Origin of the sequence: Gryllotalpicola koreensis (assembly GCF_039538185.1) — a bacterium.
In the GTDB taxonomy this organism is placed as follows: domain Bacteria; phylum Actinomycetota; class Actinomycetes; order Actinomycetales; family Microbacteriaceae; genus Gryllotalpicola; species Gryllotalpicola koreensis.
Genome location: NZ_BAABBW010000001.1, coordinates 1 through 228,852, shown reverse-complemented (window position 1 = coordinate 228,852; position 228,852 = coordinate 1). Strand labels below are relative to the sequence as shown.

Here is a 228,852-nt window from a genome sequence, read left to right as displayed (position 1 = left end):
GCGGTTCTTGCGTGTGATCAGGTACGTGACGTAGGCGTTGTAAGCGACACGTAACGCTGGAATCTACACGGCGCCTTACAGCCGACAGTCCGCCCACAGCGGAATATCCACTGGTCACCTCAAGTTGAGCCAAGTAGACTCAAGTTTTGAGAGGCGGGTGCCGCGCGGCATCCGTCGCCCACCGAAACCAGACCAGAAGGACCAAGCGCAACATGGCAAACATGCAGGGCGTGCCGCCGACGACCGACGAGGGGAAGAGCGCCCTCGAGCAGTTCGGCATCAACCTCACCGAGATCGCACGGCAGGGCAAGCTCGACCCGGTGATCGGGCGTGACTCCGAGATCCGGCGCGTCAGCCAGGTGCTGACCCGGCGCACCAAGAACAACCCTGTGCTCATCGGCGAGCCCGGCGTCGGCAAGACCGCCGTCGTCGAGGGGCTCGCGCAGCGCATCGTCGCGGGCGACGTCGCCGACTCGCTGAAGGGCAAGGAGCTGGTCAGTCTCGACATCTCCGCCCTCGTGGCCGGCGCGATGTACCGCGGCCAGTTCGAGGAGCGGCTCAAGGCCGTGCTCAAGGAGATCAACGAGTCCGACGGCAAGATCATCACCTTCATCGACGAGCTGCACACCCTCATGGGCGCGGGCGGCGGCGAGGGCTCGGTCGCGGCCGCGAACATGCTCAAGCCCATGCTCGCGCGCGGCGAGCTGCGCCTGATCGGCGCGACCACGCTCAACGAGTACCGCGAGTACATCGAGAAGGATGCCGCGCTCGAGCGCCGCTTCCAGCAGGTCTACGTCGGCGAGCCGACCGTCGAGGACACCGTCGCGATCCTGCGCGGACTGAAGGAGCGCTACGAGGCGCACCACAAGGTCGCCATCGCCGACTCCGCGCTCGTCGCCGCCGCGGTGCTCTCTAACCGCTACATCACGAGCCGCCAGCTGCCCGACAAGGCGATCGACCTGATCGATGAGGCCGCGAGCCGGCTGAAGATGGAGATCGACTCGAGCCCCGTCGAGATCGACGAGCTGAAGCGCGCCGTCGACCGCCTCAAGATCGAAGAGCTCGCCCTCAAGAAGGAGAAGGACGACGCGTCCCGCGAGCGCCTCGCGAAGCTGCGAGAGGACATGGCCGAGAAGCAGCGCGCGCTCGATGAGCTGCAGGCGCGGTGGGATGCCGAGAAGGCCTCCCTGCACTCGGTCGGCGACCTCAAGACGCAGCTGAACGAGGCCCGCATCGACCTCGACCGCGCGATGCGCGAGGGCGACTACCAGAAGGCGTCGAAGCTCAACTACGAGACCATCCCGGGCATCGAGAAGGCGCTCTCTGCCGCCGAGCAGGGCGAGGGTGCGGCATCCGCCCCCCGCATGGTCAACGAGCAGGTGACCGACGAGGACATCGCGGCCGTCGTCGCGCAGTGGACCGGGATTCCGGTCGACCGGCTGACGCAGGGCGAGACCGAGAAGCTCATCAACCTCGAGAGCGAGCTGCACCGTCGGCTGATCGGCCAGCAGGCCGCGGTGACGGCTGTGGCGGATGCCGTGCGGCGCTCCCGCTCCGGTATCAGTGACCCCAACCGGCCGACCGGTTCGTTCCTCTTCCTTGGGCCCACGGGTGTCGGCAAGACCGAGCTCGCGAAGGCGCTCGCCGAGTTCCTGTTCGACGACGAGAAGGCGATCGTCCGCATCGACATGAGCGAGTACGGCGAGAAGTTCTCGGTGTCTCGGCTCGTCGGCGCTCCCCCCGGATATGTCGGTTACGAGCAGGGTGGCCAGCTCACCGAGGCCGTGCGGCGGCGCCCCTACTCGGTGATCCTGCTCGACGAGGTCGAGAAGGCGCACCCCGAGGTGTTCGACGTGCTGCTGCAGGTGCTCGACGACGGGCGCCTCACCGACGGCCAGGGGCGCACGGTGGACTTCCGCAACACGATCCTGATCCTCACCTCGAACCTGGGGTCGCAGTTCTTGACGGATGCCTCGCTGAGCGACACCGAGAAGCGCGACGCCGTGCAGGCGATGGTGCGCCAGGCGTTCAAGCCCGAGTTCATCAACCGCCTCGACGACATCGTCATCTTCGACGCGCTCAGCCAGGAGCAGCTCGGCGAGATCGTCTCGCTCTACGTCGACCGGCTGCAGCGCCGCCTGCAGGAGCGCCGCCTCGACGTCGGCGTCACTCCCGACGCGCGCGCCTGGCTCGCCGAGCGCGGCTACGACCCGGTCTACGGCGCGCGCCCGCTGCGCCGCCTCATGCAGCACGAGATCGACGACAAGCTCGCGACCGCGCTGCTTCGCGGTCAGATCCACGACGGCGACGTCGTGCGGGTCGACGTCGCGGAAGACGGCGAGGGCCTCACCGTCAGCGCGGGCGAGAGCCTGCCGCCGCTCGACCTCGATGCGGAGGCGTCGGCCATCTAGCGCCGCGCCGCCGCGTGGGGCTCAGCCGCGCGACGGGTAGTTGCCCTGCAGGGCGATGATGTAGTTCACCGCGAGGCTCGGCGGCAAGTTGTTGTGCGGCAGGCCGCCGCCGGCGGGCAGAACGGCCGTGGGCGACAGCGTCGCCGTCGATGTGCCAGGGGCCGCGTAGGCGGGCACCGGCGCGCGGCCCGCGCGCGGCTCAGCGAAGATCGCCCCGCTCGGCGAGCCCTGCGTTCCGACCGCGGCGACGGCGGTGGCGGCGTGCGTGTGGGCGGGCAGCTGAGCCTGCGACAGGGTGACGGACTCGGCGCCGCCGCTCTCCCCCACGCTCCGCGCGGTGAGCCCCGGCCCCGCGCCCTGCCCGAGCGCTGCCGCGCCGTTGAGGTTCGGCAGGGCGAAGGTGCTGGTGCCGTTCCCGCCGTACTGCGTGCCGAGGATGCTGAACAACGCCGTGTTCTGGGCGATCGGCAGCAGCTGCCCGTTGCAGAGCGCCCACCCCGACGGCGCGAAGTTGAAGCCGACGGCGCGGATCTCTCCGATGTACTGGTCAGTCGCCATGGGATGCCTTTCGTGCGGTGGCGCTCAGTCGCGGGAAGGGAAGACGCCGGTGAGCGCGATGCAGTACTGCAGCGCGAGGAACGGCGGCATGTTCTCGTGCGCCTGGCCTCCGCCGAACAGGCCGAGCTCGGACGGCGCGAAGGTATCGCTGCCCGGCCCGCTCGTGAACTGCGGCGAGCCGCCGGCAGCCGGCAGCGCCCCCGACGGCGTCGTCTGCGTTGCGGAAGTCGCGACGTGGGCAGCATGGGTGTGCTGCGGGATCTCGGTGACGGTGAGGGTATGGCGTTCCTCGCCTGCCTGCTGCCCGAGGGGCCAGTTGTCGCCCTGGCCGACGGCGACACGGCCGTTCAGGTTGGGAAGGGCGAACGTCACCCGGCCGTCGCCGCCGTAGCTCGTGCCGAGCAGCGAGAACAGCGCCGTGTTCTGGCTGATCTGCAGCAGCTGCCCGTTGCACGCCGCCCACCCCCGGGGAGTGAAGGGGATCGAGAAGAGGCGGATCTCGCCGACGAAGGGGTCCATGCTGTTCCTCGCTCAGTTGCTGCTCGGGAAAACGCCCGCGACGGCGATCATGAAGGTGAGCCCGAGGAAGGGCGGCATGTTCTGGTGGGGCTGGTTGCTGCCCGTCGTATCCAGCGTCTGCACCGCCAGATTGACGGTGGACCCACCCGGCGCCGCGAAGCCCGAGACGGATGCCTGCGCATAGACGTTGCCCGCGGGCGACGATGTCGTCGCAGCACCGCCCGCGGCGAATCCGTGCGCGTGCGCGGGCAGCTGCGTCGGCAGCACCAGCACCGCCTCAGCGCCACCCGTCTCGCCGAGCACCCGCGTGGTCAGCCCGGCGCTGGAACCGGCGCCGAGGGGAATGCGGCCGCGCAGGTCGGGCAGATTGAAGGTCGTCACGCCGTCGCCGCCGTACGTCGTGCCGATCAGCTGGAACAGCACCTCGTTGTCGGAGATCTGCAGTTCCGAGCCGTCGCAGAGCGCCCAGCCGGTGGGGGCGTAGCTTCCCGCGAACACGCGGATCTCGCCGACATAGGGCGTGCTCATGATGCCGCTCCTTCCGTCTGCGCCGTGCTCTGCTCCGTGCTCTGCGCGGCGTGCCGCGCCGCCGGGGTGAAGGCGGTCATGCCCGTGAGATCACGGCTTGGGCGGTGGTGCGCTGCTGCTGCGTCACCGGCGACAGATAGAGCTCGACGGGTGTGGCGAGGCCGTGGAAGGCGACGATGCCGTCGACGGGCACGGGCGTCGCGAACAGCAGGCTGTAGCGGTCCTCATCGCCGGCGGTCGCCTGCGGCAGGTCCTGCACCGCGCTGAGCCGCAGCGCCCGAAGGCCGCCGTGGCCGCTGACCGCGACCTCGGCACCGACCAGCCCGAGCCACGCCGAGCGACCGGGCACGGATGCCGGGGAAGAAGCCGCCTCGCTCGGCTTCGCGGCCGCGTCGCGCCTGATCATCGGAGCAGCGGCCACTGCGGCACCTGCGCCGACCACTCCGAAGAGGGCCGCTCGGCGGGTCACTCTGATCATCGGGCTCACTCGCGAGTGGGGCGCCCGGGCAGGCGCGGCTTGATGGGTCGTCGGAATCCTAAGCGCTCGAGAGCGCACCCCTCAGCGCCGGAAATGCGAATGACACTCCGATTGGGGGGCCGCGCAGGTTTCCCTCGCCGTGCACGGTGTCTCGATAATCAACACAGATCCCGAAGGAGACTCAGGTGAGCCGGCGCCAGCCCACGCACGTCCTCCGCGCGCCGCGCACGCTCTCGCTGATCGCCCGCATCGTCGCGGCATCCGTCATCGCCGCCACGGCCTTCGTCGCCGTTCCCGTTCTCGCTCCGGCCGCGCCGGCACGGGCCGCCGCCCCCACGCCGATCCCGGTCACGACGCTCGCCGACAGCGGCCCGGGCAGCCTGCGCGCGGCGCTCGCCACGGCGGAAAGCGGCGTCGTCGGGGGCACGAGCTACGACATCGTCTTCGACGCGGGCCTCGCCGGCGGCACCGTCGCCCTCGACAGCACGCTGTCGCTGTCGCCCGCCGGTCCGCCGCCCGCGGGCACCACCGTGGCGATCGAGGGCCCCGGCCCTGGCGGGGTGGTCGCCCTCGACGGGCAGGGCCAGCACCAGATCCTCAGCCTCGACGGCAACTTCGCGGGCGGCCTGAACGTCTCGATCAGCGGCGTCGACTTCAACAACGGCCATGACGCGCTCTACGGAGGCGGCGCGATCATCGGCGGCAGCGCGACGGCCCCGACCGCCGACACGCTGACCCTCATCGGCGACACCTTCCGCAACAACTCGAGCAGCGGCCCGAACACGCCCGGCGGCGCGGTGCAGTTCGTCGGCGGGATCCTGTCGGTCAGCGGCGGCGGCTTCTCCGGCAATTCGGCCGAATCGGGCGACCCGTCGCAGCTCAGCGACGGCGGCGCGATCTACTACGCGAGCTCGGGCTCCGCGCCGGGCCAGTCGTTCACCGCATCGGCCACCTCGTTCGAGCAGAACAGCAGCAACGGCAACGGCGCCACGATCACCATCGGCGAGTTCAACAACGTCTCGCCGCACGTCGCCATCAGCAACGCGCGCTTCATGGACACGGGCGATACGGATGCCGGGTCGGCCGTCTTCGCAGGCGCCGGAGTCGTCCAGCTGAAGAACAACATCTTCGACCCGGGCTCGGGCCCGAGCCCGATGCTCGCCCTCGGCGGGGCCACGCTCACGTCGAGCGGCGACTTCTTCCTCGGCGGGGGCACGCCGCTCGTCAAGGGCGCGAGCGACGCTGCGGTGACGAGCACGAACGACTACTGGGGTTGCGACAGCGGCCCCGGCGCCGCCGGCTGCGCCTCCGCCGGCTCGGCGAGCGTCGCCGGGTTCCTGAGATTCGCCGGAGCGAGCGCCGATGCCACCGTCACTCCCGGCGGAAGCACCACCGTCAGCGCCCTGTTCGCCCGGTCGGACGGCGTGCCGCTCACCGCCTCCGACGTGCCGCTCGCACTCACCTCCTCGGCGCAGCTCGCACTCACGCCGTCGGCCGGGCAGGTCTCGCAACCGCAGGCCGCCGCGAACAACGGTGCAGGGGCGTCCGCGACGTTCACGGCGCCCAGCGCACTCGGACCCGTGACCATCGACGTCGCGGTCGACGGCGCGCACGTCGGGACCATCGCGCTCTCGGTCGCGCCGCCGCCGGCGCCCGTGATCACCACGCAGCCCACCGATCAGTACGCGGCGGTCGGCGCAGACGCCACCTTCAGCATCGACGTCACGGGCAGCCCGCAGCCGGTCGTGCAGTGGCAGCGCTCGACCGACGGCGGCGCGAGCTGGACGGACTTCGGTGCCGCCGGCCCCGGTCCTTCGTCGACCATCACGGCGAGCTCTGTCACGGCATCCGATGATGGAACGCGGTTCCGCGCGGTCGTGTCGAACACGGGGGGAGCCGTGACCAGCGCGGTCGCCACGTTGCACGTCGGCACCGCGCCGGTGATCGACGTGCCGCACACGGTCTACCTCACGTCCCCGACGCAGACCACGTCGTTCACGGTGAGCGCTGCTGAGCTGCAGTTCGTCACCGTCAGCCCGGCCGGCCCGCACACGAGCGTGGCCGTCGGCGCGGACGGCGCCTCCGGCCAGTTCGACGTTCCGGCGGCCCCCGGCGCCACGACCATTGTCACGATCACCGCCGGGAGCAAGTACGGCACGACCACGAAGCAGGTCGCGGTGGTCGTCATGATCGCGCCGACGGTGACGACCCAGCCGAGCGGTGTCGTCACCACCCCAGGTCAGAGCGTCTCGTTCGTCGTCGCGGGTTCGGGCTACCCCCAGCCGACGGTGACGTGGCAGGTCTCGACCGACGGTGGCCGGACGTTCGCCGACGTCGCCGGCGCGACGTCGGACACGCTCAGTGTCACCGCCGCGCTCGCTGACGACGGCACGCTCTATCGCGCGGCGCTGACCAACCAGGCAGGCACGACGTACTCGAACACGGCGACGCTCGCCGTCGGCGTCGCGCCCACCCTGACGAGCCCGACCTCGCTGACCGCGGTCGTCGGTCAGGCGCTCGACTTCCCGATCACGGCGGATGCCGGAATCGACGCGCTCGACGTCGTCGGCACGCTGCCCGCCGGGCTCGCCTACGATTCGGCAGCACACGCGATCACCGGAACGCCGACGGCCGCCGGCGATGCGACGGTCACGCTCACCGCGCACAATGTGTTCGGCACGGGGCCGAGCCAGACGCTCTCGATCGAGGTGCAGCAGCCCGCAGCGGTGACGCAGCAGCCGGCATCCGCCACCGTCCTCGCCGGTGACACGGTCACCTTCACCGCTGCGGGCAGCGGCTTCCCGGCCCCGGCGGTGCGGTGGCAGCGGTCCGACGACGGCACGAGCTGGGCCGACGTCCCCGGTGCCACGAGCGCGACGCTCTCCTTCGCGAGCGCCGCGGCCGACGACGGGGCGCAGTTCCGTGCGGTGTTCACGAACGCCGCGGGCAGCGCCGCCACGGCGCCCGCAACCCTGACCGTGCACGCTCCGGTGGCGATCACGTCCGCGCCCAGTACGGGATTCGTGCGCTTCCGCTCGGGCACGACGGCGCAGATCACGACCAGCGGCACCGGGCCGATCACGCTGACGCTCAGCGGCGCACTGCCCGCCGGACTCACCTTCACCGACAACGGCGACGGCACCGCGACCATCGGCGGCACGGCGACCGCGCCGCCGGGGCGGTTCCCGCTCACGGTGACCGCACACGGATTCGGCCCGGATGCGACGGCGCAGCTCATGGTCACGGTGACCGCACCGCTCAGCTGGGCACTGCCCGGGCTCGCCCCCGTGAGCTATGACGGGCTCCTCGCGGGTGTACCGGCCGTGCTGCACCGCGGCGACACGATCACGGTCAGCGGCACCGGCTTCGCGGCACTGTCTGCGGTGCAGCTGGCGGTGTACTCGACGCCCGCTCTGCTCACCACGGCGACGACGGATGCCTCTGGGGCCTTCACCGCGACGGTGACCGTGCCCGACTCGCTCGCCGACGGGGCGCACACCATGGTCGCCCTGGGCTCGACGCCCGCCGGGGCCGAGCGAACGCTCGGCGCACGGTTCACGATCCCTGCGGCCGCAGCCGGGTCGGCCGCGTCGGCGCACGCCGCCGTACCGGCCGCGGGTGCGCTCGCCGCGACGGGCGCCGCGGACGACGGCGGACAGCTCCTGATCTACGCCGCCGTGCTCCTCGTCGCCGGACTGCTCGTGCTCATGCGCCGCCGGCTGTTCGCGAGACGGTCGGGCCGCAGCTGAGAGTCGGCTTTCCGGCGGCTGATTAACAGGCGCCCGTGCCAGAAATGAGCATGGACAACAACGACCGTCGCCTGATCGACGATCTCGCCACGGAAATCAGTAAGGCTCAGCCCGTCACCAAGGACCCGGATGCCGCGCAGGTGATCGCCCAGCGCATCGCCGCCCAGCCCGACGCCGTCTACCTGCTCACGCAGGCCGTGCTGCTGCAGCAGGAGGGACTGCGCCAGGCGCAGGCGCAAATCCAGCAGTTGCAGGCGCAGCAGCGCCAGCAGCAGAACCGCGGCGGCGGGCTCTTCTCGGGGCTGTTCGGCGGCGGGGGCGGTTATCAGCAGCCGCAGTACGCGCCGCCGCAGTACGCCCAGCAGCAGCCGTCATACGCGCAGCGCGGCAGCTCGAGCTTCCTCGCGCAGGCGGCGTCGAGCGCGGTCGGCATCGCCGGCGGGCTCTTCCTCTTCGAGGGCATCTCGAACCTGTTCGGCGGCGACGGCTTCGGCGGCGGCCAGGACCAGGCCTTCGAGCAGGGCTATGACCAGGGTTACGACAGCGGCTTCGACCAGGGCCAGGGCCAGGCGGATGCCGGTCAGGGCTTCAACGACCAGAGCGGTTTCGACCAGGCCGGCTGGGACGGCGGCGGCTTCGACGGCGGCGGCGACTGGGGTATCTGACCCCGCGCACCTCATCGCGTCGCCGCTTTCGGGCCCAAAACTCGGTTCTTGGGCCCGAAAGCGGCGACGCGACGTGTGGTGGCGCGCCTACCGGCCCGCCGCGTAGCCCTGCACGCCGCGCGGGTTCGCAGCCGCCCACAGAGTGCCGGTGGCGGGCTCGCGACCGACCGCCGAGAGGCGGCCGAGCGACCAGTCGCCGGGCACGGTGATGCGGTGCCCCCGCTCGCGCAGTTCGGCGAGGACGGATTCCCCGACACGGCCCTCGATGATGAGCCCCGCCGGCTCCCACACGCGTGGCCAGAAGCTCGACAGGTGGCTCGTCGTGTGGAACGCGGGGGCGTCGATCGCGGCCTGCGGGTCCCACCTGCCGACCAGGATCCGCAGCAGAGCGGGCAGCTGCCACTGGTCCTGCTGGTCGCCGCCCGGCGTGCCGAGCGTGAGCAGCGGGGCGCCCTCGGAGTCGGAGACGAACGTCGCCGACAGGGTCGTGCGCGGGCGCGCGCCCGGGCGCAGAGCGCTCTGCGAGGACTCGTCGAGCCACGACATCTGCAAGCGCGTGCCGAGGCAGAAGCCCAGCTCGGGGATCGTCGGCGACGACTGCAGCCAGCCGCCCGAGGGTGTCACGGTGACGACGTTCCCCCAGGCGTCGATGACGTCGAGGTGGCAGGTGTCGCCGCGGGTCTGGCCGGTGCTGTCCGTGGGGAGCTCGAGCCCGGCATCCGTCTCCTCCGGCTCCTCGTCGATGTCGTCGACGAGCCCCGTCTTGCCTGCCCCGATCTCGCCCTTCAACTCGACCGGGGGCCGTCCGTCGGGTGAGCCGGGCCGCAGCTCGGCACTGGCCCGCTCGCCGATCAGCGCAGCGCGCGCCTCGGCGTAATCCGCGGACAGCAGCGTCGCGAGCGGCACGTCGACGAACGCGGGGTCGCCGTACCAGGCATCCCTATCGGCGAGCGCCAGCTTCTCGGCCTCGACGATGACGTGGATCCCGAACGCCGTCGACGGGTCGAGGTGCTCGTCGGCGAGCCCGTGCAGCCTCCCGTACGCCTCGAGGATCGCGAGCATCTGCAGCAGCACCGGCCCTTGCCCCCACGGGCCCGTCTTCGCGACCGTGTACCCCCGGAAATCAAAGGTGACCGGGTCTTCGTCACCCGGCTGGAAGTCTGCGAGATCGGATGCCGCGAGCACACCTGCGTGATCGCGGCCGTCGCTGTGACGGTGCGGGGTGGCGGCGAAGGCCTCCATCGCCTGGGCGACGAACCCGGTCTTCCAGGCGGCCCGAGCCGCCTCGATGCGGGCGACCCGCGTGCCGCTGTCGGGACCGGCGGCGAGCAGTCGCAGCAGCACCTGCGCGTAGGCGGGGTTCGTGATGATCTGCCCGGGGCGCGGGGCGTTGCCCTCCGCGTCGAGCCAGAGTGCGGCGGACGACGTCCAGTGCGAGCGGAACAGCGGCGCGATGCGCTCGATCGTCGTGACGACGGCGGGGGCGACTGGGTGGCCGTCGGTCGCGTAGCGAATCGCGTAGGCGAGCACCTCGTCGAGCTCCCAGGTGCCGTGCTCGGCGAGCAGCCAGAGCCAGGCATCCACCGCCCCCGGAACGGCGGCGGCCAGCGCACCGGCGCCGGGCACATCGCTGAGTCCCTCGACGTCGCGGTAGTGCTCGATGGTCGCGCGCGCGGGCGCGGCGCCCTGGCCCATGAAGACACGGACTCCTGTGGCATCCGTCGCGTACAGGCCCGTCAGGTCGCCGCCCGGACCGTTCAGGTGCGGCTCGACGACGTGCAGCACGAAGCCGGCCGCGACGGCCGCGTCGATCGCGTTGCCGCCGCGCTCGAGCACCGACTGCGCGGTCGCCGTGGCGAGCCAGTGCGTCGAGGCGGCCATGCCGAAGCTGCCGCGCAGGGTGGGCCGGGTCGTGAAGGCGTCGGGCGTGGTGAAGGCCATGCCCCTCACGGTACCGTCAGCGCATGGCCCGTCGCGCCGCCCTGACCCAGAAGCAGCTCGCGCTCCACGCCGACGAGCTCGGTTTCGAACCGCGCCGTGCCGTGCGCTGGCTCTCGCCGTCGCAGTTGATCAACTCGGGCGTGCAGGTCGCGATCGCGCAGCAGTTCGCCGACTTCGCCGACCGCCGCGATGTGCAGGCCGCCTACCCGCAGGGGGTCATCGCGATTGACGGCAGCGAGTCCGACGACGAGCTCTGGTTCGACTTCGTCGCCGACCTCGGCGACGGCTTCGACGCCACCTATACGATCGCCCACCTGCTCGCCGAGCCGCAGCTCACGGTTCGCGAGGCGGCGGACGAGGACGGCGAGCGGATGCTTCCGCGCGGATCCCTGCTCGTGATGGGCGGCGACGAGGTGTATCCGACCGCCTCCGATCGGGCGTACGCCGACCGCACGCTGGGGCCGTACCGTGCGGCGTCCGCCGATCTGCCGCGCCGCTCGGGCACCCTGCTCGCGCTGCCCGGCAATCACGACTGGTACGACGGGCTCGCCGCCTTCCTGCGCCTGTTCGCGCGCGGCCTCGACTTCGGCGCGTGGCGCACGGTGCAGCGGCGCAGCTATTTCGCGGTGAAGCTGCGGCCGAAGTGGTGGCTCGTCGCGGTCGACGCGCAGCTCGGCACGACCCTCGACGCCCCGCAGCTCGACTACTTCCGCAGCACGCTCTGGCCGGAGCTCGCCGAGGGCGACGCGATCATCCTGTGCACGGCCTCGCCCTACTGGGAGACGACGCCCTACGACGCCGACGCGTTCGACACGACGGGGTGGTTCGAGAAGAACATCCTGCGCAACAGGCTGAGCGACCCGGGCGACCCGAACAGCCCGCTCGTGCCGACGGGCGCGAAGGTGCGGCTGTGGCTGTCGGGCGATCACCACCACTACTCGCGGTATGAGCAAACGGATGCCTCGACCGGCGACGCCGCAGCACCCGACCCCCGCCGCACTCAGCTCATCACGAACGGTCTCGGCGGCGCCTACACGATGGGCATCGACCGCCTCGCGCCGAGCCTGCAGCTGCCCGACCCGCAGTCTCGCCCGGCGCCCGAGCCCGATGAGGTCGTCGACTTCCAGGCAGGACGGGTGCGCTTCCCCGGCCCGAAGCTCGCCCGCCGCATGAACGGCCTGCTCGCGTCGCCGCTCACGCGGTACTGGCTGCCGCGCCGGAATCCGCTCTTCGCGACCTCGATGGGCATCGGCATGCTGCTGCTCGTCGGGGTGCTCTGGCTCGGGGATCTCGCCGTGCGCGCCTTCCACGTGCACTGGGCGGATTCCACGCGCGCGGCCTGGGGCGACGCGCTGATCGCGATCGCCGTGGTGTTCGTCGTGCTGCCGCTGGCGGCCGTGCTCGCGTCGGGGTACACGAGCTGGCGCCGCGGGCGCGCCCGGCGCCGCCGCGGTGCGCGGGTGCAGCGCGAGCAGGGCTTCGGAGTGCTCAGCTTCGTCGTCGCGTACCTCTCGGCGCTGGTCATCGTCGGCGGACTGTTCCTGCTCTCGGCCGTCGATCTCTGGGACCTGTGGGGCGTCGCGTGGATCGCGATCATCGCCGTCGTCGGCGGCCTGCTCGGCAGCCAGGCCTTCGCGCTCGTGGTGCTGTTCTCTCCACCGAGCGCGATCGGCGACTTCAAGGCGACGGGTCTCGCCTACGAGGACGGCAAGGGATTCCTGCGGGTCCACCTCGACCCGGCATCCGATTCGCTCACCGTCTACCCGATCGTGATCGACCGCACCGTGCACTCCTGGTCGCTCGACCCGCTGCCGGGCAGCGCGGCATCGCCGGTGCCGGCGTCGGGCGAGTGGCCGGTGCCGCGCCTCATCGAGGATCCGATCATGGTCGCGCGCGAAGGCTTCGGCGGCTCGGCGCTCGCGTGATCGTGATGTGTTTAGATCATTTGTTCGATAAATATTGGGGAATTTCTTCCATTACTATCGAATCTATGATAGCCTGACTTTGTTGGTTCAAGCAGGCGCGGGGGTGCATGATGGGGGCGTTCGGGCAGAGCATCGCGGAAGCCTCCGCATGCGTGGGCTCAGTCTCCCCGACGGCACTGACACTGCTGAGCGATGACCAGCTGGTCGGTGCCGCCCAGGTGGTGGAGGCTCTCGCGCGTCAGGTCGAGGCGCTGCAACTCGGCGTCGCCCGCGAAGTGGACAACCGCACCGACGAGACCCTCGGCGAGGACTCTCTGGCGCGCAAGCTCGGGGCGAAGAAGCCCTGGGGTGCTTTGGAGACCGTGACCCGCACCTCTGCGAAAGACGCGCACGCCCGGGTGTTGGAGGCGCGCAGGCTGGCGAAGCTGCCCGTCATCGAGGCCGCCGTCGAGCGGGGTGTGCTGGGGCGGGCGCAGGCGGCGGCGATCATCGAGCCGCTCACCGAGTCCGTCGACCGCGCCGAGACCGCCCTGGTGGCCGCCGCGTGCGAGAACCTGATCGAGCTGTCCCGGGTGCTGCCGGCCACGGCGGTCGTCGAGGCCGCCGAGGCGTGGAAGCTCATCCTGGATCCCGACGGGGTGGAGCCGGTCGAGAAGGCCGCCGTCGAGAAGCGCTTCTTCCGCCTCGGCCGCGCCAAAGACGGTCTCGTGAAGGTCTCGGGGCTTCTCCCGGTCGAGCAGGCCGCCGCCCTCCGCGCGGTGCTGGATGCGTACGTGAACCCCCGCGCCGGGGCATCCGTCGCGTTCACCCCGAACACGGACGAAGCAGACGAGCCCGACGAGCCCGACGAGGCCGCCGGGGCGACCAAGCCGCTGCTGGTCGTCACCGAGACTCAGCCGCCTGCCGACACCCGCTCACCCGATCAGAAGCGCGCCGATGTGCTGCACGCCGTGTTCGCCGCAGCCGCCCGCGCCCCCGAGACGCCAACCATGGGCGGGGCGCACCCGACGATCCTCGTCGTGGTGCCGCAGGAGGACTTCGAGGCCGGTCGCGGCGCAGCCCGCATCGATGGCGAAGATCAGCCGATCTCGGCGGAGTCCGCGCGGCGCATCGCCGAGTCCGGCGGCTACCAGGAAGTGATCGTCGGGCCGACGGGCAAGATCCTCAACCTTGGCGACACCCAAAGATGCGCCTCGCCCCAGCAGCGCCGCGCACTCGCCGTCAGAGACAAAGGCTGCGTCATCCCAGGGTGCACCATGCCCGCCCGGTGGTGCGAAGTGCACCACATCGTGCCCGACCGGGACGGCGGCCCCACCGACATCGGGAATCTCACCCTGCTTTGCTGGTTCCACCACTTCACCATCGACACCGGGCCGTACCGGATCCGCATGGGCGACGACGGCACCCCCGAGATCAGATGGGTCTTCGGCTCACACGCCACCGAATGGGTCAAGGCCGTCCACACCGCCAAGCGCGATCTCACGCCTGCCGCCTGAACCGCGGGGCACAACTCTGCCCCAACCGGCATTCAGGTAGTGGCGGCGAGACGCCGCCCGCCCGTGGTGGCGCGGGCCCGCAGCTCGTCGAGCAATTCGGCATCCCGAGTGCCCGGCTCGGCCGAGTAGAGCACAATGCGCAGATCGCTGCCGTCGATGGTGAGCACGTCGCAGTCGAGCGTGATCGGGCCGAGCTCCGGGTGCACGACCGTCTTGCGCGAGGGGCTGTTCGGCGCGGCCTCGTAGCGGCTCCAGAGCTCGGCGAACCGCGGATTCACCTCGCGCAGCGCTGCCGCGAGCTCGGCGACGGCGCGGTCGTCGGGGTAGCGGTCGGCGGCGCGGCGCAGATCGGCCACCATCTCGCGCTCGAAGGCATCCGCTTGCGCGGCATCGCGCTCCACGCGCGAGCCGCTCACCTGCTCCGTGGCGAAGTAGCGCCAGATCAGGTTCCGGGCTCGAGCGTCGAGGGCCGCGGGGTCGCCGAGCAGCTCGGCCCACAGCGGGTTCCACTGCACGGTGTCCCACGCGGCGGTGAACACGGTGAGCGGGGTGTCCGACATTCGGTCGATCATGAGCTGCACGCCGCGCGGCACGCCCCGCGGCACCGAGCCGGAAGGCGGCGGCACCGCGCCGGCCAGCCGGTAGAGCAGCTCGCGTTCGCCCGACCCGAGCCGCAGCGCCCGTGCGAGCGCCCCGAGCACCTGGGGCGACGGATTCGTGGCGCGACCCTGCTCGAGCCTGATCAGGTAGTCGACCGAGATGCCGACCAGCAGCGCGAGCTCCTCACGGCGCAAGCCGGGCACGCGGCGATCGCCGCCGGACGGCAGGCCGGCCTCGACCGGCGTGACGCGCTCGCGCCACGCGCGCAGAGCAGCGCCGAGTTCAATGCCGGGTGATGCCACGCCTCCAGTTTGCGCCGCGCTGCTCAAGCCCGGCTGGTACTGCGAGTCCTACGGCGCACGGGAGCCTGGGGCATCCATGCCCGCGCAGCGAAGCTCGACGCATGACAACAACTCTGATCACCGGGGCCAACAAGGGCCTCGGCTATGAAACTGCCCGCCGTCTGATCGCCGCCGGGCACGACGTGTGGATCGGCGCGAGGGATGCCGAGCGCGGGCGGGCCGCCGCGGAGGAGCTCGGTGCCCACTTCGTCCAGCTCGACGTCACCGACGACGCCTCGGTCGACGCCGCCGCCGAGACGCTGCGCACCGAGGTCGGCCGGGTCGACGTCCTGATCAACAATGCCGGCATCAGCGGTGGCCGTGTGCCGGCCGCCGAGGTCACCGCCAACCACGTGCGCATGGTCTACGAGACCAACGTGTTCGGAATCGTGCGCGTCACCCACGCCTTCCTGCCGCTGCTCGAGGCGGCCGAAGCACCGTCGGTCATCAATGTGACCAGCGGGCTCGGCTCATTCCACCAGATCACCGAGACCGAGTGGGGCCGCTACGGCTCCGTCACCTACAGCTCGTCGAAGTCGGCGGTGACGATGCTCTCCGTGCAGTACGCGCGGGCCCTGCCCGGCATCCGTTTCAACGCCGTCGATCCCGGCTACACCGCGACCGACTTCAACCGGCGCCAGGGCACCCAGACCATCGAGGAAGGGACGGATGCCGTCGTGCGCCTCGCGACCCTCGGCGGCGCCGCGCCGACCGGCACCCTCACCGACCGCAACGGGACCGTGCCCTGGTAGGCCCCAGCCCTAGGCTGGAAGCCATGCACGCGACGACGATCTACGGCAAGAACGACGTTCGATACGAAGAGGTCCCGAAGCCCGAGTTGGTGAGGGGCACGGATGCCGTGGTGAAGGTCGTCGCGGCGTGCGTGTGCGGCTCAGACCTGTGGCGCTACCGCGGCATCGCGCCGGTGCCGCGCCCGGCGCGCATCGGTCACGAGTTCGTCGGCATCGTGGAATCCGTCGGCTCCGACGTGTCCAAGATCAAGGTCGGCGATTTCGTCATCGCGCCGTTCTACGACTGCGACATGACGTGCGTGAACTGCAGGAACGGCTTCACCACCTCGTGCCTCGAGATCGGCTGGTGGGGCGGCAAGGACCACTGGGGCAACGACCTGCCGGGCGCGCAGGGCGAATACGTGCGCGTGCCGCACGCCGACGGCTCGCTCGTCGCGACGCCGACGCTGCCGACCGACGAGCTGATCCCGCACCTGCTCACCCTCGCCGACGTGTTCGGCACCGGCCACCACGCCGCGGTCTCGGCCGGAGTGAAGCAGGGCTCGACCGTCGCTGTCGTCGGCGACGGCGCCGTCGGACTGCTCGGCGTGCTCGCCGCCCGCCGACTCGGCGCAGCCCGCATCGTGCTGATGTCGCGCCACGAGGACAGGCAGAACCTCGGCCTCGACTTCGGCGCGACCGACATCGTCGCGACTCGCGGCGACGAGGGCATTCAGGCCGTCAAGGACCTGTTCGGCGGGATCGGGGCGGATGCCGTGCTCGAGTGCGTCGGAACGAAGGACTCGATGGACCAGGCGCTGCGCACCGCCCGCCCCGGCGGCCAGGTCGGCTTCGTCGGCGTGCCGAGCGGCGGCCCCGAGCTGCCCGTGCGCCAGCTGTTCAACTCGAACGTGGGGGTGCGCGGCGGCATGGCGCCGGTGCGCAACTACATCGACGAGCTGCTGCCCGAAGTGTGGAACGGCTCACTCAAGCCGGGTCGCGTCTTCGACCTCGAGCTGCCGCTCTCCGAGGTGGCCGAGGCCTACGCCGCGATGGACGAGCGCCGCGCGATCAAGGTTCTGCTGAAGCCTTAGCGGCGCGCTTCTCTTTGGCGCGGTCCACCGCCGAGTAGACGACCGTGTATCCGGCGTAGGTGAAGAGCAGTCCCGCAGCTGTCGGGATGATCCACGCCCGGTTGCCCTGCGTGTTGACGAGGTCGTTCACCCAGCCGAGGCCCGGGATCGAGTACCAGAGCTTCGCGCGCACCTGCTTGCCGAGCACCGGTGCATCGGCGGCAGAGTTCGCATCGCCCTGCGTCTCGAAGATGAGATTGCCGCTGCTCAGGTGCGTGATGCCGATCACCCGGTGCGTGACGAGGGTCGGGTCATTGGGGTACGGCTGGAACGAGATGATGTCGCCGATGTGGATTTCGCCCAGCTGCTGCGGCGCGAGAGGCCGCACGACGGCCATCGTGCCGGGCGGCAGGGCAGGCTCCATCGACGAGCTGAGCACCGTGAGCGGCACCGACCCGGTGAGCTTCGGAAGAGCGACGGCGACGACCCCAATGCCCAGGATGATCGCGAGCAACCCGGCGGTCAGCCCGTAGAAGAGCCAGTACCAGGCACCGTGCTCCTTTCGTGGCTTCTCGGCGGGAGGAGCATCCGCGGCCATCGCCGGCGTGCGCGGCTCTGTCATCGTCATCAGATACTCCCTTCTTCACTGGGTAGTTCTTCGGGGTTGACGATCTCATAGCTGAGCTCGCCCTCCTCGTCCTTCGTTAGCCGGATCGTGAGGGTGAAGGGCGCGCCGTGCTCATCCGCGCCGGTGAGGACGATCTCGTGCGGGCCGGCCCAGAACCGCTCGGGGATGCTGAGCTGCCACACCCCGTCGACGAGTCCGACCTCGAGCGGCTCGTCGTTGACGGTCGCGCTCTGGATGATCGCGTCGGGGCTCACCTCATCGAGCGCGACGGCCATAGCCGCTTCGTCGGCCGGCGCTTCGACAGTGAGCTCGGGTTCCGGTGCGGCGACCTCGGGTTCGGACGTGGGTTCCGGGGCCGTTCTCTCCGGCTCGGGTGCGAGTTCCGGCTGGGGGGCTGGCATCTCCGCGGGCTCGTGCTTCTGCTCCGGGACGGATGTGACGAGCGCGGGCTGCGCTGGTGCCTCCGGCGGCGTCGGAGCGGAGAATGCGATTGCGCTGAGAGGCTGCGTCGGATTGACGTCTCCCCACACTGCGATCGTGCTGCCCGTGCGAACGACCCACAGGGGGCACGAGCGATCACAGCCCCGTTCGCCCTGGCCTCGATCCAGATCACTTGCGGTCCTGGGTTGGGTACCACGGACAGCAGATCGCCGCCGGCAATGTGGAAGTAGGGGTGGTACGCGAACGACTGCCACCCACCAAGGAGCTTTTCGCTGGGGTTGTTCACGGCGTAGATCTCGACGAGAGAACCCATGTTGAAGGACGTGGGGAATGCGGTGACAACGAAGTGCAGCGTGTGGTACGGCGCCCCCTCATTCGCATCGCCCAAGAACCAGCCGGCGTTCGCCGGAAGTTCGACCTGGGGCGGTGGGTGTCCAGTGCTTTGGCTGAAGCCGATGCCCGTCGTGATCGACCAGTTCGTAGCGGTGTGGGCTCCGTAGTTCGCCGCGCGCGCACCGACGTAGAGCGTGGTCACCGCATTTGAGTTGGGGAACCTGTTGAGAGATGAGACGTCGCGCAGGGCGGTCGTCACGGTGTATTCGGCGACTTCGCCCGGCTGAAGAGTCAGACCTGCCAACTCACTCAGCCAGCCGCTCCAATCGGTCGGCGGCGTCGCTCCGCCGTTGCGAGTGAACGTCCATTCAAAATACGTCTCGGAGTGCAGAGGAAGAGTGCTGTCGCCGCTCAGCTCGCGCGTTGCATCGAATCGGGTCAGCGCGACGTTGCCGACGTTCTCCAGCCGTACGTGGTCGGCGGTCTTCGTCAGCGCGTCGCTCGTGTATTGATGCTCGAGTCCTTCTTCTGCCCCTTCGAGTCCGGCGATGTTCAGAATCGGCTGGCCCGCACCGATGGACGCGTCTTCACGCAGGGGTGCGAAGTCCGACCAGGCGGCCGTCGTTCCCAGGGGGCTGAGCGTCGACATGACGAGCACTGCGAGCCCGGCCGCCACCGTGGACAGCAGCCAGTTGTGCGTGTGCCGCGCCGTGCTCGCGCGGTGCCGCGGCCGCGTCATGTGAGTCACCTTCCTTCAGCGTGAGTCCGCGAACGGGGAGCTAGGGATGCCGCGGCTGCGGCATCCCTTCACATGTGCTCCCGTCGATCAGGCGCGCGGTTACGGCTAGTCGTGATTCGGCAACTGACCGTCTTGCTCGACTGTGTGCAGGTCGTGAGGAACCTGCTTGATCGACAGCCCGAGGCCCGTGAGCGGGATCTGGGCACCGTAGGCGGTCGGGTTCTCCGCGTCCGGGTCGAAGACCACCGTGGCCCGCACCTGGAAGGTGTTCGTGCCGCGTTCGAGCTCGAACTCGTCGGTGCTCGCGTGCCAGTCCGGGTTGGGGTCATAGGCGGGGTCTTCTTCGTCCAGGATGAGTTGGCGGATCTCGACCGAGTGCTCGAGTCCTTCGAAGAAGGCGATCGCCGCGGCCTTGGCATCTGGGTCCTCGATCTCATTGAGCTTGAGGCCGTCCAGGCTGACGCCGAACTCTGCGACGAGATAGTCGCCGTCGACGATCACCGGAACGTCTTCCCACGTCATGGTCACGACATCGCCAGGCACGAAACGGACGTTCGCGACGGCGCTTTCGGCGATGGGCTGCTCGTTGATGGTCCAGACGGCTTGCGGCATCGTTTCCCAGCCGAATTCCAATCGACCGGCCTCGATGATCGCATCGCCTCTGAGCCCGGCCGTGTCCTGCCACAGGGCGAAGGTTCCAGCTCCACCCAGCAGGAGGGCGACACCGGCGGCGCTAGCGATTGCGCCCTTGAACAATCTGTTCATCAGGTGTTCCTGCTTTCTCTGCGTCAGCCGGATCACCTGCGTTTTAGGCACCCCGGCCTGTTCGCCCCCTGCACCTCCAGGCTACGCTTGTATCCAAGCTTGCACACGAGCTTGGCCCTCTTTGGGGGGACATTCCCAGTCCCATTGACATCTGTCAGACATTTGCTCTCATCAGGGAAAAAAGCGTTGCCTCACACACCAGGAAGCCGGCCCTAGCGAAGGCTGGAGCCGGCTTCCTGCTGAGGTGCCGGGAGGGGACGAAAGGCCCTAGTGGGTCACCACCGGTGCGGCATCCGTAGCCCCTTCAACGGGCGCTGGGGCGTTCGAACCCCACACCGCGAAGAGCACGAACGCGATGCCGACGAAGACCACGCCGCCGACGATCGCCGTCGTGAGGCCGCCCGCGATGCCCGCTGTCGCAGCCGCCGAGACGAACACGGTCGATAGCACCGCGACGCCGATCGATCCGCCGAGCTGCTGCATGGTCTGCAGCACTGACGAGGTCGCGCCGACGTGGCCCTCCGGCGCGTGCGCCATGATCAGGCCGGTGACGGGTGCGAAGGTGAGCCCGGCTCCGACGCCCATCACGACGATGGGGCCGAGGATGCCGGCCGCGTAGCTCTCGTCGGCCGAGAGCTGCGACAGCCAGCCGAGCCCGACGACGAGCGCCGCGAGTCCGACGGCGCCGACGAGCCGCTCGCCGAACTGCGGCAGCAGCCGCGGTGCGAGCTGTGAGACGACGATCATGACGGTCACGAACGGCAGCAGCGCGAGGCCGGTGCTGAGGGCGCTGAAGTGGTAGACGTCCTGCGTGAACAGGGTGATCAGGTAGAAGAAGGCGAACATGCCGGCCGGCACGAGCAGCATCGCGACGAGCGGCACGGCCGAGCGCGAGCGGGTGAACAGCTGCAGCGGCACCACCGGCGAGTGGTGCCCGCGCTCGATCAGCACGAGGCCGACGAGCGCGGCGAGGGCGACCGCGAAGGAGGCGATCACGACGGGGCTCGCCCAGCCGGAGCTCGCGGCCTCGGTGAACCCGTAGACGAGCGCGATCATCGCGATGACGCTGGTCGCCGCGCCGCCGAAGTCGAGGCGCTCGCTCGTGCGCTCGGTCTCGCCGAGGAAGAACGCGGCGCCGACGGCGATCAGGATGCCGATCGGCACGTTGACGAACATGACCCACTCCCAGCCGAGGCCGGTGGTGAGCACGCCGCCGAGGATGAGCCCGATGGCGCCGCCCGAGCCCGCCGCGAGCACGAACAGGCTCATGGCGCGGTTGCGCTGCGCCCCCGGGGTGGTGTTCTCGATGAGCAGCACCAGCGTGCTGGGGGCCGCGATCGCCGCGCCGATGCCCTGCACGACGCGGGCGATGACGAGGGCGGCTGCCGTGGGCGCGAGCCCGCCCGCCGCGCTCGCCACGATGAAGACGAGGGTGCCGATGATGAGCGCCCGCTTCGCGCCGATCTTCGAGCCGAGCTTGCCGGTGAGCAGCATGAGCCCCGCGAACGCGAGGGCGTAGCCGGTGACGACCCAGCTGAGCCCGCTCGGCGTGAAGTGCAGCGCTTTCTGAATGTCGGGCAGCGCCACATTCACGATGCTCGCGTCGACCACGAGCATGAGCTGGGTGATGAAGACCGTGATGAGGCCGAGGATTCCGGTGCGGCGTGCGCGAGTCACGCGCCGCGGGGCATCCGTCGCCTGCGCTGTGAGATCGAGGGAAAGAGTGTCGGTCAAGAGACGTCCGATCACGAGAAGGTGTATGGTCGTTCCGAATCCGGAGGTTGTCTCCGCCTTTCGGAATCCTCAATATATGGAGATCGCCTCCGCTTTGTCAACAAGCGGAGGGTGAATCCGGTTCGCTGGGAGTGAACGAGATGAGTACGGATGCCGCGACGCTGAAGCGGCCGCTGCGCGCCGATGCGCAGCGCAACTACGACAAGATCGTGCAGGTCGCCGCAGAGGCCTTCGCCGAGAAGGGCACCGGCGCCTCACTCGACGACATCGCGTGCCGCGCGGGCGTCGGCCCCGGCACGCTGTACCGCCACTTCCCCACCCGCGACGCCCTGCTCGCGGCGGCCCTCGGCGATGCGCTCGCCGAGCTCAGCGCGACGGCGCGCCGGCTCGTGTCTGAGCCCGACGCGGGTGCCGCCCTCGACGAATGGATCGTCGAACTGGCCCGGCATCTGCGCACCTATGGCGGACTGCCCGACTCGATCGCGACGGCCATGCAGGACCCGAGCTCGCCGCTGTGCACGAGCTGTCAGCCGATGACCAAGGGCACCGTGAAGATCCTCGAGCGGGCGAAGGAGGCCGGCGCGGTGCGCGCCGATGTGCAGGCATCCGATCTCAACGCCCTGATCGGCTCGCTCGCCTGGGCTGCGGAGCAGCGCGGCGATTCGGATGCCGCGCTGCAGCGCCTCATCAGGCTCGTCACCGAGGGCCTGCGCTGACCGCTTGCCCGCTGGTCGAGTAGCGCGCAGCGCGCATCGAGACCCTTCCCGGCGAGAAGAGGGTCTCGATACGCCCGCGGAGCGGGCTACTCGACCGGCGGTGCGGGAAGTGGCTACTCGTTGACGAGGGCGATCTCCGACAGGGGCAGGCGCTCGCGGGGCGCGCGCTCGCGCTCGGCGAGGACCTCGTCGAGGTCGTCGGGCGAGCCGACGGTGCCGATCGCGGCGACGACGAAGGGCTGCGTGTCGGCGGGCAGCTCGAAGGCGGCCGCCAGCTCGTCCTTCACGAATCCGGTCATCTGGTGCACGTGCAGGCCGTCGTGGTGCGCCTGCACGGAGAGGTGCGCCATGGCCTGGCCGAGGTCGTAGACGCCGGTCGGCGAGACATTGCCCTCGCGGTCGCGGATCTCCTTGACGAGGCCGACCAGCAGCACCGACGCGGTCGGCGCCCAGGCCTGGTTGAAGCCCATCAGATGCGCGCTGATCTTCTCGAAGGCGACCGAGCCGCGGCGGGCGACGATGAAGCGCCACGGCTGCGAGTTGCCGGCGGAGGGGCTCCAGCGCGCGGCCTCGAGCGCCGAGGCGAGCTTGGCCTCGTCGATGAGCTCTGCCGTGTAGGAGCGGGGGCTCCAGCGCTCGGCGAGGATGTCCAGAATCGGGGCATCCGTCGTCGCGGTCTTGGACTCGTTGATCAGCGTCATGGCGCTGACTCCTCTCGATCTCAGGGGTGTCGGCGCCGGTGCCGATGTCTTCTACAACAGCATGCGAACACATGGGGGCGCGTGGGTATTCCGCGCACGAAGAACTCGACCGACGGGTTCAACAGGGGGTGGGGAGGCGAACCCGCCGGCCGAGACCGGTTGGTCGACATCGACCCTGCGGCGAGCCGGCCGCCTCGGCTGCTACGAGCTGCGACCGCTGCCTGATGAATCCAGTTTATCTTAGATGCAACAAGGATGCAAAATAGCGGATGCTGGTTTCGAGACGCCGCTGCGCGGCTCCTCAACCGCCGGGGCCGCCGGCTATGCGACCGCCTGCAGCCCCTCGACGACCGCGTCGGCGAAGGCCTCGACGGCCTCTTCCGTGGTATCCCACGCGGTCATCCAGCGCACTTCGGTGAAGCCGTCGGTGCGGGTGGAGTCCCAGTCGTAGAACGCGTAGCGGCTGCGCACGATGTCGGCGGCGACCTTCGGCAGGGCCGCGAACACGGCGTTCGACTGGGTGGGCTGCGTGAACGAGAGACCCGGTGCTGAGGCATCCGCCACCGCCTCTTCGAGCTGCTCGCGCAGCAGCGCCGCCATCTCGTTCGCGTGCTGGGCCGCGCGCAGCCACAGGCCGTCCTCGAGCAGCGCGACCAACTGAGCAGAGATGAAACGCTGCTTGCTCGGGACCTGCATGTCGGCCTTGCGCAGGTACTCGATGCCGAGCGTCGTCTCGGGGTCGACGATGACGACGACCTCGCCGAACGCGCCGCCGTTCTTGCTCGCGCCGAAGCTCACGATGTCGACGCCGACATCGGTGGTGAACTCGGCGAGCGGCAGCTCGAGGGCGGCCGCCGCGTTGGCGAGGCGGGCGCCGTCGAGGTGAACGGTCATGCCGCGGCTGTGGGCGTGATCGGTGATCGCGGCGATCTCGTCGGCCGTGTAGACCGTGCCGAGCTCGGTGGTCTGCGTGATGCTCACGACGCTCGGCTGCGCGCGGTGCTGGTCGCCCCAGCCCCAGGCCTGCTTGTCGATGAACTCGGGGGTGAGCTTGCCGTCGGGTGTCGGCACCGGCAGCAGTTTGAGACCGCCGACACGCTCGGGGGCGCCGTTCTCGTCGGTGTTGATGTGAGCGGATTCCGCGCAGATCACCCCGGACCAGCGCTCGGTGATGCTCTGCAGCGCGAGCACGTTGGCACCCGTGCCGTTGAGCGCCACGTGTGCCTCGGCGGATTCGCCGAACTGCTCTTTGATCAGGGCGTCGAGCCGCGCCGTGTAGGCGTCGCCGCCATAGCTCGGCTGGTGGCCGCCGTTCGCGACGGCCATCGCCTCGAGCACCTCGGGGATCACCCCCGCGTAGTTGTCGCTCGCGAAGCTCGTGACGGACGGGTCGTGCAGACGCTCGAAGGGCATGGGCTCATCATCTCCTGCCCGCGCCGCCCGCCGCGAGGGCGGCGGTCGCGGTTGCGCTGCTCGGATCCGCCGTGCGCGCCTCGGATCCGAGCAGCGCAGAGCGGATCGGAGCAGCGCGTGCGGCGCGCCGGGTCAGAGCGCGCGGGGTCAGAGGAACAGGCCGAAGAAGTCGCGCAGCTCCTGCGCGTAGAGCTCGGGCACCTCGTACGGGGCGAAGTGGCCGCCCTGCGCGGGTTCCGTGAACCGCGCCAGCTTCGTCACACGCTCGGCCCATGCGTACGGAACCTGTGAGATGTCGCCCGGGAACACGGAGAACCCGGTCGGTACCTCGACACGGCGGCCGAGGTCCTCGAGCGGAAGCTGCGCGTTCGCGCGGTACATGCGCATGGATGAGCCGATCGTTCCGGTGAACCAGTAGATCGAGAGGTTCGTGAGGACGTCGTCCAGCGAGTAGGAGGCGAGGCCGCCCTCGCTCCAGGTGCGGAGCTTCTCGACGATCCACGCGGCGAGCCCGGCTGGGGAATCCGTCAGCCCGATCGCTGCCGTGTTCGGCTTCGTGCGGTGCATCGCCGCGTAGGCGCCCTCGGTGCCGACCCAGGCCTGGCTCGTGCGCAGCCACTGCTGCTCCTCAGGGGTGAGCGTCGTGGCATCCGCCACCGGCGCGGGCAGTGTGCCCATCGTGTGCATCGCGATCACCCGCTCGGGCGCGTCGAGCGCGAGGTAGCGGGCGACATGCGAGCCGATGTCGCCGCCGGCCGCGAAGAAGCGCTCGTAGCCGAGCTTCGTCATCAGCTCGGCGTAGAGCGCCGCGACCTGCTGCGAGTTCAGCGGGCTTTCGGGGATATCGGAGTAGCTGAACCCCGGCATGTCGGGGATCACGACGTCGAAGTCGGGTGCGAGCAGCGGCAGCACTTTGAGGTAGCGCCAGAACGAGTCGGGCCAGCCGTGCAGGAGCAGCAGGGCGGGCGCCTGCCCCTCGCGGTCGGCGATGGAGTGGATGACGTGGATGCCTGTGCCGCCCACCTCGACGAAGGAGCGCGGCAGCCGGTTGAGCTCGGCCTCTCGCGCCTCCCAGTCGAAGCCGTCTGCCCAGTAGGCGGTGAGTTCGCGCAGATAGGCGGGGTCGGTTCCGAGGGACCAGTCGGGGTCCGGGTCGATGCCGGTGCCGGCCGGCGGCCAGCGCGTGGCCAGCAGGCGGGCGCGCAGCTCGGAGATGGCGGCGGGGCTCGTGTGCGGCGCGAAGTCCATGCGGGTCACGCTACGCGGCGCGCGCCATCGCGGCGAGGGCCCGGCCGCAGCTCAGCGCACCAGCTCGGCGCACCAGCTCGGCGCACCCGCGGCGAGAAGTGACGCGATGTCGTCTGGGTCGAAACGAGACGACATCGCGACACTTCTCGATGAAGCGCGGCCCGGCCCAGGCATCCGTTCGCCGCGCTCTGGTTGCCAGACCGGAGCAGCGCCTATTGGTATACCAATAGGCTGGATGCCGTGCTGGGCGTGCTGACGGGGTTCGGGATCATCGCATTCGTGATCGCCGTCGGCTACGTCGTGGGCCGCATCGGGGTGGGCGGTCCGCAGGCCGGCTACGTGCTCAACCGCATCGCGTTCTTCGTCACGAACCCGGCGCTGCTGTTCACGGTGCTGGCGAAAGAGGACATCCACACGGTGTTCGCCGGCTCCGGGCTCGCCGCGAACATCGCCGCGATCGTCGCGGGCCTCGTGTTCCTTGTGGCGAGCCGCCTGTTCTTCCGGCGCCCCGCCGCGCGCACCACCATCGGAGTGCTCGCCTCGAGCTACTCGAACTTCAACAACATCGGGATCCCGGTCGCGGTGTACGTGCTCGGCAGCCCCGGCTACATCGCGCCCGTGCTGCTGGTGCAGCTCATCGTCTTCGCGCCGATCGCGCTCACGGTGCTCGATGTCACGAGTCGCGGGCGGGTGAGCCTGCGCGACATCGTGCTGAACCCGGTGCGGAATCCGATGATCATCGCGTCCGTCGCGGGGGTCGTGGTCGCGGCGCTCGGCTGGACGCTGCCCGGACCCGTCGACAGCGCCTTCACCCTGCTCGGCGGCGCGGCGGTGCCGCTCGTGCTGATGGCGTTCGGCGTGTCGCTGCACGGCTCGGCGCCGCTGCGCGCTGCCGGCGTGCGCGCCGAGGTCATCACGGCGACGGCGCTCAAGGTGGTGCTGATGCCGGTGGTCGGCTGGGCGCTCGCCCGCTACGGATTCGGCATCACCGGCCACGCGCTCTTCGCCACCGTGGTGCTCTGCGCGCTGCCGGCCGCGCAGAACGTCTACAACTTCGCGGCGCGTTACGAACGCGGCGAGCTCGTCGCGCGTGACGCGGTGCTGCTCACGACGATCTTCTCGGTGCCGGTGATCTTCGTGATCGCGGTGCTGCTGACGTAGCGCGCGCTGCTGCGCTACAGCTACGGATCAGCGCGACGGCTGTGGCGGGCGCGCCGATCCGCAGGTGTGGCGCGGGTGTGGGTCTGGGGTGAACGGATGCCCGAACCGGGCGTGCGACGGCAGGATGGTCGCATGGGGTTCACGGTGCGGCGCTCGACGCGGGACGACTGGGAGCGGATGCGGAAGCTCCGCCTCGAGGCGCTCAAGGACACCCCGATGGCGTTCGGGCAGACCTACGAGAACGCGCTGCAGATGACCGAGGCCGAGTGGCGTGCCTACGCGGGCCGCGGTGAGGAGCGGCACCGCCTGTTCGTGGTCGCGGTCGACGACGGCCCTGCCGATGGAGGCTCGGCAGGCGGGGGCGACTTCCTCGGCATGATGGGCGGTGCGCTCGATCACGGCGGTGGCGCGCCGTTCCTCGTCGCGGTGTTCGTGTCGCCGCGTTCCCGCGGCGTGCACCGGGGAGTGAGCGACGCCCTGCTCGAGGCCATCGAGGACTGGGCCCGCGGCTTCGCCGACCGGCTGCAGCTCGACGTGCACGAGGACAACGCCCGGGCGCGGCGGTTCTATCAGTCGCGCGGTTTCGTCGAGACCGGGCACACGATGCCGTACCCGCTCGACACCTCGAGGCTCGAGCTCAACATGGTGAAGCGGCTCGCCTGACCTGACTTGACCTGCGTCGCTTCTGCACCACAGCGACGCAGCGGTCGCGTCCGGCGCGTCGCGTAGCGACTCGCGCTGCGCTTGCCATTAAACGCGACAGCCCAGTGGGCTGTCGCGTGGCGAGCGGGCCGAGCTTCGCTCGGCCAAGACCGGCGCGACAATCAGCTCAGCACCATCGGGCGGTCGTAGTCCTCGTCCTCGGCGTCGACGGAGAGGTCGACGACCACGGGCACGTGGTCGGAGGGGGCGTCGCCCTTGCGCTCGTCACGATGGATCGCGGCATCCGTCACCAACTCCGCGAATGCCGGCGAGCCCATGATGAAGTCGATGCGCAGGCCCTCGTTGCGCGGGAAGCGCAGCTGCTTGTAGTCCCAGAAGGTGTAGCCCGTCGGCACCAGAGGCCGCACCACGTCGGTCAGCCCGACGGTCTCGAAGGCGGCGAAGGCGGCGCGCTCCTCTGGCGAGATGTGCGTCGAGATCCCCGGCACGAACGACGGGTCGCCGACGTCAGAGTCGAGCGGCGCGACGTTCCAGTCGCCCATCAGCGCGAGCGGCAGCGTCGGCTCGTCGGCGAGCCACTGCCGGGTGTCGTCGGCGAGCACACGCAGCCAGTCGAGCTTGTAGGCGAGGTGCGGGTCGCCGAGCGCGCGCCCGTTGGGCACGTACAGGGACCAGAGACGGATGCCGTTCACGGTGACCCCCAGCGCGCGGGCCTCCTGCGGCAGATCGGGGCCGTCGACCCCCTTGAGGAAGCCGGGCTGGCCGGGGAATCCGATCTCCACATCGTCGAGCGGGAGCCGCGAGGCGAACGCGACCCCGTTCCACTGATTGAGGCCGTGGATCGCGAGCTCATAGCCCGCCTCTTCGAACGCCTCGCGGGGGAACTGCTCGGGCTTGCACTTGATCTCCTGCATGGCGAGCACGTCGATGTCCTCACGCAGCAGCCAGTCGATGACACGGCCATAGCGGGTGCGGATCGAGTTGACGTTCCAGGTCGCGACGCGCATAGCTTCAGCCTATTTGGCAGACTGGTGGGCATGCCGGGGGGACAGCGCAGTCGACGCGGGCGCGGGTTCGCCTACTGGCTTTTCCTGGCGATCGGATGCCTGATCGTGGTCGTCGTCGGCGGGCTGGTCTACGTCCACTTCGCTCCTGACCAGCTGGCCCATGTGATTCCGACTCCGTCATACTCAACGGGCCCCGGCGGCCTGTACGACCCGGGCGCGACGCTCGAGCCGAACCCGCCGGTGACGCACGCGCCGTAGCTGCCGCACGCGAGAGTGCCCGGATGGCGCAGCTGCGCCCGGCGTAGCGGCAACAGTTGTGCCGATCGGGCGCACCCGCGTGACAACCGGGCGCAGTTGCGGCAGGGCGGCGGGTGAGAATGGTGCGCATGGGAAACCTGCCCGCCCCGATCCTGCTCGCACTGTGCCGCGTCGAGAAGCTGCTGCCCGATGCGGGCTCGGTGGGCGTGACCGCCATCGACAAGCGACCGGTCGGGGAAGCGCTCACGGTGAAGCCCTACGGCGTCTACGGCGACGTGCAGGCCGACCGCAAGAACCACGGCGGGCTGTTCCAGGCGGTGTACGCCTACGCGCAGGAGGACGCCGACTGGTGGGCGGGCGAGCTCGGCCGCGAGATCCCGCCCGGGCTGTTCGGCGAGAATCTGCGCACGCAGGGGCTCGAGGTCTCGAACGCCGAGATCGGCGAGCGCTGGCGCATCGGGGCGAAGCTCGTGCTCGAGGTGACCTCGCCCCGCACGCCGTGCGCCACCTTCCAGCGCTACGTCGATCAGCCGCAGTGGGTGAAGCGCTTCACGGAGGCGAACCGCACCGGAGCGTATTTCCGCGTGGTCGAGAACGGCGAGATCGCGGCGGGGGACGAGATCGAGGTGATCCACCGGCCGGGGCACGGCATCACGGTGAGCCGTTTCTTCGCGACGGGTCGCCGCGGCGAGGCCTACGACTTCGCGCGCACGCTCGTCGCACACCAGCCGGTCGAGACGCTGCACCCCGAGATCGCGGCGCTGGTGGGCGCGTGAGCACGGGGCTCACGATCGGCTACAGCGCCGCGCTCGAGCAGTTCGACCCGGCAGAGGCGGTCGCGCTCGCCGCATACGCCGAGAGCCACGGGTTCTCGGGCACGACGGCCACCGACCACTTTCAGCCGTGGGTGCCGCAGCAGGGCAACGCCTCGTACATCTGGAATGTGCTGACGGCCGTCGCCGAGCGCACGCGCGGCGACTTCGGGCCGGGCGTCACGACCCCGACGTTCCGCCATCACCCGGCGCTCGTGGCACAGGCGAGCGCGACGCTGGGGCTCATGTATCCGGGGCGGCACTGGCTCGGCATCGGCGCGGGCGAGGCGCTGAGCGAGCACGTCGTCGGGCAGTACTGGCCCGAGGCGCCGGAGCGCATCAACCGCATGTTCGAGGCGGTCGAGGTGATTCAGAAGCTGTTCGCGTCAGGCATCCGTCACAGAGATGTGAAACATGACGGGCGCTATTTCAAGCTCGAGTCGACCCGGCTGTGGTCGATGCCCGAGACCGCGCCCGAGATCCTGATCGCGACGGGCGGGCCGGTGACCGCGAAGCGCGCGGGCCGCGTCGCCGACGGGCTGATCACGACCGGTGCCCCTGTGGACAAGCTGGGATCGCTGCTCGAGCGCTTCGCCGAGGGGCGGCGTGAGTCGGGTCGGCCCGTCGGCACCGCGCCCAAGGTGCTGCAGCTGCACCTCTCGTGGGCGGCAACCGAGGAAGAGGCCGTGCGCAATGCGCTCACCGAGTGGCCGAACGGCGGCATGCGGTTCCCGAAGGCCGACCTGCGCAGCCCGTGGGAGTTCGAGCAGCTCGCCAAGATGGTGCGGCACGAGGACTTCGAGGGCCGCCTGCTGATCTCGGCCGACCCCGAGGTGCACCGCGCCGCGATCCAGCAGTACGCCGACCTCGGCTTCGACCGCATCTACCTGCACAACGTGGGTCGCAACCAGCGCGAGTGGATCGATGTGTTCGGCCGCGAGGTCCTTCCGAAGGTGGTGCGATGACGCTTCGAGACGCGCCTGACGGCGCTCCTCAGCGATCGGGGGGCGTCTCCGCGTGGGCACTCGACGGCATTCCCGAGATCGAGCCCGGCGCGGATCTCGCGCAGCTCATCGGCGACGCGATCGCGGGCGATGAGAACGGATGCCGCGACGGCGACATCCTCGTCGTGACGAGCAAGATCGTCTCGAAGGCCGAGGGGCGCATCGTCGAGGCATCCGATCGGGAACAGGCCATCACCGCCGAGACCGTGCGCGTCGTCGCGACCCGCGCCTATGAAGGCGGGGTCACCCGCATCGTCGAGAACCGGCTCGGCATCGTCGGCGCGGCGGCCGGCGTCGACGCCTCGAACACCGCCGAGGGCACGGTGCTGCTGCTGCCTGTCGACCCCGACGCCTCAGCGCGCGCGCTCGCCGCGGCCCTGCGCGCGCGCTTCAGGGTTCGGCTCGGCGTGATCGTCTCGGACACGCTCGGCCGCGCATGGCGCATCGGCCAGACCGACATCGCGATCGGCGCGGCGGGCGTGCACGTCGTCGACGACCTGCGCGGGTCGACGGATTCCCAGGGCCGGCCGCTCGCCGTCACGGTGCCGGTCGTCGCCGACGAGCTCGCGGGGCTCGGCGACCTGGTGAAGGGGAAGGCGTCCGGGCGGCCGGTCGCGGTCGTGCGCGGCATGGAGCGGCTCGTGACCGACGAGGTCGACACCCCGGGGGCGCGCACGCTGCCGCGCACCGGGCCCACGGACATGTTCCGGCTCGGGACGGACGAGGCGTATGCGGCGGGGTACGCCGATGGCGTCGCCGCCTCCGACGGTCGAGTAGCGTCGCAGGCGCGTATCCCTGGGTCGAGTAGCGGCGAAGCCGCGTATCGAGACCAGACCCTTCCCGCGCCGGCAGAGGGTCTCGATACGGCCGCTTCGCGGCCTACTCGACCATCGGGGGCCGCGTGAGCTGGCGCGTCGTCATTCCCTTCAAGGGCGCGCCGAGCTCGAAGTCGCGCCTCGCCGTGCGCTTCGACGACCTGGCGCGGCACGCCCTCGCGCTCGCCTTCCTGCAGGACGTCGTCGCCGCGGTACGCGCCACCCCGGAGGTCGCCGGCGTCACGCTGGTCTCGAGCGAGCCGGGGCTCGGCGCGCTGTTCGCGGACGCCCCCGACCTCGCCCCGGTCGCGATCACACCCGACCCGCGCCACGGGCTGAACGGCGCGATCGCGCACGGAATCAGAGCGGCGCGCGCCGCCGACTCCTCCGCGCACGTGGCCGTGCTGCTCGGCGACCTTCCCGAGCTCGCGGCGGGTGAGCTCGCCGATGCGCTGGGGGCTGCGGCCCGGCATCCGCTCGCCACCGTGACGGATGCCGCGGGCACCGGCACCTCGCTCATCACGCTCGCCCCCGGCGAGTTCGCCGAGCCGCAGTTCGGCGCGAGCTCGGCGGCGGCGCACGCGGCGGCCGGCTTCGTGCGACTCGACGTGGCCGCCGAGTCGGGCCTGCGCCGCGACGTGGACGCCCCCGATGACGTCGACCGCATCGAGCGCCCCGGGCGCCACACGGCAGCCGTGCTCTCGGGCCTAAACGCCGGTCTGTGACGGGCTGTTACACGCCGCGCGGCAGTCGAGCGTCGCTCGTTGTTAGCTACAGACAACCACCAAGCGCCTTCCCGAGATCAAGGGACCCCACAATCATGAGCAGCATCATCCGACGCGCCGGCGTCGCCTCCATCGCCGCCCTCGCGGCGGTCAGCCTTGCGGCCTGCGCCGGGAACTCGTCGTCCGGCGATTCCGGCTCCGGTAAGAAGAGCACCGTGTACTTCGGCGTCTCGTCAGCGACGACGGGCCAGTACGCCCAGTACGGCGAGCAGTTCAAGGAGGCGTTCGACCTCGCCGTCGAGCAGGTCAACGCCAAGGGCGGCATCAACGGCCACCCCGTCGCGCTCAAGTACGAGGACTCGCAGTCCGACCCGAAGCAGTCGGTGCCCGTCGCCCAGAAGTTCGTCGGCGATAAGAGCATCTCGCTCGTCTTCGGCGACTACTCCTCGGCCGCATCCATCCCCGCTTCGCCGATCTACACGGCGGGCAAGCTGCTGCAGTACGGCTTCAACAACTCGAACCCCGACTTCACCGCGAAGGGCAGCGAGTACCAGTGGTCGACCTCGATCACGACCGCCGACACCTACAAGTGGACCGCCGACTACATCAAGAAGCAGGGCGTCGACTCGGTCGGCGTCGCCTACCTGAACACCGCAGACTGGGGCATCCCCGCCTACCAGGCGTTCAAGGACGAGGCGAAGAAGGTCGGGCTCAAGATCACGGATGCCGAGGGCGTGCTCGACACCTCCGACGATTACAAGCCCTCGCTGCTCAAGGCGACCAAGGGCGACCCCGAGGCGTTCGTCGAGATCGGCTACGGGCCGGATGCCTCGAAGATCGTCACCCAGCTGCGCGCCATCGGCTACAAGGGCACCTTCTACGGCGGCCAGGACGAGGAGTCCTTCGACGGCAACCCCGACGCCGAGGGCTCGATCATCGGCACCGAGTTCCTCGAGACGAGCACCGACCCGCAGGTGAAGGCCTTCGTCGCGGCGTTCAAGAAGAAGTACCCGAAGGAGACCGACGTCACCTCGTTCGAGGCGGGCGCCTACGACGCGCTGAACGTCGCGGTCGCCGCGGCGAAGGCGGGCGGCACCTCGCGCGAAGGCATCCTCAAGGGCTTCAAGGAGATCAAGGACGTGCCGAGCGTCGTCTACGGCAAGATCACCTTCGACCCGTTGACGCGCCGGCCGGCCGGCCCGACCGAGACCCCCGTGATCCTCAAGGGCGGCAAATGGGTGCAGTACAACGGCTGAGCCGCTGTCGCTGATCACCGTCTGAACTGCGCTTCATGACCGACACTCTGATCGCCGGCCTGCTCCGAGGGAACGTCTACGCCCTCGGAGCGGTCGGCATCTCCCTCGTCTTCGGCGTGATGAACGTCGTCAACTTCGCCCAGTTCTCGTTCTTCGGGCTGGGCGCCATGCTCACCTGGTTCTTCGTCTCGCAGCTGCACTGGTCGTTCTGGCTCGTGCTGCCGCTCGTCGTGCTGATCTGCGCCGCGATCGGCCTCATCATCAACATCGCGGTGGTGCGGCCGCTCGCGAAGTTCGTGCCGCTCGCGGCGATGCTGTCGACCTACGCCGTCTCGCAGATCCTCGACAACGGCTCGCAGCTCGCCTTCGGCGCCAACTCGCGCGTCTTCCCGCGCGTGCTGCCGACCTCGAACTTCCACATCGGGGCGATGCGCTTCGGCACCTCCGACCTCGTGATGCTCGGCATCACGGCGGGCGTGATGATCGTGATGTCGGTGTTCCTCAAGTACGGGAAGATCGGCCGCGCGACCCGCGCCACCGCGCAGGACCAGGAGGCCGCCCTGCAGATGGGCATCCCGGTCGGGCTGATCCAGCACCTGTCCTTCGTGATCGCCTCGGGGCTCGGCGGCCTCGCCGGCATCTTCATGGCGCTGTACGTCGGCGTCGCGAACCCGGTCTCGGGGCTCAACACGGGGCTCGTCGCCTTCGTCGCGGCGACGCTCGGCGGGCTCGGCTCGCTGGTCGGCGGGGTGATCGGGGGCTTCGTGCTCGGCATCCTCGAGGCCTTCGGCATCTATTTCTTCGGCGACACGTCCGACCAGATCATCGTCTTCGTGATCCTGCTGATCGTGCTGATCGTGCGGCCGGGCGGGCTGTTCGGGAAGGTGCCGTTGATCTCGTCGGAGCCCTTGACGGGCACGTTCCTCGGGCGCGGGCGGCCGTTCCGGATTCCGCGCTGGGTGTGGCTCGCCGCCTTCGTCGTCGGCGCGGGCGTGATTCCGTTCGTCAGCAGCGACTACGTGCTCTCGACGGGCACGCAGGTGCTGATCTACGCGATCATCGGCGCGGGCTTCACGATCACGGCCGGGCAGTCGGGCGTCATGGCGCTGGGGCAGGCCGGGCCCATCGCGATCGGGGCGTATGCCTCGGCGCTGCTCACGCTGTACGTGCACATCCCCTTCTGGGTCGCGCTGCCGCTCGCGGGCCTGATCGCCGCGGTCATCGCCTCGGTGCTCGCCTCGCCGATCTGGGGGGTGAAGGGCCACTACATCTCGATCGCGACGCTCGGGCTGGGCCTCGTCGTGGTCGCGATCATCCAGCTCGTGGTGCCCTTGGGAGTGCAGGGGATTCCGTGGCCGAGCATCGCCGGACACCTGCTGTTCTCGGCCCGCGACTTCTACTTCATCGACTTCGGGGTGCTCGTCGTGACGCTGCTCGTGATGTGGCGGCTGCGCGACTCGCACCTCGGCCGCGTGATCTCGTCGGTCGGCTCGGACGAGGTGGCCGCGCTGGCATCCGGTGTCCGCGTGCGCGACTACAAGGCGCTCGCCTTCGCGGTGTCGGCGTTCTTCGCCGGTATCGGCGGCTCGCTGCTCGCGCACCAGTACACCTATATCGACACGACGATCTTCACGACGCTGATGTCGCTGCTCGTGGTCACGATCGTGATCATGGGCGGCGTCAACCTGCCCTACGGCGCGGTGGTCGGCGCGATCATCCTGATCGGCGGACTCGAGCTGCTGCGCTTCACCGATGAGCTGCGCATCATCGCGTACGGCCTCGTGCTGATCCTGGCCGTGCGCTTCCGGCCCGGCGGAATCCTGGTGAGGAACTCATGAGCGACGCCACCGCGCCGCAGGCGCAGACGGGCGGCGCGCTGCTCACGGTCGAGAAGCTCGAGCGGCACTTCGAGGGGCTCAAGGCGGTCGACGGCATCTCGTTCACCGTCGGGCCGCACGAGGTGGTCTCGATCATCGGGCCGAACGGCTCGGGGAAGACGACGACGCTGAACCTCGTCACGGGCACGATCCCGGCGAACGGCGGCACCATCACGCTCGACGGCGCCGACATCGGCCACGCCGACACTGCCCGCATCGCGGAGGACGGCGTCGCCCGCACCTTCCAGAACGGCCGCGTGTTCGCGACGCTCTCGGTCGCGGACAACATCGAGGTCGGCATCCACTCGACCCTGCGCGCCAGCCGCCCCTTCCGCCGGCTGTCGCGCATGTTCCTGCTGCGCTGGATCCCGCTGCTCGCCGAGCTGTACATCGCGATCATCGGCACGCCGGCATCGCGGCGCGAGCGGCGTGAGATCGACGCGACGATCTCGGCGGAGATCGAGCGATTCGAGGCGCGGCTCGGGCCGCGCCGCGACGACCCGGCCTACTCGCTGAGCTACGCCAACCGGCGCCGCACCGAGATCGCGCGGGCGCTCGCGCTGAAGCCCAAGCTGCTGGTGCTCGACGAGCCGACCGCGGGCATGAATCAGTCCGAGACGGCCGAGGTGCTGCGGCAGCTGCTCGAGCTGAAGGCCGAGGGGCAGGCGATCCTGCTCGTCGAGCACAAGCTCGACCTCGTGATGTCGGTCAGCGACCGGGTCATCGTGATGGACGGCGGGCGCATCATCGCCCAGGGGCGGCCGGAGCAGGTGCGCCGCGACCCCGCCGTGATCGAGGCATACCTCGGGCGGCGGCGCGGGCTCGGTGGGGAGGATCTCGTATGACGGATTCATCGGCCGAGGCATCCGTGCCCCTCCTCGAACTCGACGACGTGCACGTCTATTACGGGCCGTTCCACGCGCTGCGGGGCAACACGCTCACCGTCGGCGACGGCGAGATCGTCTCGCTGCTCGGCGGCAATGCGAGCGGCAAGTCGACGACGATGAAGACGATCCTGGGGCTCACGCGCGTGCGCTCGGGTTCCGTGCGCTTCGACGGCGCCGACATCACGCACGCGTCGACGCGCCGCCGCGTGACGGCGGGCATCGCGTCGGTGCCCGAGGCGCGGCGGGTGTTCCCGCAGCTGACGGTCGACGAGAACCTGCTCGCGGGCGCGTACACGCGCAGCGACAAGGCGGGCATCGCCGAGGACCTCGAGCGGATGCGCACGCACTTCCCGCGCCTCGCCGAACGGCGTCGGCAGGAGGCCGGCACGCTCTCGGGCGGCGAGCAGCAGATGCTGGCCTTCGCGCGTGCGCTCATGAGTCGGCCGCGGCTGATCTGCATGGACGAGCCCACCATGGGGCTCTCGCCCAAGCTCGTCGACCAGGTGCTCGACGAGATCGCCCGCATCAACACCGAGCTCGGCGTCGCCGTGCTCTTCGTCGAGCAGCAGGCCGAGCTCGCGCTCTCGATCGCCTCGCGCGGGTACGTGCTCGCGACGGGCGAGATCGTGCTGCAGGGCAGCGCCCGCGAGCTGCTCGACAACCCGGAGATCCAAGAGGCGTACCTCGGAAAGGCATCCCAGTAATGACAGGCCCCCGGCTCGGATTCTTCACCCGCCTGCTCGACGACGTCTCGCCGGTCGAGCGGTACCGGAACGCGATCGCGCAGTTCGTGCGGGCGGAGGAGCTCGGGTTCGACACCGCCTGGGTCGCGCAGCATCACTTCCACCGCGACGAGGGCGGTCTGCCGTCGCCGTTCGTGTTGCTCGCGCAGGCGGCGGCCCTGACGTCGCGCATCACGCTCGCGACGGGCATCGTGACCCTGCCGCTCGAGGCGCCGCTGCGCGTCGCCGAGGACGCCGCGGTGCTCTGGCTGCTGTCGGACGGGCGGCTCGAGGTGGGCATCGGCTCGGGCGGCACCTCGTCGTCGTTCCCGCCGTTCGGCCACGACCCCGCCGATCGGCCCGCGATCTACGCGGCGCACAAGTCGACCTTGCTGTCGGCGCTGCGGGGCGACGTGCTCACGAGCGACGGGGGCGCGTTGTACCCGCCGGCGCCCGCGCTCATCGACACCCTGTGGGAGGCGACGTTCTCGGCCGGCGGTGCCGCGCGCATCGGGTCGGAGGGCAATGGGCTGATGCTGTCGCGCACGCAGCCGCGGCGCTCGTATACCGGGGTCGGCTCGGCCGACGATCAGGTGGAGATCGTGGCCGCCCATGCCGCGGCGCTGCCTGCCGGGGTGCCCCAGCGGGTGATGGCCTCGCGCTCGGTGCTCGTGGTCGACACGGAGGAGGAGGCGGCCCGGTGGCGGGCGGTCGGCATCGCCAGGTCGCTGCGGGCGCTGGAGGCGCAGGGGGTCTCGGTGCCTGCGGGAACGCCCGAGCTCGAGCTCGCTGCCTATCTCGACCTGCACATCGGCACCGTCGACCAGGTGCTCGCCGGGCTCACCGCCGACCCGATCCTGCGCACGGCGAGCGACATCGTCTTCCAGCCGCACCCCGTCGACCCGCCGCACGAGGTCGTGCTGCGCTCGCTCGAGTTGATCGCGCGCGAGGTCGCGCCGGCTCTGGGCTGGTCACCCGCTTCTACGCCTACGGCGGTCGAGTAGCCGCCTCAGGCGGCGTATCGAGACCCACTTCTTGAAAGGAACCACATGCCCACCGACATCATCGACCAGCTGGTCGGCGTGAGCGAGGGCGACGCGCTCTTCGCGCTGCGCGAGCAGCGCCCCGACGCGAAGCGCAACGCCCAGGCGAGCTACGACGCGCTGTTCGCGGCCGACGAGCTCGAGCACGTCTCGCAGCTCGAGCGCCTCGCGGTCGCCTACTGGGCGGTCGCGCTGGCGCAGAGCCCGACGGCGGCGCACTACCGCGAGCTGCTGGCAGGTGCCTCGAGCGAGACGCTCGCCGCACTGGAATCCGCCCTGCCGGGCGCCGTGACCACAGGCCCCTACGGCGATTACCCGGAGGGGCCGCTCAGCGCCGAGAACGTCGACGGGCTGCACTGGGAGCCCTCGCCCGAGCTGGTCGACGCCCTCGGCATCCGTCTCGCCGCCGCGCTCGCGCACACCCACCTGCTGACGTATCGTCCGCGCGACTCGTCGGCCGACGCGCTGCAGGCGCTGCTCGACGCCGGCTGGTCGACGACCGGCATCGTCACGCTGTCGCAGCTCGTGTCGTTCCTCAACTTCCAGCTCCGCGTGGTCGCGGGGCTCACCGTCCTGAAGGGAGAGCTGTGATGTCGGAATCCGTCATCCGCCACGATTTCGAGCGCCCGAACGCGTTCACGCAGGCGCAGCTCGGCTGGGAGCCCTGGCTCGAGCCGGTGCCGGTCGACGAGCTGACGCCGCGGCAGTATGAAGGCCTCGTCGACAAGGGCCGCGCCAACAGCCCGTACTTCCGGCTGCTGGCACGCGACCCCGACATCCTCGGTGCGCGCACCCGCACGGACAACGACATCTTCTACAACGAGAAGGGCGGTCTGCCGCGCGCCCAGCGCGAGCTGTCGGCGGCCGCCGCGTCGCGGACGAACGGATGCCTGTTCTGCGCCTCCGTGCACTCGCGCTTTGCCGCGCAGAAGTCGAAGCGGCCCGAGGACGTGCAGCGGCTGCTCGACGGCGGCACCGCCGCGCCGCAGAATGACCCGCAGTGGCGCGCCGTGATCGACGCGTCGGTGGCGCTGACGGTGACGCCCGGCGAGTTCTCTGCGGAGCATGTGCAGCAGCTGCGGGATGCCGGGCTCGACGACCTCGCGATCGCCGACGCCATTCATGGGGCGGCGTTCTTCAACTGGGCGAACCGGCTGATGCTGTCGCTCGGGGAGCCGACGCCGCCGGCTGCGTGAGCCGCGCGCCTTTCGCGGGTACGCGGGGCGCCTCAGCCGACGGTGAGCACGAGCTTGCCGCGCGCCTGGACGGACTCGCCGACGCGGTGCGCCTCGGCGATGTCGGCGAGCGGGAAGGTCTGGATGCCGGGCACGGCGTAGCGGCCGTCGCCGATCAGCAGTGCGAGTTCGTCGAGCACGTAGAGCGCGCGGCCCGCATCGCCGCGGCTGAACCGCACGCCGGTGTCGCGGGCGCCGAGGAAGTCGGCGACCGTGATGACGTGGTCGGCTCCGCCGGCGAGCGCGATGAGCTCGGGCAGGATGCCGCTGCCGGCGACGTCCAGCGCGAGGTCGACGCCGTCGGGCGCGAGCTCGTGCACGCGCTGGCTGAGTCCGTCGCCGTAGACGACCGGCTCTGCGCCGAGCGAGCGCACGTAGTCCTGCTTCGCGGCGCTCGCCGTGCCGATCACGCGCGCGCCGCGGGCGACGGCGAGCTGCACGGCGGCGCTGCCGACGTTGCCGGAGGCCCCGCTGATCAGCAGGGTGAAGGGGCGGTTTGCGCTGGACCGGGCATCCGTGCGGCCCAGCCCGAGCTGGTCGAGGGCGCGGGCTGCGGTTTCGGCGGCCGCCGGAAGCGCCGCCGCGTCGGGGAAGTCGAGGCCGGCCGGGATCGGCGCGTACGACGACAGCACGGCGAGCTCGGCCTGCGCCGATCCGTCGGCGAATCCGTAGACGCGGTCGCCGAGTGCGGCATCCGTCACGCCCTCGCCCACCTCGTCGACGATGCCCGCCGCCTCGTAGCCGAGCGTCTGCGGCAGCTCGGGGTCCATCTCACCGCGGCGCTTCTTCCAGTCGCTCGCGTTGACGCCCGCCGCGCGCACGGCGATGCGCACCTCGCCCGGGCCGGGGTGCGGTTCCGGAAGCTCGACGAGCTGGAGGACTTCGGGCACGCCGAAGCGGGTGAACTGCGCTGCCTGCATAGGGGGAAGGCTAGCCGTCTGACACCGCCGAAACGGTCGCCACCTGCTGCGGCATCCGTTCTCAGGATGCCGCGCGAAGTGGCGACCGTTTCGCCTGCGAGGTCAGACCGCGGCGGAGATTGCCTCGAAGTCCTCGTCGGACAGCGTGACGGATGCCCCGGCGATGTTGTCCTCGAGGTGCTCGATGCTCGAGGTTCCCGGAATCGGCAGCATGACCGGCGAGCGCTTCAGCAGCCACGCCAGTGCGAGCTGCGACGGCGTCGCGCCGGTGCGCGCGGCGAGCTCGGCGAGCGGGCCTCCGGGCTGCGAGAGCGTGCCGGTCGCGAGCGGGAACCACGGGATGAATCCGATGCCGTGCGCGGTCGACCAGTCGAGCAGCTCCTCGGACTGGCGGTTCGCCACGTTGTAGAGGTTCTGCACCGAGACGATCGTGGCGACCTTCTGTGCCGCCTCGACCTCGGCGACCGACACCTCAGAGAGGCCGATGTGCCGGATCTTGCCCTCGCTCTGCAGCGCCGCGAGCTCGCCGACCTGGTCCTCGAGAGGAACCTCGGGGTCGATGCGGTGCAGCTGGAACAGGTCGATGGTCTCGAGCCCGAGATTGCGCAGGCTGAGCTCGGCTTGCTGGCGCAGGTAGGCGGGGCGGCCCACGGGCGTCCAGATGTTCGGGCCCTGGCGGGTGAGACCCGCCTTGGTGGCGATGACGAGGTCGTCGCGGTACGGATGCAGCGCCTTCTTGATGAGCTGCTCGGCGACGACCGGTCCGTACGAGTCGGCCGTGTCGATGAAGTTGACGCCGAGCTCGACGGCGCGCTGCAGCACGCGCACGGCGCCCTCTGGATCGCGGGACTCGCCCCAGACGCCCGGCCCGGGCAGCTGCATCGAGCCGAAGCCGAGCCGGTTCACGGTGAGGTCGCCGCCCAGCGCGAAGGTACCGGATGCCGCGGCGGTCAGTTCTGTGTCAGTCATTCAGCTCTCCTCAGGATGTTCTTCTCGGGTCAATTCGATGGCGCCGCCGGCAATTCCGCGATCCCGGCCGCGGGTCGCGGTTTACGCTCTGCGCAAAACTCAGGGCCGTCGTGCGGGTGCGGGGCACAGAGCCGCGGAAACTCGGGCGTGCGCTGCACGTCGTCCGAAAACCGCCCGGAGTTTTGCGCAGCCGCAGCCGCAGCCGCAAAGCAGCCGCAACTGCGAGGCGGCCGCCCTACGCCTGCGCAGCCGCAGGCGCCGCTCGGCTGAAGGGCGCCGGGTCGAACACCCCGTAGCGCTCGCGGAACTCCGCGACCGGCGCAGGCCACAGCAGCGTGAGGTGGCCGGACGATTCGTCGCGATACCAGCTCGAGCAGCCGCCCTGCACCCAGACCGTGCCCGCCGCGAGCCGGTCGATCTCGGCCGAGTAGGCGGATTCCGCCTCGGCCGTGACCTCGAGCGGGGCATCCGTCGCGTCCAGGTGGTCGAGCGCACCCAGCACGTAGTCGAGCTGCGCCTCGATCACCTCGAACGCCGAATGGTGGCCGAGGGCGGCGTTCGGGCCGTCGAGCACGAACAGATTGGGGAATCCGTGCACGACCGTCGACGCGTGACTCGTCATGCCGTCGCTCCAGTGGGCGGCGAGCGACTCGCCGTCGCGGCCCGTCACCAGCCGAGCGAACGGCGGGCGCGTGGTCTCGAATCCGGTCGCGAACACGAGCACGTCGAGGTCGTAGCGGGCACCGGATGCCGCGACCGCGGTCGCTCCCTCGACCGAGCTCAGCGCGCTGGGCTCGAGGGTCACGTTCGACTGCTGCAGCGCCGCGAAGTAGTCGTCGCTGAACACCGCGCGCTTGCAGCCGAGCTCGTAGTCGGGGGTGAGCGCGGCGCGCAGGGCGGGGTCTGCGACCTGGGAGTCGAGGTGGGCGAGCGCGCGGTCGCGCAGCGCTGCGAGCTCGGTCGATCCTGTGATGCGGGCGTCGAAGAGGCGCTCGGCCTCGGCGGACAGCTCGGCGCGGTCGGGCTGGGGCTCGCCCGGCGCGAACGCGCGATCACCGCGCGGCAGCACCCAGGCCGGCGTGCGCTGGAACACGGTGACGGATGCCGCGGCCGCGGCCACCTCAGGCGCGAGCTGCACCGCGCTCGCCCCCGTGCCGACGACGCCGACGCGGAGGCCGGCGAGGGACGCGTGGTCCCAGCGCGCGGAGTGGAAGGCGCGGCCCGGGAAGGTGTCGAGGCCGGGGACGGCGGGCGTTTTCGGCTCGCTGAGGCGGCCGGCGGCCATGATGAGGGCGCGGGCGGAGTATGCGCCGCGGGGGGTCGCGAGCCGCCAGCATCCGTTCTCGTCGTCCCAGCGCGCGCTCGTGAGCGGCTCGCCGAGCCGGAGGTGCGGCTCGAGGCCCTCGGCATGCGCGGTCTCGCGCAGGTAGTCGAGAATCTCGGCGCCAGGGGCGAAACGGCGCGACCAGCGGCGGGGCGGGCGGAAGGAGTAGGAGTACAGCCGGCTCGGGATGTCGCACGCGACGCCCGGGTAGGAGTTGTCGCGCCAGGTGCCGCCGACGTCGTCGGCGCGCTCGAAGATGAGGAAGTCGTCGCGGCCGGCGCGCGTGAGCTGCGCGCCCATGCCGATGCCGGCGATGCCGGCCCCGATGACAGCGACGTCCATCACGCGACTTCCCCGTAGGTGGTCGTGCGCTGCCGCACCGGGCGGCCGAGCTCGGCGGCGAGCCGCGTGACGTCGGCGACCGTGAGCTGGCGCCCCTGCTCGGGGCCGGCGCTCGGGTCGATCACCCCGTCGAGCAGCACTCCGCCGAGGTCGTCGGCGCCGCCGGCGAGCACGAGCTGCGCGCCGCGCAGGCCGAGCTTGGTCCACGCGGCCTGGATGTGGTCGATGCGCCCCGCGAGCATCAGGCGCGCGACGGCGTGCACCGCGCGCGACTCGCGCAGGCTCGGGCCGGGCCGCGCGCCCGGCACCTCGACCGGCGACTCGCTCGGCAGCCAGGGCATCGCGATGAACTCGGTGAAGCCGCCGGTGCGGTCCTGCAGCTCGGCAAGCTTCCGCAGGTGAGCGACCTGATCAGCGGCGGCTTCCACGTGCCCGTAGACCATCGTGGCGGTCGAGCGCAGACCGGCGCGGTGCGCGTTCTCCACAGCCTCGAGCCAGACGGATGCCGCAATGTCGGTGGCCCCCGTCAGGATGCCGCGTATGCGATCGTCCAGAATCCGGGCCGCGGTGCCCGGCACGGTGTCCACGCCGGCTTCCCGCAGCCGCTCCAGCCACTCGGCGAGGGGCAGCCCTGCGCGGGCCGCGCCGTCGAGGACCTCGGCGGGCCGGAACGCGTGCAGGTGCAGCCGCGGCTGGGCCTGCTTGACGGCACGGGCGAAGTCGAGGTAGCCCGCTGCGCCGAGCTCGCGGGGCGGCGTGCCCTGCGCGCAGATCTCGGTCGCGCCGAGGGCCGCGGCCTCGTCGACCAGCGCAGCGAGCCGCTCGGGCGGCAGCCCGAGGGCAGGGTCGAGGTTGCGGTTCACCGCGTAGGTGACCGTGTCGCCGACGCGCTCGTGCCGCACCCGGTCGGCGAGGGCGGTGAGGGTCTCGAGGTCGTCGCCGTCGGCGTGCAGCAGGGCGACGTATTCGGCATCCGTCAGTCCGGCCGGGTCGGCCTCTGCGCGCTTCAGCACCGACTCGAGGTAGGCGTCGTGCCGGGCGAGCCCGTAGTCGTCGGCGAGCTCGAGCAGCCGCGGCCGCAGCCGGTCGTCGAACCAATCGGCGCCCCGCCCCGCGGCGGCGGCAGCCCCGGAAGCGACCGCGCCCCGCGCCTCCCGCAGGTAGTGCGGGTGCGCGGTGAGCCGCTCACGCAGCGTGTAGCCGCCCTCGGCGGTGAGCCGCGCGAGCTCCTCGATCTGCGGCCAGGGGCGCTCGGGGTTCACGTGGTCGGGGGTGAGCGGCGAGACACCGCCCCAGTCGTCGATGCCGGCCCTGATGAGAAGGGCGAGCTCGCCGGCATCCGTCAGGTTCGGCGGCGCCTGCACGCGCATGCCGGGGCCGAGCAGCACGCGGGTGACGGCGACGGCGGCCGCGTACTCCTGCGTCTCGAGGTCGGCGGCGCCCATCATCGCGGTGGCCGGCTTCGCCCGGAAGTTCTGCACGATCACCTCTTGGATGTGCCCGTGCTTCTCGTGCGACGCCCGCAGCGCGAGCACGGCGTCGATGCGGTCGGCGGCGGTCTCGCCGATGCCGAGCAGCACGCCGGTCGTGAACGGGATGCGCGAACGCCCGGCGTCGTCGATCACCCTGAGGCGCAGCGCCGGGTCTTTGTCTGGCGAGCCGAAGTGCGCCTCGCCGGGCGTCTGCCAGATGCGCGTCGAGGTGGTCTCGAGCATCATGCCCATCGACGGTCCGTAGGGCTTCAGCCGCTGCAACTCGGCCCACGACATGACGCCGGGGTTGAGGTGGGGCAGCAGCCCGGTCTCGGCCAGGATCAGCTCGGCCATCGCCCGCACGTAGTCGAGCGTCGACGCGTAGCCGTGCTCATCGAGCCACTGCCGGGCGATCGGCCAGCGGTTCTCGGGCCGGTCGCCGAGGGTGAGCAGCGCCTCTTTGCAGCCGAGCGCGGCGCCGGCGCGCGCGACTTCGAGCACCTCCTCGGGCTCCATGTACGGCGAGATGCCCGCGGCCGCCAGCTTGCCGGGGCTCTGCACGAAGATGCAGTAATGGCAGCGGTCCTGGCACAGGTGCGTGAGCGGGATGAACACCTTGCGCGAGTAGGTGATCACCCCGGGCCGCCCGGCCGCAGCCAGCCCCTCGTCGCGGATGCGCCCGGCCGCCGCGAGCAGCCGGTCGAGGTCGGCGTCGCGAGCGGCGAGCAGCGTCACGGCATCCGTATGAGAAAGGGAAGTCCACGGCTCGCGCACGGCCTCGAGCCGGTCTAGTGCGCCGTCGAGCTCATCGGGGCGGACATAGGGTGCAGCAGGGGTGCGCAACATCAGCGGAACGGCCATGGGTCACCTGGGCATAGTGGGGCGGATACGGATGCCGAGCCGAAACGCCATCAAAGCCAGATGCGCGCAGCCCGGCGGCCCAAATCCAGGCCGCTGCCGATGGAGTCAGCCTAGCCCCGGAACGGTCAGCCCGGGCGCTGCCGCCCGCCCGATAGGCTCGCCACATGGGGGTGTGGTGGGCCGCTCACTGGACGGAAGTGCTCGGCTTCGTGACGGGGGCGGGCTCTGTCGTGCTCGCGCAGCGCCGCAGCATGTGGAACTATCCGGTCGGCATCCTCAACAACCTCGTCTTCATCGTGCTGTTCGTGCCCGCCGCGCTCTACGCCGACGCCGGGCTGCAGCTCGTCTTCCTCGCCCTCGCCGTCGCGGGCTGGGTCGGCTGGTTCCGTGCCCGCCGCGCCGAGAGCACCGCGCACCTCGAACGTGACGAGGCCTTCGTGCTGCGCACCCCGCGGCGCGCCGTGCCGTGGCTCGTGGCATCCGGCATCGCGCTCGCGGCCGTGCTCACCTGGCTGCTGACCGCGTTCACCGACTCGACCACGCAGCTCGCCGACGCGACGACGACCGCGGGCAGCATCGTCGCGCAGTACATGCTCAACGCCCGCTGGATCGAGAACTGGTTCGTGTGGGCCGCGATCGACGTCGGCTACGTCGGGCTCTACGCGGCGAAGGGCCTGTGGATCACCGCCGCGCTCTACCTCGGATTCATCGGCCTGTGCGCGGCCGGCTGGGTCTCGTGGCGCCGCACTGCCGCGGCGCACGCGGGCGCGAGCGCAGGCACAGGCACAGGCGCAGCAGCCGATCGGATGCCGGGGCCGGGGGTCGCCGCCGATGCGTGAGTTCGCCCACGGGCTGGTCCTCGGCAAGTTCTATCCCTTCCACTCCGGCCACCAGGCGCTGATCAGGCAGGCGCTGCGCGAGTGCGAGCAGGTCACGGTCGAGGTGCTCGGCGCGAGCGTCGAGACGATCCCGCTCGAGGTGCGCGCCGACTGGGTGCGTGAGGAGCACCCGACGGCCCGGGTGGTCGCCGCGATGGATGACGCGCCCGTCGACTTCGCCTCGGCCGCCGCGTGGGACGCGCACATGCCCGTGATCGAGGAGCTCCTGGAAGGGCCCGTCGACGCGGTCTTCACCTCCGACGAGTACGGCGCCGAGCTCGCTCGCCGGCTCGGCGCGCGGTGGCGCCGCGTCGACGCGGGCCGGGTGGGGAATCCGATCTCGGGCACCGCCGTGCGCCGCGATGTCGCCGCGCACTGGCACGAGCTGCCCGCACCCGTGCGCGCCTGGTTCACGCGCCGCATCGTGGTGCTGGGCGCCGAGTCGACCGGCTCGACGACCCTCGCCGAGGCGCTCGCCGATGCCCTCGGCACGGTGTGGGTTCCCGAGTACGGCCGCGAGCACAGCGTGACGCGCGACGGCGGCCTCGACGCCCCGTGGCGCAGCGACGAGTTCGACCTGATCCTCGACCGGCAGATCGCGCTCGAGGCAGCCGCGGCTCGGCGCGCCCCGCGCCCCGAGCTCGTCTGCGACACCGACGCCCTCGCGACGGTACTCTGGCACGAGCGCTACGTCGGCGAGGCGCCGCAGCGCATGTGGGATCGCGCGATGCGGCATCCGCCCCTCGCCTATCTGCTCACGGGTGACGAGATCCCCTTCGTGCAGGACGGCACGCGCGACGGCGAGCACCTGCGGCACGCGATGCAGCAGCGCTTCCGTGCGGTGCTCGCGGCGCAGCCGGTGCCGTGGCTCGAGGTTCGGGGCACGGTCGCCGAGCGCCTCGCGCAGGCGCTCGCCTTCGCGGCCGAGCAGCTGGCGGGCGCGCTCGCGGTGGGCCCGTCGCTCGAGGAGCTGGGCGCAGCACACGACGACACGAGGGGCGACGGATGCCTGCAGCAGGCGTGACCGACTACGAGAACCCCGAGCGCTGGCGGCGCACCTCGGCGGCGCCGACCAACCCGGCCGACCCGGCGGCGGGCGCCGCCCCGCAGTACACGGCCGACGACCTCTTCGCGGCGGCGGCCCCGGTTGAGACCTCCCTCGACGAGAAGCTGCGCCAGGCCTACTTCTGGCTCGTCAACCGGGCCGTCATCTCGCCGTACTACGACGTCGAGTTCGGCCTCGACCGCGCCATCCGCTTCACACTCGGCGATGCCGGCGCCGAGCTCGTGCTGCCGGCCGAGCAGTCGTACTCGTCGAACGTGCTGCTGCCGCTGCTCACCTTCGCCGTCGGCGGCCGCTGCCTGCTCGTCGGCGGCCCGGGCCGGGGCAAGACGACGCTCGCGGTGCTCATGGGGGTGCTCGCCGGCTCGAGCGCCGAGCAGGTGCGCCGCGAGGTGCAGCAGGGGCAGCCGCAGCTCACGGTCAGCGACCTCGTCGGCATGCCGCTGCCGCGCGATCTCGTGACCGCGGGCAGCCTCGCCGAGATCACGATCGCGTGGCGCTCGTGGCTCACGAGCCCGGTGAAGATCATCGACGAGTTCAACCGCATCCCGACGAAGACGCAGTCGGCGCTGCTCACGATGGTGGCGGAGGGCTACGTCGAGTCGCACGACCAGCTGCACCGCACGACGCCCGAGGGCGGCGTCGACAGCTGGTACTTCACCGCGAACGACGACGCGGGCGGCGGCACCTTCCCGGTGATCCAGGCGCTGCTCGACCGCATGGACGTCACGGTGCCCGCCCTCGGCTTCAACAGCCGCTTCTTCGACGAGCTCGTCACCCGCGTCGAGGCGGGCGAGCGGCCCGAGGACCACGTGCCGGCCGAGCTCGTCTTCGACGCGGCGCAGCGCACGGCGATGCGCGCCGCCATTCGCGCGGTGCCCGTGCCGCCGGCCGTGCGGCGGCGCCTCGAGCACTTCATCGGCCAGTTCGAGTTCGCGCAGCACGGCGGCCGCCGCTTCGAGTACCGCACGAAGGACGAGGTCGCCACCGCGGGCGGCAGCGTCGCCGAGGTGATCGGCGCCAACACGGGCGCCGACCTCGAGGTCGACCCGGGCGCGCAGACGCTCAACTCGGTGTCGCCGCGCGCCCTGCAGACGCTGATCCTGTTCGCGAAGGCCTCGGCCTGGTTCCGGGGCCGGCCCGCGGTCGAGCTTGAGGATGTCCGCGCGATGCTGCCTTTCGTGCTGCGCGGCAAGCTCCGGCCCAACCTCGAGCACCCGCACTTCGAGTCGGGCGACGGCCGCGAGCTCGCCACCGACCCGCTGAGCTGGCTGGCCGAGCTGTTCGACGCCGCCCTGCTCGAATACACCGCGCAGGACCGCGATGCCGACGACCCGACCGGTCGGCTGCTCGCGGAGTTCGCAGGCGGCCTCGACGGACTTGCCGCCCTCGAGGTCTCGCGGCGGCTGACCGCGATCGAGGGGCGCATCGCGCAGATCGCCGAGACCGGCAAGCTCTACGGCCGCGACTTCGACGAGCTCGTCGCGCTCAAGTACCTGCACCAGCGCTACAGCAACTACCGGCGCTGGCTGGGCGGCTCGTGATCGCACGGCCCGGCCACTCGATCGATGCGGGAGAGACGGATGCCGCGACTCCGCCCGTTCCCGCCGTCGCGGGTCTCGACGTCGGGGCCTCCGTGCAGCGCGTCGTCACGTGGGGCGGCGACCGGGCGCGCTACCTGCGGGCGCTCGGCCGTGCGCTCGCGGCGGTGCCCGGACTCGCCGATGACAGGGCGGGGTTCACGGATGCCGCCGCCGTGGCCGGCTGGCGTGCGGGCACCCTCGGCCTGCGCGCCGACGCCCTGAGCCGTATCGAGCGGGCTCTCTCCTCGTCGCTGCCGGGGCAGGCGTCGGGGCCGGCCCCTGCGCTTGCTGCCGCGCTCGGGCTGCCGGGCGGCACGGATGCCACCCGCGCCGCGCGCGCCGCGCTCGCCGCCTTCGCCGCGGGGCAGCACGCCGACCGCTTCCACTGGCCCGGCTGGGAGGCCGGCGGCTACGTGCTCGCTCGGCTCGGCGGATTCATCGGCCTGGGCGGCCCGTGGCAGGAGCCCCCGATCGACCCCGAGCCGCTGGGACCCGGCCGGTGGCGGGTCACCGTCGCCGGGCATCCGTGGCATATCGAGTGCGACCTGTTCGGGCACGTGATCTCGCCCGAGACGCTCGCCGCGGTCGACGAGACGCCGGGCCGCGCCGAGCTGGCGGTCTCTGCGTACTCCTACCTCGCCATCGTGCACAGCCCCCGGGCGGCGGCGTGAGCACCGCCGAGCTCACGCCCGAGCAGTCCGTCGCGTGGCAGGCGGCGCAGCGGCTGTGGGGTGTGCGCATGCACCCGCCCGCGGTGCTGCCCGACGCCGGCAGGCCCTCGTTCAGCTGGTTCGGCTTCCCGCCGGCGATCACCTTCGACCCGGCGCTCCTCGCGCGCGAGGGCGGGGCGGGGCACCTCGTCTCGGTGTTCGCCCACGAGCTCGGCCACCACGTGCTCGCCCCGAGCACCCGGCTCGACGGGCTCAAGATCGACTACCAGATGGCCCGCACCATCGCGGCGAGCGACCCCGGCCACGTGCTCGACGTGCGCGAGGAGGCGGCGCACCTCGCCAATCTGTGGGAGGACCTGGTCATCAACGAGCGCGTCGTGCGGGCGCAGCGTGCCGCGGCGCCCTCGGCCGAACCCGATCTGATCGCGCTCTGGCGCGCGCTCTCGGCGCCGGTGCTCGCCCAGGGCCCGCAGGGCGCCGAGGCCGACCCGGCCTGGTGGGTCTACCTGCGCGCCTACGAGCGGCTGTGGCGACTGCCCGCCGGAACGCTCTGCGATCCGCACGAGCCGCACCTCTTCCGCGAGGCCGCCCGCCGGGCCGCCGCCGAGGCCGAGGGGCAGATCGCGGCGGCCGGCGCCAAGGTCGGCAACCTCGATCAGGAGGGCGCGCGGGCCGACCTCGCCCAGCAGCTCTTCGCCGAGGCCGACGCCGTGCTGCTCGCCGACACCGTGCGCCGCTTCGGCGCCGACCCGGTGGCGGGTGCGGCGCCGTGCGGCATGATCCTCGCGCCGTACCTCGTGGTGAGCCGGCGGCTGCGGGAACAGCGCCAGCGAGCCGCGCTGGCGGGGCAACCGGGTCAGACGGGGCAGCCCGGGCAAGGCGCGCCGGCGGAAGGCGCCGGCAACGTCGCCTGCGCGGCCGACCCCGGCGCCGCGCCGACCGCGGGCGAGCTCGCCCGGGTGCTCGCCGATGCGCGGCTGCGCGAGCGGCTGATCCACCCGGTGGACGCGCTGGCGGGCGAGCAGGCAGACTCCGCGACGGACGGCCCCGACGACGGCACCGGGGCGACTGCGGCGACGCGCTCCTCCGGCCAGAGCTTCGGCATCGCCGAGACCCTCGAGCTGTTCGCGGGAGCGGACCCCGACGCCGTCATGGCCGCCTGGTACGAGGCCGAGGCGCGGCCGTGGGTTTCCCCGCTGCAGCGGCGCGGTGAGGCATCCGCCGCCCCCGAGCTGCCCGGCCCGCTCGAGCTGTGGGAGACCGGCGAGGACCTCTCTGACATCGACTGGCCCGCCACGCTCGCGGGCGGCACCGTCGTCGTGCCGGGCGTCACCACGGTGCGCCGCACCTTCCTCGCCGACGAGCCGAGTCGCGCCGAGGTGCCGGTGGCGCTCGACCTGTACATCGACTCGTCGGGGTCGATGATGTCGCCGCAGCAGGGCTCCCCGGCGGTGCTGGCCGGCATGATCCTCGCCCTCTCGGTGCTGCGCGGCGGCGGCCGCGTGCGCACCACGAGCTTCTCGAGCGCCGGGCAGGTGGCGGGCACGGCCGACTTCTCACGCGAGCGCGTCGAGATCGTGAAGGGTCTGACGACCTATTTCGGCGGCGGCACCACCTTCCCGCTCGACCTGCTGGCGCAGCGCTACCTGGCTTCCCGCCCGCGCCGCGGCGAGGAGCGCCACCTCGTGGTGCTCACCGACACGGGCTACGTCTCGCTGCTCGGCCACGGGCAGGAGCAGTTCGCCGAGGTCGCGGCCCGCGTGCGCGCGCACGTCGCCGACGCGACGATGGTGATCGACGGGCGCGTCAGCGATGAGGAGAGAACGGATGCCGCCGCGGTCGGCTACGAGCTGATCGAGGTCGCCGGCATGGAGGGCGCGCCCGCGGTGTGCGCGCGCCTCGCGGCGAAGATCGCCGGAAGGAGCACGCGGTGAGCGCGGAGGACCTCGCGGCGGAGAGCGGGCAGAGCCCACTGGCGCCCTGGTTCGCGGAGGGGCTGGACGAGCAGGGCGCGTGGCAGCGCCTCGCGCCCGGGCCGGGCATCGACGAACTCGCTGCCCGCCTCTCGACCGTGCCGCAGGCGTTCCTCGAGGGCGACGGGCCCGACGTGCTCGCGCTGGCCGGCGACGTCTTCGACGAGCTGCGCCTGTCGAGCGGCGTCCACCCGCTCGTGGGGGCCGCGACGCGCATCGCCGCGGTCTCCGCCCCCGCCCGCATCGCCGCGGGACTCGGCCTCTGGCTGTACGCCTCGGAGGAACTCGTCGGCCCTTTCGCCGCGCCGCTGCGGCGCGACACCGCGGCGCCCGCGCTGCTGGGGCTCGCGCTGCGCCTCGCGCCGATCGTCGCGCCGTCGCGCTGGCTCATCGAGTCCGAGCGCCGAGAGGAGGCCGTGCGCACCTTCCTGCTCTGGGGTGGCATGCTGCCGGCCGGTGAGAGCCTCGACGACGCCCGCGCCCGCTTCGAGCTGTGCGACTCGCTCGCGCGCGACGAGGCGCTGCGGCGTGCGCTCGACGAGCACGAGCACCGGCTCGAAGTGGTGCGCCGTCTCGAAGCGGCCCGAGCCCGCGAGGCCGCAGCCAGGTACGGCCATGAGTAACCCGCGCGACACTCCCGACCCGCTCGCCCTGCCCGACTACGTGCCGCAGGGGCAGGTCGCACTCAGCGACGACGAGCGCTGGCCCGGGCTCAGCGCGGCGGGGCGCGCGCGGCGGGAGCGCGTGCTGCGGCATCCGCTCGCCCCGCCCTGGCTGCACGCCGCCGGCCATCGCCTCGATGCCGCAGCGCAGGCGCGTGCCGCCGCCGATGCCGCCGCCCCGGTGCCGCCCGACTGGCTCGCGGCCCACTTGGCGCGCGCGGCCCGGCTGCCCTTCTACCGCGACCATGTCGGCCCGCTCGTGAGGCTCGAGGACTTCCCGCTCATCTCCCGCGACGATCTCGCCGCCGACATCGCCGCCTTCGTGCCCTACGGCGCCGATCTCAGCGAGGTGCTGCACGGCACGAGCTCCGGCTCGACGGGCGCCGCGCTCGTCATGCCCGACGACCCCGACGAGCTCGCGCGCGGCTTCCACTGGATGGTCGGTCTCGTGCGCGGGCTCGGCGTCGACTGGCGGCCGGATGCCGCGCGCGGCCTCGCGCTCGCCCACGTGGTGCTGCAGCGCCAGGCCTTCACCTACGTCTCGGTGCTGCCGGCGTTCGGCGAGGCGGCGATGGCGCGCGTGAACCTGGCTGAGGCGGACACGGGATTCCTGGCCGAGCTCGACCCGCAGGTGATCAGCGGCTCCCCGACGAGCCTTGAGCGGCTGCTCGAGCCGGACTACGCTCGGGCGCTGCATCCGCTCGCGCTGTTCTCCGGGGCGATGGCGCTCAGCCTGCCGCTGCGCCGCGAGCTCGAGGCGGTGTTCGGCTGCCCCGTGATCGACGTCTACGGGCTGCACGAGACCCGGCCGGTCGCCGTCAGCGTGGACGGCGGCCCGCACGTGATCGCGGATCGGCGCGTGCACGTCGAGGTGCTCGACGCCGCCGGTCGCGCGGTGCCGCCCGGCGAGGTGGGCGAGGTCGTCGTGACGGCCGGCGAGAACCGCTTCCTGCCGCTGGTGCGCTATCGCACGGGCGACACGGCCCGGCTCGTCGAGCTCGGCGGGCGCCCGGCGCTCGCTGAGCTCGAGGGGCGCGCGAACACGATCTTCACCGCAGCCGACGGGCACGCGGTGCCCTGCGTCGACCTCACCCAGCAGCTGCAGGCGGCCGGGGCGCGCGGCTGGGCGGTCTCGCAAGCCGCGGATGGCACGGTGAGCGCCGTCATCGCCGGCGGGGACGAGGCGCGGGTGACGGATGCCTTGGCCGCGCTGCTGGGCACGCCGATCGCGGTGCGGCGGGTGCGGTCGATCGCCGAGCTCGGCGAGGGCAAGCCCCGGCGGTTCTCCACAGCTGCCGGTTCGATCCGGCACGGCTAAGCCGCTCGCGCTAGAATCTATATATCGCTTATATAGAGGGGGCGCTCATGACGGTGACGAGCATCGACCTCGACCCCGAGTTGATCGAGGCGGCGAAGAAGGCGACCGGCGCGACCACGATCAAGGAGGCCGTGATCCGCTCGATGCAGACGGCGGTCCGGGTTGCCGCGCCGGATCCGGACTTCGAGCGGCGGCTGCGCAGCATTGCGATTCCCGAAAGCGAATGGACGCTTGAGACGATCGACTACCCGGTCGACGACGAGTCGAGCGAGGAACCCGCGCACCCCGCCGCGACGAGCGCCGAGCACGTGTGACCCGCATCATCGTCGACAACAGCATCTGGGCGCGCATCCTGACGGACGTGAAGTTCGCCGATATTGTTCGGAGCCTGCAGAGCTCGCCGTACAACCAGATCGTGACGTGTCCACCGCAGGCGTTGGAGTTCTGTCACCCGGCGCGTTCCCTGAGCGAATACGAGACGCGCCGCGCCTTCATCGACTCCTTCGAGTCGCTCACGCGCAAGCCTGAGCAGTGGGAGATCCTCGACCTGCAGCGCGCGCTCTGGCGGGCCGGCCTCGGTCGCGCTGCGGGGACATCGGATCTCACCATCGCGGCCTACGCCATCGCCAACGACGCGACCGTGTTCGCCGCCGACCGCGACTTCGTGCACATCGCCCGCGCGAGCGGCGGCCGCCTCAAGCAGCGGTACTTCGCGCCGTAGCCGCAGGCCTCAGCGCGAGGCGGAGTCGCGCCTGATCCTTTCCAGCCACTCCGTGACCGCGGCACCGACGAGCCCGAACTGCTCGCCGATGATGTTGTGCCCGGCCGCGTCGAGCACGAGGAACGACGCCCGCGGGTAGTGCTCGAGCCGCCGCCACGCGTCGACGTAGCCCACCACCTCGTCCTGCCGGCCGACGACGAACAGCGCAGGCTTCGTGAACGGGCCGGATGCCGCGTCTTCGGGCTCGACGTCGAACGCGTAGTTCTGTGCGATGCGCTCGAGAGCGGGTTGGTCGATCGCCTCGACGCCCGGCTCGACGGTCTCGACGTAGTTCGCGAGCCCCGCCGCGGACTGCCACACCGCGAAGTCGCGGTAGCCCGTTGCGGTCTTCTCGGGCACGCCGTCGAACAGTGCGGGTTCCTCATGCAGCACCGTGCGCGGCGGTGCCGTGCGCGCGCCGTGCTTCGCGACGAACACCCCTGCGAGCGTCGCGAGCCCGAGCACCTGCTCGCCGAAGTCGTGTGCGAGCCGGCGCGCCAGCATGCCGCCATAGGAGTTGCCCAGCACGGCGAACGGCTCGTCGCCGACGGCCTCGCGCACGGCATCCGTCAGCGCTCGCGCCACGTCTTCGGTGCTGGCGACCTCGCCGATCGGGGTCTGCCCCATGCCGGGAAGGTCGACGTAGATGCGCCGCCACCCGCCGTGCGCCGCGATGGTCTCGTCGAGCGGAAGCAGGATGCGGTGATCGACACCGAAGCCGTGGATCAGAACGAGGGGTGTCCCCTCGCCGCGCGTCTCACTGTGCACGGCTCTGACTCTAAAGACGGCCACCGACATTCAGCGGTGCCGAATGCACGCTCAACGGCGATCCTGCGTGCATTTCGCACCTCTGAGCGGGTCACTCACCCACGATGGCCGCGATCAGGCCGGGGAACTTCGCGTCGAGCTCTGCGCGGCGCAGCTGGATCTCGTGCCGCCGGCCGTCGATCAGCGTGTGGGTGAGACCGGCCTCGCGCAGGATGCGGAAGTGGTGCGCCATCGTCGACTTCGTGACGTCGACGCCCCAGCCCTCGAGGGACTTCGCCTTCGGCTCCCCGTCGGCGAGGACCCGCACGATGTGCAGCCGGATGGGGTCGGCGAGCGCCTTCATGACCTCCACGAGGTCGACGTCGGCCATGTCGGGGGAGGGATAGTCGGGCATCCGTGCAGCGCCTTCTCGAAATAGTTCGACAATCATCGAACTATCCCGTACTCTGATCGTATGACGGTCATCGAACAATCCAATGCTACCCGCTCCGTCGGGCTGAAGCTCGGAATTCTCGCCGCGGGCCTCTTCGTCGTCGGCACCAACGCGTTCGTCATCGCGGGCGTGCTGCCCTCCATCGCCGCGTCGCTCGGGGTGAGCACCTCGGCGGTCGGCTACTCGATCACCTGGTACGCCGTGGTGGTCGCCGTCGCCTCGCCCGCGGTCTCCGTGGTCTTCGCACGGGTTCCCCGCGCCGCGCTCATGGCGGCCGGGCTCGCGCTGATCGCCGTGGGCACCTTCGTCGCGGCCGCCGCCGGCTCGATCGAGGTGTTCGTCGTGGGCCGGATCGTCGCCGCGCTCGGCGGCGCCGCCCTGGTGCCCGCCGCGACCGCCGCCGCGCCGGCCCTCGTCGCCCCCGAGCAGCGCGGCCGTGCGCTCGCCGCGACCGGCCTCGGCTTCGCCCTCGCCACGGCCATCGGCTCGCCCTTCGGGACCTTCCTCGCCGAGCTCGGCGGCTGGCGTCTCGCCCTCGGGGTACTCGCCGGCATGGCGGCGGTGCTCACCGCCGCGGTCGCGCTTCTGGTGCGCGGCATCCCGAGCGGGCCCGCGCTGTCCTTCGGCGCCCGCTTCGCGGTGCTCGCCCACCCGCGCATCCTGCTGACGCTGCTCGCGACCCTGTTGCTCGTGCTCGCCTTCAACCTCGTCTATGTCTTCTCGAGCTCTGTCGCGCACCCGGCGACGGGCGGCAGTGAGGCCGCGCTCGCGGCGCTGCTGCTCGCGTACGGAGTCTTCGGCATCATCGGCAACTGGCTCGGCGGCCGGCTCACCGACCGCATCGGCGGCCGCCGCACCGCCCTGTGGGGGCTCGCGATCGAGGCCGCGGTATTTCTCGCCCTCATCGCGGTGCGCGGCGGCTTCGTCGCGACCCTCGTACTGTTCGCGGTGTGGGGGCTCGGCACCTATGCGGCGATCGTGCCGGTGCAGCACCGGCTCGCGTCGATCGACCCGGCTCGCGCCGGCATCTCGCTGTCGTGGTACTCGACGTCCATGTATGTCGGCATCGCCCTCGCGCCGGTGGTCGGTGCCGCGGCGCTCGGCTCGGGGGTCACGGCGCTGCTGCTCGTCGCCGCGGCTGCCGCGGTCGCCGCGCTGCTGGTCTTCGAGGCGGCGCACCGGGGCGCGCGTTCTCCGGTGGTCGAGTAGCCCGCGAGGCGGGTGTATCGAGACCCCCTCTGCACACGGGCGGAGATTTCGGTGCGCCCTCGGCGTGTCGGGGCGTGCAGCGCCCGTTCCGGGCAGTTTTTCCGCCCGTGTGCACGGCCCCTCAGCCCAGCTCGCCCGCCAGGTCGAGCGCCTCACCCGCGAGAGCGGCGGATTTCGCGGCATCCGTCATCCACAGCGGCACCGCACGAGAACGGATGCCGAGCGCTTCGACCTCCGCCACGGAAGCCGCATCCTCCTCGCCGACGAGCCAACCGTCGAGCAGCCCGTCGGCCCCGTCGGCCCCGCCGGCCCCGGCACGCCGCGCGCCGTAGTGTCGCGCCACCGCGAGCGCCGACGTCTCCACTCCGATGGCCGAGAGGCAGGCATCCGCATATCCCCGCACCGCGGCCCCGCCGATGATCGGCGAGACGCCGACGACCGGCGCCGCAGACGCTGCGAGCCCCTCGCGGATGCCCGGAACCGCCAGCGTGGTCCCCACCGACACCACGGGATTCGACGGGGCGACGAGGAACACGTCGGCGGCGGCGAGCGCGTCGCGCACCGCCCGCGTGGCCGAGGCCCCCGCGAGCCCGAGCTGCACGAAGCGCCGGGCGGGCACGGCGGCGCGGTGCTTGACCCACCACTCCTCGAAGTGCACGAGCTCTGGGCCCGAGCCGAGGTCGATCTCGACATGCGTCTCGACCGGCTCGTCGCTCATCGGCAGCAGCCGCACGGGCAGCCCGGCGCCGTCGTTCCAGCGCGACGCGAGCCGCGCGACGACGTCAGTCAGCGGCATCCCCTCGCGCAGCAGCGCCGAGCGCGCGATGTGCGTTCCGATGTCGAGGTCGCCGAGCGTGAACCACGGCCAGCCGACGCCGTAGGCCGTGAGCTCGGCCGAGACCCGGTACGACTCGTCGCGCAGCCCCCAGCCGCGCTCTTCGTCGTTGACTCCGGCGAGGGCGTACATCATCGAGTCGAGATCGGGGGTGACGCGCAGTCCGGCGACCCACGAGTCGTCGCCGGTGTTGACGACCGCGGTCACGGTCGGGCGATCGGACGGTGACGGGTGCCTGCGCTCGAGCTCCGCGACGAGACCGCGCGTGAACCGCGCGCCCCCGACGCCCCCGACGAGGACGACGATGTTCTGTGGCATCCCCCGAGCCTATTCGGCGGCTATGCGACGACCGGGGCGAGCAGCGCCGCGACCGAGGCCGCCCGCTCGACCGGCAGCGCGCCGACGGTGACCCGGATGCCCGGCGAACCCGGCTCGTCCGCCGTGAACGGCGCCCCGGCGGCCACGCGCACGCCCGCCGCGGCGAGCGTCTCGACGGCCGCGCGCTCGTCGCGCACGGGCAGCCACAGGTTGATGCCGTCGCCCGGCGCGACCGCGACCCCGAACGAGCTCAGCGCGGCTGCCAGCGCCGCCTGCCGCTCGGCGTAGACAGCGCCCGCGCGCGCCACCGAGGCCACCGCGAGCGGGTCGCGCAGCAGCTCGAGCAGCATCGTCTGGAGCATCCGCGAGGTCCAGCCGGGGCCGAGCAGCCGGCGCGCCACGATGCGGTCGACGAGCGGCCGCGGGCCGCCGAGCGCGGCGATGCGCAGGTCGGGCCCGTGCGACTTCGAGAAGCTGCGCAGGTGCACGACCTGGCCGGGCAGCCAGGTGCCGAGCGACACGTCCGGCGCGCCGGAGATGAGTCCGGAGTGGTCGTCTTCGATGACGACGACGGATGCCCCGCGGCGCTGCCCCGCGATGATGCGCGCGAGCTCCTCCGCGCGCTGCGCCGACAGCGACGCCCCGGTCGGGTTCTGCGCCCGCGGCTGCAGCACCACGGCCGAGACACCGCGCGCCAGCGCGCGGAACAGCGAGCGCGGCGTGACGCCGGCGCCGTCGACCTCGAGCGCGACCCGCTCCACCCCGTGCGCTTCGAGCAGTTCGAACAGCGGCGGGAAGCCCGGCACCTCGACCGCGACCCGGTCGCCGAAGCGCACCACCTGGTCGAGCGTGCGCGAGAGGCCGTCGAGGGCGCCGTCGATCACGGTGAGCGCCTCGGCCGGGTACGGCCACGCCGTGCGCAGCAGCCGGTGCAGCTCGGGGATGACGGGCAGCTCCTGATACGAGCCGGTCCCCGCCTGCCAGCGCAGGCGCGCGGCGATCGGCTCCAGCTCGGGCAGCAGCGCGACATCCGGGGTGCCGCGCGAGAGGTCGAGCTCGGCCTGAGGCGCGTGGCCGGCGAGCTCCGCCATGCTGCGGGGCAGCCACGAGGCATCCGTCGCCCCCGGGTCGCGCACGAAAGACCCCGACCGCCCGCGCGCCACGATCAGACCTGCCGCGAGCAGCGTCTGCCAGGCGTGCGACACCGTGGCGGGCGAGACTCCGAGCTCCGCGGCGAGCTCGCGCACCGTGGGCAGCCGGTCGCCCGGCGCCAGCTCGCCCGAGGTGATCTGCCGCGCGATGCTTGCGGCGATGCCTCGCGGCGAGGTGTCATCAGGCGCCGGCAACATTTACCGCCTCGTCACGCGAGGAAATTGTCGGGAAATGTTCACGCCGAACGATAACAGAACCGACAGTTGGAGGATTCGATGACGGTCATTCGAGCCGCGATCACGCAAACCACCTGGACTGGCGACAAGGAGTCGATGCTCGACAAGCACGAGCAGTTCGCCAGGGATGCCGCGGCGCAGGGCGCCCAGGTGATCTGCTTCCAGGAGCTGTTCTACGGCCCGTACTTCGGCATCACCGAGGACAAGAAGTACTACTCGTTCGCGGAACCCGCCGACGGCCCGATCGTGCAGCGCTTCGCCGCACTCGCGAAAGAGCTGGGCCTCGTCACGATCCTGCCGATCTACGAAGAGGACATGCCCGGGGTCTACTACAACACGGCCGTGGTGGTGGATGCCGACGGCAGCGTGCTCGGGAAGTACCGGAAGCACCACATCCCGAACCTCGACAAGTTCTGGGAGAAGTTCTACTTCCGCCCGGGGAACCTCGGCTACCCGGTGTTCCAGACCGCCGTCGGGCCGATCGGCGTCTACATCTGCTACGACCGGCACTTCCCGGAAGGGTGGCGCGAGCTGGGCCTCAACGGCGCCCAGATCGTCTTCAACCCGAACGCGACGAAGCCCGGCCTCTCCAACCGCCTGTGGGAGATCGAGCAGCCCGCGGCGGCCGCCGCCAACGGCTACTTCGTCGCGGCCCCGAACCGCGTCGGCCGCGAGGACAACGAGTACGGCGAGCTGGCGGTCGACTTCTACGGCTCGAGCCAGTTCGTCGACCCGCGCGGCAACGTCATCGGCGGCTACGCCTCGGGCGCCGAGGAGGAGCTCGTGATCCGCGACCTCGACCTCGACCTGATCAGGCAGGTGCGCGACGACTGGCAGTTCTACCGCGACCGCCGGCCCGAGTCGTATACGAGCATTCCGAAGCCGTAGCGGGTCTCGATACGCGGCCGTAGGCCGCTACTCGACCAACGGAGAGCAGGAGACCAATGAAGACCCTCATCACAGGCGGCACCGTCGTCAACGCGACCGGCACCGTCGCCGCCGACGTGCTGATCGACGGCGAGCAGATCGTCGCGGTGCTCGCGCCGGGCTCGCAGTTGCTCGGCAGCGACCTGACGCAGAGCGTCGACACCGTCCTCGACGCCGCGGGCAAGTACGTCATCCCGGGCGGCGTCGACGCGCACACCCACATGGAGATGCCGTTCGGTGGCACCTTCGCCAGCGACACCTTCGAGACCGGCACGCGCGCGGCCGCGCACGGCGGCACGACCACCATCGTCGACTTCGTCGTGCAGTATGCGGGCGAGAATCCGCTCGACCAGTACGCGCTGTGGCACGAGAAGGCGGCGGGCAACTGCGCGATCGACTACGGATTCCACCAGATCCTCTCGGATGTCCAAGACAGTTCGCTCACCGCGATGGACGAGCTCATCAAGGAAGGCGTGACGAGCTTCAAGCTCTTCATGGCCTACAAGGGCGTCTTCCTGTCGGACGACGGCCAGATCGTGAAGGCCATGCAGAAGGCGGCCGACACGGGCTCGATGATCATGATGCACGCCGAGAACGGCGCCGTGATCGACGTGCTGCAGCAGCAGGCGCTCGCCCGCGGCGAGACGACGCCGTACTACCACGGCACCACCCGGCCCTGGCAGACGGAGGCCGAGGCGACGCACCGCGCCATCTCCTACGCAGGCATGACCGGCGCCCCGCTCTACATCGTGCACGTGAGCGCGAAGCAGGCCGTCGAGGAGATCGCGGCGGCGCGCGACCGCGGCCAGAACGTGTTCGCCGAGACCTGCCCGCAGTACCTCTACCTCAGCCTCGAGGAGCAGCTCGGCGCGGTCAGCGACCAGTGGGGCAGCTTCGAGGGCGCCAAGTGGGTGTGCTCGACGCCGCTGCGCAGCCGTGCCGAGGGCCACCAGAACCACATGTGGCAGGGGCTGCGCACGAATGACCTGCAGGTCATCTCGACCGACCACTGCCCCTTCTGCATGAAGGACCAGAAGGAGCTGGGCCTCGGCAACTTCGCGAAGATCCCGAACGGCATCGGCTCGGTCGAGCACCGTCTGGACCTGATCTACCAGGGCGTCGTGCTCGGCGAGATCTCGTTGCCGCGCTGGGTCGAGCTCACCTCGACCACCCCGGCGCGCATGTTCGGCTTCTACGGCAAGAAGGGCGTCATTCAGCCCGGGGCGGATGCCGACGTCGTGATCTACGACCCGAACGCCCACACCACGATCTCGGCCTCGACCCACCACATGAACATGGACTACTCCGCATGGGAGGGCTTCGAGATCGACGGCGGCGTCGACACGGTGCTGAGCCGTGGTCGCGTCATCGTCTCCAACGGCACGTACACGGGCACGAAGGGCGACGGCGCGTTCATCAAGCGCGGCCTGAGCCAGTACCTGGTATAGCGGGGGAGCGAGCATGGACTTCGGCGTCGTCCTCCAGACCGACCCGCCGGCGAGCCGGGTGATCCACCTCGCCGAGCTGGCGGAGCAGCACGGCTTCACGCACGCGTGGACCTTCGACTCCCACCTCCTGTGGGAGGAGCCGTACGTCATCCACTCGCAGATCCTCGCGAAGACCCACAAAATCAAAGTCGGCCCCTTCGTCACGAACCCCGCGACGCGGGACTGGACGGTCACGGCATCCGTCTTCGCCACCCTGAACGAGCTGTACGGCAACCGCACCGTGTGCGGCATCGGCCGCGGCGACTCGGCCGTGCGCGTCACCAACGGCAAGCCCGTCACGATGGCCGAGCTGCGCGAGGCGATCCACGTGATCCGCGAGCTCGGCAACTCGCGCAGCGTCGAGTACAAGGGCTCGACGCTCCGCTTCCCCTGGTCGAAAGGCAGCGAGCTGCCGGTGTGGGTCGCCGCCTACGGCCCGCAGGCGCTGAAGCTGACGGGCGAGGTGGGCGACGGCTTCATCCTGCAGCTGGCGGATCTCGACGTAGCCGAGTGGATGATCACGGCCGTGAAGGATGCCGCCCGTAAGGCGGGCCGCGACCCGGAGGCGCTCGACATCTGCGTGTCGGCGCCCATGTACGTCGGCGACGACTGGCACCACATGTACGAGCAGACCCGCTGGTTCGGCGGCATGGTCGGCAACCACATCGCCGACATCGTGAAGCGCTACGGCGAGAACGGCGGCGCGGTGCCGCAGGTGCTCGTCGACTACATCAAGCAGCGGGAAGGCTACGACTACAACCAGCACGGCCGCGCGGGCAACACCCACACGGCGTTCGTTCCCGATGAGATCGTCGACCGGCTGTGCGTGCTCGGGCCGGCATCCGACCACATCGCGAAGCTCTCGGCCCTCAAGGAGCTGGGCGTCACCCAGTTCGCGGGCTACCTGCAGCACGACAACAAGGAGGAGACGCTGCGGGTGTACGGCGAGACGGTGATCCCGGCGGTCTCCGACCACGTGATCGCGAAGGCATAAGACGGATGCCTGCGAGCGTGCGCCGAGTCTTGTATGCCGTTGCCGGCATGCTTCTGCTCGCCGCCCTCTGGGAGCTCTACAAGGCGGTCGGCCCCGCCGACGGCGTGCACTGGGGTGAGACGCTCGTGCTGCCGCGCACGAGCGACCTCGCGATGCCGCACCTGTGGTCGATGTTCCAGCGCTACGGCCAGCCGGTGGACTCCTCGGCCGGCTCGCCGACCGTGCTCAGCGCGGTCGTGCGCGCGAGCCTGTTCAGCCTCGGCATCGCGGCCTGCGGCTGGGCGGCAGGGGTGATCCTCGGCGCGCTGCTCGCGCTGCTGATGGTGTCGTGGCGGCTCGCCGAGCGCAGTCTGTTGCCCTATGTGATCCTCAGCCAGACCGTGCCGCTCATCGCGCTCGCGCCGCTCGTCGTCACCTGGGGCTCGCAGATCCATCTGGGCGACTTCGTCTGGAAGCAGTGGATGTCGGTGGCCGCGATCGCCTGCTACCTCGCGTTCTTCCCGATCTCGGTGGGCCTGCTGCGCGGGCTGCGCGCGGCGCCGGCGACGCAGCTCGAGCTGTTCCGCAGCTTCGCGGCGGGCTGGTGGCGCACGCTGTGGCACCTGCGGCTTCCCGCGGCCATCACCTATCTGCTCCCGGCGCTGCGCATCGCGGCCGCGGCGGCCGTCGTCGGCGCGATCGTCGCCGAGGTCTCGACGGGCATGCAGGGCGGCATCGGCCGCACGATCCTCGCCTACGGCATCTCGGCCGGCGGCGACCCGGCGAAGCCGTGGGACGCGATCTTCGGCGCCGTCGCCGTCGGGCTCGTCGTCGCGGGCCTGGTCTCGCTGATCGGCCTCGGCCTCGGCAGGTTCCGCAGAGGAGAGGAGTCGGCATGACCGACGCAGCCCCCGTTGTCGTCGAGAACGTCACGCGTGTGTTCCAGGCCGGCCGCAGCACGGTGACCGCGCTCGACGACGTGAGCCTCACGGTCGAGCCCGGCGAGTTTGTCTCGCTCATCGGACCGAGCGGATGCGGCAAGAGCACGCTGCTGCGCCTCATCGCCGACCTCGACGAACCCACGGCGGGCACCGTGAGCGTGTTCGGCAAGACGGCCAAGCAAGCGCGTCTCGATCAGGACTACGGCATCGCGTTCCAGCAGGCCGGCTTGCTGCCCTGGCGCACGGTCGCCGCGAACATCGCCCTGCCCCTCGAGCTGCACCAGACTCCGGCATCCGATCGCCGCTCTCGCGTCGCCGAGCTGCTCGCCCTCGTCGGCCTCGAGGACTTCGCAGGGCATTACCCCGACCAGCTCTCCGGCGGAATGCAGCAGCGCGTCGCGATCGCCCGCGCGCTCGCCGAGAAGCCGCGCTTGCTGCTGATGGATGAGCCGTTCGGCGCCCTCGACGAGATGACCCGCGAGCGCATGCAGACCGAGCTCGTCCGGCTCTGTGCCGAGACCGGCGCCGCCGTCGTGTTCGTGACGCACTCGATCCCCGAGGCGGTGTTCCTCTCCGACCGGGTCGTCGTCATGACGCCGCGGCCGGGGCGCGTCACGCGGGTCATCGAGGTGGGACTCGGTGCGGCATCCGATCGCGGGGAGAAACTGCGCGAATCCGCGGATTTCTACGCCACCGTCACCGCCGTGCGCGAGGCCCTGCACGGCGACGGCGCGACCCTGCCCGTGGGGGTGGAGACGCGATGAGCGGAGTGGGCAGGCTATGGCGGGTCGTCGCGCCGCCCGTCGTCTTCGGCGCGCTGTTGATCGCGGCGTGGCAGGCCTTCGTGGTCGGCGCGCAGATCAAGCCGTTCCTGCTGCCCGCGCCGAGCGCGATCTGGCAGATGATCACCCGCAACCCGGCGCTCATCTGGCACGCCTCGCTCGTGACGGGCGGCAACGCGCTCGTCGGGCTGATCGCGGGCGCGCTCGTCGCCGTCGTGCTGGCCGCGATCGCCGCGGCGGTGCGCGTCATCGACCACCTGAGTGCTCCGATCGTGGCGGCCATCGCCGTGCTGCCGATCGTCGCGGTCGCGCCGGTGCTGTACACGATGTTCGGTGCGGGCTCGCAGCTGCCGCGGCAGATCGTCGCCGGCATCGCGGCCTTCGCCCCCGTGTTCCTCAACACGCTGCGCGGGCTGCGCCAGGTGAAGCCGGTGCACCGCGAGCTGATGACGGCGTACGCCGCGACCCCCTGGCAGGCGACGCGCACGGTGACGCTGCCCGGCGCGCTGCCCTATCTCTTCTCGGGCGTCAACGTCGCGGCATCCCTCGCCGTGATCTCGGCGCTCGTCGCCGAGTACTTCGGCGGCCCCCAGACCGGCCTCGGCTCGCTCATCACCTCGGCGGCCGCGAACAGCGGCTACGCCGCGGCATGGGCCTACGTGTTCGGCGCCATCGTCGTCGGACTCGTCTTCTACCTCGCGACTCTCGGCCTCGAGAAGGCCGTGACGCGCGGGCGCACCACCTAGCACCTTCCAGCACCCCCACTTCAGCACCACGGAACCGCACCCCGATTGGAGCACCTCATGAAGCACAGCACCCGTCGAGCGCTCGCGCTCGTCGCCGCGGCCGCCGCTGCCGCCGCCCTCCTGGCCGGCTGCTCGTCGACCCCGGCGTCATCGACCAAGGCCACGACGAAAGCCGGCCTCACCCCCGTCAAGATCCAGCTGCAGTGGGCCGTGCAGGCCCAGTTCGCCGGCTACGTCGAGGCGGTCAAGCAGGGCTACTACAAGGACGAGGGGCTGGATGTCACGCTCGTCCCCGCCGGCGGCGACATCGTGCCGCAGACCCAGCTCGCGAACGGCGCCGTCGACTACGCCATCGCGTGGGCGCCCAAGGCCCTCGCCTCGCGCGAGCAGGGCGCGGCGATCACCGACGTTGCGCAGATCTTCCAGCGCTCGGGCACCCTGCAGATCTCGTTCAAGGACAACGACATCTCGAGCGTCAAGGACCTGGGGGGCAAGACGGTCGGCAGCTGGGGCGGCGGCAACGAGTTCGAACTGTATGCCGCGATGAGCAAGGCGGGCCTCGACCCGGCGAAGGACGTGACCATCGTGCAGCAGGGCTTCGACATGAACGCCTTCCTCTCCGGCGACATCAAGGCCGCCCAGGCGATGACCTACAACGAGCTCGCCCAGGTGCTCGAGTCGACGAACCCGAAGACCGGGAAGCTCTACACGCTCGACGACCTCAACATCTTGAACTGGTCCGACCTCGGCTTCGGCATGTACCAGGACGGACTCTGGGCCGACACCGACAAGCTGAAGAACGACAAGGCCTACCAGAAGCAGACGACGAAGGTCATCGAGGCGACGCTCAAGGGCTGGGTCTACGCCCGCGACCACATCGACCAGACCGCGGCCGACGTCGTCGCGGCGGGCAGCCAGCTCGGCCTCAGCCACCAGACCTGGCAGACCAACGAGGTCGACAAGCTGATCTGGCCGTCGCCCGACGGCATCGGCAAGATCGACACCAAGCTGTGGAACCAGACGGTCGACATCGCCCTGCACACCAAGAACGGCAGCGGCGCGACCGTGATCACGACCAAGCCCGACAAGGATGCCTACACGAACACCTACGTCGACGAGGCCCTCGCCGAGCTCAAGAAGCAGGGCGTCGACGTCACCGGCGAGAACTTCAAGCCCGAGACCGTGACCCTGCAGCCCGGCGGAAAGTAGAAGATAAGCACATGCCTGAACTCGACCCTGCTGATCAGCAGTTCGCCCGTGACCTCGATCGTGCGCATGTCTTCCATTCGTGGTCGGCGCAGGGTGCGTTGGATCCGTTGGTGTTCGCGGGTGGCAGCGGTGCCCGGTTGTGGGATTTCGAGGGCAACAGTTTCCTGGATATGTCGAGCCAGCTCGTCAACGTGAACATCGGCTATCAGCACCCCAAGGTCGTCGAGGCGATCAAGGCGCAGGCCGACGTGCTCACGACGATCGACCCGAAGCACGCGAACCTCGCCAGGGGCCGTGCGGCGCAGCTGATCGTCGAGAAGGCGAATCTTGCGGGGGCGGGGTTCGAGAAGGTGTTCTTCACGAATGGCGGGGCGGACGCGAACGAGAACGCGATCCGCTTGGCCCGGCTCTACACGGGCCGCGACACGGTGTTGTCGGCGTATCGCAGCTATCACGGGAACACGGGTGCGGCGATCGTGGCGACGGGGGACTGGCGGCGGGTGCCGAATCAGTACGCGCGCGGGCATGTGCATTTCTTCGGCCCGTACCTGTACCGCAGCGAGTTCTGGGCGACGACGCCCGAGGAGGAGTCGGAGCGTGCTCTGCACCATCTGGAGCGGGTGGTCCAGGCGGAGGGCCCCGACACGATCGCGGCGATCCTCATCGAGACGGTGCCCGGCACGGCCGGCATCCTGGTGCCGCCGCCCGGCTACCTCGAGGGGGTGCGGGAGCTGGCGACGCGGTACGGGATCGTGTTGATCGCGGATGAGGTGATGGCCGGTTTCGGGCGCACGGGGGAGTGGTTCGCGCATCAGGGTTTCGGGATCACCCCGGATCTGATCACTTTCGCGAAGGGCGTCAACTCGGGCTACGTGCCCATGGGCGGGGTGATCATCCCGCCCGCGATCGCGCATCACTTCGACGAGCGGGTCTTCCCCGGGGGGCTGACCTATTCGGGGCATCCGCTTGCTGCGGCGTCGGTGGTCGCGACGATCGAGGCGATGACCGACGAGGGCATCGTCGAGAACGCCAAGCGCATCGGCCAGGAGGCGATCGGGCCTGCCATTGAGAAGCTCGCCGCGGACCACCCCGACGTGGTCGGCGAGGTGCGCGGGCTGGGCTGCTTCTGGGCGATCGAGCTCGTGACGGATGCCGCCAGCCGCACCCCCCTGCCCGACGCGGTCATGGGCCAGATCAAGTCCGCGCTGCTCGCGCGTGGGGTGCTGCCCTTCGTGCAGAACAACCGCATCCACGTCGTGCCGCCCCTCATCGTGACCGAGGACGACATCACCGAAGCCTTCCACGCCTACAACGCCGTACTCTCCGAGGTCGCTGCCCTGGTCTGACCCGCCGACACACATTGCGTCGCCGCTTTCGGGCCTAAAACGGCGTTCTTGGGCCCGAAACCGGCGACACGACCGTGACGGCTCGCGATAGAACGGAAGCATGGATTCGTCGCGGAGCTGGACCACGGGTGAGCTCGCCCAGATCGACGCGAGCGCCGAGTTGACGATCGCCGCGCCGCGGCGCGACGGCGGCTGGCGGCGCGCGGTCCCCATCTGGGTCGTGACGGTGGGCGATGCGGTCTACGTGCGCACGTGGCGCCTGCGCGAGACCGGGTGGTACGGCGCCGTGCGCCGCGCCGGGCGCGCGCGCATCGGCGTTCCCGGGGTGTCCGCAGAGGTGAGCGTGACGGATGCCTCGGGCGACGACCCCGAGCTGAGAAGGTCCGTCGATGACGCCTATCGCGCGAAGTACGGGCGGCCGGGCGATGCGACCGTGAGCGGCGTCGTCACCGAGGACGCCGCCGCGACGACGCTGCGCCTGACGCCGTTCGCCGTTTACCCGACACCTGTCTCACAGCCGCGTCCCCAGTAGACTCGGGCGCGTGACTGACACCCGCCAGCAGCTGATCGACTTCATCAAGGCCGATGCCGTCTTCCACGGGGACTTCACGCTGACCAGCGGCAAGAAGGCCACCTACTACGTCGATCTGCGCAAGGTGAGCCTCGACCACCGCGTCGCCCCGTTGATCGGCCAGGTCATGGTCGACCTCATCAAGGACGTGCCCGATGTCGCCGCCGTCGGCGGCATGACCATGGGCGCCGACCCGGTCGCGGCGGCGGTGCTGCACCAGGGTGCGGCGGCGGGCTATGCGTACGACGCGTTCGTCGTCCGCAAGGAGCCCAAGGACCACGGCCGCGGCCGCCAGGTCGAAGGCCCCGAACTCGAAGGCAAGCGCGTCATCGTGCTCGAGGACACCTCGACCACCGGCGGGTCGCCGCTCAAGGCCATCGAGGCGCTGAAGAAGGTCGGCGCCGAGATCGCCGGCGTCGCCGTCGTCGTCGACCGCGCGACCGGCGCGAAAGAGGCCATCGAGGCGGCCGGCTACCCGTATTACGCCGCCATCGGGCTGGAAGACCTGGGGCTCGCGTGACCGACGACACCACTCCGCCGACGGGCGGCGACGCGCCCGAGCCCGAACCCGGCAGCCCTGAGTGGCTGCTGGCCCAGCTGAGCGGCGGCCGCATCGACTCCCGACGCGAGCGGCGCGAGGCCGAGGCGGCTCTCGAGGCGGCCGGGCTGCCGATCCCGGATGTCGCGGGCGAGGCCCCCGCCACCCCGCCGGCGCTCCCCAGCGAGACTCCCGCACCATCCGCCGACGAGCGCCCGCGCGCCCGCTTCTCCTGGGAGACCGGCACTCTCGAGGCGGTGAACAGAGGACAGGAGACGGATGCCGAGGCCGAGGTCGCTGCGCATGACGCCGAGCCCCCCGCGCAGCCGACAGAGGAAGCCGCCCCCACGTCAGAGCCCGAGTCCTCGCCGGTCATCCCGTTCATGTGGAATCTCGCGCCGACGAACGAGCCGGACCCGGCCGTGAACCCCCGCGTCGAGATCCCCGAGCCGTCGTTCAACGAGCCGGACTTCCCGTTCCCGTCGGCGGCGCCGCTCGTGATGCCCAAGCTGATCCCCCGATCGCCGGTCGAGGACGAGCCCGCCCTGCCCGTTCCGCCGACGTTGGCTGTGCCCCCGGCCGCACCGGAGGAGCCGGTCTCCGCCGCGCCCGAAGACCCGCAGGCGCCCGCCGCGCCCGAAGAGGACCCCGTTGCGTCCGACGGGCCCGCACCGTTGCCCCCGGGCACCACCGCGCACGAGTTCGATCCGTTCGCGCAGGACCTGTTCGCACCGGTGGCGGCGACCACCCCGGTGCCGTCCGTCGACGAGTTCACCATTCCGGACGAGGGGTCGTCGGCCCCGGCATCCGTGCCCGCTCCCGAAGCCGCCGAGGCGGAGGAGCCCGCAGCAGAGAGCGCCCAGCCCGAGCAGGACCACGTCACCTCCGACTGGAGCGACATCGCCGACATGCTCGGCGCGCACCCCGAGACGGTCGACACGGCGATCGTGAGCCCGATGCCGCCCGTGAATGAGATCCTGCCGTCGTTCGACGCGGTGCTGCCGCGGGCGCTCAGCCAGAACGAGGCCCGGAACCAGGCAGAGGCCCAGAACCCGGCAGTGGCGCAGACGCCCCCACCCGTGCGCCCGGCGAGCGCGCCGATCGAGCACGGCCGCGAGCGCAGCCCGCTGAACCGGTGGCTGCTGATCGCGGCCGCGGTGCTGCTCGCGATCCTGATCGCGGTGGCGCTGTTCACCGTCGGCCGCGCGATGGCAGCCGGCCGCGATCAGGCGCCCGCCGCGGCGACGCGCACGTCGACGCCGAGCCCGACCGCGACGACGCCGACGCCGACCGCGACTCCCACGCCGACCGACACCGACGCCGGGGCGCTCGCCGGCAGCGGTCCGCTCGCCCCCGGCCAGAGCTATCAGTGGGACAAGCTGCGCGGCGGCGAGTGCATCGACCCGTTCAGCTCACCGTGGGCGCAGCAGTTCGCCGTCGTCGACTGCAACGCCCAGCATGCGGCGCAGCTCGTCTACACGGCCCCGTTCTCCTCTGACCCGTCGGCGCCGTTCCCCGGCGAGCAGGCGATCGCGAGCCAGGTCGGGCTGCTGTGCGGCAAGCCGGGCGTCGTCGACCTGACGGCGGCGGCCGCGTACAGCGACGTGCAGGTGGTCGCGGCATACCCGGTGACGGCGGAGCAGTGGAGCTCCGGCCAGCGCAATTACTTCTGCTTCGTCACGCGTTCCTCCGGCCAGCAGTTCTCGAGCTCGATCGCCGGCCCCGGGCCCACCCAGTAGCCCCTCGATCGCCCCGGAGGCCGCGCAGCGGCCGTCTCGAAGCGATCGTTTCGAGGCGCGCGCCTTCGGCGTGCTCCGGGGCGATCGGTGTCGCTACGCGTCCTTCCGAATCCACCGGAAGGTGAGCCGCGTCAGGATCAGGCCGACCACGAGCCACGCGCCGATGACGAGGGCGACCTGGTCCAGGTTCCACTCGTGCCCGACCTCGAGAGCCTTGAACGAGTCGGGCAGGAACACCGAGCGCATGCCCTGCGCGAGCCACTTCAGCGGGAAGAACGACGCGAGCGTCTGCATCCAGCTGGGCAGCTGCGAGAACGGCAGGTAGACGCCCGAGATGAACTGCAGGAACAGCAGCAGCGGGATCACGACGGCGGTGGCGCTGCGCCCGGTGCGCGGCACCGCCGACAGCGCGAGCCCGAGCAGCCCGCAGGCGAAGATGCCGAGCACGTAGATCCACAGCAGATCGAGATAGCGCGCAGGGTCGCTCGGCAGCTCGACGCCGAAGGCGAAGCGCGAGAACGCGATGAGCAGCACGAGCTGGATCGCACCCGTCAGCAGCGATGAGGTGAGCTTCCCGACGAAGTACGACAGCGGCGGCAACGGGGTGCCGCCGAGCGTCTTGAGCGTGCCGTCGCTCTTCTCCTGTGCGACGGCGATCGCGAGGTTCTGCACGCCGGAGAGCAGGATGCCGGCGGCCGCCATCGCCGGCAGGTAGTAGGTCGACAGGTTGATCGCGTCGGGCCCCGTGCCGATCGTCTGGCTGCTGAACGCGGCCGAGAAGATGCCGAGCATGATGATCGGGAAGAGGAAGGTGAAGAACAGTGTGTCGAACTCGCGGAAATACGCGATGATCTCGTACTTCGTCCGCACCATTCCGAGCGTCAGCGTGGTCATGCCGCCACCCCCTCGCGCTCGTCGTCGAGCTCGGTCGGCGTCTTCCTGATGAGCTGCAGATAGACGTCCTCGAGGCTCGGCCGGATCACCTCGAGCTCGGCCGGCTCCCCGCCGAGGCGGGTCACGAGCGCGGCGACGAGTTCCGCAGGCCGCTGCGTGCGCTGTTCACGGATGCCCGAGCCGGGCTCTCTCCACCGCACGAGCGGCACCCGGGCATCCGGCCCGCCGATCTCTCCCACCGGTCCGATGTCGACGAGCTTGCCCGCCGCGATGATGCCGACGCGGCTCGCGAGCTGCGCCGCCTCGTCGAGGTAGTGCGTCGTCAGCAAGATGGAGGTGCCCTCGGCCTGCAGCCCCCTGATCAGCTTCCAGAACTCGCGCCGCGCCTCCGGGTCGAAGCCGGTCGTCGGCTCGTCCAGGAAGAGCAGCTCGGGGCGGCCGATGATGCCGAGCGCGACGTCGACGCGACGGCGCTGGCCGCCGGAGAGCTTGTTGACGCGGGCATCCGCCTTCTCGCTGAGCCCGACCGCGGCGATGGTCTCGTCGACGTCCCGCGGGCGCGGGTAGAAGGCCGCGAACTGCCGAAGCGTCTGCCGCACCGTGAGCACGTTCTCGTGCGTGTTCGACTGCAGCACGATGCCGATGCGCGCCTTCCAGGCGAGCAGCGCGCCGCCGTGCAGCCGCTGCGGGTCGACGCCGAGCACGCTCACCTCGCCGCCGGTGCGGTCGTGATACCCCTCGAGGATCTCGACCGTCGACGACTTGCCGGCCCCGTTCGGCCCGAGCAGTGCGAACACCTCGCCGCGCTCGATGTGGAAGTCGATGCCGTCGACCGCCTGCACGGCGGCCGCTCCCATGCCGTAGCTTTTGCGCAGCCCGGCGACCTCGATGACGTGTTCTGATGCCATGGCATCAGAGTGGCGATCGGATGCCTCGAGCGGAAGAGCCCGGCGGGTGGAATCCGTCTCCACCCGCGGGTGGAACCCCGGACGTTGAGGAGCCGCGTAGCGGCGTCTCGAAACGTCAGCCCTGCTCGCGCACCAGTTCCGCCACCCCGCTCAGCACCTCGTCGGGGCGGAACGGGTACTTGCTGATCTCGTCGTCGACCGTGATGCCCGACATGACGAGCACCGTGAACAGGCCGGCCTCGATGCCGGCGACGATGTCGGTGTCCATGCGGTCGCCGATCATGCCGGTGGTCTCGGAGTGCGCGCCGATCTTGTTCATCGCCGAGCGGAACATCATGGGGTTCGGCTTGCCGACGATGTACGGCTCGCGGCCGGTGGCCTTCGTGATGAGGGCGGCGATCGCGCCGGTCGCGGGCAGCGGGCCCTCTGGGCTCGGGCCGGTCGCGTCGGGGTTCGTCGCGATGAAGCGCGCGCCGCCCGCGATGAGCCGGATCGCCTTCGTGATCGCCTCGAAGCTGTAGTTGCGGGTCTCGCCGACGACCACGAAGTCGGGGGACGTCTCGGTCATGATGAAGCCGGCCTCGTGCAGGGCGGTCGTGATGCCGGCCTCGCCGATGACGAAGGCGCTTCCCCCGGGGATCTGGCTTGCGCAGAAGTCGGCGGTGGCGAGGGCCGAGGTCCAGATGCGCTCCTCGGGCACGTCGATCCCCGAGATGCGCAGGCGGGCGGCGAGGTCGCGCGGCGTGAAGATCGAGTTGTTCGTGAGGATCAGGTACTCGGTGCCGTCGGCCTGCCACTGCTTCAGCAGTTCGGGGGCGCCCGGAAGCGCCTTGTTCTCGTGGACGAGGACCCCGTCCATGTCGGTGAGCCAGGAGACGACATCGCCGCGTTCGCGCATAGGAAGAAGCTTATTCGTCGCGCCGCTCCGTGCCTGGCCGCTCCGTGCCTGGCCGCCCGTTCCGGGTGCCCCACACCCCTGCGCTACAGGTACGGATCCGCGCGCCGGGGGCAGCTGTGGCTGGCATCCGTAGCTGTAGCGCGGTAGGCGTCGCGCGGCGAACCCTCACACCCAGTGCGGCTGCGCGAACAGGCCGTAGGGGTCGGCCTTCTGCGCGATGCCGTGCAGCCGCGAGGTGTTCGCGCCGAAATACGCCGTCGGGTCGGTGATGCCCGCGTCGCAGTAGTTCGCGTAGGCGGCGTCGCCCCACGCCGGCCGCATGGCCGCCCGGAATCCGCGGACATAGGCGTCGAACGGCGCAGGATCCGCGCCATCGGCGAAGGTCGCGGTGTACTGCGCGCTCCACAGCGCCGACCGCCACGGGAATGCGGTGTCGCCGGCGCCCAGCTCGCCCACGGCACCACCGAGCGCGTCGAGGGCGACGCCGCCCTCGGTGAGTCCCGCGACCGATGATGCCTTGGTGACCTGAGCGAGCAGCGTGCCGATCTGGGCCGCGGTGAGACGCTGCGAGCCGATCGACGAGGTGGCCGACTCCGAGACGCGCGCCGTGCCGCCGGCATACGCGCGCATGGCGTCGCCGTAGCTCCGCTGGGTCGCGACATGTGTGAGCGGCGCGGCCCCGGTGGCGCGGACGAAGGCGTCGACCGAGGCGTCGGCGCCGGTCTTCGCGCCGGTCCAGGTGCCGCTGACCGTGACCGTAGGACCGCCGGGATGCCGCGAGCCGGCAAGCAGCCGCAGGGAGGACCACAGCCGGCGATCCGCCTGGGGCGCCCAGCTCTGCCACGCGGACACCACGCCGGCGGCCGCCGACCACGGGAACGTCAGCTCGAACATCAGCACCTGCGGCGCCGCCTCCGTGCGGAAGGTCAGCGAGCTCACCACCCCGACGCTGCCGCCGCCTCCGCCGCGGCACGCCCAGAACAGCTCGGGCTCGTCCTGTTCCGAGACCTCGTGCACGCGGGCGTCGCCTGTCACCACGGTGGCTCCGGTGAGCTGATCGCACGTCAGCCCGAACGAGCGCACGAGCACCCCGAGGCCGCCGCCGAGCGTGAGGCCGCCGACGCCGACGGTCGGGCACGAGCCCGCGCCGATCGCCCTGCCGGCCGCGGCGAGCCGCGCGTACACATCGCCGAGCGGTGCGCCGGGGCCGATCGTCACCGAGCTTCCATCCGACGAGAGCTCGATCGTGTCGAACCCGGCCGTGCTGATCACGAGCGAGGGCGGCACGTCGGTGCCCGGGCACCCGCCCGCCGACCAGCCGGTGAAGGAGTGCCCGCCCGAGCGGAGCGCGACGGGAGTCTTCGAGTTGCGTGCGAACTGGAGCCCCGCGACGATGTCGGCGGTGTTCGCCGCGCGCAGGATGCCCTGCGGGGCTGCACCGTCGTACCGCGGATTGCGCAGCACGCGCGCCGCGTCCCACCCGACTGCGCCCGCCCGCAGGACGGTCCCCTTCACGGCGGCCTCGAGCTCGGTCCACGAGCGCGGGCCGACGGCGGTCGGCGCGGAAGCGGAAGGCGATGGCGACGCGGTGGGCGAGCGGGTCGGCGCGGGCGAGCCGGTGGTGCAGGCCGCGAGCAGGCCGGCCACGCCGAGGCCGGCTCCACCGCCGATGAGGGAGCGCCGCGTCAGGCTGGGCTGTGCAGGGGTCACCCTTCCTGTCTACTCGCGCCCACCGTCATTGTCCCTACGCTGAAAGCGTGTCAGAGCTCGCCCCACCCCCGCAGCCCTCCCCCGGCGTCGGCCCGTGGCCCGGCGGCACGGAGGCGTGGCCGACCGGCCCGGAGTACGACCCCGAGCTGCTCGCGCACGGCGACCGGCGCAACGTGGTCGACCGCTACCGCTACTGGACGGTGGAGGCCATCGTCGCCGACCTGGACCGCCGCAGGCATCCGTTTCACGTCGCCATCGAGAACTGGCAGCACGATCTCAACATCGGATCGATCGTGCGGTCGGCCAACGCGTTCCTCGCCGACACGGTGCACATCGTCGGCAGGCGGCGCTGGAACAAGCGGGGTGCGATGGTCACCGACCGCTATCAGCATGTGCTGCACCACGACACGATCGACGAGCTGGTCGCGTGGGCGAAGGAGCGGGCGCTGCCGATCATCGCGATCGACAACGTGCCGGGGTCGGTGCTGATCGAGTCGTACGCGCTGCCGCGCGAGTGCGTGCTGCTGTTCGGGCAGGAGGGACCGGGGCTGACGGATGCCGCGATCGCAGCCTCAGACGCCGTGGTCGAGATCGCCCAGTTCGGCTCGACCCGCTCCATCAACGCGAGTGCGGCGGCGGCGATCGCGATGCACGCGTGGGTGGTCCAACACGGCCCGCTCACCCCGCTGGTCGAGTAGTCCGCGAAGCGGACGTATCGAGACCTCTCCCTCCCCCAATGTCCGTACCTCCCGGTAGCGTGCCGACCATGACCCTGCGCATCCTCCACCTCTCCGATACGCACCTGCTCGGCGACCCCGATGCCCGCCACAACGGCGTCGACACGACGCTCGCCCTCGACCGCGTGCTCGAGCGCGCAGCCCAGGTCGAGGGCATCGGGCTCGTCGTCGCGAGCGGCGATCTGTCAGAGGACGGGTCGGTCGCGGCCTACGAGAAGCTGCGCGACCGACTCGAGCCCTTCGCCGCGGCGCGCGGTGCTCAGACCGCCTACGTGATGGGCAACCACGACCTGCGCGACGGCTTCGAGCAGGTGCTCGGCGATCGCGACGGGGTGCTGACGGTCGCCGGCTTCCGCGTGATCCGGCTCGACACCTCGGTGCCGGGGTCGGGCTATGGAGCGCTGTTCCCCGAGCAGCTCGAGTGGCTGAGCGCGCAGCTGGCGACGGATGCCTCCCTCGGCACCATCGTCGTGATGCACCACGCCCCCGTGCCGGCGTGGAGCGCGCTGCTGCGGGCGCTCGAGCTGCAGGGGGCGAGCGAGGTCATCTCGCTGCTGGCCGGCGGCGACGTGCGCCTCGTGCTCAGCGGGCACTACCACCACTCGGTGGCGACGTGGGCGGGCGGAATCCCGGTCGTCGTCGCGCCCGGGGTGACGAACACGACGGACGCACTGGCGCCGGGCGGCCATGAGCGGGCCGCCGCGGGCAGCGGCTTCGCTGTGATCGACGTTCCCGAGCTCGGCGCCCCTGCGGCGACATTCGTGAGCGTGCCGTCGACGGGTGACGGCGAGTGGCTGTTCGACATGGACCCGGCTCGGGTCGCCGCCATCGCGTCCGAGTACGGCCCGCGAAGCTGAGCATCCCCCACTCGGGGGACTTTTGAGTTTGTTGGTGCCCTTTGCAATACTGGGCCATTCATGGCCCGACACCGACTCTCCCCGATGCGCGTGCCCTTCCTGGCGCGCTCCCGTCGCCCGGCACTGCTGGGTGGCGCACTCGGGGGCGGTGCGGCTCTCGTCATCGGCCTGGTGACGTGCGCGGCGCTCTCGACGACGAGTGTCGGGGTGCACTTCACCTTCGTGGACCGCGCAGAGGCCGCCGTGATCGGCAGCATCCATCACGACCCGGTGGTGACCCGCGACTTGGCGACGGCGCCGTCCGAGACGCCACGGCCCACGCCGACGGCATCCGTGGCGGCGCACAAGGTGGCGGCAGCCGCGCAGGCGGCCTCGTCGGCGGTGACGCCCACGGCTGCAGCGACGGCGATCCCCACTGCGCCTCCGGCGGCGGCTCCGGTGCCGACGGCTGCCGCGGCCACTGCCGCTCCCGCGGCGTCACCGAGTTCGAGCCCGTCGGCGGCGCCGACCTCCTCTGCCTCGCCGACCTCGAGCCCTGCGGCATCCCCGGCGCCGAGCCCTCAGCCGACGAATCCGATCACGGGCGATCCCGTCGCCTGCGCGCTGGTCATCTTCTGCTTCTGACGCGGAGCTGAGCTCACCCGAAGGTTCACTTCGGGTTCTTGCTGCGGCCGGGAAGCGACCCGAAGACGCCCTTCGGGGCAGCGAGCATGCGTCAGGCGCGCAGCCAGCTCGGTTCGAGTGAGCGGGCGGTGAGGGGAGCTCCGTAGGCGAGCGCGGGAGTGTTCTCGATCAGCTCGTCGACCTCGCCCCAGCCGAGCCCGGCGATGCCGAGCACGCACGAGATCACGAGCACGTGGCCGCGCGCCGGACTGAGGAAGGTGCGCCCGGCCTCGGACAGGACGGAAAGCGCGGTCGCCTCGATGAGCCGCGCGAGGGAGCCGGCTTCGATGTCGTCGCGGATCGCCCCGCTGGCGATGCCGCGCTCGATCGTCTCGCGCAGTCGCAGGCGGACCGGCTCGAGCATCCGTGCGACCTGGTCGCGGTGGCGCCCGTGGCCGGAAAGTCGGGTGAGCAGGCGCACGTCTTCGCTCTCGGCCCAGAGCCGGGAGGCGTGCAGGGCGAGTTCGATGCGCGGGTCGGGGTGGGCGATCGGGTCGAGTTCGGCGGTGAGCCGCGCGGCGGCGCGGATGAGTACGGCGTCGATGAGCTCGTCGCGGCCGGAGAAGTGGCCGTACACGGTGCGCCGGGTGAGTCCGGCCTGCTGGGCGATGCGGTCGAGGGGAGTGTTGCGGTCTTGCATCAGCAGGGCTGTGGCGGCGTCGAGAATCGCTGCGCGATGTGCCTGCGCGTCTTTGCGCTGCGCTCGAGCTTTCGGTGCTGCCATGAAGTGACAGTAGTCCATTGCTTCACCTGGGTGTGAAGCATCCGAGGCGCGTTGGCGAGTCGTGAGCGCTTCCTGTGTCGCGGGTTCGCGCGGGCGGTGCGGGAATACCATGGCGGGATGACGGACGAACCGGAAAACCGCGACGAAGAAGACGCAGAGACCGAAGAAAGCAAAGCTGCCGAGGAAGAGGCAGAGCCCGTCGAGCCCCACGTGTCGTCGGCCCCGCCGACGGAGGCGATCATCCTGAAGAGCTCCGACTAGCGGGGCAGCTCACCGACTTCGGGTCCTGTTCGCCGGCCGGCGCCAGTGCTCATTCCCCGGGTGGTGCTTGTGCTCTGAGTCTCGCGGCGGTGCCGTTGCCGGCGGGTCGCCAATCGAGGACTTTCCCGGCTGCGGCGTACCGGACTTCGGGTGTGCCGTGGGTCATTCTGAGGTGCCAGGGCCCGGTTTCGATCTCGTGGTGATGGAACCAGCACCCGAGGACGCCGTTGCACACGTCGGTGGGTCCGCCGTCCTGGTACGGGGTGACGTGGTGGACCTCGCACCACTGCGCGGGCACCTGGCAGCCGGGGATGATGCAGGTGCCGCCATCCCGGAGGGCGATGGCGCGGCGCTGCCGCTTCGTGAACCCCCGCACCTCCAAACCGAGGTTGAGGACATCCCCGTCTTTGCCGAAGATCACGGTCTGGATCCCACCCGCGCACGCCGCCTGCACCGCCTCCGAGACGGGGACAGGTTCCGGGCTGCCGGCGTAGAACGCGAGGCCCGAACCGGACTGAAGCTCGGCTGCGGTGGTGGAGATCCACACGGTGGGGTGGTCCCCGCCCATGTCCGGCATTTCCGCCGAGCGGGCGGCGCTGCTGAACACGTCCCTGAGGTGGTCGGCGGCTTTCTGCCCCCGGGTACGCGCATCAGCAGGATCCTGCGCGGGGTCGGTCTGGAAGGTGACGGTCTTCTTCCCCTTCGGGTTCGACAACCCGTCCAGGACTCCGCGGACCACGGCGGCGTGCCCGGCAGGCAGCAGCCCGGACACTTTCGCGGCGCCGTCGATGGTGGGTCCGATCCAGAAGAACCGCTCCGCCATGGCCTTCGCGGCCTGATCCTCGACGGCCTGCACGTTCAACGCGGCGGCCTTCTCGGCCGCAGCGGGCTTTCACCTCGTCCGCACCGGCACCGGTGGCGAGTTCGACGAGCTCGGCCTGCAGGGTTTCGAGCTCACGCGCCTCAGGTGTCCCGGGTGCCGGCTGGAGGTTCTCGAGCTTCCCGCCGGCGGCTTTCTTCAGCTCCCCCGCGATCGCCCCGGCCGCTTCCCGGCCGATCCGCCCGTCCATGACGGCCTCCTCCACCTGGGGGAGCTTCGCAAGATCTTCCACGTCCCGGATCAGCCTCGCGGCTTCTTTCCCGGAGGTCTTGGTGAGGTCCTGGATCACCCCGGCCGCGGTCTTGAACCCCAACCGGCGAGCCAAGGAATCCGGCGCCCCGCCCGCGGAGCGCTCACTCACCGCCCGCGCCGCCGCGAACTTGAGCGCCTCCACCTGCCGGGAAGCCGCCTCCACCCGGGAGACGAAATCGAGAAGCTCCCCATCCGTCAACGCCGACGGATCCACCGGCAGCACCGCACCCAGACGCGACAGCGCCTCACAAGCTGCGGAACCGACTCTCGACATACCCCCGAGTCTATCCCGACAATCTCATATTGTAAGCATGAGTTTCGTAGACTTGTTCACAACCCGGCCGACACCCCGAGTTTCCCACAGACCCCAGACACCAGGCATCCGTCACCCCTCGAACACCCGCCGCCCACCGACCCAGGTGCCGATGACGCGGGCCTGATCGATCTCCTCGAGAGCCGAGTCGAACACGTCCCGATCAAGCAGGGCGAGGTCGGCGAGGAATCCGTTCTCGATCCGCCCCGTCTCGTGCTCGCGTCTGTTCACCCATGCCGACCCCGCGGTGTACGCGGTCAGAGCGGTAGCGAGCGAGAGCTGCTGCGGCGCCCCACCCAGTGGCGAGGCCCCGGCAGGCGCGTCGTCCGACACGCGCGTCGCCGCGACCCGAAGCGCCGCCAGGGGATTCGGACTCGTCACCGGCCAGTCGCTGCCCGCCGCGAGCCGCGCGCCGGCGCGCGCGAGATCGCCGAAGGGGTATGACCGCGCAATCAGCGAGGGTGCGATGAACGGCACGGTGAGCTCATCGAACTGGGGTTCGTGGCTCGCCCACAGCGCCTGCAGGTTCGCCGCGGCCCCGAGCGCAGCGAAGCGCGGCACATCGGCGGCCCGCACCATCTGCAGATGGGCGAGATGGTGGCGGGTGTCGCGAACGCCATGAGCTGCCCGCGCCGCCGCGAGCGCATCCAGCGCCTCGGTCACGGCGCGGTCGCCGAGCGCGTGGAAGTGCAGGTCGAAGCCGGCCGCCTCCAGCGCGATCGCGACCGACTTCAGCACAGCCGGATCGAAGAAGCTGAGACCGGATTCCCCCGTCGAATGCCCGCGCCCGTCGAGGTACGGCTGCGAGAGCGCGGCGGTGTGGTTCTCGGCGACGCCGTCCATCATGATCTTCACCGCGCTGAAGGCCAGCAGCGCCGGGTCGGCCGTGCACGAGGCGCGCGCATCGGCCAGAGCGGCGACCACCGCGTCGAGCGAATCCAGCGTGACCGACCGCTCGAGCCACAGCGCGCCGGTCACCCGCGCGGTCAGCTCCCCACGCGCGACCGCCCGCAGATACGCCTCGCCGAAGCCGGCGCCCGCGTCGATGTACCCGCCGATCATCGCGTCCTGCCAGCCGGTCACCCCGAAGCCGTGCATGCGCTCCTGTGCGGCGAGCAGCCCGCGATCGAGAAGAGAAGGCGTGACGGCGGGAAGCACAGGATCGAGCAGCGCCGCGGCCCCCTCGTGCAGCATGCCGCTCGGCGAGCCGTCAGGCGCCCGCGAGATCAGCCCGTCGACCGGGTCGGGCGTCGCCGCGGTGATCCCGGCCAACCGCAGCGCGGCCGACGACACCCACATGCCGTGGTGATCGCGGTTGCTCAGCGCGACGGGCCTATCGCCCGCGACCGCGTCGAGCGCGGCGGCCGACGGATTCCCGCCGGGGAACCACGCCATCGCCCAACCGCCGCCGAGGATCCACTCGTCGTCGGGGTGCGCGGCGGCGTACGCCCCGACGAGGGCCAGCGCGGAGTCGGCATCCGTCGCCTCTCCCAGCTCGCATTGCAGCAGCTCGACGCCCGCCTGCACGGGGTGCGCATGCGCGTCGATGAATCCGGGCACGAGCAGGCCCCCGTGCGCGTCGATCACCTCGGTCGCGGGGCCGGCGAGCTCGGCGAGCGACGGCCCGACCGCCACGATGCGGCCGTTGTTCACCGCGACATCGGATTCCTGCGAGCCCTCGAGCCCCGCCGTGAAGAGCCGCCCGCCGCGGAAGAGAAGATCGACATCCGTCATGAGTCGACGGTAGCGGTGCCGTGTTACCGGCAGGTTCTGCGCGCAGCGCACGCAGAGATCAGAGCGGTGCCTCGCGCTCTTCGCCCTCCGCCCCCGCCTGGATGTGGTGCCTGATCACCTCGGTGACGACGAAGTTGAACCACTTCTCGGCGAACTCGGGGTCGAGGTTGCTCTCGACGGCGAGCTCGCGCAGCCGCGCGATCTGCCGGTGCTCACGATCGGGGTCCGACGCGGGCAGCCCGAACTCGGCCTTAAGCTCGCCGACCTCCTGCGTGAACTTGAACCGCTCTGCCAGCAGATGAACCAGGGCGGCGTCGATGTTGTCGATGCTCTGACGGATCCGCAGCAGCTTCTGCCACGCAGCCTCGGCGCTGTCCGGTTCGGTGGGGCACATGCTGAAACCCTATGGGAGAAAGCGGGGAGAACAGAGCGGCGGTGCCCACGGCTCTCTCGCCTGCCATGGACACCGCGCACGATCAGGTTATGGGCGCGACACAAGCTGGGACATACGCGATTGGGCGTAGACGAACGGATGCCTGACCGCGCAGCCGTCAACGTGAGGTCGGCACCACAGCCGTCGGCGACCCCGCCGGCACCCGCTGCAGGATCTCGCCGGGCACCCCGTCGGCACCGAGCGCGAACACGGTGACCTCGTCGCTGAGCTGGTTCGCGACGTAGAGGCGATCGCCGCGCGCGTAGTGGTGGCGCGGCCAGTCGGCCCCCGACGGGACCTCGCCGAGCGGCTGCGGTGCGCCGCCCTCGACCACCGCGAGCACGGCCACGATATTCGATCCCCGTACCGTCGCATAGAGCAGCGACTCGTCATCGGAGAGCGAGAGGTGGGCCGCGTACTCGCCGGCCTCACGCGGCGCCGCGCGCAGCGGCGACGAACCGGCGATCGCATAGCGACCGTCGGCGCCCGGGGTCAGCACGAACACCGCGACGGCGTATTCGCAGCTGACGTAGAGGCGCCCGTCGGCCGCCGCGGCGACATGCCGCGGCCCGACGCCATAGGGGAACACCACCTCGTGGTCGAGCACGAGCGTCGCGCTCGCCGATGCGAAACGCCACACCCGCGCGAGGTCGAAGCCGAGGTCGATCGTGAGCACGCGACCGTCCGGCAGGAACTGCGCGTAATGCGCACGGCTCATACGCGGGGCGTAGTCGGGGCGCGGCGCGACCATGTCGCTCTCCGGCACGCCGGCGTACGGGGCGCGCGCGGGCGCGGCATCCGTTCGCCCCGTGATCGCGCCGGTCGCCGCATCGAGGGCGTAGACGAGCACCTCGCCAGAGCCCCAGCACGCGACCACGGCGAAACGGCCGTCGGGGTCGATCGCGACGTGGCACGCGGCGGCACCCGCGGCGGCCGGGCCGCCGAGCGGCGTGAGCCCGCCGTCGGCGCCGATCCGGAAGGCGCGGAGGGTCTCCTCTTTCTCGCCCACGGCATAGAGAACAGGGAGAGACGGATGCTGCGCCACGAAGCTCGGACTCGGGGTGGTCGCCGCGAGGGCGACCTGGGTCAGGCATCCGTTCTCATCGATCTCGGCGTGCAGGATGCCGGAGCCGTGCCCGCCCATGTCGGCCTATAGCCCGCAAGCCAGACGCCCATCAGTCGATGAGGTCGTGACGCACGATGATCGCGTCGCGCGCGGGGCCGACGCCGATCGCCGAGATGCGGCAGCCCGACAGTCGCTCGATGGCGAGCACGTAGTCCTGCGCGTTCTGCGGCAGCTCGTCGAAGCTGCGGATGCCGGAGATGTCCTCGCTCCAGCCGGGGAACTCCTCGTAGATGGGCTTCGCGTGATGGAAGTCGGACTGCGATACCGGCACCTCGTCGTGGCGCACGCCGTCGACGTCGTAGGCGACGCAGACGGGGATCCGCTCGAGTCCCGTGAGCACATCGAGCTTGGTCAGAACGAGGTCGGTGAGGCCGTTGACGCGGCTCGCGTAGCGGGCGATCGGGGCGTCGTACCAGCCGGGCCGGCGGCGGCGGCCGGTCGTCGTGCCGAACTCGTGGCCGTTCTCGACGAGGAAGTCGCCCCACTCGTCGAACAGCTCGGTCGGGAAAGGCCCGGCGCCGACGCGCGTGATGTAGGCCTTCGCGATGCCGATGATGCGGGTGAGCTGCGACGGGCCGACCCCTGACCCGGTCGCGGCGCCGCCGGCGGTCGCCGACGACGAGGTGACGAAGGGATAGGTGCCGTGGTCGACGTCGAGCATGGTCGCCTGGCCGCCCTCGAACAGCACGTTCTTGCCGGCGCCGATCGCCTGGTTCAGCTCGAGCTCGGTGTCGGCGACCAGCGGCGCGAGCCGCTCGGTGTACTGCAGCAGCTCGTCGACCACCTCGTCGACGCCGATCGCGCGGCGGTTGTAGACCTTCACCAGCAGCTGGTTCTTCTGGAAGAGCGCGCCCTCGACCTTCTGGCGCAGGATCGACTCGTCGAACAGGTCCTGCACGCGGATGCCGACGCGGTTGATCTTGTCCGCGTAGGCCGGCCCGATGCCGCGGCCGGTCGTGCCGATCTGGCGCTTGCCGAGGAAGCGCTCGGTGACCTTGTCGAGCGTGCGGTGGTACGAGGCGATGATGTGCGCATTCGCCGAGATCTTGAGCTTCGACGTGTCGAGGCCGCGGGAGTTCAGCGCGTCGAGCTCGTCGAACAGCACCTCGAGATCGACGACGACGCCGTTGCCGATCACGGGCACGACACCCGGGGTCAGGATGCCGGAGGGCAGCAAGTGCAGCGCATACTTCTCGTCGCCGATCACGACGGTGTGACCCGCGTTGTTGCCGCCGTTGAACTTGACGACGTAGTCGATGCGGCTGCCGAGCAGGTCGGTGGCCTTGCCCTTGCCCTCATCGCCCCATTGGGCGCCGACGATCACGATTCCGGGCACGTGGTCCTCCTCATGCTGGGGTGGACCGCAGCTAGTGGTCCACCCCATCCTATCGAAGCGCTCTCGCGCGCAATCCGGCGCTCGAGAGGTGGGAACGGTGGCCGAGAGGGCTCAGTGGTGTGAAAGGATTTGCACGGATGCCGCATAGGGCGGCGTCACGGATAAGGGGGAATCCGCACCGTGCACACGACTGCATTCACCAAGGCCGCGGCCGCGATCGCGCTTGCCGCTCTTGCGACCTTCGGCGTCACCGCCTGCTCGTCGGGCGGCTCGAGCAACGCGGGCGACGCGAAGTCGTCGGCTTCGTCGGGCGGCTCGAAGGCGGCTTCGGCCTCGCCGAAGGCCGGGCTCACGACCAAGGTGCAGTGCGCCGAGCTCGAGGCAAAGCTCGGCGGTTCCGAGAGCGAGCTCGGCGACGCCATGAGCAACATGTCGTCGACCGCCGAGGCTCAGGCCGCGATCCCGAAGCTGCAGGCGTTCCAGAAGGACCTCGACACTCAGGTCGGCAAGATCACCGATCCGGCGCTCAAGCAGGCCGCGGCGAAATTCAACACCGACTACGGCACGTTCGTGAGTTCACTGAGCGCGGTCGTCGCAGCCAACGCCTCGCAGGACGTCGCCGGGATCCAGCCGCAGATCGACAAGATGCAGAGCGCCGCGACGGCGATCCAGTCCGACGCGGACGCGCTCCAGAAAGTCTGCGGCTAAGCGGAGCGCTATCGCTGCGGGCGCACGAGTCCCGCCCGATGAGCGATGTCTGCCGCCGCTCTTCTGGATGAGATGCCGAGCTTCCGATAAAGCCGCTGCGTGGTCGACTTGATCGTGTTGGCGCTGATGAAAAGCTCCGCGGCGATCGCGGCGAAAGACGCGGGCGTCGCCAGCAGTGCGAGCACTTCCCGCTCGCGCTTGGTGAGGCTTCCAAGCACCGCCGATGAGGGCAGCGCGCGAGGACCGCGTTTCACCTGGATGCGCGTCCCGATGGTTGCGCGGGCGAGCTCGTCGAGATGCTCTGCCGCGATCCCCGTGTACGGCGTGGTGAGCCCCTCGTGGTGCAGGATCGCGTAGGCCTGCTCGAAGTACGCGTATGCCGTCGCCCGGCGTTGCAGCGCGAGAGCGGAGGCCGCGGCGATGACGAGGGCGTAGCCGCGGATGCGGGGAGGCACGCCGGCGCGGGCGGGCGAGTCGCTCTCTTCGAGCGCTTCGTGATAGTCGCCGCGCTGATAGGCGGCGGCAGCGTCGAGGAGCGCGGCGGAGACCGTCCCCGACGTATCGGAGCCCAGCCGCCCGGAGAACCCGAGGTGGAGTTGTGCGGCGCGCAGCAGCCGCCCATTGCTTCCGCCGGCGAGGGCAGGCGGCTGTCGTTCGAGTTGCTCGAGCAACTCGTTCTCGGCGAGGACGGCATCGGCGGCGGTGGTCGCGTGGAGCGCGCGTACCCAGACGGCCGCGGCCCAATACTCGCCCACGGGGAAGGCGCGCATGCGCGCCAGTTCTCTGCCGGCGCCGTCATGGTCCTGCTGCTCAAGGAGAATGAGCGCGGCCGCCAGATGGTTCACGGCGTCGTACCGGGGATTGACGGCTCCCGTCGCGGTCGCCTGCTCCAGCCAGTGGGCGGCCTGCCGGCTCCGGCCGCTGATGATCTGATGCCAGGCCAGGTGGCCGACCGCCCGCCGCGCCACCTGGGGCTGATTCGTCTGGAGCGCGATGCGGTGTGCCTCTTCGTATTCGTAGACGGTGCCCGCGCCGTCCGCCAGCTCGAGGCTGCGCCCCCACTGCAGATAGAGATGGGGCAGGTTCCCGCGGATGGCCTCCAGCTCGGCCGCCGCCGCGGGGTCCGCGAGGGCGGCGTCCACGCGTCGGCGCGCCTCGGCGGCGGCATCCCTCGCCTCGGTGAAGTTGCCGGCCGTCCGAGCGGCCGCGCTCGTCCCCGTGAGCAGGATCAGCTGCTCACGGAGGGGGCCGGCCGCGGAGCCGCGGATGATGGCGAGGCGCTGATCGTGCTCGAATCGGTCCGGCTGACCGCCGAGGGCGACGTGCTGGAGATAGTTCGCCGCGACGAGCAGCCCGGCGTTGTTGACGAGTACCTCACTGGGCAGCGCCTTCAACGCGGCGAGCAGCTCGCTCGGTCGCGCGGCGGCATAGCCGTCCCAATGGCGAAGGATGTCGTCGGCTGCGGCTTCCCAGCCGACGTCCGTAGCGAGAGCCCGCACGTGGTCGACCAAGAGCCCTTCGCCGTGCTGCTCTGATTCTGCGTGGTCAGGCAGGGTCGTCACCTCATCGCATGTCACTGTCGGTCTTCATCGCTGAGACGGCGTCGCATCTTCGGGTGACGGTCCGGAGCGCGTGGCCCTCGGGGGTCAACCCTTCCTGCGGGGGTGACATCGGGGGCGCTATCCGGCGGCTGATCTGGGCGACCGCTCAGCTACACAACAGACTAAGTGCGCAGACCAGTCTGTTGCACGGCACCACCGACGGGTTGTCCGTGTGAGTCCGGAGGGGAATCCAGCTGATTCAGGAAACCACAGCGATGGCGCGCCGTGACCGCGGTCGGGCACCCCGGCGGTGACCGCCGCCGATGAGCTGCGCGCCGCCGTGCGGGGGCAGCAGTGGGCGGCAGTCGACCGCCTCTTCGACCAGCACTTCTTCGCGCTGTTGCTGACGTCCCCGGAGCTTGTCCGGGACGCGTTCGCAGCGCTTCCCAACGAGTGGTACCGCCAACACCCGCGGCATGTGATGACACGAGGGATTGCTGCCGTCACGGGCCCCCTGCCCTTGGTGGCGGCCGAGGCCGAGGAAGCTTTCGCCGCATGGGTCGCCTCGCAACCGGAGCCGGCCGCACGCGACCTGCTCGGCGTGCTCGCGGCGCGCCTGAGGGCTCTGATGTCAGCACGGCGCTTCTTCGAAGCGGATACCATCGCCGATCGGATGCGGGAAACCATTCGCGGGGCGCGGGAGCATGCCGGCTTCACCGACGTGCTCCCCCCTGCGCTGCTGCGAATCGGGACCGCGAAGCTCCTGGTCGGCGACGTGCTCACCGCGTTCCAGATGTTCGCCGACGCGCACCGCTGGGCCAATGCGGGCCCGATTCACCCGATCGACCCCATGGTGCGAGACCACCTTGCACTGACCGCGGCACTGAACGAGGACTACATCGCTGCTGTGCAGTGGTTGGAAGGGCGAGGGGAGCGGACCACCCGCGAGGACGGCGTGCGGTACCGCTATGAGACCGTCGGGCTCGTCGCCCGTGCGCTGATCGCGGTGGGCCAGGCGGATTCGGCGCAGGCATCTGCCGCCGTGGACAACGCCGATGACGAGGGAACCCGGCTCAGCGAGCTGTGGTGGGTCGCAGTTCATGCGCGTGCGCGCTACGAGCTGTTCTGGGGCGACCCCCATCGCGGCGTCTCGCTCATCCGCCGCAGTCGCCAGCTGCATGCCGCCGGCGCGATGCCGGTGCTCGCGGCCAAGCTTTTGCGCGCCGATATGGCCGATCTGCTCATGATGCTCGGCGAGCTGCCGGCTGCCGCACGGGAACTGGACGCTCTCGGGGTGACGCAACCGCATCCGGCCGTGCAGGCGTCGAAGATCCGCCTGGAGCTGCTGCGCGGTCGCGTCGACGAGGCCGCGCAGCAGCTCGCCGACGTGGCGTCAGCGGAGGGCCTCGGCCCTGCCCTCTCCGTTCTCGGAGCGCAGGTCGAACGACTCGCCGGCGGTGAGGTCTCGCAGCGCGCTGCGCGGCGTGCCGCGTTCTTCGTGCGTGACAGCGGTGCGCGCAGTGCCCTTCTCGAGGCGGACCACGAGCTTCGCGCGCAGCTCCTCGCGTTGATGGGCGGCGAGGTGGTGCCTGCCGGAAACGACTATGGCTATCGGTTCCGCCCGCGGCTCACCCGGCGGGAATCCGAAGTCCTCCGCGCTCTGGGGCAATTCGAAACCGTGCGGGACATCGCAGCCGCGCTGCACGTATCACCCAACACCGTCAAGACGCACCTGCAGGCGCTCTACCGGAAGTTCGGGGTGCACACCCGCGACGAAGTGCTGCGGCACCTCACCGAATAGGCCCTTCCCTCGAATGGGGGTGGCAGGGGGTGACCTCCCAGAGCGCTGAGGGTGAGGCGCGCATGAGAACGGGAATGGTTTCCGTTCTCAGCGCTGGTCCTGCTCCTCTCACAGGCAATTGACTGACTGCGCAGGCCATCTGTTGCACGCGGCACCGCCGACTCGTGTCGTCCGTGCGAGCACTCTGAGGGGAAATATCTGTGCGTCTTGTAGAAGCACTTCGAGCACGGCGCCGCGCGGCGTCGTACGTTCATGGACGTCATCGGATGCGCGGTCGCGCTAAGGGGGTCACAGCCGCGGTGGCATCCGCAGCTCTGATCGCATCGGGCTTCTTCGCCTTTGCCGCGATGTCGACGCCTCCGACCGCTCAAGCCGCCGCGGGAAGTCCCGGGACGCCTTCGGCGCCGACCGTCGTCTACCAGGAGGACTTCGAGAACGGCGTCGGGACTACGCCGGTGGGTCTGACGGCTTACACCGGCGCGACAGGGCAGAAGTACACCGCCGACAGTGTGTGGCTGACGGGCTGCAACGGCCAGATCCGTAACTTCAATACCCCGTCGACGAGTCAGGGCAACTGCTCGGCTGAGCAGGACGCCGCGCGGCTGAACCAGCTGGCGTACGCGCTCGGCGTGAATGCTGATTCGGGTACCCCGGCCACGAATCACGCTGTCACCGCGTACACCGAGGGAAACCCGGGTGTGAACGCCACGGAGTTCCAGACGGTGAGCAACATCCCCCTGGCATCGTCGTCGGGCCGGTTCCTGACCTTCAGCGTGGACACTGCGGCCGTCAACTGCCCGCCGGTGGCCACCGCACCGCTGTATCAGTTCGCCTTCCTGGACCAGACGGGCGCCGCCACCAACGTCGGCGGTCAGCTGAATGCCTGCGCCTCCGGTCAGACGATCAACGTCCCGGCGAACGGCTCGGCTCCCGCCAATACCGCCAATGTCGGGACGTACACCTCGAACGGCTCGCTCCTGTTCAGCGGCTCCTCGCTGGGCATCCGGATGCAGAACGCGAACGGCTCGGGCGGCGGTAACGACGCCGCGTTCGACAACATCCGCATCTTGGACGTCACGCCACAGCTGGACAAGGCGTTCACGCCGGCTTCGGTGAAGACCGGGGGCACCTCGACTCTCACGTTCACCGTGACGAACACGAGCGAGCTGGCCGCGAAGAACGGGTGGTCCTTCACCGACAGCCTCCCCGCGGGCTTGACGCTGGCGAGCTCGACGTTCGGCGGCACCTGCGATGCGACCACGACCGGTACCGCCGGCGGAACCTCGATCGCGATCACCGACGGTGCTCTCGCCGCAGGTGAGCGGTCTTGCACCATCACTGCGCAGGTCACCTCCGACACGGCCGGCACGTACACGAACGGACCAGCGAACGTCACCGAGACGGGACTGAACCCGCCCGGCACGGCGACGGTCGCCTTCAGCGACCCTGAGCTGACGATCGTCAAGCACGCCGGAACCCCTGTCGACGTCAACCAGGACGGCCTCACCGATGCCGGCGACACGATCCAGTACACGTTCACGGTCACGAACACCGGCGACCAGCCCATGACCGACGTGAGCGTCACCGACGCGAAAGCCGGAGCCGTCACCTGCCCCGAGACCTCCCTCGCGGTCGGCGCATCCGAGACGTGCACCGCGGATGACCCGTACACGATCACCGCCGCGGATGTGGCCAACGGGTCGGTGGACAACTCCGCGACCGCGACCGGAACCCCTCCGTCGGGCACCCCGATCACCTCGACGCCATCGACGACGAGCACTCCGACGACGACGCCCGCGCCGGCGCTGACGATGGTGAAGTCCGCCTCACCGGACAACGAGGCCAACTACACGGTCGGTCAGAAGATCACCTACTCGTTCACGGTCACCAACACGGGCAACGTTCCGTTGAGCGACGTGACGATCAACGAGGGCGACTTCACCGGCACGGGAAGCCTCTCCGACCCCGTCTGCCCGAGCGCCGAGCTTGCCGCAGGAGATGACGAGACCTGCACCGCCACCTATACGCTCACCCAGGCGGACGTGGATGCGGGCACGTTGACGAACACCGCGACAGCGATCGGCACGCCACCCGACGGGGACGGGGACACCCTCACGACACCGCCCTCGACGGTCACGATCCCGATCCCGGACAATCCCGCGATCACGGTCGTGAAGTCCGCCTCGGCGAGCGCCGCGACCGCGGCCGGCCAGAAGATCACGTACTCCTTCACGGTCACGAACACCGGCAACACGACCCTGCGGAACGTGACGGTCACCGAGGGCGCGTTCTCCGGCACCGGCACGCTCTCGGACGTCACCTGCCCGGAGCCGGATCTCGCTTCCGGCGACGCTGAGACTTGCACGGCCACCTACACGGTGACCCAGGCGGATATCGACGCCGGCGGCTCGATCAGCAACACCGCCACCGCCACCGGAACGCCGCCGAACGGGGACACCCCGCCGGTGTCGCCGCCGTCGACTTCCACCGTCACGGTCGACCAGGACCCGTCGATGAGCGTGGTGAAGTCTGCATCGCCGTCCGACGCGAGCTCCTACAAGGTCGGCGAGCAGATCACCTACTCGTTCGTCGTCACGAACACGGGCAACGTGACCATCACGGACCCCAAGGTCGATGACGCGAAGTTCTCCGGCACGGGCCAGCTGTCCGCGATCAGCTGCCCGACGAGCGGCGCCACGTTGGCTCCGGGAGCGCAGGAGATCTGCACCGCGACATACACGGTGACCCAGGCGGATGTCGATGCGGGCAAGCTCACCAACACCGCGACGGTCACCGGCACGACGCCGGGTGGGGGCACCACGCCGCCATCGGATCCGTCGACGGTCACCGTGCCCGGCGACCCGCACCCGAGCTTGGCCCTGGTGAAGACCGCGGATGTGGCGAAGGTCACCGCGGTCGGTCAGGTCGTGACGTACTCGTTCGAGGTGACCAACACCGGCAACGTGACCATCACTGACCCAGCCGTCAAGGAGGGCGCATTCAACGGCCATGGTCATCTCTCCGAGGTGACTTGTCCGTCCGGCCGCACGCTGACACCCGGGCAGACGATCGACTGCACGGCGACGTATACCGTCGTCGCGGCCGACCTGGCCGGCGGGACGCTGACGAACACGGCGACGGTGACGGGGACCGCTCCCGGCGGCGACCCGCTGAGTTCCGACCCGTCGACCGCCAAGGTCGTGGAGGACCCCTCCGCCCCGGTCGTCGCGGTGAACACCGGTGGGTACACCATCGACCAGCAGCCGGTGTGGGAGCGGCTCCTGCCTTTCGGGGGGCTGAGCGCGGCCCTGCTGGCCCTCGGTGCGGCGATGGTGCTCTGGATGCGTCGTAAGGGAGACCAGCAGGGGTGACCTCCTGGCGGCGTAACCCGCGCATCCTCTGGGTGGCCCTGGCTGCGGTCCTCGTGATCGCCGCCGGGGCCACCTGGTCCGTCACGGCGCTTCTTCCGCACCATGCCTCCGGCACGCAGGACATGAAGGGCAACACCGTCGCCCTCGACCCCGGCACACTGCCGGCGCCGAAGGTGCAGCAGCAGATGCATGCCGTTGCCGACACCGGAACGCGGTTCAAAGTGCCCGCCGTCGGCCTGGACGTGCCGGTGGGGCAGATCAGCATCGTCGCCGGCCAGCTCACCCCGCCGGGATTCACCTCGGTCTACGCCGTCCGCAACCTCGGCGCCACGGCCGCCGATCCCGGCAAGGGAACCGTGTACGTCGTGACGCACTCGCTGCGCGGCAGCGGGAAGGCGCCCGGCAACTACCTCACCGACGTCGCCCATCAGAAAGCGGCGGTCAGCGCCGGCGAGTCGGTGTTCGTCGGTTCCACCGAGTACACCGTGACGGGGACTCAGCTGGTGAAGAAGAGCGACATCGCGGCCCAGAAGACCCTCTGGGCCGACACTCCGAACCGGCTCGCGATCATCACCTGCCTCGAGAAGCCCTCTGGCGCGCCCTCGACGGACAACCTCATCGTCTACGCCGCCCTGGCCGCGCCGAAACGCTGAAGAAGCCTCGGCCTGCTGGGCGTCCCCGGCATGTCCGCCCTCTAGCGGCTCGCCGGCGAGATGATCGGCACCACGTCTGCCACGAGCTCGAAGTCCTTCGGGTTCAGCGTCGCCAGTGACGCGCCGAGCGCGAACGCGTGCCCGGCGAGCATGATGTCCTTGCTGCGCGCGTGCGCGGGGCGGTGCCGCTTGACGGTTGCGGCGAGAACCCCGTAGCCCGCCGCGGCGCGACGGTCGTACGGCAACCATCTGGGGGCGAGGGATTCGATCCAGTTGAGATTCTCTTGCCGCTCCGCCCGAGCGTGGGCGTCAGCGGCGACACTGACGCCGAACGCGAGCTCGCCATAGCTGATCGCGCTGAACACCGGTATCTCGTCGGGCAATACCGCGCTCCAGAGTTCGAGCGACTCCCGTGCCGAGATCAGCACCGAGGTGTCGAACAGGATCACTGCTCGGCCCACGGGTCGAACAGCGGGTCGTCGTCTCGGGACGCGTAGATCTCCTCTGCCCACCCAGTCGTGTCGGCGGGAATCTCAGCCAGCTTCTTGAGGAACTCAACGGCGCTCAGCGGCTGGACCCGCTGGGCGCGAGGTCGCGCAGGCACGAGCCGCGCCGCCAGCCGACCGTTGACGGTCACGTCAATCTCTTCCCCGTCTTCGACGCGGCGCACGACTTCACTGGCGTTCTGCCGGAGTTCACGGATGCCCACACTTGCCATGCTGCAAGAGTAGGCCTGCCGTAGCACATGGTCTACATGTCTGTTGGCAGCCCACAAGCCGTGGCTTGGTCAGTCTGGGTCGTCACGAAATCACGCCTCGGTTGCTGAAAGCGTGCAAACGTGACGACCTGGTCCGACCAGCCTGAGCGCCTACTCCGCGAGGTGGCGCGGGGCGCGGTGCGGGCGCTCCTCCGGAGCGACGTAGAACGCGCTCGCCGCGCCGGTGCCGACGACCGGGCCGAAGTGCTCGGGCAGGGTCGCGCGGTGAGCGGATGCCAGCTCCTCGAGCCCGACCGTGAAGAGCCCCTGCACCTCGAGCGCGGGAACCTCGCCGTCGACGGCATCCGTCACTCCGATGCGCGCGACCGGGAAGCCGCGGCCCTCGCACAGCCCCCGGAACTGCACGTCGTCCTCGCGGGGCACCGAGACGATCACCCGGCCGGTCGACTCTGAGAACAGTGCGGTGGTGGCGTCGACGCCGTCGCGCGTGAGCACCTCATCGAGGAAGACCCGCGCGCCCACGCCGAAGCGCAGCACCGACTCGGCGAGCGCCTGCGCGAGTCCGCCGTCGGAGAGGTCGTGCGCCGAGGTGACGAAGCCCTCGACCGCAGCCGCGTGCAGCAGCTCTGCGAGCGCGCGCTCGCGGCCGAGGTCGACCGCGGGCGGGCGGCCACCGAGGTGCCCGAACACGGTGCCGGCCCACGCCGAGCCGTCCAGCTCAACAGCAGTGGTGCCGAGCAGGTAGATGTTGTCGCCCGGGTCCTGCCAGCCCGACGGCACGCGCCGCGCGACGTCATCGATCACGCCGAGCACGCCGACGACGGGCGTCGGGAAGATCGGGGTGGTGCCGGTCTGGTTGTAGAACGAGACGTTGCCGCCCGTGACGGGGATCTCGAGCTCGAGGCATCCGTCGGAAAGTCCCTCGACGGCCTGCGAGAACTGCCACATGACCTCGGGGTTCTCCGGGCTGCCGAAGTTCAGGCAGTCGGTGACGGCCATCGGCACGGCGCCCGAGACCGCGACGTTGCGGTACGCCTCGGCGAGCGCGAGCTTCGCGCCCAAGAACGGGTCGAGCTGGCAGTAGCGGCCGTTCGCGTCCGTCGCGATCGCGAAGCCGAGACCGGATTCCTCATCGACGCGGATCATGCCCGCGTCCTCCGGGAAGGCGAGCGCCGTGTTGCCGCCGACGTAGAAGTCGTACTGGTCGGTGACCCAGCTCTTGTCGGCCAGGTTCGGCGAGCCCGCGAGCGCGAGGAACTGCTCGCGCAGCTGGTCGCGGCCTTCGGCGGTCGAGGCGTCGGCGCGGGGCAGCAGAGCCGCGGAATCCGCCTGCAGCGCATCGATCCAGTCGGGGCGCGCGACCGGGCGGTCGTAGACGGGGCCGTCGATCGCGACCGTGCGCGGGTCGACGTTGACGATCTCCTCACCGCGCCACTGAATGACGAGGCGGCCGGTGTCGGTGACCTCGCCGAGCACCGAGTACTCGACGTCCCACTTCTTCAGCACCGCGTCGAAGGCCTCGAGCTTGTCGGGGTGCACGACCGCCATCATGCGCTCCTGCGACTCGCTCATCAGGATCTCTTCCGCGGTGAGCGAGGGGTCGCGCAGCAGCACGGAGTCGAGCTCGACGAACATGCCGCCGTCGCCGTTGCTCGCGAGCTCGGAGGTCGCGCACGAGATGCCCGCGGCACCGAGGTCCTGAATGCCGTCGACGAGTCCGGAATGGAAAAGTTCGAGACAGCACTCGATGAGCACTTTCTCGGCGAAGGGGTCGCCGACCTGCACGGCGGGCCGCTTCGTCGGGCCGGTCGATGAGAACGTGTCGGATGCCAGGATCGAGGCGCCCCCGATGCCATCGCCGCCCGTGCGCGCACCGAACAGGACGACCTTGTTGCCGACGCCCTCGGCGTTGGCGAGGTGCAGGTCCTCGTGCCGCAGCACGCCGACCGCGAGCGCGTTGACGAGCGGGTTGCCCTGGTACACCGGGTCGAAATAGGTCTCGCCGCCGATGTTCGGCAGCCCGAGGCAGTTGCCGTAGTGCGAGATGCCGGCGACCACGCCGTGCACGACGCGGGTCGTGTCAGGGTCGTCGATCTTGCCGAAGCGCAGCTGGTCCATCACGGCGACGGGGCGGGCGCCCATCGAGATGATGTCGCGCACGATGCCGCCGACACCCGTCGCGGCGCCCTGGAACGGCTCGATGTACGACGGGTGGTTGTGCGACTCGACCTTGAAGGTCACCGCCCAGCCTTCGCCGATGTCGACGACGCCGGCGTTCTGGCCCATGCCGACCATCAGGTTCTCGCGCATCTTGTCGTTGACCTTCTGGCCGAAGATGCGCAGGTACTTCTTGCTCGACTTGTAGGAGCAGTGCTCCGACCACATGACCGAGTACATGGCGAGCTCGGCGCTGGTGGGCCGACGGCCGAGGATCGCCTTGATCTGCTCGTACTCGTCGGTCTTGAGCCCCAGCACGTCGTAGGGCTGCTGCTTCTCGGGGGTGGCTGCGGCGTTGGCGGTCGTGTCGAGACCGGAAGAAGGAACCTGGATGGTCTCGGTGGCATCAGTCACGGTGCCGATTCTACCGACGCGCGCTGAGGGGGCTGGGCGGCGCTCAGGACGGCATGCGGTGCTGTGGGTGCGGCGTCTCGTGACGTGCGAGCATCGCGACGAACTCGGCGAGCTTGCGCTCGCGCGCCTGCGGCGACGCGGCCGCGTCGAGGCGGTAGATCAGGGCGTAGCGGTTCGCGGAGGTGAGCACATCGAACATGGCCTGCGCCTCGGGCTGCGCGCGAACGGCGTCGAGCAGATCCTGAGGGACGGTGACGGATGCCTGCCCGGCATACGCCGCCTCCCACAGCCCGCTCGCCTGCGCGGCGGCAACAGCCGCCTCGCCGGCTGGGGCCATCAGCCCCTCGGCGGTGAGCCGCTCGACACGGTCGACGTTGAGCTTCGACCAGCGGCTCTTCGCCCGCCGCGGCGTGAACCGGGTGAGGTAGCTGGCGTCGTCGCGGCGGCCGATCCGGCCGTCGACCCAGCCGAAGCAGAGGGCCTGGTCGATCGCGTCGTCGATGCCCAGGGCGGTGACCGTGCCGCCCTTCTTCGTGAGAACGAGCAGAACGCCCGGACTCGTGGCGTGGTTGGCCGCGAGCCAGGCGCGCCATGCGTCGGCGTCCGGCACCAGCAGTTCGGGCAGTTCCTCGGCCACGCTCACCCGAGCCGGTACGTGCGGTTCTTCGACTGAGGCGGCGCCGTCGCCACGACGGCGCGCTGATCGATCAGCACGCGCAGTCGCTGCCGCACCACGTTCACGGTCGAGCCGGCCGCGGCGGCGATGTCCTGCACGCCGAGCTCCCCGCCGGCCCGCAACGCCGTCAGAATCCGCTCGTCGAGCGCCCCACGGACGGCGGGCTCGCGCGGCGGCGAGCTGAACACGCCCGGGGCGAGCTCCCGGACTTCCTCGTGCTGCAGCCGGGCTCCCCGGCGGTACGCCTCGCCGGGGCGCGCGGGGTACCTGAGCCACCCGTCGTCGACGAGAGAGCGCAGCACGTCCTGGGCGTCGTGGGAGTCGATGCCGAGCAGGGCGCGAAGCAGCTGGTCCTCGACGTCGAGCTCGCGATGGACGAGGGCGAGTGCACGCTGCTGATCGAGTTCGAGGTCGTCCGCGCCGATCTCGGCGAGCCACTCATCGACCTCGGGCGAGAGCAGGCCGTGCCGCTCGAGCACGACTGTCATCGCGGTCAGGGTGGCGTCGAAGCGCGGGGCGGCGAGACCGGCACGGCCGAGCGAGCCGGTCATCCGCGGGATGCCGCTTCCGGCGTTCTCCGAGACGGTGTCGGAACCGTGCGGCATGGGCACATCGGTCAGCAGCGCCGCGAGCCGCGCGTTGCGCGAGCGCGAGTTGCCGTCGAAGAGCTCGGCGACCCGCCGGCCGCCCCAGATGCCACCGGGGTTGTGGATCTCGAGCCGGTCGGGGTACAGCTCGACACGCACCTGGTCACCCTGCGCGAGAGGGCTGTAGTCGCGGTGGGTGACCGCGTTCACGATCGCCTCGCGGAGCGCGTCGACCGGGATCTCCGGAACATCGAAGGCGCCCGCGCCGGCGGCGCGTGAGACGCGCCGGTGTTGCAGGTTGCGCAACACAGCGTCGACCGCGTCGTCGACCATCGTCGGGATCGGGCCCTCGAGCGTACGCCGATCCAGCATCCGCACCTCGTCGATCACCGAGTCCTTCGCGAGCCCCGGGTATGCCGTGAAGGTGATCATCAGCTGCGGGAAGAACTGCTGCGGGAACCGCCCGAGCGCGACGAGGCCCGCCAGCGTCGGAGTGCGGCGGTCGGAGTCGAGGACGCCGAGCCGGGCGAGGATGTCGCGCTCCGAGGCGAGCCCTTCGACCGCGCGCGGCCGAACCCGCCGCAGGCGCTCGATGAACGTGCCGACCAGGCCCGGGTCGAGGTCGTCCACGGTGGCGGAGGGCACCGGCTCAGTGTCCGCCGTCGGCTGCGCGGCATCCGCTCTCAGCAGGAAGACGCCGTAGCGACCCATCACGCGATCGCCGTCGGCCACCCGCTGGTAGCTGCCGTTCTCGATGCCCTGCGTCGTGACGTAGCAGGGGCGCTGACTCGCGGGCAGCTCCTCGACGTCGACCACGACGACCGGTGCGCCGTCGACCTCGGCGATGTCGATGACACCGCTGGGAGTCGGGGTGAGCGGCCCGGGGATGTCGCGCGCCGATCGAGGGCGGAACGCCTCGGCGACCTGGTCTCTCACCTTGACCGCGTCGAAGCCCGCAACCGGGGCGAAACCCGCCGCCTCGTCGAGCCCGAGGATCACCAGCCCGCCGTCACGGTTGCTGAACGCGCTGACGGTCGGCCACAGGCTGCGTGGCACACCGCCTGCCGCCGCCTTCACCTCGATCTGGGTCAGGTCGGTGCGCGCGCGACGCAGCCGGTCGACCACTTCGTCGAGCGGGCCCAGGCTGGTCTCCATCGGGTCCTTCCTCTGTTTCGTCAGTGAAGTTCACTGATCGCCATCACTGAACTTCACTGACGCGGCCTCACTGAACTTCAGTGATGAGCATCACTGAACTTCACTGATGATCAGGGAGCCACGCGGTGCTTGCGAGAATGGATCGTGCCCGATCTCGGACTTCTCCTCGACGTCGACGGACCGATCGCCTCGCCCGTCACCCGCTCCATCGCCATCCCGTCCATCGCCGACGACCTCGTGACCCTCGTCGGCGCAGGCGTTCCCGTGGCGTTCATCACGGGGCGCAGCGACGCTTTCATCGAGCAGCAGGTCGTCACACCGCTGCTCGAGCGCGGCCTGGGCGAGGCACTGCAGCAGCCCGGCGCCCGCATGTTCGGCGTCTTCGAGAAGGGCGGCTCGTGGGCTGCGATCACCCCGGCCGGCCTGGCCGACGTTACCGTCGACGAGTCGGTCGCACCGTCCGACTCTCTGATGGCGGACATACGGATGCTTGTCGCCGAGCGCTTCGCCGACACCATGTTCTTCGACAAGACCAAGAAGGCGATGATCTCGGTCGAGCAGCGGCGCGAGACGGAGGCATCCGTTTATCTGCGTGCTCAGAACCACTTCGACGCGTCCGCCTTCGAGGTGCTCGTGGACCACGGCATCGGCGTCTATCACCGCGAGCGGGTCGCGCCCGATGTCAACGGGGACGTGCCGTTCCGCCTCGACTCGACGATCATCTCGACCGACATCGAGTCGGTGCTGCTCGACAAGGACCGCGGCGCGCAGCGTGCTCTGGAGTACTTCGCGGCCGCGGGCTCGGGCCAGTTGCCGCGGCGCTGGCGCTCGGTCGGCGACTCGCGCAGCGACTACAAGATGGCCGATTTCCTGCACGAGGCGGGCTTCGACGCCGCGCATGTCGATGTGCGGCCGTCAGACGGCGTGCTCGAGAAGCCGTACCCGGTGATCACCGAGCACGGCGCCATCCATGACGAGGCCGGCGCGATCTTCCTGCGCCACTGGGTGCGCGAGCTCGACCTCGCGTAGCGGCCGACGCTACTCGGATCCGCAATGCGCGGCTCGGATCCGTGCAGCGCAAACCGGATCGCAGCAGCGCAACCAAAGCCTGGGCCTATGGCGCGATGACTGTGAGCCGCGGGAAGTAGGTGCGGTAGCGCGCGGCGTCCCGCGTGAGCAGGGTGTGACCCGCGACGGCGGCGTGTGCGCCGATGTAGAAATCGGGAAGCGGGCTGCGTCGCGGTCCGCGGCGCGAGCGATAGCGTGCGAAGGCCTTTCCGGCGAGGAATCCCGCGGCGTACGGCAGCGGCTCGCGGCGAAAGAGGTCAGGAGGCAGCACCGCATCGAGTTCCTCGGCCGCGTCGTAGCGGACCGACACCTCGGCATAGATGATCGGGTTGATGACGAGGGGGCCGCGCTCGATTGCTGCGGCCAGCGCAGCTTCAGACCAGTCGGCCCAGTCGCGATCGTCGGTCAGGACGTCGATCAGGACGTTCGTATCGACCAACGTGGCCTCAGTCGCCACGCAGCAGCTCCATCAACTCGTCGGTGGTCATGCCAGGACCAGCGCTGCCACGCATCCGGCGAATGTGGCGCTCTGCGGCGCTCATCTCGCCGTCGCGATGCACGATCTTGAGCGTCGACCCTTCCTCGATGACGTCGACCTCGTCGCCTTCGCGGAAACCGTACTTCTGGCGCAGCGCGGCAGGGATCGTCACCTGGCCCTTGCTGTTGAGTCGCATGGTTCCTCCATGTATTACGTGTCGCGTGTAGTAAGTATTACACGCGTCTACGCGGCGAGGCTCAGCTGAGGATGTCCTTCGTCGACAGCCGCGCGTAGGCGAGCAGCCCGAACACCACGAGATAGCCGAGCTGCAGCAGCGCGTTCTGGCCGAGCGAGTCCCACACGATCGGCGCGCGCAGGAAGTCGCCGAGGCCGAACCAGTAGTGGCTGAAGAGATACGGATGCAGCCACGCGAGCTGCGACAGCGAGTCCGCCACCTGCACCACGACGGCGAGCACGATCGTCGCCGCCATCGCGCCGACCGGCACAGTCGTGAGCGTCGAGATGAAGAGGCCGAGCGCCGTCAGGCCGACCAGCGACACCGCGGCATACGCCGCCATCAGCAGCGCGCGGCCCACAAAGCCCCAGAAGCCGACCTCGTCGCCCGAGAGCAGCGTGACACGGCTGACGGGGAAGAGGATCGCGCCGACGATCGCGCCGACCACGACGAGCGCGAGCACCGCGGCCACGACGAAGGCGAGCGCGGCGAGGAACTTCACGACGAGCAGCCGCGCCCGCCCGATCGGCGCGGTGAGCAGGTAGCGCAGCGTGCCGTGGCTCGCTTCGCCCGCGATGGTGTCGCCGGCGACCACGCCCACGGTGAGCGGCAGGAACGCCGGGATCGACACGACCAGGGCGGTGAGGGCGACGAAGAGCCCGTTCTGCATGATCGAGCCGATGAAGGCCGGGCCGCCCTGATCGCCGCCGCGGGCCGGCCCCTCCGTGACGCGCACCGCGATCGCGATCAGCACGGGAACGGCGGCGAGAGCCGCGAGCAACGCGATCGTGCGCCGCCGGCGGAAGAGCGTGGTGACTTCGCTGCCGAGAAAACGGATGCCCGTGCCGCGGCTCGCCCCTTCGAGACGCGCTTCGCGCTCCTCCGCGAGCGAACTCGCGTCAGCCTGCGACATCGAAGCCCTCCCCGGTGAGCGCGACGAAGCGGTCCTCGAGCGTCTCGCCCGAGACGGCGATGCCCCGCACCCGCACGCCTGCGGCGACGAGCGCGGCGGTGAGCTCCTCGACGGCGAGACCCGCGGGCAGCGGCGCGGTGACGGTGTCGGGCGCGTCGGCGGTGAGCAGCTCAGGGGCGAGGCCCCGGGCGGTCAGCACACCGCGTGCGGCATCCGTATCGGGTGTGGTCACCGTCAGCCTGCGCTCGCCGGCCGCGCGCAGCTCGTCGAGCCGCCCCTGCGTGACCAGGCGCCCCGCTGACATCACGGCGACGTGCGAGCACACCTGCTCGATCTCGCTGAGCAGGTGCGACGAGACGAAGACGGTGGTGCCGTCGGCCGCGAGCGAGCGGATCAGGCCGCGCACCTCGCGCGTGCCCTGCGGATCGAGGCCGTTCGTCGGCTCGTCGAGCACGAGCAGCTCGCGGTCGCGCAGCAGCGCGTTCGCGAGCCCGAGGCGCTGCTTCATGCCGAGCGAGTACGTACCCGCCTTCTTGGTGGCCGCGTGCCCGAGTCCGACGCGATCGAGGGCGGATGCCACGCGGGTCTTCCGCGTCGCCGCGTCGCTGCGCACGTCCGCGGCATCGAGCCGCATCAGGTTGTCGCGGCCCGAGAGATACGGATAGACCGCCGGCCCCTCGACCAGCGCGCCCACCCGGGGAAGCACCCCGGCCAGCGCGCTGGGCATGGGCTCGCCGAGCAGTGAGATCGAGCCGCTCGTCGGCGCGACGAGGCCGAGCAGCATGCGGATCGTCGTCGTCTTCCCCGACCCGTTCGGCCCCAGGAACCCGAACACGGCGCCGCGCGGCACCGTCAGCGTGAGGCCGTCGACCGCGCGCTGCTTCCCGAAGACCTTGGTGAGATCGGATGCCTCGATCGCGGCGTCGGAGTCGGAGGGAGCTGCGCTCACTGAGCGGCGTTCTCGAGAGCGCTCAGCGGAACGGCGCCGACCAGCACGCGGCCGTCGTCGGTGATCAGCACCGACACGAGCGCGGTCTGCAGACCGCGGCCGCCTGGCACCGCCTGCAGCAGGCCGAGCAGGGTCGAGGCATCCCCCGAGCTCGACTGCGCCGCGCCCTGGGTGAGCTGCGAGAGGTCCACCGACCCGGCGGGCAGCTCGGCGATCGCGCTCCAGCCTGTCCCGGTCACGGTCGGCTGCACCTGCATGTGGTTGTTCGGCGCCGTGCCCTCTGCCTTCGGCGCGCCCATCGCCTTCTTCGGCGACAGGCTCCGCGTCTCGACCTTGGTGCCCTTCGGCGGAGTGAACTCGAACACCGAGCTCCTCGGCGTGTCGTACGAGATCGAGCTGAAGGCCACGGTCGCGGCCGGCTTCGCCTGCCCCTTCGCGTAGACCGAGACCTCGAGCGGCACCCCGGTCTTCGCGTCGACCGCGACCGTCGCGCGCTCGACGAGTGTGCCGGCGGTCTTCGGGGTGAGCGTCAGCCGGTACGTGGCGCGGCCGGCCACGCGGTCGTTCACCGCGACGTCGAACGAGGTCGTCGGCTCGAGCTGCTTCACCAGCTCGGCCGCCGCCTGCGCGGGCGTGACCTCGGGGGCGCGGGTCTTCGTCGTGCCGGCATCCGCCCCGGCGAAGGTCAGGTGCGTGGCTGCTTTCTGGGACGAGTCGTACAGCCACAGGCTGGTTCCCGAGCGCACCACGTCACGCTCGGCGAGGGTGTCGAGCACCTGCACACGCTGCTTCATGCCGCCGTCGGAATATACCTTCGCGGTATGCGAGGCGGTCAGCAGGTCGAGCAGCCCGTCGCTCGCACCGGCGCCCCCGCTGCCCTGCAGCGCCGACAGGTCGGGCAGGCCGAGGTCGGACGACTGCGTCACGGTGCCCGAGAAGGCCGTCGACTCGCTCCGCGAGATGAGCTCGAGCACCTGCTGCGGCGACTTCGACGGCAGCGGCGACTCGGCCGAGGCGATGGCGGGGACGGCGAGCGCAGCGCCGACGATCACGACGGGTGCGACGGCGGCGGGCAGCCAACGGGCGAGCTTGTTCATTTCGGGTGCCTCCTGAGTCAGAGGCTATGTCGCGCAGGCTCGAATTGTGCTGTGTCTTCGAGAGCGGCAAGCTGCTGCCGGGTGGGCGGGTCGATGGAGATCCGGGGGATGCCCGCGGCGAGGCCGCGCCGCGTCAGGCCGGCCTTCAGCACGCCGATGTCGGCGACCCCCGTCGCGGCGACCGCCGCGTCGAGCTGCGGCTGGAGCTCCTCTGCGCCGCGCCCCGCCGCGACGGCGCGCGCCGCCTTCACGAACAGCTCGGGGAAGACGTTCGAGACGCCCGAGACGACACCCGCGAAGCCCGCCTCGGCGAGTCGCACGAGATCGAGGTCGTTGCCCGAGAAGAGGTCGAACCCCGTGGGAACCGCCTCGCGGTACGCCTCGTTCGCGGCGAAGCTCAAGCCCGAGATCTTCGCGCCGACGAGCCCCGGCACCGTTGCCAGGCGGGCGAGCGCCTCCGGCGCGACCGTCGTGCCGGCGCGGGCGGGGAACACGTAGAGATAGACGGATGCCCCGGCCGAGGCATCCGTCACCCGCTTCACGTGCTCGAGCAGCGCCTCTTCGCCCGCCGGGAAGTAATACGGGGTGATCGCGGCGAGCCGCCTCGCGCCCGCCTGCTGGGCTGCGCGCGCGAGCCGCAGCGTCTGCCGCGTGGTGGCGCCGCCGACGTGCGCGATGACGTCGTCGGGCCCGAACTCCTCGAGCGCGGCCTCGATCACGGCGAGCCGCTCGCCGTCCTCGAGCGCCGTGAACTCGCCCGTGGTGCCTGGGGTGAAGAGGCCGTCGACGCCGCACTCCCGCAGCCATCCGAACAGGGTGCGCGTGGCACCGAGGTCGAGCTCGCCGTCGTCGCCGAACACGGTGACGGGCGCTGCGATGAGGCGGAATCCGGCGGCCGTGGTCATGCCGCCAGGTTGCGCGCGGGTGCGGGCCCCTGTCAACCGCGCTACAGCTGCGGATGCGCGCGCCTCACAGAGCGGGCGCGCTGTCCCGTAGGTGTAGCGCGGGCTGGCGAGGCGCGTCCGCTTGAGTGCGCCGCTTGAGGGTCAGACCGCCTGAAGGGCGCGCAGCGCGCTCGCGAGGGCCGGAGTCAGACGGCCTGAAGCGCGCGGAGCGCGCTTGTGAAGAATCTGAGCCCGTCGACGCCCGAGCGCATGCGCACCCGGGTGTCGGGGCCGAAGCCGGGCTCGACCGCGTGCTCGGGGTGCGGCATGAGGCCGACCACGTTGCCGCGCTCGTTGGTGATGCCGGCGATGTCGTTCAGGGAGCCGTTGGGGTTCACGCCCTGGTAGCGGAACACGACGCGGCCCTCGCCCTCGAGGCGCGCGAGCGTCTCGGCATCCGCGATGTAGCCGCCCTCGCCGTTCTTGAGCGGGATGACGATCTGCTCGCCCTTCGCGAACTCGTTCGTCCACGCCGTGTCGGGGTTCTCGACCGTGAGCACCTGGTCGCGGCGGATGAAGTTGCCGTGGTCGTTGCGGATCAGGCCGCCGGGCAGCAGGTGCGCCTCGACGAGCATCTGGAAGCCGTTGCAGATGCCGAGCACGGGCGTGCCGGCGTTCGCGGCGGCGATGACCTCGGCCATCAGCGGCGACTGCGCGGCGATGGCGCCGCAGCGCAGGTAGTCGCCGTAGGAGAAGCCGCCGGGCAGCACGATCGCGTCGACGCCCTGCAGCTCGTGGTCGCCGTGCCAGAGGGCGACGGGCTCGGCGCCCGCGATGCGGATCGCGCGCTGCGCGTCGCGCTCGTCGAGCGAGCCGGGGAAGGTGACGACGCCGATCCTGGCCATGTCAGACCCCCGCGGGGGTCTCGTGGCCGAGCACCTTGACGCCGACGACGTCTTCGATGACGGAGTTGGAGAGAATGTCGGCCGCGATCTCGCGCACCTGGTCGAGCAGCTCCTGCGTGAGCTCATCGCCCTCGACGGTCAGCTCGAAGCGCTTGCCCTGCCGCACCTGGAACTCGCCGCGGCCGGTGCGGGCGAGGGCGCCGGCGATCGCCTTGCCCTGGGGGTCGAGCAGCTCTGCCTTCGGCATGACTTCGACGACGATCGTGGGCACGTGGTTCTCCGTCCGGTGCGGGGTGGCGTGATGCATCCGATTCTATCGTTCGGTCCGGATGCCGCTCGTGAGATATTTGACATCGAATATTCCACGCGGAATAATCGACGCATGATGACTCCGCTGGCGATGGCTGCGCTCGCGCTGCTGAGCGAGCGCCCGATGCACCCGTACGAGATGTATCAGACGCTCATCCAGCGGCATGAGGACCGGCTCGTCAAGGTGCGTCCGGGCTCGCTGTACCACACGGTCGGCAAGCTCACCGAGCTCGGCCTCGTGCGCGCCACGGGCACGGACCGCGAGGGCAACCGGCCCGAGCGCACGACCTACGAGATCACCGAGAAGGGGCAGCTCGCGCTCGCCGAGCGGATCGCCGACATCATCGCGGCGCCGGTCTACGAGTTCCCGAGCTTCCCGGTCGCGATCGGCGAGGCGCACAACCTGCCGAAGGAGACCGTGATCGACCTCGTGCGCCGCCGCCTCAAGGGGCTCGACCTGCTGCGGGCGGAGGCGGAGGACGCCTTCGCGGAGTTCGGGCGCACCGCGCTGCCTCGCAAGTACTGGCTCGACGTGAGCTACCTCGAAGCGGTCTACAGCGCCGAACGCGAGTGGCTCAGGAAGCTCGTCGCCGACCTCGAATCGGGCGAGCTCGACTGGGCCGAAGAGAAGACGTCAGAAGAGAAAGACACGAAGTGATGACAACGACCCATCCGACCCGCCAGAGAGAGATCCGACCGTGGCCCGCCCTCTGGGCGCTGGTCATCGGATTCTTCATGATCCTGATCGACACGACCATCGTGTCGGTCGCCAACCCCGCCATTCAGGAGGGGCTGAACACGACCACCAACAGCGTGATCTGGGTCACCAGCGCCTACCTGCTGGCCTATGCGGTTCCGCTGCTCGTGACCGGTCGCCTCGGCGACCGCTTCGGCCCGAAGAACATCTACCTCATCGGCCTCGTGGTCTTCACGCTCGCCTCGCTCTGGTGTGGGCTCTCCGACCACCTGCCCGGCACGGGCATCACGAACCTCATCATCGCCCGCGCGGTGCAGGGACTCGGCGCCGGCCTGATGACGCCGCAAACGATGGCCGTCATCACCCGCACCTTCGCGCCTGAGAAGCGCGGCACGGCGATGGCCCTCTGGGGCGCGACGGCCGGCTTCGCGACCCTCGTCGGCCCGATCCTCGGCGGCGTGCTCGTCGACGGCCTCGGCTGGGAGTGGATCTTCTTCGTCAACGTGCCGATCGGCGTGGTCGCCTTCGTGCTCGCGGCGATCCTGGTGCCCAAGCTCGAGACGCACAGCCACACCTTCGACTGGCTCGGCGTGTTCCTCTCGGCCATCGGCCTGTTCTTCCTGGTGTTCGGCCTGCAGGAAGCCAACACCTACAACTGGAACGGCTGGATCTGGGCATCCGTCATCGGCGGCATCGTGTTCATCGCGCTGTTCGTCGGCTGGCAGGCGATCAACAAGAAGGAGCCGCTGCTTCCCCTCAGCCTCTTCACCGACCGGAACTTCTCGCTGTCGAACGCCGCCATCTCGGCGGTGGGCTTCTCGATCACCGCGATGTTCATCCCGCTGGTCTACTTCTTCCAGGCCGTGCGCGGATTCACCCCGACCGAGTCGGCGCTCATGACCGTGCCGACCGCCGTGCTCTCGATCGTCCTGGCGCCCATCGCCGGGCGCCTCACCGACAAGGTGCACCCGCGCACGCTCGTCGTGCCGGGCGTCCTGCTCGTCGGCGCGTCGTTCTGGCTCTACTCGCTGATGATCTCGCCGACGATCGCGTGGCCGCTGCTGCTCATCCCGTCCGCCGTGATGGGCCTCGGCTCGGCCTTCATGTGGGGCCCCATCGCCACGACCGCGAACCGCAACCTGCCGCCGCGCGCGGCGGGCGCCGGCTCTGGCGTGTTCAACACCACGCGCCAGGTCGGTGCCGTGATCGGCTCGTCGGCGCTGGCCGCGCTGATGACGAGTCGCATTTCGGCGGAGATCCAGAAGGTGCTGCCCCCGGGCAGCAAGGGCACGGGCGGCAGCCTCATCACGTCGAATTCGACGCAGCTGCCGGCGTTCCTGCGGGACGCGTTCACGAACGCCATGAGCGAGACGCTGATGCTGCCGGCATCCGTCATCCTGGTCGCCGCGGCATGCGCGCTGTTCTTCGTGAAGCCGGTGCACCTGCGGGCGGGCGCGGGTGCGGCGGCGGCCGCCCCGGCCGAGGCTGCCCCCCAGCCGGTCGCGGAGTAGCCGCTGGCAAGAGTTCCCATTCGGCGCATGTGTGTCCGGTACGCCGGGCGCACATGCGCCGTTCGGGCACAGCAGCGGGCCGTTCGGACGCAATCGCGGACAGGGTGACGGATGCCTGCGCCGAGCCACTCGCCAACGACGAGGCGCTACGCCGTGAGCCGCTCGATGAGCTCGCCGTACCGCGCCGCGGTCTGCGCCACGATCACCGGCGGCAGCTCGGGCGGGGTGCCCTGCCTGTCCCAGTTGGCGGCGAGCCAGTCGCGCACGATCTGCTTGTCGAAGCTCGCCATGCGCTCCTCGGGGGTGGCGCCGGCGTTCCAGGCGGCGAGGTCCCAGTAGCGCGAGGAGTCCGAGGTGAGCACCTCGTCGCCGAGCGTGATCTCGCCGCTTCCGGCGTCCTGCCCGAACTCGAACTTGGTGTCGGCGATGATGAGGCCCTTCGCCTCGGTCGTCGCAGCGGCCTCCGAGTAGACCTTCAGCGAGAGCTCGCGCAGCGCGACGGCGGCCTCCTCGCCGACGATGTCGACCATGCGGTCGAAGCTGATGTTCTCGTCGTGCTCGCCCTGCGGCGCCTTCCAGGCGGGCGTGAAGATCGGCTCGGGCAGGCGGTCGCCGTTGCGCAGCCCCGCGGGCAGCGGGATGCCGGTGACCGCCTGCGTCTCCTGGTACTCGGCCCAGCCGCTGCCCGTGATGAACCCGCGCACGACGCACTCGATGGGGAACATCTCGAGCGGTTTCACGATCATCGCGCGCCCTGCGGCCTCGGCGGGAATGCGGGCCTCGCCGCCCGGAACGAGGTGGTTCGGCACGTCGGAGAGCTGCGCGAACCACCAGTTCGACAGGGTGGTGAGCAGCTCGCCCTTGCGCGGGATGCCGGGGGAGAGCACGAAGTCGAAGGCGCTCACGCGGTCGCTCGCGACGACGAGCAGCTCGGGCGCATCGGCGTCGGTGGTGCCCTCTGGAACATAGAGGTCGCGCACCTTCCCCGAGTACACGTGGGTCCAGCCGGGCAGCACCTGAGCAGTCACGCACCCCATGCTAGTGACGGTCTAGCGTGAGGCATCCGTTCGCCCGCTAATATGTCGAGAGAGACAACAAAGGAGTGCTCGTGGCACACGAGGAAGTCAACTGGTCGGCCAACTACGCCTACCGCGCCGCGGCGATCACCCGGCCGCGCACGGTCGGCGAGCTGCAGGAGCTCGTGACGCAGGCGACGGATGCCGCACCCGTGCGCGCCCTCGGCACGCGGCACACCTTCAACGACGTCGCGGACCCGGGCGAGACCGGCATGCTCGTGAACCTCGCCGAGCTGCCCGCCACGATCGAGGTCGACGCCGAGCGCCGCGTGGTGCGCGTCGCCGCGGGGCTGCGCTACGGCGACCTCGCGCTGGCGCTCGCCGCGCAGGGCTGGGCGGTGCACAACCTCGCCTCGCTGCCGCACATCTCGGTCGCCGGAGCGGTCGCGACCGCGACGCACGGCTCGGGCTCGCGCAACGGGAACCTCTCGACCGCGGTCGCCGCGCTCACCTTCGTCGACGGCACGGGCGAGCTCGTGACCCTGCGCCGCGGGGACGCCGACTTCGAGGGCGCCGTCGTCGCGTTCGGCTCGCTCGGCATCGTGACCGAGCTCGAGCTCGACATCGTGCCGGGCTTCGAGGTCGCGCAGTCGATCTACCTCGGGGTGCCCTACGAGCGCGCCGCCGAGGCCCTCGACCTGGCGTACAGCGTGAGCGTGTTCACCGACTGGTCGCCGGCCTCGATCAACCAGCTGTGGGTGAAGGCGGCCGGCGATGCGCCGGTGGCTGAGGCATCCGTTCGCGAACTGGGTGCCACGCCCGCCCTGCACAAGGTGCACATGATCGCCGGGGTCGACGCAGCGGCCACGACGGAGCAGTTCGGGGTGCTCGGGCCGTGGCACGAGCGGCTCGCGCACTTCAAGCTCGACTTCCAGCCGAGCGCCGGTGAGGAGATCCAGACGGAGTACCTGCTGCCGCGCCGCCACGCGGAAGCCGCGATCGCTGCCGTGCGCGAGCTGACCGAGAAGATCACGCCGCTGCTGCTGATCAGCGAGATCCGCGCGATCGCCGCCGACTCGCTGTGGCTCTCGACCGCGTACTCCACCGGCGACGACGACTGGGCCGACGGCGCGATCGCCTTCCACTTCACGTGGAAGCGCGAGCAGGCTGCGGTGGAGCGGGCGAGTGCGCTGCTCGAGGCGGCGCTCGCGCCGTTCGGCGCGCGGCCGCACTGGGGCAAGGTCTACACGGATGCCGCGCGCGTGCCGGGGCTCTACCCGCGCTTCGCGGATTTCGCGGCGCTGGTGCAGAAGTACGACCCCCGAGGCGTCTTCCGCAACGCCTACACGCGCCGCCTCGGGCTCTAGCAGTTCCTTCGCGTCGGTTGCGCTGCTCGGATCCGCCGTGCGCGGCCCGGAGCCGAGCAGCGCACTGCGGATCGCAGCAGCGCACGAACGGACGCCGCGAGGAGCAGGGCCGGCGTCAGTCCGCGACGCCGGCCGCGATGTCGGTGCGGTGCTGCGAGCCCTCGAGCTCGATGCGGTCGACGGCGGCGTAGACGCGGGAACGCGCCTCGGCGAAGTCCGAGCCGAGCGCCACGACCGAGAGCACCCGGCCGCCCGTGGCGACAAGGCCCACGGAATCCCACGTCCCCGCTTCGACGGAATCCGGAAGCGTCGCGATCTCGGTCGCGGCGTGCAGCACCGTGACCTCTGGCACTGCCTCTGCGGCCTCGATTCCCGTGATCTGACGGCCGGTGAGCGACTTCTCGGGGTAGCCCTCGCTCGCGACCACGACGGTGATCGCGACGTCGAGCGCGAACTCGGGCCGCGGCAGGCCGGCGAGGCCGCCGGTCGCCGAGGCGAACAGCAACTGCGACAACGGCGTGACGAGCCGCGCGAGCACGACCTGCGTCTCGGGGTCGCCGAAGCGCGCGTTGAACTCGATGACGCGCACGCCGCGCGAGGTCAGCACGAGCCCGCAATAGAGCAGCCCGATGAAGGGCGTGCCCTCGTGCTCGAGCTGGCGCACGGTCGGCAGCGCGATCGTGTCGATGACCTCGTCGACGAAGGCGTCGGGCAGCCAGGGCAGCGGCGAATAGGCGCCCATGCCGCCGGTGTTCGGTCCGTGATCGCCGTCGAGCAGGCGCTTGAAGTCCTGCGCGGGGGTGAGCGGCAGCACGTCGTGACCGTCGCTGAAGAGGAAGAGAGAGACCTCGGGGCCATCGAGGAACTCCTCGATCAGCACGGGGCCGTGCTCGAGCCAGTACGTCGCGTGAGCGACGGCGGCCGCACGGTCGGAGCTGACCAGCACGCCCTTGCCCGCGGCGAGCCCGTCGGCCTTGATGACGTAGGGAGCCCCGAACTCGTCGATGGTCTTCTCGACCTCGGCGATCGTGCCGGCGAGCTCGGCGCGGCCGGTCGGCACGCCGGCGGCCTCCATGACGCGCTTCGCGAAGGTCTTCGAGCCCTCGAGCTGCGCGGCAGCCTTCGACGGCCCGAAGACGGCGACGCCGCGCTCGCGCAGCGGGTCGGCGACGCCCGCGATGAGGGGGGCCTCTGGCCCGACGACGACGAGCTCGACGCCGTTCTCGACGGCGTACTCGGCGACCGCCGCCGGGTCGTTCGGGTCGAGTTCGATGGTGCGCACCTGCCGTGCGATGCCGGCGTTCCCGGGGGCCGCGACGATCTCGTGCTCGGCGTCCTCAGACAGCAGGCTGGTGATGATCGCGTGCTCGCGCGCGCCGGAACCGAGGACCAGAATCTTCACCCTCGAATCGTACCGGCGGGCCGGTGGGAGACTTCTCTCGTGGCCAAGCGAGCGATCGACGACACGACCGGTTTCGAGGCGGTGCGTTCTGCATTGCGAGAGACGGATGCCTCCCGCGACACCCTCGCGACGGCGGTGCGCTATCTGCTGCAGCTCCTCGAAGAGAAGGCGCCCGGCCACACGGTGGAGGTGCGCGTGCCGCCGTTCGGTGCGGTGCAGGTGGTCGAGGGTCCGCGGCACACGCGCGGCACACCGCCGAACGTGATCGAGACGGATGCCGCGACCTGGGTCGCCCTCGCATCCGGCCGCCTCAGCTGGGCCGATGCGGTCGACGCGGCCCGCGTGTCGGCGTCGGGGACACGGGCGACGCTCGAGGGGCTCATCCCCGTGCTGCCGCACAGCTTCAACTTGGGAGAATGATCGGGTGACCGACGAACGCCCCGACACCCCCGAGCCCGCCATCGAGCCAGAGGCCGGCCCCGAGTTCGAGGTCGAAGGCCCTGCCTACGACGAGCGGGTGGAGCCGGCGCTCGTCGAGGTGCGCCGCACGCCGAACTACTGGAACTTCATGGTCCTGTTCGCGGTGCTGGCCGGCATCGCGATCACGATCATCACCTTCTCGCTGCCCTACGACGCCGAGACCGCGACGTACAGCCGCGGCACGGTCTACGGCTTCGCACTGCTCTTCTCGGTGGCGTTCGGCCTGGCGCTCGGCGCGGTGATCGCGCTCATCGCCGAGCGGGTGTCGCGCCGCAGCATCCGTCTCGTCGAGGCCGAGAAGATCACGGGCCGCCTCAAGGACGGGGACGCCGACTCAACTGCTTCGAACGGTCAGTGATGCTCCCGGCATCCGTCTGCGCGCTGCAGTGGTGACCGTTCAGCGCAGTTGAATCGATCCGCGGCTCAGCTGAGCTGCGTCTTCTCGACCCAGGCCAGGTACTCCTCCGACACGGTGCCCGTGACGTAGTCGCCGGTGAAGCAGCTCATCTCGAGGTCTGAGATCGCGCTCTGCCCGTTCGGCATCTGCCCCTCGAGGATCGCCGCCTTCATGTCGTCGACGGTCTGGTAGATCAGGTTGTCGGCGCCGAGCACCGCGGAGATCTCGGGGATCGACCGGCCGGACGCGACGAGCTCCTTCCGCGACGGCATGTTGATGCCGTACACGTGCGGGAAGCGCACGGGCGGGGCGGCCGAGGCGAAGGTCACCTTGTTCGCACCGGCGTGCCTGGCCATGTCGACGATCTCCTTCGAGGTCGTGCCGCGCACGATCGAATCGTCGATGATGAGCACGTTCTTGCCGCGGAACTCGGTCGACATCGCGTTCAGCTTCTGCCGCACCGAGCGCTTGCGCTGCGCCTGCCCGGGCATGATGAAGGTGCGTCCGACATAGCGGTTCTTGTAGAACCCCTCGCGGTATTCGACGCCGAGCTTCTGCGCCACGTTCATGGCGGCCGGCCGGGACGAGTCGGGAATCGGCATGACCACGTCGATGTCGCCGCGCGGCGTGTACTTCGCGATCGTGTCGGCGAGCCGGTCGCCGAGCCGCAGGCGCGCCTCGTACACCGAGATGCCGTTCATGATCGAGTCGGGGCGGGCCAGGTACACGTACTCGAACGAGCAGGGCACGAGCCGCGGGTCTCGCGCACACTGCTGGGAATACAGCTCGCCCTCGAGCGTGATGTAGACCGCCTCGCCGGGCGCGACATCGCGCACGACTTCGTATTCCCCGGCCTCGAGCACGAGCGACTCGCTGGCGACGATCCACTCGTCACGGTCGCCGCTCACCGCGGTGCGGCGGCCGAGGATCAAGGGGCGGATGCCCCACGGGTCGCGGAACGCCAGCAGCCCGTGCCCCGCGATCATCGCGATGGTGGCGTAGGAACCCTCGACGCGCTCGTGCACCTGCGAAACCGCGGCGAACACCTGATCGGGCGTGAGATCGCGGCCTGAGATCTGGCCCTCGAGCTCGGTGGCGAGCACGTTCACGAGCATCTCGGTGTCGCTCGTCGAGTTCATGTGGCGGCGGTCGATCTGGAACAGGTCCTCGGTGAGCTCGCGCGTGTTCGTGAGATTGCCGTTGTGCACCAGGATGATGCCGTACGGCGCGTTCACGTAGAACGGCTGAGACTCGCGCTCGTTCTCTGCGTCGCCCTTGGTGACGTAGCGCACGTGGCCGACGCCCATGTTGCCGAGCAGCGAGCGCATGTCGCGGGTGCGGAACGCCTCGCGCACCTGGCCGCGGGCCTTGTGCATGTGGAACATGCTGCCGTTCGCGGTCGCGATACCGGTGGAATCCTGACCGCGGTGCTGCAGCAGGAGAAGGCTGTCGTAGATCTGCTGGTTGGCGGGCTCAGTTGAGACGATTCCGACGATTCCGCACATGCCTAAGCGGTCTCCATTTGTTTCGGCTGCTGGTTCCGGGATCCGGGCAATTCAGTCTCCCATATGGGTGCGAGGGATGCCTGAGCGGACGCCGGTCGATGCGTCGATCCGATTACGGTTGAAGCGATGGCACCGGCATCCGTTCTCACTCGCCCCCTGACGGTGGTCATGGCGATCACGTGCGGCCTGCTGGTCGCGAACCTGTACTACGCCCAGGCGGCGATCGGCCCCATCAGCGCCGAGCTCGGCATCGGGCCAGGGGCTGAGGGTCTCGTCGTCACGCTGATCCAGTTCGGCTACGCCGGCGGCCTGCTGTTCATCGCGACGCTCGGCGACCTCGTCGAGAACCGGCGGGTGGTGCTGATCACGGCGGCGATCGCCGTCATCGGGCTCGTCGGGGTCGCGTTCGCGGCGAACGCGGCGATGTTCCTCGTCGCGTCGTTCGTCGTCGGCGTGGTCTCGGTCGGCGCCCAGGTGGTGCTGCCGCTCGCCACGCATCTCGCACCCGTCGAACTGCGCGGCCGGGTCATCGGCGATGTCATGGGCGGCCTGCTCGCCGGCATCATGCTCTCGCGGCCGTACGCGAACTTCGTCACCGGGCTGCTCGGCTGGCGCTGGGTGTTCGGCATCGCGGCAGTGCTGATCGCCGCGCTCTGGGTCGTGCTGTGGTTCGCGCTGCCGAGCCGCAAGCCCGAGACGGCCATGCACTATGGCCGGCTGCTCGCCTCGACGTTCGGATTCCTCGGCCGGTCGCGGATCCTGCAGCGGCGTGCCCTCTACCAAGCTCTCGGGTTCGGCGCCTTCAACTTCTTCTGGACCTGCGCGCCGCTCATGCTGCATCGCAGCTTCGCGTTCAACCAGTTCCAGATCGCGCTGTTCGCCCTGGCAGGCGCCGGCGGCGCGCTCGCCGCGCCGATCAGCGGCCGCCTCGGCGATCGCGGGCTGGCGCGGCCGCTGACCGGCGTCGCCTTCGCGCTGATGGCGGCGATGTTCCTCGTCACGGACTGGGCCGTCGCCGTGCAGGCGCTGGTTCCGCTCGTCGCCGCAGCCGTGCTGATCGACGCGGCGACGCAGGCGAACCAGGTGGCAGGTCAGCGCATCATCTTCGGCATCGAGCCGGAGGCGCGCGGGCGCATCAACAGCGCGTACATCTTCGTGAACTTCCTCGGTGGCGCCATCGGCTCGCTGCTGGCTCCGTTCGTCTACCACCTCGCCGGCTGGACTGGGGTCGCCCTCGTCGGCGCCGCGGTGGCGGTGTTCGTGCTGCTCGTGTTCGCGACCGAGCGCTTCGACGCGCGACATCGCGCGCAGCTCGCCGCGTCGGCGTGAGCGCAGCGGTCGGCGGCTCAGGTCACGGCCCGACCTTGAAGACCCCGATCCTGGTCTTCCCGTCGGAGCGGTAGACGGGGATGTAGACGTCCTTCCCTTCGTGCGCCTTCTGCCAGTCGAGGGCGTCCTGAGGGCTGTGGAACGACTTCATGGCTGTCGTTCCGTCGGCGTCCTCGAGGTCGGTGCGCAGGACATAGCCGTCCTTCCCGTTGGTCGCGGTGGCCGCGATCAGATCGGGGCTGCCGTTCTCGTTCTGCACCCCGTAGCTCTGGCCGGCGGCGTTCACGCCCCACGCCGTCGCGTGCGCGCTGACCCAGGTCAGCGTGGCGGTCCAGCGCAGCGTCGGCGTCGAAGTCGTGATCGTGTACGAGGTGCCGCCGAGGTCGAGCTCGAACAGGTGGACGTAGTAGGTCGTGGCGTTGTTCCCGGAGGTGTCCGCTGACACCGACGCCCCTCCGCGGCCGAGCAGGTACGTGCCCGGGTCGAGCGGGTCGAGTTCCAGGTACAACTCCGAAGCGCCCTTCGGCCGATGCCCGAGCTGGATCGTCGCTGTGCCGGTCTCGGTGACCGACACAGGCGCGGCGAGGTTCGCGTGCGCATCCGCCCCCGGCTGCAGGAAGACCTGCGACGCGATCGCGGTGCCGCCGCCGAGCAGCCCGATCGCGAGCACCGCGCCGACACCCCACCGCCAGCGCGCGAGCCGGCGACGCCGCGGCGCGGCCTCGACCTGCCTGATCAGCAACTCGCGCAGGCCGTGCGCGAACACCGGGTCCATGAGTTCGGTCATTGCGTCCCTCCTTCCTCTGCAGCGACGTTCGGCAGCGTCCGCCGGTACGCATCCCGCAGCCGACCCCGCAGCCGGTGCAGCCGCACGCGCGCGGCGCCTGCGCTGATGCCGAGTGCCTCGGCCGCCGCGGCCGTCGAGTAGCCCTCGAGTGCCGTCATCACCAGCAGGGCGCGATCCTGGTCCGGCATCCGTCTCAGCTCGCCGGCGAACGCGGCGTGGTCGACCGCATCGTCCACGGCCTCGAGGGCGGACAGCCCGTCGTCCGCAGTGCGCGGGATCGCCTCGATCAGCTTGCGATGGCGACGGATGCCGCGCGCCTGGTTCTTCGCCGCGTTCGACGCCGTGACGAGCAGCCAGGGGAGCACCGAGCCGCCGACGACCCGCACCGAGTGGCGCCGTCGCCACAGCTCGAGGAACGCGGTCGCGACGAGGTCCTCGGCGTCGTGCCGGTTCTCGGCGAGGCGCAGGGCGAGGCGGTACACGCGCTCGCGGTGCAGGTCGTAGACGGCGGCGAACGCGTGGGAGTCGCCGGCGAGGGCATCCGCCCACTCATCGCCCTCGCTCGTGGAATCCGTCACACCCAGTAGTGTCCGGCAGTCGGAGAAGCGTTACGCGGACCGGATCGCCGCGGGGCGCCCCGGTAGAATCGGGCCGTGACGAACGACTCGAGCAGCACGTATCGCCAAGCCGGAGTCGACACGGCGGCCGGTGATCTCGCGGTCGAACTGATGAAGTCGGCGGTCGGACGCACGCACGGCCCCGAGGTGCTCGGCGGCGTCGGCGGCTTCGCGGGGCTCTTCGACGTCTCCTTCCTCAAGACCTTCCGGCGCCCGCTGCTCGCCACCTCGACCGACGGCGTCGGCACGAAGGTCGCGATCGCGCAGGCGATCGACAAGCACGACACCATCGGGCAGGACCTCGTCGGCATGGTCGTCGATGACATCGTCGTGGTCGGCGCGAAGCCGCTGTTCATGACGGACTACATCGCGTGCGGCCGCGTCGTGCCGACGCGCATCGCCGACATCGTCGCGGGCATCGCGCGCGCCTGCTCCGAGACGCGCACCGCGCTCGTCGGCGGCGAGACTGCAGAGCACCCCGGGCTGCTCGGGCCCGACGACTACGACGTCGCGGGTGCCGCGGTGGGCGCCGTCGAGGCCGACGCCGTGCTCGGCGCAGATCGTGTGCGGCACGGCGACGTCGTGCTGGCGCTCGGCTCGTCCGGCCTGCATTCGAACGGGTACTCGCTCGTGCGGCACATCCTCTCGCGGGCCGGGATCGACTACGCCGATCGCAGCGACGAGCTCGGCACCACCTGGGGTGAAGCACTGCTCGAGCCGACGCGGCTGTACACCGCGCCGTTGCTGCGCCTGCTGGCGGACCCGCAGCTGTCGGCATCCGTCCACTCCCTCTCGCACGTGACGGGCGGCGGCATCGCGGCCAACCTCGCGCGCGTGCTTCCCCGCGGCTCGTGGGCCGAGCTCGACCGCGCCTCGTGGTCGCCGTCGCCCGTGTTCCGCGTGCTCTCCGAGGTGGCGGGAAACTCGCTCGAGTCGGCCGAGGGCACGTGGAATCTCGGCATCGGATTCTTCGCGGTGGTCGCCCCGGGCGCCGTGGACGGCATCGTGTCGAAGCTCGCGCTCGACGGCATTCCGGCCTGGGTCGCGGGCGAGGTGTCGACCGAGCCACGCGACTTCGCCGGCTTCGAGCAGGGCGCGAAGGGCGTCGACGGCGGTGCGGTGCGCCTCGTCGGCTCATATCCGGCCTGAGGCACCCGCCCGTCTCTCCCGCCGGGGCGCCCCGGCGCCCTGGCGCCCTGTGCAAAACTCAGGGAGGTTTCGATGCGGGAAGATGTGCCGCCGCGGAACTCCGCGGTACTTGCCGGGCACGCCGAAATCCCCCCTGAGTTTTGAACGGAGGCCCCGTGAACCGAACCTTCGAGCAACTCGTCGCCGAGGGCGCGAGTGAGCCCACCGAGGGGTGGGACTTCTCGTGGTTCGAGGGGCGCGCGACCGAGGAACGGCCGCCCTGGGGCTACGTGCGGCTCGCGGCCGAACGCCTCGGTGAGGCGCACGCGAGCCTCGACGTGCAGACCGGCGGGGCCGAGGTCTACGCAGAGGCGCTGGGGAACGCGGCATCCGTGCCCGCCCGCGTCGCCGCCACCGAGGAGTGGCCGCCCAATCTCGCGATCGCCCGCGAACGGCTCGCCCCGTTCGGCGGCGAGGTCGCGAACGCGGCCGGCACCGATCCGCTGCCCTTCGACGACGAGGCCTTCGACCTCGTGCTCGCGCGGCATCCCTACGGCGTGCCGTGGGAGGAGATCGCCCGCGTGCTCGAGCCGGGCGGCACCTTCCTCGGGCAGCTGATCGGCTGGGGCACGAACCGGAAGCTGTACGAGTTCTTCCTCGGTCCGCAGGACGACGCGCACGAGGACCACGGGCATGAGGCGGTGATCCGGCAGCGCGTCGCGGCGGCCGGGCTGCAGCTCGCCCGCCTCGAGGAAGCAGTGACGAAGGTCGAGTTCTTCGATGTCGGCGCGGTCGTCTACTTCCTGCGCAAGGTGCTCTGGACCGTGCCGGGCTTCACCGTCGAGAAGTACCGCCCAGAGCTCGCCAGAATGCACGCGCTGATCGAGGCGAACGGCTCGTTCGTGAGCTACTCGCGCCGGTTCCTCGTCGAAGCGACGCGATAGCGCAGGAACAGCGCGCCGCTGCCGAAGCGGCGGTGCTCGAGCAGCTCGAGCTGGAGACCGACGCCCGCCGGCAGCCACGGCTTGCCGCCGCCGATCACCACGGGGTGCGCGTACAGCTGCAGCTCGTCGACGATGCCGGCCGCGAGCGCCGCCCCGGCGAGCTCTGGGCCGCCGATCGTCACATCGGTCGGCGCCGCGGTGACGAGCGCGCGCACGGCGTCGGCGTCGAACGACCGCTCGAGTCGCGTGTTGCCGGTATCGACCGCGTCGAGGGTGCGCGAATACACGACCTTCGTCGCCTGCCGCCACTGCGCGGCCCAGGCCCGGTCCAACGGTTCGGACTCGGGCGGCTCGTGCTCCCAATAGCGCATCGTCTCGTACATGCGCCGCCCGTAGAGATAGGTGCCGATCGGCGCGTCCTGCGCGGTGACGTGCGCCATCAGCTCCTCGTCGGGCGCCGCCCACTGGAAATCGCCCGACGCGTCTTCGGTGAACCCGTCGAGCGACGCGATCGCCGAGTAGATCAGCCGCCCCATGCGCACATGGTGGCGCAGTCCGTGACGGATGTCACGGTGATTTCCTGACGCGAGCGATGGCGACGGATGCCGCAGCCGGGCACTCTGGGAACCGTGAACGAACCCGTCATCGAGCTCGCAGGCCTGCGCAAGAGCTTCGGCCGCATCACCGCCGTCGACGGCCTCGACCTGACCATCCGTCGCGGCGAGGTCGTCGCCCTGCTCGGCCCCAATGGAGCCGGCAAGTCGACCACCATCGACCTCACCCTCGGTCTCTCGACGCCGACAGCCGGAACGGCGCAGCTCTTCGGCGACACCCCGCGCGCGGCGATCGTCTCGGGGCAGGTCGGCGCCATGCTGCAGGGTGGTGCGCTGCTGCCGACGACCACGGTGCGGGAATCCGTCGCCCTGATCGCCGCCGTGCACCGCAGCCCGCTCACGGTCGATGAGGCGCTGCGCCGCGCGCGCTGCACCGAGATCGCCGACCAGAAGGTCGCGAAGCTCTCCGGCGGCCAGACGCAGCGCGCCCGCTTCGCCGTCGCGATCGTCTCGAACCCTGAGCTGCTGCTGCTCGACGAGCCCACCGCCGCGATGGACGTCGAGGCGCGTCGCACCTTCTGGGAGTCCATGCGCGAGTACACCGACGAGGGCCGCACGGTCGTCTTCGCGACGCACTACCTCGACGAGGCCGACACCTTCGCCGACCGCATCGTGATGCTGCGCGCCGGGCGCATCGTGGCCGACGGCACGCCGACGCAGGTCAAGGCGATCGTGTCAGGTCGGCGCATCAGGGCGACGCTGCCGGGTGTGGACGAGACGGATGCCGCAGGCATCCGCTCGCTCCCCGGTGTCACGTCGCTCGAGCTGCGCGGTGATCGCCTCGAGCTCGACGCCGAGCACTCGGATGACACCCTGCGCGCCCTGCTTGGCCGCTTCCCCGCCCTGCGCGACATCGAGGTCACCGCGCGCAGCATGGACGACGCCTTCCTCGCCCTCACCGAAGGAGGTGCGCGATGAGCGTGCGCTACCTGCTGCTCGAGACCGCGCGCCAGCTGAAGAACGCGCGCTCGCTGATCTTCTCGTTCGCCGTGCCGGTGTTCATGCTGCTGATCTTCGGCTATGCCTACGGCAGCACCCCGGGCCTCGACCCCGTGACCCACCTGCCGTGGATCATGGTGACGACCGTTCAGATGGGCGCGTACGGCGGCATGATGGCCGCCCTCGCCCAGGCCTTCGTGATCGTCACGGAGCGCTCGATCGGCTGGAACCGGCAGCTGCGCATCACGCCGCTCTCCGGTACCGGTTACATGGTCTCGAAGGTCGTGACGGCGCTCATCGCCGGCGTGCTGAGCATCGCCCTGATCTTCGCGATCTCGGCGTCGGTCTTCCATACGACGATCGGGCTCGGCGGGTGGCTGATGGCAGGCCTCGGGCTGTGGTTCGGCATCCTGCCGTTCTCGCTCATCGCGATCATGATCGGGCAGTTCGCCAAGCCGCAGTTCGCGCAGCCGTTGTTCATGGCGGTCTTCTTCGGTTTGTCCATCTTCGGTGGACTCTGGGTGCCGCTGCAGATCATGCCGAGCTGGGCGACGGATGTCGCGAAGGCGGTCCCCTCGTATTGGCTGAATCACCTCGGCGACATGGGGGCGCGGCTCTCGGGCGATGCCATGCAGCCGGTGCTCGTGCTGATCGCCTGGACGGTCGCCCTGGCCGTCTTCATCTCGTGGAGGTACCGCCGGGATGCCGCGCGTGCGTGAGTTCCTGCACGAGCGCCTCTCGTCGCGCGCTGCCCGGCGGTGGTACCCGGGTGGTTCCTTCGGCGGGCTCTACTCGCTGATCGGCGCGTGGTTCGTCTGGACCGGCGGCGGCCCTCTCGCGTCAGCCCTTGCCGTCACCGCCCTCTTGCTCGTAGTGTCCGGGATCTACGTGTTTCTGCCCCCGCTGCTTTGGGGCACCGCTCGAGGGTGGATCTACCTGGCGCTGCTCGGCTACGCGGCCGTGATCTGCACGCTCTTCCCGTTCATCGGGCCGTGGACATCGTGGCTGTTCATGTACATCGCCTGCGCCGCGGCCTCGTGCTTCCCTCGGGTCGTCGACGCGGCGGTGGGGGTCGCGGCGGCCGCTCTCGGGCAGTTCGCCGTGCTCACCGCAGCAGGCTTGATCGCCGACGAATGGTTCATCATCGCCTTGACGGTGTCCATCGCGACGATGCTGCGCGGCATCTCGCAGCTGGCGCGGACGGTCGGCGAGCTGCGCCAAGCGCAGAGCGAAGTCGCCCGCCTCGCCGTCGCCGAAGAGCGGGCACGCTTCACCCGCGACCTGCATGACGTGCTCGGCCACTCGTTGACGGTCGTGACGGTGAAATCCGAACTTGCGGCCCGTCTCGTCGACCGCGACCCGCAGCGGGCGAAGACCGAGCTCGCCGATATCGAGCGGCTCGGCCGCGGCGCGCTCGCCGACCTGCGCGCCTCGATCGCCGGCTACCGCGAGATGAACCTCGACACCGAACTGGCCGCCGCGCGCGTGGCGCTCGCAGCGGCCGAGGTGGAGGCGACGGTTCCGGCCTCCGGCGACACCGTCGTGCCGCCGCTGCGCGAGCTGTTCGCCTGGGCCGTGCGCGAGTCGGTCACGAACGTGATCCGCCACGCGGGCGCGGCGAGCTGCACCATCGAGCTGCGCGCCGACGCCGTGACGATCGCCGACGACGGCGTGGGCATGGGTGCGTGCGTCGATGCGGAGAACACGGATGCCGCAGGCGGCATACGCTCCGGCAGCGGGCTCGCGGGGCTCTCCGCGCGCGCTGCGGCGGTCGGCGCCGTGCTGCTCGTCGCGGCGCGCGAGCCGCACGGTACCGTCGTGACTGTGACGGGAGCGGCGGCGCGATGACCGAAGCGATCCGCCTGCTGCTCGCCGACGACCAGGCGCTGGTGCGCGGCGCGCTCGCTGCGCTGCTCGAACTCGAGCCGGACCTCGAGGTGGTCGCGCAGGTCGGGCGGGGCGACGAGGTGCTCGTGGCCGCCCGCGAGGCGCAGGCGCAGGTCGCCCTGCTCGACGTCGAGATGCCGGGGCTCGACGGGCTCGCCGTCGCGGCGCAGCTGCGCGCCGAGCTGCCCGCCTGTCGGTCGCTGATCGTCACCACCTTCGGCCGCCCCGGCTATCTGCGCCGGGCGATGGAGGCCGGCGCCTCGGGCTTCGTCGTCAAGGACACCCCCGCGGAGCGGCTCGCCGACGCCGTGCGCCGCGTCGCCGCGGGCTTGCGCGTCGTCGACCCGGCGCTCGCCGCGGAGTCCCTCGCCTCCGGTGCCTCGCCGCTCACCCAGCGCGAGACCGAGGTGCTGCGGGTCGCTGCCCGCGGTGGCTCCGTGGACGAGATCGCTCGGGAGCTGCGCCTGTCGCCGGGCACCGTGCGCAACCACCTCTCGGCCGCCATCGGCAAGACAGGAGCCCGCAATCGTGCCGACGCCGCGCAGGCCGCCGCCGCGCAGGGCTGGCTGCTGTAGGCATCCGCACGCCGCGTCGCACCCTGACATGCAAAACACCCCGCCTCCTCGGGGGAGGCGGGGCATTGCAAGCTCACGTGCGAGTCGGCTCAGGCGCCCTTCGGCTGGCGAGCCTGGTACTCGTCTTCGTCCTCGTCGTCGGACTCGAGGCCCTCGGGCTCATAGTCGGCCCAGGCCGCGTACTGGTCCTCTTCGGACGTGTGGCTACCGAGCTCGCGCTCCAAGGCTGCATAGTTCACGTCCGGGCTGTAGGACTTCAGCTCGCGGGCGATCTTGGTGTGCTTTGCCTTCTGACGGCCACGCCCCATGCGAGACCCCCTTACGATGACGGGCCAGGGTGAGAGTGTTGTCACCCGGCGCAAACAGAGATGAAATCTAGCGGGTAGTTTAGCATGAGGCGCCCTGCCCGCCTTTGCCCTGCACGCCCCCTTCATTTTCCTGGATGCCCCGTGCGACACTTGCCGACCCACACGCAGGTGGTCGTCGTGGGGGCCGGTCAGGCGGGTCTCTCGGTGGCCTATTTCCTGCAGCGCTTCCAACTCGAACCGGGCGTGGACTTCGTCGTCGTCGACCGCGGGCCGACCACCGGCGGGGCGTGGCAGCATCGCTGGGAGGCGCTCACCCTCGGCAGCGCGCACCGGGTCGCCGACCTGCCCGGCATGAGCGAGCTGGGGCTATCGTTCGAGACCGCCGACCATCACCGGCCCGCGAAGGACGTGGTCGAGGAGTACTACCGGGCCTACGAGGAGCACTACGGACTCCACGTGTTCCGCCCTGTCGAGGTGATGAGCGTCTTCAACCGCGGCGCCGATCTCATCGTCAACGCGCGCGTGCCCGACGAGCACGACCCGGACTACCGCGAGGAGATCGTGACGCGCCTGCTCGTGAACGCGAGCGGCACGTGGCGCACCCCGTTCGTGCCCTATGTGCCGGGCATCCGCTCGTTCACGGGCGAGCAGTTCACGACGAACACGTACGCCTCGGCCGAGCACTTCCGCGGCATGTCGGTCATCGTCGTGGGCGGGGGCACGAGTGCGATCGGATTCCTGCTCGAACTCGAGGGCGTCGCCGCCGACCTCGCCTGGGCCACCCGGCGGCCCGTCGAGTTCAACGACGACGAGAAGCTCAGCATGGAGGGCGGCGTGCGCGCCGTCGCCGAGCAGGACGCCGCCGCCCGGGCGGGCAGACCGCTGCCGAGCATCGTGCACGGCACCGGCATCGCGAAGACCCGGCGCATCGCCGCAGGCATCGAGCGCGGGCTGCTCGTTCCGCGGCCGATGTTCACTCGCGTGGAGCCCGAGGGGGTGCGCTGGCCCGACGGCTCGTTCACGCATGCCGACGCGATCATCTGGGCGACCGGATTCCGGCCAGAGCTGCGGCACCTCGCTCCGCTGCGGCTGCACAACATCGGGGGAGGCGTCACGGTGGCGAACGGCGCGGTCGAGTCCGACCCCCGTATATTCCTTGCCGGCTATGGACCCCAGGCGTCGACGATCGGCGCGAGCCGAGCCGGCCGCGCGGTGGCCCGCCAGGTGATCGCCTCCTTGTAGGGAGAGAGACGCAAGACGCTCTACGAGGCGGCGACTTGCTCGCCGCCGAACGTGTGGAATGCATAAGCCAACCGCGGTGCGCCGGGCCGGGACCGGCGCACCAGAGATTCAGCGCACCGCAAAGGCGATCGCGATGGCCGCCGCCGCCGACCAGGCCTGCGGGCGGCACGCGGCGGGGTACGGCACCGGGGATTCCGTACCGTGCCTCTCGTCGCCGGAGTGCAGCTCGGGCATCCGGAATCCCAGCCTGACCGCCGCGCTGATCAGCCCGTCGGCGAGCTCCCGCGCCTCGGCCCTGAACCCTTCGCGAACGAGTCCGAGCACCGCGATCGCGGTGTCGTGCGCCCACACCGAGCCGCCGTGGTAGCTGAGCGGCCAGTAGCCGGCATCCGCCGTCGACATCGTGCGCAGCCCGAAGCCCGAGTGCAGCTCGGGCGACAGCAGCCGCCGGGCGATCAGCGCCGCCTGCTCGTGCGAGACGATGCCCGTGCCGAGCAGATGCCCCATGTTGCTCGCCACCGAGTCGACGCGCGCTCCGTGCGCGTCGAGCGCGATGGCCGGGTAGTCGCCGTCCGGCGAGGACACCCAGAACGCGTCATTGAAGCGCGCACGCAGCGCCGCCGCCCAGTCGCGCCACTCCTCGGCTCCCGGTTCGCCGAAGCTCTCGAGCAGCTCGGCGCCGGCGAGCGCCGCCGCGTAGGCGTAGCCCTGCACCTCGCACAGCGCGATCGGCCCTTCTGCGAGCCGCCCGTCGTGCCACTGGATCGAGTCGTCCGAGTCCTTCCAGCCCTGGTTCGAAAGGCCCCGCCCCGACTCGTCGATATACCTCAGGAAGCCGTCTGGGCCGGCGGCGTAGTCGCGCATCCACTCGAGGGCGGCGTGCAGGTGCGGCAGCAGCGCCTTCACCTCGGCCCCAGAGACGCCGGCGTGCCAGGCATCGCGCAGCAGCACGATCCACAGCGGGGTCGCGTCGATCGTGCCGTAGTACAGCGGCGGCAGCATGATCTGCTGCTGCGGCAGCTCGAGCGCGGTCGGCCGCAGCTCGTGCATGATCTTGCCGGGTTGCTCGGCTGTGAGCGGGTCGACCTCCGTGCCCTGCAGCTGCGCGAGCGCGCGCAGGGTCGAGAGCGCGAGGCCGGGGTCGAGCGGCAGCATGAACTGGGCCGCCCAGAGCGCGTCGCGGCCGAAGAGGGTGAGGAACCAGGGAGCGCCCGCGGCGAGGAACGGCTCGTCCTGCCCGCGCAGGGTGATGCGCAGCGCGGAGAGATCGGTGAGCGCGCGGTCGACCCAGCGGCGGATGCGCAGGTCGAAGGCCGGCACCGCGTCCGGGTCCCACCCTGTCGCGTCGGACGCCGCCTCGACGACCGCCCGCTCGTCGTCGAGCTCCGCCCGCCAGCCGATGGTCGGCGCCTCGCCCGCGGGCACGTCGACCTGCCAGCGCAGCTCGAGTCCGGCATCCGTCTCGGTCGCGATCGCCCCTGGCGCGATGATGCGCAGGCTCACGCCGTCGTCGCTCCACGACGCGACCGTGCCGTCGGCATCGCTGATGACCGTGTCGGCGACCGCGTGCTCGCGCTTCAGCCCGTCCTTCACGAGGTGGATCGGCGTGAAGTCGGCGTGCAGCCGCAGCACCGCGATGACGCGCTGCGGCGAGGCGAGCGCCGAGTTGAAGGTGATCGTCTCCTCCATCAGCCCGCCGTCGACCGCGCGCGTGCGCTCGACCCGGAAGCGCGGGTCGGCCCGCTCTCCCGGCAGCCCGCGCAGCAGCATCGTGAAGGTCGTGTGCAGGGCGTCCTCCTCGAGCACCCGCAGGTCCTCGAGCACGTGCCCCTCGACCTCGAGCGACAGCCTGTCGATGACGCGTGTGTTGGAGTGGTACAGCCCATGGATCGGCAGCGCGCCCATGTCGCCGAGCGCGTCCGACCAGGCCTGTGTCGGCGCGCGCAGCACCGAGAACGCGGTGTGCAGCAGCGGCTGAGGACGTTGAACGGATGCCGGGGCCGGGTCGTTCGGCAGGGTGCTGCTCACTCCTTCACCGCTCCTTCGCTCTGGGTCATGATGCGCCGCTGGAAGACGAAGAACATCGCGGCGACGGGCAGGGTCATGATGAGCGCAGCGGCCAGCTTCAGCGGATACTGCGTGCCCGAGCCGAGCGAGCCGCTCGCGAGGGTGGCGACGCCCTTGGTCAGCGGCGTCAATGCGGGGTTCTGCGCGGCGACGATGAAGTGCGCGAGCTCGTTCCACGAGCCCTGGAACGACAGGATCACGATCGTCACCAGCGCCGGCTGCGCCATCGGCAGCACCACAGACCAGAACAGCCGCAGAGTTCCCGCGCCATCGATCCGCGCCGCCTCCTCGACGGCGAGCGGGGTCGACTCGAAGAACCCCTTCATGATGAACACCCCGGCCGCGTCGCCCATGAGCGGCACGATCATGCCGATGTACGAGTCGTAGATGCTCAGCTGGTTGAGCACTAGGAACTTCGGGATCAGCAGCACCACGTTCGGCACGGCCATGACCGCCACGAGGCCGGCGAAGATCACGTTGCGCCCGCGGAAGTGCAGTCGCGCGAGCGCGTAGCCCGCGAGCGAGTCGAACAGCACGCGTCCGAGCGTCACGCACACGGTGATGATCACAGAGTTCATGAACCAGAGCGGGAAGTCCGAGTTCGTGAGCAGCTTGTCGATCGCGGCGAGGCTGAACGGATTCGGGATGAGCGAGACCGGGTTGTTCGCGGCGTCGGGGTCCGTCTTGAACGCGGTCGCCACCTGGATCAGGAACGGCAGGATGTACACGAGCGCGAGCACCGTCAGCACGGCGTAGAGCACCGACTGGCCCGCGAGACGACCGGTCGTCCAGCGGTGCCGCCTCATCGCTCGGCCTCCCCGACGGGCAGGCCGGCGACCTTCGCCGGCACCGGGTTGAGGCGCCGCCGCTTCGAGATCGCTCGCTCGCGCAGCGCCCAGCGCTGGATGAGCGTGAAGACGATGATGATGACGAACAGGATGAAGGCGATCGCGGCGCCCTGCCCCCAGGCGTTGTTGCCGAAGGACGCCTGATAGGACAGGTACGCCGGCGTCAGCGTCGTCCCGTCAGGGCCGCCCTTGGTCGCGACGTAGACCTGGTCGAACACCTGCCAGCACCCGATCAGCCCGAGCGTGATGACGGTGAACAGCGTCGGCCGCAACTGCGGCAGCGTGATCTTCGTGAAGCGCTCCCACCCGTTCGCCCCGTCGACCATGCCGGCCTCCTGCAGATCGCCCGACAGGTTCTGCAGCGCGGCCAGGAACAGCAGCATGAAGGTGCCCGACGTCGTGAAGACGGCGAGCAGGATGAGCGCGCTCATCGCCCACGAGGGGCCGGCCAGCCAGTCCCACCAGCTGACGCCGAGGAAACCGTGGTTCACCAGCGCGCCCGGGCCGTTCTGCACACCGAACGCACTGAGGATCGCGTGCAGCACCCCCTGCGGCTCGTTGAACCAGTTGGGTCCGTGGATGCCGACCCACGACAGCACCTTGTTGATTGCGCCGGTCGTGTTGAACAGGAACAGCCAGAGCACCGTGATGGCCACCGAGCTCGTCACCGAGGGGAAGTAGAAGGCGGTGCGGAAGAATCCGCGCCCCTTCAGCCGCTGGTTGTTGACGAGGGATGCCAGCACCAGCGCCACGATCGTCTGAATGGGCACGACCAGCACGACATACCAGAGGTTGTTGCGCAGGGCCTGCCCGAAGTTCTGCTCGGCCAGGCCCCCGCCGCTCGTCACCGCCTCGTAGTTCTTGAGCCCAACGAAGTTCACCCCGGCGGAGAACGGGCTGCCGCGGCCGCCCCAGTCCGAGAAGCTCACCCAGAGCGCCATCAGGATCGGGATCACCAGGAACAGCCCGAGCAGCACCAGCACCGGTGCCGTGAACAGCCACCCAGCCGAGGCCTCGCCTTTGCGGATCGAGCTCTTCGACATCCGCTCGCCCCTACTGCTTCAGCAGCGCTTCGAGATTGGTCTGCGCCGAGTCGAGGATCGTCTTCGGGTCCGTCGTCTTCAGCTGGGCGATCTTGCCGTCGAGGTCCGTGATCACGTCGGAGACGCCCTTGAGCGTCGGCGTCCCCTGCGCGTATGCCGTCGCGTCGAGGAACGGCGCGTACTGCGGGAACTCCTGCTTCCAGTCGGACGCCGCGGACTGGATCGACGGCATCACGCCGAAGGCCTTCGCGAACTGCATCTGGTCGTCTTTCGACGTGAGCTTCTCGACCAGGTTCAGCGCCGCCTTCTGGTTCGGGCTGTCGGCCGCGATGCCCCAGCAGTTCGTGAACTGCAGCGTGCCCTGGCCCTTCGGGCCGGCGGGAAGCGGGACCACCTTGTAGTGGATGTTCGGGTAGTCAGAGCTCATCGCACCGCTGATCCAGTTGCCCTCGATGGTCATCGCGGCGAGCCCCTTGCCGAAGGCCTCGCCGCCCCAACCCGCGCCGACATCCGCCGCGAACTTCATCGAGCCCGCCTTGAGCAGCGACTGCGCATAGGTGAGCGCCTTCACGTTCGCCGCGCTGTTCGCCGTCACCTTGGTGTTGTCCGTATTGGTCAGGTTGCTGCCAGCCTGCACCATGAAGGCGCCGAGGCGCTCGTACTGACCGGAGACGACGAGCCCCGTCGTGCCGCCGGTCGTGAGCTTCTTCGCGACCGCCGTGAGGTCATCCCAGCTCTTCGGGTAGTCGGAGTCGGTGAGCCCCGCCGCCTTCCACTTGTCCGTGTTGACGACGAGCTGCAGCGTCGAGACATCCTTCGGAGCGCAGTAGAACTTGCCGTTGTAGGTGAAGTTCTTGACGAGCGAGGGGTAGAAGTCGCTCTTGAGCGAGCTGGGCAGGTCATCGCCGTAGGCGAGCAACGAGCCGTTGTCGGCATAGCCGGGCAGCGATCCTGAGTCGAGGTAGAACACGTCCGCCGGCTTCTTCGCCGCGAAGCCCTGCGCGAGCTGCTGCGGCAGGTTGTTCGCCGGAATGACGCTCGCCTTCGTCCCCGAGCTCGAGGACCAGTCGGCGACCGCCGACTTCACCGCTGCCGTCTCGGCGTCGCCGCTCGAGCCGATGAGTACGGTGAGGGGGTCTTTCGACGAGGTCAGCCCGCCGCTCCCCGAGGCGCTGCCGCCGCTGCTGCTTCCCCCGAATCCAGAACCGCAGCCGGCGAGGGCGATCGCCGCGGCTGCGGCGACCGTGCCCATGAGCACGGTGCGAGCAAGAGTTCTTGACATCGAGACACTCCCTTGTCTACATCCCCGTCGATGCCTTCTTTGATCGTTCAAAACTCGCGCCGTTGCACAATTGGATCGATCAAATAAGGTAAGACAACGATTACGCGCGCGAATCCCGCTGTCAACCCCTTCCGGGCGACGCGAAGCGATCGGAACCGACGAGGAGGTCCGGATGCCACGGCGATTGCCCACCGTCAGCGATGTCGCCCGCGCCGCGGGCGTCTCGCGCCAGACCGTCTCGAACGTGCTCAACTCGCCGGAGATCGTGCGCGAGGCGACCCGCGATCGCGTGACCGCCGCCGTCGCCGAACTGGGCTACCGGCCGCATGCGTCCGCCCGGCGCCTGCGCACGCGTCGGGCCTCCACGATCGCCGTGCGCCTCGACCCGTTCGCGGGCGGGATCTCGGGAGCCGTGCTCGACCGCTTCCTGCACGCTCTGACCGAGCGCGCCGAGGCCCGCGGGCTCACGGTCATGCTCTATACCGCGACGGACGCCGGCGACGAGATCCGGCAGTTCCAGCGCCTCGTCGACGGGGCCGTCGTCGACGCGTTCGTGCTCGCGTCCACGTACTCCGGCGATCCGCGCACCGAATGGCTCATCGAGCACGGCCACCCCTTCGTGACCTTCGGGCGGCCGTGGGGCATTCCCGAACTCGACGATCCGCAGCACTTCTGGGTCGACGTCGACGGCCGCGCGGGCGTCGCCGAGGCAGTGCGGCGCCTCCGCGCCTCCGGAGCGCGGCGCGTCGGATTCCTCGGCTGGCCTGCCGGCTCGGGCACCGGCGACGAGCGCCGCGCCGGCTGGGCGGCGGCGCTCGCCGAGGCGGGGGTGGACGCAGGCGAGCGGGCGCTGCTGACGGTGGATGCCGAGGAATCGGTGGCGGCGGCGCGCGCGGCCGCGAAGCGGCTGCTTGGGCAGGCATCCGATCTCGATGCCATCGTCGCCGCCAGTGACACGCTCGCCCTCGGCGCGCTGATCGCGACCGGCGGCGCGCTGCGCGTCGTGGGTTTCGACAACACCCCGGTGGCGGAGGCGATCGGATTCTCGAGCATCGATCAGCGCGTCGACGAGGTCGCCGCCGCCGCGCTCGAATTGCTCGACCTCGTCGGCCGCAGCGAGGCCGGCGATCCGCGCAGTCACCGCCTGATCACCCCCGACGTCATCATGCGCACACCCGGCCCGGCCCTCGGCCTCGTCGGCTAGAGCGTGTCCGCCGTCGGGTCAGCGCGCGCCGGTTCCGCGCGCGCGGCCGCGCCGTGCCGTTGCCATGTGCCGCGCCGTGCCGCCCCGTGCCGTTGCCCGCGCCGCGCCGCTGCCCCGTGCCACCCCGTGCCGCTGCCCCGCTTGGTCGCGAATGGCTCCCTTCGTGGTCGCGTGTGGCCCGCTTCCCGCTGAGAAGCGGGCCACACGCGACCACGCGGAAGGCGACGCGAGAACATCGCGCAAACAATGGTTGCGCATTAGAGGCGAGCCGGATAACGTGATGTGCAACCAATAGTTGCGGGAGGATCGCATGGAGACCATGGACAGCGCCGAGCTCGGCGAGATCAGGCGCGAGCTGTATATCGAGGCGGCGCCCGAGATCGTGTTCGACGTCATCAGCAAGCCGGAGCACGTAGCGCAGTGGTGGCCCGACACGGCCGACTACGAGCTCGTCCCCGGTGCCGCCGGCGAGATCACCTTCCGCGACCGCGGACGCGGCGTGAAGACAGAGAGCCTCACGGTGATCGAGGTCGATCGGCCGAGGTCGTTCTCGTTCCGCTGGACGCATCCCGCAGGCGAGTCGGCCGAGGCGGGCAACTCGCTGCTCGTCACCTTCGAACTCGTGCCGACGGGCGAGGGCACCGTCGTCAAATTCGTCGAGACGGGCTTCCGCGAGCTGGGCTGGGACGCTGCCGCGACCGAGGCCCTCTACAACGATCACATCGTCGGCTGGAATCTCTTCCTGCCGAAGATCACGCCCTATGCCGCCGCTGTGGGCGCTGCCGCATGAATGCCTCGATCGACGACGAGCTGTGGTCGGCGATCGGCGACCCGATGCGCCGCCGCATCCTCGATCTGCTGCTCGCCGGCAGCGCAGGCACATCGACCTCGCTCAGCGAGCAGCTGCCGGTCAGCCGCCAGGCGGTCGCCAAGCACCTCGGCGTGCTCGACGAGGCCGGTCTCGTGCATGGGACGCCCCGCGGCCGCGAGCGGCACTACGAGATCGACCAGGCGCAGTTCGCCCGTGCGCTCGCGCAGCTCGCCGCCGTCACGGAGGCGTGGGACGGTCGCCTCGCCCGCATCAAGCGCATCGCCGAGGCGATCCAGCAGCAGGCGACGTAGGCCCGAGAGCGCGCGCCGAACCGCTCAGCGCTTGGGCGCGGCCGAGGTTGCGGCGGCGCGCTCGCGCTCCTCGCGCGCGGCCGCCTCGGCGTTTCCGCGCACCTCGGCGTTCGCGGCGGCGATCGCCTCGGCCGCCGCCGCGGCGCGCGAGGCCGGCGTCGAGGCGCCGGGCCGCCGGGCGGGCATGCGGCGCGGCGGCTCGCCGCGGCGGTCCTGGCCGGGCAGCGGGCGCGAGCGGCGGCCGTAGATGAGCTCGGAGGAATCCAGCAGCCACGGCACCAGCGCGATGACGACGCCGTGCACGAGCATCAGCTCGCGGCTGATGCGGCGGGCGCGGTGGTTGTGCAGGATCTGCTCCCACCAGTGGCCGACGATGTACTGCGGCAGGTAGACGGTGACGACCTCTGAGCCGCAGAACTCGCGGCGCTTCTTGATGTACTTCGCGAGCGGCAGCGCGTAGTCGCGGTACGGCGAGTCGATGAGCGTCAGCGGCACGTGGATGTTCATGTCCTGCCACTGCTGCTTGAGCCGCTCGGTCGACTCGGTGTCGACGACGATGTGCACCGCCTCGATCGAGTCGTGCTTCGCCGCGATCGCGTAGTCGAGGGCCTTCAGCGCCGGCTTCTGCATCTTGCCTACCAGCACGATCGCGTGGTCGCCGGTGGAGCCGTAGGTCGTGCCGGCATCCACCTCGACCTCCTTCTCGACGTCGCGGTAGTACCGGTTCACGCCGAGCATCAGCACGAACAGGATCGGCATGATGATGAACACGACCCAGGCGCCGTGCGTGAACTTCGTGATCGTGACGACGATGAGAACGGATGCCGTGAGGATCGCGCCGAAGGAGTTGATGCTCAGGCTGCGGATGATCGCCCCGCGGTTCATCAGCTCGCCGTCCGCCGTGCGGAATCCGGCCCCCTCTCGGCCGGAGCGCAGCAGCCGCACCCAGTGCTTGACCATGCCCGACTGACCGAGCGTGAACGACACGAAGACGCCGATGATGTACAGCTGGATCAGGTTCGAGAGGTTCGCCTGGTAGATCAGCAGCAGCACGATCGCGGCGAGCGCGAGTCCGACGACGCCGTTCGAGAAGACGAGGCGGTCGCCGCGGGTGCTGAGCGCCTTCGGGGCGTAGGAGTCCTTCGCGAGCACGTACGTGAGCAGGGGGAATCCGTTGAACGCCGTGTTGGCCGCGAGCAGCAGGACGACCGCGGTCGCCGCCTGCACGATGAAGAACAGCACGGAGTCGTTGCCGAAGGTCGCGGCGGCGAGCTGCGCGACCAGGCTGCGCTGCGGCTCGGTCGCGCACTGCGCCCAGCCGACCAGGTCGCACGGATTCTGTGCGTAATGCACATGCGCGATCAGAGCGGTGACGACGAGGCCGACGAACAGGGTGACCGAGATCGTGCCGAGCAGCAGCAGGGTGGTGCGCGCGTTGCGGATCTTGGGCACGCGGAACGCCTGCACGCCGTTCGCGATCGCCTCGACGCCCGTCAGGGCGGAGGCGCCGCTCGCGAACGCGCGCAGCAGCAGGAGGATCAGCCCGGCCTGGGTCAGGCTCTCGGCGTGGGCGACGCTGTAGCCGGCCGACTCGGCGACGGGCGGATGCCCCAGTGCGGTGCGCACGAGCGCGGTGATCACCATCACGCCGATGCTCGCGGCGAAGACATAGGTCGGAATCGCGAAGGCCTTGCTGGCCTCGCGAACGCCGCGCAGGTTGACGACGGCGATGAGGGCGACGAAGACGATCGAGAGCTCGACCCGGAACTCGTGCAGCATCGGCAGGGCCGAGATGATGTTGTCGACGCCGGAGGCGACCGACACGGCGACGGTCAGCACGTAGTCGGTCAGCAGGGCCGCCGCCACGATGAGGCCCGCCTTCTCGCCGAGGTTCTTGTGGGCGACCTCGAAGTCGCCGCCGCCCGAGGGGTACGCCTTGATCAGCTGGCGGTACGAGGCGACCACGGTCACCAGCACGACCACGACGGCCAGGGCGATCCAGGGCGAGAACGCGAGGAAGGAGACGCCGCCCGCGAGCAGGATGAGCATCAGCTCTTGCGGGCCGTAGGCCACGGAGGAGAGCGCGTCGGAGGCGAAGATGGGTAGGGCGAGACGCTTCGGCAGCAGCTGGCCCTCGAGCTTCTCGCTTGCCAGCGGCTCGCCGATCAACCAGCGCTTGGCGGAGAACGCCTCGTTGGTTGAGGTCTTAGCCTCGTTTGTCACGAGCGGCAACTCTAATACCCGCGAAACACCTATCAAAACCGCGTGCCGCCATGTCGGGACACCTCTAAGCAGGCGCTCAGCGGTGGATCACCTGCAGGACGTCTGCCCGCAGTCTGGCCAGCTCGGCGCGCAAGCGTCCGACCGCGGCATCCGTCAGCTCGCCCTTCGCCGCCACGGCGCGCAGCTCGCTTCTCAGCTGCTGCCGGAATTCGTTCAAGGCGAGCTCCGCCTCGCGCAGGGCGAAGCGGGACTGCACCTGGGCGTCCTGATCGGGGCCGGCCTGCGTGTACTGCCCCGAGGCCGGCTTCGCGTGCTCCTTGGACTCGCGGGCCGCACTCGCGAGGTCGGCGCGCAGCGACTTGAGCGCCTGGTTCACCCCCTGGCGCACCTCGTCGGCGAGCCGACGCACCGAGTCGGTGACCTCGTTCTCGATGTCGCGCAGCTCGCTCTCGCGGCGCTGCAGCTCGAGGCGACCGGCATCCGTGATCTCGTAGACCGTCTTGCGGCCCTGCGTCGTCTTGGTGACGAGTCCTTCTTCTTCGAGCTTCGAGAGACGCGGGTAGATCGTCCCCGCGCTCGGGCTGTAGGTGCCGCCGAAGCGGGCTTCGAGCGCCTGGATGAGCTCGTAGCCGTGCTTCGGCGCCTCTTCGAGAAGGCTCAGCAGGTAGAGGCGCAGGCTGCCGTGACTGAAGACGGGGGGCGTCACGCTGTCGCCTTCGGGGCCTCGCTCGTGGCATCCGTCGGGCTGCCGGCACGTCGCACGACCGAGACGTTGCCGCTCACCGAGTTCGCGTTGACGTCGATCCAGAGCTTGTCGAGCGGGCCGTCCTGGTAGTCGACGTTGCGCGCGCCCTGGCCGCGATAGATGTTGTTGTCGATCTGCAGCACGCCGGAGACCGAGTTGACGCGGAAGCGCGCCGGGACGTCGCCGTCGAGGCGCAGCGTGAGATCGCCGCTGACGGTGTTGTGGCGGATGCTGTCGGGCACGCCGCGCACATCGAGGAACACGTTGCCGCTGACCCCGTCGACGGTCACCCGGCTGAGCGTGCCGCTCGCCGTGACGTCGCCGCTGACCGTGTTGGCCTTCACCGCGCCGAGGTGATTCTGCACGGCGAGCTCGCCGCTCACCGCGTTCAACTCGACGTTGCCGACCAGGGTGTCGGTCGTGAGGTCGCCGTTCACCGTGCTGAGGCGCGCGTCGCTGATGAGGCCGGAGACGAGGGCGTGGCCGCTGACCGTGCCCAGCTTGAGCGCGACGTTGCGCGGGACGAGGACGCTCACCTCTGCCCGTGCGCGGCCCTGCCACGAGCGGAACACATCGATGAAGTTGTCCCAGCGCAGCTGCGGGTGGTCGATCTCGAGTCGGCCGTTCTCGGCGACGATCTTGATGTCCTTGCCGGTCACGCCGCTGATCTCGACGCGGGTCGTCGGCTCGTCGTGGCCGATCACGTCGACCTGGCCGCCGATGAGGCCGATCTTCACGGAGGTGATGCCGTCGATGTCGACGGTCTTGGACTGGCCCGGGTTGACGAGCCACTTCTCTTCGGGCATCCGATTCTCCAATCGCGATATATCTCGAAAGCCGATGCCACCAGGCTAACACGATATATCGCGTTTGCGCCCTCGGGGTTCCCCCTGATTCCGCGCCGTCGTTTGGACCCGGTCGTCACTTTTGCACGCCTCGTGCGGTCCTTCCGTGCATTCGTGCCGACCCAGCGTCGTGGCGCCTGGCAGGTCGTCAACTTTGTACGTCTCCATCACCGGCGGCGTGCTTTTGTGACGACCTGGCGGGGGCGAGTGCCGGTTTGTGTGACGGCTGGGGGCGGGTGGATCCGGGCGCCGCCAGCCTTTCTTGGTAAGGCGCTCGTCCAAGTCGTCGAGGATGTCCGCCTTGGCCATCCCGGCCATGATGCGGATGTCGTGCCAGCCGGCCCGCTGCAACGCGTTGTACCTGACTCCGTCTCGGGCGAACTGATCGGGATCGTCGGCGTGATGCCGGCCTTCGTAGTCGAGCCCGGTCTGCGCCCATTCGTACGCCAGGTCGAGAATCGCGATGAGCTCGCCGTTGGCGTCGCGAACTTCGTGTGAGATCGTCGGCTCGGGGAAGCCGGCGCGCATCAGGATGAGGCGCCACTCGGTTTCTTTCGGTGACTCGGCATTCTCGCGGATGAGTTCGAAGGCTTCTCGCAACAGGAGTGCGCCAGGCTTGCTTCCCCATTTGCGAATGGCATTCGCGAGGCGGTCGCGCGTGGTCAATTTCCGCTGCCGGTAGAACAAGGCGTCGCCTGCGGCGATGAGCTCGTCGAGAGTGAGCAGCGTCGAGAGTTCGCACCAGGCATCCGTCGGCGCCTGCACCCGCCAGCCGTCGCGCTCGACAACATGGGGCCTGCGCAGGGCATGGCCGATCGTTCCGTCCACCCGCGGTGCGCGATTCGGCCACTGGGTCGCGACGTGCACGGGCCCGCCCTGCACGGCCCATGGCAATGGGAGCCCCCAGTAGACGGCCGCCGATGCCGAGCTGAAGAACTGCTCGCCCGACAGCAGCGGCTGGTACTCCTCAAGGCGTCGGAACGCGATTCTCTGTGGCTTCGCGTCGGTCGCCAATGGCGGCAACGAGCTCCGTGCGCCGTGGTATTGCCGCGCGAGGTCGTCCCGCCGGATCCGGCGTCTGCTCACCCCGGCGGAGAGGGCTTCGCGCACGGTGAATGCGCGCGACGAGAGAGCGGGTGGCAGAGGTTCTGGGGGTCGCATGGGTCATGAGTCTGCGCATCCGGCGGGGTGCGCGTGCGGCCGGTCGCGTCAAACGGGAAGAACTGCGCGATGGCACGGGCTGTGGACGCCAAGATCGCTCTGGAATGGCCTTGTGGTGACTCGAGGCTCCCGGGGTCTCCTGCGCGATCCGTGTCAGGTCGTCACCAACGCACGGAAACGTGGCCTTGAGCGTGCGTTTGTGACGACCGGCGCGCGAGGGCACCCGTCGGTCGTCACGAGTGCACGCTTCTGCGCCGCGTGGCGTGATTTTGTGACGACCGGGAATGGGAACTCGGTGCGCGGCCTCGGCGGGCGGGCCGGGGCCTCGGGGCGGCACCCAGCCTGGCGTGACCTCGCGCTGACAGGATGCACGCATGCATCGTCTCGCCTCTCTGAGCATGAAGAACCGCGCGCTCATCGCCCTCATCACGATCTGTGCCGCGATCTTCGGCGGGGTGGCGCTGACGAACCTCAAGCAGGAGCTGATCCCGAGCGTGCAGTTCCCGCAACTCGCGATCTTGACGACCTACCCCGGCGCGAGCCCTGCCGTCGTCTCGAATGACGTGAGCACGCCGATCGAGACCGCCATTCAGGGCGTGCCGGGGCTCGACCAGACCTCGGCGGTCAGCTCGACCAATCAATCCCTGATCACGGCGCAGTTCGACTACGGCACGAACCTCGACACCGCCGAGCAGAAGATCAACCAGGCGATCAACCAGGTCTCGTCGACGCTGCCGTCGAACGTCACCCCGCAGGTGATCAGCGCGAGCCTCGACGACCTGCCCGTCATCCAGATCGCCGCGACGGGCAGCGCCGACACCGCCAAGCTCGGCGACGACATCACGCGGCTCGTGTTGCCCGAGATCAAGAAGGCCGACGGAGTCGATGACGCCCAGCTGATCGGACTCGCCGGCCAGCGCGTGACCATCACGCCCGACACCGCGAAGCTCGCCGCCGCGGGGCTGACGACCCAGGCGATCACGACCGCGCTGCAGCAGAACGGCGTGCTCGTCGGCGCCGGTCAGCTCACGCAGGGCGCGCAGACGCTCACGGTGCAGGCCGGCTCGCAGCTCGGCTCGGTGGACGACATCAAGGGGCTGCCGCTGATCTCGAGTGGGGGAGCAGGGGATGCCGGCGCGGGCTCGGCCGCCGGCGGGGCAGGCGGCCTGCCGCTCGCGGATCCGGCAACGCCGGCTCCGTCGGCGCCGAAGACCATCGGCGATGTGGCATCCGTCAAGCTCGATACCGACCCGCAGACCACGCTGTCGCGTGTGAACGGCGAGCCCGCGCTCACGATCGCGGTCACCAAGCTGCCCGCCGCCAACACCGTGGCGGTGTCGAACGCCGTCAAGGATCTGATCCCCGAGCTCACGGCGAAGCTCGGCGGCGACGTGAAGCTCACGACCGTGTTCGACCAGGCGCCGTTCATCACGCAGTCGATCTCGTCGCTCGCCGAAGAGGGCCTGCTGGGCCTCGGCTTCGCGGTGATCGTGATCCTGGTGTTCCTGCTCTCGGTGCGGTCGACGATCGTGACGGCGATCTCGATCCCGACGAGCGTGCTCATCACCTTCATCGTGATGTGGGCGAGCGACTACACGCTCAACATCATCACGCTCGGCGGATTGACCATCGCGATCGGGCGCGTGGTCGACGACTCGATCGTCGTCATCGAGAACATCAAGCGACATCTGGTGCCCGGCGCCGACCGGGCGGCCACGGTGGTGAAGGCGGTGCGCGAGGTGGCTGGAGCCATCACGGCATCCACCATCACGACCGTCGCCGTGTTCCTGCCGATCGCGTTCGTCGGCGACGTGACCGGCGAGCTGTTCCGGCCCTTCGCCGTCACCGTCACGATCGCGCTGCTCGCCTCCTTGCTCGTCGCGCTCACGATCGTGCCGGTGCTGGCGTACTGGTTCGTCCGTCCGCCGAAACTCAAGGAGGGCGGCCGAAGCGCCCTCGAAGCCGACATCGAGGCGGGGCGCACCGACGAGCTCGAGCACCCGAGCCGCCTGCAGCGCGGCTACCTGCCGATCATCAACTGGACTCTGCGCCACTCGGGCGTCACGGTGCTCATCGCAGTGGCCGTGCTCGTCGGCACCGTCGCGCTGGGCCCGCTGCTGACCACCAACTTCCTCGGCGACAGCGGCCAGAACACGCTCACCGTGAACCAGACCCTGCCGCCCGGTGCGAGCCTCGACGCGAAGAGCGCCGCGTCGAAGCCTGTCGAGAAGCTGCTGCGCGACACGAAGGGCGTCGAGACCGTGCAGACCTCCGTCGGCGGCTCGGGCAGCGCGATCGCGGATGCCTTCGGCGGGGGCGGCAGCGGCACGACCTTCTCGGTGACGACCGACCCGAGCGTCGACCAGGTCGCCCTGCAGAGCACGATCAAGAGCAAGATCGCGGAGCTGAAGGATGCCGGCACCGTGCAGCTCGCGGCAAGCCAGGGCTTCGGCGGCTCGAGCGACATCGAGATCGACGTGACGGCGTCGAACGACGAGGACCTGCGGCAGGCATCCGATGCCCTCGTCACGAAACTGCGGGGCTACGACTCCCTGACGCAGGTGTCGAGCGGGCTGTCGGCCGAGCTGCCGTACATCGCCGTCGACATCGACCGCGCCAAGGCCGCGCAGGCCGGTCTCACCGAGGTCGCGCTCAGCCAGCTCGTGTCACAGGCGATGCAACCGACGCAGGTCGGCACGATCGCGATCGACGAGACGACCCTCAAGATCTACCTCGACAACCCCGACGCCCCTACCACCGTCGACCAGCTCAAGGCGCTGCAGGTTCCGACCGCCGCCGGTCCGGTGGCGCTCGACACGCTCGCCGACGTGCACCAGGCGACCGGTCCGACCAAGGTGACGACGGTGAAGGGTCTGCGCAGCGCGACGATCACCGCGACGTCGGCCGGGCAGGACCTGACACAGGCGAACCGCGACGTGAACGCCGCGCTCGCCGCGGTGAAGCTGCCCACCGGCGCGACGGCCACCCTCGGCGGAGTCCAGCAGAGCCAGTCGCAGGCCTTCTCGCAGCTGGGGCTCGCGCTGCTCGCGGCGATCCTGATCGTCTACATCGTGATGGTCGCGACCTTCAAGTCGCTGCGCCAGCCGCTGCTGCTGCTCGTGTCTGTGCCGTTCGCGGCGACCGGGGCGATCCTTCTGCAGCTCGTCTCGGGCGTGCCGCTCGGCGTCGCCTCGCTCATCGGCGTGCTGATGCTGATCGGCATCGTCGTGACGAACGCGATCGTGCTCGTCGACCTGGTCAATCAGTATCGGGAGCGGGGGATGTCTGTGCCTGAGGCCGTCGCGCACGGGGCCTCGCGCCGTCTGCGGCCGATCCTGATGACGGCGCTCGCGACGATCTTCGCGCTGACGCCGATGGCGATCGGGCTGACCGGGCGCGGATCGTTCATCTCGCAGCCCCTCGCGATCGTGGTGATCGGCGGGCTCGTCTCGTCGACGGTGCTCACGCTCGTGGTGCTGCCGACGCTGTACAACCTCGTCGAGGGCGCCCGCGAGCGGCGGCTGGCGCGGCGCTCCGCTCGCGCCGCTGCCGCGACCGACCCCGCGGCGTAGCCGGCGCTCCTTCGGCGCAACTGCGGCGCCCGGCGGCGCCAGCTGCGCGGGCGGCGCCGCGCGGGCGGACGGCGTGGCTAGGAGCCGAGCTGGGCGTGCAGGAAGGAGACGATGTCCTTCTGCATGCGCGGGGTCAGCACGCCGAAGGAGTGCCGCCGGCCCTCCGTCACCTCGACGGTGACCGGCACGCCGGCCTTCCGCAGCGCGGTGGCGAGCGCGTCGCCCTGCTCGCGGGGGACGAAGTCGACGGATGCCTGGCCGATGAACGTCGGCGGGTCGCCTGCGCTCACCATGAGCAACGGCGATGCGAGCGGCGCGGAGGGGCATCGCGCGAGGGACGGGCAGTTCAGGAATCCGGTCTCATCCGCTGTCAGCCGCGGGTCCTGCCGGGCGGTCAGCGCGCCCGCGGTCAGGTCCATGGGGCCGGAGAGGTCGACGAGCGCCGAGACGCGGTTATCGCGGTCGCCGCGCAGGGCGAGCAGCGCGGCGAGGTTGCCGCCGGCCGAGCCTCCGAAGACGCCGACGCGGTTCGGGTCGATCTCGTAGTGGCTCACGGTGGCGGGGCGGCGCAGGAAGCGCAGCGCGGCGAGCGCGTCGTCGGGCTGTGCGGGGTAGCGGGCGGCTGGCCACAGCCGGTAGTCGATGTTGAAGGTGACGAAGCCGGCCTGCGCGAGCCACTCGCAGGTGGCGGTGACGGTCGATTTGTTGCCGGAATGCCAGCCCCCGCCGTGGATCAGCAGCACCGCAGGCCGCGGCTCGCCGGTCGCCGTCGGAGCGCACACGTCGAGCTGCTGCTGCCGGTCCGCAGTGCCGGCGTAGGGCACGTCGGCCGTGACGACGACTCCGGGCGGCGGGCTTGTGCGGGCGACGGCCGCGGGGGCGGCGTGGGCGCCGGCCGCCGTGGGGGCGGCATCCGTCGCCGAGCACGCGCTCAGCGCGATGGCGCCGAGCGCGAGTGAGGCGAGTGCGGCGAGGAGACGCCCGCGGGTGCGGATAGGCTGCCACGCCGGTGAGAAGTGCGTAGCCACGAAGGCGTCTCCCGTTGCTGTGTAACGCAGGGATCATAAGCACGGATGCCTGTGCCTGAGCACCACCCGAACAGGGCATACGGATGCGTGACCGGCGGTCTCCCAGGCGCCGTGCCGTAGCCTGGTCGGGTCGGCTTTCTGATGTGCCCAGTGTGGGCGACCCAAAGTTTGTATGTCGGAAGGCGCCGGTAGGAGCGATCTGTGCTCCCGGACCTCGTCGCAGAGCGAGCTCTGATTCATACGCAAACGTCAGAAAGCAGTGGCTTCTCCATGCCCAAGAACGAGAAGCGCGGCGGCAGCCGCGCGCCCAGGAACTTCGACCCCAATTCTTCTTATTCGCGCTCCAAGAGCGTCAAGCCCGGCTCGCGCAGTGCGGGTCACCGCGGGTACCGACCGGATTCATCCGACGAGGCACCGGCGAAGAAGAGCCGCTGGTCGTCCGAGACGCGCGTCGCGCGTGGCCACTCGGCTGACCGTCGCGAGAACGCCCGCCCCGAGCGGTTCGAGCGCCAGGAACGGTTCGAGCGAGAGCGTCAGCAGGACCGCGGCGAGCGCCGTTTCGAGGGCTCCAACCCCGAGCGCCGCGACCGTGATTCGCGCCCGGCCCGCAGCTTCGACCGCGATGACCGCGCCCCGCGTCGCTACGGCAATGACGAGCGCCCTGCTCGACGTTTCGATCGCGATGACCGTGCGCCGCGTCGTTTCGACCGGGACGACCGCGCGCAGCGTCGCTTTGACCGCGATGACCGCGCCCCCCGTCGTTTCGACCGTGACGACCGTCCCGCCCGCCGGCCGGAGCGCGATGACCGCGGCGAGCGCCGCTTCGAGCGGTCCAACCGTTTCGAGCGTGCGGCTGGCGCTAGGAGCGGCGACCCGGTGGGTCGCCGCGCGCCAGGCGCCGAGCGGGCTGTGCCCGCGAGGTCCGACCGCCCGCGTCACTTCGACCGCGATGAGCGCCCCCGCCGCGAGGCCCGGAAGAGCGACTTCTACGGCGACGCCTCTACGAAGGCATCCTTTACCCCGCAGGACGACGTCGTGCTCGAGCGCCTCACGGCGCAGGCGACCCAGGCCGGCGATGTCGAGGGTGTGACCTTCGCCGACCTCGGCCTCGGCTCGGGCATCGTGCGCGCGCTCGACGGCATGGGCGCGTCGAGTCCGTTCCCGATCCAGGCGGCGACGATCCCCGATGTGCTCGCGGGGCGCGACGTGCTCGGCCGCGGTCGCACGGGCTCCGGCAAGACCATCGCGTTCGGCGCGCCCGTCGCCGAGAGCCTGATCCGCTCGGGCTCCGAGGAGATCGCGAGCGGGAAGCGCACCAAGCGCCAGTTCGGCCGCGCGCCGCGCGCGCTGATCCTCGCTCCGACGCGCGAGCTCGCGCTCCAGATCGACCGCACGGTGCAGCCGATCGCCCGCGCGGTGGGCCTGTTCACGACCCAGATCTACGGCGGCGTGCCGCAGCGCGCCCAGGTCGTCGCGCTCGAGCGGGGCGTCGACATCGTCATCGGCACCCCAGGCCGCATCCTCGACCTGGTCGAGCAGGGCCGCCTCGACCTCTCCGAGGTGCGCGTCACCGTGCTCGACGAGGCCGACCACATGTGCGACCTCGGCTTCCTCGAGCCGGTGCAGACGATCCTGCGCCAGACGGCAGAGGGTGGCCAGAAGCTGCTCTTCTCGGCCACGCTCGACACGGGCGTCGCGGCGCTCGTCGATGAGTTCCTGGTCGACCCGGCCGTGCACGAGGTGGCCGGCGAGGACCAGGCATCCGGAACCATCGAGCACCGCGTGCTCGTCATCGACCACCGCGAGAAGCTCGAGGTCATCCGTGAGCTCGCGGACCGCGACGGCAAGACGCTGATCTTCACGCGCACGCGCAGCTATGCGGAGGACGTGGCCAACGGCCTCGAGGACGAGGGCGTCGCCGCCGTCGCCCTGCACGGCGACCTGAACCAGGCCAAGCGCACGCGCAACCTCGAGAAGCTCACCAAGGGCCGGGTGAACGTGCTCGTCGCGACGGACGTCGCCGCCCGCGGCATCCACGTCGATGACATCGACCTCGTGATCCAGGCGGACGCGCCCGACGAGTACAAGACCTACCTGCACCGCGCTGGCCGTACCGGCCGCGCCGGCAAGACGGGCACCGTCGTGACGCTGACCTCGCGCGGCCGCACGCGTCGCATCGAGGGCCTGCTCGAGCGCGCCGAGATCACCGCCGACTGGAGCGAGGTCCACCCCGGCGACATGCTGCTCGCCGACCTCGCGAACGGCGCCGCCGAATAGCCGGCTCGCGCTACAGCTACGGGATGCCGCTGCAGCTCTGGCGAGCGCGCGATCCCGTAGCTGTAGCGCAGCACGGCTAGCGCGTGTTCGCGACGAGGTAGCTCGTCTCGACCGCGTTCGCGTCCTCGCCGGGCTGGGCGAGGCGCACTTCCGCGCCCTGGGTGTTGATCACGTGCGTGATGCTGCCGCTGCCGTCGAGGAAGCGGGTCACCATGTCGGTGAACTGCACACCGTGCGTCACCGGCGCCTGAATCGCGGATGATTCGACGATGTCGACCCCCTGGTTGAAGTAGGAGTAGACGCCGAGGCCGTACGCGGTGTGCGTGCGCACGCGGTCGCCGACGCGATACGAGGCGTAGCCGTCGCGGGCGGTGTGCCCTGAGCGGTCCGTCCAGGCAGCCTGGCTTGGCACGTCGTAGGGCAGCTCGCTCTGGTAGAACACGGTCGTGCCGCGTTCGCCGTTCCACACCACTTGGTTCCTCTGGTAATGCTCGACGAACAGCCCTGTCGCGGTGACGTCGTCGCCGTTCACGGCGAGGCCGGTGTTCGCGGTGTTCTGCGTCCAGCCGACGCCTGTGCCGTGATCAGCCCGCCACGACCAGATGTCGTCGAGGATCACGTGGCTCGAGTTCACCTGGATCGCCGTGTCGACCGAGCCCGGCTCGGCGCCGCCGATGCGCACGAACACATCGGAGAGCAGAGCGGGGTCGGATGCCTGCGACGCGTGCGCACCGCGGTTGCCGTGGGTCGTGCCGATCTGAACGAGCACGGCCGACGTCTTCGCGCCCGCGTCGACCGTGATGCCCGAGATCACCGAGCCCTTCACGTCTGCGGTGGTGAGCGCCGCGTTGCCGCGGGTCGGCACGAGCGTCGGCAGGCCGAGGCCGAGCACCACGGTGTCGGGGCGCTTCACCTCGATCGGCTGCGCATAGCGGTACACGCCCGGGGTGAGGATCAGGCTCTTGCCCTGCGCGAGCGCGGCGTTGATCTTCTGCACCGGGTCGGAGGGCTTGGCGATGAAGACGTCCTTCATGGCGAGGGAGCGGCCGGCTGAGGCATCCGTCGACCAATTCACCCCGCTCGTGTCGGCGCGCGCCTTCGGAACGAACACGCGGTACTGCCCGCCCGAGTAATAGAGGAACGGCGCATCGCGCGTGACGGGCGTCGTCGCCAGCGTCGTCATCGGCGGCGTCGGGAAGGACTGCGCCGGGGCTCCCGTGACGCCCGAGAAGACCATGTTCCAGACGCTGCCGTTCCACGAGCCGATCGACGAGTCGCGGGTGTACCACTGCTGCTGCGAGCCCGAGATGACCTGGCCCGAGACTTTCGAGTTCGCGAGGTAGCCGCCGCTCGAGTAGCCGCCGAAGCGCGGGAACAGCGAGAGGTTGCCCTCGATGTCGACGCGCCGAAGCGGCGCGGCCTGCGAGACGGCCCAGGTGAGCTGGCCGGCGTCGGCGTCGCCCTCGGTGAAGACGCCGGGCACGACACCCGGGAACTCGCCGTCGGTGTAGGTGTTCGCCGCGATGTCGGCCTCGGTGGCCTTCTGGATCGGGTTGATCCTCACGTTCGACAGCGAGCGCCAGAAGTTGGTGAGCGCCGTCTCGCCGCCGGCCCACGGCATCGCCTGGTGGTTCGCCTGGCCGTCGGAGTGGATCGCGCCGTTGATCGTGACGTCGTCGGGGGATGCCCCGAGCCCGGCCACCTGCTCGTAATAGCCCACCGCGCCGTTCACAAGGTCGGCGGTCGGCTGGGTCGACCCGTCGGTGCCGGTCGCGCTGCCGTAGCTGCCCGGTTTGAAGAGCACGGCGTGGCGGTTCGTCGAGAACTCGCTCTCGGCGCCCGCAGCGGCCAGGGCCTTGTTGATGTCGGCGACCGACCACGTCGGGTCGACGATCGTGACATCAGGGCCGAAATCAGGATCGCCGGGGGCGTGCCCGGGCTGGTGGAGCGGGGATGCCTGTGCGGCTGAGGCCGCGAAGCCGATTCCGGAGACGACGAGCAGAGCCGCCGTCGTGAAGGCCGACCTTCTGATGCGCGTGCGCGCGCCTGTGTTCACGCTGTTCTCCTTTGAACAACCGGTGTGAAGCCCAGGCTGTCCCGGCGGCCGCGGCCCGTCAAGTGAGGTCGCGCCGATAGTGTGGCATCCGTGCCGTCGCTCGAAGAGAAGGTCCGCCTGCTGACCGGTGAGACCTCGTTCACCAGCTATGCGACCCCGTCCCTCGGCCTTGAGGCGATCACGTTCAGCGACGGGCCGATCGGCATCCGCGGCATCGCCGAACCCGCGCCGACAGCGGCGCAGCTGCCGAACCCGTCGGCGGTCGCCGCCGCCTGGGACCGCGAGTTCACGGCGCGCCTCGGCGCCCTCATCGGGCAGGAGGCGAAGCGGCTCGGCGTCGATGTCGTGCTCGCGCCCGTCGTGAACCTGCAGCGCACGCCGGTCGGCGGGCGGCATTTCGAGATGTACAGCGAGGACCCCGTGCTCACGGCCGACACAATGGTCGCGTTCGTGCGCGCCGTGCAGGCCGAGGGCGTCGGCGTGTGCGTCAAGCATTTCGTCGGCAACGAGTCCGAGACCGAGCGCACCGAATACGTCGCGCGGATTCCCGAGCAGGCCCTGCGCGAGGTGTACCTCGCGCCGTTCGAGTCTGCCGTCAAGCGGGCGGGCGCCTGGTCGGTCATGGCCGCGTACAACCGCGTCGAGGCCGGCGGCGAGATCGCACAGGCCACGGATCACGGATTCCTGATCAACGGCGTCCTCAAGGGCGAATGGGGCTTCGACGGCGTCGTCGTCAGCGACTGGCTCGCCACGAAGACGACCGTCGAAGCGGCGCTCGGCGGCCTCGACCTCGTCATGCCCGGGCCCGGCGGCCCGTGGGAGCAGAAGCTGCTCGCCGCCGTCGCCGCGGGCGAGGTGCCCGAGAGCGTGATCGACGACAAGGTCGTGCGGATCGCGCGGTTGGCGCAGAGGGTCGGGAAGGCGACGGATGCCGCGGGTGAGCTTTCCGCGGGGGAGAAGGGTCTCGATACGCCGGCGGAGCCGGCTACTCGACCATCGGACGTCTCTGCCCTGCTGCGGGAGGCCGTGGCGCAGGCATCCGTCGTCCTCCGCAATGAGAACGCGATGCTGCCGCTCGATCCGGGATCGGTCGCCAGCATCGCGCTGATCGGCCCGAACGCGGTCGAGCCGTTCGTGCAGGGCGGCGGCAGCGCCTTCGTGAACGCGCCCTATCTCGTCACCCCGGAGGACGGCTTGCGCGAGGCCTTCCCCGAGGCCGAGCTCACCATGCACCGCGGGGTCTCGTCGCGCCGTTTCGCGCACCCCATCGACCCCGAGCTCGTCACGACCGCCGATGGCGAGCCGGGCTACACGCTCGAGCTGCTCGACGCCGACGGCGATCTCGTCGGCGACCCGCTCGTCGTGCCGGCGAGCGAGGGCTGGAACCGCGGCGTCGCGGACGACGCCCGGTCCGCCGTCGTCACGGCCCGCGTGACGCTGTCGACGCCCGGCGCGCACCGGGTCGAGGCCGGGCTGTCGGGCATCCACACGGCATGGTTCGACGGCGAGCTGGTGAGCGAATCCGACGAGTTCGCCGACGCGAACGTGATCCTGGACTCCTCGGCCAACCACCCCATCGGGCCGAGCACCGTGGTCGAGGTGGCCGACGGCGAGACGAAGGTCGTCGAGATCAGGGTCGAATGCCAGGTGGTGGATGCCGCGGCCTATGGTCGCTTCGTGCGGTTCGAGCTGCGGCACGATGCCGAGGCTCAGAGCGATGCGGATGCCGAGCTCGAGGCAGCCGTCAGCGCGGCATCCGCCGCCGATGTCGCGATCGTGATCGTCGGCACCAATGAAGAGGTCGAGTCAGAGGGGTGGGACCGGCAGCGTCTGGCCCTGCCCGGCCGTCAGGACGAGCTCGTGGCGCGCGTCGCTGCCGCGAACCCGCGCACCGTGGTCGTGGTGAACGCGGGCGAGCCCGTCATCCTCCCGTGGCTCGACGAGGTGCCCGCCGTGCTGTGGTGGTGGCTGCCCGGGCAGGAGGCGGGGCACGGCCTCGCCGACGCGCTCACGGGCGCCGTCGAGCCGAGCGGCCGCCTGCCGTGGACCCTGCCGGCGACCGAGGCCGACGTGCCCGTTCCCGACGCCGTACCCGTCGACGGGGTCGTCGAATACACCGAGGGTGTGCACGTCGGCTATCGGGGCTGGGAGCGGCTCGGTCGCGTCCCCGCGCGGCCCTTCGGCTTCGGCCTCGGCTACGGCACCTGGCGCCTCGGCATCCCGATCGCCGCCGAGGAGTGGAGCCCCGACGACACGCTGCCCGTCACGGTCGCCCTCACCAACGACGGCGAGCGCGACGCACGCGGTGTCGTGCAGTTCTACCTGTCGGGGCCGACCGACGTCGACGGTGACGGCGGCTGGGACAGGCCGAAACGCTGGCTCGCGGGGTACGCCGCGCAGGACGTGCTGGCGGGCCGGGTGGTGGCGCTGACGCTGCGGATTCCGCGCCGCGCCTTCGAGGTGTGGAGCGTCGCCGCACAGAGGTGGGTGCTGCCGTCCGGCGAGTACACGATCCGTGCGGCATCCGATGCTCGCGATCCGGGTCAGACCGTGACGATCGCGCTCTGACCGCGTCCGGCCCCGCTGATCGAGTAGCCCGCGCGAAGCGTGGGCGTATCGAGACCCATTCCTTGCGAGGGAGGGGTCTCGATACGCGCTGTGTGCTACTCGACCAGCGAAGCGGAGGCGCGGGTTCAGCGCTGTGTGAGAGCCGTCTGCGCCGCCGTCTCGAGCCCGTCGATCGCGGCCGTGACGGCGGCAAGCTGCTCGGGCGGAAGCGTCGACAGCAGGGCGGCCACCCGTTCGGCGCGCTCGAAGCGCGCGCGGCGGATGGCATCGACCCCGGCATCCGTCGCCACGACGAAGAACGAACGGCCGTCCGTCGGATCGGGGCGACGGGTGACCAGGCCGCGCTCCTCGAGGACGGCGACGAGGCGGGTCATGGTCGGGGCGGCCACCGCCTCGAGCCGGGCGAGGTCGCCCGGGCGGATCTCGCCGACGCGCACGACGCTGCCGAGTGCCGAGATGAGTCCGTGGCTGATGCCGTCGCGTGTCGGTCGGATGCGCCGGTTGATCCGGCCGATCGCGACGGCGAGCCGCGTGGCGAAGTCGTTCTCCTCGGGCGCAGGCAGCTCGGTGCTCGTGCTCTCGGTCTGATCCGTCGCGGTCATGCCTTCGCCTTATCTCCTACCTCAGGAAGAGACCGCTTCGGCCTCGTGCGCTTCGATGGATTCTGCCACGGCCTGCACATCGTGAACGTAGTGTTTGCCGCGAATGAGCGAGGCGACGGCGGCGATGACCGACATCGCGGCCGCGGCGATGAACACGACCACGAGGCCGTCGTGGAACGCGCCCGAGATGAGGTGCGGGAAGAACTCGTTGCCGACGAGCGTCTTCTGCGCCGCCTCGGGCAGCGACGAGAGCACGTTCATGCCGCCCTTGCCGAGCAGGGTGTCCATCGGGTTGTAGCCGAGGAACGCGGCGAACACGCTCGACACCGGGGGCAGGTGCGAGATCTGGGTCGCGACCTGCGTCGGCACGCTGTTCGCGGTGAGCCCCGAGAACAGCGCCTTCGGCAGGGACGTTGAGAGGCCCGCGATGAGCAGCGAGAAGAAGATGCCCATCGACAGCGAGGTGCCCGAGTTCTGCACCGTGCCGGCCATACCGGAGGCGGAGCCGCGCATGTTGGCGGGCACCGAGTTCATGATGGCTGCGCGGTTCGGGGCCGCGAACATGCCGGAACCGATGCCGTTGAAGAAAGTGATGAGCGCGAACTGCCAGTAGGTGAAGTCGATCGGCAGCACGATCAGCAGCACGAAGGTCGCGGCGACGACCAGCAGACCGGTGGTCGCGAACAGGCGGGGGCCGACGCGGTCGGAGATCGTGCCCGAGAGAGGGCCTGAGATGAGGAATCCGATCGTGATCGGCAGCATCGCGAAGCCGGCCATCAGCGGCGTCTGGTCATAGGCCACGCCGTGCAGCGGCAGCCAGATGCCCTGCAGCCAGATGATCAGCATGAACTGCATGCCGCCGCGGCCGATAGAGGACAGCAGGCCGGCGAGCATCGCCATCGAGAACGCGCGGATCTTGAACAGGCGCATCTCGAACATGGGCGATTTGAGCGCGAGCTCGACGAACACGAAGATCACGAGCACGACGCCGCCGCCGATCAGGCCGGCGAGCACCCAGGGGTTCGTCCAGCCCTCGGTCGAGTCGCCGTAGGGCTGGATGCCGTAGGTGATCGCGGTCAGCAGCGAGGCGAGGCCGATGGCGAACAGGGCGTTGCCCCACCAGTCCATCTTGCCCTCGGCCTTCGCGCCGACCTCGTGCAGGGACAGGTACGACCAGATGGTGCCGATGATGCCCACGGGAACGGAGACGAGGAAGACCCACTCCACGTCGAGCGTGCCGACGTGCCAGCTCAGGTTCGCCAGCAGACCGCCGATGAGCAGGCCGATGAACGAACCCGCGATGGCGGCGACCTGGTTGATGCCGAGGGCCATGCCGCGGCGGTTGGCCGGGAAGGCATCCGTGATGATCGCCGTCGAGTTGCTGAACAGCATGGCGCCGCCGATGCCCTGCACGAAGCGCCAGACGATCAGCCACATCGCGCCGTGGCCGCCGTCGAGTGGGTTGAACGCGAGCGCGATCGACCCGATCGTGAAGACCACGAATCCCAGGTTGTAGATGCGGACTCGGCCGAACATGTCACCCAGGCGCCCGAAGGTGACCACGAGCACCGCGGTGACGAGCAGGTAGCCCATCAGGATCCACAGCAGGTAGCTGACGTTCGCCGAGTCGAGCGGGTTGATGTGGATGCCGGTGAAGATCGCGGGCAGCGAGATGATCACGATCGACGAGTTGATGGTGGCCATCAGGATGCCGAGGGTGGTGTTGCTGAGCGCGACCCACTTGTAGTGCGGGTGGTCTTTGCTGAACAGGGTGTTGGACACGACGGAGGGGTCTCCCAAAGGCAAGTTAGTTGTTGTGTGCTAACTAACTATAGCTCAGCTATCGATGCGCGCACCACCGGGGGCATCGTGATCAGGTGCTCGGCGTGGGCGGGGTGCTCGCGGGCTGAGCCGGAGCCCCCGCCGGTGCAGGGCGGCTACTCCTCGCCGGCCTTTCGCTTCCGGCCGCCCAACAGGATCACGAGCAGCACTGCGACGATCGCGAGCACCACGACGCCGCCCGCGACCGAGATGATCACGATCACCGTGGGCGAGACGGATGCCGACTGCTCGGCGCCCCCGCCCTGAGCCCCTTTCGACTGGGCGGCCGGCGCTCGCACCGCCTTGCCGCACTTCGCCAGCGGTCCGTCGTGCCCGCCGCCGGCCTTCGGACCCTGGTAGTTGAACTGCATCGAGTCGCTCACCGGGTGGCCGTCGGCCGAGACGACCTGCCACGTCACGCGGTAGGAGCCCGGCGCGCCGAGGGCCACCGGCGCGGTGACGCTGCGGCCGTTCACCGAGGCGCAATCCGTCTCGAAGTTGCGCCCTGAGGCATCCGTCACCTGCACGAGCGCGCCGTGACCGCCCTCGTCCAGCACGATGTCATCGAAGGTGAGCGTGACGCTCGGCACCGGCTCGGTCACGGTTGAATTCGCGGCAGGCGTGCTGCTGACCAGGTAGTCGTGCGCGCTCGCCGCGCCCGCGGGCAGCAGCGCGAGCGCTGCCGCCCCGGCGACCGCCGCGATGACCGCGCCGAGGCGCGCCATAACCGGCGCTCGGCGCGGCGATCCGGCGGTTGTGACACTCCTCGGCGCAGGCATCAGACCGCCCTCTTCCGCATCAGGGCCACCACTGCCACGACGAGGCCTGCCGCGCCGATGACCAGTCCCGCGAAGCCGACGACGAGCGCAGCCGTCTCCAAGCCGGAGTGATCGGATGCCGCGACGGAAGCCTCGGGCGCCGGAGTCGCGCTCACGATGCCCGTGTCGCCCGCTGGCGGCGCGTCGTTGATGTACAGCGTCGGGGCGGGGTGCTCGGGCTCCTCGCCGCTCGCGGGCGTCGGCTGGTCCCACTTCACGACAGAGCCGTCTGAGTAGCTCTGGGTCACCGGCAGCAGCACCTTGCCGGTGTCGGGCACCTTGCCGAGCGACAGCGTGAAGACACCGAACTGGCCGGGGGCGATGCCGCCTTCCGTCGCGGTGAAGGTCACCGAGGTGGGAGCCGTGGTGACGGATGTCCCGCTGATCGTCACCGGCTTCGGAAGCGTGCCGGTCGTGACCTTGGCGCTCCAGCCGGGCACGGACTGGTAGCTCACCGAGGTGAACGGGGTGTCGGTCGGCAGCTGGATGGTGAGGCCGACCGTGCTCGCCGTCGCCGACTCGGTCGGCACGCGGAAGCTGACATAGGAGTAGCCGCCCGCGGCGGCCGTGTCGGGGTCGATGCGCACATGGGCGCTGGCCGCAAGGGGCGCGGCGATGGCGAGCGCGGCGCCGGCGGCGATGGCCGCGGCGGCGCGCAGGGTGAAGCGTCTGTTCATGGTTCCAATCCGTTGGTTGAGTCACGGCGCAGCCGTGTGTCGAAACCCCTTCGCCGCTGGAAGGGTCTCGATACGCGCGCCCAGAGCGCGCCACTCGACCAGCGGGTCAGCAGGGGGTGATGGCGAACCGAACCGGAGGGCCGCGGTGGCGCCACGCGCCCGAGAGGAACTGCGGGATCAGCGCGGCAGGGGCGTGCTGCGCCGCGAACACGGGCACCCCGGAGTCGGCGGCCACCGAGATCAGGCGGATGACGCGCACGACGAAGCGGGTCGCGAGCTCAAGCATCCGTTCGATCACATGGTCGCCGTGGCGCACGGCCGCGACCGTGACCAGCACGGCCGCCACGTGCCCGGCCCACATCGACGAGGTCGCGAGGGCGGCGCCCGAGCCGCCGGTCACCTGCAGATGCATGCCCGGCATGCCGGCCATGCCCGCGTCGCCGCTGAAGCGCACGTCGCTCGGCTGGCCGAGTCCGAACAGGAAGTGGAACGCGAACTGGCTGAGCGCGACCGAGAGGGTGAGGCGCCAGAGAGCGGGGCGATGACCCGCGAGCAGCACGCAGGCGGGCGCGGCGAGCACGAAGCTGACCGCGAGGGCGAGCGCGCTCGGCGCAGCGCCGCCGCCCGCGACGTGGAAGAGCGCGGCGACGAAGACCGCGAGGGCGGCAGCGCCTGCACCGCGAAGGGCGCGCTGCTGCCGACGATTCATATCCACAAGAGTAGGGGAGCGGCCCGCGGTGTCAGCCCCGGCGATTACTGTGGGGCGCATGGCCGACCCGATCGTCGATGCGCCCGTGCTGTCTGATGCGGGCACCCCGCTCGAGGTGCTGCACCGTGTCTTCGGCTACAGCGGGTTCCGCGGCGACCAGGCGGCGATCATCGACCAGCTCGTCGCGGGCGGCGACGCGGTCGTGCTCATGCCGACGGGCGGCGGCAAGAGCCTGACCTATCAGATCCCGTCGCTGATCCGGCGCGGAACGGGCGTCGTGATCTCCCCGCTCATCGCCCTGATGCAGGACCAGGTGGACGCCTTGCGCGCGGTCGGCGTGCGCGCCGAGTTCCTGAACTCGACCCAGTCGATCGACGAGCGGCGGCAGGTCGAGCGCGACTTCCTCGCCGGCTCGCTCGATCTGCTCTACGTCGCCCCAGAGGGGCTTACGACGCCCCGCGTGCAGGAGCTGCTGAAGCAGGGCGAGATCGCCCTGTTCGCGATCGACGAGGCTCACTGCGTGAGCCAGTGGGGTCACGACTTCCGCCCCGACTACCTGTGGCTGTCGAACCTCGCCGAGCTGTGGCCGAGCGTGCCGCGCATCGCGCTGACGGCGACGGCCACCGAGGCGACGCACCGCGAGCTCACCGAGCGGCTCGCGCTGCAGAACGCGAAGCACTTCGTGGCGAGCTTCGATCGGCCGAACATCCAGTACCGCATCGTCCCGAAAGACGAGGTGCGGCAGCAGCTCGTCGCGTTCATCCGCGAGCAGCAGGCGGCATCGGTGGATGCCGCGGGCGTGCCGGTGCCCGCGGCCGGCATCGTCTACGCGCTGAGCCGCGCGACCGTCGAGAAGACCGCGGAGTTCCTCGTGTCGAAGGGCATCGACGCCATGCCCTACCACGCGGGGCTCGAGGCATCCGTGCGCGCGCGAACGCAGTCGCGCTTTCTGCGCGAGGACGGCGTCGTCATCGTTGCGACGATCGCCTTCGGCATGGGCATCGACAAGCCCGATGTGCGCTTCGTCGCGCACGTCGACCTGCCGAAATCGGTCGAGGGCTACTACCAGGAGACGGGGCGTGCGGGTCGTGACGGGGCGCCGTCGGTGGCATGGCTCGCGTACGGCCTCGCCGACGTCGTGCAGCAGCGTCAGCTGATCGACAAGTCGCCGGGCGACCGGGCGTTCAAGCAGCGCATGGGGCAGCACCTCGACGCGATGCTTGCGCTGTGCGAGACGGTGTCGTGCCGCCGCGTGAACCTGCTGTCGTACTTCGGGCAGGAATACCTCGGCAGCACAGCTGCCTCGGCGGCCGCGGCGCAAGAGCCCACTGGGCTCTTGCCCCCAGCCGCGCCCGCATGCGGCAACTGCGACACCTGCCTCGCGCCGCCCGAGACCTTCGACGGCACGGTGCCCGCACAGAAGCTGCTGTCGACCGTGGTGCGTCTCAAGCGCGAGCGCAACCAGCAGTTCGGCGCCGGGCACCTGATCGACATCCTGATGGGCAAGGTCACGCCGCGCGTCTCGCAGCACGGCCACGACCGGCTCGCGACCTGGGGCATCGGCAACGAGCTCAATCAGGCGCAGTGGCGAGGCGTGGTGCGCCAGCTTCTTGCGACGGGATTGCTGGCGGTGAGCGACGACGGCTACGGCACGCTGGTGATCACGGATGCCTCGACGGCGGTGTTGCGCGGCGAGCGCCGCGTCGAGCTGCGCCGCGACGTGCACGAGTCGGCCGGCCGAGCGACCGCGCGCACGCCGCGGGTGCGCGTCGGTGAGGCCGAGCTGCCCGAGGCGGCGCGTCCGCTCTTCGAGGCGCTGCGCGAATGGCGCGCCGCCACCGCCCGCGAGCAGTCGGTGCCCGCCTATATCGTCTTCGGCGATGCGACGCTGCGCGCGGTGGCCGCCGCCCGGCCCGCGCGGCTCGAAGACCTCGAGGGCATCACGGGCATCGGAGCGAAGAAGCTCGAGCAGTACGGCGAAGCGCTGCTCGAGGTCGTCGCGGCGGCCTGAGTCCCGACGGGAACCTTTTCGCACGCTACGGACATATCCGTGTGACCACTCATCCGAATACCGCGCCATTGGGGGACCACATGCCTGAATCACGTCGTCGGCCTATCAAGCAGTGGGCGCCTCTCGGCAGTCTGCTCGGAGCCGTCGCCGGCAGCGGCGTCGGGGCCTCACTGGGCCAGCCGCACTCCTGGGCCTGGTTCCTGGGCGGCGCCGCGGCCGTCTGGGTCGTTGCCGGTGCCGAAGCGCTGCGCCGCCGCGGCCGAGCGCATGCCCAGAGCGGCGGCGAAGGCTAGATATCCTGGCGGCTACTCTTTCGCGGCTGCTGCGGCGTTCACGGCTTGCTCGACGAGGTAGCTGAGGTCCAGCGGCCTCGTGGCCGGAAGGTCGAGGTCTTCGGGGCGTGCCGTGGTGTCGCTCATGTGGTCTCCAAGGACGTGCTGGCTTGACGAGTCGTCATGAGGGATATGTCCGCTGCGCGGAAAAGGTTCCACTGCTGCCCACCCCCAGAACTGGGGTCACGCTGCGACGGTAAATCATGGAACCCCGGCGACTCCTTCGGACATACACATGCGTGCGGGCGGCTGCGGCCGCGCAGGTCCTACGGAAGAAGGAGCACCAATGGCAAGAAAAGTGTTCGGCCTCGTTGCGTCAACTGCCGCCGCAGCGCTCATGATCGGTGGCTTCGCTCTGCCCGCGCACGCGGACGCGACGACGGACACCACCTGGCCGTCACCTCGACCACCTGGCACGGGTGCGAGATCGGGAAGCTCACGGGTATTTGCTTTGACAAGGTCCAGACCGCAAAGTGGTACCAGGGTGGCCTCTACTCAGGGAGCATCGTCAACTCCTAGTTAGGGAGAGCTGGAGCAATGACCGCTATTCAGCCCAGTCCGCGCATCAACACACTCGCAATCATCTCGATCATCACCGCCGTGGTCTTCGCGCCTCTGGGAATTGCTCTTGGCATCGCGGCGCTGCTCCAAACGAAAAAGCGTGGCGAGCGCGGCCGAGGGCTTGCCATAGCCGCGATCGTCATCGGCGGCGCACTCATCGTGCTGAGCTCGCTGTCCATGGCGTTTTGGGTGGGATCATCCCCGACGAGCTATCACGTCTAGGCGAAACAGTGCCCAGCGAACATACAGCTGTGTGGGGCCGATTGCGCCCGTGCCGGCGCTCTGCGGAAGGGAAACCGAGCCATGCGGTTCGCATCACGCCCATCGGCGCGAGCCACTATTGCGCGGTGGGATGAGCCATGATCCACGCGGTTGTCTCGTTCGTGGGAGTCTGCTTGGGCATTCTGATGGCTTCCACCCGCGTGCCTCAGGTGCGCTGGCTGCCGATGATCAGCGCGAGGCTGCTGGTGATCACCGCAGTGGTCGTGCTCATCAGCTATGAGCGCCGTTCGCTTCTCGACGGCCTGCTGCTGGTCGTGGCGGCGATCGTCGCGTCGGCACTGACGGGCGGCTATCTCTGGAGCCGTGAGGGCCTTCGGCCATCGATGTCGTTCTGGAGTTGGGTGTGGGTGGACCTCACGAACCCCGGCTATGCGCGCGGGCTACGCCGCGCTGAACATTTCCAGGAGCCGCTTTGAAGCATTGGTCGCCGCATGACGCGCTGAGGCCGCAGGCGCCATGACGCTGAGCGCCGTGCGCAGCGTCCGGCGCAGCAGTCGCCGCCGCGGCGGTCATTCGCGGTCAAGCCCACCGGCCAGTTCGGCTGAGCGGCCGGGAGCGGGCAGCAGCCTGTGGCTCACCCTTTGAGCGGAGCGAGGCCGATCGACTGGCAGAGGTCGCGGCCGTCGCCGGGGACCACCGCGGCGCTGCTGTCCTTCATGACGCACACGGTGAGGTGCTCGGGGACCTTGCCCGGCGGGTTGCTCGAGGCTGTCGGGTCAAAGCCCGGCTCGAAGACGCCCTGCCGCCACATCTGGGTGCACAGGGCCACGGCGTCGGTGACTCTAGGGGTGCCAGAGGCCTGCGCGAGGGTGGCGGAGGAGTCGGGGTACTTCCCGCCGATGCCCTTGTGCGCCGAGGACAGGCAGTGCACGAGGGACGTGTCGCTCACGCTGCGCGCCTTCACGACGACGCCGGCGCCGACGCCGGCACTCGCGGCGACCAGCACGCCGACCGAGCCCCAGACCGCCCAGCGCCGTCGGGTGCGCCGCTGCCGGGCAGCAGGCGCTGCCTCGAGCGTTTCGAGGAGCACGCCGCGGATCGCGTCATCGCGCGGCGGCGCCACCAGCTTGTCGTCCGGACTCACGGCTCACCTCCTCCAACAGGCTCCCACCCGTGCTCGCCGGCCGCGAGCCGCCCAGCAGCTCCCGCAGCTTCTCACGGGCTCGATGGAGGCGTGACTTCACGGTTCCCACCGGCAGATCGAGCGCCGCGGCCGCCTGCGACAGCGTCAGCCCGTCCATCAGGCACAGCTGCACCACCATGCGCTCCCGCGGGTTCAGTCGGGAGAGCGCATCCCGCAGGGCGCGCAACTCCTCCAGTCCGTCGACGGTCTCGGCGACGGCCGCAGCGACGTCCGGCTCGGGCACCGGCGCAGGCAGCTTCGCGAGGGCGATGCGGTGGCGGCGCTTCGCGCGCTCCAGGTTCAGAGCCACGAGCCCCGCGGTCGTGTACAGCCATGGCAGGAGGGACCCCTCCACGATCCGCACGTCCTTGCGGCGGCGCCAGACCTCGAGGAAGACGATCGCGACGACCTCCTCCGCATCGCTCACGTCGCCCGTCATCACGAACGCCTTGCGGAAGACCTGGCGGCGGTGCCGGTCGTAGATCACGCCGAAGGATGCCGTCGTTCCGCTGAGCACCTCGAGCCAGAGAGCCGCATCGCTCTCGTCGCCACGTGCCCCCGCCATGCCCTCAGCGTAAGCGCTCGTCTAGGCGGCTGTCGCACCTCACACACAGAGTGCGATCTGCCTGGACGACAGCGGCTGTGGGACAAGCTCGAGGTCGGTGGGCTGGTGCGTGCCACCGCCGACGCAGATCAGGAAGACGAAAGGGGCGCCCGCGGAGGCGGTTCGCAGCACGGCGCGGATGCCGGTGGTGGCGTGATCGACGAGCACGGCGTCCGAGATCGGGTCGACGGTCATCCGTCGACCGGTGGCGTCGCCGGCCAGGCCCTGGACGGCCCGGAGGTCATCGGCGAAGTCCGCGGAGCTTTCGTCCACCGTCCAGCCACGCAGGGGTCGCCGGGTGAAGCCGCTCACCGGAAGGAACTCGAATACTTCCGCGGCCAGGCGATCAAGGGGCAGGCCGGTCTTCAGCTCCGCGGCGTTCTCCAGCAGGGGCGCGTTGCGGGAGGCGAGCGCGAGCCAGTCGCCGGGACGGAGCTCATCGAGGAGGGCGATAAGGCCTTCGCGGAAGGTGCGGTCAGAGGTGATCATGCGGGGTGTCTCCAGTTTTTGGCGCAGGGCTTTACACCTGCCGCGTCGAAAGGGAATCGGGCTTCCTGGTTGACGCTGAGCGCCAACACGTTCTGGCACGGGGTGGGCGAGCGCCAGAAGTGGACGTTTCGGTCATCCACTGACTGAGAAAGACCCCCGTGACCGCAGATCGTGACGCAGAACCGCAGGACCTGTCCCGCCCTCCCCCTTCCCGCCGCATGATGCCCTGGGGAGGCCCGCTTCACTCACGCTGCGGATTCCCCTCCCGCAGACGGCGCGGCTGCCGGTGTTGCCGGCAGCCGCGCCCTCCTCTGTCCCCTGCCGCCGTCGCAGCTGCAGGTGGACAAGCCTCCTCGACGGGATGTCAGCGGCGGAAGTAGAACCCCTCGGCGAGGTCCTCGAGCAGGCCGGGGTGGGTCGGCTCCCACTTCAGGAGCTCGCGGGTCTTCGCGCTCGAGGTCGGGTTGTCGATGCCGATGAACGCGCCGACGAATCCGTAGCGCTGTGCCGCCTCCTCGGGGGCGACGGGCGCGACGGGCACGCCGACCCCGCGGCCGATCGCCTCGGCGATCTCGCGGAACGGGATGCCCTCGTCGGCGGCGAAGTGCAGCGGGATGCCCGCAGGCAGGTCCTCCTTCTCGAGTGCGAGCCGGATCAGGTGCGCCGTGTCGAGGTTGTGCACCGCCGGCCAGCGGTTCGAGCCGTCGCCGATGAATCCGAACGTCCCGTCCTTGCGCGCGCCGGCGATCAGCGACGGGATGAAGCCGTGCAGGTCGGCCGGCCCGTGCACCGTCGGCGCGAATCGCAGCGCAGCCGTGCGGATGCCGTGGGATGCCAGCCCGAGCAGGAGCTGCTCGGTGACGGCGCGCGGGTTCTGTGCGGCGCTCGCATCGATGACGGTGTCCTCGGTGCCGACCTCGCCCGGTGCGACCGACCCCGCCAGCATCATCGTGCCCGAGGCCGCGAGGAACGGCTTGCCCGAGCCCTCGAGCGCTCCGCCGATCGCCTCGATCACGGCGCGGTCCGCGGCGATGGCCGCACCGAAGTCGCCGTTGTCGTGCTTGAACGCGAGGTTGACGACGCCGTCGGAGGCGGCGGCGAGCTCGGCGAGCCGGCCGGTGTCGTCCATCGTGCCGACGACCGGCTCGCCGCCGCGCCTCGCGATGCGCTCCGCACCTTCTTCCGATCGCGCGAGCCCGACCACCGCGTGGCCTGCCTGGATCAGCTCTGCGGTCACGAGCTGGCCGATGTGGCCGCTCGCGCCGGTGACGAATACCTTCATGTTGCCTCCATGTCAGAAACTGACATGACGTTACCACGCGATGTCAGACCCTGTCATCACTAGAATCGGAGGCATGGGTCGCTGGGAACCGGGCGCGCGCGAGCGCCTCGCGGAAGCGGCGCTCGAGCTGTTCCTCGAACGCGGTTACGACGCGACGACCGTGGCGGACATCGCCGCCAGGGCGGGTGTGACCGAGCGCACCTTCTTCCGGCAGTACAGCGACAAGCGCGAGGTGCTGTTCGGCGACCCGGCCGAGTACAACGCGGTGTTCACGGATGCCGTGGCCGGCGCCCCCGCCGACGCGAGCCCCCTCGACGCGGGCGCCGCCGCGCTGCGCGCGGTGGGGGCGTGGTTCGCGGGCAGGCATCCGTATGCCCGCCGCCGCGCAGCGGTCGTCGCCGCGAACCCGGCCCTGCAGGAGCGCGAGCAGGTCAAGCGGCTGCACCTGACCGAGGCGATCGCGGCGGCGCTGCTCGCGCGCGGCGCCGCCCAGCCGGCCGCTGCGCTCACCGCCGAGCTCATCAGCGTGGCCTTCCATCAGGCGTTCGTCCGCTGGGTCGCCGCCGATGAGGAATCCGATCTCGGCGATCTCGCCATCTCGGTCCTCGGCGAACTGCGCGGCCTCGCCCGCTGAGGGCTCAGCTCTTCGCGCAGCCCACGATCACGGCCTTGACGAAGCCGGCGCTCTGGTACGCGTACTGGTACACCCAGCCGAACGCGGTGCGCTCCTCATCGGTGCCGAGCATGACCGGATCGACCCCGCTGCAGCGGTCGAAGATGAAGCGCGCGCGGCTGACGTGGAAGTCGCCCGTGATCACGATGACACGCGACCACCCGTGCGCCCGGGCCTCGTCGAGGGTGAAGCGCGCCTCGCCGCGCGTGGTCGTCGGCGACGGCGTGAAGCAGGTGGTGTCGATGTTGAAGCACGGCGCGTAGTCGCGCATGCTCGCCGGCGTCGAGACATAGAGGTGGCTCGCGTATCCCTCGGCGACAAGCCGCGTGCCGAGGTCGACGCGCTGCGGTGTGCCCGGGCCGAGCACGACGACGGCGTCGGCCTTCACCGGCTTGTCCGTGCGCGGGAAGACGTAGAGCGGTAGGCCGGCGAGGCCGATGACCACGAGGAAGGCCAGCGCGGCGGCGACCCAGCGCGCGACGATGCGGCCGCGCGTCGGGGCGGGTCTGGTGGTCTCCAGTTCGTCGAGCACGACTCCATGGAACCTCATGGCGGTTACCGCGCGAAGTCGCGCAGGCAATGTGATGGTTTCGACAACAGCGGCGGGTGGCGGCGCGGCGGGCGCTTGTAGACCTCGCACGCATTCGATGCGGCCACGGCGCCTCGCGACGTACCGTTCAAACAAGATTCCCGGTCTGCACGCTGCGGTGCGCCCGGGTGTTCGACGATTTCGGAAGCAGGTACGTCAATGGTCGACACAGCCCCCCGAACCAGCGAGCGCACGGTGCCCGCGAGCGCTCCGGCCCCGGCATCCGCGCCCCAGAAGGCAGCGCCGAAACTCGACGTGGCACTGGTCGAGCGGATGCTGCGCGGCAGCTACCCGGAGATCCGGCTCGAAGCGCGCGAGGTCGCGAAGGACCCGCAGTTCCACAAGGTCGACGGGCTGAGCCTCGACGAGCAGCGCGAGCGGGCGCTCGCGCAGATGAAGGTGCAGGCCGAGCAGGGCTTCCAGCTCCGCGCCTTCCCGAAGCGCCTCGGCGGTCATGAGGACCCGGGCGGCAACATCGCCGCGTTCGAGGAGCTCGTCACCGCCGACCCGAGCCTGCAGATCAAGGGCGGCGTGCAGTGGGGGCTGTTCGCGGCGGCGATCCTGCACCTCGGCACCGCCCCCCACCACGACACGTTCCTGCCCGACGCGATCAGCCTCAAGGTCCCCGGCGCATTCGCGATGACCGAGACCGGGCATGGGTCGGACGTCGCGAGCATCGGCACCACCGCCACTTACGACCCGGCCACCGAGGAGTTCGTGATCAACACGCCGTTCCGCGCGGCGTGGAAGGACTACCTCGGCAACGCGGCCAAACACGCGACCGCCGCGACGGTGTTCGCGCAGCTCATCACGGACGGCGTGAACCATGGCGTGCACTGCTTCTATGTGCCGATTCGGGATGCCGCGACCGGCGAGTTCCTGCCGGGCATCGGCGGTGAAGACGACGGCCACAAGGGCGGCCTGAACGGCGTCGACAACGGCCGCCTGCACTTCGACAACGTGCGCGTGCCGCGCACGAACCTGCTGAACCGCTACGGCGACGTCGCCCCGGACGGCACCTACACGAGCTCGATCGACAGCCCCGGCCGCCGCTTCTTCACGATGCTCGGCACCCTCGTGCAGGGCCGCGTCTCGCTCGACGGCGCGAGCACCGTCGCGAGCGCGCTCGGCCTGTTCATCGCCCTCACCTATGCGAGCCAGCGCCGCCAGTTCGCAAGCGCCACCCCCGGGCAGGAGCAGGTGCTGCTCGACTACCAGCGCCACCAGCGCCGCCTGCTGCCGCGCCTCGCGCAGACCTACGCACAGTACTTCTCGCACGATGTGCTGCTGAATGCGTTCGACGACGTGTTCTCGGGCCGCGCCGATACCGACGAGAACCGTCAGAACCTCGAAACCCTCGCCGCAGCCCTCAAGCCGCTGTCGACCTGGCACGCGCTCGACACCCTGCAGGAGGCGCGCGAGGCGACCGGCGGCAGCGGATTCCTCGCTGAGAACCGCCTCGTCGGCCTGCGCGCCGATCTCGACGTCTACGTCACCTTCGAGGGCGACAACAACGTGCTGCTGCAGCTCGTCGGCAAGCGCCTGCTGCAGGACTTCGCGGCCCGGTTCAAGGGTGCCTCCGGCGTCGACCTCGCGAGGTTCGCGGCGGGGCAGGTCGCCGGGCGCGCGTTCAATGAGGGCGGCATCCGTCGCGTCGGTCAGAACCTGTCCGACCTTGCGGGCGTGGGCCACGGCATCGAGGCGCTCAAGGACCACGAGACGCAGCGCGCCCTGCTGCAGGACCGCGTCGACACCATGGTCGCGGCCATCGGGGCCGAGCTGAACAAGGTGCGGCGTGCGACCCCCGCCGAGCAGGCCGCGGCGTTCAACGCCCACCAGGACGAGCTCATCGAGGCGTCGCGCGCCTGGGGCGAGTTGCAGCAGTGGCAGGCGTTCACCTCTGCTTTGGAGGGGGTGACGGATGCCGGTACGCGCGAGGTGCTCAGCTGGCTGCACTCGCTCTTCACCTTCTCGCTGTTCGAGAAGCACCTCGCCTGGTACCTCACCCATGGCCGCATCTCGGCACGTCGCGGCCAGGCGGTGTCCGCATACATCAACCGGCTGCTCGAGAGGCTGCGCCCGCACACCCTGGACCTGATCGCCGCCTTCGGCTTCGAGCCCGAGCACGTGCGTGCGCCCATCGCGTCGGGAGCGGAGGGTCTACGGCAGGACGAGGCCATGGCGTACGCGGCGAACCTGCGCGCGTCGGGCGAGGCGCCGATCGACGAGAAGAAGCTCAAGAAGCCGAAGCACTCATAATTAGCTGAGAGATTCTCACCCCCCAAGGGGGGCAAGAGATCTGCGTGAGGAAATGTCACTATTTATCTCATGCTGCGAGGATCTCTGCTCGCGCGGCGTACCGGACTCGGTGCGCCGCGCTCCCGAATGACGGTTGTCTTCATCGCGATCGTCTCGATGCTCGCGGCGTTCCTCGTGCTCGGCGATTCGAAGCCCTCTCTTGCCGCTTCTGACCCGTGCGGCACCGGCTCGAACCCGATCGTCTGCGAGAACAGCAAGCCGGGAACCCCGCGCGATCAGTGGGACATCGGCACCACCGCAGGCTCCGACAAGCTCCAGGGCTTCGCCACCTCGATCAGCGTGCAGCCGGGCGGCACCGTCCAGTTCAAGATCAACTCGTCGGACCTCACCAGCTACCAGATCGAGATCTACCGCACCGGCTGGTACAACGGCGACGGTGCGCGTCTCGTGGGCTCGGCGTCACCGTCGGTCTCGCTGCCCCAGACGCAGCCCGCCTGCATCTTCGACAGCACCACGTATGAGACCGACTGTGGCAACTGGGCCGTGTCGGCGAGTTGGAACGTGCCCTCGACCGCGGTCAGCGGCGTCTACGTCGCCGACCTCTGGGATCAGCAGACCGGGGATGCCAGCCAGATCACCTTCGTCGTGACGGATCCGAGCAGTCACTCCGACATTCTCGTGAAGACATCGGATGCGACCTGGCAGGCGTACAACCCCTATGGCGGTGCCGACTTCTATCAGGGGGCGGGGCCGGGCCGCGCCTACGCCATCAGTTACAACCGCCCGGTCACCACGAGAGGCGCCGACTACAGCGCCGCGCAGGGGCGCGACTTCTACTTCGACGAGGAATACCCGCTCGTACAGTTCCTCGAGGAGAACGGCTACGACGTCAGCTACACCACGGACGTCGACACCGCCATTGAGCCGGCATCGATGATCGAGCAGCACAAGATTTTTGTGTCGTCGGGTCACGACGAGTACTGGTCGACTCAGGAGCGGGCCAACGTCGAGGCTGCGCGGGATGCCGGGGTGAACCTCTCCTTCCAGTCGGGGAACGAGGTCTACTGGCACACGACGCTGACGCCCTCGATCGATCCGTCGCACACGCCGAATCGGACGATCACCTCATACAAGGACACCTGGAGCAACGACTGGATCAATCCCGGCTCGACCTGGACCGGTACGTGGCGTGACCCCCGATTCGCAACCAAAGCGCAAGGCGGCTCCGACCCGGAGAATTCGCTCACCGGTCAGATCTTCATGACTCAGCTGTCCGACGACCCGATAACCGTGACATCCGGTCAAGGCAAGATGAAGCTCTGGGCCAACACCGGGCTGAACTCGATGACCGGATCGTCGGTGGAAGTCGCGGACCACCTCATCGGCTACGAGGCCGACGAAGATCTCGACAATGGCTTCAGGCAATCCGGAACGCTCTGGCTCTCGACGACCTCCTATGACGCACCACAGCGCCTCACGGACTACGGGAGTGTTGTCGCCGAGGGCCAGTCGACGCACCACATGACGTTGTACCGTGCCGCCAGCGGCGCTCTGGTCTTCGCAGCGGGCACGATCGACTGGAACTGGGGTCTGAACGACAACCACGACGAAGACGTCCAGGCGGCGGACTCCCGTATCCAGCAGTTCCAAGTGAATCTATACGCGCTGATGGGTGTGCAGCCGCAGACCCTGATGAGCGGTCTCGTGGCTGGCGCGGGTCCGACCGATTCAACGCCGCCGACGGCCTCGGTCACCTCGCCCGCACCTGGTTCGGCGATCGCCAACGGCGCGTCCGTGACGGTCACGGGCACGGCTGCTGATGTCGGAGGAGTGGTCGCTGCCGTGGAGATCTCGGTCGACAACGGCCAGACATGGCACATGGCTACCGGAACGACGTCGTGGAGCTACAGCTTCGTGATGCACGGGATGGGACAGCAGGCGGTTCTCGTGCGTGCGGTGGATGACAGCGCCAATTACGCGTCGAGCCCGGTCAGCGCGAGCTACCAGGTGACCGGCCCCTATTCCGCTCTTGGTAACGCCACGCCGTCGCTGATCGACGCCGGTGACACCTCCGCGAACGAACTGGGCCTTCGCTTCACGGCGACCCAGGGCGGCTCGATCACCGGAGTGCGGTTCTACAAGTCCGCTCAGAACACGGGAACTCACACGGGAACGCTGTGGGATGCGAACGGCAACCGTCTCGCGACCGCGACGTTCACCAATGAGACCGCCAGCGGCTGGCAGTCGGCCAGCTTCGCCACGCCGGTGACCGTGAGTGCGGGCGCGAGCTATGTCGTCTCCTACACCGATCCGAATGGTCATTACTCTGCGGACACGAACTACTTCGATTACCGCGGCTCGTCCTTCGCGCCGTTGACCCTGAGCGGAGGCGAGGGGAGTCAGGATCCTGGCGTGTTCGGAACCCCGGGAGACTTCCCCACTTCTTCGTGGCAGAACGCGAACTACTACGTCGACGCGATCTTCAGCCCGTCGAGTGACTTGCCGCTGACCGCATCGAGCCAATGGCCTCTGCCGGCTTCGTCGAGTGTGCCGCTCAACACGAACATCACCGCCGTGCTCTCACAGGACGCCTCTCCCAGCACAGTGTCTGTGCAGGTGAAGGACCAGCTGGGCAACGCCGTCGCGGGCGCGACCAGCTACAACTCGGGCAGTCGGACCGTCACCTTCACTCCAAGCCAGCCGCTCAGCGGATTCGTCACCTATTCCGTAACGCTCAGCGCGGCTACCGCTTCCGGTACGTCGATCTCGAGTGGAGGCCGCTGGAGCTTCACAACCGTGAAGCCCGATCCCACGCCCGGCGTGTGCCCATGCGGCTTGTTCACCGACTCGACGACGCCAGACGTTCTCGAGGCCGGGGACTCGAACTCGGTCACTCTCGGCACGCGCTTCACGCCGTCCGAAGACGGCACCGTCACCGGTGTGAGCTTCTACAAGGCCGCGGGCAACACGGGGACGCATGTGGGCTCGCTCTGGAACAGCTCGGGTGCAGAGCTCGCGGTGGGCACCTTCACGAACGAGTCCACGAGCGGGTGGCAGACGCTCACCTTCTCGTCGCCGGTATCTGTGACCGCGGGTCAGAGCTACGTCGTTGCCTATCGCACCGATTCTGGGAACTATTCGGTGAGCGCGGCAGGATTCGGGTCGGGATTGACGGTGGGCCCGTTGTCCGCGGACGCGGACGCCGGCGTCTATTCGTACGCCGACACGTACCCCAGCACGGCAACGACGACCAGCTACCTCGTCGACGTGGTGTTCATGGGGGCGGCCCCGGCGCTCCAGATGACGAATGAGACCCCGGCACAAGGCGCGACAAACGTCGACGTCGGCGCGGCGATCTCTCTCTCCGTCTCGAGCCCTCTCGCGGCGGGATATTCCTTCAGCGTCGCGTCAGGCGGCGCGGCGATCGCCGGCTCGGCAGCTCTGTCTGCCGACGGCAAGACGGTGACCTTCACGCCCGCTTCGCCGCTCCCGGGTGGCGACGAGATCGACGTCAAGGTCACGGGCCTCGTGGGGGTGAACGGGGCAACGCTGGCAGCGCAGAACTGGTCGTTCACCACTGCGGCGCCCGGTGCGGCCCCCTATTCGCTCTTCGGTAGTGACAGCCCCAGCAGCAGTGCGGTGGGGCAGGACGCCTCCCCGGTGGAACTCGGGGTCTCGTTCTCGCCTTCCGTCTCCGGCAGCGTCACAGCCATCAAGTTCTACAAGAGCGCAGGACAGACGGGGACGCAGACCGGGCACCTCTGGAGTTCCTCGGGTGTGCTTCTCGCGACCGTGAACTTCACGAGTGAGACCGCGAGCGGCTGGCAGTCCGCGACGCTCTCCAGCCCGGTCGCGCTCGAGGCTGGGACAAGCTACGTGGTGTCGTACTTCGCATCGCAGGGGGGCTACTCGTACAGCGGAGGCTACTTCTCGTCGGCACACACTTCCGGTGTTTTGACCGCGGGATCGTCTGGGAACGGTCGCTTCCTGTACAGCACAACAGGCGGCGGATTCCCGACGTACTCGTACAACTCGACGAACTATTTCGTGGACGTCGACTTCGTCGCCGGCGATACGGGAAGCACGCCGACGCCAACCCCTACTCCTACGTCTACGACGACTCCGAGCGCAGCGCTCTCGATCTTCAACGGTGCTACGCCGGCGAACACAGACAACGCAGATGGGACGCCCGTACAGCTCGGCGTGAAGTTCAGCTCGTCGAAGGCAGGAACGATTACGGGCATCTCCTACTATCGCAGCCCAGGCGACACAGCAGCCGACACGGTCAACCTCTGGGATGCGACTGGAGCGTTGCGCGCGACAGCAGCGGTGCCGGCGAGTACTGGTTCGGGCTGGCAGACGATCGCGCTGCCCACCCCCGTGACCATCTCCGCGGGTCAGAGCTACGTCGCCAGCTACTACTCGCCGAGCAAGCATTATCCCTATGACGCCGGTGGGCTCTCCTCCGCGGTCGTGGCCGGCCCTCTGACCGCGACCTCCGGCGAGTACATCTACGGAACCGGCTTCCCGGCGAACGACTCTGCGACGAACTACTGGGTCGACGTGAAGTTCGTGCCGAGTTCTTAGGGGATGACGAATGACGACGGATACGCGTTCCGACCAGCTGTCCGGCGCCGCCGAGGGCAATGCCGCCACTGCCCCGCATCGGCGGCTCGACATCCAAGGACTGCGGGCGATCGCAGTCGGCGGTGTGCTGCTCTATCACGGCCATGTGACGCAGGTCAGGGGCGGCTTCGCCGGCGTTGATGTCTTCTTCGTCATCTCTGGCTTCCTGATCAGCTCGCAGCTGCTCCGATCGCTCGAGGCCAACGGGCGCATCGATCTGGGTCAGTTCTATTCGAGACGTGCCCGTCGGATCCTGCCCGCATCGTTCGCCGTTCTGATCGCTACGGTTGTCGCCGGGTGGTTCCTGTTGCCGGCGCTCCCGGCCTACTCGCTGCTGCGCGATGCGATTGCGACAGCGCTCTACATCCCGAATTACCTCTTCGCAGTGCAGGGGACCGACTACCTGCACGCGACCGCGCCGCCATCCTTGTTCCAGCACTACTGGTCGCTTGGTGTCGAGGAGCAGTTCTACCTGATCTGGCCGCTGCTGCTCTTGGTCACCTTCATCGTCGCGCGCCGATCACGGCGCTCGCTTTGCGTCGTGATGTCCGTCGTGACCGCGCTCTCGTTCGCGGCCTGCGTGGTCCTTTCGTACACGAACCAGCCGTGGGCATTCTTCGGCCTGCCGACGCGAGCGTGGGAATTCGGGTTCGGCGGTTTGCTCGCCCTCGCGATCAGCAGCGGCTGGCTGAGGATCCCGCGCGTTGCCGCCGGCGCGCTCGCCTGGATGGGATTGGCGGGGCTGGCGCTTGTCATGTTCCGTCTCAGCGATGCGACGGTGTTTCCCGGCTATGCGGCGCTCGCCCCCGTCCTGACCACGGGCGCGATCATCTTCGGAAACAGCTATGGCGCGGGGTTCTCGCCCGCCCGCCTGCTTTCCCTGGCCCCATTGGCCTTCCTGGGTGAGATCTCGTACTCCCTGTATCTGGTCCACTGGCCGGTTCTCATGATCCCGGCACAGCTCGAGGCTGTGCATGTGATTGCCCTCAGCCGCCCGGAACAACTCGCTCTCATCGTCTTGTGCGTTCCGCTGGCCTGGATCTCGTATCGCTTCGTGGAGACGCCGTTCCGCCGAAGGCCACGAATTGCGCGAGCGAGCCCACGGACGACGCTGTCTGTGGCGGGAGCGGCATCGCTTGTGGCCGTCGGCTGCCTGGTAGTCGGTTCCGGCTTGGCGTTTCGAGTGCCGGTCGATTCGGGAAAGCCAGCACAACACGAGGCGGCATCCATCGCCCCCCTAGGCACGCAATATGTCCCTTCGAATCTGACTCCCGCGCTTCGGACCGCTTCACAGACCGTGCTCCTGCCGGAGGGCTGTGAGCTTTACAACGCCCAGACAGGTCTCGGTGGCTGCCGGTTCGGAGGCGATGCTGCCGCACCGCTGGTCGTGCTGTTCGGCGATTCGCATGCCTCGCAGTGGTACCCCGCGCTTCACGGCCTCGCCGAAGAAGGAGAGATCCGGCTCCAGACCTACACGAAGTCCGGCTGCCCATCGGTCAACGTGACCACGACCTGGAACGGCGAACCGTACACACTGTGCGATCAGTGGCGGGAGCAGGTGATCTCGAAGATCGCGGAGCTTCACCCGGACCTCGTTCTTCTCGGCGCTTACGGGCAAGACCATGATCGGGGTGACACGGAGGCATGGACCGCAGGTATCGCGAAGACCGCCGCTGCGCTCTCCTTCACGAGAGTCGCGCTCTTGGTGGACACCCCTGACCCGAACGGGAGTGACGTTCCGACGTGTCTCTCCGCGCACCTCAACGACACCGCAGCCTGTGCGGTGGATCGGAATTCGGCGTTCGAGAAGCTCGAGCTGCAAGCCGCCTCACACGCAGGCATCCCCGCTGTGGACGTTGATGACTATCTCTGCACGGGAACGACGTGTCCCCCCGTGATCGGCAACATCCTCGTATATCGCGACGGCTCGCACATCACCGCCGCGATGAGCGCGGCGCTCGCGGACGTCGTCCGGCCTCAGATCCTCGATCTCTTGAAGATCCCGGCCGTCGATAAATAACTGACGAAAGCTCACCCCCGTTGTGGGACCTGCGGCGGGGGTGAGAAATTGTCACTATTGCCTTGGGCTGAGGGAGAAGGCCCGACTGATCCCAAGGAGACTCACATGGCAACTCGACTGCGCGTCGCCGTCATCGGCGCCGGCTATTGGGGCCCCAACCTCGCACGCAACTTCCGCTCCTCCGCCGACTGGGAGCTCGCCGCGATCGTCGACCTCGACCGCGCCCGGGCGCAGAAGGTCGCCGACTCGGTCGGCGGCGTGCTCGTCCTGACCGATGTCGAGGACGCGCTGACGGATGCCTCGATCGACGCCGTCGCGATAGCGACGCCGGCCCGCACGCACCACCCGCTCGCCATGCGCGCGCTCGCCGCAGGCAAGCACGTCGTCGTCGAGAAGCCCATCGCGGACTCGAGCGAGCGGGCCCGCGAGATGGTCGACGAGGCGGAGCGCCGCGGCCTCGTCCTCATGACGGACCACACCTACTGCTACACCCCGGCCGTCCAGAAGATCCGCGAGCTCGTCGCGGACGGCTCGCTCGGCGACATCCTCTTCATCGACTCGACCCGCATCAACCTCGGGCTCGTGCAGCCCGACGTCGACGTCTTCTGGGACCTCGCCCCCCACGACCTGTCGATCATCGACTTCGTGCTGCCCGGCGGCCTCGCCCCCACGCAGGTCGCGGCCTACGGAGCCGACCCGATCGGCGCCGGCAAGTCCTGCGTCGGCTACCTGATGATGCCGCTTCAGAACGGCGGCATGGCGCACGTGCACGTCAACTGGATGAGCCCGACCAAGATCCGCCAGATGGTCATCGGCGGCACCCGCCGCACGCTCGTGTGGGACGACCTCAACCCGCAGCAGCGCATCAGCGTGTACGACCGCGGCGTGGACCTGCTGCGCCAGACGGGCTTCGAGACCGACCGCGCGACGGCCACCGTCTCCTACCGCCTCGGCGACACCTGGTCGCCCGCGCTCTCGGAGCGCGAGGCGCTCTCGGCCATGACCGAGGAGTTCGCCGGCGCCATCCGCGACCGCCGCTCCGCCCGCACCGACGGCTACTCGGGTCTGCGCGTGCTCGAGGTGCTCGAGGCGGCCAGCCGGAGCCTCGCGGCAAGCGAGGCCTTCACCCCGGTGCGCGGCGCGCTCGCGGCATCCGTCTGAATCCATCCCGACCCCAGGAGAGAACCCGAATGACCGACCTCATCGGCGCCGACGTGCTTGTCACGGGCGGCGCGGGAACGATCGGATCCACGATCGTCGACCAGCTGCTCGACGAGGGCGTCGCCCACGTCGATGTCATCGACAACTTCACCCGCGGGCGGCGCGCGAACCTGGCCCAGGCGCTCGCCTCCGGTCGGGTGTCGCTCGTCGAGGGCGACATCCGCGACCGCGACCTCGTGCACGACGTGACCCGCGGCAAGGACCTCGTGTTCCACGAGGCCGCGATCCGCATCACGCAGTGCGCGGAGGACCCGCGACTCGCGCTCGAGGTGCTCGTCGACGGCACGTTCAACGTGTACGAGGCGGCCGCCGATCACAAGGTCGGCAAGCTGATCACGGCCTCGAGCGCCTCGGTCTACGGCCTCGCCGAGTCGTTCCCGACGCCCGAGTCGCAGCATCCGTATGCCAACGACACCATCTACGGCGCGGCGAAGACCTTCAACGAGGGCCTGCTGAAGTCGTTCCGCGCCATGCGCGGCATCGATTACGTCACCTTGCGCTACTTCAACGTCTACGGCCCGCGCATGGACGTGCACGGCGTCTACACCGAGGTGCTCGTGCGGTGGATGGAGCGCATCGCGGCAGGGATGCCGCCGCTGATCTTCGGTGACGGGCTGCAGACGATGGACTTCGTCTGCGTGCCCGACATCGCGCGGGCGAACATCCTCGCAGCGAAGAGCGACGTGGTCGAAGGCGTCTACAACATCGCCCGCGGCGAGGAGACCAGCCTGCTCGACCTCGCCGAGGCACTGCTGCGCGTCATGGATTCCGAGCTCGGCATCGAGTTCGGGCCGTCGCGCGCCGTGAACGGCGTCACCCGTCGGCTCGCCGACATCTCCGCCGTGCAGCGCGACCTCGGCTTCACCGCCGAGATCGACCTCGAGACCGGCCTGCGCGAGCTCGTCGACTGGTGGTCGGCCGAAAAAGACAACCTCGAGGTCGACGCCCTGATCGCCGCGCAGCCCGAGGCGGTGACAGCATGACCCTTCGACAAGCTCAGGACGGCGCCCCGGAGCCGCGCATCAACGTCATGAAGCCCTGGCTCGGCCAGGAGGAGATCGACGCGGTCGCCGCCGCCATCTCCTCCGGCTGGGTCGCGCAGGGCCCGCGCGTCGCGGCCTTCGAGGACGCCTTCGCCGAGGCCATGCAGGCCGAGCACGCCGTCGCGACCTCGAACTGCACGACGGCGCTGCACCTGGCGCTCCTCGTCGCGGGCATCGGCCCCGGCGCCGACGTCGTCGTGCCCTCGTTCTCGTTCATCGCGACGGCGAACGCGCCCACCTACGTCGGCGCCAACCCCGTGTTCGCCGACGTCGACGCGACGACCGGCAACGTCACGGCCGACACGATCCGGCTCGCGCTCACCCCGAAGACCCGCGCGGTCATCGTCGTCGACCAGGGCGGCGTGCCCGTCGACCTCGACCCGATCCGCTCGTTGTGCGATCCGCTCGGCATCGTCGTCATCGAGGATGCCGCCTGCGGCGCGGGCTCGAGCTACCGGGGCCGCCCCGTCGGCTCCGGCGCCGAGCTCGCGGCCTGGTCGTTCCACCCTCGCAAGCTGCTGACCACGGGCGAGGGCGGCATGCTCACGACCTCGCGGCCCGATTGGGCGGCCCGCGCCCGCCGCCTGCGCGAGCACGCGATGAGCGTCTCCGCCGCCGATCGGCAGGCGAGCCTGCTGGCGCCCGCAGAGGAGTACCTCGAGGTCGGGTTCAACTTCCGCATGACCGACGTGCAGGCGGCCATCGGCCTCGTTCAGCTCGGCCGGCTCCCCGCGATCGTGGCGAGGCGGCGCGAGCTGGTCGCCCGCTACATCGCGCTGCTCGACGGCGTTCCCGGGCTGCGGCCCGTGCGCGACCCTTCGTGGGGCACGAGCAACTTCCAGTCGTTCTGGCTTGAGGTTCAGGGCGACTTCCCGCTCGATCGCGACGGCGTCATGGTGGCGCTCGCCGAGGCCGGCATCTCCGCCCGCCGCGGCATCATGGCCGCCCACCGCCAGCCCGCCTACGCCGACCGCCAGCTTGCCTGGCTGCCGATCACAGAGCGGCTGACGGATGCCACCCTGATCCTCCCCGTCTACCACGAGATGACCGAGCGCGAGCAGGACCGAGTGGTCACGGCGCTGCTGCGTGCGGCCGAGCAGCCGAAACAGGCGGTGGTCGCGTGAGCGCCCACGTCGCCCTCGAAGAGGACGTCATCCTCGTGGCGGCCAGCGGGCTCGCCCGCGAGATCATCGCCGCGGCGCCGCACGGCATCCGCTTCCGCGGCGTGCTCGACGACGACCGCAGCAAGCTCGGCTCGCACCTCGGCGGCGTGCCCGTCATCGGGGGCCTCGAGAAGGCCGCGCAGCGCGGCAGCGCCAAGCTCGCCGTGTGCGCAGGCAAGGGCGAGTCCCGCCGCGGCCTCGTGAACCGCCTCGGCGAGTTCGGGGTGACGGATGCCGATTACGCGACGCTCGTCGCCCCCGGCATCCGCATCCCCGCGGACTGCGCGGTCGGCGTCGGCAGCATCCTGCTGCCTGGCGTCGTCGTGACGGCCAACGCCTTCATCGGCCGCCACGTCGTGGTCATGCCGAACGTCACCATCACCCACGACGACGAGATCGCCGACTTCGCGACCCTGTGCGCCGGGGTCTCGCTCGGCGGCACCGTCTCGATCGGCGAGGCCGCGTACCTCGGGATGAACTCGAGCGTGCGCGAGAACACCCGCGTCGGCGCCGGTGCGGTGCTCGGCATGGGCGCTGCACTGCTCGCCGACCTGCCGCAGGGCGAGACCTGGGTCGGCGTGCCGGCCAAGCCGGTGGGAATCCGGGCGGGTGATCCCGCATGAGGATCGAACTCGGTCGCCCCGTGGCAGGGCTGCCGTCAGTCACGACGGTCATCCCGTGCTACAACTACGGCCACTTCCTCGAGCGGGCGGTGCGGTCGGCGCTCGACCAACCGGGCGTCGACGCGCGGGTCGTGATCGTCGATGACGCATCGCCCGACGGCTCGGGGAAGTTCGCCGAGCGCCTGGCCGCCGGAGACGACCGGATCAGCGTGATCCGGCATGAGCAGAACAAGGGGCACATCGCGACGTACAACGACGGATTCGCGGTGGTCGACACCGAGTTCGTCACCCTGGTCTCGGCAGACGACCTCGTGGCCCGTGGCGCCCTGACCCGCGCGATCGCCGTGATGCAGCGGAACCCCCGGGTCGGGCTGGTCTATGGGCGGGCCGTGCGGTTCCGCGGCGAGCCGCCCATCGAACGCGACCGGTCCTGGCTGTTGGCCGCGGTCTGGCCGGGCATCCGCTGGGCTCGAGCCGTCGCACGGCGTGCCACGAATCCGATCCTCTCGCCGGAGGCTGTCCTGCGAACGGCCGCGCTTCGGCAGATCGGCGGCTACAACGCGCAGCTGCCGCACGCCGGCGACCTCGAGTACTGGCTGCGGACGGCGCTCGCGTGGGACGTCGCCAGGGTCGTCGGCCCGGCGCAGGCCTTCTATCGCGAGCACGACACCAATATGCACAACGTGCGGTTCGGCTCGGGAAAGAAGGCGGTTCAGCTGTTCGACGCGTTCGCGCCCCTGCTTTCCCATCCCGCCACGGCGAATCTGCTGCCCCGTCTGCGACGCCGCCTTGCGGCTCCGCTGCTGCGCGTCGTGGAACGTCTGCTGGTCGTCGGGCACTGGTCATCCGAACTCGACGAGCTGGTCGCTGCGGCGGGAGCGATCTGGCCGGAGTGGCGGCTGTCGCGCCGGTGGTCGGCGTTCGGCCAGAGCCTTGACCGGCGAGCGGACGGCCTGGCACCGTCCGCAGGCAGCGTGCTTCGCGCCTGGGTTCCGGCGAACCTCGACCGGCTGCGCTTCAAGCTGGAGGCGCTCGTGCATCGCTCGCCTGTGGCCGCGCACGAGATCGGGGGATGACCGCCGTGGTCGCGAACCAGGACATCCATATCGCGATGGGGGCCGACGAAGGCTACGCCCTTCCCCTCGCCGCAGCGCTGGCGAGCCTCGACGACGCGAGTCGGGCAGACCGTGTCATCGTCCACATCCTTCACGAACGGTTCAGCCAGGCGCTCCGCGACAAGGTCGCCGCGCGGCTGACGCACCTCGAGATCGACTGGGTGAGGATCGACGCGGGGTCTCTCGCGGGCGCCTCGTTCCCCTCGTTCCTGTCGGTGGGAACGCTGTATCGGCTTCTTCTGGGCGAGGTGCTGCCGGCGGGCATCCACCGCGTCCTCTATCTCGACGCCGACACGCTGATCACCGACTCGGTCGCGGAGCTCTTCGCCGCGGAGCTGCACGGGAACGCCATCGCGGCGGTCCGTGATGCGAGTACGCCCTGGGCGGCCTGCATGCTCGGATCGCCATGGCGGCAATGGAACATGGATCCCGCGTCGCCGTACTTCAACGCCGGCGTCCTGCTCATCGATCTCGACCGCTGGCGCACCGAGCAGATCGGCCAGAGGAGCATCGAGCTGCTCAAGTCGTTCACACCGCGGTGGGGCGACCAAGACGCCCTCAACGCGATCATCGGCAGCCGGTGGCAGCAGCTGCCGCGGCGCTGGAACATGCAGACGCCGCTGCCGCTCGGCGACAGCCCCGACTGGGCGCTGTGGAGCGACGACGCCCACGCGGCGCTCGAAGCGCCTGCGGTCGTGCACTTCACGGGCCTCGACAAGCCATGGGGCGTCGGCTCGACGCATCCCTTCACTCCGCTGTGGCGCGAGTGGCTGGACCGCACCGCATGGGCGGGCTGGCGGCCGAGCGAGCCGCAGCCGGGCCTGTTGGAGCGGCTCTCCCGAGCGGCAGTACGGCGCGCGCGAGCAGTTCGCGAGGCGGCTCGTCGTCGCGCGGCCGCGAAGCGACTCACGAATTTCGGTTGACCCAGAGGGGCTGGAGAACATGACCATCACTGATTCCGACACGATCAGCGACACCCACGAGGGTGCGGGCACGCGAACGGGCGTCCCCTTCCTCGACCTGAAGGCTCAGTCGGCGGAGATCGCCGACGACGTCTTGCCCGTATGGCGGGAGCAACTGCTGTCCGCCTCGTTCATCGGCGGCTCGTCCGTCGAGGCTTTCGAACAGGAATACGCGGAGTACATCGGCGTGGACCACGTCGTCGGTGTCGCCAACGGCACAGACGCGCTCGAGGTCGCCTACCGTGCACTCGGCCTGGGGACGGGCGATGAGGTCATCGTGCCGGTGAACACCTTCATCGCCACCGCAGAGGCGATCACCCGTGTCGGCGCGACGCCGGTGTTCGTCGACGTCGACGAGCACCTGCTCATCGACGCTGACGCCGTCGCAGCGGCGATCACGCCGCGCACGCGCGCGGTCGTGCCCGTGCACCTGTACGGGCAGACCGCCGACGTCGGCGCACTCGCGCCGATCGCCGAGAAACACGGTCTGGTCATCATCGAAGACGCCGCCCAGTCGCAGGGGGCGTCTTCCCCCGCCGGGCGTGCGGGCGCGCTGGGGCGCGTCGCCGCGACGAGCTTCTACCCAGGGAAGAACCTCGGCGCGGGCGGCGACGCCGGCGCCGTCCTGACCGACGACCCCGAGGTCGCCGCCTTCGCGCGCAACTTCTCGGCGCACGGGAGCTCGGTGAAGTACGTTCACGACCGGGCGGGGATCAACTCGCGGCTGGATGCCATCCAGGCGACGGTGCTCCGTGCGAAGCTGCGCCGGCTCGAAGGCTGGAACGACGCGCGCCGCGCCGCCGCCGCGCGCTACACGGAGATGCTCGCCGCGGTTCCCGCGGTCGTCCCGCCGACCATGCGGGAGGGAAACCGCGACGTCTGGCACCTCTACGTCGTACAGGTGGAGGAACGGGATCGCGTGCTCGCAGAGCTGAACGCATCCGGAATCGGCGCGGCCGTCCACTACCCGCACCCGCTTCACCTCACGCCCGCCTACCGGAACCTCGGCTACCGGGCGGGGCAGTTCCCCGTCGCGGAGGCGGCAGCCCGGCGCATCCTCTCGCTCCCGATGTTCCCGCACCTGACCTCGCAGCAGCAGGAGCAGGTCGTGGGCGTTCTCAGAAAGGCCACTGCGCGTGGCTCTGCAGCAGAGTGACAGGGAGACCGCTCAGCCTGCTGCGGACAGCCCAGGGGGATATGCGGCGCAAGCAACGGCGAGTGTGGTGTGGACGGTCGCCCAGAAGTGGGTTCTGCGCATCACCGGCTTCGTCACCATCGCCATCCTCGCCCGGCTGCTCAGCCCGGCGGATTTCGGCGTCGTCGCCTTGGCGAGCTCCCTGCTGCCGCTGCTGCAGCTGCTGGCTGACCTCGGGTTCAGCACGTATCTGCTGCAGGTGCCCGAGGCGACGACGCGGCGCCTGAGCACCTTCTTCTGGTACTCGATGGCGTCCGGCGTCGTCCTCGCGGGCGGTCTGGTCCTCATCGCGCCGCTTCTCGGAATGCTGTTCGCCACCCCAGCGGTGACCCCTGTCATCCAGGGCCTCGCACCCGTCGCGCTTCTCATCACCCTGGGCGCTGTGCCGACCACGCTCCTCAGGCGCAATCTGAGATTCCGCTCGCTCGCGGTGCAGGCGACCATCGCCGGGGCGGCAGGCCAGGCCGTCGCCGTCGTCCTCGCGCTCCTCGGCTTCGGCGTGTGGGCGCTCGTCTGGCAGACCCTGATCGTCCAGATCGTCTCGACCGCACTCGCCTGGATCGCGAGCAGGTGGCTTCCGAGCTTCGAGTTCTCGAGGCAGGAGTTCGGCACCATGGTTCGATTCGGCGCCAAGGTGATCGGCATCGAGCTCGTGGCGCTCGCGCGGAGCTGGGCCGAGAACGCGATCGTCGTCAGCGCGCTCGGAGTGAGCGGCTTGGGCTACCTCAACATTGCGCAGCGGCTGATCCAGATCGCTCAGGACCTCACCTCGGCGGCGCTCGTTCCGGTCTCCCTGGTGGTCTTCGCGCAGATCCGTTCCGCCTCAGATCGTCTTCGCGCCGGCTATCTGCGCGCCCAGTCGGTCTCATATGTCGTCGTCGGCGCGATCATGCTGTGCCTCGCCGTCGGCTCGCCAGTCCTCATTCCGATGCTGTTCGGCTCCCAGTGGCACGAGAGCGTGGCGCCTGCCCAACTGCTCGCCGTCGCAGGAATCCTGACCATCGGCGCCTCGCTCGACCAGGGGCTGTTCTACGGCGTCGGCAGGCCGGGCACGTGGTTCGTCTACGCCATCGCGGTGGAGATCCTCACCGTCGCGGTCACCGCGGCCGTCGTGCATTGGGGGCTCGGGGCGATGGCGCTGGGCTTCGTCTTCGTCGCGGCAGCGGCGACGGTCGCCCGTTGGCCGCTCGTCGCCCGGGAGCTCGATGCGCGCTGGTGGACGGTGTCGATGCCGATCGTCAAGACCTCGATTCCCATCGCGGTTGCCGCCGTGGTCGGCTTCGCGGCCGTGGCGATCACCCGGCCGCTTCCCGGTCCGGTGTCACTGCTTCTCGCCGGGCTCGCCATGGCGGCGTTCTACCTCCCCCTGCTGCGGCTCACGGCTCGCGACACCTCGGCCGAGCTGATCGGCCTCGGGCAGCGGGCGCTGCGCAGGATCCTGCCGAGAGCACCGAAGGCGGCCTTGTGATCGACACGAAGCGGCGCGTCGGCATCGCGGACCCCCTGCCGCGGGTGTCGGTGGTGATCCCGTGCTACAACTACGCGCGCTATCTGCCGGATGCCGTGCGCTCAGCCCTCGAACAACCGGGCGTGGACGTCGACGTCGTCATCATCGACGACGCCTCGACGGACGACAGTGTCGCCGTGGCGAAGGCCTTCGCAGAGCGTGACGAACGTGTGCGCCTGGTGCAGCATCCCGCGAACCGCGGCCACGTGGAGACCGCGAACGAGGCGCTCGGGCTCGCTACCGCGGACTTCCTGGTGAAGCTCGACGCCGACGATCTGCTGACCCCCGGCTCGCTCGCGCGGTCGGTTGCGCTTCTGACGGCCCATCCCGAGACGGCCTTCTGCTACGGCCACCCCGTCGAGTTCACGGGCCCGCCGCCGCGGTCGGACTTCGGAACGTTGCGCGGATGGAGCGTGTGGCGCGGTGACGACTGGATCGAACGGGTGCTGCGGCGATCGCGGTGCCCGATCAGGCAGCCGGAGGTCATGATGCGCCGGGCAGCGCTCGACGCGGCCGGAGGCTATCGCGCCCAGCTGCGCTGGGCGGAGGACTTCAATCTGCTGCTGCGGCTCGCGCACTCCGGCGCGGTCGGGCGCGTCAACGGGACGGTCCAGGGGCTCTACCGCGTGCACGAGGCCAGCTTCCAGCGGTCCCACGAAGACGTCGCGTTGCGCGACCTGAGCGCGCGGATCGCGGCGATCGAGCTGTTCTTCGCCGAGAGCGGCGCAGACCGGCGCGTGCTGAACCTCTCGCTCTCGGCGCTCGCCGTGGACGCCCGCCGACTGGCGGCCGACGCGAGCAGCCGCGGCGAGGACTCGGTCGCATTGGAGGAGATCGCCGAGCAGCTCGACCACCGCACCGGCGTCGACTCGGCGTCGTCGCTGCTCGCCGGCCGAGGCCGTTTCGCCCGGTTTGTGCGAGATGTCGATGAGCGCGTCCGCTGGCGGCTGTGGCGCCGGAGGGGGTACTGATGCCCGGGCGGGTGCTCGCATGAGCCCGGCCAGCACACCTCAGAGCCTGCGTCTGCTGGCTCAGCGGTGGTCGCGTTTCGTGCCGCGCGGCTTGCGTCGCAGGCTCCGTTCCCTCGTGCCGCCGCCGGCGCTCGATGCGGCGGAGCTGGTCGACGGCTGGTCCCGCCCGCTGCTGGCGACCGCTGCCGCGGAAGCCGTCGGATTCTGGCAGAGATCGCTCTCCGAAGCGACCCTGAACGGACCGGATAAGGGCAACGGGCGAGCGGTTCCGGCCGAGGACGTGAACACGCCGCGGCTGCGCTGTCTGCTGGTCGCTCCGTCGATGGACGTCGGCGGTCTCGACCAGATGGTCGCATTCTTGGCGCGTGAGCTGCCGTTGCGCGGCATCGACGTCGCCGTGCTCGTCACACCGGAATCCGTTGCCGAGAATCCGGGGCGCCTCGGCGCACAGCTACGGGCCGAGGGCGTCGATGTGCGCGAACTCGATCGCGCGGGCGCGCGGGCATGGCTCCGTGCGGACACCCCTGACATCGTCGCGTTCCACGGTGGCGCGGACTGGGTTCTCGATGAAGCCGAGGCGATCGGCGCGCCGGTCATCGAGGTGCATCACGGCGGCCACCTGCTCTTCGGAGCCGATCCGCAGGCTCTGGCGAGCCGCCGTCAGCGCCTCTCCGGTCTGATTGCGGTGTGCGAGCTGGTGCGCCGACAGTACCTCAGTCTCGACCCGGGCTGCCCCCCGGAGTTCGTGACGACCATCGAGAACGGCATCGCCGGCGGCCGCCTGCGGCGGGGTGACCGCGAGGCCGCTCGCCGCGCGCTCGGTCTCTCCGACGAGCGCCTTCTCGTCTCACTGTCCCGGCACTCCCTCCAGAAGAACACCTACGGGCTGGCGGCGGCCTTCGGCGACGTGGCCGCGCACGTTCCCGAAGCGCACCTCGTGATCTGCGGTCGTGTCGACGACGTCGACTACGCCAGCCAGGTCGCCGCGCTTCGCTCCCGCATGCCCGGCGGGGATCGCCTGCACCTGCGGGACCACACCCCGCATATCGCCGATCTTCTCGCCGCCGCGGACGGATTCGTGCTTGACGCGTTCTTCGAAGGGGGCCCGCTCGTCAGCATGGAGGCGCTCGCCTCGGGCGTGCGCGTCGTGCTGAGCGAGACCGGGGCCGTGCGAGAGCAGATCGACGGCGATGCGCGTCGGGGGCGGATGGTCTCGAATCCTCTCGGCGATCCGCTCCTCGTGGACTGGGAGCGGATGTCGGCGGCCCGATTCGCGCGCCAGGAGAACCGCGACGAGCTCGTCGAGGCCATGGTGGAGCTTGTCAGCGCAGCCCCGCCGTCGCCGGCCGAGCGGGAGCGGCTTCGAAGCGAGTCGCTCACCCGCTTCGACCAGCAGCGGTGCGCAGACGCCCATGCCGCCGCGCTCCGCCGTGCGGCGATGCTGCGCGCGCGCTGATCCCGCCGCGGTCAGCGTGGCCGCGCCGCGTGGCCGCGCGCCGACTCGATCACGGAGATGAAGGCCTGAGCGCGCGATTCCCAGTCGTGCGCTGCGGCGAACTGCTGTCGGGGCGCCGCTTCGGCCGGGTTCGGACGTCCACGCTCCACCGCTGTGGCGACGGCCTGCGCGAAGGCATCCGGGTCATCTGCGACCTCGACCTCCGGGCAATCGAGCCAGCGGATGCCCGGCAGATCGGTGGCGACCACGGGAAGCCCCGCGGCCAGGTACTCGAGCGTCTTGAGGGGGAAGCTGCCTTCGTTGAACGCGGAGTGCGTGTACGGCACGAGCCCGACGGATGCCCCGGCGAGGTAGCCCGGCATCGCCGTGAATTCCCTCGGCCCGATCCAGCTCACATTCGGCAGCGCGAACAGCCCGTCCAGCTCTGCGGTGCTCTCCGAGTCCGAGCGGGGGCCGACGAAGAGAAGAGGAACGCCCCGATCCGCGACCGCGCGCAGCAGTCGGACATCGAGACGGTCGTTGATCGTGCCCATCACGATCGCGGGCGCCTCGTCCGCGTGCGCGTCCGCCGCGGGCTCGAGCGCGCGGGCTGCGGCGAACAGCGCGCTGTCACAGCCGAAGGGGACGAGCTCGACGGGCTTGCCGAAGCCGTCGTTCGCCTGCTGGACCGTCGGATTCGCCGCGATGATGAGCTCGCTCGCCGTTCGCACCAGCTTCTCGCCGCGCCGGAAGACCTCTGGATCGACGTTGACGAGCTCGGCAAGCCCGATCCAGTCGTCCTGTGCCCAGTAGATGCGGGCCTGCTCGCCGATGAGCCCCATGATCGGGGTCGCCATGTCCGCTTCGATGAGCACGACGTCGTCGTGGCCGGACCGGGCGATGGCGCGTCGTGTCTGGGCGGCAATGAGGCGGCGGTTGACGGGTGTCATCGACTTCCGGCGAACGCCGGGCAGGGTCGCCGGCCTGATGACGGTCAGAGAGGGGGAGACCTCGCTCACGGCGGCGGTCGGAGCGGAGGCGGAGAAAACGGGGTGGGGCGGATCGACGTACAGCACATCGACGGAGGAACTCAGCGCGGCAGCCAGCTGGTGGTCGGCCATGCGCTGCTCGTCCCACGAGTTGGCCGCGTGGACCACGAAGAGCGGTCGGCGGACGCGCCCCCGACCGATCACGTGCCGAGCCCCCTGGTGAGATGAGAAATTGTCATCTGTATCAGTGTGGCGATGGGTCGGCAGTGGCGGCAATCCCACCAATAGGTGCCACGGGCACTGGGGAGTCGAGCGATGGTCAGAAATTAGAAACAATGAAGTAACCTCGACTCCGATAGTGTGACCCTCAACCGGGTGACAACGTCTGTTCGCATTTACCAGCTCCGGAGGATCGCCGCATGCCTACCCACGGCCGCCGCGCTGCACATCGCAAGATCCGCCTGCGCAAACGCTGGTTGATCGCCGTCCTCGCGGCGATCGCGGCGCTGGTGGCGGGCGTGGCGCCGTCTCTTGCGGCCCCCGCGCCGACCAGCCTGTTCGGCTCCGCGGTGCCCGCACATGTGACGGAGCCGGACTACCGGAGCGTCGAACTCGGCGTCCGCTTCTCGAGCAGCGTCGCCGGCACGGTCACCGGCATCCGTTTCTATCAAGGGCCCAAGAACAGGGGAACGCACGTCGGCCACCTGTGGTCGTCCACGGGGCGGCAGCTCGCGGCCGTGACGTTCTCGCGCAGCGCGAAGACCGGGTGGCAGCAGGCGAGCCTGTCGAAGCCGGTTGCGATCGCCGCCGGCGAGACCTACATCGCCTCCTATCTCGCTCCACAGGGCGGGTACTCGGAGGACGACGGCTATTTCGCCCGGGCGAAGACGGTGGGTCCCTTGACCGTCCCGGCGCACGGCGGCGTCTACAAATACCCCCAGGGTTTCCCGACGTCGGTCTGGAAGGACGCCAACTATTACGTGGACGTCGTCTTCCAGCCTGCGACGTCGACTCCCACGCCTTCAGGCAGCGGAACCCAGACGCCCACGTCGAAGCCGAGCTCCACGGTCACACCGAAACCGTCGTCGACGCCCACCCCGACGCCCACGCCCACCCCGACGCCCACGCCCACCCCGACGCCCACGCCGAGCTCGACCCCCACCACCACCCCGACGAATCCGCCCTCAAATGACAGCGCGGCGCTCGATCTGCCACGCGTGCCCTGGGAAGGCGGGCCGGCGTACTACGCGCAGTTCGCCAAGCCCAAGGCGGCAGGGTGGGCGAACCCGGACTTCTTCCCGATCGCGCTCTGGTGGGGCGGGATCTCGTCGAATTCCGACGTCGCGTGGGACAAGTCCGTCGGTGTGAACACCTATGTGCTCATGGACCCGTCGACGCCGTACAAGCTCTTCGCAGACAACGACGTGTACTGGGTCGGCAGCGCCCTGAACAGCAGCTTCACCAGCAGCAGCACGAACTGGGTCGGCGACTTCCTCTGGGACGAGATCGACGGCTGGGCGCCCAGCTATGACTCGGCGAAGTCGCAGTTGAACGACGCCATCGCCGAATACGGAGACGACGGCCGATTCAAGTATGCGAACTTCACGCATCAGATCATCGGCGGCTACATGTCGGACCAGCAGGCCGACTCGTACACCAACGACTTCACCGACGTCGTCTCGCTCGACACGTATTACTACACCGACGGCTCGTGCGACAGCATCTGGCCGCAGATCGCGCATTTCAACATCGCGCCGGTCGACCAGGCGCACTGCAAGACCGCGTCCAGCTACGGCAACACCATTCAGGCGCTGCGCGCTCACGACGCGTCAGACGGCAAGCTCCAGCCTCTGTGGAGCTTCGTCGAGAACCTGAACGGTGCCCCCGGCGGAGCCGCCAAGACGACGTACATTCAGCCGGGCCAGCTGGAAGGCGCCGTGATGGATTCGATCATCAACGAGGCGCGCGGCATCATCTACTTCAACCAGAGCATGAGCGGCTCGTGCCAGAGCGGCAATGTCGTGCGCTCGGCGCAGACGGGCGGCTCGACCAGCTGCGCCTACCCGCAGGTCATGGCCATGAAGCACGTCGACGGGCTCATTCAGTCGCTCGCCCCCGTGCTCAACACGCAGTCCTACCAGTGGAAGTTCGGCACCGGGCTCGACACGATGCTCAAGGTCAGCGGCGGGTACGCCTACATCTTCAGCATGACCGACGGCACGGGAACGCCTGGGGCACGCACCTTCACCCTGCCCGCCGGGGTGAACGGCACGAGCGCCGAGGTCGTCGGCGAGAACCGTACCGTGCCGGTCAGCGGGGGGAAGTTCACGGACTCCTTCGCTCAGGAGTACACGTACCACATCTACAAGATCGCCTTGCGCGGCTGAGCGGCCCTGGTCACGTAGCGGCGAAGCGCCTTGGTATCGCGGTAGCTCCAGATCACCGGCGGCGCCTCGCCGCGATAGATGCGGCGCAATGCGCCCGCGAGACCGGGCAGCAAGAAGAACAGGCCGGCGGACTGAGCGAAGGACAGCGCGTCGAAGCTCGCGCACAGCATGGCGCAGCCGCCGATCGCGGCGATGAGCGCCTGCCCGTAGGTGCGTGCCTCGTTGTCCGCGTGCACCCCGTGGCGGGCCGAATAGGCGCTGAACATGCCGGTCGCGAACACCGCCGCGAATCCGAGCAGGCCCAGGATGCCGAGCTGGATCGCGATCAGCATCCACTCGTCGTCGAGGATGTAGTACCGCGGCAGGAAGGTGCCGAAGCCGAGCCCGACCCAGGGGGAATGGGTGACGAAATGGATGCCGGCGGCCAGCCCGTTCGAGCGCGATTGGGCACTCGAGTCGTTCGAGATGCCGGCGAACATCGAGAACATCGTGGAGAGCATGCCGGGGACGAGCACGCCGATGGCGGCGATCATTCCCACGGCGCCGATCAGGAACACCCTGCGCAGCCGGCTCGGGAGCGCCGGAATGACGAGGAGGACCGCGAGGGCCACGCCGACGAGCGCCGATCGTGAGACCGACACCGCAGCCGCAGCCGCCATCACGATCACTCCGCACCAGGCGAGTCGACGGCGCAGCGGGCTCAGAGCATGGTCCAGCGCGAGCGCGATGGCGAGAGGCAGGCAGGTGCACAGAACGGCCGCGTACTCCAGCGGGTGCGACGACGTGCCCGCCGCCCGCAGGAACGAATCGCGGCTCTGCACGCTCGCCACGTTTCCGGACATGCCGGGAATGACGATCATGTCGACGAACGCCCGGCCCGTGGCGAACTGGGCGAGCCCGAGTGCTCCGATGGCCGAGCCGAGCATCACCATGCGACCGATCAGGGCCCGGAGGCCGTCGAGCGTCGTGATGCCGTCGAGCGCGACGAGGGTGACCCCCGCCAACGACAGCAGGGTCTCCAGCGAGACCGTCGCCGGGCTGACCTGGTCGGCGGGCTGGCCGCGCAGCAGCGCGAAGGCATAGCTCACCAGCGCGACGACGAGAAAGCCGAACAGGGCGATCCGCAGGGGCTGATGCACGTGATGCGCCGGCGCGACGTTGCGGCTCAACTGATCGAGAAGCCACCAGAGCAGCAGCGCGAGCCCGAACAGCACGGACGGGCGGCCGAGGCTGTTCAATCCGTTGATGTACATCGACGAGGGAAGGGCGAGCAGCAGCACGGCGTACAGCGACAGCAGCGCGGTCGCGTCGAGCGGGCCGCGCTTCCCCGCGCCGACATGAGCCCGCGCGCGGACCGTCGTCAGCAGCTCGGAGTGCTCTTCCACGGTCCGACTCATGCCGAGGCGCGATCGACGAGCTCGGCGTCCTCCTCGGCGTCTTCCTCAGCGGCAGCCTCTCGAGCGTCGATCTCGTCGTCGAGGGATGCGGACTCGAGGCGCCTCGGGCCGGGCGTGCTGCGCTTCGGGTCGCGTGCCCCGCGGCGGGGACGCGACAGGATCAGCCCATCGATGAACGTCGCGAGGATGAGTGTTCCCACGAATCCGATTCCGCCGGCCGCCGCCGTAGCCATGAACTGCGACTTCGTCTTCGGCGTCGCGGTCGTGTCGACCGAGAGCTGAGATGCGGTGATCATCTGCGCTTGGGTGAGGTGCTCCTCCGACTGCAGCTTGGCGAGCGTCGCCGTGACGGCCTTGATGCCCCCGTCGAGGATCTCCCCCGACTGATCGGCCGACGGCGTCTCCACCGTGATCAGCAGCACGGGGCCGGAAGAAGACGTATCGCGCGAGACCGTCAGGGTCGTCTTCTCGTGGCCTTCGAGCACGGGGCCGAGCACGGACTGGGAGCTGGCGGCGGTGACCAGCACGTCGGCCGCCTGGCTCAGGCCGCCGATGTAGAGATAGGGGTTCGAGCCCTTCGGCATGGTGGCCTCCGCCGGGATCAGCAGCAGGTCCGCCGAGCGGGTGAAGGTCGGCTGAACGAGAGTGTGGGCCGCGATCACGAGGAACACGGTGGCCAACAGCCCAGGAACGGTCACATACCACCTGCGAAGGGTGGCGCGGATGACGGTGGTGATGTTCATGGGTCAGATTCCTTTCAGTGCAGGCCGCGCCCCTGCGACCACGGCGAGTTCTCGTCCGCGGCGGGCTCTGCGTTGCATCAGCGCGCTTGCGAGAGCATCTGTCCAGACCGCCAGCGCGCTGGCGACGATCAGGGCGGCGGCGCCGAATGCGCCGACCGCGATGAGTTCGGTTTTCCGGCCCGGCGCGACGTGCGCGGCGAGACCGGTCAGGGGCTGCTGCTGGGCGACCATGCGCTGCGCCGGCACGATGCCGCTCTGCGCTTGCATGCGGTCGCTGAGCGAGATCAGGTCGCCGACGACGCTCCGCGTGTTCGCGTCGACCCAGGCCTTCGTCGGGCCGACGACCTGGACGATGATCGACGGCTGGTCGAACTGGTTCACCCACTGGTTGCCGGAGTTGGCGAGCGAGACCTGGATCCCCTGTCGCACGCCGACCCCGTACAGCGGGGCCGTGGTGGTCGACAGCGGCTCCTGAGTGCGGCCCTCGTTGAACTGCTGGACGAGCGCCGATGCGAAGGTCGTGTACGGGGTCGGGTCCCCATACGGGTCCGTCGCCACGAATCTGCCGTTGCTCGGCAGCAGGGTGACGACCGCGTAGGACGCGTAGACGCCGGCATGCTTCACCTGCCAGTACAGGCAGGTTCCGGCCATGGCGAACACGGCGAGAACCACGTACCAGCGGCGCAGCATGATGCGCAGGGCCATGATGATGGTCATGCGTGCTCCTCCGCGACGGCGAGCGGCAGGGGCATCCGCTCGGCGCCCGGCAGTTCGCTCCAGCGCCCGCGACTCGTCAGCATCGCGGCGGCCGGCCTCAGCTCGGGGCGCCGGACCGCGCGCAGCAGATACCAGCTCGCCGTGATGGCGCGCATGCCCTCCGCCCAGGCCCGCGAATGGTGCTTGTCGGCGTAGCGCACCCGGTTGACGGCCATCAGCGCCTCGAGCGCCGGGGAGGTGCCGGATGCCTGCCGCTCGTGCACGACCACGGCACGCGGCTCGAAGACCGTGCGGAATCCGGCCGCGCGTGCGCGGCGTTGGAAATCCGTCTCCTCCCAGTAGAGGAAGAAGGTCTCGTCGTCCCACGCGCCGACGACGGCGTTGCAGGCGGCCGAGATGAGCAGCGCGGCGCCGCTCGCCCAGTCGACGGCACCGGGCCGCTCGTATGCGGTCGTGTCGCGGACGGTCATCGAGAGCGCCGCAGGCCGGCTCGCCCAGCGATCGCCGAAGAGCGTCTCGCCGAGGGCCCCGAGCAGGCTCGGCTCGCGGAACAGCCCGCGATACGGCCCACCCGCGGCGTCACGGATCGCCGGGGCGACGACGCCGACCCCCTCGCGGTCGAGGGAAGCCAGCATCCGCTCCAGCGCGTCCGGCGCCACCACGAGATCCGGATTCAGGATGGCGACCGCCTGCCCGTCGCGCACGAAGCCGCGGCCGACGTTGATGCCGCCCGAGTACCCGAGGTTCGCCCCCGTCGGCACGACGGTCACGCCGGCGAACGAGCGGGCCAGTGCGACCGAGGCATCCGCCGATCCGTTGTCGACGACGATCGCGTGCACGCCCACCGTGCTCGCCTCGAGCGACCGCAGCAGCGCGGGCAGCTCATCGGCGCTGTTGTAGGCGACGATGACGGCCGCGATCGGGGCCTCTGCGTCCTCAGCGAGAAGAGTCATCGCGCTCCCACCCCCGCTTCGCACCGAGCGACGCGCGTGAAGCCCGCGCGAGCAGCGCGACCGCGAGATAGACCGCGGCGTCGAAGGCGGTGGCCGGCCCGCGCACCGAGCGTGCGATGCCTGACAGTGTTCCCCCGGTCGTCGACGCGCTCCTTCCGGAGGGCCCGGCCGCCGCCGCCCCGCGCACTGCCCGCCGCGTCACCGCGAGCAGTGCCGCGAGGGTGCGCGGCGTCTGCACGATCACCGGCGCGCCTGTCACGATCGCCTTCTCGTCGGGGTCGAACAGCCGGTCTACCCACAGGTCGTCGCCGACCACCTCGGGGAACGACCCGAGCCGTTCGTGAGCCGCGTGCGACAGTGCGTAGATGCCCGCCCCCCACATCGCCTCGTGCAGCGAGGGCACGCGCGATCGGGCGCGGTAGTAGGCGCGCACGGGCCAGCTCGCCGAGCCGAGCTCGTACTCCGCGGTCGGGCGCGCGGCGAAGCCGTCGTTGAGGCTGAGCCACAGGGCGACGCCGCGCACGCTGCTCTCGTCGGCGACGATGTCGGCGTCGAGGTAGACGCGCGGCCACGCGCTGGCGCGCGCATCGCCGAGATTGAGTGCGTGCGGTTTCGAGGCGATCTCGGTCTCGATCACGATGACACCGGGTACGGATGCCGCGACCGCGGCCGTCTCGTCGTGGCATCCGTTGCACACCACGATGACCTCGAGCTCGCCCGCCGCAGCAGCCCTGGCCAGCGGCCGCAGCGTTCGCTCGATCACCGCGGCCTCGTTGTGGGCAGGGATGATGACGCTGGCGCTCGCCGGGCGGCGCTGCGCAGACCGCGGGTCGGCGATGGTCTGGGCGAGGCTCATGGTCAGCTCACCCGACTCCGCCGCACCGCGCGGTACGCGGCGGGACCCTCGACGAGGTACCGGCGGAACAGCCGCTTCGGCTCTTTCGCCAGCCGCCACGCCCACTCGAGCCCGTTGTCGGCGGCCCAGCGCGGCGCGCGCTCGACGCGCCCGGCGAGGAAGTCGACGACGGCGCCGAAGGCGAGCAGCACCTTCGCGCCCGTCAGCGCGCCGTAGTGGTCGATCCAGAGCTCCTGGCGCGGCTTCCCGAGGCACACCACGAGGATGTCGACGCCGACGTTGCGGATCTCCTCCGCGAGCGCGCACGAGTACGCGGCATCGGCCAGCTGCTCGCGCGAGGGCGTCCAGCAGCCGGCGAGCTCCAGCGCCGGGTATTCGGCGAGCAGCCGGCGGTTGAGCTCCTTCTCGGTCGACGGCAGGCCGCCGAGGAATCCGACGCTCGATCCGTCCCGCTCCGCCCGTGCGAGCAGGGCGCCGATCAGATCCGAGCCGGCGAGCCGTGGCCACCGGTGCGCGGTGAGCCGACGGGCCTGCTCGACGAGCGGCGCGCCGTCGGCGAGGTTGAGCCACTCGATGTCGCCGACGGGCCCGGAGCGCAGACCGAAGTCGCCGTAGAGCGACGAGCCGTCGCCGAAGTGGTGGATGTGGTCGAGGTTGATCGAGACGACGCCGAGGGGCAGCTCCGCCCCTCCGAGCGCGCGTCCTGCGATGAGCTCGACCGCCTGGTCGAACTCGAGCAGATCCACGGGCGCGCCGCCGAGTCTGATGCGCGAGGTTTCAAGGGTCATTGCGTGATCACCGCCGGGCTCCATGCGTGGGGAATGAGGAGGGAAGGGGAGCCGGAGCCGTCGGAGGCCGTCTCCCAGATGTCGTAGTCGCCGGGGGTGCCGGCACGCGGCAGCCCGTAGAGCAGCGTGGAGTCGTCGAGCCATTCGACCTGGTCGTCGATGTCCCGCTTGTCGGGCATCATCGTGACCTTGCCGGTGGCGAGGTCCATCACGGCGACGCTCCAGTAGGCGGTGCTCGTCTTCGAGATGTTGACCTTGAAGGCGACGCGGGTGCCGTCGGGCGACACCGACGGGCACTCCGCCGTCTCGTGCACCTCGGTGAGGGTGCGGGCCGACAGCGAGCCCCGCACAAGATAGGTGTTCCCGTCGGTCGCCGCCGTGGCGAAGAACGCGTCGTCGTCGCCGGGTACGAAGGTGACGCCCCAGATGTTGCGGTCGGCCGCCGTGTTCACCTTGCCGTCGAGGTACAGGGTGAACTGCTCGATGTTGCCGTAGTCGTGCCCGTCGGCGATCGAGTAGATGTCGGTCGCCGTCGAGAAGCCGACGGTCGCGTAGGCCGAGCCGGTCACGAACGAGGTGAAGGCGACGAGCTTGTCGTCGTGCGAGATGCGGGTGCGGCTCGGAAGCCCGGGCAGGCCCCACTTCTTGACGACATCGCCGGAGGCCCGGTCGAAGAGCGTCGCCGTGTAGGTCGTGACGACCCCGGCATCCGTCTGCAGGCAGGACTCGTATTTCTCGGTCTCGTAGACGCGATCGCAGACGAGGGACGTGACGGTGCGCGTGCCCTTGGGGTCGGAGAGCGGCACGGATGCCACGCGCCCGTAGTCCTCCCCGGGCGCCGTGTCGCGGAACACGATCCGCGGGCCGGCCGCGCCGGTCTTGGCATCAGCTTCATGCGTCGCCGCGACGCCGCTCGGCGCACTCTGCTGCTTCTGATACGCCGCGAACGCGACCATGCCGTACGACACGGCGCCGCCCAGGACCAGGGCGCAGGCGGTGATGACGGCGATCATTCTTCCCCGCGCGTTCACTCGTCGAACTCCGGGGACAGCTCCACCGAACGGTGCAGCACGCCGAGCATCGGGCGCAGCAGCACGAGCGAGGCGATGAGGGCGATGACGGCGAGGCCGGCGACGAGCTCCATGGCGTGCTGGCGCCCGAGCGCGAACCAGAGCACGCCGAAGCCGGTCGACGCGATCAGCCGCGCGATCGCAGTGACGGTCTGCGTCGCGGCGATGCCGCTCGCGGTGCTCTCCGGCGGCGTGAGCTGCGCGGTGAGCGCGGACAGCACGCCGTCGGTCGCGGCGTAGAAGGCGCCGAGCAGGGCGAGGCAGAGCAGGGTGATCGCGATGCCGCCGACGGGGATCGTCGTGACGAGGTAGCACACGAGCAGCGCCACATGCCCGAACAGGAACACCCGGCCGCGGCCGATGCGGTCGGCCCAGCGGCCGAGCGGGATCGCGAGCGCGAGGAAGACGACGTTCGTGCCGACGTAGAGCAGGGGGAACCATTCGGCCGCGAACGACGAGCGCGCCTGCAGCACGAGGTAGATGAACCCGTCGCCGACCGTGATGAGGCCGAGGGCGCCGGTCGCGACGAGCAGCCGGGGCATGCCGGGCAGGCGCAGGTCCTTCACGTTCCACAGCCGCCGTGCCGGCCGGCGGCCGGCCTCGCGGGCGGGATGGCCGTTGCGCACGATGACCCCGAGGATCAGCACGCCGATGATCGCGAACGCGAGCGACAGCACGAAGATCGCGCGGTAGCCGTTCGGCAGCACCCACAGGATCACGAAGGCGAGCAGCGGCCCGATCGCGGCGCCCACCGTGTCGAGCATGCGGTGGACCCCGAACGAGCGGCCCAGGTTGTCCGGCCTGCTCGAGGCGGTGATCAGCGCGTCGCGCGGAGCAGTGCGGATGCCCTTGCCGATGCGGTCGACCGCGACGACGGTCGCCACCGCCCCGAAGCCGGTGGCGAACAGCAGCCAGACGCGCGCGACGGCCGAGAGGCCGTAGCCGAGGAAGGCGACCCACTTCGGCTGGTCGCTGCGGTCGGCGGCCCAGCCGCCCCCGATGCGCACCACGGCGCTGACGCCCTGGTACAGGCCGTCGATGAAGCCGTAGGCGATCGTCGACATGCCCATCGCCGCGGTGATGTAGAGCGGCAGCACCGCCGACACCGACTCGCTGGAGATGTCGGTGAACATGCTGACGATGCCCATCGCGATGACGGTCGACGAGACGCGGGTGGCGACGCGGCCCTTCTGCGCGGGGTCTGCCTTCGCCCCTCTGTCGGAAAGGGTGATGTACACGGTTGTTCTCCTGGGTCGGGGTCAGGGGTGTGGTTCAGGCGCCCGTGCGGAGTACGCCGAAGATGAGGTAGTTGCTGCCCTTGCCATGGGCGCTGACCGTCAGGGTCACGGTGGTCGCGCCCTTGCTGAAGCCGATGGCGGTCGATCCGCCGACGGCGGGCAGGGGCTTCCCGGTCATCCCGAGCGAGGTCAGCACGCCCTGGTAGAACGCGATGGTGTCGGCCGGCTTGCTGCTCGTGGTCGCGTCGATCACCAGCTGGGTCGTGCCCTGAGCGCTCGTGACCGACTTCGAGGTGACCTTGGAGTTCGGGGCGACTACGAGGTCGGCGGCCTTGATCGAGGCCGGCGGCGCCGTGGGGTGCAGGCGGTACGGGGTCGGCGTCGCCGTCGGGATCTGCTCGGAGCCGCCGTGGCCGACGCCGTCGATCAGCGAGTCGTCCTGCTTGGGCGACGACTTCGACGACGGTTTCGACGCCCCCGGGGTCGGAGGCTGGTGAGAGGTGCCCCCTGCTCCGTCGGCGCGCGGCGTCGGCACGCCGCCGAGCACGCTCTGGGCGACGCTGTGCCCGGACTTCGTCGGAAGGAACGACACGACGATCCCCGCGGCGACGATGACGGCTGCCGCGGCGACGGCTGCGATCACGATGCGGCGCAGCTTCATGACTCCTCCACCCGGCTCAGGGCGCCGTCCGCCTCGCGGTACAGCTCGCCCGTCTCCGGGCACCGCCAGATGCCGTCGTCCTGCTGCGCGAGCTTGACGCCGGCGCGCCCCACCCAGCCGACCTGCTTCGCGGGCACGCCTGCGACGAGCGCGAAGTCGGGCACGTCGTGGGTCACGACCGACCCGGCCGCGACCATGGCCCAGCGGCCGATCGTCACGGGCGCGATGCAGACGGCGCGCGCGCCGACGGCCGCGCCGCGGCGCACGATGACGCCGACCATGTTCCAGTCGTCGTCGGTCTTGAGCGTTCCGTCGATCGTGATCGCGCGCGGGTGCAGGTCGTTGGTCAGCACGGCGCCGGGGCCGATGAACACGCCGTCCTCGAGCAGCGCGGGCTCATACACGAGCGCGTAGTTCTGCAGCTTGCAGTTCTGGCCCACGATGACGCTCGGCCCGACGTAGGCGCCGCGACCGAGCACGCAGTGCGAGCCGATGTGGGCGTGCTCGCGCACCTGTGCGAGGTGCCACACGACGGTGCCGTCGCCGATGGTCGCACTCCGGTCGACATCGGCGGTCGCCTGGATGCGCGGGGCGGCGGGGTTCGCGGCGGGCTCGGCAGAGATAGACATCAGTAGGCTCCGACGGGGCTGAGCAGCACACGCACGGTGCGCCACAGGATCATCAGGTCGCCGGCGAGCGACCAGTTCTCGACGTAGTAGAGGTCGAGGCGCACGCTCTGGTCCCAGCTCAGGTCGCTGCGGCCGCTGATCTGCCACAGGCCGGTGAGGCCGGGCTTGATGTACAGCCGGCGGTGCACGGGGTTCTCGTACTCGGCGACCTCGGCGGGCAGCGGCGGACGGGGCCCGACGAGGCTCATCTCGCCGATCAGGATGTTCCAGAACTGCGGGAACTCATCGATCGAGTACTTCCGCAGCAGCCGCCCGACCCTCGTCACCCGAGGGTCGTCCTTGAGCTTGAAGAGCATGCCGTTGCCGTCGTCGGACTCCGCGCGCAGCGCGGCGAGCCTGGCCTCGGCATCCGTCACCATCGACCGGAACTTGACCATGCGGAACAGCGAGCCGTCCTTGCCGACGCGGGTCTGCCGGAAGAAGACGGGCCCGCGGTCGTCCAGCTTGATCAGCACGGCGACGGCGGCGAAGACGGGGGAGAGAAGGATGAGAGCGGATGCCGCGCCGACGACGTCCACGAAGCGCTTCAGCACATGCTTGCCGCCCTCGAAGCGCGGGATGTCCACATGGATCAGCGGCAGCCCCTGCACCGGCGTGAAGCGCACGCGCGGCCCGGCGACGTCGACGAGGCGGGATGCCAGCACGAGGTCGGCGCCGCAGCCCTCGAGGCTCCAGCCGAGGTTGCGCACGAACTCGCCGTCGTCGTGGGGCTGGCTCGCGACGATCACGGCGTCGACCTCGGCGGCCGCGGCGGCTGCGGCCACGTTCGCGTAGCCGGAGAGCACCGGGACCTGGCTGCCGCCCTCGCGCAGGTACGGGTCGCCGAGTTCGGCGACGGCCGCGCCGACCACGTTGTAGGCGGGGCCGCCGGATTCCTGGATCTGGCGCATGACGTAGCGGACGTCGTCTCGCGAGCCGACCACGAGCGCGCGTCGCAGGTAGCGGCGCTCCTTGCCGCGGGCGACGAGCCAGTTGCGCCAGCCCCAGCGCGTCAGCGCCAGGCCGACGACGCCGATGGGGAACGCGGCGGCATATGCGCGGCCGAGGTGGGCGCCGATGACGAGGTCGGCGATGCCGAGCGCCCCGAACACGATCAGGCTGCCGGTCAGCAGGTTCTTGTATTCGGCGGCTCCGACGCCGAGCTGACGCCGGTCGCGGCATCCGATGACTCCGAGCATCAGATACCAGCAGAGGCCGACGACCGCGCAGACGGCGGCTTCGAAGGCGATCGTGCTGCGGGCGCCGGCGCCGTTGTCGGCGACGCGCAGCACGAAGGTGATCCCCATCGCGAGGGCGATGACCGCGGAATCGCTGAACCGCAGTCGGGAGAGGTAGCGCCGGGACAGGCGCGCTTCAGGGGAGCGCCGTGCCTCAGCGCGGGGGGAGGTGGGGGTTGAGACCGCCCTCGCGATGGGAAGTAGGGATTGTGCGTCGGTAGTCATCGTCTCGGCTCGGGTGTGAGAATTTCTCGACTACCGAAACGGTAACTGCTAGTGAGACTTCCTCACGTCCCCCAGTGTGAGGGGTGAGGAATATTCACCTATCTTAACGACGAACCCGCGCCCCCGAGATCGGGCGGCGCGGGCTCGCTCTGTGCGCTGAACTCAGAAGTTGATCATGTGACCCGTCAGGCCGTGGAAGGCCTCCTGCAGCGCCTCGGAGAGCGTGGGGTGGGTGTGCACGTTGCGGGCCAGCTCGTAGGCGCCGAGGTCCCACTTCTGCGCGAGCGTCAGCTCGGGGAGGAGCTCGGAGACGTCGGGGCCGATCATGTGCGCGCCGAGCAGCTCGAGGTGCTCTTTGTCGGCGATGACCTTGACGAAGCCGGTCGGGTCGGCGAGGCCGTGGGCCTTGCCGTTCGCGGTGAAGGGGAACTGGGCGACGACCACGTCGTGGCCTTCCGCCTTCGCCTGCTCTTCGGTGAGGCCGAAGGAGGCGACCTGCGGCTGGCAGAACGTGGCGCGCGGCATCATGCGGTAATCGCCGAGCGTCATGGTCTCTGCGCCGCCGATCGTCTCGGCGGCCACGACGCCCTGCGCCTCGGCCACGTGGGCGAGCTGCAGCTTGGCGGTGACGTCGCCGATGGCGTAGATGTGCGGCACGTTGGTGCGCATGTGGTCGTCGATCGCGATGGCGCCGCGATCGGTGAGCTGGACGCCGGTCGACTCGAGGCCGTAGCCGGTGACGTTCGGCGCGAAGCCGATCGACATGAGCACCTTGTCGGCCGTGATGGAGCCGGCCGCGCCGTCCTTGTTGCCGACGTAGCTCACGGTCACGCCGGCGTCGCCGTTGTCGACGACGGACTCGACCTTGGTGTCGACCAGAATGGTGACGCCGAGCTTCTTGTACTGCTTCTGGATCTCCTTCGAGACGTCAGGGTCCTCATTGGGCAGCGCGCGCGGCAGGAACTCGATGATCGTGACGTCGACGCCGTAGTTCTTGAGGACGTAGCCGAACTCCATGCCGATGGCGCCGGCGCCGACGATGACGATCGACTTCGGCAGTTCGCGGGTCATGATCTGCGACTCGTAGGTCACGACATTGTCCGAGAGCTGCACACCGGGCAGCAGGCGCACGGTCGAGCCGGTGGAGATGATGGCGTTGTTGAACGAGACGATCTCGGTCGAGCCGTCGGACTTCGCGACCTCGATGGTGTTCGCGTCGAGGAAGCGGCCACGGCCGTCGAACTCGGTGATGTCGTTCTTCTTCATCAGGAAGTGCACGCCCTTGACGCGGCCCTCGGCGACCGCGCGGCTGCGGTCGAACGCGGCACCGTAGTCGAACGTCACCTCGCCGCTGATGCCGAAGGTCTTGGCGTCGTTGTGGAAGATGTGGGCGAGCTCGGCGTTGCGCAGCAGCGCCTTCGAGGGGATGCAGCCCACGTTGAGGCACACGCCGCCCCAGTACTTCTCTTCGATGATGGCGGTCTTGAGACCGAGCTGAGCGGCGCGGATGGCGGCGACATAGCCGCCGGGGCCCGCACCGAGGACAACGACGTCAAAGTGTGCACTCACGTCCCCAAACCTATTCCTGTGTGGCGGATGCCGCTAAATCTCGCCATATCCTCCGGTCGGACACCCAGGCTGGACCCCCCCGGAATGGGAACTGTGCAGTGGTAGTCGAGAAATGCTCGAATATGAGCCGTGTCTGAAACAGAGCTCGCCGTTGCCGGCCGTGTCGACGATTCCGCCGTGGGTGAGAGCGCCCCCGTGCTGCTGATCAAGGCGAAGGGCGGTTTCGGCAATCGCATCCTTGCCGCGACCACGGGCATCATCCTGGCCGAGCTCACCGGCCGTACTGCTGTCATCGACTGGCGGGAAGGGGGCTACGCCGCCCCCGGCGTGAACGCCTACCCGCTGCTGTTCGAGGATCCTGTCGGGGTCCCGATCTCTGCGTTCGACGACCGCGTCGACGTCACGCCGGCGCTCTGGTCGGGGCGCGTCGGCGAATCCGTGTGGGATCTGATGGAGGAGCGGGATCCGAAAGACCACACGAGCCCCTTCGCCTATCGGCGCTACTCGCTCGACCTCGCCCGCCCTGCGGCGCCGAACAAGCTCGCCGTGTTCTGGTCCTATCTGCCGAAGACCGCGCGCATCACCGCCCAGGTGCGGCGCACCCCGCGCTTCCGCGGCATGACCCTCGACGACGTCACGCGTCGCGCCCTCGACCGCTACTTCCGCCCCAACCCGCGGGTGCGGGCCGAGGTCGACCGCGTCTTCACCGGCCGCGAGCACCCGATCATCGGCGTCCACATCCGCTACACCGACCGCAAGGTCTCGCTCGGACGCATCTTCCGGGAGGTGACGAGGCTGCGGAAGCGGATGCCTGAGGCGGCCATCTTCCTGGCGACCGACAACGCGCGGGTGCAGGCCGAGTTCTGCGCACGCTTCGACGATGTGTTCGTCATCGACAAGGCGCTCGGCGACGACGAGAACTCGCTTCACGAGAAGGTCGTGCTCGACGACCAGCTCCGCGAGGCCGAGAACGCGCTCATCGACATGTGGTCGCTCGCGCGATGCGACTGGCTCGTGCACTCCCGCCACTCCACGTTCTCGGTCGCGGCGGCGCAGATCGGAGGCATCCCGACCTCCCGCCAGCGCGACGTGGACCGCTGGAACGCGCGCGTCGTGCTCAAGCGCTGGTTCCAACGCTGGGCGTGACGCTCGACCGCCCCTCCGTCGAGCGCGTCGCTGACCCGCGGAGCGCCTATGCGGTCGTGGTCGTCGCGGCAGGCATCCGGATGCCGCTCGCCGCCTCCCATGCGCCCGCGGCGATGTTGTAATCCACCAGGAACTCCAGCGCGCTCCGCGAGGCGGAGTCGGCGAGTGCGAGCAGGGTCTCGCGCGTGCGCCCGTCGGCCAGCTCGGCGGCGTCGCGCGCGTGGCCGGCGATGTCGAAGTCGGGCTCGCGCAGCCGCTCGCGGAAGAAGGTGTGGGCGTCGACGGCCCGGCCCAGGCAGCCCAGGGCGTCGCGGTCGGCGTCGCCCAGTGCGGGGCGCGCCTGCGCCGCCGTGGCGCTCGACGGAAGGTCGGCGAGGGCGGCGAGGGTGAGTGCGGTGGCGATCGCGCCTGCCAGCAGGAATCCTCGCGTGTACAACATGTATTTATGTTATGCGGAAGCCGGCCGTGCTTTCTGAGAGGACGCCCAGTGCGCCGTTCCATAAGCTGACTGCGTGCCCCTCCAGATCCGCAGAGCCGCCGTCTCGGATGTCGAGCGTGTCGCCGAGCTCGCCGCGCGCACCTTCCCGCTCGCATGCCCGCCCGATGCGCCGGAATCCGATATTTCCGCCTTCATCGCCGCGCAGCTGACCGCAGAGCGGTTCGCTGAGTACGTGACGGATGCCGACCGCATCGTGCTCATCGCCGACGACGGCACCGGTCTCTCCGGCTATGCGATGCTCGTCTTCGGCGAGCCCTACGACCCCGAGGTCGCCGTGCAGCTCGCGCGACGGCCCACCGCCGAGCTCAGCAAGATCTACGTCGCGCCCGAGCATCACGGCGCGGGCGTCGCGGCCGCGCTCATGGCGGCGGCGATCGACGCGGCGGCAGAGCGCGGGGCGGCATCCGTCTGGCTCGGCACCCATCAGGAGAACCTGCGCGCCCAGCGCTTCTACGAGAAGAGCGGCTTCGCGCGCGTCGGCGTGAAGCGCTTCCATCTCGGCGACCGCTGGGAGGACGACTACGTCTTCGAGCGCCGTGTTGAGCCGGCGCTCGCGCCGACGGCAGGGACGCAGCTGTGACGGCCGAGCCGTCGCGCGTCTATGACGCGGTGCTCGCGCGCCGCTCGTACTCCAAGGTCACCCCCGAGACGCCGGACACTGCCGAGATCGAGCGCCTGCTCGAGGCCGCGGCGACCGCGGCCGACCATGCCGGCCTCGCGCCGTGGCGTGTCATCGAGCTGCGCGGCGCAGCGCGCGAGCGGCTGGGGGACGCCTTCGCCCGGGTGGCGATGGAGGGCGGGGCGGATGCCGACGCCGCAGAATCCCAGCGCCGCAAGCCGCTGCGCGCCGAACTGCTGCTCGCCGTCGTCGTGAGCTATCGCGAGAGCCCGAAGGTCGAGCGGTGGGAGCAGGAGGCCGCCGCCGCGGGTGTCGCGCACCTGCTCACACTGCTGCTCGACGACGCCGGCTGGGGTGCGATGTGGCGCAGCGGGCAGGCCACCCGCAGCGCGCCGGTCGCGGCGGTGCACGGCCTCGGCGTCGACGAGGCGCTGCTGGGCTGGATCTACGTCGGCGGCCGGCCCGATGGCATCCGCCGCGAGCGGCACGCCACCGTTGACCTGGCCGAGCACCATTCCGTCCTGGAATGAGCGCACGGAGTGAGCGGATGCCCCACGATGCGCACATTGCAGGGAGGATGGAGTCATGGCCACAGTTGAACTGACCAAGGACACCTTCGAGAGCACCGTGCTGGGCGACGGCATCGTGCTGGTCGACGTCTGGGCCGATTGGTGCGGCCCGTGCAAGATGTTCGCTCCGATCTTCGACCAGAGCTCTGAGGAGAACGGCGACATCGTCTTCGGCAAGCTCGACAGCGATGCAGAGCCGGAGCTCTCCGGTGCTCTGGGAATCCAGGCGATCCCGACGCTGATGGTCTTCCGCGATGGCATCGGCCTCTTCCAGCAGGCGGGCGCGCTGCCGAAGCCGGCGCTCGACGACCTGATCGCGCAGGCGCGCGCACTCGACATGGACGAGGTGCGCGCGCAGCTTGCCGCTCAGGAGCAGGTCGAGCAGGCCGCGTCGTCAGAGCCCTCCGGGCAGACCGAGAGGTGAGACCGACCGGTGTCGCGTTCTTCGACGTCGACGAGACCCTGCTGTCGGTCCGCACCCTCGAGTCATTCCTGCTCTACTACCTAAAGCTGGTCCCCACGATGATCTCGCCCGAGCGGCTGCGTGAGCTCGCCGGCCAGGTCGTGACGCTCGAGCGCAGCGAGTTCAACCGCCTCTACTACGGCGTCTGGGCGGGGCAGCCGGTCGAGCAGGTGCGCGAGGCGGGGCGGGCCTGGTTCGCGGAGAACCGCGAGCGCCCCGGGTTCTACCGCCCGAATGTGCTCGAGCGACTGCGGGCGCATCAGCAAGACGGCGCGCACGTCGTTCTCGTCTCCGGCTCCTTCGCGCCGCCGCTCGAGCCCCTCGCTGCCGAGCTCGGTGTCGATGCGCTGTACTGCACCGAGCTCGAGGTCGGGGCGGACGGCCGCTACACCGGCGTGATCAGCGCCGCGATGATCGGCGACGACAAGCGCACGGCCGTCGGCGAGTACCTCGCGGGGCCCGGCGAGGGAGCGCGCAGCTGGGGCTACGGCGATCACGCCAGTGACCTTCCGCTGCTCGAACGGGTCGAGTCGGCCGTCGTCGTCGGATCGGACCCGGCGATGCTCGAGCTGGCCGGCGAACGCGGCTGGCCGGTCCTGCCGGTCGACGAGCCGCTCGCGCCGCGCGCCTGAACGGCTCCGCGCGGCGCTAGCGTTGAGGGCATCGCACACCTTCTCCCTACCCGAAGGAGACCGCATGCCCTCCATCTCGCGCGCCCTGCACGACTTCCTGGCCGGCGCAGATCTGACCGTCGAGGACGCGCTCACGCGTCACGTCACCGACGACTACCGTCAGAGCACCGACGGACAGTGGATCGACCGCGCCCAGTTCGCCGCGCAGCTCACCCAGCTGCGTGGCTTCGTGCAGTCGGTCGACATCGAGGTGAAGAGCGAGCTCACCCAGGGCTCGTCCTATGCGGAGCGGCATGTCATCACCGTGACGGGCCGCGACGGCTCGACCGGTCGCCAGGAGGTCTATCTCTTCGGCGAGCTCGCGTCGGACGGCCGCTTCGCCTGGCTGGAGGAACTCACCCGCTCGCTGCCTGCGGCCTGAGTCTCGGCGCTGCGCGCTGCGCGCAGACGCTCGTCGACGAACGCGCGCAGCTCGCGCGGGCGGAACGGCTTCCGCATGTAGACGTCGGCGCCGGCCGCGAGGCTCTCGGACTCGTCGGCGTCGGCGACGTGTGCGCTCAGCACGATGATGGCGGCGTCGCTGATCTCGCGGATGCGCCGCGTGGTCTCGAAGCCGTCGATGCCCGGCATCCGAATGTCCACCGTGATGATCGCGGGGGCGTGCGCGCGCACCGCCTCGATGCCGTCGGCGCCGTTCGCCGCCTCGATGACGTTCAGCCCTGCGCGCTGCAGGACGGCGTGGATGAGTGACCGGATGCCGTCGTCGTCTTCAATGACCACGGCGCTCCGGAGCGCATGCCGATCCATCGGCCCCCCTTCGTCACCCCACCCTGTGTGCGTCTCACGCTAGACGTACGTCTGCGAGATGCAAAAACTGGGGTATACCCCAAACCGTGGGGGCGACACGGGCCCGAGCGATTCAGTACTCGGCGGATGCCGCGCCGAGGCGCTTCACCAGCTCTGCACCGTCGGCGACGCCGAGGCCGGGCAGAAAGAGCGCCCAGTAGCGCTCGATGCGCTCGTAGATGTCCTGGGCACGGCTCTGGCTGTGCGCGACGAGCTGCACGCCCGTGAACGCCTCGACGAGCACCTCGGCCGCGTCTCCGAGATCGACGTTCGCCGGGATCTGACCCAGCTCGCGTCCTTCTTCGAGCAGTTTGTGCGTGAGGCCGGTCCACCAGACGTATGGCGGCGGCAGCTTGACATCCCGCAGGCCGGCATCGTGCTGCAGGCGGATGCCGGCGCGCACGAGCACGTCGTCGCGGAAACGCGTCGCGACCACGAAGGAGAGCAGGATCATCGCCTCGAGCCCGACGTAGCCGTCGGCGCGGACGGCGGCGTGGACCCCCTCCCACTGCGTGAAGTGGTATTCGGCGACCTCGTGCGCGAGCGACGCCTTCGACGAGAAGTGGTAGCTCATCGCACCCTTGGTGCGCCCGAGACGCGCGGCGATACTCGAGAGGGACGCACCGGCATAGCCGGCCTCGTCGAATTCCGCGGCGGCGGCTCTGATAATTTCATCCCGGCGCGCACTGGCCCGCTGCTGAGTCATCGTCTCCACAGCATATGGGACCGCTTGCCCTCTGCCCGGTTGCGCCATTGCTACGCTTCGATTTCATGGGAGCGGCTACGGGCGAATATGCCGTCGTCATTGAGGACGACGACGGCATCCGCGAGCTCATCGCGACGGTCCTCGAGCAGATCGGCCTGCAGGTGGTCGCGGCATCGAGCGGCGTCGAGGGCGTCGCCAAGGTGAGCGAGCACCGGCCGATCCTGGTGACCATCGACGTCAACATGCCCGGGATCGACGGCTTCGAGACGGCGAAGCGGATCCGCGCGATCAGTGCGGCGTACATCATCATGCTCACGGCCCGCGATGAGGAGATCGACGCGCTGCAGGGGCTCGGCGCGGGCGCCGACGACTACGTGCTCAAGCCGTTCCGGCCGCGTGAGCTGCGGGCGCGCGCCGAGGCGATGCTGCGGCGGCCCCGGGTGCTCGATGCGCACCCGGGGGCAGGGGCGGATGCCGCAGCCGGCGGTGCGCACGCTGTGACCGGCCCGGTCGAGACGTCGCAGGCGCCGGCTGCCGGCGCTCGGCGGCAGCTGCGGCACAACGGAGTCGTGCTGGACCCCGACGCGCACATCGTCAAGCGCGACGGCCGTGAGCTGGACCTCACGTACAGCGAGTTCGAGCTGCTGCACGCGCTGCTGCAGTCGGGGCGCACGGTGCGCAGCAAGGACGAGCTTGCGCGGCTGCTGCGCGGCGACGACTACGTGGTGAATCCGTACGTCGGTGATGCCGATCGCCGGGGCGTCGAGGTGCACATCGGGAACCTCCGGAAGAAGCTCGCCGACAGTGCCTCATCGCCGTATCTGATCGAGACCGTGCGAGGGGTCGGCTACCGCCTGGCAGCCCCGCGGGACTGACAGTTCTGCCCTCCAGGTGCGAATGCCCCCAGTTTTCGGGGTAGCTGGAGTGCTCTTGGGCGCATTCTCGGTGTGGAGACACCCGCGTTCGCCCGGTAGCCTAGATGGACGCACAGCATCGACCTGCGACGTGACTCGCGAGGGGTCCTGTGCGCCGAGAGTCCGCATTCGGGTTGAGGGCTACTCGGTATTTAGGGGGAGGGGCGCCTTCAATCGGGTTGAAGGCGCCCCAAACAGTTTGTGGGCTTGGCAGTTTGAGGGCTTGGGTGCCGCCACGAGGGCGTCTGCGATACAGTCTGCCGTCGGCGCCAGCGGTGTCGGCGCTGGGATTCCTCAAGAGTTGCTCAGGTCGTCCGAAAGAGGAGGCGCGGGATGTCGAAGGAGACGATCTCGGTGGTGGTCCTCGCGGCGGACAGCGTCTGTGCGGCGGCGGCGCGCGATGCGTTGACCGCGGTCGGGATCGACGACGTCGCGGTCGAGATCGGCGCGGCGCCGCATGAGCGGCGTGCGGCCCTGTTCGTCGTCGAGAGCACGGACGATCTGCCGATGGATGCGGTCGCGTCGTCACCTGAGCACGACTACATCCTGCTCGAGGACGTCCCGGACGAGCTCGCTGTGCGGGTCGAACTGCTGCGGAAGCGCGCGGCATGGCGCGCCGCCAGGCGGGATGCCGCGGAGAAGCTGCGCGCGGAGACGATGCGGCTCACGTGGGCGGTGCACTCCGCCCCGTCCCTCGACGAGCTCGCCGAGACCGCGACGAGGGGAGTCGTCGAGCTCTTCGGCGCTCACGACGCCGTGCTCGTGATCCCCGGCGGGGCGGGCCTCGAAGACGGCGCGTTCCCGCCTGTGAGCTGGCGCGCCCGCGAGGCGTGCGCCCCAGCGTTCGCCCGACTCGTCGAGCCGCTGCTGGCGAGCGACGCCGGCCGGGGCGACCAGCGCTGGCCGGACGCTGCGCTCGCCGACCAGGAGCGCATCGAGGTGCTACGGCGCGAGCGGGCGCCAGAGCTGTTCGACTCCGTGTTCGGTGGCAGCGAGGGCGGCGGCTCCATCAGCGTCGTGCCCGTGGACTGCGACGACGACATCTCAGGGGTGCTGCTCGTCGCCGATCCGGAGTCGCGGCCGCGGCGCACCGCGTATGAGCGCGCCCTGCTCGCCTACTTCGGCGTGCAGATCGGCCGCGCCTCCTCCGAGCTCTGGCTGCGGGACCGCGAGCGCGATGTGCGCGACCGCCTGCGCGAGACGTCGGCGGAGCTGCAGCGGCTGCTCGACGAGATGGACGAGCTCGGCGTCGTCATCCGATCGATCGCTGACGCCGTCAACGTCGGTGTCCTCTTCTACGACACCGACAACCGCCCGAAGCTGCACAATCACATGGTCGACGAGATGCTCGCCCTCACCGGCTTCGACCCGAGGACGGGGCTCAGCACGCACGTCTACGCCTCTGACCGGCGCACGCGCGTGAAGCAGGACAAGAACATCATCTCCGAGACGCTCGAGGGTGATCAGCGCGGTCTCATCTACTGGATCGGCGACCCGGAGGGGGAGCAGCGCGCGATCGTGACGGAGGCGCACAGCATCACGCGGCCGGGTGGGGAGAACCTCGGCTCTGCCGTGGTCACCTACGACGTCACCGATCTCGCCAATGCCATCGAGATCCGCGAGGAATACCTCGCGACCGTCTCGCACGAGCTGCGCACGCCGCTCACCTCGATCGTCGGCTACGTCGACCTCATCGACGACGGCTACGACGTCGACGGGCTGGGCTTCGGCAAGGAGTTCCGCACGATCCAGCGCAGCGCGGAGCAGATGCTGGCCCTCATCCGCGACCTGCTCAGCACGAGCTCCCACGAGCTCGCCCTGCGCATCGAGCCGACGGACGTCTCGGCGCTGCTCGCCCAGTCGGTGTCCGCCTTCCGCCCCGTCCTCGCGCAGTCGCGTCTGGGGCTGCGGCTCGCGGCACCCGAGGGCACCGTGCTCGCGCACGTCGATGCCGGCCGGCTCAAGCAGGTCGTCGACAATCTGATCTCGAATGCCATCAAGTACACGCCGGAGGGCGGGGGCATCACCGTGACGCTCGACCGCGACGAGGCGTCCGTCGTCATCGCCGTCTCCGACAACGGCCGAGGGATCAGCAAGACCGATCAGGTGAGGCTCTTCGACCGCTTCTTCCGCACGCGCGAGGCACGCGAGGCGGCGATCCAGGGGGTGGGGATCGGGCTGACGATCGTCAAGGCGATCGTCGACGCGCACGGCGGAACCATCTCGGTGTCGAGCGAGCCGGGTCGGGGCTCCACCTTCACGGTACGGCTGCCTTTGCGACCGGATGCCACGCCGCTGCCGACTCTGCCGATGCAACCCTGATTGGGGTGGCCCTTAAAGGGTCCAAAGGCGTGACCTGCGCGTCGGCTCAAGATTACTGTTGAAGGACCTCGCCAGGCCGAACCCGCTCCGGCCTCACTGGTCGCGCAGCTCGTTCCCGTCATGCTGTCCTCGGCCTTCGCCGCGAGTCGGATTCCCATCGAAGGTGGTGCGTGACGTGGTTCTCATCGATCGCAGTGCCGCGCACCGCTCGACGCGGTCCGAGTCGCTCGTCTGGGCCATCGAGGCCGTCTCGCCGACGGATTGGCGGGCGGACGTCGAGATCCCGCGCAGCCACTGGCTGTGCCACCCGACTCCCGACCGGGTCCCGGTCACGCTGCTGGCCGAGGCATTCCGCCAGGCCGGCCTGGCGATCTGCGTCGCCGGCCTCGGCATGGGCCAGTCGATGCACTTCATCGTCTCGAGCATGACGGTGCGCGTCGAGCCCGAGAACCTGCGCTTCCCGCGCTTCGGAGCGCTCGAAGGGACGCTCGAAGTGCACTTCGCGGGGATCACGCAGCGCAAGGGCATCCCGCACGTGCTCGAGGTCGAATACAACCTGCCCGGCATCGCGTCCGGACGCGTCGACGCCCGTGTGCTCGTAGATCGCGACTACCGGGCGATCCGGCGCAACGCGGCCGAGCTCGACGCGTGCGTGCGCCCGTTCGGCGGCGACCTCATCGAGACGGTGGCGCGGTCGGGCGACCAGCTGGCGGCGCGGCTCGGGGTCGATGAATCCGACCCCTTCTTCTTCGACCACCCCGTCGACCATCTGCCCGGCATGCTGCTGCTGCACTCGGCCGCCGTCATGCACGAGCGCGAGCACGGTGCGCCCCCGCGCTTCCTGACCGTCTCGTTCCCCGCGTTCGGCGAACTGCGTGCCGACACCGACATCAGCGCGACGGTCACACCGCGCGGCATCGATGCCGCGTTCACGCAGGGCGGCCGGCTGATCGCCTCCGCTCTCACGGATGAGCACACGGGCGCCTGGCCCGAGTCGCTGGAGACAAAAGAACCGGGCCCGGCCGCTTCGAAGATCTCGACTGCGGACGGGCCCGGTGCCGACCCAGGACGTTCCGACCAACATCCCGTGCCGGGGCCGTGATTCCACTCGGGTTGGACACGCGCCTCTTCAGGGTTGAGGGCTGATCGCGTTGCAGGCGCGACCAACACCCATCCTGCCGAGCGACTAAGCGCCGAAAGCGCGGGAGAACCTCAAGATTTGCTCAAGTGATGCGCTGGTCGGCTGCTGACAAGGCCTGACCACGCCGCCGGCAGTGAGAGCGTGCACGCCTCCCGAACAGGGCACACTCAGCGGCCTTTCGGGTGAACGGCTGGGTGAAAGAGCCTGAGCCTCTCCATAGCCGGCTCACACCGCTCCCCAGAATTCACACTGGGTGGCCCGGATCTGCATCGTGGCCGTTCTCGCACTCGTGATCTTCGAACTCCTTGGGGGAGAGCATGCGCCGCAGTCCTCGATCATCTGCGCCGTCACACCGCGCCGCCGTGCGGCACCGAGGCCGGGCATCGGCCGTCGTCATCGCGATCCTCGCCACGGTCATGGCCTTCCTCGCCCCGACGCTTCCGGCTGACGCTGCGGGCAGCGGCGTGCTCGGCGTCGCCGTCGCCGCGGTCGACAGTGCGGGAGCACCGCTGACCAGCGTCTCCTCGAACGGCACGTACGTCGCAGGCGGTGGTGACGTGGCGATCGTGGGCTACCGGGTGACCTACTCGTGCAGTGCCGCCGCGTGCGCCGGTGCGAGCGTCGCCCTGACGCCGCCGCAGACCGACCCGCAGGGGTTCGGCAAGCAGCTGCTCGCCTACGACTCGTGGACCGCGCCGTTCACGGGCGCGACCATCGCGGGCACGGATGCCGCAGGCGAGACGATCTCGCTCGGCGACCTCGCGGCGGGGGCGTCCGGCTCCTTCACCGTCTACTACGCCATCCAGCCCGTCGCGCCGCACGGCACGACGATCGCCCCGGCGGAGTACTTCCCCGACGGCTTCCCGATCGCCACGACCGCCACGATCTCCTCCTCGACGGCCACGGCGAGCGTGAGCGCGAACTCGGCCCCCGTCGCATGGCACATCGCCGTGCCGAACCCCTCGATCGTGGAATCCGTCGCCGACACCGTCGCTCCGGATGTGAACGTCACCTACTCGGTGGGCATGGGCTCCGGCGCCTTCGTCTACGGCGGCTCCGGCCGCATTGTGGGCTCGTCCGCCGCGCAGGCCGCGGGCAGCTACGTGGTCGTCGACCAGCTGCCCGCCGAGGCCGTGTACGTCTCGAGCACCTACGGCGGCGTCTACGACGCGACGGCCCACACCGTGACCTGGACCGTCGGCTCCGCCGACGCACCCGACGTGAACGCCGCGGGCGGCTGGGGCCAGGCCGGCGGCACGTGGACCACTGCATCGCCGTACTACGGCCCCCACACCGTCACCGTGCAGTACCCGGCGTCCAATTTCCCCGAGGCGGATGCTGAGGGATGCAATTTCGAGGCATCCGTCAGCAATACGGTCACCGCGACGCTGACGTATCTCGACCCCGCGCACACCGTGAAGACCGTCTCGACCCCCGCGGGGCAGGGCGACACGCTCGTGCAGTGCTACGAGCCCTTCGGCCGCGCGACGATGAGCAAGAGCGCGAGCGGTGACGTCAACAGCGGCAGCGTCGGCGTCACGATGGACAACGTCCCGCCCGACACGACGGGCGTGATCTGCCCCTCGACGGGGGTGGACTCGTGGGGCCGCGCCTGCACGGCAGGGCAGCAGGTGCCCGCCTACGGCGAGCACGACCTGTACTGGAACGTGTCGACGCGCAACGCCGGCAACCAGCCGGGCGTCGCGACGGTGACCGACGACCAGCTCGACCTGCCCGGCGCGCCCGTTTACGAGATCTACAGCTCATCGACGACGCCCGCGCCGACGGTGAACTGGACCTATCAGTGCGGCACGGATGCGCCCGTCAGCGGCACGACCGTCTCTCGTGACGTCAAGCTCACGACCGCGCAGCGGAGCGCCGGATGCCGGTACACCGCCGCGACCGTCACCAGCGGCACCCTCGCACCGGGCAACCACTCGCCCGATGACACCAACGCCGGAACCGAGTTCTACGTGCGCTTCTACTACGCCGTCACCACCGCGGCGATCCCGTTGATCGGCACGCAGGTCACCAACACGGCGTCCGCCGTCATGAGCTACCCGGGCACCTCCCTGGCCGACGTCGATGCCGGCTCGGATTCCAAGACCATCCAGTTCCGCGCGTGGCCCACGGTCACGACGCTGCCGAGCTTCACGGCGAGCTTCCCCGCGGCGGCCGCCGTCGACGGGGGCGGGAACGCGGTGCCGGGGCGCGACGTCACCTTCTCGGTGACGGGCACCACCGCGAACGTCGATGCCGACGCCGGCATCACGCCCGAGTACGTCTTCATCGCGCCGGCCGGGTGGAGCATCGATGACGGCTCGGCGTCCTTCCCGGCGGGCAGCGTGCCCGCTGGCGCCCAGTTCAGCTACTCGACCGCCACGATCGGCGGTGTCGATCGCGAGCTGGTGACCGTCACCTGGCCGAGCGACGTGAGCTTCGGCGCCAACACGACGTGGCCCACGCTGAGCGTGAAGGCGCAGCCCACTTTTGCGGTCGCCGCGGGCACCACGAGTCAGGCGACGGCCTGGGTCGGCGACGCGCGCGACCAGTTCGACAACACGCAGGCGAGCTATGCCGGCGCCGTGCAGGACACGACGGATGCCGACGGCAACGGCCTGAGCAGCGACTGGTTCTCCAGCGCGAGCCAGGGAGTGCTCGTCTCGAGCGCCGACGGCCTCAGCGTCGTCAAGCAGATCTGCCAGCCCGACCCCACGGCCGCCGACGGCTGTGACTGGATCTCGAACCCCGGCGACACGGTCGCGGTCGCGCCGAACGCCGACGACATCACCTACCGGGTGATCCTGCAGGACACCGGGAACACGACGCTGTCCGGCGTGGTCGCCTACGACGTGCTGCCGTACCTCGGCGACACCGGAACGAGCGCGGGCACCGCGACGACGCCGCGCGGCTCGACCTTCGCGGAGACGCTGAGCGGCACGAGCAAGGTGTCGAGCAAGGTGCAGCTCGCCTATTCGGGCTCGACGAACCCGGCCCGCCCCGAGGTCGCCCCCGGCGCCCCCGGCGCCGTCGACGACTGGGGCACGACGGCAGCGGGCGCCCAGGCGATCCGCGCGACCGTGACCGGCACCCTGCAGCCCGGTGAGACCGTCAGCTTCACCTACGCGGCCACCGTCGCCGGTGTGACCGCGCTCGGCAGCCAGGCGTGCAACTCGGTCGCCGTCGCCAGCGACCAGACGCTCGCGGCCGAACCGCTGCCGGTGTGCGCCACCACGGCGCAGGCCGACCTCGCCATCACCATTCCGGCGCACCTGTCGCTGCAGTACGGACGCCCGGGCGTGCTGCCGTTCACCGTCTCGAACCTGCCGGGCGGCAACGCGCAGGCCTCGGGCAGTGTGACGATCAGCGTGCCGGCCGGCCTCACCGTGACCGACTTCGCCCCGAGCGGCTGGAGCTGCTCGACGAGCGACGATGACACGGCACCGCTCTCCGGCCCGGTCTCGCTGGACTGCCTTCCGGTGAACGCTGACGGAACCACGCGGCAGCTCGCGGCGGGAAGTCCGGACGCGCTCGACCTGCCCGTCGTCCCGGAGACGGAGTCCGGCCCGATCGCGGTGCTCGCGACCGTCACGGGGCCGCTCTTCGACCCCGACGGCGGCAACAACCTCACCACCGGCGAATGGAACATCGCCCCCGCGACGGCGGGCGTCGCCTTGACGAAGAGCGATGGCGTGAGCGCCGCCACGGCAGGGCAGCGGCTCAGCTACACCCTGACGGCGAGCAACCTGCTCGTGGGTGAGGCGGTCTCAGGCGCGGTCGTCACCGACACCCTGCCGGACTCGCTCGTCTTCGTGTCGGCCAGCGGCGACGGCGCACTCAGCGGCGTCGCGGCCGGCCAGGCCGGCGGCACGGTGAGCTGGACGCTGCCCACGCTCGCCGCGGCGGGCCAGGCGACCACGGCCGGCGGCGAGCCGAGCGGCGCGGCCGGAAGCACCGTCGAGCTCACGCTGACCGTCAGGGTCGCGCCGAGCGCCACGGGTGACGTGGTGAACACCGCGCGGCTCGACGCGCCGGACCCGGCCGAGCCGCGCGCCCGCCTCACGGCGACCGCGGACGACACCGATCAGCTGCGCGCCCTGTCGATCACGAAGACCTCTGACGTCTCGGCCTTCGGCGTGACGGTGGGCGACACCATCACCTACACCGTGACCGAGCGGAACAGGGGCGACGCCGACTTCACGACGAGCTCGCCCGCGGCGATCGTGGACGACCTGAGCGGTGTGCTCGGCCAGGCATCCTTCATCCCGGGCTCTGCGACGATCGCGATCGACGGGGGCGCCCCTGCCGCGGTGGCCGACCCGAGCGGCACGGCCCTGCGCTGGAGCGGCGCCCTGGCCGCGGGGTCCACGGCGGTGCTCAGCTATCGCGTCGTCGTCACGAGCGGCGCCGTCCCGGTTGCCAACGCGGCGTACATCGAGGACCCGACGAGCTGCGTGAACGGCGCGGACGCCAACGGGCTGCCGTGTGCGACCACAACGGATGCCTTCGGCCCGGCTCTCACGATCCTGAAGACCGCGACGCTCGCCGATGAGAACGGCAACGGAACGGCGGACACCGGCGAGTCGATCTCGTACCGCTTCGTCGTGACCAACACGGGCGGCGCGACCGCGCACGACGTGACGGTGCACGACCCGAAGGTGACCGGCGTCAGCCCGGCCTCGGCGGTCGTCGAGCCCGGGGAATCCGTCGCCTTCACGTCATCGGCCTACCTTGTGACGCAGGCCGACGTCGATGCCGAGGCGCCGATCAGCAACACCGCCTATGCGACGGGCCTGAGCCCGCTCGATCTGCCGACGACGAGCCCGGACTCGACTGCCACGACGCCCGTCACCGCCGCCGCACCCGCGCTGGCGCTGGTGAAATCCGGCGACCTGGACGACGCGAACGGCAACGGCGTGGTCGACGCGGGCGAGACGATCGCCTACCACTTCGTGGTGACCAACACCGGGAACGTCACCCTGCACGGCGTGACGATCGCGGACGCCAAGGTCACCGGGGTCGACCCTGCCTCGGCCACGCTCGCGCCGGGGCAGCAGCAGCTGTTCACCGCGCAGCCGTTCGTCGCTCAGCAGTCGGACATCGACGCCGGCGGCTTCGTCGTGAACGTCGCGACCGCCACCGGGCTCGACCCGCTGGGCGGCGACGTCACCTCGGATCCGTCCGAGGTGCGCACCCCGGTCGCCGACCCTGCGCCCGCGATGACCATCATCAAGCGGGCCCAGCTCCACGACACCAGCGGCGACGGCCTCGCCGAGGCGGGCGAGACGATCACCTACACCTTCGAAGTGACCAACACCGGCAACATGACGGAGAGCGGAGTCGTCATCGACGACCCGAAGGTGAGCGCCGTCACGCCGGCCAGCGCGACGCTGTACCCCGGTCAGACGCTCGTGTTCACGTCGAGTCCGTATCGGGTGACGCAGGCGGATGCCGACAGCGGGAAGGTCTCCAACACGGCGACGGCACACGGCGCCGATGCCGCGGGGGTCGTCACCACGACGGATCCCTCCACGGCCGTCGTCGAGACCGACCCGCCGGCACCGGTCGTCGCCGCCGCCGGCGGTGACCCGGTGACCACGATTCTCGCCGTGACGGGGACGCGCATCTCCCCCTGGCTGACTGCCGGTGCGGGTGCCCTGATCGCCCTTGGGCTGGGTGCTCTCGCAGCCCGTGCTCTGCGGGCGAAGCGGCGAGGTCTGCCGCGCGGCTGAGTCGGGACGCGCGGGAGAGGGCGATGGGGGCGGAGCGATCCGCCCCCATCGTTGTTAACCGGCTGTTGTATCGGGCATTGTTGCGACAGGGTCAAAGACAGGGTTAAATCGACCAGGATCGGGCCGGGGGTAGACAGGGCGTTCTATAGCGTTGTCACTGGTAGCGATCCCGCCCGACGGATCCCGAACCGGTGCCGAGGCACCGGGCGTCGTCCGGGCTGAGCGCCACCGCGTGCCGTCGTGGGCGCGCCCTCTCTCCCTCAACCCACCCGATCGAAGGGCCGCCCGCGACGATCGCGTCGATCGCGATGTTCGACGCGACCGCGAGATCCGCGACGCCCGCGGGGAAGCGCCTCAGCGATCCTCGAGAAGCCGGTGCTCGTGCGCGAGCGCAAGCGCTCTGGCCCGGGAGCTCACGCCGAGCTTGAGATAGAGGGTGCGCAGCTGGCTCTTGATGGTGTTCTGGCTGAGGAAGCTCGCATCGGCCATCTGGCGAACGGTGCGCCCGGCGGCGAGCTGGCCGAGGACCTCGCGCTCGCGGGCGGTGAGGACGATGACGTCGACGGAGCCGGGGAAGATCTCGGGGAGGTCCGCCGTGGCGGCGTCGAGGCGCTCTGCCAGGCCGTGTGCCACCGCGAGCTCCCGCAGCTCGGCCCGTGGCGCGCTGGCGAGCCCGAGTCGGGCGCCGGACGCGGCGGCGCTCGCGAGCGCGTCGGCCAGCGTGCGGGCTGCCGCCTGATCCTCGCCCAGCCGGGCTTGCGCGACGGCCTTCAGCGCCTGCAGCTGCGTCTGATCGCGGGCGATGAGCGACGGGGAGCTGAGGGCCGCCGTGGTGATGCGGACGACCTCGTCACTGCGGCCGCTCAGCAGGGCGAGCAGAGCACGCGGCACGAGCAGGCGGGGGTGATCGGATGCCGCGAGCAGGGCTTGCGCCTTGGTGCCGTTCCCGAGCGCGAGGTGCAGCTCGGCCTCGGCGGAATCCACGAGGGGGCCGAGGGTCGATCCGGGTTCGAGCCAGCGCTGCAGGCGCTCCCGTTCGCGGGCGAGTTCGCGCAGCCGGAGCTGCCGGTCGCCCCAGACGAGGTCGAAGCGCGCCTGGGCGTAGACGTAGGCCGTCTCCCACACGTACTCGTTGGGGGTGCGGGTCTCCAAGAGGCCGAGCTGCTCACGGGCGTCGTCTCGGTCTCCGCGCTCGATCGCCGCGAGGGCGGCGGCGAGCGTGCGCTGCGCCCTCACCGCGCCGAGGGGCCACACCTCGACGTCATCGCCTCCGCTGCGGCCGAGCCAGTCCTCGGTCTGCCGGGTCTCGCCGACGAGCGCGTACGCGAGCGCCGTCTTGACCGCCGCATTGGGCGCAGACGGATCGCCCGGCGTGCGCGGGCTGAAGCGGTAGGTGCGTCGCAGCGTCTCGACCGCCCCATCGTGGTCGTCGGCGAACGTTCGCGTGATGCCGGCGTGGAGCATCGCGTGCAGAGCATCGCCGGACAGGCCGAGCCCCGGAACGCCGGCGATCGTGAGCCACGAGTTGAGGGCGGCATCCACGCTCTCCGCGAAGCGCTGCGCGAGCGGCAGCTCGCCGCGCGTGCGCAGCGCGATCATGACGGCGGTGGCGTCGGTGATGGCCTGGTCCCACGCGGGAATCGGAAGCGTCTCGATCCAGTGCGGCTCGCTCAGCCGGGAGGCGCGGGCGGCCTCGAGCAGCAGGTCGTCGCCGACCCGCCAGCGCAGCATGAAGATGTCGCGGATGGCCACCGCGGCGATGCTGCCGCTGACGACCGAGACCGGCGCCTCGCGCAGCGCCGTCCGGGTCTCCGCATAGTTCTCGTACATGAGCGGCGTCCAGTACCGCTCGACGATGCGCACCACGGCGGGCCAGTCCTGAGCGAGGTGCGCGTGTGCGAGCGCCTCGGCACCCCTGCCATGGTCGAAGTACCACGCGGAGGCCCGCTCGTGCACCCGGCGGAGACCGGCCGGGTCCCGCTTCTCGAAATCCTGCCGCAGCGCGGCGCGGTGAGTCGGGCGCCAGCGGTAGGTCCGTTCACCTGCCTCGCTCGAAGCGATCATCATCGTCTGAGCGACGAGCTGCTCCAGGCGATCACCCGCCCGCCCGTCGCCGGTGACGGCGCGGGCGAGCTCCTCGGTCAGGTGGTCGGGAACCGCACTGGCCAGGACGAAGTCGGGCCAACTCGAATCCGGGAGGGCCCCGAGCATGGGGATGACGTCGTCGCGGAGGAATCGCCGGGTGATGCGGATCAGCGCCTCGTCGAGGCGTGCGGCTTCACCCGATCGTGCGGCGAGCAGTGTGGCGAGCTCGTGCATCGGCTTCGGCCAGCCGGACACCCCGCGCTCGAGCTGCTCGAAGCCGTGCTCGTCGAGGCGCACACCGATGAGCTCGAAGATCTGGTGGACCTCGGAGCCCTGGAAGGCGAGCTCACGGGTGGCCACCGTAGCCATCGGCACCTCGAGTCGGAGCACGTCGGGGAAGCGTCGCCCGTCGCGAACCGCGACGATCAGGCGAAGGTGCGGATTCCGGGTCAGTGCCGCGAGCAGCGCGGCTTCTGTTCCGTCATCGGCGACCTCGTCGAAGTGGTCCCAGACCAGCACGGTGTCTTCGGCCGCGTCGTAGGCGAGCCGATGCCGGCCGTCTGCGTCAGCTCCGTCGAGCCAGATCAGCCGCTCTCCGTCGTGCCCGAAGCGGTGGGCCCACTGCCGCAGCAGCACCGTCTTCCCGAAGCCGGTCGGGGCGCGCACCACCGTGAGGCGGGTCGGCCTGTCGAGGAGTTCCCAGAGACGGGGGCGGGGAAGCGATCCGACGGGCGGCGTCGGCGCGATCACGGGCGGTGCGTCGGGTGTGAACTCAGGGCGCGTCGCCTCTGACTCGGAGTGCACCGTCACCTTGCGTCATCCTCGGCTCTTGTCGTGGTGCGCAAAGCGCAACATACACACTGAGAATCTATCGCGATATGCCCCGACGTGGGCTCATCTCGGTGATGACAGCATGGGGCTATGAGCCTGACCCGCCCCGAGCGCATGAACGCGGCCGCCGTGCGAGTGCGCAACCTGGGTGTCGTGCTGAGCTACCTCGACGACGTCGGCGAGGCGGCTCGCACCGAGATCGCTGCGGCGACGGGCCTCGTGCGAGGCGCGGTCACGCTGTTGACGGCGGAGCTCGGCGACGCCGGCCTCGTGCGGCCGGCCGATGCGGGTGCGAGGCCTCGCGGCGCCGGGCGGCCGCTGGAGCGCCTCGAGGTGGACGGCTCGGACCGCGCGGTCCTCGTGACGCAACTCGTCGTCGACGAACTGCGCATCCTCGCCTCCGACCTGGCCGGCCGCGATCTCCTCAGGCGGGCCGAGCGGGTCCGGCTGCCTCATGGGGATGCCGCAGCGGTCGCGGACCTGGTCGCCGGCACGCTCACGGCCGAGGTGGACGCCCTTGCCGTGCGCGGCATCCGCACCGTCGCGACGTCGATCGTGGTGCCGGCGCCGGTGATCTCGGCGGGCGGAGTGGTCCCCGTTGCGGTGGATCTGGGCTGGCGGGACGTCGACTTCCGCGCCCTCGTGCATGAACGGCTCCCGCAGCGGGTTCCGCGCCCCGAGATCGCGAACGATGCGGACTGCGCTGCGATGGCGGAGTTCGCGTCGCTGCGCAGCGGACCCGGTGCTCTCGCAATCGACGACATGGTCTATCTGAAGTCGGACACGGGCATCGGCGGGGGCGCGATGATCGCGGGGGAGCTGCTGCTCGGCCGGGACGGAATGGCGTTCGAGCCGGGCCACATGGTCGTCGTCCCGGCCGGCGAGCGGTGCCAGTGCGGTCAGCGCGGGTGCCTGGTGACCGTCGCCGACCCGGAGCGGGTGCTCGCCACAGCGGGTCTTGCGGCCTATCGCGAGCAGAACGGGATTCCGGAGGCGGAGGCCGAGCTGCTCCGCCGTGACGGCGCGGGCGACGAGCGAGCCGCCCGCGCTGTGACGGAACTTGTCGGCTGGCTGGTGCACACCGTCGGAGTGGTCGACATCATGCTCCGACCGCAGGCCTTCGTGCTCGGCGGGTACCTGGCGCCGCTCGCCGCCCGAGTGGCGGCGCAGCGTGGCGACGCTGACGGAGCGCAGATCCTCGCCGGCGTGCACGGGGATTTCGCGGGCTCCGACGGGGCCTCGTACTCGCTGCGGCGAGCTCTGCTGCGGAATCCCGCGTCGCTTATGACGGCAGGTTGAGAGAACGCATTAATTCATGAGTTGAATTAATCAGAGTGCGCGTGCAAAATGCTAACGGCTGGTCGGTATTGGCCCGGTTCCTTCCGGGTGCAACCGGCCGGCGAACCGGCAGCACACGTACAAAGGAGTACTTCTCATGAGCGAACCCACGCCCGCGCCGCCCGCCGCGCCCTTGCCCAGCCCGGCCGGCGGGGTCGCCACCGGGCTCACCAATCTGGCCCAGCTGCCCACCGGCGCGCGTGCGCGGCTGATGGGGTCCCTGCTCGGCGGCTACCTCTTCCTCTTCGCCACCTACGCCGGCGTCATCGCCATCATCCTGCCGCAGCAGGTCAGCCTCATCGACCCGGCCCGCAAGGTCGAGAACCTCGCGATCATCACCTCGGCCTCGGCTGCCGCGACCCTCTTCGCGCAGCCGATCGTCGGCGCCTTGTCCGACCGCACGCGCTCGCGGCTGGGGCGGCGCTCGCCGTGGATCCTGTTCGGCGGGATCGGCGGCGGCATCGTCACGATCGCGATGCAGTTCTCGCACACGGTGTTCTGGATCGCCCTGCTGTGGGTGGTCGCCCAGGTGCTGCTGAACGCCTTCCAGGGGCCGGTCTCGGCGACGATCGCCGACCGCGTCGATGAGAAGGGGCGCGCGACCGCCTCCGCCTTCACCGGTGTGGGCACCGCACTGGGCGCGACCCTCGGCGTGATCGTCGCGGGTCATGTGCTGGCTAACCTCGGCATCGCCTACAGCCTGTTCGGCGTGCTGGTCATCGTCGCCTCCGTGCTGTTCGTCCTGATCAATCCGGATCGCACCGCGGCGCCCGCAGATATCGCGCCGTTCCGCTGGGGCGCGTTCTTCAAGGGCTTCTGGGTGAGCCCCCGCAAGCATCCCGACTACGCCTGGGCCTTCGGCGGCCGGTTCTTCATGGTCCTCGGCACGCAGGGCGTCTCGAACTACCAGTTCTACATCCTGACCGACTACCTGCACCTCAGCCCCCTCAAGGCGGGCTCCATCGCGGGCATCCTCTCGATCTGCTCGCTCATCACCACCGTCGTCGGCACCCTGGTGTTCGGCCGGATCTCGGACCTGCTGCGCCGCCGCAAGGTCTTCGTCTTCTTCGCCAGCGTGGTCGTCGCGTTCGGCGTGCTGATCCCGGTCGCCTTCCCCGTCGTGCCCGCGATGATCGCGAGCTCTCTCATCATGGGCATCGGCTCCGGCGCCTACACCGCCGTCGACTTCGCCGTCATGGTCGACGTGCTGCCCTCGCAGGGCGACGCGGGCAAGGACCTCGGTGTGCTCAACGTCGCCTCGAACGTCCCGCAGGCGATCGTCGGCGTCGTCGCCGCCGCGCTGCTCGGCATCTTCGGGGGCAACTACGCCTCGATCTTCGTCTTCGCGGCCGTCTCCGTGGTGGTCTCATCGCTGCTCATCTTCCCCATCAAGTCGGTTCGCTGAGCCGCCGGAAAGGAACCCTCCTATGTCGACATCACAGGTATCAGCGGTGAGCGGGCTCGAGGTGGAGATCGGGGCCGGCCGGCTCCGCGGCATCGAGCACCCGGGCGGGGCGGCCTTCCTCGGAGTGCCGTTCGCCGCCGCGCCCGTCGGGCCGCGGCGCTTCGCCGCCCCCGAGTGCATCGAGCGCTGGGAGGGGGTGCGCCCGGCCGACCACTACGGGCCGACGCCGCAGCGCCGCCCGTTCGGCGCCGTGACGACGATCCCTGAGCCGTCCATCCCCGGCGAGGCGACCCTCAACGTCAATGTGTTCACCCCGGCCGCTGGTGACCGCCGCGCCGGGCTGCCGGTGCTCGTGTGGATCCACGGCGGCGGCTTCTTCGCGGGCTCGCCGGCCAGCCCGTGGTACGACGGGCGCGCCTTCGCCCGAGACGGCGTCGTGGTCGTCACGGTCGCCTACCGGCTCGGCTTCGACGGCTTCGGATGGATGCAGGATGCCCCCCTGAACCGTGGCGTGCTCGACCAGATCGCGGCCCTGGAATGGGTGCAGGAGAACATCGCCGCTTTCGGCGGGGACCCGGCCCGAGTCACCATCGCCGGGCAGTCCGCCGGCGGCGCGAGCGTGCTCACGCTGCTGAGCTCGCCGCGAGCCGCCGGTCTGTTCGCCGGTGTCATCTCGCAGTCGGGCCCGACGAGCGGCATCCCCGTCGACACGGCCGAGTCGGTCGGCCGCGCCTTCGCCGAGCGGTTCGGGATCGAGCCCACCGCGAGCGCGTGGCGGGGAGTTCCCGAGGACGACATCCTGGATCGCGAGCGCGATGCCAACGACCTCCCCGGAGCGCTGCCGCCCACGGCCCCGGTCGACGCCGTCATCGAGCGCCTGCGCGCCGGCACCCCCTCGCTGTCGCTCGCCTTCTCGCCCGTTGCAGACGGCGACTCGGTCGCACTCGACGGCCTGGCGGCGCTGCGCGGCGGCCACGCCTCTCAGGTGCCGCTGGTGGCGGGGAGCACGCGCGACGAGTTCGCCTTCCCGCTGCCGGTTCCTCTCGGCGAGATCCGCGCTGCGCTGGCGCGCAGCGGCGTGAGCGAGGCCGCTCAGGCGGGCTATCTCGCGGATGTCGCGGCCACGGGCGAGCAGTTCGCGCGCAGCCGTATCGCCGTGAGCCAGCTCTTCCGCGCCCCCACCCTGCGCGTCGCCGCGGCCCGAGCGGCCGGCGGCGCCACGCAGACCTGGCTGTACGATTTTGCCTGGCGCTCCCCGGTGACCGGAACGTCCGCCCATTGCTACGAGATCCCGTTCACGTGGGACGTGCTCGATGCGGAAGGCGTCGCCGCGCAGTTCGGCGACGAGCCGCCGCAGGCGCTCGCAGACCGCATGCACGCCGACTGGGTCGGCTTCATCACGACGGGCGAGATGCCCTGGAGCCGCGCCGAGTCCGGCGGCGCCGGGGCGATGAGCTACGGCGGCGAGACCGCATACGACCCCGAGGCGTATGCCTTCGAGCGCGCGTTGATCGGGGACTGAACCACAGCCCCTGCCATGCCGGGTGCCGTGCCGCGCACCGGGCCGCAGCTCAGAGAGGAACGGTGAGCTGCGACTCGATCTGCGCCCGCACGGCGCCCGGCATGTCGGTGCGGCCGTCGAGAAGCCACTGCAGCTGGAGCCCGTCCATGAGCGCGACGAGCTGGGCGCCCGCCAGCGCGGGGTCGACGCCGGGGCGCAGCGCGCCCTGCTCACGGGCGAGGGCGAAGGCCCGGCTCACGGCCGCGATGGTGCGCCGGTAGCGCTCGAGGAAGTATTCGTGCGCCGGGTGATCGGCGCTGGTCGCCTCCGCTGAGAGCGCCGCGTACAGCTCGACGACGCCGCGCCGACGCGAATTCAACTCGACGAGGGCGACCAGCCGGCGCAGGAGGCCGACGCCGTCGTCACCGTCCCCGTCCTCGTTCATGCCGGACGCGTCGATCTCATCGCGTCGCTCGAGCGTCGCCAGGAGCAAAGCCTCCTTGGTCGGGAAGTGGTGGAGCAGGCCGGGGTGCGAGATGCCGGAACGGGCGGCGATCTCCCGCAGCGATGCGCTGCGGTAGCCCACCTCGCCGAACAGCGCCATCGCCGCGTCGAGGATCTGCTCGCGGCGCGCACGCCCGTTCGCGTAGCCGCCGGAGCGCGGAGACCTGGCCGTGTCGTCGAGTGTCATGCCCTACCAGGATGCCACGGCAGAAGCTCCCCCTCAGCGCTGCGCGCGCCGGCTCGCGGCGAGGGTTCCGAGAAGGGCGAGGGACTGGGCGCTGGGGCTCGGGTAACGGGTGCATAACGCTCGTTTGCGTCAACGCGTTTGACGCTCTTAGCGTGGCGTCGGTCAATGAAGTCAATCGATTGACGCACAGGCGAAGGAGCGTGGGATGCTGACGATGAAGGACATCGCCTCGCATGTCGGCGTCTCCGTGTCGAGCGTCAGCCTGGTCCTCAGCGGGCGCAGCGAAGGCCGCGTGAACACCCAGGTGGCGGAGCGGATCAGAAGCGCCGCCGACGAGCTGGGCTACGTGCCGAACCAGCTGGCGCGCTCGCTCAAGACGAAGCAGAGCCGGACGATCGGCGTCGTGTCGGATCGGGTGGCCACCGTCCCCTTCTCGGCGCACATGCTCGCGGGCGCGCAGCAGGCGGCCTGGGAAGCGGGCTTCATGCTGATGCTCATCGACACCTACGGCAACGACGAGGTGCAGACGCCGGCCGTGCAGTCGCTTCTGCAGCGGAACATCGAGGCGCTGGTCGTCGCGACGAACTTCCACAAGGTGGTCGAGCTGCCCCTCGTGCCGCCGAAGATGCCGGTGGTGGTCCTCGACGGCCGGCCGAGCAGTGCCGGTTCCGACGCTCCCGTCGACTATGTCGTCCCCGACGAGGAGCTCGGCGCGTATACCTCGACCCGGATGCTCATCGATGCGGGGCATACCCGTATCGGCTTCTGCAACGTGAGTGCGTATCCGATCGCGTCGCGACTGCGGGAACGCGGCTACGAGCGCGCGCTCGCGGAAGCCCGAATCGATCGGGATCCGTCTCTCACCGTGGTCGCCGAGGACGCCGCGACGCAGTACGCCGTACTGCCCGCACGCCGCCTCCTCGATCGTGCCGATCGGCCCACGGCCGTCTTCTCGTTCAGCGATCAGACCGCCATGGGGTTTTACCACGTGGCGCGCCACCTCGGTCTCGACATCCCCGGCGACCTCTCGATCGCCGGCTTCGACAACCAGGAGTTCGTCGCGGAAGCGCTCGACCCCGGCCTGAGCACGGTGCAGCTGCCGCATCGTGAGATGGGTGAGTGGGCGATCCGCCGGGTCGTCGGCCGACTCGACGGCTCCCTCGACGGTGCGGAGCGCGAAGGCTATCTGATGCCCTGTGCCCCGGTCGTGCGGCAATCGATCGGACCACCGCCTCAGAACTGAAACCCCTCACGACACGCTGGCGCCGCCAGCTCTTCACACCGTCGGCCACCGTCGCCGGCGGCGCGAGCCTGCTCGCGCGCCCGGACTCACCCCATCTCCCCACGATGCAAAGGAGCAACGCAATGACAACGACCCGAACCGCGCGAGCCTCGCGCGGGCGAACCCTCGCCCGGCTCATCGCGGCCGCAGCCGCCGCCACGGTGGCCGCGGCCACGCTGGTCGGCTGCAGCGCCGCCTCAGGCGACGCCGGCGGCAAGACCTTCACGATCCTGCAATACGAGGACCCCAAGACGGCGCAGGGCCAGGGCTGGCAGCTCGCGCTCCAGATCTTCAAGAAGAAGCATCCGGACGTGAAGGTCGACTTCCAGACGACGAGCTTCGACGCCATGCGCAAGAACGCGAAGCTGACGCTCGGCGGCAACAAGGTGCCCGACGTCGTCGAGTTCAACAAGGGCAACGCCGACGGCGGCCAATTGGCCAGCCAGGGACTGCTCGAGCCGCTGAACGACCAGGTCAAGAAGTACGGCTGGGACAAGAAGGTGACCGGCAGCATGCAGTCGTTCGCCAAGTACGACGAACAGGGCAAGGCCGGCTCGGGCGACTGGTACGGAATCCCGAACTTCGGCGAGTACGTGACCTTCTACTACAACAAGAACCTGTTCGAAAAGGCGGGGATCGCGGCCGCGCCCACCACGATGGCCGAGTTCGTGACCGACATGCAGAAGCTCAAGGACGCCGGGATCACCCCCGTGTCGTCCTCGGCCTCGACGAACCAGGGCTTCAACCAGATGTGGGTGTGGTACTCCCTCGTCTCCGCCTACGCGAGCCGTGAGCAGATCGACGACTTCATGTTCCTGAAGGGCAAGGTGGACTTCTCGGCCGACCCCTGGAAGAAGGCCACCGAGCAGTTCCAGGACTGGATCGACAAGGGATACCTCGGCACGGACCTCGCGGGCCTCACCTACGAGCAGGCCAACGTGAACTTCCTGAGCGGCAAGACCGGAATGCTCATCTGGAACAACGGCGTGTTCCCCCGGGTCAAGGACCAGGACGCGTTCGCGTGGGGCTACTTCACGCTGCCCGGCGCGAATCTCTCGATGGGCTCGTCTGGCCACCTCTGGGGCGTGCCCGCGAAGGCGGCGAACAAGGAGCTGGCATACGACTGGATCAACACCACTCTGAGCCCGGAGGTCCAGAACAAGATCGGCGAGCTCGGCGGCCTGCCGCTGGCCGGCGACTCATCGAAGATCACCGACCCGGTGACGCGGGGGTACACGCAGCGGTTCGACGAGATCGTCGCCGCAGACACGCTGTCCTTCTATCCCGACTATCCGGTGCCGGGCTTCCTCGACTTCATCCAGTCGAACATGGCCGCCATGTCGAACAAGAACGAGACGGCCGAGCAGTACCTGACCAAGCTGCAGAAGTTCTACGACGACGGCAAGAAGGAGACCGATCAAGGGTGAGGCGGTGTGCGGAAGCCGCCTCGCGCGGCTTCCGCACGTCACCGACAGGACAGATCGGAAGGCCACGCAGTGAGCACAGCAACAACGAGAACCGCGGATGCCGCGCTGACGAACCACCGGACCACAGGGGCGAGCCCCGGCCGTGCCCGGGGCAAGCGCAGGCAGCGCGCTGCCTACTGGCTCTATCTCATTCCGATGATCGTGGGGACCCTCGCGATCGTCTTGATCCCGTTCGCGATGAACGTGTACATCAGCCTGTTCCGCTGGAAGGGCGGAATGGCGCCCATGCGCTGGAACGGTCTGCAGAACTATGTGGATCTCTTCGGCGATGAGCTCTTCTGGCTGGCCTTCAAGAACACGATCTTCATGATCCTCGGCATCGTGGTGGTGCCGACGGTGATCGGGCTGCTGCTGGCGGCGATGCTCTTCGACTACATCGGCCGGGAGTTCGGCGGCCGAGCCGCCGCCTTCCTCCGGGCGACGTACTACCTTCCGCAGATCCTCCCGATCGCCGTGGCGGGGTTCATCTGGAGCTGGGTGCTGGCCACACAGGACGGCCTGCTCAACAGCGTGATCGAGGCGATCGGGGTCCGCCGGCCGCCGGACTGGCTCGGCGACCCCCATATCGCGATCTATGCCGTCGTGCTCATGCTGATCTGGCTGCAGATCGGATACCCCGTCGTGATCTTCATGGCGGCACTGCAGCGCGTCGACCCCGAGTTGCACGAAGCGGCCGCGCTCGACGGCGCGGGCTGGTGGCGGCGGTTCGCGGCGATCACCATCCCGCAGATCCGGCCAGAGGTCTTCGTGGTCGTCATCACCGCGACGGTCGGCGCACTCAAGGTGTTCGCGCCGGTGCTCATCCTCACCGGTGGGGGACCGGAGGGATCGACGATCGTGCCGTCCTATTACTCGTATCGGAACTTCTTCGAGCTCTCGAAGGTCGGTTACGGGTCGGCCATCGCGACCGCCATGTCCGTTGTCATCTTCCTCGTCGCCGGCGTCATGCTCTGGCTGCAGCGACGAGAGGGCAGAGGGGAACTCGCAGAATGACCGCATTCGCCACGCTCACGGTGCCCGCTGCCCGCCCGCGCCGGCGCCGCCCGCTGCGCTGGGTGATCCTCGCGTTGGCCATCCTGATCGCGCTGGTCATGCTGGCGCCCTTGATGCTGCTGGTGCTCAACGCGTTCAAGACGGGTGTCGACTACTCGACGCACGGCCCGCTCGCCTGGCCGACAAGCTGGAGCCTGCAGTCTTTCCGGGACTATCTCGACCGCGTCGACTATCTGCGCGCACTGTGGAACTCGGTCCTCATCGCGGCACTGGTCGCGGTGTTCGGCACCCTCGTATCGCTGTTGAGCGCGTACGCGATCGGCGTCGGCCGGATCCGCGGTGGCACGGCACTGCTCGCCGTCTTCCTGCTGGCGACGATGCTTCCCCAGGAAGCGCTGATCTACCCGCTCTTCTACGGGGCGCAGGCGACAGGGCTGTTCAACTCCGTGTGGAGCGTGATCATCGTCTTCACCGTGCTCCAGGCCGCGTTCGGCACGTATCTGCTGTCGAGCGTCATGTCGACGCTGCCGCCGTCTCTCCTCGAAGCCGCTGCGCTCGACGGGGCGGGGCGCTGGCGCATCCTCTGGTCCGTCGTCTACCCGGTGATGCGGCCGACGCTCTCGGTCCTGATGGTCTTCTTCTTCGTCTGGACGTGGAACGAGTTCTACATCCCCCTCATCCTGCTGTCGGACCAATCCGTGCAGACCATTCCCATCGCCCTCGCCACGCTGCAGGGGCAGAACTCGATCGATGTGACCTCGCTGAACGCGGGCTCGCTGCTGTCGCTGCTGCCGACGCTCGTGTTCTTCATCATCTTCCAGCGCACCCTGAGCCGCGGCGTGACCGTCGGCTCGGTGAAGTAGAGCGCTCGCTCGCCGTCCAACACCCCACGACCTGAGGAGAAACGTGCTTCCCACTCTGTCCGACCTTCACGCCCCCGCGGGCGTGAGAACTCGCTCGATCAACGCGGAGAACCTGTCCGGGGAGCCCGGCAAGGCTGCGGCGGCGAGCTCTCACCTCGGGCCTGGACGGAAGGGCAGCGCGTATCTGCCGCTTCCCGCGGGCGGCGAGCTGACGCTCGCCGATATCGAGGGGCCGGGCGTGGTGCGTCACATCTGGATCACGGTGCCCGATCGAACGGAGGGCGGCCCGTTCGTCCTGCGGGACCTGGTGCTGCGGATGTACTGGGACGACGAGAGCACGCCGTCGGTGGAGGCGCCGCTCGGCGACTTCTTCTGCAACGGCTTCGGCACCCGTGCGCTCGTGACGTCCGTCCCGATCGTCGTCGCGCCGACGGGCGGGATGAACGCGTACATCCCGATGCCGTTCCGGCGTCGCGCCCGGATCGTGCTGAGCAGCGAGCACCCGGCGGATGTCGATCACGTCTTCTTCCAGGTCGACTACACCGTGGGCGACGAGGTGGCCGACGAGACGCCGTACTTCCACGCGCAGTGGCGCCGCTCGAACGCGACGACCCGCCTCGGCGAGGACCATGTCATCCTCGACGGGGTCACCGGAAGCGGACGCTATCTCGGCACGTACATCGGACTGGCATCCCTCTCCCGCTATTGGTGGGGAGAGGGCGAGGTCAAGTTCTTCCTCGACGGCGACACCGAGCTGCCCACGCTGTGCAGCACCGGGCTCGAGGACTATGCCGGCGGTGCGTGGGCGTTCCAGGACGAGCTGCGTCACGACCCGGAACCGGTGCCGATCACCTTCAGCGCACCGTATTGCGGCTACCCGTTCTTCAGCGACAGGGACAACACGCGAGCGGGTACGTTCATCCAGTCGACGGCACCGATGCACGCGGTGTATCGCTGGCATCTGCCGGACCCCATCTGGTTCGAGCGGGAACTTCGTGTCACGGTGCAGCAGATCGGGGTGTGGGACAAAGGCCTCTTCGAACGCTCCGACGACATCTTCTCGGTCGCCTACTGGTACCAGACGGAGCCGCACGTCGAGTTCCCGGCGCTGGCCCCGGTGCACGGCCGCACTCCGCGCTGACGACGAAGGGCCCGGGCCGCCCTGAGAGGCCCGGGCCCTTCGCGGTTGCCTGCGTAGGGGCATCCGCTCGAGGCTAGGCCCAGAACCCCTCGTGCGGAACGGCGGCCTCGTCTTCGATCAGCGGGCCGACGACCTCGATGGTTCTCTGCCCGCGCGCGAACACCTCTCGGCACGGGAAGGAGAAGGTGGGGTTCTCGGGGTCGTCGCCGGTCAGCTCCTTGAGTCGCACCTCGGAGAGGGCGTAGACGACCCGGCCGACGCCCGTCCAGTAGATCGCACCGGAGCACATCACGCATGGCTCGGCGCTCGAGTACAGCGTGCTCTCCGCGAGCTCCTCCGGCGAGAGCAGGCGCGCCGCGTGGGCGACCGTGCGCAATTCGGCGTGCTGGGTCGGGTCGCCGGCCGGGCGCGGCGAGTTGTTGCCGAAGCGGGCGATGACCTCCCCGCTGCCGGACGTCAGCAGGGCGCCGAACGGGTGGGCTCCGGCTTGGCGGGTTTCAGCGGCGAGGGCGATGCACTCGCGCAGGAGGCGGATGTCGTTGTCCATGCGTCGTCTCGTAGTGGCGATCAGTCGGTGCCGAGCTGCTCGGCGAAGGCGCGCGCCGCCTGCAGCTCGCCGATGGGGTCGGGAGTGGCGTCGAGCTCGAGCAGGCGCACCGCGGCGGTGGGCGCCGTGCTCATGGCGCGTGCCCAGCCCGCCCAGTCGACGGCGCCGGTTCCCAGCGAGCGCATGTAGCGGCGGTGGACCGCGTGCACGTCCTCATCTGGCGCCACCACCAGGTCGGCGGGCATGGGGCCGGAGGCGTCCTTCCAGTGGGAGACGAGCACGCGATCGGCGAACTTCTCGGCGATGGCGACCGGGTCGGTTCCGGAGAGCGTGAGGTGCGCGGAGTCCGGGCACAGGCCCACCAGCCCGGGGTCGGTGGTCAGCATGAGCTCGGTGATGTCATCGGCCGTGACGGTGATGGAGTGCGACTCGGTGTGCACGGCCAGACGGATGCCGGTGGGCGCGAGTGCGGCGCCGATGGCCTCGCACGCGGCGGCGAAGCGTCGCAGGATGTCCTGCCGCTCGTCTGCCGTGTAGGGCACGGCGCGGGGTGCGACCATCGGGGAGCCGACGACGAGCACGGTGCCGCCCGTTGCGCTGAGGAAGGCGGTGTAGTCCGCCAGCTCGGCCACGATCTCGTCGGCGGTGCGCTCGTGCCAGGATGTGCCGTCGACGAAGCCGCTGATGACGCGCATTCCGCGGCCGTCGAGCGCCTCACGGACCTTCTCCGGCGATCCGAACGCCGCCGTCGCGCTGTGGTGGTCCAACGGAGGGAAGGTTACTTCGATGCCGTCCACGCCGGCGGACGACAGTGCGTCGAGCATCTTCTCCCACATCTCTACGGGGTGGCCGGCGCACCAGGCCAGCATCTCCGCGTCCGTCTCCACACCCCAGAATCCGGGGTGGTAGAAGGTGACCAGGTCGACACCGTAAATGGGCTGCGTCATGGCGCTCCTCTTCCTCAAGCTCTCGTGACGTAATTATGCATGGTTCTCGCATAAATCGAGGACGGACCGCGGGCGCGACCGTAGGATGGCCGCGATGCCCGCTCTCGATCCCTCTGCAATGCGCCGCCTCAATGCCAGCATGACGCTGCGCGTGATGGCGGAGATCGAGGGCGACATCAGAATGGCGCAGCTGCTGGATCGCACGGGCCTGTCCCGGCGCACGATCGAGCTGATCCTCGCAGAGCTGCTCGAGGACGGCTGGGTGACCGAGAGCGCGCCGGAGCCGAGCAACTGGCGGGGCCGACCGGCGCGAACGTTCCGCTTCAACCCGCAGCGCTGGGTGATCGCCGGCACGCGCATCGACACGGGCGGTGTGCGTTCCGTGGTCACGGACGTGCGCGGCGCGGTCGTCGGGCGCGACTTCCGGCCTGTCCCCGACTTCCATGATCCGCAGTCGGCGCTCGCCGAGGTGGCCCAGTCCGTTGAGGCGGCCATCTCTGCAGCCGGCGTCGAGCGGGACACGGTCAAGGCCGTGGGCGTGGCCGTGCCCGGTGTCGTCAGCGAGGAGGGCATCCTCGTCCAGCTGAAGGACGAGCAGCGGTGGACCGGCGTTGCGCCGGCAGCGGTTCTGTCCGAGCTGCTGGGTGTTCCCGCCTTCGCCGACAACGACGCGAAGCTCGCGGCCATCGGCGAACGCTGGCTGGGAGCGGCCCGAGGGCTCGACACCTTCGTGTGGATGCTCGCCGGGGAGCGCAACGGCGCCGGCATCGTGATCGGGGGAACCCTGCATCACGGCTTCGGGGGTTCGGCGGGCGAGATCGTCCACGCCGAGGCCTTCGGACTGGCCCGCCTGATGGGGCATCCCGTCGGCCTGCTCACCTCGCCGGCGCCTGAGTCGCATCGCGCCGCCGTGGCCGTCGTGAAGCGGGCCTGGGCCGGAGATGAGGAGGCGCTGACTCAGGTGGACGAGTTCGTCGTGCCTCTCACCGGGGTTCTCGCCACCTTGGCGTGGACGATCGCGCCTCCGGTCATCGTCCTCGGCGGCGGCCTCGAAGACGCCGGCCCCGAGCTGCTCGTGCGACTCGAGCGCGGCATCGCGGCCGTGAACGCCCCGGCGATCGAGCTGCGGTACAGCAGCCTAGGGGCCGAGGCTGCGGTGATCGGCGCGGTGCGGCTGGCTCTGGACCAGGTGGACGGCGAGCTCTTCGGCAGTGTCGAGTAGCCGTTCGGTCGACGGATGCCTCGCACAGGGCAGATCGCAGGGGATTCCCGAGCCGCCGAATTCGATGGTGGCTCCGGCGGGCGTCGATCCCGTGACCTCACGATTTTCAGTGAGTCCCCCGTCGGTTCCACACTGTATTGATGAGCGCGGAAACGACTTGATCAGGAGTTTCTCTCGTTGGTGGTAGTTCGTCTCAGTTGCTTCTCGGACGGTTAATGGCCCGTTAATGGCCCAAGTTTCTTTGCAGGCGGTCGGCCCATGGATTGGCCGATATGTGAGTCACCGAGAGGCAAGCGCCGATAGCAGTTCACCGCTCTGCGTCACTGGTGGTTCCCCATTCGTCTAGGTCGAGCGCGGCTTCAGCGACCCATGCTTCCTGCGCTGCGCCTGCCTCCGGTTGCGGTGTCTCTTGGCGGTTGACGGTGACCATGAGTCCGCGGCTCACAATGGCGTCGACGTTTCCGCCGCCTGCGAGGGGGAGCCGGATGACTCCGGCACCGCGGCGTAGTGCGGACACGATTCGTTTCTCGAGCTTGCGCACGCTCGTGCCTGGCTTGAGCGTGAAGGCCGTCAGGCCAAGTGTCACCGTGAGTGTGTGCATGCCGTCCCCTGTCGCGTCTCCTCCTTGGTACCCGGGCGGCCGACCTCGCATCCGCAGTTACGGGCGGTTGACATGCGTCCCAAGAGGTGCATTCGTTGGTTGTCAGCGCAGCAGCCGGGTGGATCCCACCTCAGGTGGATCAGGGAGCGGTGGCGCCTCCAGCAGCCTGAAGGTAGTGCGCTGCCTCTTCTTCGTTCATCAGGAGCATTCCTCGGATTCCAGTCGAGGACCGCTCCAGTGCTTCCAGCCAGATGCGGCTCAGTTCCGGCGGCTTGCTGCCGGAGAAACCGGAATTGCAGCGGAATCGCCGATGAGAGCAGAGGCAGGCACGCTCCAGTTCAGCAGGAAGTTTTCGTTCCGTCGCAGGTTCGAAGTGATCGCGATCTTCACGTGCGCGAGAGCACGGTCCTCGATCTCGTAGCTCTCGGACCCTGCATAGACGAGCACCCCCGTGGTTTCCCCTTTCAAGCACTGCCACAGCAGACCGGCCTGAACAGAGTTTCGCATGTCAGCGAGCAACATGTCTCGGCCAGACACGCGCGCCGAATCGTTCTCCGTGCGACCTCTTCGCGCAGGCGAAATCATCCGCGGCAGGGGTGGCACGCGAACGCATTGTTCTTCGACGGTGCCGACGGGCTCAGCTGATGAGGGCTGCGGTTTGTCGTGCGGTGATCATGGGGCATTCGAAGGGGTCTTGGTGTCCGAGGCCGACGTTGTCGATGTAGTCGGTGACGCTGCGGAACGCGTCGCGCACACCGGTCTCGGTATACGCGACGTCGCGT

At 70.0% G+C, this 228,852-nt stretch carries 206 protein-coding genes (1 of these 206 only partly in view); 109 read left to right on the top strand and 97 right to left on the bottom strand.

All coding sequences use genetic code 11. The features are described from left to right. Positions 1–63, bottom strand: partial view of a cellulase family glycosylhydrolase gene (locus tag ABD708_RS01030; protein WP_486326946.1) — the 5' end (the start) only. The gene continues 813 nt to the left of window position 1, outside the view; the window shows 63 of its 876 coding nt (coding positions 1–63); the start codon lies at positions 61–63; its stop codon lies beyond the left edge, outside the window. Between the two features lie 149 nt (positions 64–212). Here ABD708_RS01030 and ABD708_RS01025 point away from each other — a divergent pair, with 149 nt between their 5' ends. Beyond that, positions 213–2,411: an ATP-dependent Clp protease ATP-binding subunit gene (locus tag ABD708_RS01025; RefSeq protein ID WP_344751417.1), complete on the top strand. Its 2,199-nt coding sequence runs from the start codon at positions 213–215 to the stop codon at positions 2,409–2,411. Positions 2,412–2,432: 21 nt separating this feature from the next. Here ABD708_RS01025 and ABD708_RS01020 read toward each other — a convergent pair whose 3' ends face one another. From ABD708_RS01020 to ABD708_RS01005, 4 genes are all read right to left on the bottom strand, one after another. Beyond that, the gene (locus ABD708_RS01020) at positions 2,433–2,969 is read right to left on the bottom strand and encodes a phage tail protein (RefSeq protein WP_344751416.1); all 537 of its coding nucleotides are present in this window, start codon (positions 2,967–2,969) and stop codon (positions 2,433–2,435) included. A gap of 24 nt (positions 2,970–2,993) precedes the next feature. Beyond that, the gene (locus ABD708_RS01015; protein ID WP_344751415.1) at positions 2,994–3,488 is read right to left on the bottom strand and encodes a phage tail protein; all 495 of its coding nucleotides are present in this window, start codon (positions 3,486–3,488) and stop codon (positions 2,994–2,996) included. 12 nt (positions 3,489–3,500) lie between these two features. Continuing rightward, positions 3,501–4,016: a phage tail protein gene (locus ABD708_RS01010; RefSeq protein ID WP_344751414.1), complete on the bottom strand. Its 516-nt coding sequence runs from the start codon at positions 4,014–4,016 to the stop codon at positions 3,501–3,503. 76 nt (positions 4,017–4,092) lie between these two features. Next, positions 4,093–4,485, bottom strand: coding sequence for a DUF6916 family protein (locus ABD708_RS01005; RefSeq protein WP_344751413.1), 393 nt, complete (start codon positions 4,483–4,485; stop codon positions 4,093–4,095). Between the two features lie 194 nt (positions 4,486–4,679). Here ABD708_RS01005 and ABD708_RS01000 point away from each other — a divergent pair, with 194 nt between their 5' ends. Beyond that, positions 4,680–8,243, top strand: coding sequence for a beta strand repeat-containing protein (locus ABD708_RS01000; RefSeq protein WP_344751412.1), 3,564 nt, complete (start codon positions 4,680–4,682; stop codon positions 8,241–8,243). A 44-nt stretch (positions 8,244–8,287) separates the two neighbouring features. Next, positions 8,288–8,908 (top strand): DUF2076 domain-containing protein, encoded by a 621-nt coding sequence (locus ABD708_RS00995; protein WP_344752163.1) that lies wholly within the window; start codon positions 8,288–8,290, stop codon positions 8,906–8,908. A gap of 87 nt (positions 8,909–8,995) precedes the next feature. On the opposite strand, the gene ABD708_RS00990 is transcribed toward ABD708_RS00995, so the two are convergent. Further along, positions 8,996–10,849 (bottom strand): gamma-glutamyltransferase family protein, encoded by a 1,854-nt coding sequence (locus tag ABD708_RS00990; RefSeq protein ID WP_344751411.1) that lies wholly within the window; start codon positions 10,847–10,849, stop codon positions 8,996–8,998. 23 nt (positions 10,850–10,872) lie between these two features. On the opposite strand from ABD708_RS00990, the gene ABD708_RS00985 reads away from it, so the two are divergent. Then, positions 10,873–12,774 (top strand): metallophosphoesterase, encoded by a 1,902-nt coding sequence (locus ABD708_RS00985; RefSeq protein WP_344751410.1) that lies wholly within the window; start codon positions 10,873–10,875, stop codon positions 12,772–12,774. 152 nt (positions 12,775–12,926) lie between these two features. Further along, positions 12,927–14,270: an HNH endonuclease signature motif containing protein gene (locus tag ABD708_RS00980; RefSeq protein ID WP_344751409.1), complete on the top strand. Its 1,344-nt coding sequence runs from the start codon at positions 12,927–12,929 to the stop codon at positions 14,268–14,270. A 32-nt stretch (positions 14,271–14,302) separates the two neighbouring features. Here the strand turns inward: ABD708_RS00980 and ABD708_RS00975 are convergent, their stop codons facing one another. Next, positions 14,303–15,172, bottom strand: coding sequence for a helix-turn-helix domain-containing protein (locus tag ABD708_RS00975; RefSeq protein WP_344751408.1), 870 nt, complete (start codon positions 15,170–15,172; stop codon positions 14,303–14,305). Positions 15,173–15,273: 101 nt separating this feature from the next. Here ABD708_RS00975 and ABD708_RS00970 point away from each other — a divergent pair, with 101 nt between their 5' ends. Both ABD708_RS00970 and ABD708_RS00965 read left to right on the top strand, forming a co-directional pair. Next, positions 15,274–15,963, top strand: a complete 690-nt coding sequence (locus ABD708_RS00970; RefSeq protein WP_344751407.1) for an SDR family NAD(P)-dependent oxidoreductase — start codon at positions 15,274–15,276, stop codon at positions 15,961–15,963. Positions 15,964–15,986: 23 nt separating this feature from the next. Continuing rightward, entirely contained in the window at positions 15,987–17,036 is a 1,050-nt protein-coding gene (locus ABD708_RS00965; protein ID WP_344751406.1) for a zinc-dependent alcohol dehydrogenase family protein, read from the top strand. On the opposite strand, the gene ABD708_RS00960 is transcribed toward ABD708_RS00965, so the two are convergent. From ABD708_RS00960 to ABD708_RS00940, 5 genes are all read right to left on the bottom strand, one after another. Beyond that, on the bottom strand, positions 17,014–17,643 hold the full coding sequence (locus ABD708_RS00960; protein WP_344751405.1) for a signal peptidase I: 630 nt from the start codon (positions 17,641–17,643) through the stop codon (positions 17,014–17,016). The genes ABD708_RS00965 and ABD708_RS00960 overlap by 23 nt on opposite strands. Further along, entirely contained in the window at positions 17,643–17,918 is a 276-nt protein-coding gene (locus ABD708_RS00955) for a hypothetical protein (protein WP_344751404.1), read from the bottom strand. Before ABD708_RS00955 ends, ABD708_RS00960 begins: the two co-directional genes overlap by 1 nt. Beyond that, entirely contained in the window at positions 17,894–19,156 is a 1,263-nt protein-coding gene (locus ABD708_RS00950; RefSeq protein WP_344751403.1) for a hypothetical protein, read from the bottom strand. The genes ABD708_RS00955 and ABD708_RS00950 overlap by 25 nt, the downstream gene beginning before the upstream one ends. Positions 19,157–19,261: 105 nt before the next feature. Beyond that, complete coding sequence (locus ABD708_RS00945; protein ID WP_344751402.1) at positions 19,262–19,972, bottom strand: alternate-type signal peptide domain-containing protein; 711 nt, start codon at positions 19,970–19,972, stop codon at positions 19,262–19,264. 216 nt (positions 19,973–20,188) lie between these two features. Further along, a complete protein-coding gene (locus ABD708_RS00940; protein WP_344751401.1) occupies positions 20,189–21,655 on the bottom strand; it encodes a DHA2 family efflux MFS transporter permease subunit in 1,467 nt (488 codons plus the stop codon). 140 nt (positions 21,656–21,795) lie between these two features. Here ABD708_RS00940 and ABD708_RS00935 point away from each other — a divergent pair, with 140 nt between their 5' ends. Then, positions 21,796–22,371, top strand: a complete 576-nt coding sequence (locus ABD708_RS00935) for a TetR/AcrR family transcriptional regulator (RefSeq protein ID WP_344751400.1) — start codon at positions 21,796–21,798, stop codon at positions 22,369–22,371. A 113-nt stretch (positions 22,372–22,484) separates the two neighbouring features. Here the strand turns inward: ABD708_RS00935 and ABD708_RS00930 are convergent, their stop codons facing one another. From ABD708_RS00930 to ABD708_RS00920, 3 genes are all read right to left on the bottom strand, one after another. Continuing rightward, positions 22,485–23,072, bottom strand: a complete 588-nt coding sequence (locus ABD708_RS00930) for a nitroreductase family protein (protein WP_344751399.1) — start codon at positions 23,070–23,072, stop codon at positions 22,485–22,487. Positions 23,073–23,393: 321 nt separating this feature from the next. Further along, complete coding sequence (locus ABD708_RS00925) at positions 23,394–24,485, bottom strand: threonine aldolase family protein (protein WP_344751398.1); 1,092 nt, start codon at positions 24,483–24,485, stop codon at positions 23,394–23,396. A gap of 147 nt (positions 24,486–24,632) precedes the next feature. Continuing rightward, on the bottom strand, positions 24,633–25,733 hold the full coding sequence (locus ABD708_RS00920) for an epoxide hydrolase family protein (protein ID WP_344751397.1): 1,101 nt from the start codon (positions 25,731–25,733) through the stop codon (positions 24,633–24,635). A gap of 240 nt (positions 25,734–25,973) precedes the next feature. Here ABD708_RS00920 and ABD708_RS00915 point away from each other — a divergent pair, with 240 nt between their 5' ends. Both ABD708_RS00915 and ABD708_RS00910 read left to right on the top strand, forming a co-directional pair. Further along, the gene (locus tag ABD708_RS00915) at positions 25,974–26,894 is read left to right on the top strand and encodes an AEC family transporter (protein WP_344751396.1); all 921 of its coding nucleotides are present in this window, start codon (positions 25,974–25,976) and stop codon (positions 26,892–26,894) included. Positions 26,895–27,026: 132 nt separating this feature from the next. Continuing rightward, complete coding sequence (locus tag ABD708_RS00910) at positions 27,027–27,557, top strand: GNAT family N-acetyltransferase (protein ID WP_344751395.1); 531 nt, start codon at positions 27,027–27,029, stop codon at positions 27,555–27,557. A 161-nt stretch (positions 27,558–27,718) separates the two neighbouring features. On the opposite strand, the gene ABD708_RS00905 is transcribed toward ABD708_RS00910, so the two are convergent. Continuing rightward, positions 27,719–28,564, bottom strand: a complete 846-nt coding sequence (locus tag ABD708_RS00905) for an exodeoxyribonuclease III (RefSeq protein WP_344751394.1) — start codon at positions 28,562–28,564, stop codon at positions 27,719–27,721. Between the two features lie 30 nt (positions 28,565–28,594). Between ABD708_RS00905 and ABD708_RS00900 the strand changes: the two genes are divergently transcribed. The 12 genes from ABD708_RS00900 to ABD708_RS00845 all read left to right on the top strand — a co-directional run bounded on the left by ABD708_RS00900 (position 28,595) and on the right by ABD708_RS00845 (position 39,159). Next, entirely contained in the window at positions 28,595–28,822 is a 228-nt protein-coding gene (locus ABD708_RS00900; protein WP_344751393.1) for a hypothetical protein, read from the top strand. A gap of 128 nt (positions 28,823–28,950) precedes the next feature. Beyond that, positions 28,951–29,598 carry an MOSC domain-containing protein gene (locus tag ABD708_RS00895; RefSeq protein WP_344751392.1) on the top strand — a complete coding sequence of 216 codons (648 nt, stop codon included), beginning with the start codon at positions 28,951–28,953 and terminating at the stop codon, positions 29,596–29,598. Beyond that, on the top strand, positions 29,595–30,599 hold the full coding sequence (locus ABD708_RS00890; protein WP_344751391.1) for a TIGR03557 family F420-dependent LLM class oxidoreductase: 1,005 nt from the start codon (positions 29,595–29,597) through the stop codon (positions 30,597–30,599). The genes ABD708_RS00895 and ABD708_RS00890 overlap by 4 nt, the downstream gene beginning before the upstream one ends. After that, positions 30,596–31,543 (top strand): coenzyme F420-0:L-glutamate ligase, encoded by a 948-nt coding sequence (cofE, locus tag ABD708_RS00885; RefSeq protein WP_344751390.1) that lies wholly within the window; start codon positions 30,596–30,598, stop codon positions 31,541–31,543. The genes ABD708_RS00890 and cofE overlap by 4 nt, the downstream gene beginning before the upstream one ends. After that, entirely contained in the window at positions 31,540–32,178 is a 639-nt protein-coding gene (cofC, locus tag ABD708_RS00880) for a 2-phospho-L-lactate guanylyltransferase (RefSeq protein WP_344751389.1), read from the top strand. Before cofE ends, cofC begins: the two co-directional genes overlap by 4 nt. 95 nt (positions 32,179–32,273) lie before the next feature. Next, positions 32,274–33,434 carry an ABC transporter substrate-binding protein gene (locus ABD708_RS00875; RefSeq protein WP_344751388.1) on the top strand — a complete coding sequence of 387 codons (1,161 nt, stop codon included), beginning with the start codon at positions 32,274–32,276 and terminating at the stop codon, positions 33,432–33,434. A 35-nt stretch (positions 33,435–33,469) separates the two neighbouring features. Continuing rightward, the gene (locus ABD708_RS00870) at positions 33,470–35,272 is read left to right on the top strand and encodes an ABC transporter permease (protein ID WP_344751387.1); all 1,803 of its coding nucleotides are present in this window, start codon (positions 33,470–33,472) and stop codon (positions 35,270–35,272) included. Beyond that, entirely contained in the window at positions 35,269–36,156 is an 888-nt protein-coding gene (locus tag ABD708_RS00865; protein WP_344751386.1) for an ABC transporter ATP-binding protein, read from the top strand. Before ABD708_RS00870 ends, ABD708_RS00865 begins: the two co-directional genes overlap by 4 nt. Further along, positions 36,153–36,902 carry an ABC transporter ATP-binding protein gene (locus ABD708_RS00860; RefSeq protein WP_425553228.1) on the top strand — a complete coding sequence of 250 codons (750 nt, stop codon included), beginning with the start codon at positions 36,153–36,155 and terminating at the stop codon, positions 36,900–36,902. Before ABD708_RS00865 ends, ABD708_RS00860 begins: the two co-directional genes overlap by 4 nt. Then, positions 36,902–37,924, top strand: coding sequence for a putative FMN-dependent luciferase-like monooxygenase (locus ABD708_RS00855; RefSeq protein ID WP_344751385.1), 1,023 nt, complete (start codon positions 36,902–36,904; stop codon positions 37,922–37,924). Before ABD708_RS00860 ends, ABD708_RS00855 begins: the two co-directional genes overlap by 1 nt. Before the next feature lie 45 nt (positions 37,925–37,969). Further along, on the top strand, positions 37,970–38,554 hold the full coding sequence (locus ABD708_RS00850; RefSeq protein WP_344751384.1) for a CMD domain protein: 585 nt from the start codon (positions 37,970–37,972) through the stop codon (positions 38,552–38,554). Then, complete coding sequence (locus tag ABD708_RS00845) at positions 38,554–39,159, top strand: alkylhydroperoxidase domain protein (RefSeq protein ID WP_344751383.1); 606 nt, start codon at positions 38,554–38,556, stop codon at positions 39,157–39,159. The genes ABD708_RS00850 and ABD708_RS00845 overlap by 1 nt, the downstream gene beginning before the upstream one ends. Positions 39,160–39,191: 32 nt before the next feature. On the opposite strand, the gene ABD708_RS00840 is transcribed toward ABD708_RS00845, so the two are convergent. The 4 genes from ABD708_RS00840 to cofG all read right to left on the bottom strand — a co-directional run bounded on the left by ABD708_RS00840 (position 39,192) and on the right by cofG (position 45,086). After that, positions 39,192–40,118: an NADP-dependent oxidoreductase gene (locus ABD708_RS00840; RefSeq protein ID WP_344751382.1), complete on the bottom strand. Its 927-nt coding sequence runs from the start codon at positions 40,116–40,118 to the stop codon at positions 39,192–39,194. Between the two features lie 102 nt (positions 40,119–40,220). Further along, the gene (locus tag ABD708_RS00835; RefSeq protein ID WP_344751381.1) at positions 40,221–41,087 is read right to left on the bottom strand and encodes an aldo/keto reductase; all 867 of its coding nucleotides are present in this window, start codon (positions 41,085–41,087) and stop codon (positions 40,221–40,223) included. A gap of 235 nt (positions 41,088–41,322) precedes the next feature. Further along, positions 41,323–42,753, bottom strand: a complete 1,431-nt coding sequence (locus ABD708_RS00830) for a flavin-containing monooxygenase (RefSeq protein WP_344752161.1) — start codon at positions 42,751–42,753, stop codon at positions 41,323–41,325. Further along, the gene (cofG, locus tag ABD708_RS00825) at positions 42,753–45,086 is read right to left on the bottom strand and encodes a 7,8-didemethyl-8-hydroxy-5-deazariboflavin synthase CofG (protein WP_344751380.1); all 2,334 of its coding nucleotides are present in this window, start codon (positions 45,084–45,086) and stop codon (positions 42,753–42,755) included. The genes ABD708_RS00830 and cofG overlap by 1 nt, the downstream gene beginning before the upstream one ends. A 164-nt stretch (positions 45,087–45,250) precedes the next feature. Between cofG and pnuC the strand changes: the two genes are divergently transcribed. The 9 genes from pnuC to ABD708_RS00780 are packed head-to-tail and all read left to right on the top strand — an operon-like array spanning position 45,251 to position 53,955. Continuing rightward, positions 45,251–45,925, top strand: a complete 675-nt coding sequence (pnuC, locus tag ABD708_RS00820; protein WP_344751379.1) for a nicotinamide riboside transporter PnuC — start codon at positions 45,251–45,253, stop codon at positions 45,923–45,925. After that, positions 45,918–46,988: an AAA family ATPase gene (locus ABD708_RS00815; protein WP_344751378.1), complete on the top strand. Its 1,071-nt coding sequence runs from the start codon at positions 45,918–45,920 to the stop codon at positions 46,986–46,988. Before pnuC ends, ABD708_RS00815 begins: the two co-directional genes overlap by 8 nt. Beyond that, positions 46,970–48,571, top strand: a complete 1,602-nt coding sequence (locus ABD708_RS00810; protein WP_344751377.1) for an AAA family ATPase — start codon at positions 46,970–46,972, stop codon at positions 48,569–48,571. The genes ABD708_RS00815 and ABD708_RS00810 overlap by 19 nt, the downstream gene beginning before the upstream one ends. Then, positions 48,568–49,281 (top strand): hypothetical protein, encoded by a 714-nt coding sequence (locus tag ABD708_RS00805; protein WP_344751376.1) that lies wholly within the window; start codon positions 48,568–48,570, stop codon positions 49,279–49,281. The genes ABD708_RS00810 and ABD708_RS00805 overlap by 4 nt, the downstream gene beginning before the upstream one ends. Beyond that, positions 49,278–51,215: a vWA domain-containing protein gene (locus tag ABD708_RS00800; protein WP_344751375.1), complete on the top strand. Its 1,938-nt coding sequence runs from the start codon at positions 49,278–49,280 to the stop codon at positions 51,213–51,215. Before ABD708_RS00805 ends, ABD708_RS00800 begins: the two co-directional genes overlap by 4 nt. Then, positions 51,212–51,877, top strand: a complete 666-nt coding sequence (locus ABD708_RS00795) for a phosphohydrolase (protein WP_344751374.1) — start codon at positions 51,212–51,214, stop codon at positions 51,875–51,877. The genes ABD708_RS00800 and ABD708_RS00795 overlap by 4 nt, the downstream gene beginning before the upstream one ends. Further along, positions 51,870–53,234, top strand: a complete 1,365-nt coding sequence (locus ABD708_RS00790; RefSeq protein WP_344751373.1) for an AMP-binding protein — start codon at positions 51,870–51,872, stop codon at positions 53,232–53,234. The genes ABD708_RS00795 and ABD708_RS00790 overlap by 8 nt, the downstream gene beginning before the upstream one ends. A gap of 47 nt (positions 53,235–53,281) precedes the next feature. After that, positions 53,282–53,548: a hypothetical protein gene (locus tag ABD708_RS00785; protein WP_344751372.1), complete on the top strand. Its 267-nt coding sequence runs from the start codon at positions 53,282–53,284 to the stop codon at positions 53,546–53,548. Continuing rightward, on the top strand, positions 53,545–53,955 hold the full coding sequence (locus tag ABD708_RS00780) for a DUF5615 family PIN-like protein (protein WP_344751371.1): 411 nt from the start codon (positions 53,545–53,547) through the stop codon (positions 53,953–53,955). Before ABD708_RS00785 ends, ABD708_RS00780 begins: the two co-directional genes overlap by 4 nt. A 9-nt stretch (positions 53,956–53,964) precedes the next feature. Here the strand turns inward: ABD708_RS00780 and ABD708_RS00775 are convergent, their stop codons facing one another. Continuing rightward, positions 53,965–54,762, bottom strand: coding sequence for an alpha/beta fold hydrolase (locus tag ABD708_RS00775; protein WP_344751370.1), 798 nt, complete (start codon positions 54,760–54,762; stop codon positions 53,965–53,967). A 91-nt stretch (positions 54,763–54,853) separates the two neighbouring features. Further along, positions 54,854–55,156 carry an ArsR/SmtB family transcription factor gene (locus ABD708_RS00770; RefSeq protein WP_344751369.1) on the bottom strand — a complete coding sequence of 101 codons (303 nt, stop codon included), beginning with the start codon at positions 55,154–55,156 and terminating at the stop codon, positions 54,854–54,856. Between the two features lie 60 nt (positions 55,157–55,216). Between ABD708_RS00770 and ABD708_RS00765 the strand changes: the two genes are divergently transcribed. After that, on the top strand, positions 55,217–56,404 hold the full coding sequence (locus ABD708_RS00765; RefSeq protein ID WP_344751368.1) for an MFS transporter: 1,188 nt from the start codon (positions 55,217–55,219) through the stop codon (positions 56,402–56,404). Positions 56,405–56,525: 121 nt separating this feature from the next. Here ABD708_RS00765 and cofD read toward each other — a convergent pair whose 3' ends face one another. Both cofD and ABD708_RS00755 read right to left on the bottom strand, forming a co-directional pair. After that, positions 56,526–57,557, bottom strand: a complete 1,032-nt coding sequence (gene cofD, locus ABD708_RS00760; protein WP_344751367.1) for a 2-phospho-L-lactate transferase — start codon at positions 57,555–57,557, stop codon at positions 56,526–56,528. Positions 57,558–57,577: 20 nt separating this feature from the next. Continuing rightward, on the bottom strand, positions 57,578–58,906 hold the full coding sequence (locus ABD708_RS00755; protein WP_344751366.1) for an aminotransferase class I/II-fold pyridoxal phosphate-dependent enzyme: 1,329 nt from the start codon (positions 58,904–58,906) through the stop codon (positions 57,578–57,580). A 78-nt stretch (positions 58,907–58,984) separates the two neighbouring features. Between ABD708_RS00755 and ABD708_RS00750 the strand changes: the two genes are divergently transcribed. From ABD708_RS00750 to ABD708_RS00700, 11 genes are all read left to right on the top strand, one after another. Beyond that, positions 58,985–59,833: a nitrilase-related carbon-nitrogen hydrolase gene (locus tag ABD708_RS00750; RefSeq protein ID WP_344751365.1), complete on the top strand. Its 849-nt coding sequence runs from the start codon at positions 58,985–58,987 to the stop codon at positions 59,831–59,833. Between the two features lie 56 nt (positions 59,834–59,889). Then, the gene (gene hydA, locus ABD708_RS00745; RefSeq protein WP_344751364.1) at positions 59,890–61,320 is read left to right on the top strand and encodes a dihydropyrimidinase; all 1,431 of its coding nucleotides are present in this window, start codon (positions 59,890–59,892) and stop codon (positions 61,318–61,320) included. A 13-nt stretch (positions 61,321–61,333) separates the two neighbouring features. After that, a complete protein-coding gene (locus ABD708_RS00740) occupies positions 61,334–62,353 on the top strand; it encodes a TIGR03842 family LLM class F420-dependent oxidoreductase (protein WP_344751363.1) in 1,020 nt (339 codons plus the stop codon). Positions 62,354–62,400: 47 nt separating this feature from the next. After that, on the top strand, positions 62,401–63,231 hold the full coding sequence (locus ABD708_RS00735) for an ABC transporter permease (RefSeq protein ID WP_344751362.1): 831 nt from the start codon (positions 62,401–62,403) through the stop codon (positions 63,229–63,231). Further along, a complete protein-coding gene (locus tag ABD708_RS00730; RefSeq protein ID WP_344751361.1) occupies positions 63,228–64,037 on the top strand; it encodes an ABC transporter ATP-binding protein in 810 nt (269 codons plus the stop codon). The genes ABD708_RS00735 and ABD708_RS00730 overlap by 4 nt, the downstream gene beginning before the upstream one ends. Continuing rightward, positions 64,034–64,801, top strand: a complete 768-nt coding sequence (locus ABD708_RS00725) for an ABC transporter permease (RefSeq protein ID WP_344751359.1) — start codon at positions 64,034–64,036, stop codon at positions 64,799–64,801. Before ABD708_RS00730 ends, ABD708_RS00725 begins: the two co-directional genes overlap by 4 nt. A gap of 57 nt (positions 64,802–64,858) precedes the next feature. Then, on the top strand, positions 64,859–66,010 hold the full coding sequence (locus ABD708_RS00720; RefSeq protein WP_344751357.1) for an ABC transporter substrate-binding protein: 1,152 nt from the start codon (positions 64,859–64,861) through the stop codon (positions 66,008–66,010). A gap of 11 nt (positions 66,011–66,021) precedes the next feature. After that, complete coding sequence (locus tag ABD708_RS00715) at positions 66,022–67,356, top strand: aspartate aminotransferase family protein (RefSeq protein ID WP_344751355.1); 1,335 nt, start codon at positions 66,022–66,024, stop codon at positions 67,354–67,356. A gap of 100 nt (positions 67,357–67,456) precedes the next feature. After that, positions 67,457–67,888, top strand: coding sequence for a DUF2255 family protein (locus ABD708_RS00710; RefSeq protein WP_344751353.1), 432 nt, complete (start codon positions 67,457–67,459; stop codon positions 67,886–67,888). Positions 67,889–67,898: 10 nt separating this feature from the next. Further along, positions 67,899–68,447: an orotate phosphoribosyltransferase gene (pyrE, locus tag ABD708_RS00705; RefSeq protein WP_344751351.1), complete on the top strand. Its 549-nt coding sequence runs from the start codon at positions 67,899–67,901 to the stop codon at positions 68,445–68,447. Beyond that, complete coding sequence (locus ABD708_RS00700; protein ID WP_344751349.1) at positions 68,444–70,204, top strand: hypothetical protein; 1,761 nt, start codon at positions 68,444–68,446, stop codon at positions 70,202–70,204. Before pyrE ends, ABD708_RS00700 begins: the two co-directional genes overlap by 4 nt. Before the next feature lie 93 nt (positions 70,205–70,297). Here the strand turns inward: ABD708_RS00700 and ABD708_RS00695 are convergent, their stop codons facing one another. The 4 genes from ABD708_RS00695 to ABD708_RS00680 all read right to left on the bottom strand — a co-directional run bounded on the left by ABD708_RS00695 (position 70,298) and on the right by ABD708_RS00680 (position 74,614). Next, positions 70,298–71,098, bottom strand: coding sequence for an ABC transporter permease (locus ABD708_RS00695; protein ID WP_344751347.1), 801 nt, complete (start codon positions 71,096–71,098; stop codon positions 70,298–70,300). Then, entirely contained in the window at positions 71,095–72,006 is a 912-nt protein-coding gene (locus ABD708_RS00690) for an ABC transporter ATP-binding protein (RefSeq protein WP_344751345.1), read from the bottom strand. Before ABD708_RS00690 ends, ABD708_RS00695 begins: the two co-directional genes overlap by 4 nt. Before the next feature lie 115 nt (positions 72,007–72,121). Then, positions 72,122–72,904, bottom strand: coding sequence for an HAD-IIA family hydrolase (locus ABD708_RS00685; RefSeq protein WP_344751343.1), 783 nt, complete (start codon positions 72,902–72,904; stop codon positions 72,122–72,124). Between the two features lie 165 nt (positions 72,905–73,069). Beyond that, on the bottom strand, positions 73,070–74,614 hold the full coding sequence (locus ABD708_RS00680; RefSeq protein ID WP_344751341.1) for an FAD-binding oxidoreductase: 1,545 nt from the start codon (positions 74,612–74,614) through the stop codon (positions 73,070–73,072). A gap of 47 nt (positions 74,615–74,661) precedes the next feature. Here ABD708_RS00680 and ABD708_RS00675 point away from each other — a divergent pair, with 47 nt between their 5' ends. The 3 genes from ABD708_RS00675 to ABD708_RS00665 all read left to right on the top strand — a co-directional run bounded on the left by ABD708_RS00675 (position 74,662) and on the right by ABD708_RS00665 (position 76,832). Next, positions 74,662–75,312 (top strand): TrmH family RNA methyltransferase, encoded by a 651-nt coding sequence (locus ABD708_RS00675; RefSeq protein ID WP_344751339.1) that lies wholly within the window; start codon positions 74,662–74,664, stop codon positions 75,310–75,312. A gap of 68 nt (positions 75,313–75,380) precedes the next feature. Continuing rightward, complete coding sequence (locus ABD708_RS00670; RefSeq protein ID WP_344751337.1) at positions 75,381–76,208, top strand: metallophosphoesterase; 828 nt, start codon at positions 75,381–75,383, stop codon at positions 76,206–76,208. Positions 76,209–76,268: 60 nt separating this feature from the next. Beyond that, on the top strand, positions 76,269–76,832 hold the full coding sequence (locus ABD708_RS00665; RefSeq protein ID WP_344751335.1) for a hypothetical protein: 564 nt from the start codon (positions 76,269–76,271) through the stop codon (positions 76,830–76,832). Positions 76,833–76,923: 91 nt separating this feature from the next. Here ABD708_RS00665 and ABD708_RS00660 read toward each other — a convergent pair whose 3' ends face one another. After that, positions 76,924–77,595: a TetR/AcrR family transcriptional regulator gene (locus ABD708_RS00660; protein WP_344751333.1), complete on the bottom strand. Its 672-nt coding sequence runs from the start codon at positions 77,593–77,595 to the stop codon at positions 76,924–76,926. Positions 77,596–77,712: 117 nt separating this feature from the next. Between ABD708_RS00660 and ABD708_RS00655 the strand changes: the two genes are divergently transcribed. Further along, the gene (locus ABD708_RS00655; protein WP_344751332.1) at positions 77,713–77,856 is read left to right on the top strand and encodes a hypothetical protein; all 144 of its coding nucleotides are present in this window, start codon (positions 77,713–77,715) and stop codon (positions 77,854–77,856) included. Positions 77,857–77,905: 49 nt separating this feature from the next. Here the strand turns inward: ABD708_RS00655 and ABD708_RS00650 are convergent, their stop codons facing one another. The 5 genes from ABD708_RS00650 to ABD708_RS00630 all read right to left on the bottom strand — a co-directional run bounded on the left by ABD708_RS00650 (position 77,906) and on the right by ABD708_RS00630 (position 83,930). Next, a complete protein-coding gene (locus ABD708_RS00650; RefSeq protein ID WP_344751330.1) occupies positions 77,906–78,718 on the bottom strand; it encodes an HNH endonuclease signature motif containing protein in 813 nt (270 codons plus the stop codon). Between the two features lie 655 nt (positions 78,719–79,373). Continuing rightward, positions 79,374–81,035 (bottom strand): amidohydrolase, encoded by a 1,662-nt coding sequence (locus ABD708_RS00645; RefSeq protein ID WP_344751328.1) that lies wholly within the window; start codon positions 81,033–81,035, stop codon positions 79,374–79,376. Between the two features lie 58 nt (positions 81,036–81,093). Continuing rightward, on the bottom strand, positions 81,094–81,429 hold the full coding sequence (locus ABD708_RS00640) for a chorismate mutase (protein WP_344751327.1): 336 nt from the start codon (positions 81,427–81,429) through the stop codon (positions 81,094–81,096). Between the two features lie 157 nt (positions 81,430–81,586). Then, a complete protein-coding gene (locus ABD708_RS00635) occupies positions 81,587–82,612 on the bottom strand; it encodes a lactonase family protein (RefSeq protein WP_344751325.1) in 1,026 nt (341 codons plus the stop codon). Between the two features lie 31 nt (positions 82,613–82,643). Next, positions 82,644–83,930, bottom strand: a complete 1,287-nt coding sequence (locus ABD708_RS00630) for an adenylosuccinate synthase (RefSeq protein WP_344751324.1) — start codon at positions 83,928–83,930, stop codon at positions 82,644–82,646. 180 nt (positions 83,931–84,110) lie between these two features. Here ABD708_RS00630 and ABD708_RS00625 point away from each other — a divergent pair, with 180 nt between their 5' ends. Further along, entirely contained in the window at positions 84,111–84,638 is a 528-nt protein-coding gene (locus tag ABD708_RS00625) for a hypothetical protein (RefSeq protein WP_344751322.1), read from the top strand. An 8-nt stretch (positions 84,639–84,646) separates the two neighbouring features. Here the strand turns inward: ABD708_RS00625 and ABD708_RS00620 are convergent, their stop codons facing one another. Beyond that, on the bottom strand, positions 84,647–86,200 hold the full coding sequence (locus tag ABD708_RS00620) for a helix-turn-helix transcriptional regulator (RefSeq protein WP_344751320.1): 1,554 nt from the start codon (positions 86,198–86,200) through the stop codon (positions 84,647–84,649). Between the two features lie 289 nt (positions 86,201–86,489). On the opposite strand from ABD708_RS00620, the gene ABD708_RS00615 reads away from it, so the two are divergent. From ABD708_RS00615 to ABD708_RS00605, 3 genes are all read left to right on the top strand, one after another. Next, the gene (locus ABD708_RS00615) at positions 86,490–87,980 is read left to right on the top strand and encodes a helix-turn-helix transcriptional regulator (RefSeq protein ID WP_344751318.1); all 1,491 of its coding nucleotides are present in this window, start codon (positions 86,490–86,492) and stop codon (positions 87,978–87,980) included. A gap of 299 nt (positions 87,981–88,279) precedes the next feature. Next, a complete protein-coding gene (locus ABD708_RS00610; RefSeq protein WP_344751317.1) occupies positions 88,280–91,351 on the top strand; it encodes a DUF7507 domain-containing protein in 3,072 nt (1,023 codons plus the stop codon). Then, entirely contained in the window at positions 91,348–92,004 is a 657-nt protein-coding gene (locus ABD708_RS00605) for a class F sortase (protein WP_344751315.1), read from the top strand. The genes ABD708_RS00610 and ABD708_RS00605 overlap by 4 nt, the downstream gene beginning before the upstream one ends. Positions 92,005–92,045: 41 nt before the next feature. Here the strand turns inward: ABD708_RS00605 and ABD708_RS00600 are convergent, their stop codons facing one another. The 5 genes from ABD708_RS00600 to ABD708_RS00580 all read right to left on the bottom strand — a co-directional run bounded on the left by ABD708_RS00600 (position 92,046) and on the right by ABD708_RS00580 (position 97,711). After that, positions 92,046–92,465 (bottom strand): PIN domain-containing protein, encoded by a 420-nt coding sequence (locus ABD708_RS00600; RefSeq protein WP_344751314.1) that lies wholly within the window; start codon positions 92,463–92,465, stop codon positions 92,046–92,048. Further along, entirely contained in the window at positions 92,450–92,722 is a 273-nt protein-coding gene (locus ABD708_RS00595) for a type II toxin-antitoxin system Phd/YefM family antitoxin (RefSeq protein WP_344751313.1), read from the bottom strand. Before ABD708_RS00595 ends, ABD708_RS00600 begins: the two co-directional genes overlap by 16 nt. A gap of 150 nt (positions 92,723–92,872) precedes the next feature. Continuing rightward, on the bottom strand, positions 92,873–95,293 hold the full coding sequence (purL, locus tag ABD708_RS00590; protein ID WP_425553227.1) for a phosphoribosylformylglycinamidine synthase subunit PurL: 2,421 nt from the start codon (positions 95,291–95,293) through the stop codon (positions 92,873–92,875). 43 nt (positions 95,294–95,336) lie between these two features. Continuing rightward, positions 95,337–95,930: a YdeI/OmpD-associated family protein gene (locus ABD708_RS00585; RefSeq protein ID WP_344751312.1), complete on the bottom strand. Its 594-nt coding sequence runs from the start codon at positions 95,928–95,930 to the stop codon at positions 95,337–95,339. Between the two features lie 2 nt (positions 95,931–95,932). Next, a complete protein-coding gene (locus ABD708_RS00580) occupies positions 95,933–97,711 on the bottom strand; it encodes an ATP-binding protein (RefSeq protein ID WP_344751311.1) in 1,779 nt (592 codons plus the stop codon). A 144-nt stretch (positions 97,712–97,855) separates the two neighbouring features. Here ABD708_RS00580 and ABD708_RS00575 point away from each other — a divergent pair, with 144 nt between their 5' ends. Then, positions 97,856–98,740, top strand: a complete 885-nt coding sequence (locus tag ABD708_RS00575; RefSeq protein WP_344751310.1) for a hypothetical protein — start codon at positions 97,856–97,858, stop codon at positions 98,738–98,740. An 85-nt stretch (positions 98,741–98,825) separates the two neighbouring features. On the opposite strand, the gene ABD708_RS00570 is transcribed toward ABD708_RS00575, so the two are convergent. The 8 genes from ABD708_RS00570 to ABD708_RS00535 all read right to left on the bottom strand — a co-directional run bounded on the left by ABD708_RS00570 (position 98,826) and on the right by ABD708_RS00535 (position 104,511). After that, positions 98,826–99,236, bottom strand: coding sequence for a type II toxin-antitoxin system VapC family toxin (locus ABD708_RS00570; protein WP_344751309.1), 411 nt, complete (start codon positions 99,234–99,236; stop codon positions 98,826–98,828). Further along, positions 99,226–99,453, bottom strand: coding sequence for an AbrB/MazE/SpoVT family DNA-binding domain-containing protein (locus ABD708_RS00565; RefSeq protein WP_344751307.1), 228 nt, complete (start codon positions 99,451–99,453; stop codon positions 99,226–99,228). Before ABD708_RS00565 ends, ABD708_RS00570 begins: the two co-directional genes overlap by 11 nt. Before the next feature lie 61 nt (positions 99,454–99,514). Next, positions 99,515–100,405, bottom strand: a complete 891-nt coding sequence (locus tag ABD708_RS00560; RefSeq protein ID WP_344751305.1) for an ABC transporter permease — start codon at positions 100,403–100,405, stop codon at positions 99,515–99,517. Then, a complete protein-coding gene (locus ABD708_RS00555) occupies positions 100,392–101,354 on the bottom strand; it encodes an ABC transporter ATP-binding protein (protein WP_344751304.1) in 963 nt (320 codons plus the stop codon). The genes ABD708_RS00560 and ABD708_RS00555 overlap by 14 nt, the downstream gene beginning before the upstream one ends. Next, positions 101,351–102,451: a LolA family protein gene (locus tag ABD708_RS00550; protein WP_344751303.1), complete on the bottom strand. Its 1,101-nt coding sequence runs from the start codon at positions 102,449–102,451 to the stop codon at positions 101,351–101,353. The genes ABD708_RS00555 and ABD708_RS00550 overlap by 4 nt, the downstream gene beginning before the upstream one ends. Before the next feature lie 17 nt (positions 102,452–102,468). Continuing rightward, positions 102,469–103,356 (bottom strand): dihydrodipicolinate synthase family protein, encoded by an 888-nt coding sequence (locus ABD708_RS00545; RefSeq protein ID WP_344751302.1) that lies wholly within the window; start codon positions 103,354–103,356, stop codon positions 102,469–102,471. Positions 103,357–103,541: 185 nt separating this feature from the next. Further along, the gene (gene purQ, locus ABD708_RS00540; protein WP_344751300.1) at positions 103,542–104,240 is read right to left on the bottom strand and encodes a phosphoribosylformylglycinamidine synthase subunit PurQ; all 699 of its coding nucleotides are present in this window, start codon (positions 104,238–104,240) and stop codon (positions 103,542–103,544) included. 1 nt (position 104,241) lies between these two features. After that, entirely contained in the window at positions 104,242–104,511 is a 270-nt protein-coding gene (locus tag ABD708_RS00535) for a phosphoribosylformylglycinamidine synthase subunit PurS (RefSeq protein ID WP_344751299.1), read from the bottom strand. Between the two features lie 111 nt (positions 104,512–104,622). Here ABD708_RS00535 and ABD708_RS00530 point away from each other — a divergent pair, with 111 nt between their 5' ends. Then, entirely contained in the window at positions 104,623–105,207 is a 585-nt protein-coding gene (locus tag ABD708_RS00530; protein WP_344751298.1) for a PadR family transcriptional regulator, read from the top strand. Then, the gene (locus ABD708_RS00525; protein WP_344751297.1) at positions 105,207–106,757 is read left to right on the top strand and encodes an MFS transporter; all 1,551 of its coding nucleotides are present in this window, start codon (positions 105,207–105,209) and stop codon (positions 106,755–106,757) included. Before ABD708_RS00530 ends, ABD708_RS00525 begins: the two co-directional genes overlap by 1 nt. Positions 106,758–106,903: 146 nt before the next feature. Here ABD708_RS00525 and ABD708_RS00520 read toward each other — a convergent pair whose 3' ends face one another. Then, complete coding sequence (locus ABD708_RS00520) at positions 106,904–107,794, bottom strand: phosphoribosylaminoimidazolesuccinocarboxamide synthase (protein ID WP_344751296.1); 891 nt, start codon at positions 107,792–107,794, stop codon at positions 106,904–106,906. Between the two features lie 71 nt (positions 107,795–107,865). Between ABD708_RS00520 and ABD708_RS00515 the strand changes: the two genes are divergently transcribed. After that, positions 107,866–109,140, top strand: a complete 1,275-nt coding sequence (locus ABD708_RS00515; RefSeq protein ID WP_344751295.1) for an FAD-binding protein — start codon at positions 107,866–107,868, stop codon at positions 109,138–109,140. Positions 109,141–109,255: 115 nt separating this feature from the next. Here the strand turns inward: ABD708_RS00515 and purD are convergent, their stop codons facing one another. Further along, positions 109,256–110,542, bottom strand: a complete 1,287-nt coding sequence (purD, locus tag ABD708_RS00510) for a phosphoribosylamine--glycine ligase (protein ID WP_344751294.1) — start codon at positions 110,540–110,542, stop codon at positions 109,256–109,258. Positions 110,543–110,581: 39 nt separating this feature from the next. Between purD and ABD708_RS00505 the strand changes: the two genes are divergently transcribed. Both ABD708_RS00505 and ABD708_RS00500 read left to right on the top strand, forming a co-directional pair. Next, positions 110,582–110,962 (top strand): sterol carrier family protein, encoded by a 381-nt coding sequence (locus tag ABD708_RS00505; protein ID WP_425553226.1) that lies wholly within the window; start codon positions 110,582–110,584, stop codon positions 110,960–110,962. A 4-nt stretch (positions 110,963–110,966) separates the two neighbouring features. Then, the gene (locus tag ABD708_RS00500; RefSeq protein WP_344751292.1) at positions 110,967–111,380 is read left to right on the top strand and encodes a hypothetical protein; all 414 of its coding nucleotides are present in this window, start codon (positions 110,967–110,969) and stop codon (positions 111,378–111,380) included. 65 nt (positions 111,381–111,445) lie between these two features. On the opposite strand, the gene purF is transcribed toward ABD708_RS00500, so the two are convergent. Then, entirely contained in the window at positions 111,446–112,924 is a 1,479-nt protein-coding gene (gene purF / locus ABD708_RS00495) for an amidophosphoribosyltransferase (protein WP_344751290.1), read from the bottom strand. A 126-nt stretch (positions 112,925–113,050) separates the two neighbouring features. Here purF and ABD708_RS00490 point away from each other — a divergent pair, with 126 nt between their 5' ends. Next, on the top strand, positions 113,051–114,253 hold the full coding sequence (locus tag ABD708_RS00490) for an MFS transporter (protein WP_344751288.1): 1,203 nt from the start codon (positions 113,051–113,053) through the stop codon (positions 114,251–114,253). Between the two features lie 22 nt (positions 114,254–114,275). Here ABD708_RS00490 and ABD708_RS00485 read toward each other — a convergent pair whose 3' ends face one another. Together ABD708_RS00485 and ABD708_RS00480 are read right to left on the bottom strand one after the other, a co-directional pair. Then, a complete protein-coding gene (locus ABD708_RS00485) occupies positions 114,276–115,040 on the bottom strand; it encodes a hypothetical protein (protein WP_344751287.1) in 765 nt (254 codons plus the stop codon). Further along, positions 115,037–115,618, bottom strand: coding sequence for an RNA polymerase sigma factor (locus ABD708_RS00480; RefSeq protein WP_344751285.1), 582 nt, complete (start codon positions 115,616–115,618; stop codon positions 115,037–115,039). Before ABD708_RS00480 ends, ABD708_RS00485 begins: the two co-directional genes overlap by 4 nt. 75 nt (positions 115,619–115,693) lie before the next feature. Between ABD708_RS00480 and purM the strand changes: the two genes are divergently transcribed. Next, positions 115,694–116,806, top strand: coding sequence for a phosphoribosylformylglycinamidine cyclo-ligase (gene purM / locus ABD708_RS00475; protein WP_344751284.1), 1,113 nt, complete (start codon positions 115,694–115,696; stop codon positions 116,804–116,806). 155 nt (positions 116,807–116,961) lie between these two features. Next, positions 116,962–117,729 (top strand): methyltransferase domain-containing protein, encoded by a 768-nt coding sequence (locus ABD708_RS00470; RefSeq protein ID WP_344751283.1) that lies wholly within the window; start codon positions 116,962–116,964, stop codon positions 117,727–117,729. Here the strand turns inward: ABD708_RS00470 and ABD708_RS00465 are convergent. After that, positions 117,693–118,265, bottom strand: a complete 573-nt coding sequence (locus tag ABD708_RS00465; RefSeq protein ID WP_344751282.1) for a dihydrofolate reductase family protein — start codon at positions 118,263–118,265, stop codon at positions 117,693–117,695. The genes ABD708_RS00470 and ABD708_RS00465 overlap by 37 nt on opposite strands. Before the next feature lie 93 nt (positions 118,266–118,358). On the opposite strand from ABD708_RS00465, the gene ABD708_RS00460 reads away from it, so the two are divergent. The 4 genes from ABD708_RS00460 to ABD708_RS00445 are packed head-to-tail and all read left to right on the top strand — an operon-like array spanning position 118,359 to position 121,744. Continuing rightward, positions 118,359–119,261: an ABC transporter ATP-binding protein gene (locus ABD708_RS00460; protein WP_344751281.1), complete on the top strand. Its 903-nt coding sequence runs from the start codon at positions 118,359–118,361 to the stop codon at positions 119,259–119,261. Next, a complete protein-coding gene (locus ABD708_RS00455) occupies positions 119,258–120,001 on the top strand; it encodes an ABC transporter permease (protein ID WP_344751280.1) in 744 nt (247 codons plus the stop codon). The genes ABD708_RS00460 and ABD708_RS00455 overlap by 4 nt, the downstream gene beginning before the upstream one ends. After that, entirely contained in the window at positions 119,985–121,130 is a 1,146-nt protein-coding gene (locus ABD708_RS00450) for a sensor histidine kinase (protein ID WP_344751278.1), read from the top strand. Before ABD708_RS00455 ends, ABD708_RS00450 begins: the two co-directional genes overlap by 17 nt. Beyond that, the gene (locus ABD708_RS00445) at positions 121,127–121,744 is read left to right on the top strand and encodes a response regulator transcription factor (RefSeq protein WP_344751276.1); all 618 of its coding nucleotides are present in this window, start codon (positions 121,127–121,129) and stop codon (positions 121,742–121,744) included. Before ABD708_RS00450 ends, ABD708_RS00445 begins: the two co-directional genes overlap by 4 nt. 89 nt (positions 121,745–121,833) lie before the next feature. Here ABD708_RS00445 and ABD708_RS00440 read toward each other — a convergent pair whose 3' ends face one another. Further along, the gene (locus ABD708_RS00440; RefSeq protein ID WP_344751274.1) at positions 121,834–122,052 is read right to left on the bottom strand and encodes a DUF3073 domain-containing protein; all 219 of its coding nucleotides are present in this window, start codon (positions 122,050–122,052) and stop codon (positions 121,834–121,836) included. A 141-nt stretch (positions 122,053–122,193) separates the two neighbouring features. Between ABD708_RS00440 and ABD708_RS00435 the strand changes: the two genes are divergently transcribed. Then, a complete protein-coding gene (locus ABD708_RS00435) occupies positions 122,194–123,294 on the top strand; it encodes an FAD-dependent oxidoreductase (protein WP_344751273.1) in 1,101 nt (366 codons plus the stop codon). A 108-nt stretch (positions 123,295–123,402) separates the two neighbouring features. Here the strand turns inward: ABD708_RS00435 and ABD708_RS00430 are convergent, their stop codons facing one another. Genes ABD708_RS00430 through ABD708_RS00415 form a run of 4 tightly spaced genes read right to left on the bottom strand, consistent with a single transcriptional unit; the run spans position 123,403 to position 128,534 of the window. Continuing rightward, the gene (locus ABD708_RS00430; protein ID WP_344751272.1) at positions 123,403–125,322 is read right to left on the bottom strand and encodes a glycogen debranching N-terminal domain-containing protein; all 1,920 of its coding nucleotides are present in this window, start codon (positions 125,320–125,322) and stop codon (positions 123,403–123,405) included. Then, a complete protein-coding gene (locus tag ABD708_RS00425; RefSeq protein WP_344751271.1) occupies positions 125,319–126,167 on the bottom strand; it encodes a carbohydrate ABC transporter permease in 849 nt (282 codons plus the stop codon). Before ABD708_RS00425 ends, ABD708_RS00430 begins: the two co-directional genes overlap by 4 nt. Then, positions 126,164–127,252 (bottom strand): carbohydrate ABC transporter permease, encoded by a 1,089-nt coding sequence (locus ABD708_RS00420; RefSeq protein WP_344751270.1) that lies wholly within the window; start codon positions 127,250–127,252, stop codon positions 126,164–126,166. Before ABD708_RS00420 ends, ABD708_RS00425 begins: the two co-directional genes overlap by 4 nt. Before the next feature lie 10 nt (positions 127,253–127,262). Next, positions 127,263–128,534, bottom strand: coding sequence for a sugar ABC transporter substrate-binding protein (locus ABD708_RS00415; protein ID WP_344751268.1), 1,272 nt, complete (start codon positions 128,532–128,534; stop codon positions 127,263–127,265). Between the two features lie 172 nt (positions 128,535–128,706). Between ABD708_RS00415 and ABD708_RS00410 the strand changes: the two genes are divergently transcribed. The 3 genes from ABD708_RS00410 (at position 128,707) to ABD708_RS00400 (ending at position 130,860) form a co-directional block, all read left to right on the top strand. Then, positions 128,707–129,738: a LacI family DNA-binding transcriptional regulator gene (locus ABD708_RS00410; RefSeq protein WP_344751266.1), complete on the top strand. Its 1,032-nt coding sequence runs from the start codon at positions 128,707–128,709 to the stop codon at positions 129,736–129,738. Positions 129,739–130,048: 310 nt separating this feature from the next. After that, positions 130,049–130,528, top strand: coding sequence for an SRPBCC domain-containing protein (locus ABD708_RS00405; RefSeq protein ID WP_344751265.1), 480 nt, complete (start codon positions 130,049–130,051; stop codon positions 130,526–130,528). After that, positions 130,525–130,860, top strand: coding sequence for an ArsR/SmtB family transcription factor (locus ABD708_RS00400; protein WP_344751263.1), 336 nt, complete (start codon positions 130,525–130,527; stop codon positions 130,858–130,860). Before ABD708_RS00405 ends, ABD708_RS00400 begins: the two co-directional genes overlap by 4 nt. Positions 130,861–130,884: 24 nt before the next feature. On the opposite strand, the gene ABD708_RS00395 is transcribed toward ABD708_RS00400, so the two are convergent. From ABD708_RS00395 to ABD708_RS00380, 4 genes are all read right to left on the bottom strand, one after another. Next, positions 130,885–133,083, bottom strand: coding sequence for an APC family permease (locus ABD708_RS00395; RefSeq protein WP_344751262.1), 2,199 nt, complete (start codon positions 133,081–133,083; stop codon positions 130,885–130,887). Between the two features lie 76 nt (positions 133,084–133,159). After that, a complete protein-coding gene (locus ABD708_RS00390) occupies positions 133,160–133,789 on the bottom strand; it encodes a PadR family transcriptional regulator (protein ID WP_344751261.1) in 630 nt (209 codons plus the stop codon). Beyond that, positions 133,786–134,634 carry a DUF4097 family beta strand repeat-containing protein gene (locus ABD708_RS00385; RefSeq protein WP_344751260.1) on the bottom strand — a complete coding sequence of 283 codons (849 nt, stop codon included), beginning with the start codon at positions 134,632–134,634 and terminating at the stop codon, positions 133,786–133,788. The genes ABD708_RS00390 and ABD708_RS00385 overlap by 4 nt, the downstream gene beginning before the upstream one ends. A gap of 45 nt (positions 134,635–134,679) precedes the next feature. After that, positions 134,680–135,783, bottom strand: coding sequence for a hypothetical protein (locus ABD708_RS00380; RefSeq protein ID WP_344751259.1), 1,104 nt, complete (start codon positions 135,781–135,783; stop codon positions 134,680–134,682). A 425-nt stretch (positions 135,784–136,208) separates the two neighbouring features. On the opposite strand from ABD708_RS00380, the gene ABD708_RS00375 reads away from it, so the two are divergent. Then, complete coding sequence (locus ABD708_RS00375; RefSeq protein WP_344751258.1) at positions 136,209–139,406, top strand: efflux RND transporter permease subunit; 3,198 nt, start codon at positions 136,209–136,211, stop codon at positions 139,404–139,406. A 77-nt stretch (positions 139,407–139,483) separates the two neighbouring features. Here ABD708_RS00375 and ABD708_RS00370 read toward each other — a convergent pair whose 3' ends face one another. Beyond that, positions 139,484–140,434 carry an alpha/beta hydrolase gene (locus ABD708_RS00370; RefSeq protein WP_344751257.1) on the bottom strand — a complete coding sequence of 317 codons (951 nt, stop codon included), beginning with the start codon at positions 140,432–140,434 and terminating at the stop codon, positions 139,484–139,486. 270 nt (positions 140,435–140,704) lie between these two features. Between ABD708_RS00370 and ABD708_RS00365 the strand changes: the two genes are divergently transcribed. Further along, positions 140,705–142,711 (top strand): DEAD/DEAH box helicase, encoded by a 2,007-nt coding sequence (locus ABD708_RS00365; RefSeq protein WP_344751255.1) that lies wholly within the window; start codon positions 140,705–140,707, stop codon positions 142,709–142,711. A gap of 76 nt (positions 142,712–142,787) precedes the next feature. On the opposite strand, the gene ABD708_RS00360 is transcribed toward ABD708_RS00365, so the two are convergent. Continuing rightward, positions 142,788–144,767 carry an adenylyl cyclase gene (locus tag ABD708_RS00360; RefSeq protein WP_344751254.1) on the bottom strand — a complete coding sequence of 660 codons (1,980 nt, stop codon included), beginning with the start codon at positions 144,765–144,767 and terminating at the stop codon, positions 142,788–142,790. A gap of 90 nt (positions 144,768–144,857) precedes the next feature. Here ABD708_RS00360 and ABD708_RS00355 point away from each other — a divergent pair, with 90 nt between their 5' ends. After that, a complete protein-coding gene (locus ABD708_RS00355; RefSeq protein WP_344751253.1) occupies positions 144,858–147,335 on the top strand; it encodes a beta-glucosidase family protein in 2,478 nt (825 codons plus the stop codon). 125 nt (positions 147,336–147,460) lie between these two features. On the opposite strand, the gene ABD708_RS00350 is transcribed toward ABD708_RS00355, so the two are convergent. The 5 genes from ABD708_RS00350 to ABD708_RS00330 all read right to left on the bottom strand — a co-directional run bounded on the left by ABD708_RS00350 (position 147,461) and on the right by ABD708_RS00330 (position 151,962). Further along, entirely contained in the window at positions 147,461–147,937 is a 477-nt protein-coding gene (locus ABD708_RS00350) for a MarR family winged helix-turn-helix transcriptional regulator (protein ID WP_344751252.1), read from the bottom strand. Between the two features lie 21 nt (positions 147,938–147,958). Then, complete coding sequence (locus tag ABD708_RS00345) at positions 147,959–149,719, bottom strand: MFS transporter (RefSeq protein WP_344751251.1); 1,761 nt, start codon at positions 149,717–149,719, stop codon at positions 147,959–147,961. A gap of 155 nt (positions 149,720–149,874) precedes the next feature. After that, positions 149,875–150,483, bottom strand: a complete 609-nt coding sequence (locus ABD708_RS00340) for a copper resistance CopC family protein (RefSeq protein WP_344751249.1) — start codon at positions 150,481–150,483, stop codon at positions 149,875–149,877. Positions 150,484–150,536: 53 nt separating this feature from the next. After that, positions 150,537–151,253 carry a YcnI family copper-binding membrane protein gene (locus tag ABD708_RS00335; RefSeq protein WP_344751248.1) on the bottom strand — a complete coding sequence of 239 codons (717 nt, stop codon included), beginning with the start codon at positions 151,251–151,253 and terminating at the stop codon, positions 150,537–150,539. Positions 151,254–151,359: 106 nt separating this feature from the next. Beyond that, a complete protein-coding gene (locus ABD708_RS00330; protein WP_344751247.1) occupies positions 151,360–151,962 on the bottom strand; it encodes a hypothetical protein in 603 nt (200 codons plus the stop codon). A 58-nt stretch (positions 151,963–152,020) separates the two neighbouring features. Between ABD708_RS00330 and ABD708_RS00325 the strand changes: the two genes are divergently transcribed. From ABD708_RS00325 to ABD708_RS00310, 4 genes are all read left to right on the top strand, one after another. Beyond that, positions 152,021–153,973, top strand: a complete 1,953-nt coding sequence (locus ABD708_RS00325; protein ID WP_344751246.1) for a RecQ family ATP-dependent DNA helicase — start codon at positions 152,021–152,023, stop codon at positions 153,971–153,973. Between the two features lie 80 nt (positions 153,974–154,053). Then, the gene (locus tag ABD708_RS00320; RefSeq protein WP_344751245.1) at positions 154,054–154,266 is read left to right on the top strand and encodes a hypothetical protein; all 213 of its coding nucleotides are present in this window, start codon (positions 154,054–154,056) and stop codon (positions 154,264–154,266) included. Positions 154,267–154,842: 576 nt separating this feature from the next. Next, the gene (locus ABD708_RS00315; RefSeq protein ID WP_344751244.1) at positions 154,843–155,088 is read left to right on the top strand and encodes a DUF4190 domain-containing protein; all 246 of its coding nucleotides are present in this window, start codon (positions 154,843–154,845) and stop codon (positions 155,086–155,088) included. A gap of 185 nt (positions 155,089–155,273) precedes the next feature. Next, positions 155,274–155,564 carry a hypothetical protein gene (locus ABD708_RS00310; protein ID WP_344751243.1) on the top strand — a complete coding sequence of 97 codons (291 nt, stop codon included), beginning with the start codon at positions 155,274–155,276 and terminating at the stop codon, positions 155,562–155,564. A gap of 158 nt (positions 155,565–155,722) precedes the next feature. Here the strand turns inward: ABD708_RS00310 and ABD708_RS00305 are convergent, their stop codons facing one another. The 4 genes from ABD708_RS00305 to ABD708_RS00290 form a co-directional block, all read right to left on the bottom strand. After that, the gene (locus tag ABD708_RS00305) at positions 155,723–156,232 is read right to left on the bottom strand and encodes a hypothetical protein (RefSeq protein WP_344751242.1); all 510 of its coding nucleotides are present in this window, start codon (positions 156,230–156,232) and stop codon (positions 155,723–155,725) included. Beyond that, complete coding sequence (locus tag ABD708_RS00300) at positions 156,192–156,836, bottom strand: RNA polymerase sigma factor (RefSeq protein ID WP_344751241.1); 645 nt, start codon at positions 156,834–156,836, stop codon at positions 156,192–156,194. The genes ABD708_RS00305 and ABD708_RS00300 overlap by 41 nt, the downstream gene beginning before the upstream one ends. Positions 156,837–156,875: 39 nt before the next feature. Beyond that, on the bottom strand, positions 156,876–157,364 hold the full coding sequence (locus ABD708_RS00295; protein ID WP_344751240.1) for a hypothetical protein: 489 nt from the start codon (positions 157,362–157,364) through the stop codon (positions 156,876–156,878). Positions 157,365–157,728: 364 nt separating this feature from the next. Continuing rightward, a complete protein-coding gene (locus ABD708_RS00290; protein WP_344751239.1) occupies positions 157,729–158,646 on the bottom strand; it encodes an SDR family oxidoreductase in 918 nt (305 codons plus the stop codon). 73 nt (positions 158,647–158,719) lie between these two features. Here ABD708_RS00290 and ABD708_RS00285 point away from each other — a divergent pair, with 73 nt between their 5' ends. After that, a complete protein-coding gene (locus ABD708_RS00285) occupies positions 158,720–159,280 on the top strand; it encodes a TetR/AcrR family transcriptional regulator (protein WP_344751238.1) in 561 nt (186 codons plus the stop codon). A gap of 4 nt (positions 159,281–159,284) precedes the next feature. Here the strand turns inward: ABD708_RS00285 and ABD708_RS00280 are convergent, their stop codons facing one another. Further along, positions 159,285–159,851, bottom strand: coding sequence for a YdcF family protein (locus ABD708_RS00280; protein ID WP_344751237.1), 567 nt, complete (start codon positions 159,849–159,851; stop codon positions 159,285–159,287). Between the two features lie 216 nt (positions 159,852–160,067). On the opposite strand from ABD708_RS00280, the gene ABD708_RS00275 reads away from it, so the two are divergent. From ABD708_RS00275 to ABD708_RS00215, 13 genes are all read left to right on the top strand, one after another. Then, entirely contained in the window at positions 160,068–162,167 is a 2,100-nt protein-coding gene (locus tag ABD708_RS00275; protein ID WP_344751236.1) for an acyl-CoA dehydrogenase family protein, read from the top strand. A gap of 69 nt (positions 162,168–162,236) precedes the next feature. Beyond that, a complete protein-coding gene (locus ABD708_RS00270; protein WP_344751235.1) occupies positions 162,237–166,754 on the top strand; it encodes a DUF4082 domain-containing protein in 4,518 nt (1,505 codons plus the stop codon). 10 nt (positions 166,755–166,764) lie between these two features. Beyond that, positions 166,765–168,813: an acyltransferase family protein gene (locus ABD708_RS00265; protein ID WP_344751234.1), complete on the top strand. Its 2,049-nt coding sequence runs from the start codon at positions 166,765–166,767 to the stop codon at positions 168,811–168,813. A gap of 105 nt (positions 168,814–168,918) precedes the next feature. Beyond that, a complete protein-coding gene (locus ABD708_RS00260) occupies positions 168,919–169,974 on the top strand; it encodes a Gfo/Idh/MocA family protein (protein ID WP_344751233.1) in 1,056 nt (351 codons plus the stop codon). 29 nt (positions 169,975–170,003) lie between these two features. After that, complete coding sequence (locus ABD708_RS00255; protein ID WP_344751232.1) at positions 170,004–171,017, top strand: NAD-dependent epimerase/dehydratase family protein; 1,014 nt, start codon at positions 170,004–170,006, stop codon at positions 171,015–171,017. After that, entirely contained in the window at positions 171,014–172,201 is a 1,188-nt protein-coding gene (locus ABD708_RS00250; protein WP_344751231.1) for a DegT/DnrJ/EryC1/StrS family aminotransferase, read from the top strand. The genes ABD708_RS00255 and ABD708_RS00250 overlap by 4 nt, the downstream gene beginning before the upstream one ends. Continuing rightward, complete coding sequence (locus ABD708_RS00245; protein WP_344751230.1) at positions 172,198–172,863, top strand: LbetaH domain-containing protein; 666 nt, start codon at positions 172,198–172,200, stop codon at positions 172,861–172,863. Before ABD708_RS00250 ends, ABD708_RS00245 begins: the two co-directional genes overlap by 4 nt. Beyond that, positions 172,860–173,939, top strand: a complete 1,080-nt coding sequence (locus ABD708_RS00240; protein ID WP_344751229.1) for a glycosyltransferase family 2 protein — start codon at positions 172,860–172,862, stop codon at positions 173,937–173,939. The genes ABD708_RS00245 and ABD708_RS00240 overlap by 4 nt, the downstream gene beginning before the upstream one ends. Continuing rightward, a complete protein-coding gene (locus tag ABD708_RS00235; RefSeq protein ID WP_344751228.1) occupies positions 173,936–174,901 on the top strand; it encodes a glycosyltransferase family 8 protein in 966 nt (321 codons plus the stop codon). The genes ABD708_RS00240 and ABD708_RS00235 overlap by 4 nt, the downstream gene beginning before the upstream one ends. 19 nt (positions 174,902–174,920) lie before the next feature. Continuing rightward, entirely contained in the window at positions 174,921–176,096 is a 1,176-nt protein-coding gene (locus tag ABD708_RS00230; protein ID WP_344751226.1) for a DegT/DnrJ/EryC1/StrS family aminotransferase, read from the top strand. A gap of 64 nt (positions 176,097–176,160) precedes the next feature. Beyond that, complete coding sequence (locus ABD708_RS00225; RefSeq protein WP_344751225.1) at positions 176,161–177,603, top strand: lipopolysaccharide biosynthesis protein; 1,443 nt, start codon at positions 176,161–176,163, stop codon at positions 177,601–177,603. Beyond that, a complete protein-coding gene (locus tag ABD708_RS00220) occupies positions 177,600–178,613 on the top strand; it encodes a glycosyltransferase family 2 protein (RefSeq protein ID WP_344751223.1) in 1,014 nt (337 codons plus the stop codon). Before ABD708_RS00225 ends, ABD708_RS00220 begins: the two co-directional genes overlap by 4 nt. Positions 178,614–178,632: 19 nt before the next feature. Continuing rightward, positions 178,633–180,069 (top strand): glycosyltransferase family 4 protein, encoded by a 1,437-nt coding sequence (locus ABD708_RS00215; protein WP_344751222.1) that lies wholly within the window; start codon positions 178,633–178,635, stop codon positions 180,067–180,069. Between the two features lie 11 nt (positions 180,070–180,080). Here ABD708_RS00215 and ABD708_RS00210 read toward each other — a convergent pair whose 3' ends face one another. Continuing rightward, the gene (locus tag ABD708_RS00210; RefSeq protein ID WP_344751221.1) at positions 180,081–181,241 is read right to left on the bottom strand and encodes a glycosyltransferase; all 1,161 of its coding nucleotides are present in this window, start codon (positions 181,239–181,241) and stop codon (positions 180,081–180,083) included. 215 nt (positions 181,242–181,456) lie between these two features. Between ABD708_RS00210 and ABD708_RS00205 the strand changes: the two genes are divergently transcribed. Beyond that, a complete protein-coding gene (locus ABD708_RS00205; RefSeq protein ID WP_344751220.1) occupies positions 181,457–183,424 on the top strand; it encodes a DUF4082 domain-containing protein in 1,968 nt (655 codons plus the stop codon). Here ABD708_RS00205 and ABD708_RS00200 read toward each other — a convergent pair. The 12 genes from ABD708_RS00200 to lpdA all read right to left on the bottom strand — a co-directional run bounded on the left by ABD708_RS00200 (position 183,400) and on the right by lpdA (position 195,547). Beyond that, positions 183,400–184,821 carry an O-antigen ligase family protein gene (locus ABD708_RS00200; RefSeq protein ID WP_344751219.1) on the bottom strand — a complete coding sequence of 474 codons (1,422 nt, stop codon included), beginning with the start codon at positions 184,819–184,821 and terminating at the stop codon, positions 183,400–183,402. The genes ABD708_RS00205 and ABD708_RS00200 overlap by 25 nt on opposite strands. Continuing rightward, positions 184,818–185,564 (bottom strand): hypothetical protein, encoded by a 747-nt coding sequence (locus ABD708_RS00195; RefSeq protein WP_344751218.1) that lies wholly within the window; start codon positions 185,562–185,564, stop codon positions 184,818–184,820. The genes ABD708_RS00200 and ABD708_RS00195 overlap by 4 nt, the downstream gene beginning before the upstream one ends. Before the next feature lie 3 nt (positions 185,565–185,567). Beyond that, complete coding sequence (locus ABD708_RS00190) at positions 185,568–186,281, bottom strand: hypothetical protein (protein WP_344751216.1); 714 nt, start codon at positions 186,279–186,281, stop codon at positions 185,568–185,570. Beyond that, a complete protein-coding gene (locus tag ABD708_RS00185; protein ID WP_344751214.1) occupies positions 186,278–187,234 on the bottom strand; it encodes a glycosyltransferase family 2 protein in 957 nt (318 codons plus the stop codon). The genes ABD708_RS00190 and ABD708_RS00185 overlap by 4 nt, the downstream gene beginning before the upstream one ends. Next, positions 187,218–188,090, bottom strand: coding sequence for a glycosyltransferase family 2 protein (locus ABD708_RS00180; protein ID WP_344751212.1), 873 nt, complete (start codon positions 188,088–188,090; stop codon positions 187,218–187,220). The genes ABD708_RS00185 and ABD708_RS00180 overlap by 17 nt, the downstream gene beginning before the upstream one ends. A gap of 2 nt (positions 188,091–188,092) precedes the next feature. Then, on the bottom strand, positions 188,093–188,878 hold the full coding sequence (locus tag ABD708_RS00175; protein WP_344751210.1) for a WecB/TagA/CpsF family glycosyltransferase: 786 nt from the start codon (positions 188,876–188,878) through the stop codon (positions 188,093–188,095). Further along, positions 188,875–189,891: a TolB-like translocation protein gene (locus ABD708_RS00170; protein WP_344751209.1), complete on the bottom strand. Its 1,017-nt coding sequence runs from the start codon at positions 189,889–189,891 to the stop codon at positions 188,875–188,877. The genes ABD708_RS00175 and ABD708_RS00170 overlap by 4 nt, the downstream gene beginning before the upstream one ends. A 14-nt stretch (positions 189,892–189,905) precedes the next feature. Further along, positions 189,906–191,186, bottom strand: coding sequence for an MFS transporter (locus tag ABD708_RS00165; protein ID WP_344751208.1), 1,281 nt, complete (start codon positions 191,184–191,186; stop codon positions 189,906–189,908). A 34-nt stretch (positions 191,187–191,220) separates the two neighbouring features. Continuing rightward, complete coding sequence (locus tag ABD708_RS00160) at positions 191,221–191,847, bottom strand: hypothetical protein (protein ID WP_344751207.1); 627 nt, start codon at positions 191,845–191,847, stop codon at positions 191,221–191,223. Further along, positions 191,844–192,476 carry an acyltransferase gene (locus ABD708_RS00155; protein WP_344751206.1) on the bottom strand — a complete coding sequence of 211 codons (633 nt, stop codon included), beginning with the start codon at positions 192,474–192,476 and terminating at the stop codon, positions 191,844–191,846. Before ABD708_RS00155 ends, ABD708_RS00160 begins: the two co-directional genes overlap by 4 nt. Beyond that, a complete protein-coding gene (locus ABD708_RS00150; RefSeq protein ID WP_344751204.1) occupies positions 192,476–193,978 on the bottom strand; it encodes a sugar transferase in 1,503 nt (500 codons plus the stop codon). The genes ABD708_RS00155 and ABD708_RS00150 overlap by 1 nt, the downstream gene beginning before the upstream one ends. A gap of 162 nt (positions 193,979–194,140) precedes the next feature. Then, positions 194,141–195,547 (bottom strand): dihydrolipoyl dehydrogenase, encoded by a 1,407-nt coding sequence (gene lpdA / locus ABD708_RS00145; RefSeq protein WP_344751203.1) that lies wholly within the window; start codon positions 195,545–195,547, stop codon positions 194,141–194,143. 129 nt (positions 195,548–195,676) lie between these two features. On the opposite strand from lpdA, the gene ABD708_RS00140 reads away from it, so the two are divergent. After that, entirely contained in the window at positions 195,677–196,693 is a 1,017-nt protein-coding gene (locus ABD708_RS00140) for a nodulation protein NodZ (protein WP_344751202.1), read from the top strand. 46 nt (positions 196,694–196,739) lie between these two features. On the opposite strand, the gene ABD708_RS00135 is transcribed toward ABD708_RS00140, so the two are convergent. Beyond that, on the bottom strand, positions 196,740–197,132 hold the full coding sequence (locus ABD708_RS00135; protein ID WP_344751201.1) for a hypothetical protein: 393 nt from the start codon (positions 197,130–197,132) through the stop codon (positions 196,740–196,742). Between the two features lie 73 nt (positions 197,133–197,205). Here ABD708_RS00135 and ABD708_RS00130 point away from each other — a divergent pair, with 73 nt between their 5' ends. From ABD708_RS00130 to ABD708_RS00110, 5 genes are all read left to right on the top strand, one after another. Then, complete coding sequence (locus tag ABD708_RS00130; RefSeq protein WP_344751200.1) at positions 197,206–197,772, top strand: GNAT family N-acetyltransferase; 567 nt, start codon at positions 197,206–197,208, stop codon at positions 197,770–197,772. Continuing rightward, the gene (locus ABD708_RS00125; RefSeq protein ID WP_344751199.1) at positions 197,769–198,341 is read left to right on the top strand and encodes a nitroreductase family protein; all 573 of its coding nucleotides are present in this window, start codon (positions 197,769–197,771) and stop codon (positions 198,339–198,341) included. The genes ABD708_RS00130 and ABD708_RS00125 overlap by 4 nt, the downstream gene beginning before the upstream one ends. A gap of 55 nt (positions 198,342–198,396) precedes the next feature. After that, positions 198,397–198,804, top strand: coding sequence for a thioredoxin (gene trxA / locus ABD708_RS00120; protein ID WP_344751197.1), 408 nt, complete (start codon positions 198,397–198,399; stop codon positions 198,802–198,804). Continuing rightward, on the top strand, positions 198,801–199,475 hold the full coding sequence (locus ABD708_RS00115; RefSeq protein WP_344751196.1) for an HAD family hydrolase: 675 nt from the start codon (positions 198,801–198,803) through the stop codon (positions 199,473–199,475). Before trxA ends, ABD708_RS00115 begins: the two co-directional genes overlap by 4 nt. A gap of 64 nt (positions 199,476–199,539) precedes the next feature. Beyond that, positions 199,540–199,896, top strand: a complete 357-nt coding sequence (locus ABD708_RS00110) for a hypothetical protein (protein WP_344751194.1) — start codon at positions 199,540–199,542, stop codon at positions 199,894–199,896. Here the strand turns inward: ABD708_RS00110 and ABD708_RS00105 are convergent. Beyond that, complete coding sequence (locus ABD708_RS00105; protein WP_344751193.1) at positions 199,818–200,282, bottom strand: response regulator transcription factor; 465 nt, start codon at positions 200,280–200,282, stop codon at positions 199,818–199,820. The genes ABD708_RS00110 and ABD708_RS00105 overlap by 79 nt on opposite strands. Positions 200,283–200,394: 112 nt before the next feature. Further along, a complete protein-coding gene (locus ABD708_RS00100) occupies positions 200,395–201,027 on the bottom strand; it encodes a ScbR family autoregulator-binding transcription factor (RefSeq protein ID WP_344751192.1) in 633 nt (210 codons plus the stop codon). A gap of 65 nt (positions 201,028–201,092) precedes the next feature. Here ABD708_RS00100 and ABD708_RS00095 point away from each other — a divergent pair, with 65 nt between their 5' ends. The 4 genes from ABD708_RS00095 to ABD708_RS00080 all read left to right on the top strand — a co-directional run bounded on the left by ABD708_RS00095 (position 201,093) and on the right by ABD708_RS00080 (position 211,136). Further along, positions 201,093–201,902 carry a response regulator transcription factor gene (locus tag ABD708_RS00095; protein ID WP_344751191.1) on the top strand — a complete coding sequence of 270 codons (810 nt, stop codon included), beginning with the start codon at positions 201,093–201,095 and terminating at the stop codon, positions 201,900–201,902. 372 nt (positions 201,903–202,274) lie between these two features. Then, entirely contained in the window at positions 202,275–204,263 is a 1,989-nt protein-coding gene (locus tag ABD708_RS00090) for a sensor histidine kinase (protein WP_344751190.1), read from the top strand. Positions 204,264–204,438: 175 nt separating this feature from the next. Continuing rightward, the gene (locus tag ABD708_RS00085; RefSeq protein ID WP_344751189.1) at positions 204,439–205,365 is read left to right on the top strand and encodes an AfsA-related hotdog domain-containing protein; all 927 of its coding nucleotides are present in this window, start codon (positions 204,439–204,441) and stop codon (positions 205,363–205,365) included. 401 nt (positions 205,366–205,766) lie between these two features. After that, on the top strand, positions 205,767–211,136 hold the full coding sequence (locus tag ABD708_RS00080) for a DUF7507 domain-containing protein (protein ID WP_344751188.1): 5,370 nt from the start codon (positions 205,767–205,769) through the stop codon (positions 211,134–211,136). 354 nt (positions 211,137–211,490) lie between these two features. Here the strand turns inward: ABD708_RS00080 and ABD708_RS00075 are convergent, their stop codons facing one another. Further along, positions 211,491–214,031 (bottom strand): helix-turn-helix transcriptional regulator, encoded by a 2,541-nt coding sequence (locus ABD708_RS00075; protein ID WP_344751187.1) that lies wholly within the window; start codon positions 214,029–214,031, stop codon positions 211,491–211,493. 111 nt (positions 214,032–214,142) lie between these two features. Between ABD708_RS00075 and ABD708_RS00070 the strand changes: the two genes are divergently transcribed. The 3 genes from ABD708_RS00070 (at position 214,143) to ABD708_RS00060 (ending at position 218,317) form a co-directional block, all read left to right on the top strand. Continuing rightward, complete coding sequence (locus ABD708_RS00070; protein WP_344751186.1) at positions 214,143–215,351, top strand: ROK family protein; 1,209 nt, start codon at positions 214,143–214,145, stop codon at positions 215,349–215,351. Between the two features lie 136 nt (positions 215,352–215,487). Continuing rightward, positions 215,488–216,795, top strand: a complete 1,308-nt coding sequence (locus ABD708_RS00065; RefSeq protein ID WP_344751185.1) for an MFS transporter — start codon at positions 215,488–215,490, stop codon at positions 216,793–216,795. Positions 216,796–216,817: 22 nt separating this feature from the next. Beyond that, the gene (locus ABD708_RS00060) at positions 216,818–218,317 is read left to right on the top strand and encodes a carboxylesterase/lipase family protein (RefSeq protein WP_344751183.1); all 1,500 of its coding nucleotides are present in this window, start codon (positions 216,818–216,820) and stop codon (positions 218,315–218,317) included. Between the two features lie 49 nt (positions 218,318–218,366). Here ABD708_RS00060 and ABD708_RS00055 read toward each other — a convergent pair whose 3' ends face one another. After that, a complete protein-coding gene (locus tag ABD708_RS00055) occupies positions 218,367–218,987 on the bottom strand; it encodes a TetR/AcrR family transcriptional regulator (protein ID WP_344751182.1) in 621 nt (206 codons plus the stop codon). A 205-nt stretch (positions 218,988–219,192) separates the two neighbouring features. Between ABD708_RS00055 and ABD708_RS00050 the strand changes: the two genes are divergently transcribed. The 5 genes from ABD708_RS00050 to ABD708_RS00030 all read left to right on the top strand — a co-directional run bounded on the left by ABD708_RS00050 (position 219,193) and on the right by ABD708_RS00030 (position 224,753). Beyond that, positions 219,193–220,230 carry a LacI family DNA-binding transcriptional regulator gene (locus ABD708_RS00050; RefSeq protein WP_344751180.1) on the top strand — a complete coding sequence of 346 codons (1,038 nt, stop codon included), beginning with the start codon at positions 219,193–219,195 and terminating at the stop codon, positions 220,228–220,230. A gap of 122 nt (positions 220,231–220,352) precedes the next feature. Next, positions 220,353–221,696 (top strand): ABC transporter substrate-binding protein, encoded by a 1,344-nt coding sequence (locus tag ABD708_RS00045; RefSeq protein ID WP_344751179.1) that lies wholly within the window; start codon positions 220,353–220,355, stop codon positions 221,694–221,696. A 195-nt stretch (positions 221,697–221,891) separates the two neighbouring features. After that, on the top strand, positions 221,892–222,749 hold the full coding sequence (locus ABD708_RS00040; RefSeq protein ID WP_425553239.1) for a carbohydrate ABC transporter permease: 858 nt from the start codon (positions 221,892–221,894) through the stop codon (positions 222,747–222,749). Then, positions 222,746–223,612, top strand: a complete 867-nt coding sequence (locus ABD708_RS00035; RefSeq protein WP_344751175.1) for a carbohydrate ABC transporter permease — start codon at positions 222,746–222,748, stop codon at positions 223,610–223,612. The genes ABD708_RS00040 and ABD708_RS00035 overlap by 4 nt, the downstream gene beginning before the upstream one ends. 43 nt (positions 223,613–223,655) lie before the next feature. After that, positions 223,656–224,753 (top strand): glycoside hydrolase family 172 protein, encoded by a 1,098-nt coding sequence (locus tag ABD708_RS00030; RefSeq protein ID WP_344751173.1) that lies wholly within the window; start codon positions 223,656–223,658, stop codon positions 224,751–224,753. Positions 224,754–224,826: 73 nt separating this feature from the next. Here ABD708_RS00030 and ABD708_RS00025 read toward each other — a convergent pair whose 3' ends face one another. Both ABD708_RS00025 and ABD708_RS00020 read right to left on the bottom strand, forming a co-directional pair. Next, positions 224,827–225,300, bottom strand: coding sequence for a nucleoside deaminase (locus ABD708_RS00025; protein WP_344751172.1), 474 nt, complete (start codon positions 225,298–225,300; stop codon positions 224,827–224,829). Positions 225,301–225,320: 20 nt separating this feature from the next. Next, a complete protein-coding gene (locus ABD708_RS00020) occupies positions 225,321–226,247 on the bottom strand; it encodes a sugar phosphate isomerase/epimerase family protein (RefSeq protein WP_344751171.1) in 927 nt (308 codons plus the stop codon). A gap of 94 nt (positions 226,248–226,341) precedes the next feature. On the opposite strand from ABD708_RS00020, the gene ABD708_RS00015 reads away from it, so the two are divergent. Beyond that, on the top strand, positions 226,342–227,469 hold the full coding sequence (locus ABD708_RS00015; RefSeq protein WP_344751169.1) for an ROK family protein: 1,128 nt from the start codon (positions 226,342–226,344) through the stop codon (positions 227,467–227,469). A gap of 307 nt (positions 227,470–227,776) precedes the next feature. On the opposite strand, the gene ABD708_RS00010 is transcribed toward ABD708_RS00015, so the two are convergent. Both ABD708_RS00010 and ABD708_RS00005 read right to left on the bottom strand, forming a co-directional pair. Continuing rightward, positions 227,777–228,070, bottom strand: coding sequence for a hypothetical protein (locus ABD708_RS00010; RefSeq protein WP_344751168.1), 294 nt, complete (start codon positions 228,068–228,070; stop codon positions 227,777–227,779). Between the two features lie 258 nt (positions 228,071–228,328). Then, entirely contained in the window at positions 228,329–228,592 is a 264-nt protein-coding gene (locus tag ABD708_RS00005; protein ID WP_344751167.1) for a DUF7882 family protein, read from the bottom strand. Positions 228,593–228,852: the final 260 nt, after the last annotated feature.

Excerpts from the sequence above, each read along its gene's own strand:
- ABD708_RS00450 (WP_344751278.1), top strand. The coding sequence starts at position 119,985 with ATGCCGCGCGTGCGTGAGTTCCTGCACGAGCGCCTCTCGTCGCGCGCT.
- ABD708_RS00830 (WP_344752161.1), bottom strand. The coding sequence starts at position 42,753 with ATGGACGTCGCTGTCATCGGGGCCGGCATCGCCGGCATCGGCATGGGC.
- ABD708_RS00415 (WP_344751268.1), bottom strand. The coding sequence starts at position 128,534 with ATGTCAAGAACTCTTGCTCGCACCGTGCTCATGGGCACGGTCGCCGCA.
- cofE (WP_344751390.1), top strand. The coding sequence starts at position 30,596 with ATGACGCTTCGAGACGCGCCTGACGGCGCTCCTCAGCGATCGGGGGGC.
- ABD708_RS00445 (WP_344751276.1), top strand. The coding sequence starts at position 121,127 with ATGACCGAAGCGATCCGCCTGCTGCTCGCCGACGACCAGGCGCTGGTG.
- ABD708_RS00260 (WP_344751233.1), top strand. The coding sequence starts at position 168,919 with ATGGCAACTCGACTGCGCGTCGCCGTCATCGGCGCCGGCTATTGGGGC.
- ABD708_RS00330 (WP_344751247.1), bottom strand. The coding sequence starts at position 151,962 with ATGAATCGTCGGCAGCAGCGCGCCCTTCGCGGTGCAGGCGCTGCCGCC.
- ABD708_RS00180 (WP_344751212.1), bottom strand. The coding sequence starts at position 188,090 with ATGAGCCTCGCCCAGACCATCGCCGACCCGCGGTCTGCGCAGCGCCGC.
- ABD708_RS01015 (WP_344751415.1), bottom strand. The coding sequence starts at position 3,488 with ATGGACCCCTTCGTCGGCGAGATCCGCCTCTTCTCGATCCCCTTCACT.
- ABD708_RS00230 (WP_344751226.1), top strand. The coding sequence starts at position 174,921 with ATGACCATCACTGATTCCGACACGATCAGCGACACCCACGAGGGTGCG.
- ABD708_RS00045 (WP_344751179.1), top strand. The coding sequence starts at position 220,353 with ATGACAACGACCCGAACCGCGCGAGCCTCGCGCGGGCGAACCCTCGCC.
- ABD708_RS00935 (WP_344751400.1), top strand. The coding sequence starts at position 21,796 with ATGAGTACGGATGCCGCGACGCTGAAGCGGCCGCTGCGCGCCGATGCG.
- ABD708_RS00755 (WP_344751366.1), bottom strand. The coding sequence starts at position 58,906 with ATGTTGCCGGCGCCTGATGACACCTCGCCGCGAGGCATCGCCGCAAGC.
- ABD708_RS00840 (WP_344751382.1), bottom strand. The coding sequence starts at position 40,118 with ATGCAGGCAGCGCAGTTCACCCGCTTCGGCGTGCCCGAAGTCCTCCAG.
- ABD708_RS00720 (WP_344751357.1), top strand. The coding sequence starts at position 64,859 with ATGAAGCACAGCACCCGTCGAGCGCTCGCGCTCGTCGCCGCGGCCGCC.
- ABD708_RS00195 (WP_344751218.1), bottom strand. The coding sequence starts at position 185,564 with ATGAACATCACCACCGTCATCCGCGCCACCCTTCGCAGGTGGTATGTG.
- ABD708_RS00200 (WP_344751219.1), bottom strand. The coding sequence starts at position 184,821 with ATGAGTCGGACCGTGGAAGAGCACTCCGAGCTGCTGACGACGGTCCGC.
- hydA (WP_344751364.1), top strand. The coding sequence starts at position 59,890 with ATGAAGACCCTCATCACAGGCGGCACCGTCGTCAACGCGACCGGCACC.
- ABD708_RS00730 (WP_344751361.1), top strand. The coding sequence starts at position 63,228 with ATGACCGACGCAGCCCCCGTTGTCGTCGAGAACGTCACGCGTGTGTTC.
- ABD708_RS00015 (WP_344751169.1), top strand. The coding sequence starts at position 226,342 with ATGCCCGCTCTCGATCCCTCTGCAATGCGCCGCCTCAATGCCAGCATG.
- ABD708_RS00310 (WP_344751243.1), top strand. The coding sequence starts at position 155,274 with ATGGCTTCCACCCGCGTGCCTCAGGTGCGCTGGCTGCCGATGATCAGC.
- trxA (WP_344751197.1), top strand. The coding sequence starts at position 198,397 with ATGGCCACAGTTGAACTGACCAAGGACACCTTCGAGAGCACCGTGCTG.
- ABD708_RS00050 (WP_344751180.1), top strand. The coding sequence starts at position 219,193 with ATGCTGACGATGAAGGACATCGCCTCGCATGTCGGCGTCTCCGTGTCG.
- ABD708_RS00100 (WP_344751192.1), bottom strand. The coding sequence starts at position 201,027 with ATGACTCAGCAGCGGGCCAGTGCGCGCCGGGATGAAATTATCAGAGCC.
- ABD708_RS00375 (WP_344751258.1), top strand. The coding sequence starts at position 136,209 with ATGCATCGTCTCGCCTCTCTGAGCATGAAGAACCGCGCGCTCATCGCC.
- ABD708_RS00930 (WP_344751399.1), bottom strand. The coding sequence starts at position 23,072 with ATGACGCTGATCAACGAGTCCAAGACCGCGACGACGGATGCCCCGATT.
- ABD708_RS00920 (WP_344751397.1), bottom strand. The coding sequence starts at position 25,733 with ATGGACTTCGCGCCGCACACGAGCCCCGCCGCCATCTCCGAGCTGCGC.
- ABD708_RS00455 (WP_344751280.1), top strand. The coding sequence starts at position 119,258 with ATGAGCGTGCGCTACCTGCTGCTCGAGACCGCGCGCCAGCTGAAGAAC.
- ABD708_RS00740 (WP_344751363.1), top strand. The coding sequence starts at position 61,334 with ATGGACTTCGGCGTCGTCCTCCAGACCGACCCGCCGGCGAGCCGGGTG.
- ABD708_RS00905 (WP_344751394.1), bottom strand. The coding sequence starts at position 28,564 with ATGCGCGTCGCGACCTGGAACGTCAACTCGATCCGCACCCGCTATGGC.
- ABD708_RS00845 (WP_344751383.1), top strand. The coding sequence starts at position 38,554 with ATGTCGGAATCCGTCATCCGCCACGATTTCGAGCGCCCGAACGCGTTC.
- ABD708_RS00965 (WP_344751406.1), top strand. The coding sequence starts at position 15,987 with ATGCACGCGACGACGATCTACGGCAAGAACGACGTTCGATACGAAGAG.
- ABD708_RS00025 (WP_344751172.1), bottom strand. The coding sequence starts at position 225,300 with ATGGACAACGACATCCGCCTCCTGCGCGAGTGCATCGCCCTCGCCGCT.
- ABD708_RS00465 (WP_344751282.1), bottom strand. The coding sequence starts at position 118,265 with ATGGGGCGGCTGATCTACTCGGCGATCGCGTCGCTCGACGGGTTCACC.
- ABD708_RS00240 (WP_344751229.1), top strand. The coding sequence starts at position 172,860 with ATGAGGATCGAACTCGGTCGCCCCGTGGCAGGGCTGCCGTCAGTCACG.
- ABD708_RS00985 (WP_344751410.1), top strand. The coding sequence starts at position 10,873 with ATGGCCCGTCGCGCCGCCCTGACCCAGAAGCAGCTCGCGCTCCACGCC.
- purQ (WP_344751300.1), bottom strand. The coding sequence starts at position 104,240 with ATGGCCAGGATCGGCGTCGTCACCTTCCCCGGCTCGCTCGACGAGCGC.
- ABD708_RS00190 (WP_344751216.1), bottom strand. The coding sequence starts at position 186,281 with ATGACCATCATCATGGCCCTGCGCATCATGCTGCGCCGCTGGTACGTG.
- ABD708_RS00725 (WP_344751359.1), top strand. The coding sequence starts at position 64,034 with ATGAGCGGAGTGGGCAGGCTATGGCGGGTCGTCGCGCCGCCCGTCGTC.
- ABD708_RS00550 (WP_344751303.1), bottom strand. The coding sequence starts at position 102,451 with ATGAACAAGCTCGCCCGTTGGCTGCCCGCCGCCGTCGCACCCGTCGTG.
- cofG (WP_344751380.1), bottom strand. The coding sequence starts at position 45,086 with ATGGCCGTTCCGCTGATGTTGCGCACCCCTGCTGCACCCTATGTCCGC.
- ABD708_RS00560 (WP_344751305.1), bottom strand. The coding sequence starts at position 100,405 with ATGTCGCAGGCTGACGCGAGTTCGCTCGCGGAGGAGCGCGAAGCGCGT.
- ABD708_RS00835 (WP_344751381.1), bottom strand. The coding sequence starts at position 41,087 with ATGACTGACACAGAACTGACCGCCGCGGCATCCGGTACCTTCGCGCTG.
- ABD708_RS00205 (WP_344751220.1), top strand. The coding sequence starts at position 181,457 with ATGCCTACCCACGGCCGCCGCGCTGCACATCGCAAGATCCGCCTGCGC.
- ABD708_RS00690 (WP_344751345.1), bottom strand. The coding sequence starts at position 72,006 with ATGGCATCAGAACACGTCATCGAGGTCGCCGGGCTGCGCAAAAGCTAC.
- ABD708_RS00250 (WP_344751231.1), top strand. The coding sequence starts at position 171,014 with ATGACCCTTCGACAAGCTCAGGACGGCGCCCCGGAGCCGCGCATCAAC.
- ABD708_RS00635 (WP_344751325.1), bottom strand. The coding sequence starts at position 82,612 with ATGGGCGGGCACGGCTCCGGCATCCTGCACGCCGAGATCGATGAGAAC.
- ABD708_RS00315 (WP_344751244.1), top strand. The coding sequence starts at position 154,843 with ATGACCGCTATTCAGCCCAGTCCGCGCATCAACACACTCGCAATCATC.
- ABD708_RS00850 (WP_344751384.1), top strand. The coding sequence starts at position 37,970 with ATGCCCACCGACATCATCGACCAGCTGGTCGGCGTGAGCGAGGGCGAC.
- ABD708_RS00065 (WP_344751185.1), top strand. The coding sequence starts at position 215,488 with ATGAGCGAACCCACGCCCGCGCCGCCCGCCGCGCCCTTGCCCAGCCCG.
- ABD708_RS00665 (WP_344751335.1), top strand. The coding sequence starts at position 76,269 with ATGGCCCGACACCGACTCTCCCCGATGCGCGTGCCCTTCCTGGCGCGC.
- ABD708_RS00785 (WP_344751372.1), top strand. The coding sequence starts at position 53,282 with ATGACGGTGACGAGCATCGACCTCGACCCCGAGTTGATCGAGGCGGCG.
- ABD708_RS00285 (WP_344751238.1), top strand. The coding sequence starts at position 158,720 with ATGGGTCGCTGGGAACCGGGCGCGCGCGAGCGCCTCGCGGAAGCGGCG.
- ABD708_RS00425 (WP_344751271.1), bottom strand. The coding sequence starts at position 126,167 with ATGAGGCGGCACCGCTGGACGACCGGTCGTCTCGCGGGCCAGTCGGTG.
- ABD708_RS00155 (WP_344751206.1), bottom strand. The coding sequence starts at position 192,476 with ATGTCTATCTCTGCCGAGCCCGCCGCGAACCCCGCCGCCCCGCGCATC.
- ABD708_RS00895 (WP_344751392.1), top strand. The coding sequence starts at position 28,951 with ATGGGAAACCTGCCCGCCCCGATCCTGCTCGCACTGTGCCGCGTCGAG.
- ABD708_RS00580 (WP_344751311.1), bottom strand. The coding sequence starts at position 97,711 with ATGGAGACCAGCCTGGGCCCGCTCGACGAAGTGGTCGACCGGCTGCGT.
- ABD708_RS00735 (WP_344751362.1), top strand. The coding sequence starts at position 62,401 with ATGCTTCTGCTCGCCGCCCTCTGGGAGCTCTACAAGGCGGTCGGCCCC.
- ABD708_RS00170 (WP_344751209.1), bottom strand. The coding sequence starts at position 189,891 with ATGATCGCCGTCATCACCGCCTGCGCCCTGGTCCTGGGCGGCGCCGTG.
- ABD708_RS00545 (WP_344751302.1), bottom strand. The coding sequence starts at position 103,356 with ATGACCACGGCCGCCGGATTCCGCCTCATCGCAGCGCCCGTCACCGTG.
- purF (WP_344751290.1), bottom strand. The coding sequence starts at position 112,924 with ATGTGCGGAATCGTCGGAATCGTCTCAACTGAGCCCGCCAACCAGCAG.
- ABD708_RS00710 (WP_344751353.1), top strand. The coding sequence starts at position 67,457 with ATGGATTCGTCGCGGAGCTGGACCACGGGTGAGCTCGCCCAGATCGAC.
- ABD708_RS01025 (WP_344751417.1), top strand. The coding sequence starts at position 213 with ATGGCAAACATGCAGGGCGTGCCGCCGACGACCGACGAGGGGAAGAGC.
- ABD708_RS00020 (WP_344751171.1), bottom strand. The coding sequence starts at position 226,247 with ATGACGCAGCCCATTTACGGTGTCGACCTGGTCACCTTCTACCACCCC.
- ABD708_RS00325 (WP_344751246.1), top strand. The coding sequence starts at position 152,021 with ATGGCCGACCCGATCGTCGATGCGCCCGTGCTGTCTGATGCGGGCACC.
- ABD708_RS00995 (WP_344752163.1), top strand. The coding sequence starts at position 8,288 with ATGAGCATGGACAACAACGACCGTCGCCTGATCGACGATCTCGCCACG.
- ABD708_RS00660 (WP_344751333.1), bottom strand. The coding sequence starts at position 77,595 with ATGGCAGCACCGAAAGCTCGAGCGCAGCGCAAAGACGCGCAGGCACAT.
- ABD708_RS00440 (WP_344751274.1), bottom strand. The coding sequence starts at position 122,052 with ATGGGGCGTGGCCGTCAGAAGGCAAAGCACACCAAGATCGCCCGCGAG.
- ABD708_RS00385 (WP_344751260.1), bottom strand. The coding sequence starts at position 134,634 with ATGCCCGAAGAGAAGTGGCTCGTCAACCCGGGCCAGTCCAAGACCGTC.
- ABD708_RS00405 (WP_344751265.1), top strand. The coding sequence starts at position 130,049 with ATGGAGACCATGGACAGCGCCGAGCTCGGCGAGATCAGGCGCGAGCTG.
- ABD708_RS00070 (WP_344751186.1), top strand. The coding sequence starts at position 214,143 with ATGAGCCTGACCCGCCCCGAGCGCATGAACGCGGCCGCCGTGCGAGTG.
- ABD708_RS01020 (WP_344751416.1), bottom strand. The coding sequence starts at position 2,969 with ATGGCGACTGACCAGTACATCGGAGAGATCCGCGCCGTCGGCTTCAAC.
- ABD708_RS00040 (WP_425553239.1), top strand. The coding sequence starts at position 221,892 with ATGATCGTGGGGACCCTCGCGATCGTCTTGATCCCGTTCGCGATGAAC.
- ABD708_RS00520 (WP_344751296.1), bottom strand. The coding sequence starts at position 107,794 with ATGGGGTGCGTGACTGCTCAGGTGCTGCCCGGCTGGACCCACGTGTAC.
- ABD708_RS00950 (WP_344751403.1), bottom strand. The coding sequence starts at position 19,156 with ATGACGCGGCCGCGGCACCGCGCGAGCACGGCGCGGCACACGCACAAC.
- ABD708_RS00750 (WP_344751365.1), top strand. The coding sequence starts at position 58,985 with ATGACGGTCATTCGAGCCGCGATCACGCAAACCACCTGGACTGGCGAC.
- ABD708_RS00105 (WP_344751193.1), bottom strand. The coding sequence starts at position 200,282 with ATGGATCGGCATGCGCTCCGGAGCGCCGTGGTCATTGAAGACGACGAC.
- ABD708_RS00875 (WP_344751388.1), top strand. The coding sequence starts at position 32,274 with ATGAGCAGCATCATCCGACGCGCCGGCGTCGCCTCCATCGCCGCCCTC.
- ABD708_RS00530 (WP_344751298.1), top strand. The coding sequence starts at position 104,623 with ATGATGACTCCGCTGGCGATGGCTGCGCTCGCGCTGCTGAGCGAGCGC.
- ABD708_RS00900 (WP_344751393.1), top strand. The coding sequence starts at position 28,595 with ATGCCGGGGGGACAGCGCAGTCGACGCGGGCGCGGGTTCGCCTACTGG.
- ABD708_RS00255 (WP_344751232.1), top strand. The coding sequence starts at position 170,004 with ATGACCGACCTCATCGGCGCCGACGTGCTTGTCACGGGCGGCGCGGGA.
- ABD708_RS00400 (WP_344751263.1), top strand. The coding sequence starts at position 130,525 with ATGAATGCCTCGATCGACGACGAGCTGTGGTCGGCGATCGGCGACCCG.
- ABD708_RS00135 (WP_344751201.1), bottom strand. The coding sequence starts at position 197,132 with ATGTTGTACACGCGAGGATTCCTGCTGGCAGGCGCGATCGCCACCGCA.
- ABD708_RS01010 (WP_344751414.1), bottom strand. The coding sequence starts at position 4,016 with ATGAGCACGCCCTATGTCGGCGAGATCCGCGTGTTCGCGGGAAGCTAC.
- ABD708_RS00765 (WP_344751368.1), top strand. The coding sequence starts at position 55,217 with ATGACGGTCATCGAACAATCCAATGCTACCCGCTCCGTCGGGCTGAAG.
- ABD708_RS00215 (WP_344751222.1), top strand. The coding sequence starts at position 178,633 with ATGAGCCCGGCCAGCACACCTCAGAGCCTGCGTCTGCTGGCTCAGCGG.
- ABD708_RS00005 (WP_344751167.1), bottom strand. The coding sequence starts at position 228,592 with ATGTTGCTCGCTGACATGCGAAACTCTGTTCAGGCCGGTCTGCTGTGG.
- cofD (WP_344751367.1), bottom strand. The coding sequence starts at position 57,557 with ATGCCACAGAACATCGTCGTCCTCGTCGGGGGCGTCGGGGGCGCGCGG.
- pnuC (WP_344751379.1), top strand. The coding sequence starts at position 45,251 with ATGGGGGTGTGGTGGGCCGCTCACTGGACGGAAGTGCTCGGCTTCGTG.
- ABD708_RS00670 (WP_344751337.1), top strand. The coding sequence starts at position 75,381 with ATGACCCTGCGCATCCTCCACCTCTCCGATACGCACCTGCTCGGCGAC.
- ABD708_RS00275 (WP_344751236.1), top strand. The coding sequence starts at position 160,068 with ATGGTCGACACAGCCCCCCGAACCAGCGAGCGCACGGTGCCCGCGAGC.
- ABD708_RS00340 (WP_344751249.1), bottom strand. The coding sequence starts at position 150,483 with ATGGCGCGCCTCGGCGCGGTCATCGCGGCGGTCGCCGGGGCGGCAGCG.
- ABD708_RS00420 (WP_344751270.1), bottom strand. The coding sequence starts at position 127,252 with ATGTCGAAGAGCTCGATCCGCAAAGGCGAGGCCTCGGCTGGGTGGCTG.
- ABD708_RS00185 (WP_344751214.1), bottom strand. The coding sequence starts at position 187,234 with ATGACTCTTCTCGCTGAGGACGCAGAGGCCCCGATCGCGGCCGTCATC.
- ABD708_RS00060 (WP_344751183.1), top strand. The coding sequence starts at position 216,818 with ATGTCGACATCACAGGTATCAGCGGTGAGCGGGCTCGAGGTGGAGATC.
- ABD708_RS00715 (WP_344751355.1), top strand. The coding sequence starts at position 66,022 with ATGCCTGAACTCGACCCTGCTGATCAGCAGTTCGCCCGTGACCTCGAT.
- ABD708_RS00175 (WP_344751210.1), bottom strand. The coding sequence starts at position 188,878 with ATGACCCTTGAAACCTCGCGCATCAGACTCGGCGGCGCGCCCGTGGAT.
- ABD708_RS00290 (WP_344751239.1), bottom strand. The coding sequence starts at position 158,646 with ATGAAGGTATTCGTCACCGGCGCGAGCGGCCACATCGGCCAGCTCGTG.
- ABD708_RS00695 (WP_344751347.1), bottom strand. The coding sequence starts at position 71,098 with ATGACCACGCTGACGCTCGGAATGGTGCGGACGAAGTACGAGATCATC.
- ABD708_RS00860 (WP_425553228.1), top strand. The coding sequence starts at position 36,153 with ATGACGGATTCATCGGCCGAGGCATCCGTGCCCCTCCTCGAACTCGAC.
- ABD708_RS00960 (WP_344751405.1), bottom strand. The coding sequence starts at position 17,643 with ATGACGATGACAGAGCCGCGCACGCCGGCGATGGCCGCGGATGCTCCT.
- ABD708_RS00300 (WP_344751241.1), bottom strand. The coding sequence starts at position 156,836 with ATGGCGGGGGCACGTGGCGACGAGAGCGATGCGGCTCTCTGGCTCGAG.
- ABD708_RS00870 (WP_344751387.1), top strand. The coding sequence starts at position 33,470 with ATGACCGACACTCTGATCGCCGGCCTGCTCCGAGGGAACGTCTACGCC.
- ABD708_RS00810 (WP_344751377.1), top strand. The coding sequence starts at position 46,970 with ATGCCTGCAGCAGGCGTGACCGACTACGAGAACCCCGAGCGCTGGCGG.
- ABD708_RS00295 (WP_344751240.1), bottom strand. The coding sequence starts at position 157,364 with ATGATCACCTCTGACCGCACCTTCCGCGAAGGCCTTATCGCCCTCCTC.
- ABD708_RS00265 (WP_344751234.1), top strand. The coding sequence starts at position 166,765 with ATGACGACGGATACGCGTTCCGACCAGCTGTCCGGCGCCGCCGAGGGC.
- ABD708_RS00010 (WP_344751168.1), bottom strand. The coding sequence starts at position 228,070 with ATGCACACACTCACGGTGACACTTGGCCTGACGGCCTTCACGCTCAAG.
- ABD708_RS00685 (WP_344751343.1), bottom strand. The coding sequence starts at position 72,904 with ATGCGCGAACGCGGCGATGTCGTCTCCTGGCTCACCGACATGGACGGG.
- ABD708_RS00270 (WP_344751235.1), top strand. The coding sequence starts at position 162,237 with ATGCTGCGAGGATCTCTGCTCGCGCGGCGTACCGGACTCGGTGCGCCG.
- ABD708_RS00910 (WP_344751395.1), top strand. The coding sequence starts at position 27,027 with ATGGGGTTCACGGTGCGGCGCTCGACGCGGGACGACTGGGAGCGGATG.
- ABD708_RS00410 (WP_344751266.1), top strand. The coding sequence starts at position 128,707 with ATGCCACGGCGATTGCCCACCGTCAGCGATGTCGCCCGCGCCGCGGGC.
- ABD708_RS00365 (WP_344751255.1), top strand. The coding sequence starts at position 140,705 with ATGCCCAAGAACGAGAAGCGCGGCGGCAGCCGCGCGCCCAGGAACTTC.
- ABD708_RS00485 (WP_344751287.1), bottom strand. The coding sequence starts at position 115,040 with ATGACCGAACTCATGGACCCGGTGTTCGCGCACGGCCTGCGCGAGTTG.
- ABD708_RS00565 (WP_344751307.1), bottom strand. The coding sequence starts at position 99,453 with ATGCGACTCAACAGCAAGGGCCAGGTGACGATCCCTGCCGCGCTGCGC.
- ABD708_RS00770 (WP_344751369.1), bottom strand. The coding sequence starts at position 55,156 with ATGCCCGACTATCCCTCCCCCGACATGGCCGACGTCGACCTCGTGGAG.
- ABD708_RS00095 (WP_344751191.1), top strand. The coding sequence starts at position 201,093 with ATGGGAGCGGCTACGGGCGAATATGCCGTCGTCATTGAGGACGACGAC.
- ABD708_RS00640 (WP_344751327.1), bottom strand. The coding sequence starts at position 81,429 with ATGTGCCCCACCGAACCGGACAGCGCCGAGGCTGCGTGGCAGAAGCTG.
- ABD708_RS00490 (WP_344751288.1), top strand. The coding sequence starts at position 113,051 with ATGGCACCGGCATCCGTTCTCACTCGCCCCCTGACGGTGGTCATGGCG.
- ABD708_RS00320 (WP_344751245.1), top strand. The coding sequence starts at position 154,054 with ATGCCTGAATCACGTCGTCGGCCTATCAAGCAGTGGGCGCCTCTCGGC.
- ABD708_RS00970 (WP_344751407.1), top strand. The coding sequence starts at position 15,274 with ATGACAACAACTCTGATCACCGGGGCCAACAAGGGCCTCGGCTATGAA.
- ABD708_RS00925 (WP_344751398.1), bottom strand. The coding sequence starts at position 24,485 with ATGCCCTTCGAGCGTCTGCACGACCCGTCCGTCACGAGCTTCGCGAGC.
- ABD708_RS00110 (WP_344751194.1), top strand. The coding sequence starts at position 199,540 with ATGCCCTCCATCTCGCGCGCCCTGCACGACTTCCTGGCCGGCGCAGAT.
- ABD708_RS00350 (WP_344751252.1), bottom strand. The coding sequence starts at position 147,937 with ATGACCGCGACGGATCAGACCGAGAGCACGAGCACCGAGCTGCCTGCG.
- ABD708_RS00235 (WP_344751228.1), top strand. The coding sequence starts at position 173,936 with ATGACCGCCGTGGTCGCGAACCAGGACATCCATATCGCGATGGGGGCC.
- ABD708_RS00645 (WP_344751328.1), bottom strand. The coding sequence starts at position 81,035 with ATGACGGATGTCGATCTTCTCTTCCGCGGCGGGCGGCTCTTCACGGCG.
- ABD708_RS00090 (WP_344751190.1), top strand. The coding sequence starts at position 202,275 with ATGTCGAAGGAGACGATCTCGGTGGTGGTCCTCGCGGCGGACAGCGTC.
- ABD708_RS00955 (WP_344751404.1), bottom strand. The coding sequence starts at position 17,918 with ATGGCCGTCGCGCTCGATGAGGTGAGCCCCGACGCGATCATCCAGAGC.
- ABD708_RS00815 (WP_344751378.1), top strand. The coding sequence starts at position 45,918 with ATGCGTGAGTTCGCCCACGGGCTGGTCCTCGGCAAGTTCTATCCCTTC.
- ABD708_RS00335 (WP_344751248.1), bottom strand. The coding sequence starts at position 151,253 with ATGAACAGACGCTTCACCCTGCGCGCCGCCGCGGCCATCGCCGCCGGC.
- ABD708_RS00160 (WP_344751207.1), bottom strand. The coding sequence starts at position 191,847 with ATGAAGCTGCGCCGCATCGTGATCGCAGCCGTCGCCGCGGCAGCCGTC.
- ABD708_RS00150 (WP_344751204.1), bottom strand. The coding sequence starts at position 193,978 with ATGACTACCGACGCACAATCCCTACTTCCCATCGCGAGGGCGGTCTCA.
- ABD708_RS00990 (WP_344751411.1), bottom strand. The coding sequence starts at position 10,849 with ATGGCCTTCACCACGCCCGACGCCTTCACGACCCGGCCCACCCTGCGC.
- ABD708_RS00595 (WP_344751313.1), bottom strand. The coding sequence starts at position 92,722 with ATGGCAAGTGTGGGCATCCGTGAACTCCGGCAGAACGCCAGTGAAGTC.
- ABD708_RS00655 (WP_344751332.1), top strand. The coding sequence starts at position 77,713 with ATGACGGACGAACCGGAAAACCGCGACGAAGAAGACGCAGAGACCGAA.
- ABD708_RS00855 (WP_344751385.1), top strand. The coding sequence starts at position 36,902 with ATGACAGGCCCCCGGCTCGGATTCTTCACCCGCCTGCTCGACGACGTC.
- ABD708_RS00525 (WP_344751297.1), top strand. The coding sequence starts at position 105,207 with ATGACAACGACCCATCCGACCCGCCAGAGAGAGATCCGACCGTGGCCC.
- ABD708_RS00055 (WP_344751182.1), bottom strand. The coding sequence starts at position 218,987 with ATGACACTCGACGACACGGCCAGGTCTCCGCGCTCCGGCGGCTACGCG.
- ABD708_RS00865 (WP_344751386.1), top strand. The coding sequence starts at position 35,269 with ATGAGCGACGCCACCGCGCCGCAGGCGCAGACGGGCGGCGCGCTGCTC.
- ABD708_RS00035 (WP_344751175.1), top strand. The coding sequence starts at position 222,746 with ATGACCGCATTCGCCACGCTCACGGTGCCCGCTGCCCGCCCGCGCCGG.
- ABD708_RS00790 (WP_344751373.1), top strand. The coding sequence starts at position 51,870 with ATGAGTAACCCGCGCGACACTCCCGACCCGCTCGCCCTGCCCGACTAC.